Genomic DNA, 229827 nt, shown 5'->3' on the forward strand with positions numbered 1-229827 from the left:
GCCGCCTTCCGGCTCAAGCCCGAGCCGGATTCGGCCGTCGGTGGAGATGATCAGCTGGTTGCCGCGGCCGTCGTCGAGGCGTACGGCTCCCGCGTCGGTGAGCGGCCGGATCGCGCGCTCGGTGTCCCGGGTGAGGCCGGCGTACAGGGCTGGGGTGATGCGGACCTGCTGCCAGGGTCGTTCGCGGGCGCGCTTGGCCCAGTGGGGATTGACCGTGGTCAACTACTGCTCCAGGTAGGCGGGTTCATGTGGTGCGCGGCCGGATCGTCACTGCGGCGGGCGCGATGGAGCGGGGGAAGTGGCGACCTGGACGTCGTCGGGTATGGGCAGGGCCTGGTGGGGTTGGTGCGGGGGTCAGCGGGACTTCGGCCGCGGGTTGTCGTGGCCTGGCGCTCCTGTGTGGCCGAGCGGGCCGGTGACCGCAGGAGGTGCGGCCGGTGTGGTTCGGGTGCGGGCTGCTGCGGACCGCGGTGAGTGGGCGGTGCCGAGGCGGCCGACTGCATGGTCGGCCGCTTCCCGGCCGGAGGCGACGATCTCGGCCGTCAACCGGAGGGCTTCACCGGCGTCTCCACCGACGCGGTGGTGGAGGGCCCAGCCGCCGGCCGCCCGCAGAACCCTGGCGCTGCGGTCCAGGACGCCGCCCTCCCCGGTGATGACGCCAGCCGCCCTGCGCACCTCAGCCGGGTCGGTGGCACGCAGCAGGTGGGTGGTGACCTCGTCGATACCCTCGGCCAGCCGTTCCGCGGTGTTGCTCGGCAGGGGCTCTCCGGTGACGGGGGCGAAGGGCTGTGGCGACAGGCGGACGCCGAGGGTGGGGTCGAGGGTGACGTCGTACCCCGCGGTGGCGAGGAGGACGGCCGCGTCGGTGGCGATCTCGTTGTCCTCGTACCGGGGGTGGCCGGCGCGCAGGGTGTAGTGGTTCGAGCGCCCGGGGGTGGGGGCGAACCCGGTGGTGCCGACGAGAAAGGCGGCGTGCGCGTCCCCGCCGGTCGCGGTAATCGCGCCGTCGTCGGTGCGTCGGATGGTGACTGCGTTCGGGCCGGCTCGGCCGGGGTCCGCCGGTCCGGGCTCGGCTGGTGCCTCGCCCTGGTCTTCGTGGGTGGGCTGCTGGCCGCGGGCGGGTGAGAGGTTGCGGCGATGACGCGGTTCGAGGTGGACCTGGGTGCGGTTGGCGGCAGGGATCCGGAGGCGCTGGCGGAGCGCCGGCAAGGGGGTGACGACCTCGTCGAGCGCCGCGCTGATGAGGGAAGTGGGCGTGTGGCCGGCGAAGACGGCATGCCAGCGCTCGCTAGGGTAGCCGCGGGGACCGCCCCAGACGGTGACGGTCGGACCGATCCCGCGGACGTCGCCGATGTTGTGGTTGACGGCGATGCCGGCGGTGGCGTCGGGACAGGTGCAGCTGTAGACGCCGTGGACAGGGCTGGTCTCCCGCGACCACGGTTCGTCGGCGGCGTCCAGGTCGGCCGCGATGGTGTCGTCCAGCGATCGCCGCCCCCACAGGAGTTCGTCGCGCACCGTCTCGGAGGCCGCGGTCAGGGCGTGGGAGAGGCGCTCGACCACCGCGGTGACGACCTCGACCGGGGTGCGGGTGCAGAACGTCGCGTGCCAGGTCCGCTTGCCGACGGGCGAAGCGTACGCGGCGATGGTCCAGCGGGGCCCGGTGCTGGCGTCGTGGTCGAGTTCGATCGCGGCGAGGAGGGACTCGTGCAGCGCGACGGTGGTGTCCTGCCCCGGGCCGTAGCGGCCCCAGGTGGGGAACGTTTCGAGGAGACGGGCGAGGGCTGCTTCGGCGTCGCCCGGTCCGGCCAAGTGGCCTGGTGTGACCACCACTTCGAGGTCGGGATCGGGGGTGCGCAGGGGGCCTCCTTCCAGGCGGGCGGAGCGGGACCGGGCCGCCGCGCGGGCGGCGGCCCGGCTGGCGCGGTCAGGCTACGGCCGACTCGACGGCCTCGGAGTCAGGGTCGGTCGCGCCCTCGGCGATCTGCCGCTCGGTCTCAGCGAGTCGCTGCTCGGCGATGCCGGCGTAGTGCGGGGTGACCTCCACGCCGATGAAGTTTCGGCCCTCCAGCAGGGCCGCGACTCCGGTGCTGCCGCTGCCCGCGCACACGTCGAGCACCGTGCCGCCGGGGCGGCAGATCTTGACCAGCTCCCGCATCACCGAGACGGGCTTCTGGGTGATGTGGACCCGACCGCTCCTGGGCTGGGAGGCGGTGTAGAGGCCGGGCAGGTAGACGGGGTGGGCGTCGCCGTCGATCGGGCCCTTGCTCCCCCACAGTACGAATTCGCAGTGCTGGGTGAATCGGCCCTTTTGCGGCCTGGCGGCGGGCTTGTACCAGGCGAGTGCGCCGCGCCAGATCCAGCCGCCGGCCTGCAGTGCGTCGCTCGTTGCGGCCAGCTGGCGCCAATCGGTGAAAACGAGGGCGACGCCACCATTCTTGGTCGCGCGGTAGGACTCGGCGAGGAGCTGGGAAAGCCAGTAGGTGTAACTCCGCTGATCCTTGTTCTCGCCGGGGAAATCGGCGAGGGAGTGGGCGGCGTCGTTCGAGGTGTACTTCGCTCGCGCCGTTCGTCCGGTCCGCTCCTGGGCGGTGCGCCCACCGGAATTGTAGGGCGGATCGGTGATCACGGCATCGACGGAGTTCGAAGGGATCGCGGCGAGCCGGACAAGGGCGTCGCCCTGGTGGATTTCGTAGGGCAAGGGGCGGGCTGACCTCCTGGTCGGGGATGGGGCAGCAGCGGCAACCGGCGGCGTGACCTGGCCTTTCGACGGTCGACAGAGATCCGGCGGGGCGGCTCCGGAGCGCTCGGGCTGCGGCTGCGTCAGGAACCTAGCCCAGGTGCGGCTCGCAACCTAAAACGCACCCCGAGCCACCCTGGCGAAGATCGTTTTAGGTTGCGAGCCGCACTGCGCCTATCGTCTGCCGCACCCCCGGAGATCACTCGGCCCGGAATCCCGTTTTAGGTTCCGAGTCGGTCCGGTTCTACGGTGGGACACCCCGGCCGAACACCGCTTTCTACCTGCACGCCGACCAGTTACCCGTTTTTGGTTGCGAGCCGAGAAGGCATTAGCGTCCGCCGGGAAGGCCGTCGGTACACCCCGGGCCGTGGGCGCCGCACCGTTTTAGGTTGCGAGCCCGCGATTCGATACCTTCGGCCGCCGCAAGCGAAATTCCACCCCACCCATCCCAGGGGACATCCATGCCTTTTTCGAGATTACGAGCGCGGCTTGCTGCCGCTCCCTCCGGCCCGCCCGCCTCCCGGCCGGGCGGGCCCACCCCGCACCCCTCCGCACGATCCGACAGGAGCCCCCGCCTTGCTCGCCCTCACCGCACGGATGCGGATGCCCAAGCCCCGCCCGCCGGACCCCCGCGCCGACGCGGCCGGAGGTGACGTTCGGAGGGCGCGATGAGCTGGCAGAAGTGGGTCGGCGGCGGTCTCGCCGGCCTCCTCCTGGCACCGTTCGCCCTCGCCTTCCCCGCCCTGGCGGTCAGCGCCAACGACTCCACCAAGTCCGACACCTGCACCCCCGGCACCGGTCCACAGCCTGTGGACAGCGCGGCCGTCGCCGCCCAGGTCAAGAAGATCCTGGACGGCGCGACCGGCCAGGTCGGACCCGTCGCCGGGCTGGACAACCCGGCCGTACAGATCCCCTTCGCGAAGACGATCACGGCGACGGGCATCTCGATGAACGTGTCCGCCCGCGGGCAGGTCGTCGCCCTGGCCACCGCGCTGCAGGAATCGAACCTGCGGAACCTGTCCTACGGTGACCGCGACAGCCTGGGCCTGTTCCAGCAGCGCCCGTCGCAGGGCTGGGGTACGGCCGAGCAGATCCAGGACCCGGTGTATGCCTCGACCCGGTTCTACAAGGCCCTGCTGGAGGTGCCCGGCTGGGAGCAGCTGCCGCTCACCGTGGCGGCCCAGAAGGTCCAGCGGTCCGGCTACCCGGACGCCTACGCCAAGTGGGAGCCGCTGGCGACCGCCCTGCAGCAGGCCATCTCCCAGGTGTTGTCGGGGAGTTCCACTCCTGTGCCGACGCCCTCTCCGGGCACGACCCCGTCACCGAGCCCGTCCGCGCCGGCCACGCCGAGCGGCTGCGGCACCGGGGGTGACGACGGAACGAACTGGGGCGTCATCCCGCCCGGCGTCCTGCCGGCCGGTTACCAGATCCCCACCGATGCCCCGCCTGCCGTGCAGAGCGCCATCAAGTTCGCGCTCGGCCAGCTGAACACGGCCTACCAGTGGGGCGGCAGCTGCACCGACTCCCATGGCCAGGACCCGATGGGCCGCTGCGACTGCTCATCCCTGACGCAGCAGGCGTACAAGGCCGGCGGCATCACCCTGACGCGCACCACGTACACGCAGGTGGCCGAGGGTACCGCGGTGCCCGTCGACGCCATCCGCCCGGGCGACCTGCTGTTCACCCGGCCCGGCCCCAACGGCCCGGAGCACGTCGGCATGGCCATCGGCCAGGGCCTCGTGGTGCACGCACCCAAGACGGGCGATGTCGTCAAGATCTCCACGCTCGCCTCGTGGAAGGGCGACATCATCGCCGCCCGCCGCATCGCCCCCTGACGGCAACTGCCGTCCTTCTCAGCGCACTTCGCGCACCTTACCCCCTCCCGCGTGGCCCGCCCGCGCACCTTCCTGCCCCTCTAGCCGTGGAGTGTGTTTGCTCACCTACTACCTCGCCGACGCCGCCACGCAGCTGGCGTACGACCCCGGCATCTCGCCGTCCGAGGGCGGCCTGCCCGGCCTGTCCGTCCTGAAGTCCACCGTGGGCAGCATCAACTTGTTCGCCATCATCGCGGTGGTCGGTGCGCTCTGCGTCAGTGGCATCGTCTGGGCCTGGGGCCACCACACCGGCTCGCACGGCAGCGAGCAGAAGGGTAAGCAGGGCGCCTTGGTCGCCGCGGGCTGCGCCCTTCTGCTGGGTGCCGCGAACGGCATCGTCAGCTTCTTCTCGACGGTGGGGACCAGCGTCCACTGATGCCGAAGTTCTCGCCGCTCGCCGGCCAGTCCACCATGCTGCGCCGGCTGCTGATCGGCCTGGGCGTGCTCGTGGTCGTCGCCCTGCTGGCCGGGCTCACCGCCCGGCTGGCGGGCGGCGACCACCGCACCCCGAGCGCCGATAACTCCCCGTCCTCCCCTACTGCTTCCGCAACTTCGACCGTTTCGCCGCTCGGCCCCGGACCCGCCCCCTCGGACGGAGCGACACCGGGCCCCTCCGTCGTCGCTGCTCCGCCGCACACCAGCGACCCCATCAAGTTCGCGACGGCGTTCGCCACCGCGCTGTGGAGCTACGACACCCGCACCGCCACCCAGCCTCAGCAGCTGGCCGGCCTCCGCGGCTGGCTGACCGGCGAGAGCAAGTACGCCGACCCGGACGCCCTCGCCGCCCAGCTGCCGGACCCGGTCCTGTGGAGCCGGATGCGCGACAACGGTCAGCACGCTGTCGGCGAAGCCGCCGAGGCGCACCTGCCCGCCGCCTGGCAGCAGGCCATCGGCAAGGATCCGACTCAGCTCACCATCGCCTACGTCTACGCCGTCACCGTCACCGGCAAGCAGACCGTCAGCTGGAACGACGGCGGCCGGGGCGCGGAGGACCGCGCTGTCACCCTGGCCGTCCAGTGCCGACCGGGCCGCGACTGCGCGCTCGCCTCCATCGCCACCACCGTCTACCCCTGACCTCCTTCCCCATCGGTCCCGACCAGAGGAGCTGATCGCCCATCGGTTTCTGCGACATTCCCGGCTCCGGCCTGCTCTGTGACGTCATCGTCGGCGGCGTCAGCGACTCCGTCACCGACTCCATCGGCAACTGGGTCGCCAAGAGCGCCGGCGACCTCGCCAAGTCCGCGGTCGACCTCGCCTCCCGCGCCGTCGACAAGACGACCTCGGTCGACCTCGGCGCGGAGTGGTTCCGCACCAACTACGCGACCATCCTGCCGATCGCGCTGGTCATGCTGGTGATGACCTTCATCTTCCAGCTGATCCGCGCGGCTTGGAGGCGGGATGGCCAGGCGCTCGGCCAGGCCGTCACCGGCACGGTGAGCGCCACACTGTTCGCGATGACGGCGATCACCTTCACCGGCGTCTCCCTGGTCATCGTCGACGCACTCTCGCGCGGGCTGTTCCAGATCGCCAACTCCAGCATGGACGACGCGGTCAGGCGTCTGGTCAAGGTGTCGATGATCGGCATCACGTCGCCGCTGGGCTGGGCGATCCCTGCGCTGGTGGCGCTCGGTTGCGCGGCCGGGGCGATCCTCTACTGGGGCGCGATGGTCCTGCGCAAGGTCACGATTCTCGTGCTCGTCGTGCTCGCACCCTTCGCGGCGGCCGGTGGGGCGTGGGAGCCGACCCGCGACTGGCGACGCCGCTGGATCGAGGCCACCGCCACGGTCGTTTTCAGCAAGTTGATCATGACGATCATCATGCTCGTCGGCGTCTCCGCGCTCGGCCAGAGCGACACCAAGGACGGCATCCAGGCGTTGTCGGACATCATCGCCGGCCTTGTCGTCATGACCCTGGTGTTGCTGTCCCCGATGGCGATCTACAAGTTCGTCCACTGGGCGGGCGACGGCGGGCAGGGCCACGATCTGCACCGCAGCACCGCCACCGGTCTGCAGGTCGGCGCCGCGACCGCCCAGAAGGCCGGCCGGATGGCCGCGACCGCGGGTGCCGGCGGTGCCGGCGGAGCAGCGATGGGCGGGGCCGCCCCGCAGGGCCCAGCGCAGGTGCCCGGCCAGGACGCCCCGGCCGGCGGCAGCGTCGGCAGCCCGGGCTCCAGCGAAGGCTCGTCCCCGTCGCAGAACACCTTCCGCTTCCCCGGCACCTCCTCCGGCGGCGGCGATGCGATCGGAAAGGCTCTGATCACCCGCCGCGCCCAGCAGTCTGGCGGCGACCAGGGCCAGCCGCTGGTCTCCCGGGCACCGGCCTCCGGCCAGTCCTCCGGGGGCGGAGCGAGCGGAGGAGCAACCGCCAAGCCCACGAGCGCAGTTGCCGCCGCCGGTGGGAGTGCGGGTGCCACGCAGGTGGTCTTCAGCGCCGCACGTGGCGCCGTCGCCCAGGCTCCTGCCACCCCGCCAGCGTCCGCCGCTGGCCCCGCCCCGTCGGCGTCCGCCGCTGGCCCCGCCCCGTCGGTGGCCGCCGCTGGCCCCGCCCCGTCGGTGGCCGCCACCGGCTCGGTCTCGGCACCGAGCAGCCCCGTCGGCCCCTCCACGCCGCCGACCTCCTGACCAGCACCGGCCGGGGCTGCCGCCCGCCCCGGCCGGTGCCCCCGCCCTGACCGAAGGAGTCGCCCCTGTCGGCCGACCTTCCCACACCGACCGTCCGCTTCCCCAGTCGATCCCGACGGGGAGTTCTGCTCGGGCTGACCGCCGCCCAGCTCACCGTCGTCGGCACCGCCGGCGCGATGCTCCTGGCCACCATGGTCGCCACCGGACTCGCCGGAGCCGCCCTCGCCACCCCGCTCTGGGCCCTGGCCGCCGCCCTCGTCATCGTCCGCTTCCACAGCCGCTCCGTGGCAGATTGGGCCCCGATCCTCATCCGGTACTACCTCCGCCGCGCCAAGGGCCAGCTCCTCTGGCTCGCCCGGCCCGCCACCCGGCCCCGCCGCGACGGCCTGCTCCACCTGCCCGGCACCGACGCCAGCCTGCGCGCCGTCACTGCCCCCGGCGGCACGCTCGGCGCGATCCACAACCCCCAGAAGAACACCCTCACCGCCGTCATCCGCGTCAGCTCCCGCGCCTTCGCCCTGCTCGATCCCTCCACCCAGGCCGGTAACGTCAATGCCTGGGGACGGTGCCTGGCCTCGCTGGCCCGCACCGGCTACATCACCGCCGTCCAGGTGATCGAGCGCACCGTCCCCGACAGCGGCGACGCCCTCGCCCGGTACTGGGCCGAGAACGGCCGCCCCGACGCCCCCCTCGCGGGCCCCGTCTACGAGGAACTCCTCGCCGCCGCCGGCCCGACCGCGGCCCCGCACGAGGCGTACATCGCGATCAGCCTCGACCTCAAGGGCGCCCGCCGCCTGATCGGCGAGGCCGGCGGCGGCCTGTCCGGCGCGTTCAGCGTCCTGACCCAGCTCGTCCCCGGCTTCGAGCAGTCGCTGCGCAACGCCGGACTCAACCCCCGCGGCTGGCTCAGCACCGGCGATATCGCCGCCGTGATCCGCTCGGCCTACGACCCGAAGGCCCTCGCCAACCTGGAGCAGTGGTCCGAGAGCGGCGAAGCCGTCGCCGACCCGGCCGCCGCCGGCCCCGTCGTGGTCGTCGAGGAACCAGGCCGCCTGACCACCGACACGGCCTGCCATGCGGTGTACTGGATCGAGCAGTGGCCCCGCTCCGAGGTTACCCACGGGTTCCTCCACCCGCTGGTCTTCGCCGGCGGCGCCCGCCGCACCCTCTCCCTCACCTACGGGCCGCAGGCACTGGATGCCGCGCTCAAGGCGGTGCAGCGCACCAAGGCGTCGATCGTCGCCGACGCCGCCGAGCGGGTCCGCAAGGGCCAGGTCGACTCCGAGGCCGACAGCATGGAGTACGCCGACGCCAAGCAGCACGAGCGCGAGCTGATCTCCGGTCACGCCGACGTCGACCTGACCGGCCTGGTGGTCGTCAGCGCCGACACCCCGGAGGAACTGCGCCGCGCCTGCGCCTCGATCGAGACCGCCGCCGCCGGCACCGGCCTGGACCCGCGGCTCCTGCGCTGGCAGCAGGCCGAGGCGTTCGCGCAGGCGGCCCTGCCGCTCGCCCGCACCTGACGGGAGGCCGGCCGTGCACCACCCACCCACCAGCGACCACCGCCTCCTGCGCTTCGCGACCGCGGGCGTCGACGTCCACCACCACACCGCCATCCCGGAGCAAGAACCCGTCTCCCGCGGCGAGTTGGACGCGCTCCACGCTCACTGCGTCGCCCTGTTCGCGCTGCTCGACACCCACACCGGCACCACCCGGCCGCTCGCCCCGGCCGAGGCCGGCCACCTCCACGCCGCCCGCATCCGGCTCTGGCAGACCTGCGACGCCCTCCACGACGCCTACCACCGCGCCCCGCGGGCCGACGGACGCCGCCCCACCCGCGAAGCCTGCGCGCTGCGGCTGCCGGAAGGCGCCCCCGACATGGTGATCTGCCAGCGCCACAGCACCACCTCGGGCCGCGTCCGGGTGATCGCCACCCCCTCCGAGCTCCGCGGCACCCCGACCACAGCCCCTCGCGTCTGACAGGAGAAACGTTCCTGCGCCCCCGCTCCGCCAGTGCCACCCCCCTGTTCACCCCGACCCGCTCGGACCGCGCCGCCCGCCGCCAGGCCAAGCGCGACCTCGCCGCCGCCCGCCGCGCCGCCCGCCAGGCCGACCGCCCCCACCGCCCGAAGAGCCGCCGCGAGGAGAACGCCGAACTCCTCCCCACCTACCCCGCAGCCGGACGCCCCGGCCCCGCCTCCCTGCGCGGCGGCCGACTGCGACTTCCCGCGCACCGCATGACCACCGCGACCGCCTCGGCCGCCTACCCCTTCCTCGCCGAGGGCGGCCTCGGGTCAGCCGGCGTCCTGATCGGCCGCGACGTCCACGCCGAGGCGTCGTTCGTCTTCGACCCCTTCGCCCTGTACGGGAAGGTTGAGAACTTCACCAACCCGAACACGCTGGTGGCCGGCGTGATCGGCCAGGGGAAGTCGGCGCTGGCGAAGAGCATCGCTTTGCGCAGCACGGCATTTGGTTACCGCGTCTACGTCCCATGTGACCCGAAGGGCGAGTGGACGTCGGTCGCGGAGGCGATCGGCGGGACCACCATCGCGCTGGGGCCGGGGCTTCACGGAAGGCTCAACCCGCTCGATGCGCCGCCCGCTCCGGTCGGCGTCGACCCGGCGGACTGGGCGGGTGAGGTTCGCAAGCGCAGGCTCCTGCTGCTCGGCTCGCTGGCCCGCACGGTCCTGCGGCGCGACCTGGCGCCGATGGAGTACACGGCGATGGACATCGCGCTGGACGCGGTGGTCGACCGGTGCGCGCGCACGGGCCAGGTCCCGCTGCTGGGCGACGTCGCGGCCGTTCTCGGGCAGCCCGCCGTCCTGGACGCCGCGCTCGGCGATCCCACCCGGCGCGTCGGCGCAGCCGCCCAAGACCTCGCCCATGCCCTGCGCCGACTGGTCAACGGCGATTTGGCGGGCATGTTCGACGCGCCGTCGACCGCGGAGTTCGACCCGAAGAGTCCGATGCTGACAATCGACCTCTCGCGGCTCGGCTCCTCGGGCGACGACACCGCGCTGACGCTGGCGATGACCTGCGCGTCCGCCTGGATGGAGGCCGCGCTCAGCGACCCCAACGGTGGTCGCAGGTGGGTGATCTACGACGAGGCGTGGCGCGTGATGCGGCACGCGGCGCTGCTGGAACGCATGCAGAGCCAGTGGAAGCTGAGCCGCGGCCTGGGCATCGCGAACATGCTGATCATCCACCGCCTGTCCGACCTGCTGTCGGCCGGTGACGCCGGCTCACGGACCCGGGCGCTCGCCGAGGGCCTGCTGACCGACTGCGCGACCCGCGTAATCTACCGGCAGGAGAGCGACCAGCTGGCCGCCACCGCCGGCCTGCTCGGCCTCAGCGGTGTCGAGACCGCCGCCATCGCCGCCCTCGGCAAGGGCCGCGGCCTGTGGAAGGTCGCCGGCCGGAGCTTCGTGGTCCAACATCTCTTGCACCGCGCTGAGTTGACCCTGTTCGACACGGACGCCCGGATGCATGCGGCTCCGGATCCGGCATGATCACGCCCGGCCGCCTGCGGCTGCTCCGCGTGGTGATCGACTCCGATCCGGCCGATCCCGGCAACGTCCTCGTCGCACAGACCGCCCTCGTCGCGGACGGCGTCCTGCAACACGCCGGGCTGCTTCCCGGAGCCGGTGGCCAACCGGCCACCGCGCCCGTCGGCGCCCAGGTCACCGCTCCAGGCCCAGCAGCGCCCGCCCTGGCCGGCTCCACCCACCACCGCTGACCGCCAGGAGTTGCCATCGCTCACGTCACCATCGCCCACCTGCCCGACCGGGACACCATCGTCGCCGACCCTCCCGACCGGCGCAGCGCGTACTGGCTGGAGCAGGCCGGCTTCGTCCGAGACGACGCCCTGCGGCTGCACCGCATCCGCCACGACACGAGCGCCTCCACCGCCGAGCGGCAGATCCGCGACGCACGCCGGCTGCTGGCCGCCGCCGACTACGGGATCACCCGGGTGTACAGCGCGGACGAACAGCGCCTTCGTGCCAAGTCCCCACCACCGCTGGGGACGTCGGTTCCCCCGGGCCCGCCGCGGACGCTCGGCGACCGCACCATCTGGGTGCACCTGGTGAGCGAGGACGTCGCCGCCGGCCACCTGGTGATCCACGCGCACCACCAGGAACCCGAGGGGGCGGTCGAGCTGCTCGTCGACTACCCCGGCGCCGGCGAGGCGGCGGTGTTCTACACCGAGCAGGGCAGCGGCCACTACGGCCCCAGCCGTCACCCGGACTTCACCTCCGCCCGCGCAGAGTGGACCTCCTACGGGTACGCGGCCGAGGCACCGATGCCCGGCGCCCGGCGTGCCGCTGCCGCCCGGCAGACCTCCCCGGTGGTGCTCGGCCGCCCGGGTGCGCTCCCGGTGGGACCACCGCGACCCGTGTTCGGCGCCGGACTCATCGGTCCGAGCCTGGAACCCCCGTTCTGACCTTCCCCTCCCCAACCCTGCTGCCATTCCTACCTCTTGGAGACGCATGTCGACCATGACGCTCACCCGCCAGGACGCCCGCCTGGAGGCCGCCCTTGGCCAGAGCATCACCGCCCTGATCGCCAACGAGGCCCGGGCCGACGCGCAGACCGCGCGGGTGCTCGCCACCCACCGCGCGCTGGTGGCCGCCGAGACTGCGGTGTCCTTCCAGCGCGTGCGGCTGATCAACGTCGCCGCCGCCCATCGGCGCGTCGACGACGCCGTCCTCGACGAGCTGGATGCGCAGTTGGAGACGCTGGAGGAGGCGGCCGAGGAGCGCGATGTACTGGAGGCCGACCTGGTGCGGCTGCTCCAGGCTCGCGAGGACGAGGCGAAGCGGAAGGCCGCCGAGGCCGCGCCGGCCACCGGCCCGGCACCGCTGCCCGTGACGACCGTCCCGGCCTCGGCCCGGCGCCGCTGAACGGGAGCCCGATGCCCACGACAACGGGCCCCGGCGCCCCCGGCGGGCGGGTGTTGTTCGGGTGGGACTACGACCACGGCGAATTCGTGGTGCTGCGCGGCCAGGTGCCCCAGCCCGCCCGTGAGGCGATCTACCAGGCCGGCTTCTCGAGGCGCGGTGATGCGCTGGACTGCTGGCACCAGCGCCGCAGCGTCGAGCCGCACGAGCAGATCCGCAGGGCCGGACGGCTCGTCGACCGGCTGGTCGCGGCCCGGGTGTCGGTCGCCAACTGGCACCGCCCCGAGCAGCGCAACGGTGACCTGTCCGAGCACTACCGGTGGCTGCAGGACGAGGGCCCCTTCCCTGACGCCGACCGCGTTGCCGAGACGGCCCGGGCGATCGTCTCCGCCGACCTGGCGGCCGGCCGCCTGATCCCCGCCGACCACAAACTCGCCCACGAGGTGGTGTCCGGCACCGTGGTCGTGGAGGCCATGCACGCCTGGGACGACGGCGTCGGGTGGTGGCTGGCACGCGCTCCGGAAGGCCCCGGCTCCCATACCTACATGGTGCTGCGGCACGACCCGCAGCACCTGAACGTCACGGACCACTACGCCGATTGGTATGGGCCACAGGCCCGCCGCGACTTCCGGGCGACGCAGATGCGGGACACCACCCACCCGCCCGCCACCCGCGCCCAGGTCGCCCGCCCGTCGCGCCGGGCACGGCTGGCAACCGCCCCCTCCACCGCACCGCTGCCGCCCGGACCGGCTCCCCGCCGCACTGCCGCCCGCTGACCGAGCCCCCTTGGAGGACACCCGCTTGCCCCACCAGCAGCCCGCCGGCGTCACCTTCCGCCGCCTGGCCTCCGCCGGGATCACCGTCACCACCACCAGCCGCGATCCGGCCGTCCTCGCCGCCCTGGCCGACGCAGGATTCAGCCTCGGCCTCCAGCACGCACCGGAGCGCTACTCCCTGGCCGAACGCGACCCGATCGCCCAGTCCAGGGCGGCGGCCCAACTCGCAGCCGCCCTGGAGGACATGGGAGTGCCAGTTGCCTCCCGCTCCGCCCAGCTGGCCGGCCTCGACGGAGTTGCCGTCACCGTCGCCCCCTCTGCGGCAGCACGAGCCGCCGCCGCCCTCACTGCGACCGCAGCGCACGCCGCCACCGTGTCCGACCAGCCCCGCCCCGCTGTGCCCACGTCCCCGTCGCCGGCACCGGCCGCCCGCCGCTGACCGCGTCCGCCATCTGCCCCGAGGAGCAGCGCATCACCCCCGAGCACGTCTCCATCACCCGCGATCCGCAGTTCGGCGTCGTCGCCGAGGTCAGCCCCGACGCCTCACCGACCGCCCACACGCTGCTCGCCCGCGCCGGCTTTCGCCAGCTGGCCGACGGGCGGCACGGCATCGACCGCAGCGAGCAGAACATCTTCCTGCACGCCCGGCAGACCACCGCCGCCCTGCGCCGGGCCGGAGTCCGGGTCTCCGCGGACCCCGCCTTCGACTACAACGACGCGACCCGGCCCGGCCCCGACAGCCCGGCCGCACGCGCCGCCGGCCCGGACGCCGTCGTCCAGGTCGGCGCCCCGGCTCCGCCCCGCAGCTTCGACGTCCACATCGGCCGCCACCCGCAGCTGGGCATCGTCGCCACCAACCCGTACAGCAACCCGGCCGCCGCGTACGCGCTCGCCGAGGCCGGCTTCACCAACACCGGCGGACGTCATCCGGGCCTCTACGTCATGGACGAGCCCGAGTTCGAGGGCGACAAGCGGGCCGCCACCGCCGTCTCCACGCTTCGGGACAAGGGACTGCGAGTCGCATCCGACCTCGCCTTCGAACCGCTCAGCGGCCCGTACGAGTCCACCGACTTGTTCGCCACCCGGCTGATCGAGGAGATGAACCGCACGCCGCCCTCGTCCGCGGCACCGCCGGCCCAGGTCGCGCAGAACGACGACCCGTTCGAGACCCGCGTGTTCAAGGCACCCGTTCTCGGGCCCGTCACCCCCACGCCGACGGACCCGTTCAACACGGTCGTCCACCCGCCGTCCGGACCGAGCCGGGAGGATCAGCGCGCGGACGCCCTGCTGCACGACCGGGCTGCGCTGAGCGCCGAGATCGCCTCCCGGCTGCGGGCGATCGAGGACCAGGTCCGCACGAGCCCGGGCAGCGTCGACCTGACACGGATCGAGGCGATGGTCGCCGAGGCCACCACCGTACTCGCCGGCGCGGGCAAGGACCTCGCCGCCGTCGCGGCCCGCCCCGCCGCCGCACCGGCCCCCCGCGCGAGCGGCCCCGGCAGCCCTCGTGCCCGCGCCGCGCTCGCCACCAGCGGCCGACTCCGCTCCACCGCCGCCCTGCACGCCACCGGCACCGCCACCGCCGCCGCGTCCGCCCCGGCCGTCGACCCGCGCATCGCGTGGGCCAGCGGACACCAGAACTCCCGCTGACCAGCGCCCAACTCCGCTCCCCTCACGTCCAGTTCACAGGAGATCCGACATAGCTGTCCGAACCCGGTGGTCCGTCGAGCACGACTGCGGCCACACCGTTGATCACGATCTGTCCTCCCGCCCCGCCGACAAGCGCGCCGGCTACGCCCGCTGGCTGGCCACCCGCTCCTGCCGCGACTGCTGGCTCGCCGAGCGCAAGGAGGACACCGCCGAACGCGAGGCGTGGATCGCTGCCCGCCGCGCAGAGGAGCAGGAGGCCGCCACCGCGTGGGCCGCCCAGTTCGGCATGCCGCCGCTGGAGGGCCCCGAGCGGGCCATCGCCTGGGGCGAGCGTTGCCGGCACCAGCTCGTGACCACCGCCTACCAGGCCCTGGTGGTCGAGGGCCCGGTCACCGAGGAGGCGTGGCTGGCCGTCGAGAAGCAGCTTCGCACGCTGGACAAGGCCGGCTGGTGGATCGACCAGCGCGAGTCCGAGCCGGCCGACCTCCCCGAGCTGGCCTCCGCCGCCACCAGCGCGGACCGCGTCACCGAGAACCCGAACTGAGCACCGGCCCCACCACTGCGGCCCGGCGGCCTGCCCACCCTCCACGTTCCCGCTGCCCCGCCCCCCAGGAGAAGCGCTGCCCTCCAACTCCGAACGGCTCTACCACTTCTACGTCGACGGCGCTACACACGGGCCCTACCCGGGCATGGTCGACCCCCGCGGGACGACCGGCCACATCGGGCCCTACTGCAGCCCAGCCTTCTCCCGGCCGGTCGCCGAGCAGATCGTCGTCGACCTGCACTCCGATAACTGCGGACTGACCGGCCGCTGGGACGGCAGCCTGCTGGTCTTCGAGTGGACACCCGACTACGACGGGGACGGCGGCACGGAGACCGTCACCCCGGACGAGCACGGCCGCTACCGGATCGGTGGCCGCTGGCCCTGGGACTACGACGGCCCGCTCGATGCCGCCGAGCGCCACCAGGCCGCACTCGCCCGCTCCGCCGCCCGTCTGGGCAACAGCCCGCCCCTCGTCGCGGCGCCGGTGCTCGCCTCGGCCGGCCCGACGGTCGCACCGGCCCCCGGACGGTGACGTGCACCCCACGATCGCCCGGTACGCCTCCACCCGCGACCTGCTCGCCTCCGCCACGGCCGCCGCCGCCCAGCAGCAGCAGACCCTGCGTCTGATCGACGCCTGGCGCCCCGTCGCGGACCTGCCCGCTCTCCACCAGACGGCGTTCGCCGCGGAATTGGCCGCGCACCTGCCGCCGCCGGCCGGGTTCGCCGCCGCCCTGCGCACAAGGCTGGTGTGGCAGTGCACCCTGCGCACCGACCCCGACGCCCAAGGCCCTGCTGACCACCGCTTCCAGGAGACCGCCCGGCGCATCCTGGCCGCCACCGGAATCGCCACCGATGAAGACCCCGCCTCGTGCCGGTGGGCGCTGCTGCGGCTCGGCGGCCACGAGGCCCGCCTCGTCGCGCCTCTCGCCCGGCCGGACGGCAGCGTCGTGGACACCGGCCGCGACCGTTCCCTCGCCCTGGCCGTCTGCCAGCTCGCCGAGAGCCGCGGCACCGGCGCCCACCACCCCCGCGCGGCGACGGCTGGCACCGTCGGCCACCGGGCCGGTCTCCTCTCCACCCCTTCTCCTGTCGTCTCCGCCGCGGCCCGATCCGGGCGGCGCCTGTAGAAAGAGGACGACCGTTGTCCGACGCCCTCGCTGCCAGGCCCCTCGATGTCGCCGAGCAGGCCATCGCCCGTGCCGGCCGCGCCTTCGCCGAGATCGTCGAAATCGCGCCGTCGCTGACGGCCCACGAGGCCGCCGAGGTGCTGCTGGGCCTCACCCTCATGCCTGGTGCGGTTCAGCAACTCGCCGACGCCGTAACCGAGATCGGCCGTCAGGTCGCTCAGCAGTACGGCGACCGACCGCCGCTGTGGGAGCCGCTGCTCACGGAGGCCACCGCCATCTCCGCTGCGGCCTTCCGCACGGCCGCTACCGCCGACGCCATCGCCGAGGCCGCGGACGAGACCACCCGCAGCCGGGCCGCCACCACCCAGTCCCCGGCCCTGCGGGCCGCCGGCACCACGGCCGCGGTCCACCTCTCCCCGGCCGTCGCCGTGCCGCCGCACCCCCACATCGTCGAGCCTCCCCACCGCTGACCGCACAGTCCCCGCCGGCTGACCACCCGCCGGCCGCCGGGCCGATCACCCACGTCTCGGGCCTCCGTCCCGCCGTGATCGCCGCCCGCTCACCGCCCGCTCCGGGCCCCTGCCGCCGCGCGCCCCTGCCCGACAGGCCGCACCCCCTCAAGGAACCCGCTCCTGCCCGCCTCTCCCAAATCCCCTTCTGCCAGCCCCGGTTCCGATGCCCTCCTCTACGCGCTCATCGGCGCGGGCGTCGTGGTCGCGGTCTTCGGCACCTTCGCCTGGCTCGGCGGCAACGCCGCCACCGCCGCGACCACCGACCACGCCTCGTGGGCACCGTTCCAGCCGGTCGACGCCGCCCTGCATCCCGACCGGGCCTTCCCGCACCTCAGCCCGCTCCTGCTGCTGATCAGCACCCGCGTCGCCCCGGCGCTGCTGTCGATCGCGCTCGGCGCGGCCGGCCTGCTGCTGTGGTCCAAGCACCGCCGCAAGCCGACCGGCCTCGCCGGCCGGAGCGATCTCGCGCCGCTGCTGCCCGCCGAGATCACCGCCAAGGCCCGGGACCTGCGCCCCAGCCTCTCCAAGGCCAAGCCCCGTGAGATCAGCCCCGACGACACCGGCATCCTGCTCGGCGACCTCTCCCCCAGTGGCCCCGAGGTCCGCTCCAACTGGGAGGACGTCGCGGTCGCGATCATGGCGCCGCGATCCGGCAAGACGACCAGCATCGCCGTGCCAGCCATCCTGCGGGCCCCCGGCCCTGTCCTCCTCACCTCGAACAAGGCCGCCCGCGACGCCTACACGGCCTGTCTGGAGGCCCGGTCCGAGGTCGGGCGGGTGTGGACGATGGATCCGCAGCAGATCGCCCACACCCCGCAGGCGATGTGGTGGGACATCCTCGCCGACGCCAAGGACTTGCCGGGTGCGCGACGGCTGGCCGGGCACTTCGTCGCCGCGGCCGTCGACGAGTCCTCGCAGGGCGATTTCTGGAGCACTGCCGCCCAGAACACGTTGTGCGCCCTCTTCTTGGCCGCGGGCAGCGACGGCCGGCCGATCACCGACGTCCTCAAGTGGCTCGCGGTGCCCAGCGACCGCACCCCGGTCGATATTCTCCGTGCGCACCAGCTGATCGCCATCGCAGACCAGCTCCAGGGCACTGTCTCCGGTGCGGTTGAAACCCGCGACGGCATTTATGAAACCGCTCGCCAATACGCGGCTTGCCTTCTCGATCCGCAGATATCCAAGTGGGTCACACCGAATCCTGACCTGCCGGAGTTCAAGCCGGAGGAGTTCGTCACCCGCAAGGACTCCCTGTTCCTTCTTTCCAAGGACGGCGGCGGATCGGCAAGCGCCCTGATCGCTGCCGCTGCGGATTCCGTGATGCGCACTGCGGTGATCGAGGCCGAGCGCGCTGGGGGCCGTCTCGATCCACCGCTCCTCGCCATTCTGGACGAGGCCGCAAATGTGTGCAAGATCGGGGATCTCCCTGATTTGTATTCCCATCTCGGGTCTCGCGGCGTCATTCCGATCACCATTCTCCAGAGCTACCGCCAGGGCCAGAAAGTCTGGGGGGAGGCGGGCATGGATGCCATGTGGAGCGCGGCCACCATCAAACTGGTCGGCTCCGGCATCGACGACGCCGATTTCGCCGACAAGCTCTCGCGCCTGGTCGGCGACCACGACGTGGAGACGGTTTCGCATTCCACGTCCGAATCAGGCCGCTCCACGTCCGTCAGCATGCGCCAGGAGCGCATCCTTCCGCCCGACCAGATTCGTGCTCTGAAAAAGGGGACGGCGCTTCTCTTCGCTACCGGTCTGCGCCCCGCGCTGCTGACCCTGCGGCCCTGGTACAAGGAGGCCGGCGCTGCCGAGGTCGGCGCGGCCTCCTCGCGGCAAACCGCTCTGATCACCGAACGGGCGATGGCCAAGGCCGGTGGTGTCGCATGATCTACACCACCGAACCGGCCACCCGAATTCTCCCCCTGGGCGCGGGCGTGCAGTCCACGACCCTGCTTCTCCTGTCGGCGCTGGGCGAGCTTCCGAAGCTGGATTACGCCGTTTTCTCGGACACCGGATGGGAACCGGCGAAGGTCTACGATCACCTCAACGAGGTGGAGCGGAAGATCGCCCGGCCGGCCAACATACCGATCCTTCGGGTCTCGTCCGGAAATATCCGTCGGGACGCCCTCGACCCCGCCCACCGTTTCGCGTCGATGCCGCTCTACATTCTCAACCAGGACGGCATTCCGGGAATGACACGGCGGCAATGTACGGGCGAGTACAAGATCAAGCCGATAAAGCGGCAGGTGCGCCAAATCCTGGGGTACCCGCATCCGGCCCGGGTGCCGAATGGCGTGTACGCCGAGCAGTGGATCGGCATCAGCACCGATGAGTTCCATCGCGCCAAGGATTCGGACGTCAAGTACACGCGGCACACCTTTCCGCTGATCGACCTCGGCATGTCCCGAACGGACTGCCTCAAGCTGCTTGCCGAGCACGGCTGGGGGGCCACGCCGAAGTCGAGCTGCCTGGGTTGTCCATTTCACGGAAATGCCCAGTGGAGGGAAATCCGCGACACTTCTCCCGAGGAGTGGTCGGATGTCGTTGAATTCGACGCCGCGATTCGGGCCGGGAACGCGCGGGCGAATGCGGACGGGAGGCCGTTGCTGGGGCAGGCGTACCTGCACCGCTCGCGCCTGCCGCTCGACCAAGCGCCGATCGACAAGCTCACCCGGACCGAACTCCGCTCCCTGCAGACACAGTTGGACCTGAATGAGGACGAGCTGGAAAACGGTCCCACGGACGGCTGCTCGCCCTTCAGCTGCCGCTCGGGGGAGGCAATCGCGTGACAGCACCGGCCTCCGGTGCCTCGTACCTCGACCTCCTGCACCACGCCGGCCCAGACGCCGAACTCAGGGCTGTCCTGGACTCCGCGGAGGACGGCCTCCTCGCGCCGCTCCACCAGTTCCTGGAACAGGCCGCAGAGGTCTTCCGGCAGCGGGGCGATCTCCGCTCCGCTGCCGCCCTCGACGCCCACGCGGCCACGGTTGAGCAGGTCGGCGACGAACTCCACTACCTGGCAAAGGACTTGACCGCACCACCCCGCCCGGTCAGCGGCACCACCGCGAGCATCCGGCCGGCCCGAGCGTTCCCCGCGGCCGTCGCCGAGCCGGTGCGAGCCGCAGGGCGGCCCCCACGGCCGACCCGCTCACGGTGACCCCACCCACCATCAGGAGGTTCCTCTGTCTCCCTTGATCAAGTCTGTCGACCGGGCCCAGGCCCTGCGGCTGCTCAGCCCGCTGCCGGACGGCACCGTCACCGGCCTCCGGCAGGTGGCCCGTCGCGGCGACCTGGTCGTCACCGCCGAGCTGTCACAGACCATCCGGCAGGACACCTGGAACGGGGTGCGGATCCGTATCGTCTCCCCGAGCGCCGGAGTGGTCGACGCCAACTGGTTCGGCTTCGCCGAGCACCGCGTGTTCAACGAGAGGAACCAGGCGCCGTCCGCCCGGGACGGCGGCGCGGAGCTCACCCCCTACAACGCCGCATTCATGCTGACCTACAACAGCATCGACGCCTACCGCCTCCGGGACGCCGTCGCCGACTACACCTCCGTCTTCGTACCCCCGCCCGCCCCCGAGTTCACCGCCGCCGCCAAGCTGGGCACCCTCCACGCGACCGCGCGACGGCTGGATCACCTCGGCTCCATCGACCCGCAGCACCTGACCGGGCGCGCATTCATCCACGCCGAGGTCCTGCGGGAGGTGGTCGGCGAGATCCACCTCAGCCTCTTGCCGCTGACAGGCGAGCGGCAGAGCGCGGACAGCTCGGCGGTCGAACTGTCCGACGGGCTTGACGCTCTGAGCATGGTCCGCACCGCGCTGACCGACCTCGCCCGCAGCGCCGAGGAAGCCGGCCACACCAGCCAGGCGCAGCTGTTCCGCGAGCACGCGCAGTCACTGGACGCGATCAACGCCGAGATATCGGCCGACCTGGCCGCCGACCGTGCCGACGGCCCGCCACGGAGCCGGAGGACCAGCCGCACAGGGGCCGCCCGAGCCGGGAACGCCGCAGTGGCGGTATCGGCGCCCGCGACCGGTACGACGGTCCCGGCCGCACCCCGGCAGCCCGCCCGGCCCTCCCGCTGACCACCCCATCCTGTCTTCTGCACAACGGAGTTGACATCAACCACGACCTTCCCTTCCTGCCGATCAGCCGCGCGGACGGCACCTGGTACCTGCCGGCTGGTTCCGGCCGTCTCTGGATCCGAGACGAGGCCCTCGTCGAGGACCTGGACCGGCTGCGCGACCTGATGCTCCCCGCCGCTCTCCGCGAGGAGGTGGCGCCGCGGTGACGCCGGTCAACCGGGATATGAGTCCGCAACTGGAGGCCGAGCAGGCGGTGCTCGGCGCGTGTCTGCTCGATCCGTCCCGGGTCGGGCTGCTGGACGGGTGGCTGGAGCCCCGGCACTTCTACCGTCCGGCACACGAGCGCTTCTTCGCGATCCTGCTGGCCCAGCACGCCGCCGGCCACCCGGCCCTCGCCCCGGGCGCCGGGAACGAGCAGCTGAGGGACTGGGCGCTGACGGCCATCACCGCCGCCGCCCGCGAGATCCCCGGCGTCACCGCCAGCTACGGCCACACCCTGGTCTCGGCCTGCCCTCGGTCCGAGCACGCCACCAGTTACGGCCGGATGGTGCTGGAGACCGCGGTCCGGCGGGCGCTCGACGAACACGCCCACCGGCTGCTCGCCGCGGTCCAGACCGCATCGGTCGAGGCAACCGTCGAGCTGACCGGCGCGCTGCACTCCGTCATCCAGCGCCTCGCCGACGCCTGGGGCACGATCGACCAGCGCTCGCGCCGCCCGCTGCCCACCCCGCCCTCGCCTGAGAACGCCTCCACCGCGCTCGAAGGCGCCCGAGAGCACGAGCAGGCACTGCTCTCCAGCCTGCTCAGCGCGCCCGGGCGGATCCCCGAGATCGCCGCCTCGCTGGTCGGCGAGGACTTCGTCGACCCCGGCCACCGCGCCGTCTACCTGGCCATGACCGCACTCGCGCACCGGCGCGAGCCCCTCGACGAGCTGACCGTGCTGTGGGAGGTCCAGCGGCGCGGGGCGCTTGCCGCCAGCGTGATCTCCGTGGCCCAGGTCCGGGAGATCTGCTCGGCCGGGATGCCGGGCGATCCCGCCTACTGGGCGGAGCACGTCCTGCGCGCCGCTCTGCTGCGCACCGCCGCCACCTCGGCCGGCATCGTCCGGGTGATGGCGCTGGACGCCTCCATCGCCGCCGGTCCACTGCTCGGCTCGGCCGTCCAGGCGCTGGTCCCCGCCGACCGGGTACAGGACCGGCTGCGCGCCGCGACCGCCACCCCGGCGGAGCGAGACGGGCCGGTCGTCCTCAGCGCCGCCCGACGTAAGGGCGCCCTGAGCCGCAGCCCCGCCCCACCGGCCGCCACCACCGACCGGGCGGGCGAGCCCGTCGCCCGCCCCCGCCGCTAACCCCGGAGTACTCCACTGCCTCCCACCACCGCCCGCCCCCGTGCCCAGTCCGTCCACCGGCTGCACGCGGCGGCCGACGCCATCGACTACCTCATGAACCAACTCCCGCGCGCGTACCGCGAGGAGGGCCTGCCGGGCCTGGAGGAACTAGCCGGGCACACCCGGGCGATCCGCGACTGCCAGGACGACCTGCTGCACGTCGCCGCCGCCCTGCACCACCCCCACGCCCAGAGCGCCGACCGCGCCGTCGTCCGCTCCCTCACCGCGGCGACCGCACAGTTGGGCGAGGCGCTGGGCGCACTGGGCCGGGCCACCGCGATGGCCGGCCGCCTATACGAGGTCGACGGCATCGGCCCTCGCGCCGAGGAGGTCCGCGAGCGCGGCTCCCAGCAGCTCAACCTGGCACTCTCCCGCACCCGCCTCGCCCTGACCGGTGCCTGCGAGGACCTGCGCCGCGATGCCCGCTCCCTCACCGGCCCCGCCGCTCTCGCACACCGGCCAGTCCTTCGGGCTTCCGCCGCCACCGCCCGTTCCGCCGCCGGGGCAGGAGCAGCCACGGTCGCCTCGCTGCCGGCCCGCACCGGAGCGAGCACCGTCGTCGCCGGGCGGCGCCGTTGAGGTCCCCTGCCGCCCCCGCGACCTTCGGCGGGGCCGTGTCGGCCAGCTCGCGCCCCGACTACCGAGACGACCTGGCGGTGGTCGCCGGGATGCTGCGCGCCCTCGGGCGCAACGCCGCCGCCACCCCCAGCGGGCCGGTCCCCGGCATCCCCAGCCGTGACGCCCTGCTGGAGCACTGCCGCCAGGCACAGGCGTTCATCCGGCACTGCGGCGACAACGCCGAGCACTACCGCCACCAGCCGGTCGCGGACAACCCCTCCGCGGCGGCACTGGCCGGCGCCTACGGCACCGCGATGAGCCGCGCGGCCACCGTCCACCGGCACCTTGGCGCCGCCCTCGACCTGTCGATCAAGTGCGCCACCGCCGCCCCGGCCGAGCCGGGCAGCCCTGCCGAGCAGCTGCGTCTGCGCCGAGCCGAGCACACGGTCACCGCGCTGGACAGCGCGGACCGGTGCGCCGCCGAGGGAGCCGAGGAAGTGCTCGCGTTCACCGCCCGCCTCGCGCCGGTTGCACCGACGGCCCCCGCCGAGGCTGCGCTCGTACTCGGCTCACCCGCCACCGCCCCTGCCAGGAAGCGCCGTTGACCGCCGACCCTCCTCTGCCGCCCGCCGCGGCCGGACTCAGCCAGCACGACCTCGACACGCTGAGCTCGCTCGCCGAGCAACTGACCGCCTTCGCGGAGGCCATACCCGTGCCGGCACCGCACGAGCCGCTGCCCGAGCTCCGGGAGCTGGTCTGGCCGATGGTCCGCTTGCACGAGCTGATCACGATCCCGCTGGACGAGACCTTCTTCCTCGCGACCAACACCGCCGGCTCCCCCGCGCTCGGCGTCTTCACCGCGACGACGACGGCCCTCACCCTCACCCAGGCCGCGCTGGCCCGGGCGGCGAACCTGCTCACCGAGGCGGAGCCGACACCCGAGGCGCAGAGCAACGCCCGCCGCTCCCTCACCACCGCCCGCGACACCGCCCGCTCGATGGCCGAGGAGCTGGGCGAGAGCGTGGCCGCCGCCCCCGCGCCCAGCCCGGTCACCGCCCTCGCCTCCCGCCGCCGACCGGCCATTCACTCCGAGAGCCGCCCACCGGCCGCAGGCGACTCCGAACGCCGCGTGGACGCAGCCCTTCGCCGCTCACCCGCGCTCGTGCTCATCTCCCCACCCGCCGAGCCCCCGGCCCCGCCGGCCGCCCCCGCACCGTCGGCAACGGTCGTGCCACTCCGGCGAACCTGACCCCCGCGTCGGACCCGACGACGTTCCGAGCCTGCCCTCCCCGGCAGATCCCGATCCGATGGAGTCCCACCACGCCCTCCACCCGCCCCACCTCCAAGGTCAAGGACCACCAGCGGCACCTGCGTGACGTCGCCCACCAGGCCGAGGCCCTGGCAGCGAAACTGCCCACCCCCCGCACGGCCTCCGCCGCCGGCGTGCCCGACGCCCGCGACGTCGCCGCTCACCTGCGCGCGATGCAGGAACTGCAGACCAGCACGCTCGCAGCGGCCGACTTCTCCGAGTGGTTCCCCACGCACCCCACCACCATGACGGCCGCCCGCCTCACCGCGCTGTCGCTCACCCGCGCCCACGCCGGGGTCACCGAGGCCACCCGGCACCTGTCCTACCTGCTCCAGCACGCCGTGAGCGCCGACGTCTGGGCCCTGCCCGACGCCCAGCCGGTCAATCCCGCCGCCGTCTACGGCGCCGCCTCCACCGAACTGCGGCGAGCCGCAGGGCAGCTGAGGATCGACGCCGACCATCTCGCCTCGGCCGGCGTCTCCGCCGTCCCGGCCAAGCCCCGCCGATCCGCCGCCCTCAGCGTCACCCAGCGGATCCGCCGCGCCCTGCCCGGCCGCCAGACCGACCCCCTCCCGATCGCCGCGCTGCCCCGCAGCAGCGCCCCCACTCCCCGCCGCTGACCCCAAGGACCCGCACTGACCACCATCTCCCCCGACACCCAAGCCCAGTGGCTGCTCGGCACCGCCGCCAACCTGCACTACTTCAGCGAAGAGCTGTTCAGCACCTACTGCCACCGCGATCCGCAGCCCGATCGCCTCAGTGCCGTCCTGGACTCCATGTCCGAGGTGCAGAAGATCCTCCTGTCCAACGTCGTGGACGAGTACGACACCACCTCCGCCGAGTCCACCAGGCCCGAGGACATTGCCTGGCGGCGCGGCTCCCTCGCCTACGCCTACGCCGGCCTGCTGACCGCCAAGGCGATCCTGCGCGCCCAGCCCGCCCTGGTCGCGGTCACGCTCAGGCGGATCAGCCCCGCCTCCGCCCCCTGGCCGCACCGCACCGCCTACTTCAAGTCCCTCTCTTCCTCCCGGGAAGTCCTCGAAGAGGCAGTCTGGAAGCTCAAGGAGGTCGCGGCGGACCTGACCGGCCCGGCGCCGGACTTCCTTGCCCTCACCGGTGAGCAGGCGATCGTCCTCACCCGCTCCGCCGCCCTGTCCCAGCGGCCGGCCAAGCCGGTCACGTCGCGGACGGCCGCCGGCCCCGGCGCCGCGGTGCAGGTGTCGCCGCCCGCCGTACGCGCCGCGACCGCCCGCAGCGGGGCCCGCCGATGACGGCGCCGGGCGGCGGGTGGCCGCGCATCGGCAGCATGTGCTCCGGGTACGGCGGCCTGGACCTGGGGGTCCGGGCCGTCCTCGGAGGAAGTGTGGCGTGGCACGCCGAGATGAACCCCAACGCCGCCTCGATCCTCGCCCACCACTGGCCCAGAGACGCCAAATCACGGTGATATCAGCGCAGTTGACTGGAGCAGCGTCGAGCCGATCGACGTCCTCACGGCGGGATTCCCCTGCCAGGACCTGAGCGTCGCCGGCCGCAGGGCCGGATTGATGGAGGGCACCCGCTCCGGACTGTGGTTGACCATCGCCCGCGCGATCGATGTCCTCAAGCCGAAGTTGGTGATCATTGAAAACGTCCGCGGAATCCTCAGCGCAGCCGCTGCCTCGTCAGCCGATGGCGACTTGGAATGCGGCTGGTGCGATCTGGGAGACGGCGGAGGCGAGCCTGCTCTGCGGGCACTCGGCGCCGTTCTTGGAGACCTGGCCGACCTCGGGATGGATGCGCGCTGGACGGTGCTACCCGCTGCCGCCGTCGGCGCCCCCCATCGCAGGGAGCGGCTGTTCCTCGTCGCCTGGCTTGCCGACACCGAAGGCCCGCGATGCGAAGGGGCCGGATGCGAAGCGGGAGGACCTGGGGCATGCGGTCACCCTGCTGAAGACCCCGACCAGCAATTTGGGCTCGATCGGCGGGAGCCAGCACCCGGACAAGCGGCGCCAGGGCGGACACGGCCCGAACCTCAGCGACGAGGTGGAGCACCTGCTGTTCCCGACCCCGAAAGCCTCCGACGGAACGCACGGCGGGCCGAACTCCCGTGGCAGCAAGGGGGATCTGACCCTGCCGTCGGCGGCAGCCCAGTTGCTGCCGACGCCGAGGGCCTCGGACACCGGGACGCCCGGGCGCCGGGCGGGGGCGGGGTTCCGGCCGCCGCTGTCGGCAGTGGTCCTGCCGATCTGGGAGCAGGACGACTCGGACTGAACCGGTGGGGCCCGTACGGGCCGGCCATTGCCCGCTGGGAGCGGGCCACCCGACCCGCGCCGGAGCCGACCGACGAGCGGGGCCGGCTCGCCCCCCGCTTCGTCGAATGGATCATGGGCGTCGGCGAGGGCCACGTCACAGCCGTCCCGGGCCTGTCCCGCTCCGCCCAGCTGACCGCCCTGGGCAACGGTGTCGTCCCCCAACAAGCGAGCCGGGCAATGGAGTTGCTGGGAGCGGCCGACCTGCTTGCCGCCGCCTGCTGCTGCGGTCAGCGGTGAGCGGGGGGCGCTTATACACCAACTCCGGCCCGATACGTCGGGCCGCCGAGCGCACATCCTCGTGTCATCACCCGCCGACGAGAGGCACCCGCCCCTTTGACCACCCCCGAGCCCGCCCCGACGTCCGCGCCGGACGGCTACACCAACACCCAGATCGACGTGCTGACCGCGAAGCTGTCCGCTCTCGCGGCGGGATTCGACCTGCAGGCCGAGCAGCTGGCCAGCATGACCACCGCCCTCCCTCCGGAGGACGACGACGACCCGGACGCCCCCGGCGGCGCAGAGCCACTGTTCATCCTCGCCTTCGACGACCCGCAGTACGAGCAGGAACTGGAGCTGATGACCCCATGGGTAGACGAGATCTGGACCAAGATCTACGGCCCCGAGACCACCGCCGGCCGACCGTGGTGCCCGCGCTGGAAGGAGCACCCGGAGGCGGTGGCGCGACTGCACGCCCTCTGGCTGGCGTGGCAGGCCGCCCTCGACCCCGAGTCGGGTGCTGCCGGCCCCAGTTCGTGGCAGCGAGACCACCTCGAACCCGCGCTCATGAAGCTGCGCTCCGCCGACGGGCCGTTCGGTGCCTGCACCAGCAGCGGTGGCCACATCAGCCACCGCGTGCTGCCGCACCCCGTGCTCACCGACACCACCCCTGTCGACCACCCCCTCACCTGACCGAAAGAGCCGACCCTTGCCCGACTTCAACCTGCGCGGATGGCGTCCCGCGGATGCCGCCTCCGCCGAGGCCCAGGTGCAGTTCCTCGCCGCGGAGGATGCGTACGCGCTGCTGACCGAGGTGAACCACGACCACGAGGGCAGCTCGGACGACTTCCTCCTCTTCGAGGACGTCGCCAGCTACTCCGCGGTCGCCGCGCACCTGCACTACGGCGAGGACGGCGAGACCTTCACCCTCGCCACGGAGACCCTGCCCACCTTCGCCGTGGCCGCGGCCTGGCTCGTCCAGCGCGGTGCCGAGCCCGATCCCTTCCTCGACCTGTCCGGCCACCCCGGTGCCCCGGCCGACGCCCGCAGTGCCTCCGCCGCTGCCCGCCTGCTGGAGTCCGGCTCCCGCTACCGGCTCGTCGACCACGGCGCCGAGCCCGACGAAACCTGGGCAATGCTTCGCGACGGCAGCGCCGCCGGAGCCGAGCGGCCCTTCCTGCTGCACCTGGAGACCGTCGATCCGGACCGCGGGTACACGCTGCGCGAGGGCTCCTTCAGGTCGCCGCAGGAGGCCCAGCAGTGGCTGGAGAGCCGGCGTACCCCGCTGCCCCCGGTCGCCGACGGCGACGTGTCCGTCGTGGTCAGCCCGCAGGCCAACGCCGCGCGCACCCGCAGCACGACCGGCCAGCAACGAACGGCCGCTGCGGAACCCGTTCCCGCCCTCGCCGTCACGGCGGCGACCACGGCTCGCAGGTCCACCCGGTGACCACGCCCACCCGGCCGCTGGCGGGTTTCAGCTCCCACCCCGAGGCCCTGGACGACCTGCTGTCCGTGCCGCAGCACGTGCGGATGCTCGCCCTGAGCTACCTCGGCCGGCTGGTACGCGCCGAAGTCCGGGGCCCCCTCCTCGAGCAGCAGGGTGAGCGCGACCTTCGCGGTGGCAGGAAGCTCTACCTGGACGACGCGCTGGACTACCGGCTCGTCTATGTCGAACGCCGCGCACCCCACAACCCGCACCACCTGCAGGGCATCCACTTGGTCGCCGTCGGTGAACGCCGGGGGGTCGCGGTCTACGAGACCGCAGCCCGCCGCCTGCGGCAGGCCGCCGGCCAGGAGGTTCGGCGCGGGATGCCGGCCCGTTTCCAGGCAGCCCTCGCCTCCTCCGCCCGGACCTCCCCGGCCCAGGCCGCCGCCTCGGCCAGCGCACCACCAGGTGTGTCTCCGGCCGTCACCCTCTCCCCGGCCGCCCGCCAGCGCTGACGTCGCCCAACTGCCCAACCAATTGCTTGAATCGGAGATCACCCAGTGTCGACCGCCACCGCCGTCCTGCCCGCCACGTCGAAGCCCACCACCAGCTCCGTCCAGCGGGCCGCCGAGGTGCTCTCCATCCGGTGGGCCACCCGGATCGTCCGCGCTCTGCGGCAGGGAACGACGACCAGCGGCGACCTCCTGGCGGGCGACCCGGTCATCCCGGTGAGCAGCGCGTACTCGGTCATCCGCGCGCTCGCCGGGGCCCACGTCATCACCCGAACCCCGAGCGGCGGTGCCCGCATCGATCTCGCGCTGTCTCCCAAGGGCCAGGCGCTGGCGCCCGTGTACGCCTCGGCCCTTGCCTGGGCCGAGCGTTACCCCCGACCGGGTGTCGGAGCCGAGCAGGCACCGGAGATGATCGAGGAGACGCTGGGCCTGCTGGCCAGCTCCCACACCGTCCCCCTGCTGAGCGAACTGGCCGGCAGCGCGCCGAAGCCCTACCCGCATCTGGTCACCTCCCTGAACGCCCGCGACAAGGCCGCGGCCTACCAGCGGCTGCTCGCGCTGGAGGAGCGCGGCCTCGTGGCCCGCAGCGGCACCCGCCGCACCTACCGGTGGAGCGCCACCGAGGCGGGGCTGGCGATCGGCCGGGTGTACGGCGACCTGGCTGCCTGGACCTCCGGCGCCCACACCCCGTCCGCACCGGCCAAGCCTGGCACCGCGCTGGCCGCCGCCGGCCGCGCCGCCGTCGTCGTGCAGAGCCCGGCGCAGGGCGATCTGTTCTCCGAGTTGCAGAGCGCCGAGCGTCCGGTGAGCGCCCGGGCAGCGGCGGCTGACCTGCGCAGCATCACCCTTCACATCTCCTTCTCCGACGCCCCGGCCCCGCAGCCACCCGCTCCGCTGCTCGTCGCCGCCTCGGCGCACCGCCGCTGACGAACCCCGCCCGCCCGGCCCGCGATCCCACCCCGAGGTTCATGATCCCGCCTTCCCCGTCCTCCGTCCCTACGAGCGGTACCCCCGTGCCGGCCGCCGCCTCAGCTGCGGATCCCGAAAGCCTCCGGCCAGCGCTTCCGGCAGGCTCCCGCCGAGCAGGTGGACGATCCATCCTTCGAACCCCGCACGTCACGCCGCTGCTGGCGGGAACCCTGGTGGGCCGTCTGCCCGCGGCGATGGCCCCGATAGCCGTGTTCCTGGCCGCCCGGGCCGATCACGCCTCCACCGCGCTCGGCGCCGTCCTGGCCGCGCTGTACGCACTGGCCGGGGCGATCGGGCAGCCGCTGCTCGGCCGCGTGGTGGACCGCTCCACCCTGGCCGCCGTCGCCGTACCCGCCGCAGCCGTCTCGGGCGCAGCGTTCATCGCGCTGGCCTTCGTGGACTGCGCCGCGCAGCCGCTGGCCGCCGCCGTGCTGTCGGTCGTCGCGGGTGCGGCCACCCCGCCTCTGGAGGCGGGCTTGAGGGCGATGTGGACCCGGTTGGTCGAACCGCGCCACCATCACAAGGTCTTCGCCCTCGACTCCGCCTCGCAGGAGGTGGTGTTCGTCGCCGGACCGCTGCTGGCCACCGCCGTGTGCCTGCTCGCCTCGCCCGACTTGGCGCTGGTCGCCTGCGCGGTGGCCGGCAGCGCCGGCACCCTGGCCGTCGCCGCCCGCCCTCCGGCCAGCGTCCGGTCCCCGGCACGCGCGGTCCACTGGCTCGGACCGCTGCGCTCGCCCGGTCTGCTGGTCCTGCTCACGGCCTCGGTGTTCTTCGGGGTGACGCTCGGCTCGTTCACCGTCTTGGCCCTGTCCTACGCCGACCGGCACCACGAAGGGTGGCTCGCCGGCGTGCTTCCGGCCGCTCTGTCGTTCGGCAGCCTCGTCGGCGGCGCTGCGTGGGCCAAGCTCAAGCGACCGTGGTCACCCAGCCGCGCCCTGCCCGCGGTCGGCACGATGTACGCCTCCGCCTTCGCCATCCTGCTGCTGCCCGCCCCATCGTGGCTGATGATCACGGCGAGTGTCCTGCCGGGCCTGTTCCTCGCCCCTTGGTTGGCCTCCGCGTTCGTCGCCTGCGACGCCCTGGCGCCGAGCGGCACCGCCACCGAGGCCGCCGCCTGGCTGATCGCGGTGATCGGTCTCGGCCAGGCCACGGGCACCGCCACCGCCGGCCAGTTCTCCGCGTACGGCCACACCGCCACGGCCGCCGTCCCCCTGCTCGGCGCCGCGCTGGCCGCTACCGCACTCGTTGCGGGACGCCGCCGACTCTCGCTTCCCTGATCAACCCCTTCCTTCTTGGAGCTGGACTTCTTGCCCAACCGCACCACCAAGGCCACGCCCGCGCCGATCACCATCGTCTGGGACTGGAACGGCACCCTTCGCAACGACCTCGACGATCACGTGGCGGCCCTGAACGCGACCCTGCCCGGTCTGGGCGGCGAGCCGATCAGCGTGGAGACCTACCAGGCGCTGCACCGAATGCCCATCCGCGACTTCTACACCGACGTGCTCGGCCGACAGCTCGGCGACGAGGAGTGGCACGCCGCCGACACCGCGTTCCTCGCCGAACTCGCCCGGCGGCCGGTCCGGCTCCAGCAGGGCGCACGGCAGCTCATGATGGGCCTGCGAGCCCGAGGCGTGCGGCAGAGCCTGCTGTCGCTCGCGCCGCACGAGCGGCTCGTGGGCGAGGTGGAGTCGGTCGGCATCACCGGGCTGCTGGAGCGGATCGACGGCCGGCCGGGGCCGTCGGTCCCGAGCAAAGCGCCCGCCATGATCGCGCACCTGCAGGCCCTCGGGCCGGAGGTCGACCCGTCGCGCACCCTGGTGATCGGGGACAGCGTCGACGACGCCGTCGCCGCGCACGCCGTGGGCGCCGTCCCGGTGCTGCACAGCACAGGGCTGCACGGCTCAACGCGGCTGGCCACCGCCGGCGTCCCGCTGGTGAACACGATCCAGGACGCCGTCGCCACCGGCATCGCCATCATCACCTCGCGGCAGCTGGCCGCAGCATGAGCGCGGACAGCGGACGCCCGATCGCCCCGTGGAGGCCCCGAGTACCCGGCAACACCGACCTCGGCAACCGGCTCGTGTGGTCCGAGCTTCAGGTCGAGCAGCCCCGCGACCTGCCCGGGCACGGCACAGCGACCCTCCATGGCGCGGTCGCCGACCAGATCGCCTCCACCGCCCACAGGCTCGACGACGTGCAGACCCGGCTGGTCGCTCTGGCCGCCGCCCTGCGGGACGACCTCCAGCGCATCGAGGCCGGCCATGACACCACCCTCCCCGTCACCAACGGCATCCTGCGCAACGGCGCTCTCGACATCGACCTCCTGGTCACGCGCCGCACCGAACTGCACCGATCGCTCACCGCGCTGATCGGCGTCTACAAGGAACTGCCCGCCTTCATCCCGCCACCGGCCCCGGTTCCAACGGCGAAGTCGGCAGCAGCGGTGACCCGGCTGCCGCCGCGGCAGGAGGCGGGGTTGCGGCTGATCGGATCGTCCACCGTCACCGTCTTCAAGGACGTGCGCGGGTCGATCCAGGTCCTAGCCCGCGGGGCCGATATCAAGGTCGCCACCGTCGATGCACTGATCGGCAAGAGCCTGGTTGACCACTACGCCCGCAAGGACCTGTCTCGGGGCCACGATCTGACTCTCACTTCCGAGGGGCAGACCAGGTACGAGGCACTGCAGGGAGCCCCGGCCCGCGCAGCCGCCGCCCGTGCTCGGCCGGTCGGTCTGCCCGCAGCACCGGAGGCGCCCGCAGCCGTCGCCGTCGCCGTGTCACCGCCGGCGGTCCGGTCCCGGCGCTGACCGCCGCCCCCAACCCCCGCAGGCCCGCCGGGCCCGGCCTTCGACCACGCTCAGGAGACCCCTCATCGGAAGCTGGGACACCGGTCCGTTCCACAACGACGCCGCGATCGGCATCGCCGAGCGCTTCGACAGCCTCTTCCCGGCCGAGCTACCGCCGTGGCTCCACCGCCTCTTCGACGTCGCGGTCGCCATGCCGGAGGGCCCGCTCGACACCGACATGGCGCAGGAGGTCGTCGCCGCCGCGGCTGTCATCGCCTCGCAGTGCACGGACGGAAGCGACATCAACCTCAACAGCGGCCCGCGCGAGCCAGTCCCGCCTCTGCCAACGGGCCTCCGGCCGAAAGCTTCCGCCGCCCTCGACCGCGTCCTCGCCCACGCCGACGCCGAAGTGGACCGCTGGTACGTCCGGGAGCGAGGCGAGCAGTGGCTCGGCAACGTGCAACGGATCCGACTTATCCTGACGGACCCGGCCTCCGCCCCTGAGCCTGCGGCGCCCCGACCGCAGCGGCGAGTGTTCGCCGGCCAGCAGCTCCTCCGGGACAGGTTCGGCGTCGAGGACGCCTTGGACCTGCACGCCCGGCACCCCAAGGGGTCACCGGCGCACGCTCTGGCCGATCTGCTGGAGCGCCAGTCGTACGAGGTGGACACCCTCGACCGGGAACTGCGCGCGACGGCTGCCCGGGCGGGCGAGACGCTGGCCCAGGTTGCCGAGGGCAAGCATGGAGCGGTCCAGACCAACGGCGTCCTGCGCTTCACCGGCGTCGAACTGGAAACCCTCGGGGCCCGCTTCGCTCTCGCCAACCGTGACCTGCAGGAACTGGCCAACCGGTACGAATACGCCGTCGCCGACGGGACTGACCACGCCGCTGCCCCGCGGTCGGCAGCGGCCCGGACCGGCGCCCTGCAGGTCACCGCGGCGGGCAGCCAGCTCGCCGAGGTGCACGACACCCTCGCCAACTGGTACGGCGAGCACCGGGCCCCCGCATCGCGCACGAACTCCGCCGAACCAATGCCGCGCAGTTCCTCCCGCTCCAGCGCGGCGACCACCCGCGCCGCCGGCCCCGGCATCGGCCCCACCGACCCGCTGCCGCCACCCGGTGCCGCCAGCCACCGACCCGGCCACCGTCGCTGAATAGAAGGACCGCACTCATCCCCACCCGCGAAACCCTCGAAGAGACCCGCTTCGACGTCGACGGCCTCCGACCGGTCACCCCCGACGACGAATCGAGGCTCGACCACATCTGCCTCAGCCTGGACATGTACACCTCCCTTGCGGTCCAGCACACGTCGAACCCGCACACCGAGCTCCTCGCCGAGAGCTTCCATGTCGTGCACGACGGCACCATGACCTGGGCCGACGTCCCCGGCCTCGCTCAGTACGCGGCCGTCCACGTCGAGCGCGACCTCGGGGAGGGCACGTACCGCTTCGACTACAGCCGCCACCCCATCGCCGCTCTCGCCCAGAACTGGCTCGTCTCCCGCGGCGCCGACCCAGGCCAGCTCACCGTCGACGTCGAGGACCCCATGAGCACTGACCAGGCCACCCGGGACCTGGAGGACTTCCTGGCCGTCTCCGGAGACCGCTTCGGGATCCGCGACGACTACACCCACGACAGTCCGGACTTCTACAAGACGTGGATCATCGCCACCGACAGCCGGCCCGATCCGGGCCAGCAGCCGGTCCGCGTCTTCTACGAGGACGTCGACACGGCGAACCACTCATACACCCTGCGCCAGGGCGGCTTCGCCACCGTCGAAGCCGCCCGGAGCTGGGTCGACCGGCTGGAGCAACCAGACAACCCGCTGCCACCGCTGACCGCCGCCCCCAGCGCCCGCGCCGCCAGCGCGGGAGCGCACAGCTCCGTCCCGGTCACCCTCTCCGCCCCGGGCCCCGCGCAGGCACCCGCTACGGCGGAGGGCAGCCCCACCCGACCCCACCGCCGCTGACGCCTCATCACTCCCTGGAAGGACTGCAGATCTCCCCGTCCGACAGCACCCAGTCGCCGGCCACCGCCGGGCCGCAGCGGCGACCGCGCACGACGGAGCACCGCAGCGTGCAGACCACGGTGCGGTTCACCCCAGCGGCCATCGCCGCCATCGGCGAGCGCGCCGCCGCCGAGTGCCTCACGACCGCCGGGTTCATCGGCAACGCCGCCCTGGCCGCCGCGCAGTGCGGTGATCCGCTCCAGCGCCCCGACCGCGACCCGCGGCGCCCGCTCGTCGAAGCCCTCGACCGCGTGGCCGGCGAGCTGAACGCCGCCGTCGCCGCCGTCCGCGAGTCGCAGGCCGGGCCGGGGCAGGAGGCCGCGCTCGCGGTTCTTCCAGCCGTCGCCGAGCGGACGTACACCGTCCTGGACGCCGTGCTGGAGGTGTCGTGATCCCCCGACGTCTCCCGGGGCAACGGCATCCGCCCGCTGTTGGCCTACCTCTACGGACCGGGCCGGCGCGAGGACACGTCGATCCCCACCTCGTCGCCGCGTAGGACCTGCACGGCGCCCCCGACCCGGGACGTCAGCCGGGTGCGAGCGTCGGCTGGCTCGCGGACCGCCTCGACCAGCACGCCCGGCTGCGCGCCACCGAGCTGGGGTCGGTGCCGCCGAACCGGGTGTGGCACTGCTCCGTCCGCGCAGCGCCCGAGGACCCCACCCTCAGCGACGAGCAGTAGGCCCAGGTGGCTCGCCGCGTCGTCCGCGCCACCGGCCTCGCGCCCGATCACGGCCCCGGCTGCCGGTGGGTGGCGGTCCGCCACGCCGCCCACCACATCCACCTCGCCGCCGTCACCGTCCTGCCCACCGGTGCCCGGCCCGCCATGCACCGCGACGCGATGCGGGCGCAGGCCGAATGCCGAGCCATCGAGGCCGAGTGGGGGCTGCGCCGGGTCGGGCTCGGCAAGCGGACCAGCACCAGCTACCCGACCACCGCCGAAATCATCAAGGCCGAACGCCAGTGCTGGGATGAGACGTCCCGCGTCTGGCTCCAGCAGCAGATGCGCCAGGCCCTAGCGGAAGCCACCACCGTAGACGACTACGCCTCGGCGCTGGCCGCCCGCGGCGTGCTCGTGCGCTGGCGAACCGACGCGCAGGGCGCCGCCGTCGGCTACAGCCTCGCCCGCCCCGGCGACACCGGCGGCAGCGGGGCCCGGTGTTCTTCGCCGCCGGACGCCTCGACTCCACGTTGACCCTGCCCCGGCTGCGCCGCGCCCTGGCCCCCGCCGCCGACCGACCCTGACGACGGACTGCCCGCCCGTCAACTCCCTTCGCCCAGAGGTTCCCCACGGCCCGAGAGGCAGGTCCCGTCGAACCCCGACTACGACGAAGGAACAGCTTGCCGACACCACACCGGCTGGCCACCCGGCCCCACCAGGCCGTCCTTGCCGCCGCCGCCGACCCCGACCACCAAGTCCCAAACACCTTCAACGCCCGCACCCACCTCGTCCTGGTGAACGAGGGCCTCGCCCACATGCGCCCGTTCATCGTCGGGGACCGCACCTATCAGTACGACGAACTCTTCGGCCCGCCGGACATCCACCTCACCGCCGCCGGCCGGGCCTACGCCGAACGGCACGGCGTGGAGACACCTCGCCGCAGGATCGTGGTGATCTCCTGCGGCTCACTGAAATTCGATCCCGGGGTCAACGAGTTCGGCCGCCCCAACGCCCTCCCGGCCGGCGATCTCTACCAGGGCCCGTACCACCGATCGCTGCGCGCCGCCGCCGACGCGCTCACCACCGGCCGCCGCCGGCCGGTGATCGTCAGCGCCCTCCACGGACTGGTGGAGCTGGACCGCAGCCTCCTGTACTACGACGTGAGGCTCGGGGACGCCAAGGCGGTGAGCGCCGCCACCATCCGCGCCCAGGCGCAGCGCCTGGACCTGGACGACGCCGAGGTGATCGTCCTCGGCGGGCGGGCGTACGTCGAGCTGGTCACCGGTGCCGTGCCCCATGCCCTCGCGCCCCTCACCGGAGGGCTGGGGGCTCACCGCGCCCAGTGCCGAGCCGTACACGAAAACGGCGACCTCGCTGCGTCCTGGTGGACGGAGGCCGCCCGCCTCTTCGACCAACATCAACCGGGACGCACCACCGAGCCGCTCCAACCCCAGATTCCCGGCCTCGGCCCGGAGCAGAAAGCGAACACCCGCCCCCGGGCCTGCCAGCCCCCGGCGTCCGTCCGGCACCGCCACGGTCCTTCCGAGACCGGTGCCAGCGTGCCCTCCATGGTCCGCTCGACACCGATCCCCTGGACCGCTCCACCGCCGTCTACAGCCCCCGGCCACCGGTCCGTCCCTCGGCACTGACCAGAAAGACCACCCTCACCCTTGTACATCGCCTCCTTCCACGACGCCCGCGACGGCGGTCCCTCGCCCGATCCGGCCGGACCTCAGCTGCCCACGGTGGCGGACCGGGGGCGGCTGCGGTGAGGGACAACCGCGCCCTGGAAGCGTTCACCGATCAGGTGGCCCGCCGGCTCCCCGGCACCTGGGAGCCGATGCTCGCGGACGTGAGCCGGTCAGCGGCGCTGACCGAAGTGTACGAGCAGCTCTGGGACCTCGGGATCACACAGTGGGCCCTGCTGGAGTTCGTCAACGACCGTCTCGGGATGCTGCGTGACAGCCAGGGCCGGGAGCTGGTCGTGCTCCCGCGCCCGCTCCGCCCGGGTCGCTACCTGATCGCACCGCTCGTCCCCACCGGCACGGATCCCGGCACGGTGGAGGACCTGACGCCGTTCGGCGTCAGCGTCAGCGGGTCACCGGCCCGAGCGGCCGAGACGGCCCGCCGCAGGCTCCTGCCCCGTCTCGACTACGCACTCCTGCTGGCCGAGGAACGCGGGCTCTACCCCGGACCGCCCGCCGACGACGGGCACCGCCGGGTCCGCGCGGCCACTGCCCGCACGAGCCTGCCCACCGGCACCGCACCGGCCGTCGTCTTCTCCGCCGGGCCCCTGCGCCCGGCCACCCCGCATTCGGGCCGAGGCCGAGTCCTAGCCCCCTGACCGAACGAGATCTGTGCCCACTGCCTCCCTCGCACCCACCGACCCGCTCCTCGCCGTCCGCCCCGTCCACCTCGCCTGGCCCGGCGACACCGACCTGCCCTCTCTCCTCACCACCGAGCACGGGTGGTTCCGCCCCTACAACTCACCCACCCATGTAGTCCTCGTAAGCGGCACCACCGGCATCGCGCTCTCCAACGGATCGGGACCGGCCCCGCTGTCCCTGACCGGGATCGGCTGGTCGATCGGCTTCTGCCACCAGGTGCCGGCCGAGATCACCCGGGCCCTGCTCGACGAAGCCGCCGCCGGCACCCGCCACACCCCGGGCTTCCCCACCAGCACGGGCCGCCTTGTCGGCCACCACGCCCGCGCGGCATTGCTCGCGGCTGGCTGGTCCGGACACCACTGGGACGACTACGAGCTGGTCTCCGCCCCGGACCGCCGCGCGGCCCTCACCTTCCCGCTGGAGGCCCCCAGCAGCGAGGTAATGCTGACCGGCGCCGCCGACACCGGAACCTGGACCATCAGGTTCACCGCGATGGCCCCCGAGCCGCTGCTGACCGCCACCGTCCGCGCCCTACTGGGCCCCACCGTCCGCCGGGCTAACCAGCTGCCGGCCCGCCACCGGAACCTGCTGACCACCCAGCCCGTCACGGAACAGCTGCCGCACAACCGGCGCTCCGGTGCCGCCCGCGCCCGAAGCACCGGTATCCGCCCCATGCTCACCACACCGCAGTCCGCCGACCAACCGCGCACCGCCGGTGCCGCATCGGTGCCGACCCCGCGGCAACGCCCGTCCTGACCCCGCCCCTGCGCTCCTGGGAGACCTCCCCTGCCCGCCGAACCCGATGCCGACGACCTGGTCGCCGTCCGCCCGTTGGAACTCGCCGGGCCCGGTACCGCGCCGTTCGACCTCCTGCACCACCTCACTTCCGAGTACGGGTGGCGCGTCGCTGCCGACGGCGAGAACCCGCAGCTGGAGAGCCCGTGCGGCCGGCTTCGCCTGCAGCACGGCACCTTCCTGTCCGGCAACCTCCTGCTGGACGACAACTGGATGCTCACGGCCCGCTAGGCATCGGGCTCCGAGTGGTTGTGGTGGGCGTGCTTCAGCCCCCAGACACCGCACGAACTCACCTACGGCGTCGTCCTGGAGACCGCCCGTCGCCTGGATACCGAGCCCAGCAGTGTCCTGACCCGACGCGCCGAGGCGGACGACGCGGCCGACCTGCTCACCGCTGCGGGCTGGCAGGAGAGGGAGCACCCCCTTCCCGGTGCCCGGATGATCACTCCGACCGGAAACACCGGTGCCGCGCACACCTTCGAACTCCCTGAGCGGGCACTGTCGTTCAACATGCTCGACACGAGTTCCGAACTGGCCTGGTCGATCTCCATGTCGCCCCGGACACCGGAGGCGCTCCTGCGCGTCACGGCGACGGCCTTGGTCGAGGACTCGGCAGTGCGCCACCGCAGCGAGATCCCCGCCCACCACGCTGAACGGGTCTCGACCGCGCCAGCGCACTCGGCACTCCCCCCGCGCTGGACAGGTCCGTTGCCCGGCCTCGGCGGTGACCAGGCGCTCGCGTCGGCCGGTCCGGAGGGGGCCGCAGTCGGACAGCCCAGCCCGGCAGCAGCGCTGGTCGCGGTCAGCCCGCGCCACTACGCCGGTCCGAGTGCCAACGCCGTCGAACGCCTTCAGCACCGTCTCGAGGCCGAGGGCTGGGTCCGCGGAGATGGCATCCTCACCAGCGCGTGCGGCCGGCTGGGGATCGCCTGGCCCACCGAGTCGACCAAGCCGCGGGGCTGGGCGGTCGAGACGTCGCACGAGCCCTGGCGGATCTGGGGATCCCAGCGCCGCGGCGCGGGCGTCGCCTGGCGGGTCACCGGGTGGCGACTGGTCCCCCAGGAGGTGATCGACGGTCTGCTCGACGAGGCCGCCTTGATGTTGGAGGAGGCCGACACCGCAAGCCGGGCACCGTTCGAGGCCGGTGTCCTCGGCCTAGGGTTCCTGCCTCTGGCAGCCGCGGGCTGGAGCAGTGAGATCACGCCCAAGGGCTCTGCCTCCTTCGAGTCGCCCGACGGGTTCCTCAGCGCGCGGTGCGGCCCCCCGGATGCCCTGTACGAACTGCGCGGGCGGCCGGCAGCCCGCATCTCCTGTCGGAGGGAGCTCGGATTCTGGGAGGTCGAGATCAGCGCGAACACCCCCTCCCGCCTCGCTGCCGCGCTGTGCCGGACCGTCGCCGACCCCTCACCTCTGATCCGAAACTCCGACCACCTACGCCTCGACGCGACCAACCGGAAGGTCGTCGTCGTCACCCCGGTCACCGCGCAGTCCCTCACCGCCTCCACCCGCCGGGTCGCGGCGGTCACCCGATCGCTCCCCGTTCTCGCTGCTGCGGGCACCGCGGAGTCGACGGCCCGCCCGGGCTCCGGCCCCCGGCCTCCGAGCCCCCTGCGGCGGTGAGACCTCCGGCCCGCGCCGGACCGAACTCATCAGTAGCCTCGCCGTGCCCCTGCTCCCGGAGACCTCCTTGACCACCGAGACCGAGATCGACCCATTGGTCGCCGTCCGCCCGTTGGAACTCGCCGGCTCCGGGACTCCGCCCGGTGACCTGGGCGACCACCTCATCAGCGCGTACGGGTGGGAGCACGACCCGGACAGTACCCCCGAAGAACCCCTGCTCGTCAGCCCCTGCCGCCGCATGGCCCTGGAGCGCGGCGACTTCCCCCTCGGCCGCCGCATCCTCCAGAACCACTGGAAGCTCTCCGCCTACGACAGCGGGGAGCCGGACGCCACGGAGCTCTGGTGTGCCTGGTTCAGCCCCAGGACGCCGTACGAGCTCTCCCACGGTCTCGTCCTGGACGCCGCCGACCGACTCGACAGCGACCCAGCCACCGTCCTTGCCGACCGCAGGGCCGGCGACGACATCGCGCGGATCCTCTCCGACGCCGGATGGACGATCAAGCGGGGCCCCTGGCGAACGTTCATCCACTCACCCGGCGCCGCCACCCTCCTGGTGCCCTCCCACCCGGAACGCACACTCGCCTTCAGCCTGGGCAACACCAGCTCCGAGCTGGCGTGGGAGGTCATCGCCTCGCCGTGGACGCCTGAGGCGGTCCTGCGCACGGCAGCGGTGACGCTGGTCTCGAACACGGCGCTGCGCCGCCGCAGCGAGATCCCCGCCCATCACCTGGCTCGGGTCACGATCGAACCCGCCGCCTCCGCCACCCTGCCCCGGTGGCGCCCCCTGCTGGCGGACCCGAACCTCCCGCCCGACTTGGAGAACCCCCTGCCGACCACCCCCGCCCCAACCACCGCCGAACCACCGTGCGGAACCGGCCCCGAACCGGCCCTGGTCACCGTGACCCCCCGCCACTACGCCGGCCCCGGACAAGGCGGAGCCGAGCAGATAACAGCACATCTCACCTCCCTGGGCTGGACAACGGAGGCAAACTCGATGACCAGCCCGTGCGGCAGGCTCGGCCTCGCCTGGCCCGACGGCACCGACGACCGGACGCGGCAGAGCACCGCCTGGCGGGTCTGGGGTGCCCAGCACCGAGGAGCGAGCGTCGCCTGGCGCATCACCAGCGGCGACCTGGTCCCGCCCGAGCTGATCGCCGGCGTCGTCGACGAGGCACTCGCCATGCTGGAGGAAGCCGGACCGGATTCGCGCAGCCCGTTCCAGGCTGGTGTCCTCGGCCTGGGCTTTCTGCCCCTGGCCGAGGCCGGGTGGAAGAGCGCTGTCGCGCCCCGCGGGGCCGTCACCTTCCACTCACCCGACGGCTACGTCGCCGCCCACTGCGACGTCCCGACAGCTCTCCACGACCTGCGCGGCAAACCCGCCGCCCGCATCACGTGCCACCGCGTGCTCGGCCACTGGATAGCGGAGATCAGCGCGAACACCCCCTCACGCCTCGCTGCCGCCCTCTGCCGCGACCTCGCCTCCCCTGAACCCCTGCTGCGCAGCACCACCGGCCTCCACCTCGACGTGACCGACCGGAAGGTCGCCATCGTCACCCCGGTCACCGCCGACGGCCGGGCCACCCCGTCGGAGCGGCGGGCCGCCGCCCTCTCCGGCAGCGCGCCGACATCGGCTGCACCTACACCCAGCTCCCCGGCCACCACTGCCCCACCGCCCCTGCGGAAGCCCGTCCGCTGATCACCGGGGTGCGGTGCACCCGCCTGCGTCAACCCCTAGGAGGTTCCCCGCTTGACCAACCCCGCACCGCCCACCGCTACAGCACACGCCAGGCCCGGAGAGCTGCGGGCCAAGATCGCCCGCCTGCTGGCCGACCGGCCGGCAGACGCGCTCACCACCGGGCAAATATCCAAGGCGCTGGGCCACTCCAGCGGTGCCGTCGTGCAAGCAGTCGAGACGCTGGTGAAACGCGGCGAGGCCGACCGGATTGGCACCGGAAAGCAGTTCCGCGCGAACGCGAAGACCGCTGCAGCCGGGCGGACCCCGGTGATCAGTCCACCGGGAACCCACTCTCCCCGCGCTGCTGCGGCCACGGCCCGCACGACCGCTCCCGCACCCGCACCCGCACCGAAGCAGACCGGCCCGATCCGCCGCGCGGGGGGACAGCTCTACCACCCCCGAGAGCTGGCCGACCTTCCCGACGTCGAAGCGCTGGCGCGCCTACGCGACGCCGACATACCGGTGCTGCTCTACGGTCCCCCTGGCACCGGCAAGACCAGTCTGGTGGAGGCCGCTTTCCCCGACCTGCTCACCGTGGCCGGCGACGGCGACACCACGGTCGGCGACCTGATCGGCGAGTACACGCAGGACGATGACGGCAAGTACGTCTTCAAGTACGGGCCGTTGGTCGTCGCCATGCAGGAGGGCCGCGCCCTGCTGATCGACGACGCCACTCTGATCTCCCCCAAAGTGATGGCGTCCTTGTACCCGGCCATGGACGGACGCCGACAGATCCAGGTCAAGGCTCACAAGGGCGAGACCATCCAGGCCAAGGCCGGCTTCTTCGTCGTGGCGGGCCACAATCCAGGCGTCCACGGGGCGGTTTTGACGGAGGCGCTCGCTAGTCGTTTCAGCGTGCAGATCCAGGTCGGCACGGACTACGACCTGGCTCTGGCGCTGCGGATCGATGCCCGGGTGGTCCGGGTTGCCCGAAACCTCGCCAAACAGGTCGAACTCGGAGAGCTGGGCTGGGCCCCCCAGCTGCGCGAGTTGCTCAGCTACCAGAAGACGGAGGCCGTACTCGGTACCCGGGCAGCGCTCGCGAACCTGGTCGGAATCGCGCCCATCGAGGACCGCGACGCCGTCGCCGAGGCCGTCAGCAAGGCTGTCGGTGTCAGGCAGCTCGCGCCCCTCACCCTCGGCAAGCAGCTCTCCGCCGCGACCGCTCCAGCCGCCCGGCAGACCCCGGGCAGCACCGCCTCCGCGAACCGGGGCCGCCAGCGATGAGCGCCCACCACCACGTCCAGACCTCCGCCACCGCGCCCGACGACGCCGCCGACCTCGCACGCTGGGACGACGACGGCGCCCCGCCCGCGCGGCCCCGTACGTCGCCGGCCGCGTGGCTGCGCGTGGGAGCCGAGCTCGGCGACCGCCTGGTCGCCCTGTCCGGCCGCCAGGACCTGCTCGTCACCTGCCGCCCCGGCACCCGCAGCGGCGCACCGGCCGCGTTTTTCCCCGGACTGGGGGAGGTCGAGTTCGATGCCGAGCTGTTCGCCCCCCTCCAACCCCACGAAGTCCATCCGCGGATCGTGGGCGACGAGGAACGCTATCCCGCCGCATGGGGGGTGTTCGTCCACGAGGCCGCCCACGCGGCCCACTCCGTCTGGAAGCGGCCGGACGGCGCGGACCCGCGCGTCGTCGAGGCCGCGCTCCTGCTGGAGGAGAGCCGGGCCGAAGGCGCCCACCTGACCAGGCGTCCGATGGACCGCACGTACCTGCGCACCAGCGCTCGGACCCTGGTCATGCCCGACATCGCTAACCCGAGTTTCCAGGGCGTCGAGCACGCCGCCAGCGTGGCAGCCCTGATCCTCGGCCGCCGTGACGTCGGCATCCTGGATGCCGGCGAGACCCGAGCCGTCGCCGAACTGTGCGAACAGGTCCTGGGCGCCGACCTGTTGGCCACCCTCACCGGCATCTGGACCACAGCACACCGGTGCGCCGACCACGACGCCACCACCATGCTCGCGCACGCCCGGGACTGGTGCGAGGCTCTGGACGCCGCTGCACCGTCCCTGCCCGCCCCGCCGGAAGACCTCACCGATCTGTTGTCCGCTGCCGCAGGGGTCGTCATGGACAGCATGGCCGCCAACGACCGTGCCGACCTCGCGGCACAGGCCGCCGCGGACGACGCCGTGGCCACCCGGGCAAGGTCACAGGCCAAGGACCGTGCCCAGCAGGCCAGTCGGCGACGTCAGGCCGCCGCCACTGCGAAGTCGGTCTTCAACTCCGGCGGCGGAACCGTCAACGCCGACGGCACACCGGCGCCCTACGGCAACCCCGTCACCGGCACCCGCCGGCCTACCACCGCTGAGCAAACCGCTGCGGCGCGCCTGAGCCGCGCCCTTCGGGCCGCTGCCTATCGCGAACGGACCGAGGAGCGGACCACCAGCCCCACCCCGCCCGGCCGCCTCAACATGCGCCAGGCCCTCGCCCGCGACGCCCAGCGCGCCGCCGGCGCGGTGCCCACCGCAGAGCCGTTCACCCACACCCGCCGCCGCAACTCTCCCACCCCGCCGTTGCGGGTGGGGATCGCGGTGGACGTCTCCGGCTCCATGCGCGCCGCCTGCGGTCCCGTCGCATCCGCTGCCTGGATCGTGGCCCGTGCAGCGGCCCTGACCGACCCCGACTCCCGCACCGCCACCATCGCCTACGACACGCATCTGACCGCACTGACCAGGCCCAGCCACCGGGCGCCGGCGCGGGTGACGACGTTCGACGCCCGCGGCGCCAGCCACAACCTGGGCGACGCCCTCGATGCGCTCGACCATGGCCTCGACCTCAGCCTCCCCGGTGCCGGCCGCCTCCTGGTGATCGTCACCGACGCCAAGTACACCCCCGACGAAACCGCCAACGCGGTCACCCGCATCCGGCGCCTCACCACTGCCGGCTGCGCCGTACTCCAGCTCACCCTCGACAAGGAGTCCCGCCACCTACCGGGGACCACCTTGCTCCACCTGCCCCGGCCTTCCAGCGCCCCCGCCGCCATCGCGAAGGCGGCGACCGACGCCATCCGCAGGACACGCTGAGATGCCCACCGAGCCATGGGCGCGGCGGAGAACCGCCCCCGGGCCGGCGTTCGCCGCGGTGGCTGTGCCGCTCCTGCGGGCGGGGCCGGGGCAATCCGGTGCTCGGTGACCCGGTACGACTACCGGTGGTTGCCGGTGAAGGCGTGCGGGTCTGCGTCGGCGCAGCGAAGCTCGCCGATCTCCTGGGTCTTCGGCATGTTCGCCTGCGGCAGACAGCAACCCCTTGAAAGGACTACGCAAATCGGGGCAGTCCAAGTCAACATGGACGACCTCGCAGCGCCAGCCCGAAGGAGGGTCCTCCCCTGTCCGTCGTGATCTCCGCTCCCGTTGTCCGCGGCCTGCGTCCCGGCGACACCATCGCCCACCGCACCTGGCCGCTCGGCGAGGGCAACCCCAACGCCATCAGCGCCTTCCTCTACGAGCACGGCTGGTCCTGGGTGATCGACGCCGAGGGCGGCCTGCACGCCGCGTCGCCGTGCACCCAGGTCTACGTCGGCTACCAGCCGGACAACCGACACGTCGACACCTGGATCATCGCGCTGCACGGCACCGCCCGGCAACCCGGCTGGCGGGCCACCTTCAACCGGCACACTCCCGCCGAGCTGGTGATCGACCTTCTCACCTCCATGGTCGACCGCTCCATCCCCCGCCCGGCCACCACCTCCTCGTCGCCCTCCTGAAAGGACGCGCCATCCCTCGTACTCTCCGCCTGCCTGCCCGTCGTCGCCTCGCCCTCGCTGAGTACCTGATCAGCGCCGCCGCCGTGGGCCTGGCCCTCGACGCGCTGCTGCTCAGCGAGCACGCCGCCGTCCGCGTGGGGCTGCTCCTGATGACCCTCCAGTTGGTCGTCGCGCGGGCCCTGCTTGTCCGTGTCCCGGCCGTCGTCGAGCCCTCTGAGCGCCGGATTCCCCGGCAGCGCTGCCCGCACTGCTGACCACCGCCTCCTCGCACGCCGCCGCGCCCCGGCCCGGCGGCCCAGTCATCGACGCACCCCGCGTCGAGCACCGCGACCACGGAGGCCCGTTGGAACCCGAGACCCTCGACCTGCGCGGTGACCGCGTCGGCAACATCGCCCGCGCGTTCGGCACCGCCTACGGTCCCGCGAACAGTGCGGGTGAGCGGACCCGCTACCACGTGCTGGCCTACCTCGCCCCCTCCGACCGTTACCTGCTGGCCGTCGGCGGCATCGACGGCGGACACGGGCGGCCCCATCCCCGCGAGGGCTACTGCGGGTGGAGCGATCCCGGCCAGCTCGCCGAACTCGTCGTCGCCCACCCGATGCGCGCCGACGGTGGTGGTCGAACCTTCTGCCACCACCACGTTGTCCCCGGCAAATCCGAGCGCCCGTGCGGGATCTGCCGAATCCGCCCTCCCCGTACCGACTGCGACTTCTTCTCCCAGCCCCGCTAGGCTCCCCTGCCCCAGGAGGTTCTGTGACCACCAACCCGAACATCTCCCGCCGCGGCCTGCGCGACGTGGCGGTCGTGTTCATCACCCTCACCGCCCTGTCCGGTGCCGTCGCCGTCGTGGCGGGCCTGCGCCACGACGGCGCATGGGCCGCCGTTGAGCTCGCCGCGTGCGGGGTGTCCACACTCGCGCTGCACCGCGTGAGCAGATGGCTCGATGCCGACGCCGACCGCGCTGTGCTCGCCGCACTGGCCTCCGGTGCGGCCACACCTAGCGATCTTGCCGCCAACCTCGGCCTGCGGGTCGCCGTCGTACGGCTCAGCCTTGCCCGGCTGCTGAGCTCCGGCCAGGTCGAGAGGGACGGGCGCGGCTTCGCCCGCCGCCACGATCGGTAGGTGCGGCGCCCCGCTGGGGCAACGGCGAAGGGGCGGCACCGCGAGAAATCGCGGTGCCGCCCCTTCGTGTCGTTTCGCGGAGTCCACCCGAGCCGGGTCACGGACCGTCCGAGCGCCGACCGCGGCTACGGCCCGCCGGCTCAGTTGAGGTACATCCCCGCCCAGGAGCCGTCGTAGCCGGTGGAGGCCATGGCCGTCTCGAAGTCATCCCACGCGGCGGTGGGCGTCGAGTAGTGCTGCTCGAAGTACTCAACCGTCAGGTCGTCCTCGAGCCACTCGTGACCGCAGCGGCAGCGGACGAAGACATGCCGCCGGATGCTGAGGAGCAGCCAGTCGCGGCCGGCCTTGCACTCCTCGCACGTAATCACGGTGCCGCGGGGGTTCAGCTCGTCGTGGTGCGGGACCGCCCGGATCACGGGCTTGTCCTGGGAGAGGGTGGGGAAGTCGGGGATCGAGAACTCGATGCGGTCGAGCGGCGGGAGATCAGTCGGCTCGGTCGGGTCGTTGGGGCCATGGCCGTTGTGAGGTCTCGGCGAATCCGACAAGTACAGCCCTTTCGTAGAGATAGCGCATTAAGCCATGCGATGGTCGAATTTATTCCCGAAACTGCCAGCCGTTGCGGGACTGTGATGTCTCGCCTTTCGTCGACCGCTGCGCGGAGTCCGCCGGTTCTGCGTGTTGGCGAGCGCCCGATGTCACCTGCGGGGTACTCGGGGTGGGGCGGGCAGTGTGTGTTCAGCGCGCAGGACCTGCACGACGAGGGCGGAGGCCGCCATGGAGATTCGAGGTGAACGCGCTTCCGCAGCGGCGGTACGGCTGGCCAGCGCGGTGGAGACGGCGGCACCGCGCAGGAGGGCCGCGAGGGCCGGGCCGGTTTCGCGCCAGGTGTCGATGGTCGACCACAACTCCGCGTTGCGTTCCTCCACCGCAGCGGTGTGGCCGGGCTCGATCGGTGCCCCGTCCGGCCGACTGTGGCGCTGCAGGGTGGGCTTCCACTCGTCGAGGATCCGGTTGGCGTCCTCGAAGGCGCTGGCCAGGGTGCGCAGGTAGTAGCCGGCATGGTCGGCTTCCCGCCCGGGCGGCAGGCGCCGGTGGGCGGCGCGGCCGTCTTGGAGGAGGGCGTCGGCGTGGGGCAGGACCCGCTGGAGGTGGGCGAGCGCGGCGGCGTCGCGGCGGACTTTGCCGTCTTCGTAGAGCTGCTCGTCGAGCGGCCAGCCTTCTTCGTCGCAGAGGCCGTCGGAGATCGAGTCCCAGTGGTCGAGGGCCTGTTGGGCTCCGTGGAGGGCTTCTTCGAGGACGGCCAGCCGGTGGCGGGCCTGGAGCCGGTCGTGGAGGGGCAGCAGGGTGTGCTCGATGTCGGCTGCTGCGGTCGCCGGGTCGGCGGGGACGGAGAGTTCGAGTTGTTCCCCACCGACCACGTGCTGAGTGTAGGAGTTGCCGTCGGTCATCGCGGTCGAGCGGATCGTGTAGCTGTGTCCGCTGTTGTGCTGCTCCTCGACCACGAGGAGTCCGATCGGGCGGTCGGGGCTGGTGAGGACGGAGGCGTTGCGGAAGTCGGCGAACCGGATGGGGCCGAGGGCGAGCAGCGAGACGATGTCGGGCCATGTCCGCATCGAGGTGCTGGTGGTGCTCGGCCGTCCAAGCGCCGGGGAGGCGGGCGGCGAGGGCGGTGGCGTAGGAGGGGATGTCCACGTTCCTGTTCTCGGTGGTCGGCTTAGGTGTGGGGGTGTCGGCGGCGCGGGCGAGCGGATACGGTCGCGGGGCGGGCCCGGCGCGAGCAGTGCGCCAGGCCCGCCGCCGGTTAGGCGGTCAGCCCTCGGTCGGGACGGGGTCGACCGCGATGTCGAGCAGTCCCTCGGCGTGGGCGAGGTGCTCGTGGACCTGGGCCGCGTCGGCGCCGGTGACCACCAGGTGCCCCAGGCGCGCGGTGCCGAGGTCGCCGACCGGGGGCAGGAGGACCTGTCGGCCCGGCTCGCACTCCCACACCAGGCGCTCCAGCCAGGCGGGGTTGCCCAGTTCGGGGCGGGGGCGGGCGGTGCGGACGGTGCCGGAGGTGGCCGGGTGGAGGAAGCGGACGCCGGCGGCGGCCGAGCGGGTGGGGGTGAGGTCGGGTTCGCGGCCGAGGGCGATGTCGGCCGCCGCGGCGGCGAGGTCGATGCCGGTGGCGAGCCGTACCAGGTGTCCGATGAGGTCTCCGCCGATGCGACCGTTGACCTCGATCAAGCGGGGGCCATCGGCGGTCAGGCGCATCTCGACGTGGGAGACGCCGGAGTTCATGCCGAGGGCGTCCAGGGCGGCCTCGGCGACCGGGCCGACTTGGGCGAGCAGCGGGTCGCCGGCGGACACGACGTGGCCGACCTCCTCGAAGTGGGGCTCGGGTCCGAGTTCCTTGCGGGTGACGGCGACGGCGGTGGTGATGCCGTGCACAGTGACGCACTCGACCGAGATCTCGGGGCCGGCCAGGTACTCCTCGACGAGGATGCCGCTGCCCTCCTCGCCCTGGTCCTCGGCCCGGCCGCTGGCGTAGGCGAACGCGCCCGGCAGGTCGTCGGCGTTCTCCACCTTGATCACGCCGATGCTGCCCGCGTGCGCGCTCGGCTTGAGGACCACGGGGTATCCGATGCGGCGGGCCGCACGGGCGGCGGTCACCAGGGAGGTGACCCGGATCGACTGGGCGGACGGCACACCCTCCGACGCCCACACCGCCCGCGAGGCGGATTTGTTGCGGCAGGCCGCGGCGGTGGCCGAGGACTGCCCGGGCACGCCGAGGTCGGCGGCGACGTGCGCGGCCGGCACCAGCGCGTACTCGTCCCACGTCACTACACCTTTGACGGTGTGCCGCTCTGTCAGGCGGGCGACCGCCCAGCGCAGCTGCTCCAGGTCGCCGAGGTGGGCCACCTCGTGGTCGCGGACGTAGTCCAGCTGCCAGGTCGGGTCGGTGGCGTTCACCAGGACCAGCGGGCTGCGGGCGGCGGCGGAGGCGAGGCAGTACGACCTGTACGCCCGATCTCCCGTGCCCAGCACCAGGAGAACCCCCTCGTCGTGGATGTCGTTCGTCGGGGTGTCGGTGGGAGTCATGCTGGTCCTTCCGGTTCGTGGCGGCGAGGCGGGCTGGTCGGCGGGTACGGCGGTGTTCACCAGCCGGCCGCCGTCGGCAGGAACGGGGCGGCCTGGTCTCCCAGGCGCTTGGACAGCCGTCGCAGCGCGCGTTCGGTGGCGGGCTGGTGGCCGATCAAGTGGACGACGGTGCGCAGGATGCGCGGTCGGTAGCCGAGGCGGAGCTTCGCCAGGTGGTTGGCGCGGCCGGCGTCGATGAGGATCGCGCCCTGGTCGATCGCCCAGCGGGCGGACTCGCACATCAGCCAGGTGTAGACGAGCGGGGCGAGGGAGTGGTCGTAGTCGAGGCCGGACGCCCAGAGGTAGAGGCAGCCGTCGTACAGCCAGCCGTAGATCCCGCCGACGAGGCGGCCGTCGTGGCGGGCGGCGAGCAGGACGGTGCCGGGTACGGCGACCAGCTGCTCGAACATGTCGAGTCCGTACAACCTCGTTCCGTGGCGGTCGGCGGTGCCAGCGGCCAACGGGGCGAAGGCGGGGACCGCGTCGAGGATTCCGCAGCTGGTGGTGAGCGGGTCGAGGACGAGGCCGGCTTCGGTGCCGCGGCGCCAGCGGCGGCGGATGTCGCGACGCTGGCGGGAGGGCACGCCCTGCCACCACTGGTCGAGGGTCGGTCCGAGGATGCGGGTCCAGGCGACGTCGGTGGCCAGGTCCAGGACCTGTCCCGCACCGGCGGCGCGGGCGGCGGCGATCAGCCGGTCGGTCTGGTCCTGGTCGAGGCCGGGGTGGACGAGGGCGCTGGCGCCGAGCCGGGCGGCGAGGTCGAGGCCGGCCCGGGTGGTGGTGACGGCCATCGCAGCGGTCGCGATGCCGGCCCCGCTGTACTCGGCGTGCGGGCTCCCGGCGTAGAGGACTCGGCCGGGCCACACCGGGGGGACGTCGGCGTCGGTCTCCTGGCTCGTCCAGTACGGGGAGCCGTCCGCGGTGGTGAGGAAGAAGGGGACGGTCTCGGCGTCCCCGGTGGCGGGGTCGGCCAGGTGGAGGTGGTGGTGTTCCAGGACCCGCTCGGTGGTCAGCGTCGACCAAGCGCGCGCCCAGGCCCGGGTGCGGGAGGGGTGCAGTACCCGCCGCGTGTCGGCCGGGGCGTCGTCGGGATGTTCGTACCAGCGGGCGGTGACCTGGGGTACGTCGGTGCGGGGCAGGGTCATGCGGTGGCGGTCTCCGAGGGGTTGGGGGTGGGTCAGGCGGCTTCGGCCCGGGCGGCCTCGTCCTGGGCGGCGGGCTCGGCGGCCGGGTGTTCGTAGGTGTGGCGGTGCCGGTGGAGGCCGACGAGGCAGAAGGCGGTGGCGACGGTGACGGCGACGGCACCGGCGAACAGCAGGGCGCGCACCCCGCCGACGGGGACGACGGCGACCAGCAGGCCGGCCAGCGGGAGCGGGGCCAGGACGAGCAGGACGCAGACCGCCAAGGTCGCGCCGAAGCGCCGGGCGGGGATCAGGCGGGCGCGGGCGGTGCGCAGGGCGACCGTCGCGGCGCCCTCGGCGGCCATCAGGGTGGCGACCGCCGCGGTGCAGGTGACCAGGGTCGGCGCGATGGCGGCACCGGCGGCGGCTGCGCAGGTGACGACGGAGGAGGTGAGGATCACCGGAAACAGGCCGTACCGGTCGATGGCCGGCTTCGCGGCGAGGACGGCCAGCAGGGAGGCGCCCGCCGCGACGCTCCACACCAGGCCGGTGGCGGCGGTGCTGCGGCGCAGGTCCCGGGTCACGGTGATCGGGGTGGACACCTGCAGGAGGCCGGACAGCAGGTTCGCGGCGGCGAGCGTGGCGACCAGCCAGGCGAGGGCCGGGGTGCCGAGCACGCCGTTCAGACCGCCGGCCAGGGCGTCGCGGGCCCGCTCACGGTACTCCTCGGTGACCAGCCGCAGGCGTACGCGCGGGGTACGCATCACCAGCGCCATGGTGATGGTGACGGCGGACAGGACCGCCACGGTGGCCAACAGAAGCGCCGGACCGGCGAGCAGCAGCGCGCCGCCGATCAGCGGGCCCAGCAGGGCGGCGCTCTGGTCGATCGCGGTGAATCGCGACTGCACCCGGTGCGCCTGGGCACCGGCTCGCCTGCTGGCTTCCGACCCGAGCGACTCGACCGCGAGGAAGCTGCCCTCGGCCAGCATGCCGGCCACCACGCCGAACAGAAGGACGACGGGCACGCCGAGCCCCAGGCTCATCCCCACCAGGGTGAGCAGGGCAGCCCCTCCGCGCGCCAGGCTGGTCGCCAGGACCGCGGTCTGCGGGCTGCGCCGGTCCACCAGCGGGCCGCCGAGGACGATCGCGGCGAGCCGGGGCAGCCACTCCAGCAGGAACGCCGCCCAGGTCCACATCACCGAGCGGGTGAGGGTGAGGACAAGCAGCGGTACGGCGTAGGTGATCACCGAACCCGCGAGGGCATCGGTGCCGCGCAGCACGTAGCAGCGCAGCAGCCAGTCCCGGTCGCCCTGCGGCGCCCGGCACTGGGCACGCTCGGCGCGGTCGCCGGGCTCCGTGAACGGGAAGACGGACATGCTGCTCCTGCTGGCGGTCGGCGGCTGGGTGGTGAGCCCGCCGACGGAGCGTCAATTGCGTCCGTCGGCGGGCGAACAGCCAGACTCGGTGCTCTCCGGCCCGACGCATCGCGCCGATCTTGTGCTATGAGCCCGGCCACGCCGCGAGTCACTCGTTCGACGGCACTGCACCGGTTCCCGACCAGTTGTCAGTACGGGATGGAATCATCGGCCGCGTGTCCATACCTTCGCGGACAGGAAGCATCTACTCGTTAAGCGATCCCCGAGATGGGAAGATCCGCTACATCGGGCAAACCAGGCAGCCCTTGCCAAGGCGCAAGGAGCAGCACATCAACGATCCGACAAACCCCGCCATGGGCGTGTGGATCGGCATCCTGGTCGGACAAGGGCTCGAGCCCAACATCAGCCAGGTGATTCGGGTGCCCGTCGAGGATCTCGATCGGGCCGAGAAGGAACAGATCGAGCTTCACCACCGCAGGGGGCATCCTCTCCTCAACGGTGAGCACAGACGCCGCAACCTCAAGCCGCTGATTCGTAGCGAGCAGATGGGCGCCAGCGTGCGACCAGCTGCAGTGGCTCCCCATGCCGAGGCGTCGCCGGAATCGGAAGCGTCCGTCGCGCAGAAGGACGACCCGAGCAACCCCCTCGGCCTCCGCCCCGATGCCCTCAGCCGGTTCCAGCGCCGCGCCGAGCAGCACATCCAGCTACCTGCGAACCGGATTCGGCTCGGTGTGTTCCTCCTCGATGCCGGATGGCTGCTGGGCCTGTGGCTGGCAATGACCCTCCGCTTCTGCTTCCGAGAGATGCGCACCCACTACAGAAACAGCAAGACCCTCCGATGGACGGTGTTGCTGGCCCTGTGCGCGGCGTCCGTTCCTCTCGATCCAGGATTGCGCGCCTTCGTTCGCGACTACGGCACGTCGCGGTTGCCGATCGCCAGCGTGCAGAGCATGTGGCACACCTATTTCGAGCACTTCGCCCTCGGTGCGCTCCGGGTCGCGGAGATCACGGTGGCGATCGGACTCGGCGGCTCCTTCCTTCTCTTCGCCGTGACGTACAGCGAGCAGATCAAGCTCGCACGCGCGGCCAGAGCCCGGAGAGCCAAGGCGAAGAAGGAGAAGCAGAAGGCGGAAGCGGCCGCACGGCCGAGACCCGGCAGGGTGGTTGCAGACCTGGACGGTGCGCTGATCTACGCGATCCCTGCCTCGCCCGAGGTAGCCAGCATGCTCGGTTCTCCAGGGCTTAGCTGATCATCGTCGGTTCGCGGTGTGCCGACGGGGCGGGTTCAGCGCCGACTGTTGCGGGCGTGACGTCCGGGCGCGGGTGCCGGAGCCCCCGGCCCCGCGGCCTTAGTCCGGGCGCCGGGCGTCTCGGTTTTGGCCGAGGGTGCGGCCGACAGCTTCGCGATCCGGCGGACCCGCCAGACCATGACGGCGGCGACGGAGTCCGCAGTGTCGAGTTCGCGACGGTTCCGGGCCTTCTCCAGGAGCGCGGCCGGGTCATGGCCAGCTGCCTCGGCCTCGGCCAGGGTGGCGGCGAGCGCGTCCCAGTCGCTCCCGCCGTGCTCGCCGGCGCCCGCGTCGGGTAGCTTCGCCCGGATCACCGCGTCCTGCCGCTCGCGCACCGACGAGGGCAGGGAGCGTCCCCGTGCGGCCATGGCCGCCATCGGGCGGGCGGCCACCGTGGCGTACGCCGCCCGCAGCTGCTCGGCCGCCGCGCTGGCGGCGGCGGCCTGCTGGGCGTGCGAGCGCGCGGAGTGCCACCGGGCAGAGGCGATGGCCAGCAGGATCAGGGCCGACAGCAGCATGGCGGTCACACCGCCGTCCTCGGACCTGTTCCCGGCGTAGCCGCTGCTGAGCATCTGGCGGGCAGCTGCTCGCACCGCCCGGTTGTCGGCCCGCTCGGCACGCACGTGGGAGCGCGACGCCCGCTCGAACGCCCTTGCCGCCGAGAGGAGTTGTGAACGGGTGTCGGCCGGGGCGCGGACGGCCAGCACGTCGATGATCTCGATCGCGCCGACCAGCTGCGCTGCTGCGTCCTCCTCGCTCCCTTCTTCGATGGTGCGGGTGGCGTCGTCGACCGCGGCAGCGGCGTCCCGGCGGGCGCGGGCGGCCCTGGAGCCGGGCACGCGGGCCTTGCCGGTGGCCGGGTCGCCCTGCTCGGCAGTGCTCGCCCCGTCGGCCCGGACGCCGCCGCTCAGCCGCTTGCGGATGCGCGGGAGGGAGAGGTCGGGCGCCAATTTCGAGCCGGGGAAGTAGACCGGGTCGCCCTTCCCGTTACGGTCGTCCGGGTCGGCGACCGAGTAACCCAAGGTGTCGCCGGACGGTCCGATCTTCCGCTGCACCAGCAGGCCGGCTGCGGCGAGGCGGTCGAAGAACTCGGCTTCGGTCTGGCAGCCCGCGACAGCGCGGCGGACCTGGTCCCGCAGCTGGAGGCGCACGGGTTCCGGGCGCCCGAGCCGCTCAGCCTTGTGGGCTTCCGCGCTGCTCGGGCGCTTGGCGGCGGTCTTGTCGCCGGGGTTGAGCTGCTTGAGGCCGAAGTCCTTCTCGATCTGCCGGCACTCGTCCTGGGCGCGCTGGGCGTCGCCGTTGAGGCGGGCTTGGCGACCGTCGCCGCGTACGACGGTGGCCATGATGTGGATGTGGCGCGGGTCATGGCGGACCGCGATCCAGCGGCATCCGTCCGGATCGTCGGGGTCAGCAATGCCGGCCGCGGCAACAACGCGCCGGGCGACCTCGGCCCACTCCTCGTCGGAGAGCAGCCGGTCGTCGGGGTCCGCACTGACGGGGCAGTGCCAGACGTGCTTCTTCGGCCGCCTCGGTCCGAGCTGGCTGACCCGAAGGTCCAGGACCTGCTCCAGCTGCTTCAGGTTCGCTGCGGGGTCGCGGCCAGGGTCGGGCGCGAACCCGTCGAAGGACGCCACCAGGTGCGGGTCGAAGTGCTCGTCATGCTTGCCGGGGCCGTACAGGTAGGCCAACAATCCGTACGTTTTGCTGCCGCGGCTGATGTCAGGGACCAATTGGTCCACCGGCGACCAGCTGTGCGGCGGCGGCGTCGACCGCAGCGACCGCGGTGCGAACGGCTCCGAGCGTTGGGGCAAGCTCCGACGGCTGGACGTAACCAGCTGCGTTGAGACCGAACACCAGCTGGTTCAGGTTGTTGCCGACGCGGGCGAGCTGCGCGCGGGAGGCTGCGAGTTCGTCGACAGCTCGGTCGAGGCGGTCTTGGGGGTCGCGGTCAGCAGGTGTTCCGCGAGCGGCGCTGATGGCGCTGGTCGCGAGGAAGCGGCCGACGGTGACGGAGCGGGCAGCGGCGGCAGTGTCGATCTCGGCTTTCTCGTCAGTGTTCAGACGCACGGTCAGCTTGCACGCGCGGCTCTGGGGGTCGCGGTGGCGGCGGCGCGGGCGGCGCGCGGGCGGCGCGTCGGCAGTCGACTCGGTGGCGTCGTTCAGCGACTCGATCTTCTCCTCCTCCTTCTTCCTCCCGGCACCCCCTGGTGCCGGGAGACCGAGGACGAGTCGAGCGCCCCCGCTCGACTCGTCCTCGGTCTCCCTCGCCCCCCTCCTGGGGGCGAGGGCAAGTGCCAAAGGCGGGCGTAAGCCCGGCTTTGGCGATAGCTTGCTGCGCCGTAGGGGCCAAGCGGTCAGGCACCGAACTGCGGTACGCGGCAAGAACTTTGGCCAGATCAGACGGCGGCGCCCTCCAGTTCGAGCTTGGCGTCGAGGAGCACTCCGAGCCCGTAGTCCATGACCTCGATCGGGCCTTCGAGGACGACCTTGGGCCCGTGTGCGGTGCGGCGAACGAGCCAGCTTCCGTCGTTGGCGGCGGTGGCGGTGCGGACAAGGCGCTGCTCCAGGAGGAGGCGCATCAGAGCGTCGGGGGTGGTCTTCGGTGTGGTGGTGCTGGTCATGGACGTTTCCTCGGGAGCGAGTTGGGCGTGGGGCGGGAGTGGTGTGCGACGGAGTTTGATGGGCGCGCGGAGCCGGGCGGGGAGGTCGGCGGAGGTTTGGCGTCGGTGTCCTCGATCATCCGGAGCAGCTTGCCCATGCGCTCGTTGCTGATGGAGTAGCCCTCCTCGCGGAGTCCAGCGGCCACGACCTCCCGGTTGGTCCGGCCGGCCCGAGCGGCGGCCTTTCGGGCAACAGGCACCAGCACCTCCAACTTCACCCGGGCCCGTCCGGTCGTCGAGGCCGGACCGGACGGACCCGACACCGGGACCGGACCGGACGGACCCGACACGGGGACCGGACCGGACGGACCCGACACCGGGACCGGACCGGACGGACCCGACACCGGGACCGGACCGGACGAGCCCGACGCCGGAGCCGGACCGGACGGACCCGACGCCGGAGCCGGACCGGACGGACCCGACACGGGGACCGGACCGGACGAGCCCGACGCCGGAGCCGGACCGGACGGACCCGACACCGGGACCGGACCGGACGGACCCGACGCCGGAGCCGGACCGGACGGACCCGACACGGGGACCGGACCGGACGGACCCGACGCCGGGACCGGACCGGACGGACCCGACGCCGGGACCGGACCGGACGGACCCGACGCCGGAGCCGGACCGGACGGACCGCTGACCAGCCGAAGACGCGCTTGGTCCGCAAGAGCCTGCGCGTGGTGGAGTTCCGGAGTATCGGACCGGGTTCGGCGGAGGCGGGTACGCCACCAGGACCGGATCTTTCCCGGCTCGTCGATCCGCTCCGTCTGGGCCGACAACATCTCGCTGTCGTCCTCCGGGGCCGCCAGCTCGCTGTCGGGCACGGTAGGAGCGTGCCGCGAGATCATGATGTAGAGGTGGGTGGCGCCGGCCAGACCCAGTGGGGCAAGCGTGCTCAGTGCCCCGACCGCGGCGCTCTGCAGGTGGAACGCGCCGTACGCGGGCCGCTGCTGGTTGAGGGTGATGGCGTGGAGCGCGTTCGCCCATATGGAGACGCTGGTCGCTCCCGAGAAGAGGCTCCAGGTGTAGAGGCGAGCCGTCCATTTCGCCTCGCGAAGCAGGACGAGGGCTCGCACGCCGTAGGCGATGAAGCCGTCCACGACCAGCGGGAAGGCGTAGGTCAGCGGCTCGCGCACCTGGATGGCCTCGGCCGTCTGCTGCAAGGCGTCGTAGGAGAGGCCGAAGCCGGCCGCACCGAGCAGTCCGATTCCGGCGACGTCCCAGCCGGACATCTGTCGCGTGCGCGGCTCACTCACGCCGCCACCGCCGTGGTCACCGGCGTGAAAGCGGCGGCGATGCGCTGTTCGCGCCGCAACAAAAAGGGCTGCTTCTCGATCTGGGCGCGGGCCTCGCGCACTCGGGTGAGTGCGCGCTTGCGGCCGATGCCGAGCACCGGGGCCCAGATCCGCAGGTCGCGGTCGAGGATGGCGGCGACCACGCAGACGCTGTGCTTCTCCTGCCGGGAAAGGTGGACCGGGCGGCCGTTGAGCGCAGCTACGACGCGGTCTTCCTCCCAGCGGCCGACGGTGCTGAGGCGGTGCAGCACAATCCGCTCGCTCTCGACGAGGCCGCCGCGGATCCCGTACCGGTCGTTGGTCTCCAGCGCTTCGGTGAGGCAGTCGTCGCTGACGGGGCAGCTGCCGCACAGGGCCTTGGCGGCCCGGGTCTCTTCGGCCTGGTTGGGCAGGGGGTAGAAGGAGTCAGGGGCGCCGGTGCCGGCGCAGGCGGCGCGCTGCACCCAGGTGTTGTCGCGGCGGCGGGTGGCGATCGAGGTGATGGTGGACACGGGGTTGGTTCTCCGGGTGGGTCCGCGGGCAGGGCGCGGAGGTTCGAGGGGCGGGCCGGCGCAACCGGGGGCGGTCGCGCCGGCCTGTCGGTGGCTAGCGCGGGCGGGGGCCGGAGAGACGGGGTGCCGTCTCCGGACCTCTGGCCAGCGTTCTGATTCGCCGGTCGACTGCCGGGCTCGTCCTGGAGTCCGCGCGTGCGCTCGGGCGGCTGGCCTGCAGCTGGGCCAGGGCCCGCAGGTAGCCGGGCGAGGCGTCCTCCCGGGTCTTGATCTTGGGCTCCGTCGCGGGGGCGTCGTTGCGGGTGGCCGGTCGGGCTTCCGTGGCGGCGGGGACTAGGTGGCTGCCCAGGACTCGGATGCTGCGCAGGATCGTTTCTCCGTTGGCCTGGTTGAGCGTTGCGACGAGCGCCGGGGCGAGGGTGCGGACGTGCGTCGCGTAGGCCGGAGATTCGGCGCGGACGTCGAGGCGGCCCGTCTGGTGGTCGAAGCTCACCGCGGTGACGTGGTTGGCGAGTTCGCCGACGGCGGCCGGCCACAGGTCGAGCAGTCCGCCGCCGGCCAGCGGCTCCTGCCAGGCCTGCTGGACCATCAGGTCGGACAGGGCCGCGCCGAGGCCCACCGGGTCGGCCCGGCCTCGCCTGGGCGCGGTCGTCCCCCCGACGGCCTTGGCCTTCACCACGCTGTCGCCGCGCTTGGCGGCGTCGGCGCGGGCTCGGCGCAGGGCGAGGCGGGCGAGCTCGATCCCGGTGGCGGGCTGGTGGTCGGTCATCGTACTGTTCCCGTTCGGAGGTGGCTGGTGGTGGCGCGGAGGCGGAGGACCCGCTCGACGAGGTCTCGGCCGTAGATCTGCTCGGCCTGCTCCCGGCCGGCGATGGCCAGGGCTGAGGTGACCAGGGAGGGTCTGCCGCTGAGGTACTGGCGCCACGCCGTGGTGCGGGCTTCGCGGTGTTCCGCGTTGGTGGGCTGGTCGTCGAGGGCGACCAGCGGCTGGCGGCCGATCTCCCGTGCTCTCGCCCAGGCGCCCTGGACGAGGGTTCGGACTGCGGTGCTGCGCGGCGTCTGCCAGGTGCCGGCCCACTCGGTGTGGCGGTCCCGGGTGGCCTGCGGGGAGTCGCGCCACCAGGCGACGATCGCCTCGCGCTTGGCCTCGGTGTCGTACAGCAGCTCGGCTCCGGCCAGGCGGGCGGTGAGGAAGCCGACCGGGCGGTGGATCCGGGTGGCCGGGGTCCGCTGGGCGAGCACGGCGACGACCTGGTGGGCGGTCCACCCCGCGTCTGCGAGGTGGCGCACGGCCCAGGCGACCCGCGGGACCGGGCTGCTGCTGAGCCAGGTGACCTGCTGGACGAGCTCGAGGCCGAGCTGGTGGCGGCGACCTACCTGGTTCAGCCGGCGGCGGGCCTTCCGTCCTCGATGGGTCTGCTGGTCGTTCCCGTTTCCGAAGTCGTTCTCAGAGGGGTTGTTGGTAGGTGCTGCAGGAGAAGACGTGACAGCACCGACCCCCATTGGGGTGCAATGGGAGGAGGCCAAGGAGGAACGGGAACCGGCCTTCCCGGGGGTGCGCCGCTTGGTCCGTCGGACCGTTCGGGCGGCCTTCTTGCCCAGCTGGGCGAGGGCGCGACGGCCCTCGTCGGTGCCGACACCGACGACCTTGCGGATGAACGACTCGGACTCGGTGGTCCGCAGGCCGATCTCCTCGTCGAACTTCGCGGGGATGGTGCGGACGAACTCGGAAGCCCGGCCGCCTACTTGGCGCACACGGCTGCCCTTCCTGGCGTAGCTGAGCAGGCCGCACTCGCGGAGGATGGACAGGTGGTACTGCACGGTGCGCTCGGAGAGCTTCAGCATCCGCACGAGGTAGCCGACGCCGGGTCTGCACGGGGTGAGCTGGGCGAGCATCTGGGCGATGCGGATCGTGGTGCGGCCGAAACGCGGGCCGTGGGAACGGGCCGGCGCGTGAGCCTGGGTGTCGGAGACCCAGTGGACGGCCTGCATCCACGTGTAGGTGTCCGGCGCGATCCGGCCAGTGGTGGTGGATATCCACTGGGCGGGGTCGGGGACATGCAGGCTGGGGCCGCCTGTCGCCGTCCCCGGGTTCTGCGCTTCGGGGGCGCAGGCGGGCAGGGGGGCACTGGGCACGGGAGTCCTGGTTTCGCGGGCACGGGCGGCCGGCACCCAGTGGCTGTCGGGGTGCGGCGGCGGGTGCGGTGAACTCGGCGCGCGGCGGAAGAGGGCTTCGACGGCGCGTCACCGGTTGAGAGGGAGGCGCCGCGCTCGGGCGCGGCAGCACGGCCTCGCCCCGTGGAGCGGGGCAGGGCTGGTCACCCGACGTCGCGGAGGTGGTGCCTCGTGGTCGCGGAGGTCGGGCCTTCGGGGTGGTACGGGGTCAGGCCGCCATCGGGGTGGCGTCGGCGGCCACGGCGGTCAGGCGCCCGGTGGCGAGGTCCAGCTCGTGGACGTTGCGGGGGTCGAGGCCGGGGAAGCGCTGGACGATCCAGCGGGCCGCGGCCTGTCGGTAGGCGAGCGGCTGGCGCACGGCCCGGCCCTGGGCGTCGAATACGCCAGCGGTGCGGGGGTAGCCGGCCGATCCGGTGTCCAGGCGGACGACGGCGACGTCGGGGTCGAGGAGGCTGGCGAGGATCTCGACGAAGGAGGCCGGGGCGGTGGCGATCTCGGTGCTGTTCGGTCGCGAGGGCGACCCGGCTGTACCCGTATAGGTGGGCATGGGAGACTCCTGGGCAGGTGGAGCAGATCGGCCGCGTGGTGGAAACAGGCTGGCCGGCTGCTTCGGACGTGTTCCGCGGCCTCGGCGGGTGGCATCAGGGAGCTGGAATCTCCCGGAGGCCCGCCGAGGACGGCCCGTGGACGCGGCCCGCGCAGCGATCTGCCGCTCGTTCCCCCTCCGCCGATCACCGCGCCACAGGGCCGAACACACCCCCTGACCAGGCAATCGACAGTTAACTGTCCGTCGGGTGCGATCAACGTACACCAAAAAGTCGACCATGGGGATAGTTAACTGTCGATCGAGATGTGCATCCGAGCACCATCGGGCACTAAAGTGTCCGCATGGGACGATCTGACACGGAGGGCCGCCAATGACTGAGGCCGCGAGAGAGGGTGTTGCGCGGATCGCTACCGTCTTCAACTACCTGCTGGACAACCGCCACCCTCAGGAGCGGGGGCCCTATTCGATCCCCGAGATCGCCGCAGGCACGGGCGTCAGCGAGAGCACGCTCAAAGGAATGAAGGCCGGCGGGAACGATAACCCCAAGATCAACACGCTCATCGCCGTCGCGAAGTTCTTCGACGTGCCACCGGACGTCTGGGTGACCGACAAGCCGCTGGCCGAGGTCCTGGTCGACCGCGATCTCCACAACGCCATGCGCGACGCCGGCATCGAGGCGATCGCCCTGCGCAGCAAGGACCTGAACGCGACGAACCGCAAGCTCGTCGCGGACATGATCACTGTGGCGCGCAAGTCCCAGGGGCTAGAGCCCGAGGAGCCCAGCTCGCCCTGAGCCGCCCTGAGTCGCCCACCCAAGCGGGCGCTTTATTTTTGAACGACTTCTATGCGCATAGACTCGCTCGCAGAGTCTGTGCGCATTTCCACTTCCCGCTGCACCGCCCCGAAATGTGGGCGCCGATGCGCCATGTCCGCAGAACTGAGACGCAGATCACGAGCCCACTTGACGTGGGCACGGGGAATCACTTTCGGTGATGAACTAACTCCCCGTCACCTTTCCTCGCCCTGAAGATTCGCGCACTCCAATCGGCTACGCGTTGCACACCGGCACGTTCTGTTACGACACGAAACAAAGCCCATAGAGCCCGCCGAGCCCCCCTTGGCCCCATGAAGATCATTAACGGAAACGATCTTCAAACGTGCGTCTACGATCATCCCCGTCACGACCGCGATACAGCCCGTCGCCACGAGTGCAGACCGGCCCAAGATCATCTCAGGAGGGGATCGTGCATGCGGCATGCGAGAAGCGCATCGGCGAACTTCTCCCGCTCCTACCTCACCGCTTCACTGAGGGTGAGCTGGTTCAGGCAGTCTCCACACTGATCGGCCGTGCCATAGTCGTGGAGCCACGCGACATGAAGGGGAATTTCGCCTGCGGCCTCCGGGAGAGATATTCGGACCACGAGGTCATCTCCTTCGAGAGGAACACATCACCGCTCCACCGAATCCAGATCATCGCTCACGAGCTCGGCCACATCCTCTGGGGACACAAGGGTTCGATCAGCCTCTCCGATATTCCGTCGGACGAGGAATTGGCGGACATGATCGACTGGTCCGTCCTCGGAATATCTGCCCGTACGTCCTACGACTCGCAGGAGGAGCAGGAGGCCGAGCTGATGGCGACCCTCATCATCCAACGGATGTATCGCGCCACCGTGATGCCCGCTCAGCGCCCCACCGCCGCCGACGAGCGGTGGAACGCGATGTTCACCTGACCGAAAGACCAACCATCATGATCCGCCTCATTACGCTCGGGCTCCCTGCCCTTCTTGTGGCAGCCGCCCTGTTCTGGATTCGCCCACGCCGAGACGGCCGAGCACGGCCGGCCCATTCCGGCAGCACGATCACGATGCTGCTGGCATGGGCTGTAGCAATTGTGGGATTCCACCCAAGCGTGCAGGACGCGGCGGACGGCGTAACCCGCGACCTCGCGAAGCTGGTCAGCAACACCTTGATGCTCATCGCGAGCATCAGCGTCGTCTCGTGGCTCATGTTCCTCAACCACGAGCCGACCGAAGCCCGCAGACGGCTCCGGCCCCGACTGGCCTTCCTCGGCGTGGCGGTCGCCGTGATGACGGCCTCCTTCTTCGCGGTCCCCGCAGACCGCCGCTGGAGCAGCGAGTTCACGAACACCCACTGGGGGCAGGCCCCCGTCCTCCTGCACGTCTACACCCTCGCCTACGTGCTGGTCATGGGCCACGCCACCTACGACTGCTTCACCCAGACCTGGCGCCGCAGCAGCCAGTCGCCCTGGCGGGTCCACCGGGCCGGGCTTCGCGGAGCGGCGATCGGCTGCTTCTTCGTCCTGTTCTACCTGGCGTACAAGGTGGTCAACTCCGCTTCGTCGATCCTCGGCATCGAACTCTTCCCGGGCGGTCCCCGCTGCACCTCGCCGATCACGCCGTATCGCTGCGCGTTCTCGTTCACCGCGCCGCTGATGGGCGTGCTGCTGATCACCGCCGGGCTGACGGTTCCGGCCCTGTTGTGGCCGGCCGCCAAAATGCTGCGCCGACGATGGGAACGCAAGACCACTCAGGACCTGCTGCCGCTGTGGACGGAGCTGACCGCGGTGCGTCCGCAGGTTGTCCTGCGCGCCGTCGTCATCGGCACCGACCCGGACGTCGTACTGCACCGCCGGGTGGTGGAGGTATGCGACGGGATCCTCGATCTGGACGCCTACCGCTCACCCGCGATCGCGCGGCTGGCTGCCGAAGCCGTCGCCCGCCGCGGCCAGGACGGCACACCGGCCGGCGCCGCGATCGTCGAGGCGTCCATCGTCGCCGCCGCGATCGAGGCGGCCCGTACCGGCGCCCGGCCCCATAGCGAACCTGCCCCGCAGGCATCCGGCGAGTCCGCCCGCGCGGGGGACCTCCGCGCCGAGGCGCTGTGGCTACGCTCGGTTGCTCAGCAGTACGCGACCTCCGACATCGTCCGCACCGCCGTAGCCGCCCAGCGGCAGACGGCGCTCGAAGCGGCATAGGGAAAACGACCATGCCCTCCTCGCCCTTCGCCGACCCGGCGTTCTACGCTGACCGCTACCCCATCTACGCCGCCCTACGGACGTCCTCCCCGGTCCTGCAGGTGTCCCTGGACGGCGGATCCTCCACCGCGACCGTCATCACTGGCTACGACGAGGCGCGACAGGCGTTCACCCGCCCGTTGTCCAAGGACGCCGCCGCGTTCTTCGCGGGCAAGCCCTCCGGTCGATCGCTCCACCCCGCCGTCGCCCGCACCATGCTCACCGCCGACCCACCCGAGCACGCTCGGCTCCGTCGGCTGGTGAGGAAGGCGTTCACCCCGGCCCGGGTCGACGGGCTGCGCCCCTACATCCGAGCGCTCACCGAGCAGTTGGTCGGGAACTGGGGGCCCGGTACCGAGGTCGACCTTGTCGAGGAGCTGGCTGGCCCGCTGCCGGTCACCGTCATCTGCCAGCTCCTCGGCGTACCGACAACCGACAGGGACTCGATCAGGGCCTGGTCGACCGACCTGTTCGCCACCGGCGACCACCAGCGGATCGACGCGGCCTCCCACGCCCTGGCCGGCTACATGGCCGGGCTGATCGAGGCCAAGCGCGCCCACCCGGAAAGCTCGCTGCTCTCCGACCTGATCTCGGTTCACGACCAGGACGAGGACCGGCTCAGCGAGGACGAGTTGCTCTCGCTCGCCGTGCTGCTCCTGGTCGCCGGCCACGAGACCACCACCGCGGCGATCGGCAACTCCGTGCTGGCGCTGCTCCAGCACCCCGCCGAACTGGAGCACCTGCGCACCAGCCCGCACTGCATCGCCGACGCCGTCGACGAACTGCTGCGGTACGACTCCCCGGTCAGCATCGCCACATGGCGGTGGGCGCCCGAGGAGGTCGACCTCGCCGGGCACACGGTGCCCGCCGGCAGCCCGGTCTTCGTGTGCCCGGGCGCCGCCAACCGCGACCCGGCGAAGTTCCCCGACCCCGACCGGCTCGACCTCGGCCGTGCGAACGCCAACAGCCACCTCGCCTTCGGCCACGGGATCCACCGGTGCCTGGGCGCACCGCTGGCCAGCGCGGAGGTCGAGATCGTGCTCTCCGTCCTCCTGTCGCACTCCCCCGGCCTTCGGCTGGCCGTCCCGGCCGACCAGCTCGTCTGGCGGCAGTCTCGGCTGGTCCGCGGCCTGGTCACCCTGCCGGTGCACGTCTAGGTGCCCGCGTGTGCGGGGACGGGGAATCCTCCTCGCCCCCGCACACGGGCCACACCGGGCCCACTCGGGCCGCAAGCGTTCGCCCAGGTCAGAAGGGTCGCGGACCTGCCCACGCGCCCGATAGCGGGCCCTACGCGGCCTCGGCCGTCCCGGTGGCCATCGCAGCCCGGGCCTTGGCCAGCCCCCTGGCCGTCGTCCGTGCCCGCGCCTCGTCCGGACCACTCTGGCGGCGAGTTCCCGAGCACGCCGGGCACAGGCCCGGCTTCGACAGCGGATCCCGGCACTCCTCGCACTCGGCGAGGCGTCGGCGCTGCGAGGGCGGCGCGTCCAGGCACTGCGGCGGCATCTTGCGCTCGAGACGGCTCTGTACCACCTTGGCCGGCGAGTAGATCACGCCCGGCAGGCCGGCCAGCAGCGCCTCGCGCAGCCCCTCCTCCGAGCCGCCCCGGTCCAGCCACGCCCGCACCAGCGGCGCGAGGGCCGCCGCCTCGGCCTGCCCGAGCGGCAGTCTGCGCTCGGGCCGGACCGCCCGCAGGAGGACCACAGCTGCCGCCCGAGTCTCCTCGTCGGCCTCCTGCCCGCTGTTGACGGTCGTTCGGGAGTCGGCTTCGTCCTCCCGCCCTCCCTTCTCCCCCTCGGGCCGCGATCCGCCCGGCTCCTCCTCCTCCTGCGGCTCCTCAGCGACAGGGAGGGAGGGTTCTTTCACCAGGTACTTTCCAAGAAGGGCGTCAGGCTCACCGCACTCCGGCTCACCGGACGCCGGTATGTCGGCACCCGGCAGCAGCGCCCGCTGCGGCACGTCGAAAAGGTGGGCCTCGGAGCGGAGGCGGCCGTTCGGCATCCGCACCACGTCCACCCGGTAGTACCCCCACACCCGGAGCTCGTCGAGCGCGTCCTCCACCGTCTTCCGGCCCTGCGGGCTGGAGTCCGCCATCTGTCGGCAGGACTCCCGCCACTCCTCCGGCCGCGAGATCAAATCGAGGAACAGACCCTTCGCCGTGTAGGAGATGGCGCGGTTCTGTGCCAGAGCGTTCGGAATGACCACGAATCGGGTCGGGTGCGGGCTGCGGTGGATACGCAGGGAGGTCCTCCTCGTTCCTCGGCCGGGCCTGCCCCAACCGGAGGGACGACGGACCATAGCCGCGAACCGTCCGCAAGTGAAGCCGACGCCGAGCGACCTTGATCACATTCTGGGAGATAGATGAAGGCCGCCTCGCTCTCTCGGCGTGGCCTCATCGGTCATCTCCTGATAGTGACCTCCGGTCCGAGTTGGCCTCATGCCCATGAGGACAGTTATGCCCCCGCGTAGTGACGGCGGCGGCGTTGACGCCTACGGGCTGAAGGGCTCTGCCGGTGTATGGCTTTGAGCTGTGCTGGTGCGAGCTCCGCAGTGGTCGGAACGCATCATGGAAGCCGGCCCACACTTGGAGGTCAGGTGCCAGCGATCCAGCGGATGACCGAGGGGCGGCCCTGAGCAATGTGCCACAGCCCGGCCCTGAGGCCCTGACCGTGCACGGCCAGATCGCCTCATGCTTGTCATCCGTTCATCGAGCCGCGACCGGCCTCGCCCACTGCTCGTGGTCCGAAGAGCCTCATGGAGCGAAGGCTGTCCTCGAAGCCCAGTGAACGGTAGAGACGCTTGCCATCGGGGCTGGAGGTAAGACCGATCAAGCCGCAGCCCTCCTCCCAGAACCATTCGAGCAAGCTGGTTGTAACCGCCTTACCGAGCCCTTGGCGGCGGTACGCCTGTTCCGTCAGCACAAGGTGCACATACCCCATGCGCCCGCTGTATGTCGGTCCTGGTGGCGCCTGGTAGATGCTCCCAAGCGCAGCCGAAACGAGCCGTCCATTCGGTCCGTCGATGACGAACGCTGCCATATCTTCAGCGCGGGCAAGCCCCTCCGCCAGGAACACGGTGAGGTTCTCGAACCACGGGCCCGCCGGGGAAGCCTTGATCATTTCCGCACGGAAGCGGGCTATCGGCAGCGCGTCTTGGCTTGTCGCTCTCCGGACGCCCACATCGCCTGTCCTTCGATCGGGTGAGCCCGCCATGGTCCTCGGGACATCGAGGGCGCTCTCTCCGACCATCAGGTCAACACCGATCCAGGCGAACGGCAACTCGCGCCAAACCGGCACCGCTACCGTATTTCCATGACTGCTGCCCATTCGCCTGTCCGTGTCCGCTTCGCTCCGAGCCCGACCGGTATGTTCCACGTCGGTGGTGCCCGCTCCGCTCTCTACAACTGGGCGACCGCACGACAGCAGCCGGGCGGCAAGTTCGTCCTGCGGATCGAGGACACCGACGCGGCTCGGAACCGCGAGGAGTGGACCGAGGGAATCATCAGCGCGCTCGCGGCCATCGGCATTTCGCAGTCGGACCCGACCTTCGAAGGGCCCTACTTCCAGTCGAAGAACGAGGCTCGGCACCGGGAGGCCGCCACCGGGCTGTACGAGGCCGGACTCGCCTACTACTGCGACTGCACGCGTGAGCTCGTCGTCGAACGCACCGGTTCCCAGCAGCTTGGCTATGACGGGTTCTGCCGCGAGCGGGGCCTGGGCTTCGAGGCCGGCCGGGCGCTCCGGTTCCGTACTCCCGACGAGGGCACCACGGTGGTGGTCGATCTCATCCGCGGCAACCCCGAGTTCCCGAACGCGGCCATCGAGGACTTCGTGATCGCCAGGGGCAATGGCAGCCCGGTCTTCCTGCTGGCCAACGTGGTCGACGACCTCGACGAGGGGATCACACAGGTGATCCGCGGGGAGGAGCATCTCTCCAACACCCCCAAGCAGCAGTTGTTGTGGCGCGCTCTGGGCGCCGAGCCCCCGGTGTGGGCGCACCTCCCGGTCATCGTGAACGGTATGCGGCAGAAGCTGTCCAAGAGGCGCGACAAGGTGGCGTTGGAGGACTACCTTGCCGAGGGCTACCTGCCGGAGGCGATGGTCAACTACCTGATGCTGCTGGGCTGGGGCCCGAAGGACGATGTCGAGATCCGTCCGTACGCCGAGCTGGAACAGCTGTTCCGTGTGGAGGACGTGAACGGCTCCTCCGCGTTCTTCGACGTCAAGAAGCTGGCCGCGTTCAACGGTGAGTACCTTCGGGCGCTTCCGGTGGACGAGTTCGTGGCGGCGTGCGCACCGTGGCTGTCCTCGCCGCAGGCCTCATGGCCGGCGGAGGCGTTCGACCCGGAGCAGTTCGCCGCGGTGGCCGGCCTGGCGCAGACACGGATCTCCGTGCTGTCGGAGATCACCGAGTACGTCGACTTCCTGTTCCTGGACGAGCCGGTGCGCGACGAGGCGTCGTGGGCGAAGGCCATGAAGGAGGGGGCGGCGGATCTGCTGCGGGTATCGCGGAGCCGTCTGGACGAGGCCGTGTGGGAGGCGGCTTCCCTCAAGGCGGTCTTGGAGGAGGCGGCGGCCGTCTTCGGGTTGAAGCTGGGCAAGGCTCAGGCACCGATCCGGGTGGCGGTGACCGGCCGGACGGTGGGGTTGCCGCTGTTCGAGTCGATGGAGGTGCTCGGCCGCGAGAGGACCCTGCTGCGGCTGGACAAGGCTTTGGCCGAACTCGCCTGATGCACGCGGGCGGGCCCGCACAGCCCTGGTGGGTGTGCGGGCCCTGTGCGTCTTCCGGTTGGTCAGCGCAGGTCGACGAGGCGGTGCTCGGTTCCCTCGGGTTCGGCGGGCATCGACCACAGCGGGCAGACCGGGATGGTGGTGCGGTCGCAGTCGCTGCTGACCAGGGTCTTCTGCAGGTGGTCGTAGGCCGCGCAGCCGCCTCCGCAGGTGGAGCTGTGCGAGCAGGTGCGGCAGTTGGCGGAGATGGTGTTGACGAGGGTGAGTTCGCTGATGCCGTTCTGGAGGCGGGGGTGGATCGCCCCGTTGCGGAACTCTCCGTAGTGGAGGTCGGTGTCGAAGAACGCCGAGCAGATGTACACCCTGCCGTCGGGGAAGATCGCGAGGCGTTCGAGGTTGCGGGCGGTGCAGCCGCCGTATCCGGCGGCCCGCAGGGCGGGAAGCTGGTCGGCGGTGGCGAATGCGGGCGGGTAGAAGACGCGCACGCGGCGGCCGGCGGCGGCTTCACGGATCTGGCCGCACAGCTGCACCCATTCGTCCGGGGGGATCTGGAAGTGGGGCTTGTCCAGGCCCAGGCCGGTGGGGGTGAAGTAGTGGAAGGAGAGCATCTCCAGGCCGATGGAGTCGGCGAGGTCGATGGCGTCGAACACGTCGGCCCGGTTCGCCGTGGTGACGGTGAAGATGGCGCGGGTCTGGAAGCCGTCGGCGACGGCGCGCTTCATGCTGGTGAGCAGGGGGCGCCAGGTCTTCTCGCCGCGCATCTGCTCGTGGGTCTCCTGGCGGGCTCCGTCCATGGAGAAGGAGAAGGAGTCGAGGCGGCCCTTCAGCAGGGGCCAGGTCTTCTGGGCGATGAGGCCGTTGGAGGTCAGGACCGCCTTGTATCCCTGGACCTTGCAGATGTCGAGGATGTCGCCGAGCTGGGGGTGCGTGGTCGGCTCACCGCCCAGCAGGTAGACCTTGTACTGGCCGTAGGCGACGCGGAGGCTGGAGAGGATGTCCTCGACCATGGCGGGGGTCATGCGCCGCTCGGCGTCGAGACGGTCGCCCATGTAGCAGTGCTTGCAGCGCAGTTGGCACTTCTCGGTGATGTAGAGGAACAGGAACGGTTCCTTGGCCGCGGTGGCGTGCGCGGCGGCGTGTGCGAGGGTGTCGGTCACGGTGGTTGTCTCCCTTGTCAGCGCAGGGCGTGCAGCGAGTCGTCTTCGCGGGCGCCCCAGGCGGAGACCGTCCACAGGATGCACAGCGGTGTGGTGTCGCGGTCGCAGGAGTAGAAGCCGTCGTTCTGGTAGGCGGGGATCTGGGAGTACGCGGGGCAGCCCCCGCCGCAGGTGTCGGTGTTGGGGCAGCCGGTGCACACCGGGTCGGCGGTGAGGTAGGCGTTGAGTTCGTTGTTCGGGTCGGGGTTCAGGACGAGCCGGTCGCCGTCGAAGGTGGCGTAGTGCCGGCCGTTGTCCATGAAGACGGGGCAGGCGAAGACGGTGCCGTCGGGGTAGACGTGCGGGCGGTCGAGGGTGCGGGCCGGGCAGCCGGGGTAACCGCGGTCGAACCATGCCGCCTGGTCGCCGGCCTTGACGAAGGTCGGCGGGTAGTAGACGGCCAGGCGCGGCTCGGGCGGGAAGGCTTCGATCTCGGCGCAGAAGTCCATCCACTCGGCGGGGCTGAGCGGTTGGAGGAAGCGGGCGCCGTTCCCCGTCTTGCCGAGGTTGTGGTAGCTGAGGGTGTGCGCGCCGAGTTCGGCGAGGAAGGGGATGAGGTCGAGGGCTCCTTCGCGGTTGGTCTGCGAGACGGTGCACATCACGCGGACCTGGTAGCCGAGTTCACGCGCTTGGCGGATGTGGCGGACGACCTTGTCGTAGTTGGTGGGGTTGCCACGGATCTTGCGATGGATGCGCGGGTCGGCGGACTCCAGGGAGAAGTTGAAGCTGCTCAGGGTGCTCGGCGGGATCTTGTCGAACAGCTCGTCGTCGAAGTCGCCGTTGCTGCTGATGGTGACCTGGTAGCCCCGCTTGCGACCCTCGCTGACGATGGTGGGCAGCTCGGGGTGCATGGTGGGCTCGCCGCCGAGGAGGTAGAGCTTGTCGTGGCCTCCGGTGATCCGGAAGTAGTCCATGATCTTGACCGCGGTCTCGACGCTCATGGTGTTGGCGGCGTTGAGGCGATCGTTGCCGACGTAGCAGGTCTTGCAGCGAAGGCTGCACGCGGTGGTCGGGTAGAGGAAGACGAACCGCTCGCGGGTCTGGCGGTAGATCGGCGGCCTCGGGGCGGGCATGCCGAGGGAGACGGTGGTCATCGGGTTCCTTCCGGTTCGGAGTGGAGGAAGGCGAGGCATTGGGCGGCCAGGAGTGCGGCCAAGGTGGTGCCGGCGGTGCCGGGCAGCGGGCAGGCGGCGGCGTCCGGAGGCGCCCCGGCGACAGGGCCGACCGGGTCCAGTGCGCCGGATCGAGCGGCCAGCTCGGCGCCGAACCAGCGCTCCAGTCCGACTCCGACCGGGGTGTCGGTCCAGGCATCGGTGGCGTCCCTGCTCTGCCACAGGTCGGCGAGCTGCTGTTGCGGGCTGCCGGAGGGCAGGCGCAACCGTCCCTTGTGTTCCTGGACGCGGGGCATCGGCCAGGCGGAGAAGTAGGCCGCGGCCCGGGCTTCGAGGGCCGGGAGCAGCCCCGCCGGGTCGTGGACGGCGGTCTTCGGGTCGGCGAGGAACTTGAAGACCACGTCGCCCTTGCGGAACACCGACAGCGGACAGTCGGCGAGGTAGCACGCGGACCGCTGAACGGCCGGCACGGCCGCGATGCACTGTTCCGTGAAGGCCAGCAGGGTGTTGAGGGTGTCGAGGGTGAAGATCTCTCCGCAGTGGTCGAAGTCGAGGCCGGCGGCCAGGTGGACGTCGCGCAGACGCTCGGCGAAGAGCCGCTCCCGGTCGTGGTCGCTGCGAGCGGTGACGACGAAGATGTCGATGTCGCTGGTCGCCTTGTTGCTGCCGCGTGCATACGAGCCGCCGACGAACGAGCACAGGAGGTCGGCGCCGAAGATCTCGACGGCGGCTCGGTCGGCCGCTGCGACGGCCTGGGTGCCGGTCACGCGGCCAGCCCGGCAGTGCCGCCGGGGCGGCCGGTGATGGCCTCGGCCGCGGCGAGGCCGCCGACGGCGGCCTGGAGGATGCCCTGGGCCAGCCCGGTGCAGTCGCCGGCCGCGTACAGACCGGGAGCGGTGGTCTCAAGGTTGTCGGTGAGACTCAACTCGTCCCAGAGGTTCTCCAGTTCGAGGCCGATCACGGCGATCTGGGCGGCGACGGAGCCGGTCAGAACGTTGCCGCCGAAGTAGGCCATCAGGCCTTCGAAGGCGTCGCATAGAGCGGCGTGGATGTCCTGGGGCAGGATGCCCGCGAGGTCGGCGACCCGGTAGTCGCGAAGCGAGGGGTGGAAGCCGCTGAGTTCGGCGAACTGCTCAAGGCTGGCGCAGTCGAGGGACCGGCTGCGGAAGTCGGGGTACCACTGGAGGACGGGCTTTCCCGGCCGGTCGCTCCTCAGCGTCCGGTACGGCGCGAGGAGGTTCTCGTCGACCCAGGCCGTGGTGCGCGGAGTACCGTCGGCAGCTCGAAGCTGTGCCAGCAGGGCGAAGTTCGCGGTGCTGCCCGTCTTCGCCTCGGGGATGACGTGGCCGTCGAGGAGTGTGTGGTCGCCGTAGTCCGTGAACTTGATTCGGCCGCCGCCCGGTCCGGCGCAATAGCAGAACGTCTTAATCTTCACGCCGTTGGCGTGGATGGTGGTCTTGAAGTCCTCGTGGATGTCGGATCCGCGCCGCAGGAGTGTCGTCGGGGCCTCGAAGCGGACTCCCACGGAGGGAGCGGGCGCGGAGTAGGAGAGTTCGAGGCGCCGTAGTGCCTGCTGCCACCAGCGCTGGCCGCGCCGTCCAACCGCGACGACCACCGAACTCGCGTGCACAGTCTCGCTGGTGCCGGCTTGCCCCGCGGTCTCGGCCTGCCATCCTTGTCCGAGCGGACGGAGGGACGTGACCTGTGTCTGCATCCGTAACTCGGTGCCCGGGGCGGCTGTGATGCGGTGGTGGAGCCGTTCGATCAGCGTGCGGACCTGCGCGGCGCTGAGCGAGGCCACCGGGTAGTCCTTGACCTTGAACGGGCCGTCGGTGGGGCGGGCTCCACGGAAGGCCGGCTGCTCCGCGCCGCACAATCGCCGTACGGCCCGGTCTGCGAGGGCTTCGGCCCGTTCGGTGCCGAGGAGTTCGGCGAGCCGCCTGCCGCTGGGGAACTGCGAGAGCTTGACCCCGTCCCCGTAGTGGATGGAGCCGCCAAACCCGGAGATCACGTTGCAGATGCCCTTGCACCCGTTGCAGGAGCGCATGAGGTCCACCGGGCAGGTGCGGCGCTGGTAGGGGCGCCCGGCGTCGACCAGCAGCACCCTGGCTCCGTTCTCAGCGAGGCGATCGGCGGCGACAAGCCCGGCGGGGCCGGCCCCGATCACCAGCGTGTCGACGATCCTGGTCAACTGCGTCCTCCATAGTGGTTCTCGATCCAGGTCGAGGCCGCTCGCGCGGCCTCGACGGCCGGCTGGTTGCCGTCCTCGATGAGGGCCGTGACGGCTGGGTGGTGCAGGTGTTGGTAGTTCGGACGCCCGCGCAGGACGGGTATCGCGCACAGGTCGACGACCAGCCCGCGTTCGGTGGCGTCCACGAGGCGAGCGATGTGGTCGCGGTACTGCGGTGTGAGCCCGGTCGTCGCGAGCACCAGGTCGAAGCCGCCGATGTCGCGCAGCTCCGTGATCCGCAGAACAGTCGTTCCGGCGGCCCCGGCCCGCAGCCGCCGGCGAAGCTTCTTCGGGCTGCGGGTCAGGACGAAGACGCGACGGTCATCACCGAGTTCATGGGCGACGGCTTGGGCGAGCATGCCGCCCCCGACCACGACCAGGTTGCTCGGCCGGGCGGCCGACGCGCCCAGCAGGGTTCGGACGAGGTCGCGGTAGTCGAGTCGGGCCCGGAGGTCGAAGCGGCGCCTCGCCTGGCTGGCCAGCAGGAGCGCCTCCGCTCCCACCGGCCGGAGCGGATGGTCAGCGGGTAGCCGGTCGAAGGCCGCGTGCACCTGCTGGAAGACGAACTGCTCCCCGAGGATCAGCGACATCGTGCCGGCGGCGATTCGAGCCAGTCGGGCGACAGCGGCCTCGTGGCCGGTGATCCTTCGAGTGAGCCGGATCGGGAGCGGCGCGGTGGCCACCGTCGCGGGTTCCGCCTCGTACCACTCGACGCGGTGGCAAGTCCGCAGCAACAGCCCTGTCGCCGAGGCCGTACCGACCGCGTCCTCCAGTTGCTGAAAAGACGCTCCCAGTTCCTCCAGCGAATGGGTGGTGGCGTCGTTGAAGGCGCACCATGCGATCCGGCCTGTGGCATCTGCCGAGCTGGTCCTGTCTTCGAGTGGCGGGCCAGCGGTCTGGGCCATGAGTACCTCCTCAGTTCCACTGCTCTGGCGCCGGCAACAAGCGCCGTTGATGTGTCGGGGCCGCGCACTGGCGGGGCAACAGCGCTGGACGCCCGGTGATGCGAAGTGGTGGTACCGCGTCCTACCTCTGGCGCTCGGCCTCATCCAGCGTGAGACGGACGCACTTCCCCGCGAGCAGCGGGCAGAATTCGAGGTTCGAGGCCAGGACGGAAAGCATGTAGAGCCCTCGCCCACCGGCCTCGCCGTCGGACGGTTCCTTGATCACCGGGAGGGCTTTGCAGCCGTCGGTGACCTCGACTACGACTCCGGATTCGGTTTCGAACATGAGCAGTTCGCAGTTGCTGGTCGCAGCATGCAGGAGCACGTTGGTGAGCAATTCGCTCACGCCCAGGACAACCAGCTCCTCCAGATCCCCCCTGCCCCAGAGCTTCAGGTGGAGGCAGGTGGTGGTGCGCAGAACCCCGATGTCGCGGGGCTGAATGCCCGCCAGGACTGCGTGGTACCGCCTGGCCGGCTCAGTCACGGCGACGAACATCAACCCTCCTGGGGCTGGGGACGCCGGCACTGCCGACGATCACCGACGGGTCCGTGGTGTAGCTCAGACTGGGACCACCCCCGTGAGGTCCCAGTCTGAGGACGCTGCTCACGCACAGCGATAACACCGCGGAGCGGAAGGCGTGCACTGCGTCACATCGCTAGCGTCCCTCCCCCAGTGGCACCCCGTCAAGCATGTGACTGGCAAATTGCCAGTCCTGTTGCCAGTCATGTGAGTGGCAACGTCTGGATACACTGCCGGTGACCGGGCGGGTATGGCCTACTCCGACCGGATAGGCGAGCCTCAACCTCGGAGGGGACCAGATGGCAGCGACCATCCCGAGCAGCCCGGCCACCGCACGAAAGCAGTTCGGCGCTGACATCCGGCGCAGGCGCGACGACCGCGACCTCACCGCCGCGGACGTTGCGGTCCCCCTGGGTTGCAGCGTCTCCAAGGTCACCCGGATCGAGACCGGACAACGCAGCGCCACCGCCGAGGACTTCAACATCCTGATGGAGATCTTCGAGGTCCCGGACCAGGAGCGCAGCCACCTCGAGGCGCTGTTCAAGCGGGGCCGCAAGCGGACCAGCATGTGGTGGGACTCCTATGCGGACGTCCTCAGCTCGCGATACGTCGAGTTCATCCGTTACGAGCACGAAGCAGTCAGCGTTTTCGACTACCAGATCGTCTACGTTCCCTCGCTGTTGCAGACCGAGGACTACGCTCGCGCGGTCACCGCCGTCGGCTTCGCCGCACTCGGGCCTGACCAGATCGACAGCCTCGTCGAGGTCAAGATGCGCCGCCAGCACAGGATCCACGAGGACGAGCCTCTTCGGTTCCGCGGCGTGATCACCCAGGCCGCCCTTGAGTTCCACGTCGGCGGTCCCGCTGTCCAGGCTTCGCAACTGGGCCACCTCCGCACGATGATGTCCCTGCCCAATGTCGATCTCCGCGTGATCCCTTTCAGCAAAGGCGAAGAAGGGACACTGACCGGGGCGTTCAGCACCTTCACGAACGAAGGCCCGGACGCCCCGGAGGCCGCGTTCGCGGAGCATGTGACTGGTAGCGTCTTTGTTGACGATGCACTGGGTCTGCGGCGTCTCCACCGCTTGTCCAACTACCTTGCCGAGGCCGCCCTCAGTGTCGACGAGAGCCTCGAACTGATCGAGCAGACCGAGAGAAAACTGGCATCAGAATGATCAATGCGACGGAGCTGTACGCGGCCCCCCTTGCCGGAGCCAACTGGCACAAGAGCAAGTACACCGCCAACAATGGCCAGTGCGTGGAGCTTGCCCCGGTGCCCGCGTTGCCGGCAGTCGCAATCCGCGACTCGAAGAACCTCCAGATCCCGCCGATCAGGACCAGCAACCACTCGATGCAGCACTTCGCCGCGGCGCTTCTTGCTGGCGGGCTGGTCGCGGTATGAGCCACCCGGCATGCGCCGCCAAGGCCGCCCTCTACGCCCTTGATCTCAGCGCCGCAGTGTGGCTGGCGGCACCCGGCGGCGACCCTACGGACCGCCTTGAAGTGGCGTTCCTCGCGGACGGTGCCGTGGCTCTCCGGCACTCGGCCGACCCCAATGGCACCATCTTGCGGTTCGACGCCAACGAGTGGAAGGCATTCCTGCTCGGGCTCGAAGACGGCGAGTTCGACGCCGACATGGGCCATGCTCTGGCCTCCGCGCCAGCCCTGCTCGCGATGGCTGGCGGTTCGCCGGCCGTGCCGACCGGCTGAGAAGGGCGCGCCGCCAATCAGGGCGCCACGGGCATGTGTCGCGGCGCCGGTTGCGAAGCGCCCACTCAAGGCGTTGGCCAGCCATTGCCCCATCGACTCGGAGGCCCATGGTCTACCGGACGAGGTCGGCGTCGGTGCCTCGCGGCGGGGCGACACCAGTCAGCTCACGTGCCCGGTCAGCGAGTAGAGGGGCGAGCTCCGGGTAGTGCCCGCGGTCAACGGCCTGGAGCATCTCCGCAATTGCGATCAGCTGGCCGACGCGTCCGGCGGGGGTGTCGAGGATATCGGCGAACTCGCTGCGGATGCGGTCTGCCACCTCGGATACGAGGAGGCTGCTGACCAACAGGACCGCAGGGTCGTAGCCGACCGGCACCAGGCCCCAGCGCTCCCAGTCGAGGATCGTGAGCGGTCGGGCGGTCAGGTTGGCCCACTGAAGATCGCCGTGACCGGTGGTCCGCTCGACTTCGGCCGGTGCCGGGATGCCGAGGTACTTCGGGAAGACCTCTTCGACCCACGCCTGGCGCAGAGTGATCTTCGTGCCCGGGGCTTCCGCAATGGCGGCCAGAGCGTTCCGCAGTCCGGTCCACCAGCTGTCGTCCAGGCCGGGGTCATCACGGAGGTCCGGGGTCGAGGAGACCGCGGAACCTACCCGGTCGAAAACGTCCGCTTGGTAGAACCAGCCGGCTTCGGTCCAGTCCACGGAGTCGTGGAGCCGGGGGCGCGGGACGGAGTCGGGGACTAGCTGCTCAGCACCGAGGGTGCCTTGGCCGGTCGGCCGGGGTCCCCTGCGGCGGCTGCTTCTGGAGACCCGGAGCCAGATGTTCCCCGCCTGGCGACCCACAGTGGTTCCGGAGGTGCCGAAGACCGGCGGTCCGGTGCACACCAGGTTGAGGAATCCGGCGGCCCTCTGATGCGATGCCATCAGGTCGTTCCGGGTTTCGTCATCCGGCTGAAAGGACATCAAGCACCCTCCTGAGTCCTACATTGGGGATCGGTGATGACGAGGCTGACCGGCATCTGCAGCCCTGTGAGGTGATGGTCAGTCGAATCTGCGACCTCGCGGGCCAGGCCAGTCAGGGGATCGCGCCGGTCGGTGTTGTGCCGCTCGACGCTGTGGACGAACGCCAGGTCGGCGCGGCCGAGGACGGCGAGCGACTGCCCGGTCTGGGTGCGGACGCCCTCGGGGCTATGGCGGCCGCGCGAGTCGAAGCCGGTCTTCGTTGCCACTTTCACCTCCGGGTGTCCGGCCAGGACCGGGGCAAGTTCGCGTTGCCCCCCGGCGCGAGAACCGATCGATCGGCATGTGCTCCGGACAGCCGCAACTGACAGCCTGGATGAGTCCTTGGCGGTCGTCATATTCGCGAAGAAATATAACGATGGGTGACAAAGAGTGATGATGAGTGACCAGCGCGGGGCCCGTCCCGCAAAGAGCTCAGGTACGCCCATGCCTTGACGCGGGCGACGCTCCGCTTCCCGATCGCCTCCGGCAACAGCCCGGAGGCAAAGAAGGAGCGAGAGATGGCGGTCGATCCGACCAACGACGGGCTGCTGCTCGTGGCAGAAGAACTGGGTGCCGTGCACGACCGGTACGACAGCCTCCGATCGGACAACGCCGGCTCGGGCGGCGACGACCCGTGGCCCGGCGGCGACGGCAACCTGCACGAGAGCGCGTGATCAAGCCGGCCGGTGGCCCAGCGGCAGCCGCTGGGCCACCGGCCGGTCCGGCAACCGGAATTCAGAGGAGGTACAAATGGAACACAAGTTGATCGAGGCCGTCGAGACGGCGCTCGGATGGACGGGACCGCAGCCGATAGGCAACCGGTTCGCGCGAGGCCGTACGGACGAAGAGGGGCTCGTGGAACGGCTGCTCACCCCGCAGCGGCTCCTCGACCTGGTGATGCGGCGCAGCCTGTACCGGCCGCAGTTCCGGGTGTTCCAGGAGCAGGCCGAGGTTCACCCGGCGGTCTACTTCACCGACAACGTCAGCCCTCGGGGTCAGAGCATCCCGGTGGTCAACATGAACGCGCTGGCGCGGCTGCTCCGGGAGGGCGCGACGGTGATCCTCGATCAGGCGAACGTCGCGGACCCCACCTTGGAGGTGGCCTGCCGGGCGTTGCAGTGGTGGAGCGGGGAGCGGGTCCAGGTGAACGTCTACTGGACCACCGGTGAGGCGGAGGGCTTCCCGTTGCACTGGGACGACCACGACGTCGTCGTGGTCCAACTGGCGGGCGAGAAGGGCTGGGAGGTCCGCGGCCCGTCCCGGCTGGCGCCCATGTACCGGGACGCCGATCCCAACGCCACGCCGAGCGAGGAGGTGCTGTGGTCCGGCGTGATGCGCGCCGGCGACGTAATGCACATTCCGCGCGGCCACTGGCACCGGGCCGGTCGCGCCGGCCATGGGAGTGCCGGGCACTCACTGCACGTCACGTTCGGCATCACCAAGCGCACCGGCGCCAGCTGGATGGCCTGGCTCGCCGACTGGTGCCGCGAGCAGGAAGTCTTCCGGCATGACCTCGTCCGCACCCCGGGCGCCGACGACACCGGACTGCGCTCCGCCGCACGGGAGTTGGTGGACCTCCGGACGCCCGCCGAGTTCCTCACCGCCTACGAGCGCGCGGCCGGGCCCGCACGGCAGATTCCATACCTGGACGTGTTCGGACCGCTGACCGCGGCAGTGTGCACGACGAACTTCCGTCCGGAGATCCAATCCGCCGCCAGCACCGTGGAGGTGCTCGCCGCCGGACAGCGTCTCGTCTTCGCGGCCAAGGCCGAACCCGCCCTGCGGCTGCTGCTCAGCGGGCGCCCGGTGCTGCTGACCGACGCCGAGGCCGCTGTCGGCACCGAAGTGCACGCGGTGGCCGCCCTGTTGGTGAAGGAGGGTCTGTGCGCGCCGCTGACCGACGAGTTGTCCTCGGGCTACACCGGTCTCGTCACGAACGCCGCGTCCTGACCGCCGCGTTGGACCTCGGTGTCACCGCGATCGACACTGCGTTCAACTACCGGGGCTTCACCTCGCACGCGACGCTCGCCGGCCTTGGCAGCGATCTGCTGTCCAGGTTCACGCTCTCCACCAAGGTCGGCTACTTCCCCGGCCCCGGCGGCGCCCGCCACAGCCTCGATCCGGGCGCCCTGCGGGCCGCGCTCGGTCAGGCCGTTCGCGATCTCGGGCGGGAGCCGGACGTGGTTCTGTTGCACAACCCGGAGGCGTCGCTCGGCGTCGGCGAACAGGGCCGGCAGCAGCTGGCTGCCGCCTGCGACGTCCTCGCCGAGGCGGCGCAGGCGGGCACCTGCAAGGCCTGGGGGATCTCGTCGTGGGATCCGCGCACCTTGGCCGCGCTCGGGGCGCCGCTGCCCTCGGCTCCCGAGGTCCTGATGGTCCGGTCGGGGCTGCTCGTCGGTCACGAGGTGCTGGCCGCTAGCGGGTTGCTCATGGCGGAGTGGGGCATCGGTGCCGAGCGACGATGGGGAATGAGCCCGTTCGGTGGCAGTCTCGCCGATCCGCCCTGGCGTACGAGCGACCCCTGTCTCTTCCTGGCCGGTGAGACGACAGGGGTGACGAAGGTACAGGCGGCGCTACGGGTCGCCTTCGAGCTGCCGGCGGTCGGGACTGTCGCGGTGGGCACCGATCGGCCCGACCACCTGCGCGAGCTGGTCGATGCCGCCGGCCTCACGGTCGACACCGAACTCGTCGGCCGGTATCGGGATTTGCTGGTCGCACGAGCTGCTCACAACCGTTGAAGCTCGCGGACCAGCTGCTCGGCCTCGGCCCGGGCGGGCCCGACCCGGGGGTCGTCCGGGTGAGCGTGCGAACCGGCGATCTTCGCCAGCACGAACAGCCGCATCACCTTGCCGTCCCGGCTCTCCAGGTCCGCCCGGCGCTCGCGCCGCACACGGTCGGCGAGCGCCGGGACGGCGAGCGACGAGCCCAGCAGCGACGCCGAGTCCAAGCCCCGCGGCGCCATGCCCCAGTCCTCCCAGTCGAACAGACAGAAGGCCGGGCCGGTGACGTTCGCCCAGTTCAGATCCGCGTGCGCAGGGCACCACGACCCCACCTGCGTGTTCATGGCCAGCGGGAACGCGGACCAAATCACCTCGTCGACGTGCTGCTGGGTGATCGCCACGGTGTCCGGCGTCGCCACCCGCGCGGTGCGCTGCCCGGCAAGCGCGTCGAGGGACGCGCCCAGGGCGGCCCACCAACTGCCGGGCAGGTCCGGCTCGGTGGCCAGGATCGCTGTGCCGACCGGCGCGGCCGGGAGGAGGGAGGTCTCGTCCGCTCGCCAGATCGCCGCGTCGCCCGGTTCGGGCCAGGACACCGATCCGGCCCACCGGGGCATGGCCACACCGGTCAGGACTGCGGCGGTCTCGGTGCCAGCCCAGCCCTGCTCGCGCGCCCTGCTCCACGGGCGGCGCTCGATGCGGACCCAGGTCGAGCGGTCGGTGGGCGCTCCGACCGTCCGGCGCTTGAGCACCAGCCGGCCTCGATCCAGGGTCGTACCGAGGCGCTTCTCGACCAGTTCGAGAACGTGCTCGACCGGTTCCTTCCGAAGGTCCACCGGCCGGCTGGCCGTGTCAGCGAGCGTCATGCCGGCGACCGTAGCAGGCCGCGGCGAGACCGGGCCGCGCCCAGCACAAGATCGGCAGGCGGTCCGCCAACGCCAGCTTGTGCGAGAGCCCCTGGCCGAGAACGGACCTGGCTGTCGCGCCCGTCCTGGGTGGCTGGGGCTTCCGCAGCCCGAAGAGGAAGACGGGCCAGATCGGGCGGGGTTCCAATCGCATCGAGGTAGCCGACGATCCGGTCGATATGCGTCAGCCGCACCTGCCCCGACTCCAGCCGGGACAAGTAACCCTGCGTCAACCCGGTGATGTCCGCGAGCTCGTCCTGCTGAAGCTGGAGGAGGTCACGCAGGCGTCTGCTCAGCCCGCCGAAGTCCAGCTCGGCAAGGCTTACGCGCATCAGCTCATCGCGCCACACCCACGCCGGCACCGGGTCGGATTCAGGCCCGAAGGCTGCTCGCGCGCACGGACCGCACACGTTGCCGCTGGCGTTGTACCTGCTGAGCGCACAGCCGCAACGCTCGCACCGTCTTCCCCTCACTCCGGCTCCCTCCAACTCCGGGCCCTAATCGGACACCACGACGGCTGGCACGCGGAACTGCCGCCCGATGTGGGCAGACCGATCGAACTGCCCAGTCTTCCGACCGGCTGCTGGCACGGCCATGTCGTCTGCCTGTCACCTGGGGGAGCGACCTGCATCGAGATGTCTTCGAGGTGTCATCTTCGCCACGATCACGATCGTGACCTGCGGCGTCTCAAGCGAGCCGTCGCAGCGGACTGGCCAGCCGACGCTTGTTCTGGGCAGGATTCCGGGCATGAGAATCTTGGTGGTCGGCGGGGGCTGGTTTCTGGGCAAGGCAGTGGTGGAGGAAGCGCTGGGGCGCGGTTGGAGCGTGACGACGTTCAACCGCGGGCGATCCGGAGTGCTTCTGCCTGGCGTGCGGCAAGTGTTGGGAGACCGGACATCGGTCGACGACCTGGCGCGACTGGCCACGCAGGGTCCATGGGACGCAGTGATCGACACGTCTGCCGGTGAGCAGCCGCCGAAGGTGGTGCTCGCGGGCACGCGGGCGCTGGAGAGCGCGACCGAACGCTACGTCTACGTGTCGACAGTCTCGGTGTACGCAGGATGGCCGGACCAGCCGCTCAAGGTGGGCGATCCGTTGATGGACGGGCCGGCCGACGCCGATAGTGATTACGGCAGGAATCCGGAGGGCTGGCGCGGTCCGGATCTCCACTACGGGCGGCAGAAGGCTGGCGGTGAGCGCGCGGTCGTCGAGACGTTTGGGTCCGAGCGGTCCTGGCTGCTTCGTCCCGGGGTGATCCTAGGTCCGGGCGAGTACGTCGGTCGGCTCCCGTGGTGGCTGCGGCGGGCTGAGCGCGGCGGCGAGATCCTGGCACCGGGCAGGTCGAACAAGACCATCCAGCCGGTCGACGTCCGCGATGTCGCGCGTTTCGCGGTCGACGTTGCCGAGCGACCTGGCGGTGGAGTCCACAACGTGACGGCACCGATCGGCCGCGACACGATGGGCAGCTTTCTCCAGGCGTGCCTGGACGCGACGGGCCGGCGGGGTGAACTTCGCTGGGTTCCGGACGGCACTCTGCTTGACCACGGCGTCCGGCAGTGGACGGAGCTTCCGCTCTGGCGGACGAACGAGGGCGTCTGGCTGGTTGACTCCGAACCGACGTATGCCGCCGGATTCACCTGCCGTCCGTTGGAGGAAACGGTGCGGGACACCTGGGAGTGGCTTCGGGCGGGCAACACTCCAGTCCCCCACCCGCGCGCCTCTGCCCACGGCATCGCCCCGGGACGGGAGAAGGAGATCCTGGCCGCTGTCGGATCGCCACGCTGACGGACTGGCAGGAGGGCGGGCCAGCGCGACGCCGGCCCGCCCCACTCGGCTCTGCTGCTCTACCCGAGGGACAGTCGAGCAACAGCGCCGCCGATCTGCCTGGGGACAGCAACCCGCGTGTACTCCTCCAGCGCCTCCCTGAGCACGATGGCACTGGGCGAGGTTCTGACGGGCTCCGCTGTGAGCAGCCGGCTGACGTGAACGACACGCTCGACCAAGCCCACGGCCCTCCGTTCGGGGGCGAGCGCTGCGATGGGCTTCAACACCTCGGCGGCTTCCTCCAGTTCCCCACCGAGGATCAGCGCAGCCGCGAGGTCCGCCCGCGCCTCCGCCTCGATCCGGGGAATCTGCTGAGCTTCGGGCAGGGTGGCCAGCAGCTCCAGCACCTGTCGGGCGTGGTGCTGGGCTGCGGCGCCATCCCTGAGGAGAAGGAACGTTGTGCCGTGTGAACGGGAGATGCGCTCGGGGCCGTGGAGGAACTCGCCGGCCAGTTCATCGTGGAGATCATCGACCTCGGCGGGGTCGAGGTCGAGAGCGCGCTCGACCGCGGCCGTCGCGCGCAGCCGGTCCCCGAGGTGGCCGTAGGCCCTGGCCTCGATCGCGGCGATACGGGCCTGGCCGGCCGCACCGACCCCGGCGAACGACCGGGCCTGGTGAATGAAGCGGATCGCTTCGCTGGGGCGGCCCTCCCAGTAGGAGAGCATGCTCAGCGTCCCAGCCGCGAATGCAGCCAGGGGGGTGAAACCGGTGACTTCGGCGTACATGCCGGCGGACCGGGCGAGCCGAGCGGCTTCTCCTAGGGAACCGAGGTCGAAGGCCGTCATGGCGAGCAACGCCGTCACCTGGCCGATCGCGATCAGCAGCTGCTGCTTCTGCTCGGGAATATGGGTGCGGTTCAGGAGAGCTTCGGTGTCCGTCCGCATCTGACGGGCTTCGCGCAGCACGTCGAACGGCGGCCGGGTGTTGTAGGTGCGGGCGAGTCGGCGAACGTCTTCCTGGACCTGGTCCACGGACAGGTCGGAGAGGAAGGCGGACGCAACGGAAGCGGCATGGGCGGATGCTTCGCGTGCGGTCATCGCGAGTTCTCTTTCAAGGTCTTGCCGGGATAGTGCGGTCGGGTCTCCCCCGCGGGGCGGAGCCAGAAGTTCGACGATCGGCCGTTCGTCGAACAGGTGCTGCATCGTCTGCACGTACACACTCGTCGGCTGACGGACCTTCCCGGCAACCCAGCGCCGGAAGGTCGCTTCGGACATGTCCAGGTCGCGAAACCGAGGGTCCTTGAGGGCACGCGCCAGGCGGTTGCCGGCCTTCCTGAACTCCCTGCGGAAGTCCGGGAACTCCCATCCCGCCTTCTCGATCAGGGCTTCCAGTAGCGTCCTGCTCGCCATGACGTGATCTCCGCCCCTCAGTCTCAACCCGGCTCAGCCGCCGCATACGCGAGAAGAGCCCGCTTCCAGCAATACCCGACACGGGGCCGCCCTGCGACGAGATCTGACGAGATGACACCTCGATGATCTGCTGTCGACTTCGCGGGCCGGCAGATGACGCCTCGCTGTCGTGGCGCTGTTCGGACCCGAGCGGCACAGTGGGTTGGCGATCACCGCAGCAGCATGCGAAGCGATCCAGGCGCGCCCCACTCGCCAACTCGGTTGCCGGTGCAGCTGGCTACTCGTCGGTCGTCCTGCTGCCACCCTCTGGGCGTCCGCTGCAGACTCTCGATCAGCCTCTGGTTCGCCCGCCAATTTGCCATGCCCATGACCGGAAGGACCATCTCATGATCGCCGCGCCGTCTGTCCGGCCGGTGTACCACCCTGCTGGGTTCGACGAGGCGCTCCGGCCCGCCGTGGACGATCTGATGCGCGGCCTGTGGCGGTCGACGGAGCGGCTGCTGGCGGTATCCGCGAACGACCCCGGCTGCTGGACGACCCGGACGCAGGTGTTGGCGTTGGCCGCTGCCCGGTCGACGGTGCTCGCCGACTGGGAGCGCGAGAGTCCTGGGGCTCCGGGTCTCACTGTGCTGCGTATGCGGGTGATGGTCGAGCACGCGTTGACCGCCGGCCGGGCCGGGCAGCCGCAGGTGTGGAAGCTGGAGCAGGAGGCGAGGGCGGCGTGCTGGACGGCGGCGCAGGCCGATCCGGCGGACCCGGTTCCGTGGGTGTGTCTGCTCGCCCTGGCCGTGCTGGACCGTGACCGGTCTCTGCCCGAGCACCGGTGGCTTTCGACGGATCCGATGCTCCCGGCCGGCCCGTGGGGGCTGCTCGACGAGGTGCTTCGTCGCGATCCGGTGGGCCGTGAGGCGCACCACCGCATGTACCGGTACTGGCAGCGGGAGAGTCGTTCCGCGGCGCTCGACTTCGTGCACAGGGTCACGACGCGCGCGCTGCCGGGGTCTGCGATCGCGGCCCTGCCGCTGTACGTGTCGGTCGACCAGTACCGCACCGCGCAGCGCCGGGACGCGGTAGTGCGCGGGCAGTGGCGGCGGGATCCGCACTTCTCGAACACGCAGCGTGCCTACCGGAGTTGGCGGGAGTCCGAGCCGGGGGCGTGGACGGTTGCGGATCTGAGTCATCTCGCGCACGCGCTGTGGGCGTCGGCGCAGATGGGCGCTGCTGTCGAAGTGTTCGAGGTGCTCGGCCCGTTCGCGTCCTCCGCGCCGTGGAGCGACGTGGCCGATTCCCCGGCGGAGGGCGAGGCCGTGCTGTTGACCGCCCGGCAGCAGGCGTTCGCGGGCCGTGCCACTGCGCTGGCCTGACCCTGCCCCTCCTGTTCCCCCACCTTTCCCTCTTCTACTGCACGGAGGTTGTCCCATGCCGCCCGCACACGCCGCGCCGCTCCAGAGCGACGAGGAGCATCTGCGCCGTCTCGGCTACGAGCCGAAACTTGCCCGCCGGATGAGCGCGTTCGAGAACTTCGGCAGCGCGTTCAACGTGATCTGTGTTCTGGCCGGCTGCCTGACGATGTTCTCGTTCGGGCTGAACACGGGCGGCCCTGCGGTGATGTTCTGGGGCTGGATCGGCGTCGGCGCGATGGTCCTGTTCGTCGGCAGGGCGCTGGCGGAGGTCACCTCCGCCTACCCCACGAGCGGCGCGTTGTTCTTCATGGCCCACCAACTGGGCGGCCCCCGCTGGGGCTTCGCCGTGGGATGGCTCAACCTGCTTGGCCTGATCGGCGGTATTGCCGGGATCGACTACGGCGCCGCCAACTTCACGGGCGCGTTCCTGAACATGCAGTTCGGCTGGACGCCGACCCCATCGGGCCTGTTCGCGATCTTCGTCGTGATCCTGCTGGTCCACGCCGCGCTGAATCTGGGGAGCGTGCGGCTGGTGTCCGTGCTCAACAGCGTCTCGGTCTGGTGGCAGATCTGCGGTGTCGTCCTGATCGTCGGGCTGCTGGCGGTCGTGCCCGCCCGGCACCAGGACGCGTCGTGGGTGATGACGCACTTCGTCAACAACACCGGCTGGAGCAGCCCGTTCTACGTGTCGTGCCTCGGCCTGCTGCTGGCCCAGTACACATTCTCGGGCTACGACGCCGCAGCTCACATGTCGGAGGAGACGACGAGGGCGTCGGTGTCGGCGCCGCGCGGGATCGTCCGCTCGATCTGGGTGTCCTGGATCGCCGGCGCGGTGCTGCTGGCGGGGATGCTGTTCGCGATCGGCGACTACGACACCGTCCTGAACACCTCCACCGGCACACCGGTGGCGCAGATCTTCCTCGACGCGCTCGGCCCGACGGGGGCGAAGGCGTTGTTGATGGTGGTGATCGTGGCGCAGCTGTTCTGCGGGAACGCGGCGACCGCGGCGAGCGCCCGGATGGTGTTCGCGTTCTCCCGTGACGGGGGGATCCCCGGGTCGGGGTTGTGGTGCCGGGTGTCGGAGCGCACCGGCACTCCGGTGGCGGGGGTTTGGCTGTCGGTCGGCGCGGCGTTCGTGCTGGCGCTGCCGGCGTTGTGGAGCGCGACGGCGTACGGAGCGGTGACCGCCGTCAACGTGGTGGGCATGACGCCGGCGTACGCGGTGCCGGTGTACCTGCGCCTGTCCCGCCGGGGCCGCCGGTTCGAGCCGGGCCCGTGGAACCTGGGCCGCAAGGGGCCGGTGATCGGGTGGATCGCGGTCGGGTGGGTCGCCGTGGTGAGCGTGCTGGTGATCCTGCCGCAGTCCTACCCGATCACGGTCGACACCTTCAACTACGCACCGGTGGCACTCGTCGCCGTGCTGCTGCTGGCCGGCGGGTGGTGGTGGATGCGGGCCCGCCACGAGTACATGCCGCCGGTCCAGCAATCCGCCGAGCTGGTCGAGTTGGCCGGGGAGGTCGTGTGAGCAGCCGGGGTCGGGGCATGCGGGGCCGCAGGCGGACTGCCAAGGTGACCGGGCTGCGGACGGCCGGACAACTGGTCTCGCCGGTCGACGGCGGCGGGACCGTGGCGGTCATGGCGGCCGACTTGCCGACCGGGCAGCCGGAAGAGCTGATTGGCCGCTTCGGCATCGAGACGGTGCTGCTGGCGACGATCGACGCGCAAGGCCGTCTGAAGGGCAAGGAGTACGACGCACGGACCCTGGTTGAGCGGCTGCGGTCGGGGGCGCTGAAGCCGGAGATGTGCGGGTACGTACTCGGCACCGACCTGAGCATGACCCCGCCGGACGCCGGGCCGTTCTCCTGGCAGTCGGGCTTCGGGGACGTCACCCTGCTGCCGGACGTGGAGAACGCCAGGATACTGCCGTGGCTGCCGGGCACCGCGCTGGTCCTCGCTGATCCGGTCAGCGGCGGATGCCCGCACCCGCTCGCCCCGGGCACGGTGCTCGCCGAGCAGCTGCACCGCCTCGTCCGTCTCGGCCCGGTTCCGATGGTGGGGATCGAGACCGAGTTCGTGCTCTACGAGGGCACGGCCCGGGACGTGGCGTCCGGCTGGCGCGGGCTCCGCCCCGCGGTCGGGGGCAACGGCGACTACGCGCTCGACCAGCCGCCGGCGGTGCGGGAGTTCGGCCGCCGCCTGCGCCGCCACCTTGCCGGAGCCGGCCTGCCGGTCGAGGCCGTCAAGGGCGAAAGCGGGCACGGCCAGGTGGAGGTCACCTTCCCCTACGGACAGGCCATCGATGCGTGCGAGCAGCACGTGCTGTTCAAGCACGCCGCGAAGACGATCGCCGAGGAACAGGGGCTGACGGCGTCGTTCATGGCGGCCCCGTCCACCGGCGTCGGCTCGGGGATGCACCTGCACGTGTCCCTGCACGACTGCGACGGCCCGATGCTGGCCGCCGACCCGGCGCACGGGATCGAGCTGTCGGAGCTGGGCGAGCACGCGGTCGCCGGGCTGCTGACGGTGCTGCCGGAACTCGCGCCGCTGTGGGCGCCGTACGTGAACAGCTACAAGCGGTTCGCCGACCGCAGCTTCGCGCCGACCCGCCTCGCGTGGGGCCGCGACAACCGCACCTGCGCCGTGCGCGTGGTCGGGCACGGCCGGAGTCTGCGGCTGGAGGTGCGGCTGCCGGGGGCGGACGCCAATCCGATGCTGGCGCTGGCGGCGGTGATCGCCGGCATCCGGCTCGGCGTCGCGGAGAAGCTCACGCCCCTGCCCGCGGTCGGCGGCGACGCCTACCGGCGGCTGGACGCGCCGCTGGTGCCGCGCTCGCTGGAGGAGGCCCTCGCCCGGTTCGAGACGAGCGCGCTGGCCGGTGAGCTGCTGGGCGAGCCGGTCGTCGCGCACCTGGCCCGCGTCGCCCGCATGGATCTGGACCACCACGCCGCCCGCGTCACCGACGCCGAGGTCGAGCGCGGCCTGGCCCAGGCATAGCCCCGGGCCGGCGGCGGGGCTTCGCTCCCCTCCGCCGGCCCGGACCAACTTCCCACCCTCTCTTGTCCGTTGGAGGAACCGCATGGACACCACCACCCGCCCCGGCTCTGCCGCCGGGGCGAGCCGCTCCGGCGCGGTGCCGCCGCTGCTGGCCGCGCCGCACCTGGTCGACGTCGCCGCGCCCGGCATGGAGGGCCTGGCCCGGTGGCTGGCCGGGGCCGGGGCCGATGTCACCGGCTCCGTCCCGGCCGACGTCGCCTGCAGCCCTGTCGTGGCCGCCCTCGAAGCGGCCGGCGTCCGGGTGCACGTCGGCTTCGACCCGGCGCACGTGGGCGCGGAGCGCAGCGCGGTGGTGTGGTCGAGCGCCGTCGCCGCCCCGCACCCCGAACTCGACCGCGCCCGTGCCGTGCATCTGCCCGTCCTCGGCCGGGCCGCCGCCCTCGGGACGATCACCGCCGACGCGGGCGCGGTGACGGTGGCTGTCGGCGGAAGCCACAGCACCACCACCGCTGCCGCCGCCCTCGCCGCCGTCCTCGACGACGGGCACACCGGCTGGATCCTCAACAACCCCGCCATCGGCGCAGTCGCCGGGCGCGCCGCCGGGCGCCGGATCGTGGCCGACTTCTGCCCCGACACCACCACCCACGAGGCCGCCCCGCCCTACGCCTGGCAGCACCTGCCCGCCCCGTATCTGCCGAACACCGAGCAGCACCACACGGCCGCGCTGATCATGTCCACCGGCGCCAACGCCCCGCACTACGAGGACGCCGTCGCCGGACTCGACGCCGCCGAACGCCTCGCCCGCCGCGCCGGCACCGTGGTGCTGCCGACCTGGGACGCCGGCGTTGCGAACCTCCACGAACGCCTTACCCACCGGCCCGGACCGGACGTGGTCACCGTCGGCACGGACGCCGCCTCCACCGTCCGGATCATCCGCCTCGCCCGCAACGCCGCCGGCTTCCACGCGGTGCTGCGCCATCGTGCGGAGGGCCATGGCTTCGATCTGCGGGTGGCCGGCCGCCACCATGCCCTGGCAGTGTGCGCGGCCATCGCCACCGCCCTCGCGATCGGGGAGGACCCGCACGCCGTCGTCGAGCGCGCCACCGCCTTCCCCGGCGCGCACCGCTCCCTCACCGCCCTCGGTGAGAAGGCGGGAATCGCCGTGGTCGACTCCCGAGCCCGGCACCCACACGAGATCACCCAAGACGTGAAGGCCGCCCGGCAGCTCACCGAAGGCTCCCTGGTCGTCGCTCTCACACCGGACGGCCTCGCCCGCGCCGGCGCGCACACCGCCGAACTCGGCAACGCCCTCGCCGACGCCGACCGCGTGCTGCTCCTGCCCGTCGACACCCCGCTGACCCACCACACCGTCGCGCCCGACCCGCTCGACGGCATCGAGCGGGCGGCCCGCCGCCAACTCGGGGCCGCAGCGGTCCACCGCCTGCGCACCGGACGGAACGCGGCCCGCCCCGAGCAGCGGATCGGCGCACTGGTCGACGCGGGCGACCTGGTCCTCGTCGTCGGCACCGGCAGCGCCGAGCAGCTCGGGCCGCGCCTGCTGACCCACCTCGCCCAGCCCGGCGTGGCCACCCCGCAACAGCCGTGAGCCATCCGAACCACCGCCCGTCGAAGAGAGACCCGCTGTGATCCCCGACCCGATTCCCGAACTGACCGACGCGCAGCGCCGGTTGATCGTGCTCGTCGCCGGCGGCGCGACCTTCACGCAGATCGCCGCCGACCCCGCCACCTGGCTTCAGCCGGCCGGTGTGCGCGACGCGATCGACGCCGTTCTCGCCGCGACCGGCACCCGTACCCCGGCGCACCTGGCGGCGTGGGCCACCGCTCGGCGGTTCGTCACCGAGCCGGTGCGGCCCTGCGGCGCGCTGGTCGCTGCACCCGCTCTGGCCCGGCGGCATCAGCAGGTCCTGCGGGGCTGGGCGGGCGGGATGACCGATCATGACCTGGTCGCCGACTTCGGCGTCGCGTGGACCACGGTCCGCAGTTACGGCAAGGCGGTGTTCGCCGGTCTGGGCGTCGGCTGTGCGTCGCAGGCCGTCGTCGTCGGCGTCCTGGCGGGCCTGGTGCTGCTGAGCGACATCGACTCCGACTGGCCGGCCCAGGCGCTGGCCGGCACCGCCTCCTCCGCGAGCGGCGGTCCCGCGGCGGGGCGGACGGACACCGCCGGCGCTCCGGCTCTGGTGCAGTTGTGACCGCCCCCGACCGGCAAGAAGCCGTGCACCTGACCCGTCTGCGCGACCTCACGGCCCAGGAGCACAAGCTCGCCGTCCTCGCCGCAAGCGGCATCGGCCCCCGCGGCATCGCCGCCGCGCCCGGCCCCTACAAGAGCACCGAGGTCGCCCGGAAAGCCGTCGAGGCCCTCCTGAGCAGGACCGGCGCCCGTACCAGCGCCCAGCTCGCCGGCTGGATGGCCGCCGCCGGCTACGTCACCGCCGCGGACGACACCAAGAGGGCTTCGGCCGTCCGATCCGAGCTGCCGCCCCGGTGCCTGACGATCCTCCACGGCTGGGCGGACGGCCTCACCACCGACGCGATCACCCACGTGCTCGGGCTCGGCACCGCGAAGGAGTCGATGGCCGCCTACCTGCGCACGCTGTTCCTGCACCTGGGGGTGTGGAGCCCGGAGGAGGCCGTCGTCGTCGGCGTCCTCGCCGGGCTCGTCGAGCCCGCCGCGCCAGGGGATCTCGAAGCGGCTGCCGGCGGGGCGGCGCGGTGAGCGCCGGCTCGTTCGAGGCGCAGCTGGCCCGGAAGGACGCGGCGCTGCGGCGGCTCGGACGGCTCGCCGTCGGCGCACTGCTGGCCTCCTCCCTCCTCACGCTCCTCGTCGGGATCGTCGTCGGCTTCGCGATCGGCAGCGTCCCCGCGACGCGCACCCGCGCCGAGCAGCTCGTCCTGCTCGCCATCACGGTCCTCTGTGTTCTCGTCGGCGCCCTGGAGTTCCGCGCCTACCGGGCCGGCCGCGGTCCGCTCGCGCGGTGGCGCACCCGCCCCGCGCACGTGCCGACGACCGCTCCGTGCCGCACCGGCCGTGCCGCGATCGCCGTCGTGTGCTTCCTGCTCGGCCTGCCCACCGGAGCGGCCCTGCTGTTCCTCATCGAGCACCGCGACCGGGCCCATCCCGTCTGGCTCGCCCTGGCCGCAGCCCCCGCCCTCGCGGCGGCGGCAGGCGTCGACTGGCTGACCCGCCGCCGCGCGGCAGCCGACCGCACCACCCCGCTCCACACCCATGGCGGCCGTCCGGTTCAGGGCCGCACCCCCAACACCACCGACAACGGAACACCACCTCGCCGATGACGACAGCACCTCCCGTCGAAGCCCCGCCCTACGAGTCCGACCAGCTGTTCCGGCGCCTGCTCAGGTCGCACCCCGGTGTCGTCGTCGACGCCCAGGCCCTGATCAGCGCCGCCCCCGCCGTCTCGCGGGCTGGGCTGCCGCCGCTGGTCCAGCTCCTGGTGCTCGCACGCGAAGCCGGCCTTCCCGTCCTGCTGCGCGGAGGGGAACTCGCCGAGTGGGTCCGCGCGGAGTACCGCCGGCGCGGAGTCCAGCAGCTGTGGACCGGCGTCCTGACGGGCGACGATCACCGCTACAAGGCGGCCCTGCCGTACGTGACGGCGGTCCTGCCCGACCAGGCGCAGGAGTTCCTCACCCCGATGCCGGGGCTGCTCGTCACGGTGGCCGGCCGGCTGATAGGCCCGCCGCAGCACCCCGTGCCCTTGCATTCGTACGCCGAGGGCCTGTTCGTGCAGCTGATGACGGGCCGGACCTACGCCCAGATCACTGAACTGTCCGGATACCCGCGGCACTTCATCAGCAGCACCACCTTCCGCTCCGTCAGGCTCCGGGGGTGCGTGAACGCCGCGCACCTGATCACCCGGGCGATCGTCGACGGCTACCTCGACCCGGTACTGGCGCTGCGTACCGCCGTCAGCCCGCCAACCGCCCCGAAGCCGGCCGACCTCGACTTCCTCATCGCCACCATCGCCGGCGAACTGACCGATGTCGCCCGCCGGTTCGGCCGGACCGTCGGCACGGTCATCCACCGCAGGCACTTCGCCATCCGGGCCCTGGGCGGCCTCACCCCCAATCACGCCCGCGCCATCGCGCTCGCCATCGGCGCCGTGCCCGACTCGGCCATCCCGGCCCGCGGGCCCTACCCACCCGACGGACGAGGCCCCACGGTGAGGCCGACATGAGCGTCCGCCCACGTCCTCGGACCACCGCAATCGGCCTGGTCGAGCCGGGCCGTCGGCCCGGCACCGCCTGCCAGCCGCCCGCGCCCATACCCCGCAGGGAAGTGATGAGCCACCAGTTCCTACCCGGCCGCCTGCGGTACGTCGAAGCGCCGGAGCCGTTCGAGCCGGACGGCCAGCCGTCGGTGTTCCTGGCCGGGGCGACCGTCGGCTGCCCGGACTGGCAGTGGGAGGCGGTCGAGCTGTTGGCGCGCGCCGGCTTCGACGGGACCGTCCTCAGCCCCCGCCCGTCCCGCAACCCGGACACCGACCCCTACGCCGCGTGGGCGCCGCTCGGCTGGCAGGACCGCAACATCCGCCGCACCAGCGTCGTCCTGTTCTGGAACCCGATCGGCCCCATGCGCGTGCAGGACTGCTACGAGGCCGGCCTGTTCACCCCGTACGGCGGGGTGGTGGTCGTCGGCTGCGACCCCGCCGACCCCGTCCAGCGCGCCAACCGCGTGCTGCTCGCGCACCGCATGCCGTGGCTGCCCGTCGCCGACAGCCTTCCCGGCACCGTCGCCGCCGCCCTCGCCGCGCTCACCACCCCCGCCCCCGCCCGGGGCTGACCACCCGCCACCCGCCCGACGTCAGGACCACCATGCCCCGCACCGCCACCCAGTTCCGGATCGAGGACCACGCGCTCCTCGGCAACGGCCGCACCGCCGCCCTCAGCACCCCCGACGGGACCGTCGACTGGTTGTGCCTGCCGGATTTCGACTCGCCCGCCGTGCTCGCCAGCCTCCTCGGCACGAGTGAGCACGGCATGTGGCGGATCGGCCCCGCAACCGGCGGCGGCACCCCGCCGGTCGCGGACCGGCGTCGCTACATCGGCAACAGCACCGTCGTCGAACAGACCTGGCACACCGCCGGCGGCACGCTGACCGTCACCGACTTCCTCACCGCGCCCGACGCCGCCGACTACGCGCCCGCGCAGCTGATACGCATCGCCGCCTGCACCGAGGGCACCGTCACCGTCTCCTCCACCCTCGCCCTGCGCCCCGACCACGGTGCGGCTCTGCCGGTCGTCCACCCGGTCGAGTTCGGAACGCCGCGCACCCGCCTCACCCACGACGGCGACACGTTCTGGCTCGACGGGCCCGCCCACGCCTCCGACGACGACGGCGTCCAGCACTGCGAGCAAGTCCTCGTCGCTGGCCAGCGGGCGGTGTTCGCGCTGACCTGGTCCGCGACCGGCGCGCCCGCTCCCGTCCCGCCGACCGGCGCGGAACTCGCCGCCACGCTTCGCTGGTGGGAGGACTGGGCAGGTGAGTGCACCTACACCGGCCCGGACCGGGACGCGGTGCTGCGCTCGGCCATCACCCTCAAGGCCATGCAGCAGGTCGACACCGGCGCGTTCGTCGCCGCACCCACCACCAGCCTGCCCGAACGCCTCCCGCCCGCCGGTCGCCCGGCGAGGACTGCCGCACCTGGGACTACCGCCACATGTGGCCCCGCGACAGCGCCTGGTACGTCTCCACCCTCCTGCGCTGCGGGTTCACCGAGGAAGCCCTCATGTGGAGGCACTGGCTGCTCGCCCGCACCGACCCGAAGGACCTGCGCCCGCTGTACCGCCTCGACGGCGGCACCGACACCGCCGAGCGGATCCTCGCCCACCTGCCCGGCTGGCGGGGCGCGGGCCCGGTGCGCGTCGGCAACGGAGCCGACGGCCAGCTCCAGCTCGACGTGTTGGGCGAACTCGCCGACACCCTGTGGCAGATGGAGCAGGCCGGCCTGCCCGGCGGCGGCGAGGTCCGCGACTACGTGCTGCAACTCGCCCTCCAAGTAGAGCAGTTGTGGAGGCGGCGCGACAGCGGGATGTGGGAGAGCCGCGGCGAGCCGCAGCGCCACACCTCCTCCCGCATCTGGTTCTGGGTCGCCCTCGACCGCGCGGCGCGGATGCTGCGCACCGACCACGGCACCGACCAGACCGTGGTGGTCCGCCTGGAGGAGCTGGCGAAGACGGTGCGGGCGACTGTCCTCGCCTGCGCCGTCCGCTCGCGCGACGGCGGCGCTCCCGCGCTGGCCCAGGTCTTCGGCGGCACCGGCCTGGACGCCTCCGTCCTGCACGCCGTCACCACCGGCATGCTCGCCCCCGACGACCGGCTCGCCGCCGGCACCATCGACGCCGTCGCGGCCGAACTCGCCGATGCCCACGGCCTGGTGGAGCGTTACCCCACCCGCGACACCGCCGAGAACCTGGACGGCCTGCCCGGCCACGAGGGCCGGTTCCTGCCCTGCACCGCCTGGCTCGCCACCGCCTACGCCACCACCGGCCGCACCACCGAGGCCCGGACCACGATCGACACCCTCCTGGCGCTGCGCAGCGACCTCGGGCTGCTCGCCGAGGAATACGACCCCGCCACCGGCTGCCAACTCGGCAACTACCCGCAGGGCATGACCCACCAGTCCTTGGTCGACGCCCTCCTCGCACTCGCCACCGCCGAACACCGCGCCACCCCGAAGGTCCGCACCCTCGCCGACGCGCTCGCCTGACCCGCCGCCCCGGCCCGGCCGCGCGCCGAGCCGGGACACACCTCCCACCACCCCTGCTCTCGAACGGACTTGCCGTGCCCGACCTGCCCGCCGCGCCAGTGCCGCGCGACGCCCTGCCGCCGCTGCCGCTCCCGCGCTCGGACTACCTCATCGTCCTGTCGTGGACACTCGAAGGTAGTGGGGACATCGACGAGGTCTGCCTGATCGCACGCCGCTACGACCCGGACGTCGTCGCCCTCGGCAAACTGGACGCGGACCACATCGACGTCGCCGCCCAGAAGTTGCGAATGGACGCCTACCCGTCCGCGACAACGCCGGTCACCAGGCACCGCAACGCCCTCTTCACCCGGCCCGCCGGCGTGCTGAACCACGGCCTCAACCACCGCAACGCGAACGCGAGAGACCCGCGCGTCCCCAGGGTGAGCGTGACGTTCAAGGTGCGCAGCGCCGCGGGCGCGCTCGAAGCCGGCCTGTTCTCCGTCACCAGCGTCCACCTGAGCCGCCACTCGCCCACCGAACGGCTGCTCACCGCCGAGAGCCTCAACCATCTGCCGGGCAACATGTGCCGCCTCGTCGTCGGCGCCTTCAACGAGGACGCGGTCGGCGAGCAGGAGGAGATCGACCGCAGCACGGGTCCGGGCCGGGCCCACTGGCACGACCGTTCCCACCACGTCCACGGCATCGGCCGGATCACCGCCACCAGGGCGCACGAGGCGCTCACCGCCCAAGGCCTGGTGGACGTCGCGCGTGTGGTCGGCACGGAGGAGGCGATGCGGCCGACCGGCAGCGTCCTGCTGCCTGCGGACGGGCGGCGGGCGGGTGACCGGGACTGCCGCGTGTACGCAGACCTGCGCACAGCCGGCTCGGTCGTGCACTTGGAGGTGCTCGCCGGCTACGACGACGTCGCCACCCACCTGCCCATCCTCACCGTGCTGCACCTGCCCACCCTGCGCGCCGGCATCGTCGCCTCGTCCGATGAGCACTCCGCCGCCAGGAAACGCAGCGCGACGGAGCGCGCCGCGTGGAAGGCGCAACGGATCGCCCACGAGAGCGCGCGCGGACTGCGTTGACCGCCCGATCGGCCTGATCGACGTCCGTGGAGTACCGCGCCTACAGGCAATGTCCGCCACCACATCGGCAACTCCAATCACGCCTGCCGCCGGACCACCGCAGCCATGTTCCGAACCGAACCACCTAGCGAACTGAACGAGGAAATGACGCACTTCGCGCTCATCAACACCGCCGTCCCGGGTCAGACCCACGGCCGCGACGGCGCCGACACCCGCTGAACCCGACCGGAGCACCGGCACTGGCCGGTGCTCCCCTTTCCCTCCTGGAGGAGAGCCGATGCAACCGCTGCCCGAATCGGACCCGAGCGACCGTCCCACCACCGGCCTGCCCTCGGCGGGCTGGAGCGTCGCGGAGATCGCCGACACCCCCAAGTCCCCCGGGGCGGGAGAGGATCGCCTCGTCGTCCGCGAGGACCGCCACGGAGACCTCGCGCTCCTCGCCGTGATCGACGGCGCGACCGACAAGGGCAGCGGCAGGCTCTACGGCGACCGCATCGGCGGAGCCTTGGCCGCGGACAGCGTCGCGGACACCCTCCGGAGCATCCCGCTCACCGCCACCTCGGTCGACATGGTCGCTGCGGTCACCAGGGACCTGGCCCAGATGCGCCGAATCTGGGCGATCGGTGCCGACGACCTCCTCGCGCCCAGCACTGTCGCCGCGATTCTGCTTCCCCGTCAGGGAGTTCTCGTGCGCGTGGGCGACGTGCACCTCGCCCTGCGCCGCGCCGGCCAGTGGCAGCACTTCCCCGCGCACAAGCGGATCGACACCGTGGCGGCCGACTTCCGCGCCGCCTACCTGGCCGCGCTCCTCGAGTCCGGCGTCCCGCTGGAAGAGCTGGCCGAGACCGACCCCGGCCGGGCCGCGGTCCTTCCGCTGCTCGTGCAGCAGGGAATCTTCGCGAACCACCCCGATCACCCGCTGGCGTTCGGCGTGCTGAACGGGCGCGCCGTGCCGCCGCAGCACATCGAGACCATCCACGTCGGCGACGACGTGGAGGAGATCGTCGTCGCGTCCGACGGCTACCTCGGCCCGGATCCCACGCTGGACCTCGCCGAGAGCCGACTTTGCGCCTCCCTGCTCGACGACCCGCTGCGCATCGGGGAGCACCGCGCCACCAAGGGTGTTCGCCCCGGGGCCGCCGGCTTCGACGACCGCACTTATGCGAGGCTGACTCGCTCCGCCCGACCCACCCTGGACCGGGACGCCGCCGCCGCGGCCCCTGCGCAGGTGTCGGCATGACGGACCGCTCGCCCGACACGCCCGCCGACCGGCCGATCCGCCTCGCCGCCTCCAACACCTTCAGGCTCACCGCCGCCGAGTACGGAACACCCCGCTGGAGGGCCCTCGTCGACGCGATCCGCGAGATCGGCCCCGACATCCTGTGCGTGCAGGAGATCCTCGTCACCGGCGCCCGCCGCCTCCACGAGAGCACCGCCGACGCGGCCGACCGGCACGACCGGGAAGCCGCCGCCATCACCGCCCGCCTCGCCGCCGACTGCGGCCTGAGCGCCGCGGTCCCCGACGGCATCGCCGGCACCGCCATGGCCCCGGGCGCCGAACGCACCTGGTACACCGCGATCCTGTGGAACCCGGGCACCGTCCGGCCCGTACCGCACACCTTCCGCCCGCTCGGCGCGCCCGAGTTCCACCACGGCGTCACCACCCTCGCCTTCGACGTCGGCGCCACCGAACCGCTGCTCGTCTGCAGCTACCACGGCGACCCGTTCCGCCCCGACCGCCGCGCGAACGAGGCGATCCGCATCAAGGGCCTGCTGCGGCGCAGCGGCGGAGCCCGCCCCGCCGCGATCCTCGGGGACTTCAACGCCCTCTCCGCCGCCCAAGTCCTGGGCCCCGACGGGCGCACAGGCTTCTACGACGCTGAGCCGTACACCGCCCAGGCGCATGACGACCTGGAGTACCAGTGCGTCGCGGAGACGGTCGGCGCCGGCAACGTCGCCGACCGCAGGCAGAGCGCCGTGCTGCTGCGCGACGGCTTCGCGGTGGACGCCGCAGCGCACCTCGGCGCCCCGTGGCGGCCGACGTCGGGCCACTGGCCGAACGGTGCGGGCGATCCCGACGCGTGGGGCGAGCGCCGCATCGACCTGATTCTCCTCACGCGGCCCGTTGCGCCCGCCCTCGCCGCCTACGGCGCCCACGCCACGACGGCGAGCACGCGGGCGTCCGACCATCTGCCCGTCTACGCCGACATCCGGCCGGCCCGCATCCAGCACACCGAAGGAGTGTGACCGTGCGGCAGTTCATGAACGGAAAGCGGTGGGGCGAGGAGGGCGGCCCCGACGAGGACCGGGTGCGCCCGCACGTGCTGTGGCTGCCGCAGGACCAGTCGCAGGTCCTGGACTACTTCGGCCGCCTGCGGGAGATCACCTCCCTGTACCCGGAGATCATCACCACGATCCCCGACGCCGACCTCCACATGACCATCCAGCAGATCCTGCCCCGCACCGCCGACGGGACCCGCGTCGACGGTGCGATGCTCATCACCGCGGCCGCCGCCGTCCAACAGCAACTCACGGGCCTGCAGCCGATCGAGATCGAGATCGGCCCGGCCCGGGCGTCCCGCGCCGCCGGGATCGTGGAGATCTGGCCCGAGACCGGGCCCGAAGCCCTGTACCGGCGCGTGCGCGCCGGCCTCACCGCCGCCGGACTCCAACTGCCCCCGGCCGCCAAGCACTTCTGGCCCCACATGTCCTGCGGCTACGGCGTCCAGGACACCGACACCCCCCACCTCGCGGCCCGCTCCGACCTGCTCGCCTCCGACCTCGGCAAGGCCATCCGGCCCGGAATCCGCACCCGCGCCACCGTCTCCAGCGTGTGGCTCGTGTGGGAACGCCAGCACCCCGCGGACGCCCGCTACACCTTCGACCGCGTCCACCAACTCCACCTCGGCCGGGCCTGACACCGCCGAACCCGCACCCCGACCCGCCCGCGAAGGAGAACACCTTGAAGCCGTTCACCCCCCAATTCCAGGGCTCCAACTGGCCCGCCGAAGGCGCGCGCGCACTGCACGCCTACCTGGTGCCCGACCTGGACCTGAACCCCGAGCTGGCCCAGCTCGTCGCCCAGTGCCACCAGGCGATGGCCGACCACCCGATCACCCCGATGACCACCTACCTCCACAGCACCGTCGAGATGATCGCCGACACCACCAGCGACACGATCACGCCCGCCGAACGCCAGACCCTCACCGACGCCCTGCACCGCCACCTCGCCGGCACCGCACCCATCCGGGCCACCGCCGGCAGCCCCGTCGCCAACTCCGCCGGCAGCTACCTCGACCTGCACCCCGACCACCGCTTCGACGACCTCCGCCGGCGCGTCCGCGCCGCCATCACCGAGACCCGCGGACCGGACGCACTCCGGCACCGCGGCGGCCGACCCCACATCTCCCTCGGCTACGCCCACGCCACCGCCGACTCCGACACCCTCCAGAGCACACTGCGCCGGATCTCCCCCAGCCACGTCCCCGTCGCGTTCACCGAGGTCCGCTTGGTCGACGCCCTGTGGTGCCAGCAGCCGCGCCCCGACGGACGCACCGCGTGGGAGCTGACCTGGGAGGACATCGCGGCCATCCCCCTCACCGCCGCCGACGCGTAGCCGAACGCCGGCCCGCCCCGGGCGGCCAACCACGACAGTACGAACTCAATCGAAGGATCCATGGACGTCAAGTACCTGATCGCCGTGCCGGAGACCGCCGAGGCGGGCTGGTGGGAGCGCAACAAGACATTTGTGTGCACGATCGCCGGGCTGGCGGCCGGCCTCTGGCTGGCGGGCAGCTGCGGCTCCGGCGCCGTCACCCCGGCCGCCCCGCAGGCTCCACCCCGGCCCCGACCGCCTCGGCCACCACCAGGTAGCCGGACACGGACCCGGCACCTGACTCCCCGCCGACACCCGATCCCGTCGGACGACACCCGCCCGGTCGGACCACCCGACGACCACACCCACGTGGAGGAGAACATGTCCAACCCCACCCATCCCGGCACCGCCTGGCCCGCGCTGCTCAAGCAGGGCACCGGCCCGACCCAGGCCGCCTTCCGCACACTCGTAGCGCAGACCCACCACTACCGCGGCTACAGCCCCGACCTGATCTGGGGCAACCTCCAGACCCGTGACTACGCCACCGAGGTCCTGCGCCTGGTCGTCGACCTCCACGAGATCCCGCGCGACATCGAGGCCGGTGCCGCCGAACGCGTCGCCCGCGCCCAGTACCTCGGCCGGGACGGACGGACCTACCACGTCCTGCTGGGCGAGCAGGCACTGCTCACCGGCATCGGCGGCGCCGCCGTGATGCGTCCCCAGCTCGAACACCTGCTGGACGCGCTGTCGGTGCCCGGTCTGGTCCTCGGCGTCATCCCCGCCCGCGCGCGCCTCGCCGTCTACCCCGGCGACGGCTTCGGGATCTTCGACAACAACCGCGTCGAGGTCGAGGGCTACCGGGGCGGTGAGACGATCACCGACCACCGCGTCCCGCTCTTCCACCGCGCCCACGCCCGGCTCGCCGAGTCCGCGGTCTACGGCGACGACGCCCGCGCCCTCATCACCGCAGCCCTCATCAACACCTGACCCCCGCCCCGCCGGACCCGACACCCCCAACCCGCAAGGACCCTGCCCAGAACCACTCCTGCTGTGTTCTCCGTCCTGGCCGGCGAGCGCGCCGGCCACGACGATCGGCCCAGCGAGGACCGCATCCTCGCCACCCCCTCCGGTGACGCCGTCGTCGTCCTGGACGGAGTCTCCACCGTCAACGACGACACGCCGCGAGGCGGCTGGTACGCCGACACCCTCGGCCGCCTGCTGATCGACCGCCTCACGACGGGCACCGGCGCGGAGTTGGCCGAGATCCTGCACGACGCCATCGCCGAGATCACCCGGGCGTACGGGCTGTCGCCGGGCGCGTCGCCGGCCGCGACGGTGTCGATCGTGCCCGCTCGCGGCGAGAGGGTGGAGGCCGCCGTCCTGGGCGACAGCCCCGTCGTGGTGCTCGGCCGCGACGGCTCGGTGGACGTGTTCACCGACACCCGCCTGGCGACGCTCGTCGAGTCCTGGCCGCAGGCCGCCCTCTACCGCCGCCGCCTCGCCGACGGCGCCGGGTTCGACGACCAGCACCGGCAGCTCCTGCGCGAGTTGCGCGACGAGCAGATGGCCTGGATCAACGAAGTGGGTGGCTACTGGGTGGCCGAGGCCGTGCCGGAAGCCGGCTACCAGGCGCGCACCGCGTCCTGACCGCTCGGGGACGTCGCCCAGGTCCTCGCCGCGACCGACGGCGCATCCGAGTGCGGGCCGAGCCGGGCGCCGTCCCCGGACGCAGCACCGTGGAGATCCACGATGAGCATCTCGCCGGGCTCGGAGTTCTTCAGCGCGGAGACGATGTCGTCCGTCGTACGGATTTTCCACTCGTGAACCGTGGAGATCCACTGAGCCGAGCCTCCCGGGCTCGGCCCAGCTTGTCCTGCATCGCGCTCAGGTACGTTTTGAACCGGGGGTCGGGCTCGACGACGCTGTAGAGGTGGCGAACCACCCATGGCTCCCACTGCACCACGGTTTCTCCCTCGCCCGGCAGACCGTCCGATGCTGCCGCATGTCAGCCCGTGGACGCAGCTGAAGCGGGAAATCTTCTCAGCTGCTGCGGAAGCAGCGGACGTCCACGGCGCGCATGCCTGCGGCGTGCGCCGCCTGCATGCCTTCGGGAGAGTCTTCGTAGACCAGGCAGCGTGTGGGTTCGACGCCGAGGCGGTTCGCTGCCAGGAGGAACAGGCCCGGGTCGGGCTTTCCCCGCGGGGCATCCTCGCCGGTGACGATGTCCTCGAACAGGGGGCGAAGGCCTGTGGCGTCGAGGCCGGCGTGGACGGCTCGGCGGGCGCCGCCCGAGGCGATGGCCAGGGGAACTCGGCCGTGCAGGGACTCGGCGATCCGGACCACCGCCCTGTAGGTCCGCAAGTCCGCGATCTCGCCGAGGATGATCTCCAGGCAGAGGGCGACAACCTCGTCGACCGGCACCGCGGTACCGGCCGCTGTGGCGAGTTCGTCGATCAGCTCCGCGCCGGACGTGCCTATGTGGGTCATGTAGAACGACTCGTCCATGGTGAGACCCCAGCGGGCGCAGGCGGCTGACAGGCCCTGGAAGTTGAGCGGGTGGCTGTCGACAAGCGTTCCGTCCCAGTCGAAGAGCACCGCTTCGTAGCGGTCCAGGTCTGACGGCAGATCGCCGTGGTCGCAGGTTCCTGGCGAGGGACAGTTGGTGTCCGGCAATGCGGTGGTTGGGAGTGCCTCGCGCACGGTGTCTTGGGCCGGCTGATCACGGTCGGTTGGTGTGCTGGTGCGGTCGCGGCGGGGATGTGCCTGCATGTGGGTCTCACTGTCGTGTCGTCAGGTGCTGGTGGTCAGGTCGCGCGTGTGCCGCTGGGCGGCGGCAGGGTCGGGCGGGGTCGCGGTGACCGCGGACATGAGGCGGCCGAGCAGATGAACGGACCGGTAGGCGGCCAGGGTCTCCTCGGAATGCGGGATGCCGTGGTCGGAGAGGATGCGGATCAGGCAGGCGGGGCGGATGCCGAGAGCGTGGGCGGTTCGTGCGTAGTCGAGGCCGGGGTCGCCGTAGATGGCGAGTTCCCAGTCGAGGCCGGCGGTCTCGCTGCTGTTGATCAGGAAGTTGCCGGGCTCGGGATCGTTGTGCAGGAGGTGAGGTGCGGCCGGTTCGGGCAGGGGCGACCGCGCGAGTGCCTCGGCGATGTTGGCGGCTTCGTGGCAGCCGTGACGAGCAAGCGCGTCCTGGTAGGAGACCAGGCGCCCGCGCAGGTACTCTCCCCAGCTCGCCGCGGACGGGTCGCTGAGCCGGCCGAAGCCGGGACCGATGAGCTGGTGGACGGTCTGCAGGTAGGTGATGACGTGTCGTGCCGCGTCTTCCCCGACTCCCGTTGCCGATCCTTGCAGCCGGCGCAGGACCAGGAGCCGGCGGCCTCGGATGCGGGCTGCCCCGAGAACGGCCGGGGCTGGTATCCGTGCTTCGGCGAGCCGTTGCAGTGCGGCCTTCTCCGTGTGGGCGCGCCAGGGTTCGCGGTAGATCTTGATCACCGCGCCGGGTAGTCGCAGGAGCCGGTTGGTCGGCGGGATCGCGGTGCCGCTCATGTCCGCAGCGTCTGGTCGTCGAGGGCCGCACGCAGGGCTGCGGTGACGGCGGCGTACGGGGTGCGGGTGCCAAGACGCAGGCTCAGGGCTGGCCGGCCGGCCAGCGTGTCGAGGACGCGGGCCCCGTGGCCTGCCAGGCGATCGGGGGTGCTGGTGCGGATGCCGAGCCAGTCCTGGACGTAGACGTCGTCGCCCGGCGACATGCACTGGGCGGCCAGCAGTTCCCGGGCAGGCCCGGATCGTGCCGCCTGGAGGCGGAGTTCCGCGGTGTCCTGGACTATCTGTGGGAAGACGATGAGGTCGACGGTCGCGTCCGGTGTCAGCGGGGTGCCGGTGCGTTCGTTCCATTCGGCGGGGAGGATGTGAAGTTTACTGGCGCCGTGGAAGGTCTGCCAGTCGGTGTCCGTCGCGGGCTTGGGTCGGATGAGGTCCCACTGCCGGGCGCCCGCGAAGCCGAGTGCTTGCAGGGTGCCGCCGTTGAGGCGGATGGGGCCGGGCATGGCGACGGCCCTGGGTGCGGCGTCCGGCTCTGTGGTGATCATGGTGCGGTCGTTGGAGAGGAAGGCGCCGCCCCGGGCTGCGGCCAGGGCGAGAGCGAGGCTGGACTTGCCGGCGCCGGAGTTTCCGACGATGAGGATGCCTCGGCCGTCGAGGGTGGCGGCCGAGGCGTGCAGGCACACCCAGCCGTCGTCTTCGGCCCGGCGGTAGCCGATCTCCCGCAGGTGCCGGGCGGCGTTCATCGTCGCGTCGGTGTCGTCGCACGTGATGACGGTGTAGCCGTCCGGGTGACGGACGATGACCTGGGGCGCGATGTCGGCGTCCGGATCGGTCAGGAGTACCGGACCGGCGGGAAGTTGGTGCCAGGCTGCGGGGGCGTGGACGTGCATCAGCACGGGGGCCGGGGAGCCGGCGGCCCGGTGGCGGACGCGCTCGGCGAGTGCGGCGACCCGGCCGGGCGGCAGGGCGAGGCAGCGCATCGTGGCGGTCGGTCCGGTGGTCTTGGCGGGGTTGGGGTTCCACAGGGAGCTGGCCGGGGCGAACAGGCGCCGTACGTAATCCGTTGCCGCGCTGCTCGACGCGAGCACGTCGACGCTCAAGACCCCGAGCTGGACGGTGGTCCTCTCCCCGCACCAGATGTCGATGGCGGTGGCCTCGACGGTGCCGTCGAGGAGGGCTTCGAGCTCGGGTATGGCCTGGTCAGTGGCGGGCATCGGCGTCTCCGGCGGTGAGGAAGTGCTCGACCTTGCTCTGGCCGTTGCGGATGTGCGGGATGTGGTGGTCGGTCAGGGTGGCGGCCACGGCATCGGTGGCATCGGCCACGGCCCGCTGGATACGGGCGGCGGAGGCCGTGGCGGTGTCAGCGGTGAAGCAGGCCCCGTATTCGATCTCGACCTGCTGGAGGATGCCGGGGTGCGGGGCCAGGGTGGTGGTGTCCACGGTGACGGTGGACCAGTGGCCATCCTGGTCGGCCGGCGTGGGGATATCCCAGGTGGTGCGGTGGAGCCGGCCCGCGTGGATGAGGCACGGGTGGCCGAGGGTCTCGGTGACCAGGGCCAATGCCTCGTCACGGGTCGCGGCGGGGCGGATGCTCTTGTGGAGCCGGCCGTCCTTGAGGGCCTTGGTCTTGGCCCACCAGGTCCCGTCGGGCCGAGGGGTCAGCGCGGCGTACTCGCGCCGGCCGCCGCCGGGCGGCAGGTAGATGTCCGAGCGCAGGATCCGTCGGTGGACGGTGGGGCCGAAGACCGGCACACCCGTGGCCGGCAGGTGGTCGCGCAGGAGCCGGGCGACGGCGAGCGGGTTGACCGGACCGGTGAGAGTGATCTTCGCTTCCGCCTCCGGGCCTTCGGAGGAGCGCTGGCCGGGGCGGGGAACGGGGAAGTTGACCAGTGCGCTCTGCTGGACGACTTCGGCGGCCCACGAAGTGACGCTGGCGGGATCAACAGCGGGCGGCGTGGTGCGGTGGAAGGCTGCCAGGACGGCGGCGTCCGAACGCCACTGCACGGTGGCGAAGAAGGCGGCCTCGCCCTTCGCTTCGTCGAGGTGGCAGGCCCACAGCGGAACACGCACTGATCCGTGCGCGGCCTTCGGCTGCGGGCTGCCATCGGGCCGGTGCCACACGAGGCCGCGCAGTGTGGATTCCGGGAGGACGAGGGCCGGGCCGGGCGCGGGGTCTGCGAGCTGGGTGAACGCGATGTCCCGGTCGGTGGGAGTGTCGGTGGTGGCTGCAACGAGGAGCACGGTGATTCCTTCCGCGCGGCTACGGCCGGGTGAGGGTGGCGCGCCACACGGAGCGCTGCCCGGGATCACCCGGGCTGAGGTACTGCACGGCCTGCCCGCGCAGGGACAGGTCCGCGACGTGGATCAGGGCGAGCAGGTCGGCGGGGTCGAGGAGCGTCATGTGCTGGCCGTTGGGCAGGGCGTACACGTCGTCGCCGAGCGGCTTCAGGCACGGGTCGAGGTGGGCGGCGGTGAAGGTGTTCAGCGAGAGCGTGCCGCCGGGCACGAGGACGCGGTGCAGTTCGCGCAGCGCGGCGGCGAGATCTTGGCGGTGGTGGAGGTTGTGCAGGACGCCGTGGCAGAGGACGAGGTGCGCCTGCCGGTCGGCCAGCGGAAGGCTGGTGACGTTCGCTTTGGCGAAGCTGATCCGGGGCCCGCTGTACCGGTGGCGGGCCTGTTCCAGCATTCCGGGGTGCAGGTCGACGGCCAGGACCCGGTAGCCGGCTGCGGCGAGCGCGGGGAGGTTGCGGCCCGCGCCGCAACCCGCGTCCAGTGCCCATGCGCCGTCGGGGGCGGGGTCCGCGAGAAGGTCGGCCAGGTAGGCGGGTGGGGTGAGGGCGGTGAACGTGGCGATGGTGGCCTGGTCGTTCCAGTAGGCACCGGTGCGGGCCGGGCGTTCGTGCATCACCGCTCCTTCCGAGCGCTGAGGGTGTAGCCGGTGTTGAGGGGGCGGCAGCGCAGGGTGTTCAGGCCGGCGTCGGCGAACGCCTGCTCGCATGCGCCGGGAGTGCGGGTGAGGGCGGCGAAGGTGGGGCCGACCGAGGAGAGGGTGAGGACGTCGGCGAGGCTGTCGGTGAAGATGTGCTCGACCTTCTCTCCGGTGGCCAGCAGGTTCGGGTAGGAGAATGCGCAGTTGGCGAGGCTTCCCATGCGGAAGCGGTAGTCGAACAGCAGGCTGCCCAGCGGTCGGAGGTCGCCATCGGTGAGGGCGGGCCAGGCGTCGTGCAGGAGCCGGTAGGCGATCTCGGGGCCGTAGGTGCGGCCGGTCGCGGTGAAGGCGTCGAAGTGGACGGCTTCGGCGGCGAGGCTGGCTCGCGCGTCCCAGATCACCGGGTCGCTCGGCATGCCGAGCACGATGTGGACGTCCCCGGGCAGGTCGGCTTGCAGGAGCGGCACGTGGGCTCCGGCGATGACCTGGACCGCGCCAGGTATGAGGCCGGCGGTGGCGGATCCGCCCAGGCACTGGACCGGCAGGAGGCGGTGTTCCTCGCCGTCGATCTCCTCGCCGTGGTTGAGGGCCAGGAACTTCACGAGCCGCCGGGCCGTGACGGGGCGGCCGTAGAGCTCGTTGACAGCGGTGGTCACGGCTGCGATCTGGCCGCTGCTGGACCCCAGGCCCAGGTGGGCGGGCAGGTCCGGGGCGGTGACCCGCACGCGCAGGCGTTCGCGGATGCCCAGTGCCGAGCGCATCAGCAGGGCGGCGTGCCGGGCCAGGACGGGGTGGTCGCAGTCGGGAGCGGTCTGCACGGCGGGGCCGTCCTCGACGACGTCGATCTCGACGTCGCGCACGAGGTCGCAGGCGAAGAGGAGTTCGCCGGCGAGGTAGGCGCCCTGGCCGGGGACGATCTTGCTGGAGTCCAGGGCCATGGCGTTGATCCGGCTCGGGTAAGCCAGCCGCACCCCGGCGGTGACGGGCTCGGGCGGCGCGGCCAGGTCGTGGACGAGTGCGGAGCGTTGCGCGCCGAGGGGGAAGGGCGGGAAGTCGGTGTCGATGGCGGAGGCGGTGCTCACACGGGGCTCCCGGGGTTGAGGAGGGCGCGGGCGCTTTCGGTGACGGCCAGCAGCTGGTCGAGTGCGTCGGCGGTGTAGCCGCCGCTGCCGAGTGCGCCGTCGTCGCGCACGGCCATGTTGGCGCGGGCGAGTTGGCGGTGCGGGAGTCGGAACCGCAGCAGGTCGCCGATCAGCAGGGCCGTGGCGGGCCGCAGGTGCGGGTGCTGCTGGGCGAGGCGGGCGAGTCCCGGCGTGCGGCGCGCCAATTCGATGAGGGCGCGGTGGTGTGGGGGGAGGTAGAGGGTGTTGTCGTCGAGGTACTGCTCGTACCAGGCGGCGAGTTCGCCGGTGGCCGCTTGGCTCAGCAGCATGACGTCGAGGACGAGCAGGGGCATCTGGGCGCCGCCGGGCGCGTAGTAGGTGTGCCCGGCGATGTCCAGCGGCGGGTAGTACGGCCGCAGTTGGCCGGTGAAGTACCGCGGCGTCAGGTTGCGCTTGACGGTCAGAAGGTGGGCGGCGAATGCCTGGAGGCGCTGGTGCACGAGGTCGGCGAGGACGTCGGCGGCGTGTTGGTCGCCTGCATCTGCGAGGTGGGAGCCGTGGAGGATCGCGGCGTCGAGGGCGTGGCTGGCGGCGGTGACCTCGTCGATGAACAGGTGTTCGCCGGAGGTGTCGGTGAAGGAGCGCCGCCGGGGCCCGCGGGGGTTGCGGGTGGCGTAGGAGTAGACGCTCTCTCGGGGGACCTCGTCGGCGACGGCGCCGAGGTGGAGCAGGGCCGCCTCGACGCTGCGGGGCGGGACGGGCCGGCCGGTGTGGCGGGCGAGGGAGGCGGTGAGCATGCCCAGGTCCCGCAACGCCGCCCGGGCGGGGGCGACGTCGCGGATCCGGGTGGCGTGCTGGGAGAGCCGCATCGCTCGGGTGCGGAGCCAGGTGGTGTCGGCCGCGATGTTGGCCTGGGGAAGGGCCCGCATCACCGTGTCGGCGCCGAGCGGGTCGAGCGCGGCTATGGACGAGTCGAGGTCGCGGGTGAGCGTCATGGGTTCTCCCAGCGGCCCGGGGCGAGCTGCCCCGGGCAGGGTCAGTCGGCGGGCTGGTCGTCGCGGTAGGACCACACGCGGCCGGCTGCGGAGCCGTCGAGGTAGTCCAGCAGGGGTTCGATCTCGGGGCGGGAGGCGGTGGAGGAGGCCAGGACCTTCCTGGCTTCGTCCAGCGGCAACAGAACCGCGCCGGTGACCTTGCCGTCCGGGTCGTGGACGGCGATCTCCCCGTCCCAGTCGGTGCAGTCGAAGGTGAGGACCACCGTGGAGGGGTAGCGGGTGGTCGTGGTGTTGACGAGGTAGGCCAGCGGGCCGACCGCCGCCAGGCGCAGGCCGGTCTCTTCGAGGACCTCGCGGATGAGCGCCTCGCCGAGGAGTTCGCCGCGCTCGACCCCGCCGCCCGGGATGGACCACATCTCTTGGCCGTCGCGCTGTTCCTGGACGAGGACGATCTGGTCGCCGCGCCGCAGCAGGGCTGCGACGACCTGGACGCCGGGGCCGACGACCGGCGCGGGGGCCGGGGTGGTGGTGGGCTGGGTTGCGGTCATGGCTCACTCCAGTTCGTCTCGCAGGGCCGCTGTGCACCCGGGGATCTGGGTGGGATCGCGGCCGTGCCAGTACAGGAAGTACGAGAGGTGGATGACCAGGCGGTGGAAGGCGAGGCGCTGCTCGAACATCGGGTCCACCGGCTGGGCGCGCTGCTGCCAGTAGACGTCCAGCAGCGCTCGGCGGTCCTCGGGTGAGGTGAGGCACCAGCGGTCGATCTTGACGAAGTCGCTGGCGTCCTCCGCCGCGGTGGCGTGGTCGAAGTCGAGCAGGGCGATCTGGCCGCCGGGTCGGATGAGGATGTTATCGGGGTGAATATCCTGATGGGTATTCACCAACGGGTGGTCGCATAGCCGTTCGGCGAGCAGGTTGCCGCGCAGGCGGGCGGCCTCTGCCAGGCCGTCGGGTATCAGCGCGTGCTCGCCGAGGCGGGCGAGGAGGTCGGACAGCTGGCGGGTGCGCGAATCCGGTGACGCCGTGGCGCCGGGGATCGGCTCGGTGTGCAGGAGGGCGATCTGGCGGCCGAGCGCCGGCCACACGTCCGGGGCGATCCCGCCGGCCTCGCGGGCTTCGGCGAACGTCTGGCCCTCGATCCACTCCTGGAGCAGGTACGGGCCGAGGTCCCGGTCGTGGCCGACATCGAGGACGCGGGGGACGGCGACTCCGCGCGCGGCGGCGTCGGTCATCGCGACGGCCAGGCGCCGCAGATGCTGTTCGCCCTCCGTGTGGTTGAGCTTGAGGAGGTAGGAGCGGCCGGAGCCGGCCAGGTGCCAGCAGGTGTTGAAGCGGCCCTGGGGCAGCGGCCGGGCGCTGAGGGTGCCAGTGCCGGGGATGAGCCGGCTGGCGGCGGCGTGGTCGAGGACGGGTGTGGTCACGGGCGGGCCCCCGCGATGGCGAGGCCGGAGGGCAGCCCGACGCGGGTGAACACCTCGTGGACGCTCTCGGCGAACTCGACGACCTGCTCGATGCTGAGCAGGGCGGGGTCCTGGACGTCCAGGCGGGGCAGAGCGTCGTGCAGTCGTTGGCCGAGGTCCCAGGTGGCGGCCAGCTCGAGGGCGTCGGTGCGGGGCTCGGCCAGAGGGGTGAGCGCCAGGTGCAGGCCGGTGTCGGTGAGGCGGCCGTCGACGGTGCACAGCCCGGCGGTGGCGGAGCGGGCCGCCAACACGGTACCGACGGGGGTGGGGGCGAGGAGTTCGGGCAGGTAGGCGGCACCGGTCCAGGTACGGCCGGCCTCGATGTCCACCTCGGCGTCGAAGAACCGGTTGGGGAAGCGGCGGAACTGCTCACGGCGCAGGTGCGGGCGGCGCGGCAGCAGCACATCGGCGTTGTGCCGGGCGGTAACCACTGTGGGCGGGCCGTCGCCGTCGGTGAGGCGGACAGTGATCTCGGCGGAGGTGTCGATGGAGAAGGAGTAGTCGTCGCTGCGGGGACGACGAAACCCCGCCGCGTGCTTGCCGATCTTGGCGGTGATCGCGTCGGGGAAGACCTGCAGTTCGTCGGTGCCGTGCTCGCCCAGGGCCTTGTACTCGGCGGAGCGGAAGGCGCCGTCGGACTCGAAGTTCAGCAGGACGCGCAACGTACCGGGCAGCAGGATCGTGGCGTGGATCGCGCCGACCAGGGACAGCTGCTGCTGGTGGCGGTCGAGGACTTCGAGGAAGTAGTGGTCGGTGCGCACGCCGAACAGCTCGTTTGCGAACGGGTTCTTCAAGTCGGGGGCGTAGACCCGCAGGGGGCCGCCGGCCCGCGCCTGCCCGAAGGGGGCGTCTTGGATCTGCTCGTCGGCGGCCCGCCGTTGGGTGAAGGTGTGGAAGGAGTATCCCGGCACGTCGGGGTCGCGCCGGCCCTCGGGGTGGACGACGAAGTGGCGGAAGCAGTCGGTGTGGGTGCGGGTGTCGGCGATCACGTCGGAGGTGATGCTCCGACCCGCCCCGTCTGCGGGACCTGCGGTGCGGGCCGCCGCGGTGGCGCCGGCCAGGTGTCCGGCGAACACGGCGATCTGCTGTTCCGTCAGGGAGGCGGAGGCGTAGAAGTGGTAGAAGAGCCGCCGTTCGCCAGCCTTCTCGGGGGCGGGCAGGGTGAGGGGGACGAGCCGGTAGCGCTCACACAGTTCGGGCGGCAGCTGTCCGCCCGGGTGGCTGAAGGCGGCCGAGACGACGGGAGCGTTCGGGGCGGGCACGAGGAGGGCGTCGGGGTCGGCCGCTTGGATGGCGGCGGCGAGCTGGTCGCGGTGTTCCAGGCAGCGGGTGGCGACGGTGGTGTAGCCGGTGCGGCCCAGGGTGTGCAGGGCGGCCCACAGGGCTGCCGCGGTGGCGCCGGGGCGTGAGCCGAGGACGGTCTCGTCCGGGATACGGGTGTGCGGGTCGATCCGGGTCACGTGTTCGACCAGTCCCTTGCGGACAAGGAGGGCGCCGCAGGCGTACGGCATGAGGCCGGCCTTGTGCGGGTCGACGGCCATGGAGTGCACGCCGGGATTGCGGAAGTCGAAGGGCACGTCGGGGGCGGTGAACGGGAAGACGAAGCCGCCGTGGGCGGCGTCGACATGCAGGAAGGAGCGGACCCGGTCGGGGTGCTGGAAGGCGAGGTCACGCAGGTGGGCGGCGATGGCGTCGACGGGGTCGGCGAAGCCGCTGTTGTAGTACCCGGCGGTCGCCACGACGATGATGCCGGTGACGCCGTCGGCGATGGCGTCGGCGGCGGCCTGGCGGACCTGGTCGAGGGTCAGGGTCCAGGTGGGCCCGGCTGGCAGGCGTACGAGCTCCAGGTCGAGGATCTCGGCGGCCTTGCCGACGGAGGCGTGGCACAGGTCCGAGGTGATCACGCGCACCCGGTGGCCCGCGCTTCGCAGCAGGTTGCGGGCGATGCGCAGGGCGGCGAGGGTGGCTTCGCTCGCGCCGCTGGTCAGGTGCCCGTCCAGGGCTCCGGCCCGGTAGAGGCCGGCGAGGACGGCCAGGGCTTCCTTCTCCAGGCGGCGGGTGCCGGTCTTGCCCTCGCCGAAGCGGGTGTGGACGCCGACGTTGTTGGTGTTGAGCGCCGACCAGTCGCCCAGTGTGAGCACGGCCTGCGGGTGCGGGGCGGCCATGGCGAAGCCGAGCCTGGTCTGCTGGGGGTCGTCCCAGGCCGGTATCTCAGCGCGGGCCTGGGCCAGGTGATGGTCGATGGACTCGGGGGTCCAGCCGGTTTCGGGGAAGTCGCTGGGCACGGCCCAGCCGGTGTCGAGATCGCCCATGGAAGGGGTCCTCCTCTCAGCTCAGTGGGCTATCTCGCCCAGGTGCTCGGTCTTGGTGAAGCGCAGGTCGCGGCCGGTGAGTTGGGCGGCGCTCGCGCGCAGGGCCAGCAGCCACGGGCCGAGCGCGCTGACTGCGGGCTGCAGCAGGCTGGTGGCGACGGCCGGGGCGGGGGCGGGCTGCTGCCAGGCGTCGTCTGTGTTGCCGGGTGAGCGGAAGTCCTCCAGGAGCCAGCCGCGCAGCCGGTAGGCCACGACCGGTTCGACGATCCCGGCGAGCAGGGCGGCAGCGGCCAGCGGCCGGTGGTCACGCTTGGCTGCCAGGTGCGCTGCGGCGGCGGTCATGACGACCGGGCCGAGTGCCCAGGCGGCGCCGTCGGCCAGGGCTCGGGCGGCCAGCAGTCGCTGTCCGGTGCGCGAGAGCCGGGTGGGCCGGGCGGCGGCGAAGCGGTAGTCGTGGCGGGTGGCGGCGTTGGCGAAGGCCACGCTGCTGAACGCGCGGGCCATGCTTGCCACGCTCTGGTACGGCTCGACGATGTTGACCGAGGGCAGCGCCGCGATGGGCTCGCCGGCCATGCTCAGGCGGTGGCCGACCGCGAGGTCGTCGTGCGGTTCCTGGAAGAACCCGATGTTCTCGATCTTGTCGCGGCGCACGATCAGCCCGGAGCCCACACCGTAGACCATCGGCCGCGCGAGGGCGGCCAGAAGGCCGCCGCCGCGGCCGGGCGCGCACCAGCGGGCCACCTTGATCCGGCGGTACTCGATGCCGACGGTGCGGCGGAAGGCCGCCAGGTCCTGACCGGACATCACGGCAGAGCGCCGCCCTCCGGAGCCGGCGGGGAACGCCGGGAGCATCGGCTGCTGGATCATCGCGGGCCGCTCGGCCGCGGCCTGCGCGAAGTGGGCGCGCAGGCGGGCGTCGGGGACCGCGTCGGCGTCGAAGACCGCGATGTAGTCGTCCCCGGTCGGCGGGAACAGCGTGTCCAGGGCGGCGACGGCGTGGTTGAGCTGGGAGGCTCGCCGTCCCTGACCCGGGTAGGACACGACGTGGAACGTCTCCCGTCCCAGCAGGTCGTTGTGCGTCTTCGCCAGGTCCCGGCACAGTTCCTCGGTGGTCTGCTGCCCGTCGGGGGTCTCGGCCGCCTCCCGCGCGGCGGTGACGACCAGGACCCTCAGCTGTGGCCACTCGGCGGCCAGATCGGCGAAGCGGGCGAGCGAGCGCGGCATCACCACCTGCTCGCGCAGCGCGGGGACGATGACCGTCAGGGCGGGCACCTGGCCGGTCGGTGCGTGCTCGGCGCGGGCGGCCTCGACCCGCATCGAGCGCCAGGACAGGGCCATGGACGCGGTGACGTACACGGACCGGGCGGTGTAGGCGGCGATGAGCAGTCGGCTGGCACGGATCACGGTGTCTCCCCTTCTGCGATGCCCAGTTCGTGCAGGCACCGGTCGGCGTCCTCGAAGTAGTGGGGGCGTGCTTGCGGGCGTCGGGTCAGGATGCGGGCCCGGGCGGTGAGCGGCGTCCATCCCTGCCCGCGCAGGATGGCGTAGGCGGCGGCCGGCGAGCGGTTGACCCCGGCCGCGCAGTGGCAGTACAGCCGGGCCCCGTCCTCGCGCAGAGCGATTTCGGCGAAGGCCAGGCAGGCGGCGTACCAGCCGGCACCGCGCGAGGCGCCGTCGTCCTCGGTGGGGGCGGAGTGCCACACCAGGTCGGGGCAGGTGGCGGCTGGCGGCGGCGCCGGGCGCGGGGTCCGGCAGTCCAGGACGTGCGTGACGCCCAGGGCGAGGAGCTCGTCGACGGCAGCGGGGCTGTCCGGTGCGGCGCCGAGCAGCAGGCGCCCGGTCACGGTGTGGGCGTCCAGGACGAGTTCACCGGGCATGGCCGGCCCCCACGGTGGTGCGGACGGGTACGGTGTAGATCCGCTCGGGGGTGCCGTTGACGAGTCGTCGGGCGATGTCCTGGCCCATGGTGACGGCGTGGTCCATGTTGCCGATCTCGTAGCGCCAGGTGCCGAACCGGCCGCGGGAGTAGATCCGGTGCTCCTCGAGCCACGGCTGGATGAACGCGAGCGCCGCGTCCCTGCCGACGGTCGGCACGGGGTAGGCATACGGAATCAGTTCCACGTGCCCGCTGACGCGCTCCGCCGCCTCGGGAACCAGCCCGCAGTGGCGAAGGGCCGCATCGCACTCCTCGACCAGGCCCGCCCGGTCCAGCAGACTGCCCGCGGGCAGGGACGTCTCCGTCATCCAGGCCGAGTACCGGCCGGGGTCGGCACCTGGGACGTTGGCCGGCGCGTACGCGGAGAAGTTCGTCGCGCGGTAGAACGGCGCTTCGCTGCCCGGAAAGTACAGCCACGAGCGCCGGTCGGTGGTCGGGGAGCGGTAGCCGAGACCGACCATCGCGACGGTGGTGTGGCGCAGGGCGCTGGCTGCTTGCCGCACGTCGTTGGGTGCGCCGGCGGCCATCGCGATCAGCCGGTCGAGCGCTCCGGTGGCGACCAGCTGTCCATAGGAGATGAGGGCACCGTCGGCCGTGAGCAGGGTGCGGGAGGCCGCGTCGATGTGGACCACGGCCTTGCCGGTGCGGACGTCGCCGTTCAACCGGTCGGCGAGCCGTCGCCAGATCGCGCCGGTTCCACCTGCCGCCGGGAACGCGAACTGCGCGTTGGGGCCCCATGGTTGGGCGAGGGAGGGGCCTGCGTCCAGCGCGCGCCGCAGCGCGTCGGTGTCGCAGGGGGCGATCCGCTCGGCGATCCACGAGGCGGACATCTCGGCCAGGTCGGTGGCCCAGATCTTGCGGTTGTAGGGGGAGAAGAACTCCTCCACCAGGCCGGGCCCGTATGTCCCCTCCAGCCAGGAGGCGAAATCGGCCTCCGCCGGGGCTGGCCCCTCGGCCTGGGCGGCGGCGAGGTCGTCCAGGCACGCTCGGGCCCGCGCCGCGGGCAGGTGGTGAAGGTGCTGCTGGAACGGGTACGGCACCCAGCGCTCCCCGTGCCGGATGAACGAGGAGCGGTCGTGGTGCAGCAGCTCGCGCGGCGCGAACAGCTCGCCCATCAGCTCCTCGAAGCTCCGCAGTTTCGAGAACACAACGTGACCGCCCAGGTCCCACGTGAAGCCGGCCTCGTCGATCACGGAGGAGCCCAGGCCTCCGACCTCGGGCGCGGCCTCCAGCAGCAGCCAGTCGCGGTGGCCCAGCCGCTGGAGCTCGTACGCGCACGCCAGGCCGCACGGGCCACCGCCGAGGATCACCACGGGTGATGCGAAATGCTCTCGGGATCTGCTGTTGCTCACGACACCCTCCCCAACCGCGGACTCTGCGGGGCCGGCCTGTGCCGTCCACCCGCAGGATCAGCGGATCGCGATACGTCAATGACACGGTGTGATGGTCTTGGTGCAGGCTGAGCCCCGGGTCTCGGCCGTCCAGCCGAGCGCTGGACCTCGGCCGTACTGGCTTGGCGTGTGTTCGGCGCCAGGAGCACTGCCGCGCCGCTGCGGCGTTCGACTCAGGTGCGCGGCAGTTGCAGCCGGTACACCTGGCGCGAGCCGCCCGCGAAGAGCTGCCCGATCGACTCGAAGCCGAGTTCCTCGTAGAAGAGGCGGGCGCCGGAGCCGGGGTGGTCCGGCCCGAAGGTCGTCACGTCGACCGTGCACGGGGGTGAGGTGAAGGCCCGCAGGGCGGAGTCCACCAGGAGCCGCCCGATGCCCTGTCCTCTGGACTTTCCTTCGACGGCCAGCCAGGTGATCTCGTAGTGCGGGTGACGGGCGGAGAGCAGCAGGCCGCCGGCGAGCGCCGATCCGGCACGTCCTTCTGCCGCACGCACGCACAGGGCGGTGCCGCGTTCGATGTTGCGCATCAGCGCGGCCTGGAACCCCGGGTCGTCGACCAGCGGCCCGAACAGGTCCTCGACTTCGGCGGCGAGCGACATCCAGGCATGGATGTCGGCACGGACGGCGGTCACGGTCTGCATCTACGTGGCTCCTGGTCGACGAAGGGTCGGTGATCGAGGGCGCTCTGCGAGCCGGGCATCCGAGCGGGAAAGCGGTCAGCGCGCGGAGGCACTTCTTCTGCGGCCGTCGGCACCCGGCTCACCGAGCCGGAACCAGACCTGCTTTCCGTGCGACAGGGGCTTCACGTCCAATTCGGCGACGACGTCGGCCAGCAGGAACAGCCCCCAGCCGCCCATCTGGCCGTCCGAGGGCTCCCGCACCGTCGGCAGGCTGTCCACGTAGTCGGTGACGCCGACGAAGACCCCGTCCGGCGTCTCGCGCATCATCAGCTCGCAGTTTCCCGGGGCGTGCTTCAGAACGTTGGTCAGCAGTTCGGTCACTCCCAGGACCGCGAGATCGCTCAGCTCGCTCTTGCGCCACAGCCGCAGGTGCGCGCGGACGATCTCACGCACAGGGCCCATCGCTTCAGGGCGAACCTCGGGCAGCACCATCCGGTACTGCGGGACTGCGCGGACCGCCATGGCAGGCATCGGCCCCTCCGATCGGCAGGGTGAAGCACAGCGAACGAGGTAGCACTCCGTACGCACCGGAGCACCCTCCGCATGTTGAGCTTCCGATGATGGACCTCCGCGGCATCGCTGGGCAATACCATCGGATAGGAAAATCTTTCCCGTCCGACAGCTGGCATATGCCAGAACTGGCCCGAGCGCTACGCTTTCTGACGAAGAGGGAGGTGGTCATGTCTGTCGACCCAACACCGCGTCGCCGGCGCCTGGGCTCCGAGCTGAGACGTCTGCGCGAGGAGCGGAGATGGACCCAGGAGGAGGCGGCCACCCGCCTCGGATACCGGGCACTGTCAACAGTCAGCAAGATCGAGAAGGGCACCCAAGGGGTGACCGTCCAACAGCTGCCCCACTTCTTCGAGGTGTTCGGTGTCACCGACGAAGCCATGCGCCAGGAACTGCGGGACCTGGTGCGCAAGGCCGGCGAGCCCGACTGGTGGCAGCAGTACGAAGGCATCGTCGACGACCCGCTCGGCGACTACCTCTCCCAGATCGAGACCGCCAGCAGCCTGTTCACCTTCAACCCCCTGGCCGTCCACGGCCTCCTTCAGACCCCCGACTACGCGCGGGCCGTCATCGAGGGCAGCCGGGCATGGAAGACCACCAGCGACATCGACGGCTTCATGACCGTGCGCGAGAAGCACCAGACGGACATGCTCGAGCGCACGCCCCCGCTGAAGATATGGGCCGTCCTCACCGAAGGCCTGCTCCGCCAAGAGGTCGGCGACCGCGGCGTCATGCGCGCCCAGATAGAGCACCTCACCAAGCTGGCCCGCACCAACCCGAACATCACCATCCAGGTCCTGCCCTACACGGCCGGCGCACACGCGGGCATGGACGGCCCGTTCATGCTCATGTCCTTCCCCGCCGGGCGCGACCTCGTGTGCATCGAGTCGATGCGTACGTCCTTGCACCTCAACCGACCGGAGACGGTCGAGATCTATCGCACGACCAGCGACCTCCTGAAGTCTGACGCCCTCTCGCCGAAGGCGTCACTGCCCTTCCTCACCGCGCTCGCCAAGGAAATGTCATGAACAAGAACTACCTCGACCCGGCCTGGGTCGACAGCCAGCTCGCCAACGCCCAGTGGCAGACCGCCAGCAGCGGAGGGACCACGTGCGTCGAGGTAGCCTTCCTCGACGATGGCTTCGTCGCCCTGCGCGACTCCAAAAACCCCCGCAAGCCCCCTCACCTCTTCGACGACGCGGAATATGACGCCTTCATCGCCGGCATCATGCGCGGTGAACTGCGGCGCCGCTGATCCGCATCCAGGCTCCATCGGCCTGGCGCGCCGACCAGATGCTGTACCGCGTCAGGCCGATGGACTCCGTCGTGAGCGGGATGCCGCCGCTGCCGCCAGGCCGAGGCGGTCGACGACTACGGCCTGTGCCAATGGGGGGGAGATCCCCGCGATCTGCCGCGGCAAGGGACCGCAGGCCGTCGTCGACTTCGTCCATCACGCCGAGCAGGGCGACCCGGACGGCCAGACCTGGCCCCGCTACAAGCGCAGCGACGACAAGGCGCTGGCGTCCCTGGTCCCAGTCCGCTCCGACAGGTAGCCAACCGCCCCGGCCCGGGCCGGACTTCGCAGCGCTCGCCGGTCCGGGCCCGGTCTCCGGGCCCGGACCGGCCGCCCCGGTACGCTGCACGAGTCACTCCCGTGTTCCGCAGATGTCCCGACCAGCACCAGGAGCCCGTGATGCCACCCACCGACCGGCAGCTCGACGCGTGGGATGCGGCACACCGGCGCGCGACCGGGGCGACCGAAGCCTCCCAGGGCCTCGGGGCGCTCGACGAGAACTGCTGGGACGACGTGGCGATGCGCGGCATCGTCGCGATGGCGCTGTACGCCGCGCACCTGCGCGACGGACGCCCCGTCGACGAGATCCGCTGGCAGGACGTCCTGTGGCTGCTGCGGGACGACCGGGCCCTCCAGGCGTTCCTGGCCGAGGTGCTGTTTGGCTGCGGCCACGGCCTGTCGCGCACCGCCGACGGCGGCGATCCCGTGGCCGGCTGCTGGCGCTGGCTCACCCGCACCTGGGACCCCCGTCTCCCCGGAGAGCCGGGCCTGCGCGACACGGTCGCGCCGCCGGTCGGCGACACGTGGTCCACCGCTCGGCCCGGTGCCGGACGCCCCAAGCGCCGGTGGGACGGGATGACCAGGGGCATCGGCGGCGGCCCCGACCCCGCGATCGAGATCTGCACCCCGTGGGCCGCCGGCGTCGTCGAGGACGCCCTCGCCGCACAAGGCCACGGCCTGCGCCGCCGTGACCGGATCGAGGTGATCGAAGGCGAGTTCGCCGGGCGCGGCGGATACGTCCGCGGCGCCCGCTGGGCGTTCGACGACGAAGCCGCGACCGTCGAGGGTCCCGTCGGCTACGTCCTCGACCTCGACGACGCCGCCGAAGACCGGTGGGTGCCCGCCGACCATGTCCGTGTGGGCGCACACCTGGCCTGGCCCCAGCGACCTGCTGCAACCCTCAAGGCCGACCGCACCGTGCTCGTCGGCCGACCCGACCCGGCCACGCCGGTCGAGTCCTGCGCCGACCACCTCGACAGCCTGCTCGGCGCGGCCGCGAACCCCCTCGTCGTCCCCGACGACCTGCGCAGGGCGATCGCCGGGGCCGCCCGCCGCTCCTGTCTCCGCGAGGAGTGGGGGGCATCCCCCCACCCCCGCCGCCTCACCTGGGAAGTCGTCCGCCACACCTACTGGGCGACCGAGTGGCCGACCCTGCCGCAGCACCCCGTAGCGGACCTGTACGAACTCACCCTCACCCGGCACGTGAACGACCCGGCACCAGTCCACCACCTCGCGCTGACCGCCACCGACATGCTCGCCCTGCTCGACCAGCACACCGCCGCACCCTGACACCGCCCCGGGCAGCCCCGCCGCGAGAGGGTTGAGCGGGCCCTGGCGGCCGAGGACCGTCCCGTCGCCGTCGCCGCCGCGTTCGTTCTCGATGCCCCGGTGGTGGACGCGTCCGGAGGGTGGCCGCCGACCGATCGGCACTGGCGTTCACCTCTCTAGAGGCCTTCTCTCTGGCCGAGCACCATAGACGGCGCGATGGTCTTCGTCGCTCGCGCCCTGCGAAATGCCGAAACCGACGGCTGGTAGCTTCGGCAGGTGATTGCCGCTGCCGCTCGGGCACGGCGACCTCACCACCGGCCGGCTATCAGGCCCGCTCCCGCCCGACTCGCAGCTCCCGCCGCCACCCGCTGCGTCGCCCCGCTGGCGGCCCACGCCGGTCTGCCTGCCGGTCGGTTCGACCCCGACCGCGTTGGCCGAACCGGCCGTCCTGTGTGTCGCGCCCCGCCGGGGATGCCGCCAGCAGACCGAGCTGGCGGGAACCGGTAGGAGGCGGTCCTTACTCTCCTCGGCTGTTCGGCCTCGGATGATTCACGGCCGGCCCGCGGCCCGAAGCCACAAGGGCTGCAATGGCCCCCGCGAGGCGATCCGGTGGAACAACGCCCCGCCAATTTCGGGGAGCCCTTTATCTGATCTTCCTTCTTTCCCGTTCACTCGCACGGTGCATGCCCTGTTCGATTTTCCATGGATATGCTTCCCCCGGTTCTGCAATTGCAGTTTTCATTGCGGGACTCGGCCCGGCCTGCGTGTTCGTGCGGGGGTGGTGCCGGTTTGAGCACATCGGGACAAGCGGAAGGCGGGACCTTGATGAGCGATTTCAGGAACGGCATGGCGGCGAAGGACATCGACGGTGCGGTGTGGGTGAAGTCGGTGGCCAGCAACGCGAAGGGGCAGTGCGTCGAAGCCTCCGCGCTGCCCAGCGGCGAGGTGGCCCTGCGCAACAGCCGCGACCCGGAGGGCCCGGCGCTCGTCTTCACGCCCGGAGAGATCAAGGCCTTCTTCGCGGGGGTGCGCGGCAGCGAATTCGATCACCTGATCGGCGCCTGACGGTTCGGGCGATTATTCGATAGGAGACACGCGAGGGCGCGCGGCCTTACTCTATGGAAGACTCGGTTGAACGTCTTTCATTGAGGAGGGGCGCGTGCCTTTCGCATGCGATGATCCGGATGGGCGTGTGTACGCGTTTCCGCGACCCGCCGCCGATCCCGCCCGGAATCCCACCGCGGCGATGATGCTGGTCGGTGTCCAGTTGAAGATTCTGCGAGGGAACCTGACGCTGGCAGCGGCCGCCCGCAAGGTCGGCGGTTCCGCGGCGAAGCTCAGCCGGTTGGAGAACGGCAGGCAGACGCCCAAGGCGGCGGACATCGCCAAGCTGATGCGGGCCTACCGGGCGGAGCCCGAGGTGGCAGCCGCGGTGGCCGAGCTGGTGACGCACGCGCGGGCCACGCGTTCGCACTGGCTGTACGCCTTCCGGGACCTGGTGAACGGCGACGTCCACCGCCTGATCGCCCTGGAGACCGCGGCGGCGGTGCTGGTCACCTACGAGGCGAAGATCGTTCCGGGCCTGATCCAGACCCCCGGGTACTACCGGGCACTGTTCGAGGGCGAGCTGCGCCCCTCAGAGGCCGATCAGCTGGAACGGAGGGTCGAACTGCGGGCCTGCCGCCAGGACCGGTTCTTCGAGGACCCCGCCCGCAGCGTCTTCTACCTGGAGGAGTCGAGCCTCTACCGCCAAATCGGCTCGCCCCGGATCATGGCCGACCAGATACAGCACATCTACGACCTGACCGGTCGCCCGGGGTTCGGCATCCGCGTCATCCGCAAGGATCACCTGTTCGCCAGCTCGATCTCCTCGCTGACGCACCTGGACTTCGGCAGCGGCGGCCTGCGGGAGCTGATCTACAACGAAACGCTGACCGGCGGCGAGTACTTCACCCACGGCATCGACGAGCGTCCGGCCGAGGGCGAACGGTACAAACTGTCCGAGATGGAGCAGTACAAGGAACAGCTGCTGAAGCTGATGAATGTCAGCGCCGAGCGCGCGCCCAGCCGGCCCCTGATCCTCCAGGCGTTGTGGCACTGGCAGGAGCGGCTGTGACATGCGCCGCCCGACCTACGTCGTGCTGCTCGCCGGCACGGCCGGCACGAGGGCGAGGCCGCCGTACTCGGTCCACTCGTGCGTGCGCTGGCGCGGCAGGACCTCGGTGTCGGGCCGCCACAGGCTGACGTCGCCGAGCCCGGGCGGCTGCACATCTAGACCCTCGAAGTAGGCGTCGACGTCGTCCTCGGTGCGTACCCGGCCCCATTGCCCGTGGGTCTGTTCATGCATCAAGGTGGTGACCTTGTCCCGGACGTCAGGGTCGTCGCTGACCAGCTGGCAGATCACCACGACGCTGCCTGGGGCCAGGCGACCGACCGTCTCGCGAACCATCGCGGCTGCCTTCTGGTCGTCCACGCAGTGAAGGACAGAGACGAACAGGGCGGCGAGCGGACGGTCGAAGTCGATCAGTTCCTGCACTCGGGGATGGCTGAGCAGTCTGTCCGTCTCGGCCATGTCTGCCTCGATCACCGCGACGTTGTCGTTCTCGTCCAGAAGGGCCCGGCCTTGGGTGAGCACGATCGGGTCGTTGTCGACATAGACGACCCGGCAGTGCTCGTTGAGGCGCTGCGCCACTTGGTGGACGTTGTCCTGGGTGGGGAGCCCTGAGCCATGGTCGATGATCTGGTCGATGTTGTACTCGCCGACGATGGTGCGCACCACGCGCCGTAGGAACGCGCGGTTGTTCACCGCCAACTCCCGTGAGTTCGGCGCGGTGACCATCAGCTGCTCGACCGCGATCCGGTCACTGGCGAAGTTGTTGTTGCCGCCCAACAGGACGTCGTACATCCTCGCCGCACTGGGGACTGTCACGTCGATCGGGTTCTGCGCTGGTGCGGAATCGCTCACGGTCGCCCTCCGAGTCCAACAACCCCGGTGTCTCCCAGGGCAGATGACGGCCTCATGCTAGAGGGGGCAGCCCGAAGGGCACCATGACGCCGCAGGCCGCGTCACACCAGAGAGTGACGGGACCCGGCGTAGGCGCTCGGGTGGCGAACACCGTGGCGGACGGTGGCGGTGCCCCGCCCGGCACGGCGCTCGGTTCAGCGGTGTCCCGTCGTGGTCTCCTTCTCATTCGCAGCGTCCAGAGCGCGCTGGACCATCAGCAGGTCAGTAGCCGTCTCAGCCGTCTCACGGCCCATCAGGCGCGCGGTCTGTACAACAGACAGGCCGATCCGGTGCAGCAGTTCCACGTCGGCTCGGTCGGCAGGCAGGTGTCGGTTCAGCAGGTCGGCGGCGGGGTCGGGCGCGTGGAGGCAGGCCACGCGCACGGTCTCCCGCAAGATGCGCCAGGCGCACGCCACGGGGTGGCGCCTGCGCAGCACGCCACCCCACTGCTCGGCAGTGCGCTGCAGGGCGAGCTCGACCGCCTCCGCGCCCAGGACGCGGTCGCCCAGGCGCGCGAGCGCGTACAGGTCGTAACCCCTCTTCTGCATGAGGACGAAGGCGCTGAAGCCGCTGAGGTAAGGCTGCGAGAGCGCCGCCAGGTCGGTTTCCGGTGCCACGGGCCTCCTTCGGACGATGTGTTCGCCTCGGGCGGTGCGGGCGTGCGGGGCGGCAGCTGTCCGTCGTGGTCTGCCGCCCGCGCACCCAGGACGTCAGTACCGACGCCGGATCCGACGCGGGTGCCGGCGGCCGAGAACGGGCAGCACTCGCGGCAGAGCGTTCAGCACCGTCTCGATCAGGCGGGCACGGTCCGCGTCCAGCGGAAGCACCGACACCAGGAGGAGCAGCAGAGACGTCAACACGGCGATCCAGGAGGTGGTTTCGCGCGTGGCGCACTCGCGCCTCTCGCGCCGGGCACTCCGGCCACTGCTAGCTTGGGCTTTCCCCGCGGAGCTTCGGGCGCGCGGGGAGGTGCGGTTGGGCATGTTCACGCATGTTCCTTGTCAAGGCCGCCAGCGCTCCGGGCAGTACTCCACTACTGCCTGGAGCAGCTCTCATCGAGAGCTGTTGCTCACGGTATCCGCCCTGCAACGCCCAGTTGCCGCCAAGTGGCCCCCCTGCAAATCCATTTTCCGAGGGCACTCGCAGTCCCAGCGAGATGCTCAAGTTCGGCCAATGTCGGTCGAGACGCAAGGGAAAGCGATCCGGTGAGGACGCCTCACGGCCAAGTCTTGGGTTCGCGTTCTCCCTGACCGGCCGTCGAGCTATACGGGTTTCCTGCCGGTGACTGCCAGCCACCGGGTGTTCCATGCAAGCTCAGCCCGGTGAGCGCGGCGGTCCAGGACTGCTGCGGCGCCTGAGCGCACCAGTCGCAGGCCCGGAACGCTCGTTTCCTCGGGCGAAAGGCCGCTACCTGACGTACGACGTTAGGCGGCGGCGTCGATCCGCTCGCCGCATGCACTGATGATTGCGGCCAGATCGTCGCGCGCCTGCTGGCAGGCATCGGACTCACGAGGCATCACGTCGATCGCCGCGAGGATTCGAACTCCCAGGTCGGCGACCACCTCTTCGCGCAGGAACGGCACTCCGAACCGTGGGTATCCGGAGTCGATACCTGTGCGAAGCGACCGGGCGAGGGTGTCCCAGCTGCGCCGCGCGGAACTCTGCAGGCCGATCGCGGAAGACGCGAGGTCTGTTGCGGCCAACTCCTCGAGGTCCCGGCACAAGGTCTGCGCGGCGGTGTGGACCTGGGTGCAGAGCTTGCGCGTCCGCGCGGAGACCTTGTGCGTGACCACAACGAGGGCGACCGCGAACGTGGCGCCGAGCGACACCGCCTGCGCAGGGTACGCGCTGAGCAGCCGTGGGTACACGAGCAGGCCGGCGGCCACCACGCCCGCCCAGTTCGCGAGAATGCGGACACGGGTCGCACGCGTGATCCGTCCCGGGAGTCTCTCGAACGGCGAGTCCTCCGGCTCGGCACTCCTCGCCCCGCAGGACAGCGCCACCCAGATCCAGAACATGGCGGCACCCGCCAGGTCGAAGTCGCCCGGCTGCGCCACCCCGTGGGCGAGCCGCCCGATCGAGAACCTGGCGTGGTGCAGGAAGGCCAACGGCACGGCCGCTCCGAACAGGAGCCGGGCGTTGCCGCGCAGACGGCGCCACGTCGGCGTCCCGAGTCGTGCCGCGAGGACGCCCCAAAGCGGGAGGGCGTCCCAGGCCCGCATGCCGGCTATCCCGAGGGGGAAGCCGGCGAAGAATAGGAAGATCCCCTGGAAACGATACGGGGTGGCGTAGTAGCTGTTGCCCCACGTGTTGATGAATATGCCTGCCGGGAGGAGGGCGAGCCGCCAGCGCGTCCCCGCCTCCCCGGCGAGGCGGGTCCAGTTCCACATGGACGGTAGTGTGGGCGTAACTCTCTTTCTTTTCGGCCGATTTGATCCAGTTCAGAGCTTTCGGGCCCGGCTGGTCGGCCTGGCCGTCTACCTGCTCCGTCGAACGACGTAGAACCACCCCGGATCACCAAGGGCGGACGCCCCTCGAAATCATCGAACGTGGGACGGAAAGGTGAAGAACAGCCTTCCGGGTCGATCTGCCGTACAGGTCGCGACCTGAGTGCGTCGCTCATTGAGGCAAACACGCGCCGGGCCGGTCCGGCGCGGTGTTGGCGTCGGACAATAGGCTCTGAGCGCACTGAGAAGCCGTGACCGGGGCCGCCGCAAGCGGGTGACGGCCCCGCATCGTCGCCTGCGCCAAACCCGGCGGCCGACCCCAAAACGTCGGCCATGCCATCGGCTGCTTGGCCCCGGCCCGGGGGACGGTCTACGGTTTCGGTCATGTCTCAGCGTCAGCTTCCCGACCTGGCGGGCAGTCTCCGCTCGGCGCACCTGAACTTCCTCCGGTCTGCGGACGGCCGGGAGCTGTACACCCACCTGGACGCCGAGAGCGACGCGCTGCTGTATCCGGCGGCCTGGGCGCTGCTGCCCCGCCGCGAGAAGGTCGAACGCATCCTGGCGGCCGAGGACCGCCGCGTCGCCGGCGGCGCCACGTTCGCCCTCGACACCCCCGTTGTGGACGCCGTCCGGACGGTGGCCGCCGACCGATCGGCGCCGTTGCTGTTCACCGAGGACGTCCTTCCCGCCCCATCCGGGCTGCTCGTCACCGCAGCCCCCCTCCACGACTTCGGCGCGTACGCGATCGTGGCCGCCTCCTGGGGGCCGGCCATGGACGGCTTCCGCCCCGGAGTGCACCTGACCTGGTGGTCCGACGGACGTGCCGTCAACAACGGGCGGATCCCCCTCATGCGGGACTTCGAGCTGCACCTGCCGTACTTCCCTCTCGTCGACACCCGCCTCACCGAGGCCGACCTGCCCGACAGCCTTACATACTCCGCCGGGCCGCTGCGGGCGATCGTCGCCGCCTGGCACGCGCTCACCGGCACCGGCACCGAGGTCTCCGAGCAGCGACCCTCACCCGCCGCTGGACGCGCGCTCGCGGCGCAGAAGGCCAAGAACCGCACCGTCCGCGTGGCCACCACCACCTCGGCCGACGCCACCCGGCATGCGATCCTCGCCTGGGCCGCCGCCGAACACACCCGACTCACCGCCACCCACGGCCCGCACATCGGCGGCACCGACCCGTCCGCCGCCCCGCCCCGGCAGCCCGCAGGGCCCTTCCCCGCCGACCTCGACCACCTGCTCCCCCCGGAGCACCGCCGCACCGCGCACCTGTATCGGGACGTCGCCTCCCGCCTCCACCGGCACGAGACGGAGATCTTCCAGCAGTACCCCGGCATCCTGGAGCAGTTGGAGGAACTGCGCGTACGCCACCACGGAGCCTGGGAGCCGTGGTGCTGGATGCCCGTCGCCGAGATCACCCACTGGCTCGTCCAGCAGTGGAACACCCCCAAGCCCCAAGCAGCTTGGGACGCCGAACGGATCGCCGCCATCGGCGCCTGGCGCAGCGGAGGACGCCACATCCTCCTGCACGGCGGCCCCCGCCACGCCCTCCCGCCCCACGACCGAGTTCCGGTGCAAGCGCTCCGCAGCCTGCCGGCTCCGGGCATCGGCATCGCCACCGAGGACGGCCCCGACACCCGCGTGTCCCTCGCCTACCTCGACCAGCACGCCGACCGCGACGACGCCGAACTGGTCCTCATCAGCGACGAAGGGGAACGCGACCTGGGCTTCCGGGACCTGATCAAGACCACGCTGCTCCTGACGGACGGCCAGGATCTCCTCGAAGCGGTGAAGACCACCGGCCGGCACTACGACGCGGCCGACCGGGCCGCCGGACGAACGGTGCCGCCACCGCCCGACGAAGCCGCGTGCGTCCAAATGGCCAGGTACATGGGCTGGTTCACGGGCCCCCTGGCCACCGCGAACACCCCCGGCACGGCGATGACCGACACGGGGGCCGCCGCCGGCCGCAAGCCCACCGCGCCCTGGCCACCCGCACCGGGCCTGCTGCCCGAACTGGTGCTGTGGCAGATGCGGACCAGCGGAGGTCAGTAGTACCGGGATCTGGTTCGCCCAGGGTGTCGGGAACGAGGTACTTGAAAGCGGGCAGCAACCCCGGTTGCGCCTTACTGCGAGGTCGCACACTGGCCTTCACCCTGACGCCGCACCCGTACCACCCCGGGGCCCTGCACATCCGAACTCGGGCTGAACCGGCCCCCGACCGGAGTGCTGGTCGTGCAGGTCGCATCGGATTCAGTGATTCAAGAGGTGGTGATGGTCGACGGGCTGTGCGCGCTCGGCCTGGCCCTGCGAGTGCACGCTTCGACGATCGTCGTCGGCGGCGTGGCGGCCCGGCTCGTCATGCAGGTCTACATGGGCCCGCCCGCGCTCGGAGCCGCGGCCGCGCTGTGCGTTAGGCCGCTATGTCCGCGCGGAGCCGGTCGAGGGCGCCCTGTGCCTGCTCACGGATGTCGGGAAGGCTGTTGCTCGCGCGGATGACCCGCTGAATCTGGTGCGGCAGGCGGTGCAATTCAGCGCTGTGCAGGGCCGCGCGCATCTGTTCGCCAGCGGCGTCCCGGTCGCCGCGGCGCAGCAGGACTTGGCTTGCGGTGATCGCGGAGATGATGCGCCATTGTGGGCTGGTCTGCAGTCCTGGGGCGGGTGCGCGTTCGAGGAGGTCGACGGCGTCTGGGACGCGGCCGGTCGCGGCGAGGCCGCGCAGTTGTACCTCGTGGAGGGTGAATTCGGAGAACAGCGGGGTGATATTGGCGGTGTCGAGGAGGCGTCGGCTTTCGGTGACGGCGTCGTCGAACACTGTCGTGGCACCGGCGGTTCCGGCGGCGCGGGCGAGGAGGATGGCGGCTGCGGCGCGATCGTCGGGGGTACGGGAGAGGTCGCGGGCGCGGCCGAGGCGTTCCAGGGCGGCGTGGTGCAGGCCGGCCTTGCGTAGTTCGTTGCCGTGGTGGCGCAGGGCGTGGGCGTGCAGGGGCCGGTCGTCGAGTCGGCGGGCGATGGCGACGCCTTTGCCGGTCCAGCGGGCGGCGGTGGCGAGGCGTTCTTCGGGCAGGACGTGGCCGAGGGCGACGCCGAGGCCGACGCGGGCGCGGGCGAGCAGGCGCAGGACGTCGCTGTCGGTGTGGCCGTCGGCGGCGCGGGCTTCGAGTCGGGCGACGAGGGGCCAGAGTTCATCGACGGCGGCGGCGGCCTGTCCGGCTTGGCGGGCGATCTCGGCCAGGCGCAGGACGCTCTCACCGAACTGGATCATGGCGTGGTGGTCTCCGTCGGCGTCGTCGGTGATGCCGAAGACGTGGGGTGGCAGGCCGAGGCGTTGGGCGATGTGCCGGAGCGCGCCGATGTCGGTGATGGTGCGGTTTCCGGTCTCCACTCGGGAGATGTAGCTGGTGGAGTAGCCGAGGAGGGTGCCGAGTTCCTCCTGGGGGAGCCCGTTCAGCTGCCGGTAGAAGGCGAGGATCTCGGGCAGGCTGCGGCGGCGCAGGATGTCCTGGGCGCGTGGGGTGGTCCAGTGCCAGCGGATCCCGCCGTGCGGGTCTCGGCGTGCCACCGGTCAGGCCCGGTCCTGGAGTTCGTACCAGCGGGCGATGGAGTCCTTGTAGCCCTGGGGCATGAGCAGGTCGTGCACCTCGTCGCGGTGGAAGAGCGCGGCTTCCTTGTGCTCGTGGCTGACGACCGGTGGCCGGTGGGCGTCGGTGGCTGTGCAGCCGTAGGTGACGATGAAGACCTTACGGCCGGGGATGGGCTCGTACATCCACACGTCCAGCAGGGGGCCGGCTGTGGCCGTCCAGCCGCTCTCCTCGCGGATCTCGGTCTCGACCCGCTGTTCGGGGGTCTCCGGGCCTTCCAGCTTTCCGCCGGGCAGCTCCCACTCCTGGCGTTCGTTCTTCAGCAGCAGCACCCGCTGCTGCAGGTCGAGGACGACGCCCTTGATCGAGATCGGGAAAGTCGGCGGGACATAGGGCAGTTCAGAGAGTCCGGTCATTTCTACTTCCACGGCGCACGGACGGGCACGGGCCCGTCGAACGTAGCAGCCGACTGCCGCCGAGCGCTCGCACGGTGCAGAGATCGGGTTTTGACAATCTGTCACTTCACTCGTGGCGGGTTCACCCGCCACAGTGTGTCCTCTCTCATCCGCCCGTTCTCACAAGGGGGATCCTCCATGCCGTCTTCCCGCACCGCGCTGCCCACCGCGGACGAAGAGTTCACCCTCGGTGCCCTGGGCACCGGCGGGTTGGAGCGGGCCGCGTCCGTGCTGCGCGAGCACGGCCTGGTGCGGCTCGGCCGCCTCGGCGGTCGCAGCGATGTGCTCGACACGGCCGCCTTGTTGATGTCCGCGCTGTGGCACCATCGCGATGCCGATCCGGACGGGTTGACCGTCATCCGCGACACCGGCCGCCACGAGGGCCGGGTGGGATTCGCCGGCCTCGGACGCGGCGACCTCGCGCTGCACACCGAGTGTGCCCAGCTGCCGGGACCCCCGCGGCTGATGCTGCTGGCCTGTGCGCGGGCGGCCGAGGAGGGCGGCGAGAGCCGGACGGTGGACGGGCGCGCCGTACTCGCCGAACTGGCCACTTTCCATCCGGCGGCTCTGGAGGCCCTCTCGGCGCCGCGGGCCGCGTACTTCGGCGGATCGGACGGACACTTCGCCGCCGTCCTGGAGCAGCTGCCCGAGGGGCGATGGCGCTTGCGGCTGCGCCAGGACGAGCTGGCCCGGTTCTCGCCGGAGGCCGAAGCTCACCTGCCCGCCCTACGCCGCGTCGTCGAGCACCACACCGTCCGCACGCGCCTGACCTGCGGACAAGGCCTCGTGCTGGACAACCATCGTGTCCTGCACGGCCGCACCCGCTTCACCGGGGGACGGCTCCTGTTCCGGGCACTCGGGCAGGCTCACCGCTCGCTCGGCCTGGACCCCGGATTCCCGGCCCCCTGGCCCGCCCCCGCACCGGCGGGACGCGGCTGACGGCGACAACGGCCGGAGGCTGCCCGTCCACGAGCCCACCGGGCGGCCCTGCGATCGGCCCCGGACTCACAGACTCCTGGTGATGCGGGGCGCATCCCGCGCCCCGACGCCAGGTCCCTCACAGGGAGAACCCACAGGAGGAACTCATGGCCCAGACGATCACGGCCGAGAGCAAGGCCGCCACGGCCGCCATCGGTGACGAGTTCGACCTCGATGTCCACACCGTCGAGACCACCGACGCGGCCGGTCTGCAGGTCCTGACCGACGACGGCTGCGGCAGCACCTGCGGCGCGTGCACCACCGGCCTGCACTGACACACCCGGCCGGTGCCGCAGGAAAGCACCCCTGCGGCACCGGCCTCCACTCTGTCCTTTTCCGCCCCCGCCCTTACTCGAGGTCGCCAGCCATGCGCCCAGCCGCTTCCCCGTACCGCGCCGCCGACGTGGCCCTCGTGCGCGCCGTCGCGAACCCCGCCCCTGCGGTGCCCGCCTGGCCGGACCTCGGCGAGGCGGGCCTGCCCGCCCGTCAGATGCAGTGGCTGCGCGAGGTATGGGCGGACCCGGGTCTCGCCGTGGCCCTCGAACAGGCCAGCCCTGTCCTCGCGCAGCAGGTCCGGCAGCTCACCACCGCCGCCAGCGCCGCACCGCGCGAGGTGCGGCACGCCGCGCTCTCCACCGCCCGCTACGTGCTGCGTGCGACAGGCCGCCCCACCCCGTACGGCTACTTCGCCGGTGTGCAGGGTGCCTCCTTCGCCTCGGTATCCACTCTGCGATGGGGCTGCGGACACCGCGTGGCACGCACGGTCTCGGCGGCTCGACTCGCCGAGGCAATCGGACAGTTGGAGCATCTCCCCGGCTTATTGGACCTCAGGGACGTGGTTGCGAACAACGCCGTCCAGACACGCGGCGAGCGCCTCGTCGTTCCTCACCGCCCGCTCGTTCGGCCAGGTCTCGGCACGGCAGCCGCCGAAACGACCCTGCGCCGCACCCGCCCCGTCGTAATCGCCCTGGAGGCCGCCCGCCGCCCGGTCCGCTTCCGCGACCTCGCCGACAAGGTCCACGCCGAGTTTCCCGCCGCGTCCGGCGAGCACGTCACGAACCTGCTGACGGAACTCGTCGCCCACCGCGCCCTGATCACCAGCCTGCACGCGCCGGCCACCGACCCCGATCCTGTCACCTACCTGCGCACCGCTCTGGACGCCACGGCCGCCGCCGAACTGCCGGGCGTCACCGCGGTCTTGGACAACCTGCTAACCACGGGCACCGACGCTGCGGGGTCGGCCGTCGACCTGCGGCTGGACGCCGACATCGTCCTCCCCCGGACCGTCGCCGACGAGGCCGCCCGCGCCGCCCACCTTCTGTCCCGTCTCAGCCCGGTTCCCAAGGGGACCGCCGCGTGGCGTGCCTATCATCAACGCTTCTACGAGCGCTACGGCCGCGGCGCGCTGGTGCCGCTGCTCGACATGGTGGCGGACAGCGGGATCGGCTGGCCCGACGGCTACCCTGGCGCCCCGGCAGCCGAACGGCCGCGCTTCGACGAACGCGACGAGCGTCTCGCCGCCCTCGCCCAGCAAGCAGCGCTCGACGGTGAGCGCGAAGTCCTGCTCGACGACGCCGTTCTCCGCTCGCTCGATCTCAGCCCCGACGAACCGCGCTGGCCCCCGCACCTGGAAATCCTCGCCCGCATCCACGCCCCCACCCGGCAGGCCCTCGACCGAGGCGCCTTCCGCCTGGAGGTCGTCTCCGCGTCCCGCGCCGCCGGCGTCTCGGTCGGCCGCTTCCTCCACCTCCTCGAACCCGCACACCGGGCCGCGTTCACCGACCTGCTGACGACCCTGCCGACCATGGACGAACACGCCCTCACCGCGCAGCTTTCGTGTCCGCCGCTGGACGCGGCCACTGGGCACGTCGCCCGCAGCGCAGCGACCGGCCAGCTGGTGATCAGCCTCGCCGAACACCGCCGGGCGGCCGACGGCGTCCTCGGTCCCGAGGACCTGGCGGTGGGCTGCAACGGGCGGCGGATGTATCTGGCGGCTCCGGTGCTCGGGGTGCGGATCGAGGCCGCCGCGACCCACGCCCTGAACCTGCGCACCCATACCCCGCCGCTGGCCCGGCTGATCACCGAGCTGTCCCGCGCCCATGCCGCCCAGGTCACCCGCTTCTCCTGGGGGAGCCTCGGCGCGCTGCCGTTCCGGCCACGGCTGCGGCACGGCCGCGTCATCATCTCCGCGGCCTCCTGGCGGCTGACCGCCGACGAACTCCCTCCCCGCGCCACCGACTTCGCGAAGTGGGACGAGATGCTCTCGGCGTGGTTGGTGCGGCGCCGTGTCGCACGTCACGTCACGCTGGCCGCCGACAGCCAGGGCCTGCCCCTGGATCTCGACCACCCGGGTCATCGCGTCCTGCTGCGCGAGCACCTGCGCTCCGCCCCGCGCGCCGTCCTCGTCGAGAGCCCCGATCCGGCCGATCTGGGCTGGGCCGGCGGCCGGGCCCACGAGGTCGCCATCCCGGTCACGGCCACCCGGGCCCCGGCCTGGCCACGCCTGCCCAAGCCCACTCCGGCCCGAATCCTGCGGCGCGGCCACGGCGACGCCCCCGGCACCTCCCGGGTGCTCCTCGCCTCGCTCTACGGCGACCTGGAACGCCAGGACGCCGTGCTCGTCCACCACCTGCCCGACCTCCTGCAGCGCCTCGGCCGGCCGAAGTGGTGGTTCGTCCGCTTCCGCGACCCACGCCAGCACCTGCGGATCCGCATCGCTCTGCCCGACCCGGACGCCTTCGGCCCCACCGCCGCCGTGATCAGCGCCTGGACCGCCGAGCTCCACCAGGCCGGGCTGCTGTCCGAGGTCGTGTACCCGACCTCCTACGCGGAGACCGGCCGGTGGGGCGAGGGTCCGGCCTGGGCCGCCGCCGAGCAGGTCTTCCGCACCGACTCCGCCGCTGTGCTCGCCCAGTTGTCCCAGCCGGTCCGCCCGGGCAAGGACGCGCTGCTCGCCGCGCAGGCGGTCGCCATCGCGGCCGGCTTCGCCGGCTCTTCCACTGCGGGGCTGCGCTGGCTGGTCGCCAACATCCCCGCCAAGGCCCCGTCGCCTGCCGCCCGGCCGGTGTTCGCCGAGGCGGTCCGTCTCGCCGATCCCGCCGACGGCTGGGCAGCACTGCGCGACGAACCCGGCGCCGCCGCCGTCATCGACGCCTGGGCGGAGCGCCATGAGGCCCTCGACGCCTACCGCCGCTTCTTCCCCGGCCCCGACACCACCGGGGTGGACGCGGACGACGTCCTCGGCTCACTGCTGCACTGCTCGTACGTGCGCGCGCACCGCATCGACTTCGACGACGAGGCCAAAGTCCTGTACCTGGCCCGCGCCGCGGCCCTCGCCCGCCTGGCCCGGGACGGTGACCGATGACCAGCCCGCACCCGGCGCTCCGATTGTCCGACCGGATCGCCGAGCTCCTCACCGACCCGGCAGCTGCCCCCGCAGCCTGGTCGTCGCACCCGCAGTGGCGCCAGTCCCTCGCCCACGGCGCCCCGGGCATCGCCCTGCTGCACATCGAGCGCGCCGCCATGGGCCTCGGCCCGTGGGAGCCCGTGCGTGCCTGGCTGTCGGTCGCGGCCGACAGCCCTGTCACCAGCGGGACGGACAGCTACCTCTACTACGGCGCCCCGGCGCTCGCCCACGCCCTCACCTGCGCCGCCCAAGCCCGCCCCGGCTCCTACCAGCGCGCTCTCGACCACCTCGACCAGGTCGTGGCCGCCGACGCGGTACGCCGCTGCGAACAAGCCGAGACCCGGACCGAGCGCGGCAATCTGCCACGGCTCGCCGAGTTCGACACGATCCGGGGACTGGCCGGCATCGGCTCAATCCTGCTGCGCCGCTCCCCCGGCGGGAAGGCGATCCGGCGGGTCCTGGCGTGCCTGGTCCGCCTGACCGAGAACGTCAGGCATCAGGGGGTGGTCCTGCCGGGCTGGTGGACCCTAGCCGGTCCGTCCGGCGAGTGGGACGAGCGGTTCCCCGGCGGGCACGCCAACTCTGGGCTCGCGCACGGGATCGCCGGGCCGCTCGCACTGTTCGCCGTCGCGTTGCGGCGCGGTGTCGAGGTCGACGGCCAGCGCGAGGCGATCCGCACCGTCCTGGCGTGGCTGGAGCGCTGGCGCGACGGCCACGCCTGGCCGTACTGGATCACTCCCGCGCACCTGAACGGCCCGGACCGCCGACCGCTTCCGCCTCAGCGGCCGAGCTGGTGCTACGGCACCGCCGGCATCGCCCGCTCCCTGCAGCTCGCCGCCCTCGCCCTCGATGACCCGCAGCTGCGTCACGACGCCGAAAGCGCCTTGGCCACGGCCCTGGTGGACCGGAAGGGGCTCGCCGCGACCACCGACCTGTCCGCCTGCCACGGCTACGCCGGGCTCGCCCACATCGCCCATCGCGCCGCCGCCGACGCCTCCCCGAGCAACGCCGGCCGGCTGCGCTCGGCCGCCGTCCTGCTCCTGGACACCGCCCACCCTCCGTACGCCGACGCCGACGAGCAGGCCCGCCACCTCCTGCCGAGCGCGGGGCCGGCCTTCCTGGAAGGCACCGCCGGAACCGCCCTGGCCCTGCTCGCCCCCGCGACCGGTAGCACCCCCGTGACCCGGTGGGACGCCTGCCTGCTCACCTCCTGACCACCCGACCGAGGACCGAGACGATGACCACCGGCTGGATCCAGCACAACCTCACCTTCGCCGACCCCGCCACCGTCGAACCGACCGCCGCCCATCACCTGGCCCCCGTACTCACCTTCGCCCAGGACAACGGCGACCTGAACGACTGGTGGCACATGCGCAAAAAGGGCCTGCGACTGCGCTACCGGGCCGCCGCCCCCGTGCCTGTCCTCACCTCCCTGCTGGACGCCCTCGCCGAGGAGGGCCTCCTCACGGCCTGGGCCACCGTGATCTACGAGCCCGAGACCGAGGCGTTCGGCGGCACCGAGGCCATGGAGATCGCCCACCGCCTCTTCCACGCCGACAGCCGCCACCTGCTGGCCCGGGCGGCCGGGCCGAACCCGCCGGCCCTCGGCCGCAGCGAGACCGTCGTCGTCCTCGTATCCGCCATGCTCCGCGCGGCTGGGCTCGACTGGTACGAACAGGGCGGCGTCTGGGCCCAGTTCGCGAAGCTCCGCCACGCCCCGCAGCCCGTGGCACCCGACCGTGCGGCCGCCCTGACTGCCGCGATGCGCCACCTGATGAGCCTCGACACCTGGGCGCTCACCCGCGACACCGCCCCGCTCGCCCACCACGGCGACTGGGTGCACGCCTTCGAACAGGCCGGGCAGGACCTCGCCCGCCTCGCCCGCGACGGCCACCTGACCCGCGGGCTCCGGGCGGTCCTCGCGCACCACCTCCTCTTCCACGCCAACCGCGCCGGCCTGCCGGTCGATCATCAAGCCGCCATGGCTGCAAGGGCGTTGGACGCCGTCTTCCACTCCGACGAGGGCCCCGCGCCCTCGATGTCCACCATCCGCACCACTCCTGGGGTCACCCACATGACTACGCTCAGCAGCGACACCGCTTCCGCCGCCCCGACCACCGAGGAACTGCGCGCCGCCCTCACCAACCGGTTGCTCGAACAGGGCGCCATCCGCACCGCCGCCGTGGAGAACGCCTTCCGCACCGTGCCCCGCGAGCACTTCCTGCCCGGCGTCCCCCTGGAGGCCGCGTACGCGGACAACCCCACCTACACCAAGACCGACGGCTCCGGCACCCAGATCAGCGCCGCCTCCCAGCCCGCGATCGTCGCCCTGATGCTGGAACAGCTCGGCGCCCGACCCGGCGAGAGGATCTTCGAGGCCGGCGCGGGCACCGGCGTCAACGCCGCCTACCTTGGCCGCATCGTCGGCCCGGACGGGCACATCGTGGCAGTGGACGTGGACGAGGACCTCGTCGACGGCGCCCGCAAGCACCTCGCCGACGCCGGCATCACCAACGTCGACGCGGTCCTCGGCGACGGCGCCCTCGGCCACCCGGCCGCGGCCCCGTTCGACCGGGTCATCGCCACCGTCAGCACCAGCGAGATGCCCACCCCGTGGATGGAGCAGGTCAAGCCCACCGCCCGGATCGTCCTGCCGCTGCGGCTGCGCGGCACCGCCAGCCGGGTCATCGCATTCGAGCGCGGCGAGGACGGTTGGATGTCGGTCGACGACCAGCTCGCGGTCTTCATGCCGCTGCGCGGCAGCATGGACGACGCCCGCCGCGCCATCACCCTCACCGACGAGGGCGACATCACCCTCCAGATCCACAAGGACCAGGACGCGGCGGTCGACGCCTCCCTGCTGCTCGGTGTCCTCGACAGCTGGCGCCACGAGACCTGGACCAGGGTGACCATCCCCGCCGGCACCACGTACGAGTACCAGGACCTGTGGCTGGCCCTGACCCTGCCCAACTCCCTGATGCGGATGAGCGTCACCGGCTCCGCGCGCGAGCGCGGCACCGTCGCCCCGATGTTCGGCTGGGGCGCCATGGCCACCGTCCAGGGCGGCTCCCTCGCCTACCTCGCCCTGCGCCCCAGCGATCCCACCACCGACGGCCGCAAGACCTACGAGACCGGCGTGATCGGCCACGGCCCCGACGGCGCCGCACTCGCCGACCTCGTGGCCGAGCAGATCCGCGTCTGGAACACCGGCTTCCGCGACCGGACCCTGCGCATCGCCCTCCCCGACACCCCCGGCGACGCCGACCCGGAGGCCGGCCGCTTCGTCCTGGAGCGCCCGAACCACCCGATCACCATCACCTGGGAGTAGCCGCCGTGCACCCGACCGAACCCGTCGCCCGGCGCTTCCCACTGGTCGCCAGAATCCGGCCCGCGTGCCTGCCCCTGAACGCCCGTGTCGGCCGGCTCTGCGAGCTGGCCGACACGGCCTCCCGGCAGGCGGACCCGGGCCAGGCATCCACCGTCTTCAACCAGGCAGCGCTGCTCGCCTCCGATCTCGGCCTGCCCGAGCACGCCCGCGAGCTGTGCCACCGCCACGCCAGCCTCTACCTGCCCCGAGGACCGCTCCCGGCGATGAGCGCCATCCGCGGCCTGGAGCCGATCGTCAACCTCGCCCGCCTCCACATCCGCGCCGGACACCACCAGCGCAGCCACCAACTCCTCCTCGACCTTTACCGCGCCGTCACCAGCGCCACCGAGACCGTCCTCGACGGCATCACCGTCCCGGCCGAGCTGACCGAGACCGACCAGCAGCGCGCCGAAGTGCGGGCGTGGCTGTGGCGGGTCGTCATCGCCGACGGCACCCGCGCCCTCACCACCGCCGGCCGCTGGAGCGAGGCCCTGCGCCACATCGAGGAACACCGCGGCATCGGTCGGCGCATGCTCGACGGCCGCCAGGTCGGCGTCCTCGCACGCGCCACCACCGACGATCTGCCCGGCGCCCTCGCGCTGCTGGAGGACACCGAGCCCGGCGACCCGCGCGAGAACGCAGTCACCGCCGTGCTCACCGCTCTGTGCCGCCCCGGCGACCAGAGGGCAGCCGACCGAGCGCTCGGCCACTGCCTTGCCTTCAAGCCGGACGAGGGCCTGGCCGTCTTCACCACCCGCCTCACGCTGACCGCCATCGACGCGGCCGACCCCGACACGCCCGCCGCCCGAAACCTCCTCGCCCACCTGACCAGCCGAACGAGTGATTCCGGCGACGGCTACGCGCTGCGCGACCTCCTCACCCATGAAGGCGTTCGACGACGTCTCGACCCAGTCCAGCGCGCGGCACTCGAACGGGATCTCGCCGCTTGCGCACTGGGTTCTGCCCCCCTGCCGGACGCCCTGCGCGCCCGGTTGGAGGAAGCGTTGGAGCACGCGCGCGGGGTGCTCGAAAAGTCCCCGTTCGACCCGGGCTCGCCCGGAGGGAATCCGCTTGAGCGTCGCGTTCGAACAGCGCCATCATCAGTCACCTCCGCTCGCGCGACCCCGTCCAACTCCGGTGCATGATTGCGCACTTGTCGCGCCCTGTGTCGACGCCCGACTCCGCCCGCTCGAACACCAGCCACGTCTGGAGGTCTTCGTGGACCACCTCACCGCCCACGCCGCCGGCATCACCTCTTCCGGCCGGCCGGCCGTGCCCGCCCGCGATTCCGAGGAGCCTGTTCAGTGATCGACTTCGACGTACTCACGAACCTCGCCGCACGCGAGGGCATCGAACGGATCGGCGTCGGCGTGGTAGTCCGGGACGCCTCGGGACGAGTCCTGTTGATCCGTAGGTCGGCGCGTGACGTCCTGCCGGGCCTGTGGGAGTACCCGGGCGGCGGCCGGGAGGAGAGCGAGACGGTGCCGGAGGGCGCGGCCCGCGAGCTGGCCGAGGAGACCGGGCTCGCCGGTCTGCCGCTGGACTACGCGCGGCATCTCGACTTCACCAACCAGCGCGGGCGGCGGGTGCGCCAGTTCGTCTTCACCACCGTCGTACCGGACGGCGCCGAGATCACTCTTTCCCCGGACCACGACGGCCACCAGTGGGCGTACCCGGACGCCCTGTCGCCGACCGGCGACGGGCAGCGCTCGGTGATCGAGTGGCTCACCCGTCGCCTGAGCATTCCGGGCTGGCGGCCGGTCGGCGGCTACCTCACCACCATCGCCCGGCCCAGCTCCTACGGCTGCCTCCTGGTCACCGACCCGCAGGGGCGCGTCCTCGGGATGCGCTCGGCCATCGACCCGTCCGTGTGGAACTTCCCGGGCGGCAACGTCGAGCACGGCGAGACGCCCTTCGCCACCGCCCTGCGCGAGGCCGAGGAGGAGCTGGGCCTCGACCTCGCCGCCGAGAACCCCGAGGTAATCGCCCGGCGGCGTCTGGTCGCCGTCATCCACGAACAGGCCGGCACCGAGTACCCCGTCCCGGTCTGCGGCTACGTCTTCGACGGCGGCGTCCTCACGACCGAGCAGCAGGCCCGGATCCGGCTCGATCCGGCCGAGCACACCGAGTGGCGGTTCGAGACCGCCCACGACTGGCGGCAGCTCATGCGACCCGCTCGCTACCAGCGGCTCCGCCAGATCCTGCGCGCCCACCGCTCCGGCATCCCCCTCTACCTGGAACGCCCCACCCCGGCCCACGACGACTTCGAGGGTGTCCTCGTCCTCGTCACCGATCTCGCGGGCCGGCTGCTGATGCACCGGCGCGAAGACCGGCCGAGCATGCCGTGGCCCGGCTACTGGACCCCGATCGGCGGCTGGCGCGAGGCCGACGAGAGCCCCGAGGAGACCGCCGTGCGCGAGGTCCGCGAGGAAGCCGGCATCGCGATCACCGGACAGCGGGCCCTCCCCGACCCGCACGCCGACCTCGGCCTACCGCTCACCCGCGTCCTGCACGCCGTCTGGGACGGACCCGAGAGCGATCTGCGGCTCGGTGACGAGGGCCTGGCCGTGCGCATGGTCCCCCTCGACGAAGTACTCGACCTGAAGGTCCCGCCGTACCTGCGGCACTACCTGCCGCTGCTCGCCGAGGCGGCCGGTCTGCCGTCCGGGAGCACCTCGTGAATCCGCGCGACGACACCCGCCACTTCGCCGCGATCACGTCCCGTGCCACCAGGGCGGATCCGCTGACCCTGGTCGTCGGCGTCCACCTCGTCCTGCTCGACGGCGACACGGTGCTGCTCGGCCGGCGCCACAACACCGCCTACGCGAACGGTCTGTGGCACCTGCCGGCCGGACACATGGAGCCCGGGGAAACGGTCACCCGCTCGATGACGCGCGAAGCCGAGGAAGAACTCGGCATCCTCATCGCCGTGGACGACCTCGCGCTCGTCCACACCCTGCACCACCTCGACGCCGACGACGGCCGCAGCCGCCTCCAGCTGTTCTTCCGGCCCACCCGCTACAACGGCGAGGTCCGAAACGCCGAGCCCCATAAATGCGACGCGCTACGCTTCTGGCCTCTCGACCAACTCCCAGCCGACATCGTGCCCTACACCGCCCATGCGCTCGGCGAGATCACCCGCGGCAGCACCCTGTCCACCGTCGGCTGGCCGGCATGAGCGCCACCACCGTCCCCCACGACGTGGACCGGCTGCTCCGCGAGACGGCAGGACGCTACGAGCTGCTCGGCGTGCGCTCCCACGACCGCGCCGGGTGCCCGAACGTCTGGGAGGCCGTCGACAGTTGCGGGCGCCGCCTGTTCGCCAAACGCCACAAGAACGCGCTCATGCACGAGCGGGAAACCACCGCCTACCGGCTGCTCGCACCATTCCTCGGCGAAGGCCGGACGCCAGTTCTGGTCGCCAAGGACACCCGGTCGCTGCTCGTCGTCACCTCTGCGCTTCCCGGTACCCCGGTCATCAGCACCGCCCTCACCACCGCCGAGGAGCAGGAGGTGTACCGGCAGGCCGGGCAGCTCCTGGCCACCGTTCACGCGCAGCCGACGGCCGGAGCTCCGGTCGGCAACTACCTGCCCTGGGCCCGGGAACGCGCACGGGCGCTCGCTCGCGCACGCGACGCCCGCCTGTCGGACGAGGACATCGAGGTCCTGGCCGAGACCACCCGCACCGAGCCCCCGCCCACCGCGCTCGCCTACTGCCACGGCGACTTCGGCCCACGGAACTGGCTCGTGCGCCGCGACGGCGACCGTCTGACGCTCGGGCTGATCGACTTCGAACGCAGCCACGTCGAGGCCCCGGCCCGGCGCGACCTGATGCGCGTGACGCTCCAGCTGACGCCCCACCGGCCTGACCTGCGTGCCGCATTCACCGCCGGGTACGGGCGCGACCTCACGCCGCAGGAGCGGGCGGCGTGCCGGGCGTGGGCCGCGATCGACTGCCCCGCCGCCCTGCGCTGGGCCCTGGACCACCACCGGGACGAGGAGGTCATCGGCTACGCCCGGACCGTCCTCGATCTGCTGCGCAACCCGAACCCGGTTACCTGAACACCCCTTTACTTCCTACCGGTTGGAGCACACATGCAGTCCCTGCGCCAGGCCGTCTGCGTCATCGTCCACGACGAAAAGGCGGGCAAGGTCGCCTGCGTCCACTACGCCAACGACACCTGGTCCACTGTCCCCGCCTGGACCGTCCCCGGCGGCAAGGCCGAGGAGGGCGAACGCCTCGACGAGGCCGCCGCCCGCGAACTGCGCGAGGAAGCGGGCCTGGTCGTCGACCCCGAGCAGCTGCGGCTCGTCCACACCATCCAGGTCAAGGCCGGATGGGACGGCAAGGGCCCGTTCTTGCTCTCGGTCTTCGCCGCGACGTCCTGGCGGGGCGAGCTGACGAACACCGAGCCGGACAAGCACCTCGCCGTCCTGTGGATGGACGCCGCCGCGCTGCCCACCCCCATGTTCCCCACCTCGCACGCCGCCCTCACCGCCTACCTTGCCGGCGACGGGCGGGGATTCTCCACCTACGGCTGGGACGCCTCGGAGGACCTGCGCACCCTGGTCGGGGCCTGAGACGGCCGGCCGCCACCGCCTCCCGCCCAACGGCGAGCAGGCGGCCCTGCCCGCGGACGTCGACCTGCGGCTGCGCGCCATCACCCAAGGCCGCACCGTCAGAGAGGAAGGCGTCGCCACGCTCCCGGGCGGTCGGCACCCGTACGCCCACCGCACGCTCTACCGGCCCGACGGCAGCGTCGACCGGCTGCTGGAGCGCTTGGCCCCCGGCCCGCTGCACCCGCCCGGCTCCCCTCCCGCAAGCTGACCCGCCCGCCGAACGCCCCGACCGAGAGGAGCGGCCGTGTCCGCCGCCGACCACTGGAACGACCACTACCAGCAGGGCAAGGGCTTCCGGCCCGTCACCGAAAAGGAGGTCGCGCTGCTCGCCGAGCACCTCGGTCCGGGTTCCGGCCGCCGGGCACTCGACCTGGGCTGCGGCACCGGCGAATACGCCGCCGCCCTTCACGACCTGGGCTTCACCACCACGGGCGTCGACTTCTCCCAGATCGCCGTCACCACCGCCCAGGACCGGCACCACGCCCGTGACGGCCTCGACTTCCGGCACCTCGACACCGACCGCGGCGGCCTGGACCTGCTCCCGCCCGGCACCTTCGACCTCGTCACCTGCCGGCTCTTCCTCCCGTTCGTCGACCTCGTGCCGACCGTCGCCGGCGCCCGCCGCCTCCTCGCCCCCGGCAGCCGACTCCTCGTCACCACCCCGCTCGCCGAACGCCAACGCGCCGGCTGGGAGTCGATCGGCCTGCGCTCGGCCGCCCTCGACCTGCTGCGCTCCTTCGGCTGGGCCGACGCGGCCGAGTACCCGCTCGACGAGCTGCTCTGCCTCCTGCTGACCACCCACCCCACTCCGGAGAGGACCTGCCGATGACCCCCACCACCGCCGTCCGGCCCGCCGCCCCCGAGGACGCCGACGAACTGCTGCGCCTGCGCGTCGCCGTCCTGGACGGCGGCCCGCTCACCGACGAATGGCGCACCACCTTCCGCAACGACATGCGCGAGCGCCTGGGCACCGACCCGAACCTGCTCGCCTACGTCGTCCCCACCGACGGCGGCCTCGCCGCGTGCGCCATCGGCATCGTCTACCGCGGCTACCTCGGCCCCGCCTTCCCCACCGGCCTGTGGGGCCGCATCCACACCGTGGCCACCGACCCCGCCCACCAGCGCCGCGGACACGGCCGCGCCGTCACCACCGCCCTCGTCGAAGCCCTCCAGGACCGCGGCTGCGGCGCGGTCGAACTGCGCGCCACCGCCGCCGGCGCACCCCTCTACAGCTCCCTCGGCTTCGAGCCCATCGACGGCTTCATGACGCTGCGACCCGGCCCCGGCGGGTGGGTGCGGTGACCGCCTTCGTCCCGCCCGAGCAGTTCGTCCCGACCCTGCCGCACGGCGTCTCCTACGCCGGCGTGTTCTTCACCGACCACGACGACCGGCCGCTGCTGCTCACCTCCGTCCACCACCCCGGCGAGTACCAGTACCCCGGCGGCCTCCTCGACCCGGGCGAAGACCCGTGGGGATGCGCACTGCGGGAGACCGCCGAGGAGATCGGCTTCGTCCCCGCCGCCCTCGACGACGCGCCGCGCCTGCTGCTGCTCTCCTTCACCCCGCCCGAACCGCCGTGGCCGTGGAAGATCGGCGTCACCTTCGACGGCGGCCGGCTCACCGACCGGGAGATCGAACGGATCACCCTCGACCCCGCCGAACACAGCGGCCACGCCGTGCGCACCGTCGACGACTGGTCGCCCCTCGTCGGCCCGCGGCGCCTGCGCACCCTGCGGGCCTCGCTCACCGCCCGCCGCACCGGCCGCGCCGAGTACCTCGTCTCCGAGCCCCGGATCCCGGGCGAGAACGGATGACCACACCTGCCCGCAGCTTCCCCACGAAGGAGAGCGCTTGAAGACCCGCCCGTCCGAGAGCAAGACCGACACCGCCACGGCGGACAGCATCTCCGCCAGCGAGAAGTTCCTGTTCGGCGGCCCCCTGCGCTACGACTACGGCTTTACCTCCCACGAGCAGACCATGCTCAAGATCAGCTTTCTCGCCGTCGCCCGCCAGATCCCCGGCATGCTCCGCACCGCCCTGCACCTGGCCTGGCGCGCCGACCGCACTGCGCTGATGGTGGTCGCCCTCGCCGAGATCGGCCGCGCCCTGGCCGCCGCGTTCGGGCTCCTCGCCACCAACCGGGCCCTGGCCTCACTGTTCGCCTCCGGCAGCTCCGACCAGCTCCTACGCGCCGCGCTGCCGGCCGCGCTCGCCGTCGGCGGCGCCTCCGGCCTCTCCGCGCTCCTGGGAATCGCCTCTGCCTGGGCCGGCGACCGCCTCGAACCCAAAACCGAACGCGCCGCCACCGTCGCCTTCCTCGCCCGCGCGGCCCGCGTCGAACTGGCCTCCCTGGAGGACCCGGACTTCAGCCGGCTGCTGGAGTCCGCCCGCTTCGGCACCGCGGCAGTACGCCGCCTGATCAGCCAGAGCATCGCCGTCCTCACCGCCCTACTCGGCCTCGTCGCCGCCGGCGGAGTCCTCCTCACCCTGGACCCGGTCCTGATGCCCATGCTGGTGCTGATCGCGGCCCCGAAGGGCTGGGGCGCGGTGCGCTCCGCCCGCCGCCGCTACGGCTCGACGATGGCCTGGCTCCAGCACCACCGGGCCGCCGCCATCCTCGCCCAGCTGATCACCCAGCCGCACTCCGCGCCCGAGGTCCGCGTCCACGCCATCGGACCGTTCATCCTCGGCCACTACACCGCCATGGCCGAAGCGTCCGAGCGCGAGCAGAACCGGCTCGCGGGCGCCGCCGCCGGCACCTCCATGCTCGCCTCCGCCCTGTCCGGGCTGGCCGCCGCCGCAACCTTCGCCGTCCTCGGCTGGCTCGTCCACGACGGGCAGATGGCGCTCGCCGTCGCCGGCACCGCGGTCGTCGGCATCCGCACCGGAGCCGCCGACATCACTTCCCTCGTCAACACTGCGAACCGCCTCTACGAGGAGGCCCTGTTCGTCGCCGACCTGGGACGTCTCCAGCGCGAGTCCGAACGCCGCGCCATCCCCACCGGCGGCACCGACCTCCCGCACCGCCCCGACACGATCACCTTGGAGGACGTCGGCTTCACCTACCCCGGCCGCAGCACCCCGGCCCTGACCGGCATCACCCTGACCATTCCGCGCGGGCAGGTCGTCGCCCTGGTCGGCGACAACGGGTCCGGCAAGTCCACCCTCGTCAAGCTGATCTGCGGCCTCTACCTCCCCGACACCGGCCGCATCCTCTGGGACGGCACCGACACCGCCGTCGCCGACCGGGACCAGCTGTTCTCCTCCGTCTCCGTCCTCGAACAGGACTTCCAGCGCTGGCCGTTCACCCTGCGCGCCAACGTCCTCGTCGGCCGCCCCGAACACGGCGACGACCCCGCCCTCCTCAAACGCGCCGCCGACTACGCGGACCTCCACCCGATCGTCGAGGCCCAGACCAACGGCTGGGACACCCTCGCCGCCCGCGGCTTCCAAGGCGGAGTGCAGCTGTCCGGCGGGCAGTGGCAGCGCGTCGGCATGGCCCGCACCCACCACCGCGCCACCACCCACGGTCCCGGCGGACGCCCCACCCACCTGGTGATCGCCGACGAGCCGACCTCCGCCCTCGACGCCCAGTCCGAGGTGGCCGCCTTCGCCCGCATCCGCGAACTCGCCGACCAGGGGCTGACCGTCATCCTGATCACCCACCGCCTCGCCGCCACCGCCGACGCCGACCTCATCTACGTCCTCCACCAGGGCCGCCTCGCCGAACAGGGCACCCACGAAGAGCTGATGGCCGACCCGGCTGGCCGCTACCGCGCCTCCTACCTCCTGCAAGCCGCCCAGTACGCCTCCGCCGTACCGCACCAGCGCGGCAGCGAGCTGGCGACAGAACCCACCTGACCACCGCCGGGCGGGCACCCGGCCGGATCGCCCGCCCCCGTCCACCACCTGGAGCACACGATGCCCCACCCCAAGCGGCTGCAGAACGCCGTACGCGAGGTCGTCGCCGCCCTACGATCAGCTCAATGACCAACGGCTCGGACGGCGTTGGGACCTCACCGACTACGCACTCGGCTTCGTCGGCGACCTCGCGAAGCTGGTCATGGCCCACGAGGGTCACCGCACCGACGTGACGGCCGACCGCGAGGCCCTCGCCCACGAACTGTCGGACTGCCTGTTCTCCCTCCTCGTGATCGCGGAGGAGACGGGCATCGACCTCGAAGCCCGGTTCCCCGCCGACATGGCCGCCATCGCCGCCCGGGTCCGCGCCCGAATCGCAACCGGCGGTCCGGCGTCGACCGCCGACGCGGCAGATGACCAGCCGCCGTCGGCCGGCGCCCGGTAACCCCTCAGGACCACAGACCCGCCGGCGCCACCGGGCACCGCCGCACGTTCCCTCCCGCGCGCCGTGCCTGACCTCCAACCTCGAAATCCGGTTGCCCACCGCCGCCGGTTGCCGATTCCATAGCGGGATGGAGACGCCAACTCGCTCTCTCATCAATGGATTTCACCGAAACGGCTACTGCGTCGTGCCCGACGTCCTCAGCCCTAGGCAGGTACGCCGCTGGCGCTCGCTGGTCGAAGACCACCTGGCGGAGCAGCCACCCGCCCCGGGCGCCACCGGCCCCTACTTCCTGTGGCCGGCCTTCGCCGAGCACAGCAGCCTGCGCGACCTCTACGAGGAAAGCGGCATCAGCGACGCGGTCCGCCCGCTCCTACGGCCCGAGCTCGCCCTCCCGGAACCCGAGGTCGCCCAGCTGGCACTTACCCTGCCCCCACACCCACATCATCCCGGCGCCCCGCACATCGACGGTCTCACCCCCACCGAGGACGACGGACGCCCAGGCACCTTCACCGTGCTCGCGGGCCTCCTGCTCACCGACCAGCTCCACCCCGACCGCGGGAACCTGTGGGTGTGGCCTGGAACGCACCTGACTACCGCCGCATGGCTGCGCCACCACGGCGCAGACGCCCTGCGCGGTGCCGCGCCCTACCCACCGGTCGAGCTTCCCGCGCCGATCCAGGTGACCGGCAAGACCGGGAGCATGGTCCTCGTCCACTACCTGCTCGCCCACAACATCGGCGGCCACTTCGGCACGGCCGACGACGAGCGCCGCGAAACCGTGTACTTCCGGCTGCGCGCTGCCGGCCACCGCGAGCGCTGGCATACGGCCGTGACGGACCCGCTGGCGGAATTCGCACCCCCTGGGCGGTGGTGAGGACTTCGCCACGGTAAAGCAGGCGCCAGCCTCCGCCCCGCCGCCGTCCGCCGACCACGACAGGGTGATTGGCGGACGTGCTCGCTGGCCGTGCTCGGCCTGCCTGGGGCATCGACCGGCTGGCCGGCGTGATTTGTCACGTGGTGCTGAACCGTGTGCAAACGGTAGACCCCCTCCGTTTGCAGTGTCACCTGCGGCGACCGAGGGCTTCGAGGTGCGCCCGTGAGGCTGGACGGTCGCCGGCCTCCGGCGCAAGGGCCCTGGTGCTGTACGGGATCATGGTGATGCGTGGGTGGCTCCCGGGGGATCCGCGCCCACTCCCCGCCGCACCAAGGCTCAGCGTGCCCACTGTGGATCGCCCGCCACATCGCCAACGGTGGCGCCCGTTGACTGCCCGGCCGGCGTAGCCGCGCAACACGAGCCTGCACAGTGGGGCATGGCGCTCATCGAGCACCTGCCTTGTCCGCGCGGTGGCGAACGCGACGGTGACGTCCGAGGGCGCCGCCCCTCGGCAGCCAGTCCGTTCGGGTCGTTCACCGCCTAGGGACGAGGATGCCTGACAAGCCGATCTTGTCGAGCCATCCTGCCACCGCCACCGCAGCGAGGACCCACAGCGCGAAGGCGCAGACTATCCCCACCCAGATGAGGAACTGGCCCACCAACTCGGTACCCGTCCTCGATCGCATCACGCCACGGCCCTACCGCTGGAAAGGTCCGCGACCCGAAGGAGCCGTTGCAGCTCGTTCTTGCGGACCCGGTACTCCTTCCCGAGCCGGAGGACGGCGCACGGATACTGGCCGGTCCTCGCGAGCCTGTAGCCCGTGGTACGGCAGAGCGAAAGCAGCGTGTTGGCCACCGGCAGGGGGACGGCTGGCGGCAATTCTGCGAACGTGCGCCGGATGCCCGTGTCGTCCACCTCCAGAAGCCGGAACAGGTCGGTAGTGACGACCCTGTGGCCGTCTCCCACCTGGATGACCCCGCACGGGTACTGGCCGGTCCGAGCCATCAGATAGCCCTTGGTCCGACTCAGGGCGAGCATCCGGTTGGCGTCGGTCAGCAGCAGTGCCGGCGGGAGGCTCGCGAGGGCCGCCCGCGAGTATCGGGCTCCAACCGAAGCGACTACTTCCCTCACATCGACCTCCCGAACACGACTCGTTCTCTGTGAGGGAAACATCTACCACACCTTCCACGAAAGAAGCAGTTCGCACGTTATACTTCTCTCATGACACCCCAGCTAGCCATCCAAGACTTCACCGCTCGAGTCGGTGCCGCAGTCAAGACCCTCCGCATGGAGGCCGGCCTCAGTGCACCGGACCTCGCTACCGCCTGTACCGAGCTGGGAGTGCCTGTCACCGGGAACGCGATCAACAAAATCGAAACTCTCCGCCGAGAATCCTTGAAGCTGGAGGAGGCCCTCGCCTTCGCTGTCGCGCTCAGGGTGCCGCTCGTCAGCCTCATCGTCCCGCTCGACGGTGAGGCCGAGGTCGACCTCCTCCCCAACCTCAGACTGCCGGTCTGGGAAGCCGCGATGCTGATCACCGGCGAGGACCCGCTCCACGGCGCCGCCGCTGAAGGCCGCTCCCACAGCGTTCTCGCCATCTACCGCGAGCACGCGGTCGACGTCAGGACCGCCGTGATCTCAACTCGCGAGGCGCGCGAACGACGTTCCCAGGCTGTCAATCACGAGGTCGGATCGGATCGATACCAGCAACTGTCGCGCCAGGCATCCGAGTTCGAACGCATCGCGACCGAGGACTGCCAGCGACTGCGGGAGACCCGCACCCGCATGCGAGAGCAGGGCCTGCACCCCTCACCTTTGCCGGCCGTTCTGGCCTTCATCGACTCGGACGAATAGAGCGGAGACTGCATGAAGGACCCCAGTGTCCCGCTCCACTGCGCCCCCTCTGAGGCGCTTCAGGGCCAGGTGCGTATTGCCGACGAGCCGCAAGGAGTGTTGCCACCTGCGCATTCCTGCGAAGCCCCGACAAGATCCGGACTGGCCACCGATTCACCCCTGAAGCTCTCTCGGCCAGTCCAAGGATCACCAAGGTGCACCGACTCTGCGCTCAACCCGCGTTCCCCGCGACGCACCCCGTTCGTTCCAGCGAGTGTGCGCCGTGAACGATCTGCAACAACCTGGAGGCGACACCGGCCAGCCCGCGGTCGTCGACCTGCTCCACAGCGGCTGGTACACCGCGGACGAGCTGGCACCTCTCCTGAAGGTCGATCCGTCAACCCTCCGTCGCTGGCGCACCGCCAAGCCTCCTCAAGGGCCGCCCTTCGTCCGTCTCGCCAACCGGACCGTCGTCTACTCCATACCTGACACTCAGGCGTGGCTCGTATCCCAACGAACAGTTCCCACGAAACCGGAGGCCGCATAGCTTGGCTAACACCCCAGTGATCGTCCCGATCGCGATCGACCTGACCGACGACATCGAGTTCCGGCCGGACCGGCGCCCCGACTTCCGGTACCGCGCACGTGTGCGGTGGTGGGATCCCGAAGGCGGCGGGCGAAAGTCGCTCTCCAACTCCGTTGCGTCCGAAGACGAGGCGAAGGATTGGATCGACCGTCTGCGCAAGGCGGCCAAGCGCGGAATCGTTCCGTCGCTCTCGAATGTGACGTTGGCGGACTACGGGGACGAGAACTGGGACCTGGCCATGCGTGGCCTGGAGCCGAAAACCCTCGACCCCTACCGGGCCGGGTGGAAGCTCCGGGTCGTCCCGACCATGGGACATGTCCCGGTCGTGTCGATGACCAACGGAATCACCGACCGGGCCCTGCACGCCTGGATATCCGACGAGGTCGGCAAGTCCTCCGTCAAGAACACCCTTGCCCCCCTCGTCCGTGTCATGGAGCAGGCCCGCCGCGACGGCATCATCGACCTCAACCCGTGCCGAATGACCGGCTGGCAGTCCCTGTACAAGCAGTTCGAGGACGAGCTGGACAACCCCCGCGCCCTCGCCCTGCCCGACTGGGACGCCCTCGACACCCTCGCCGAGGCGCTCGTCGCCCGTTCCCACGGGGCCTACCGGATTTGGGGCGACGTCGTCCGCTTCGCAGCGTGCACCGGCGCCCGCATCGGCGAGGTCTCCGGCGTCCGGGTGAAGGACATCAATCGCTTCGACTGGACGTGGGACCTCTGCCGGCAGACCACGCCAAGTCCCGGCGGACTCGTCGACAAGGGCACGAAGGGAAAGCGCCGCCGGACCGTCCCGATCATCGAAGAGATCCGCGACATGGTGACCTGGCGACTCACCGTCGTCGGGAACGACCCAATGGCCCGTCTGTTCACCGGTCCCCGGGGCGGGCGGATCAGCACGGCCGTCCTGCGCGATGCCACCCACTGGGACGAAGTCGTCATGAAGCTGGGCTACCACTGGTTGCGCCGCCATGGCCTTCGGCACACCGGCCTCACCTGGCTCGCCGACGCCGGAGTGCGCCTGCACGTCCTCCAGCGCATCGCCGGGCACGGGCAGATCACCACGACCCAGCGCTACCTCCACCCCTCGCACGCCGACTACGTCGAGGCCGGCAACAAGCTCAGCATCCACCTAAACGCGGGCCGAGAGACCGCGCCGGCGGATCCTGAGCCCACCGCCCCCCTCCGCCACCTCTACGTCGTCCGCTAACAGCTGTCGGGGGGTGCACCCCCCGGTGAGTGCACCCCCCGAGGGCCGTTCCACACCTAGGCTCCCCGAAGCCACGTCACGTCGCCAACACCCCGGAGCTGACCTTGAACCACGAGAGCGCGCCGTTCCAGAAGGTCCTCGCGCAGACGCTCACCGAGCTGGCCCGCCGCGGCGTCACGCTGGGGCCCAACGGAGTAGCGGACGCCATCGAGCAGCAGGCGACCGCCATCGCGGCGGCGCTCGGCATCAGGAAGCGCGAAGCGTTGACCCATATCGACCCCGCCGCGCTCGCCGAAGCCGTCGCCTCCGTGGCCCGACAGCGCGAACACGACGGCCTCGTTGCGGGTGAGGGGCCGTTTCCGCCCGTGGACAACCCCGAACTCGCGATGATCCTCGCCGGCGTACCGGACGCCCTCGTGGAGAGTGGAGGCGATCTCTACTCCGTCATCCTCAACGTCGCGGTCAACGCCTGGATGGCCGGCCACGTGCACGGCGAGGACGGCTGCAGCGGCTGCGACTTCCGCGGCGACACCGGCCACGACTGGCAGGCCCGCATGGCCACCCTCAGCGCGGCGGCCCCGGACATCACGAAGTGGTTCGACCGGGACGTCAGGACGAAGGCCCTGGAGAACAGCGGTTACACCGTCACGCGCCGCTGAACCCCTCGACGCCGAAACGGCTGGTCATGGGTACACCACGACCGAGCCCTCGGCCCACTCTGCGGCGAAGCTCCTGGCCCGGTCCAGCGGGGCTTCCTCGACGCAGTTGGGGAGCCCAGAGGGATCGAACTCACCTGCCCGGAAGGCCGATCAGGCACCCCCGGGCTGCCGGCCATTCCAGATCAGGTGGGGTAGCCGGTACGGCTGCGCTGCTGCATGCCCCGGAAGGCCGAGGCGGAACTGTCGAGGCGTTCCAGCGCGGTGGTGGCGAACGCCTGCACCAAGGCGTCCGGGTGGGACTTCAGCTTCTCCGCAGCCTCCCGGCGGGGGCGGATCACGTCGTCCAAGTCAGTGAAGACAGCGTTCACCGCGGTCAACCCGTGCAGGATCAGCTCCTCGCTGCCAGGGGTCAGCCCAGCAACCAGGAGCTCCGGGACAACGTGTACCCAGGCGCTGCTCGACCAGGCCAGGTGGACCGCCTTCGCCGCTCGGCGGCGTGCGCTCGGCGGTCCGCTGGCCCACCCGGCTAGTGCTCGCGACCAGGCGTCGGTGTCCTTGCCGATGGCAGTAAACGTCTCGCACAGCAGGTCCTCGAGGGAGTCGTCGAGGGCGGTGGCTGGTGCTGTCGACCAGCGCTGCTCGAACGCGGCGGTGATCTCGTCACGCACCGCAATGTCGAGGCTCTCGAGGTGCTCCGTCCAGGAAGCTGGCAGGCGGTGACCGCCGAGGACATGTCCTGCCAGGACCTGGGCGAATCGCTCGGGCGACCGGCGGGCGATCTGGATCACTCCGTGGCTGATGAGGCCCAGGCTGTCGTTGTTCATGAGGCCGGTGGTGTCGGTGGTGAGCCCCCGCTCCAGCACAGCCACGCATTCGGTCACCGCTGCGGGGTCCACCGGTGCGTTGGAGCGGAGCACCACCCCGATCGCCTCCAGTACCTCGGGAACCGCCTGATCCGGCCCCTGGGTGCCGAGCAGGGCAAGGCGTCCCAGGCGGTCCTCGGCTGATCTCGTGCAGTGCCATGCGTGCCGGGCGACCTGTGTGCAGATGGCGGCCGGCTCAGTGGCCTCGGTTCCGGTTGCCGCGTCCGCGAGAGCGCGAAGGAGTTGCTCTTCCTGTTCGGGGTGGTCGTCCGCCATCGCGAGTGCGAGCCCTGCGAGCCTGGGGTCACCCCCATGTTCGGAAACCCACTGCCAGACCCGCTCCGGGTGCCGGGTCGCCAGGCCGGCCAGCAGCCCAGCATCGCCTGGCAGCGGACCGCTGGCGATGCGGTCCAGGACGGGATCAGCGTCGGTCGCGTTCTCGCCTACCGCTGCGGCGAATGCCGGGAGAACCTCGTGCGCTGTGCCGAAGGAGGAGGGATCTGCGGCTTCCAGCAGGTCGATGGCCTGCGCGGTGGTCAGCTGACCGGCCAGCGTGATGGCGGTGGACTTCTGGGCTGCGACGTCCTCGGCCCAGGTGGCGGTGAAGGTGTTGGGTGGCTGAACGACGAGGAGGTGCGAGAGCCCCGGGTCGCTGAGTGCCGCCACCGCGACGGGCTCGCCGTTGGCTGCAGCTCCTGCCAGGTCGGTCCGGCGGGTACCTGTTCCGAGCGCGGCCTCGACCGCCCGGCGCCGCACGGACAGCGGAAGGTCCGTCCACCTCGCAGCGATCTTCTCGGCAAACCTCGAGGCAGCCTCCATCAGGATCTGCTCGGCGTGCGCGGGCAGCGGCTGGTGGTGGTTGCCGGGCAGGCCGCGGCCCGCGGCCTGGCGCAGTTGCTCGGGTACAGCGACCAGCACGTTGAGGAGGCTCAGGTGCTCGGGCTGGTGCAGGGCCGGTTCGGCGAGCAGCGGTTCGAGTAGATCGAGGGCCTGGTCGAGCTGGTCCCGAGTCTCCGGAAGGTCGGGAAGCGTAGCGGTGCTGATGTTGAGGGTCCTCGCGTGCTCGGGCGTGGCGTGCCGTACGAGTTCGACAGTGATCTCCAGGTAGGGCTGCAGGGCTGCGAGGAGGACTCGGGCGACGGACTCGGGGCCCCGCTTGGCCGCGTCTTCGGGGTCGAGCCCCATGGGCGGTTCGGCGGTGCGGTCCCGGACCCAGCGCGAGATCGCGCCGAGCAGGGCGCCTCGGCGTCCCATCAGTGCCTGTCCGATGAGCTGGCCGCTCGGACCGGTCCATGTACGGAATACGCGCAGCAGGCCGTCCGGCTGGTGGCCGCCGAAGACGGGCCGGGCGGCATCCATCAGCCAGGCGATGTCCAGCACGGATGCCACCGCCGCCGGGGCGGTCTCGGGATTGGTGCGTCCTGCCAGCCGGGCGAACTCCTGGCACAGGCGGTCCAGTTCGAACCGGTAGTAGGCGACGGTGTCAGTGTCCCCCCAGAGCTGCTCGGAGGCCGGCACAGGCCACTGCCGGACCAGCCGCTCGGTGAGCTGCGCGAGAAGTGTCGGATCAGCAGGGGCGGCCTGGGAGGCGAGGCGGACAACGCTGGTCCAGTGGCCGAGGTGGGCGTCTTCGGGGAGCAGGCCGAGGACGAAGGCGGTGATCGCCGAAGCGGCGGCCCGGTTGCCGCTGTCGCGGGCGGCTGCGGCCAGCACCCCGATCTGCGGATCGAGCCGCCGAGTCGCGGCATCCAAGGCGTCCGCGTGCTCCTGCAGGGTCATCTCCGGGGTGAGGCCCGAGTGGCCGGCCAGGCAGCGCAGGGCGGCTTCCGGGTCCAGCCGGACCTTGGCCCCCGAGGTGAGGGCGTCGGCCAGGACAACGGCGGCGGCAAGGTCGGGGCGGAAGGTGTAGGGCGGCGTGTCCACCAGGCCGGCGTCGGCGAGGTCGTCCAGGAGCCGGTCGAGCCGGTCGGGCTCGGACGGCAAGCTGGAGACCGCGCCGTGGAGAACAGCGAGGTCCTGACCTCCGTGGTGCGCGGCCAGGTCGCCGGCTTTGGTCAGCAGCGCGAGCGCGACCGCGACCGTCCGGTGCAAGCCAGGGTCGTCCAGTGCCAGGAGCCTGTTGGCGACCAGCTCCCGCAGGAGGCCGGAGGCGTCGCTCCAGTCGAACTTCCCGTTGGACAGGGCCACTTGGCAGGCGGCGTGGGCGATCAGGGGATTGCCGCTGGCCAGGCCAATGACGGCCGTGCGGAACTCGTTCAGTTGAATGCCGTGGTCCGTGATGATCGTGTCGATCTCCGGACGGTCCAGTCGGCGAAGCACGACCGGGATGCCGGCCTGGTGCTCGGCTCCGGCGGTGTAGAGCGTCCGCTCGCGCTGGCCCGGGCGAACGATGAGGACCAGCCGGACTCGGTCGAACCGCTGGTCGGCGAGCATCGCGGCCACCGCGGACAGGCTTTCGCTGCGATGGGCATCGTCGATCACGAGGATCAGCGGTGCGTCCAACCCCACCTCTGTGAACGAGTCCAGCGTGAATGGAGCCCCAGTAGGGACGACCAGGGTTGTGGCGACGGACCGGGCCGTCTCGATCGCGATCCTGGTCTTCCCGGAGCCGCCGGGGCCCTCCACCACGACCACCCGGCCCTCTGAAGACTCCGGGGTGAGCTGGGCGCGGAGCTGACTCTGGATCTCGGCAACGCCGCGGAGCTCAGCGGCCATCCCGGGCACCGTGCGGGAGAGCCGATCCAGGTACACCTCCGCAGTGGCCAGGGCCCTGGGCTGGCGCGGACGGACCCCCAGCTCGGCCTCGGCCACCCAGCGAAGGTCGTCCGACTCCAGTTCGACGACGAGATCGCCGAGGTCAAAGATCTCCAGGTCAACCCCGAAGTCGTCCTTCGCCCGCTTCCGCTGCCTCGCCTTCGCAATGTCGTTCGTCGAGCGGTTCATCACGAAGATGGCCGGCGCGGTACGTCCGTGCTGCTTGTGCTTCTCCAGCTCGATGGTGAGCTTCGTGGTCCACGTGCCCTGCATGCTGACCCACAGGGCCAGGTCGATCTCGTCCTCGAACAAGGGGCGATCGTAGCCGTCGAGGCCGGTGTCACCGGTGGCGCTGGTGAGGCGGAGATTGGGGTAGCGCTTCCGGAGCACTCGCAGGGCCACCCGCTCCAGGGCCCGATCGTCCGTGAGCTGTTCCAGCGCCATCTTTGCGGTTTCGTACAGCACCCCTCGCCCCTCCGCCTCACTGAGACCTGCGCGGGACCATTCTCCTCCACCTCGCTGCCGGACCGGTAAGGCCCGATCGGGGTGAGCCGGGCGCCGAAGGCCGGCCATGACGTGCCCGGTCCGCCCGGCCGCAGGGGGGAGTGCCCCTGCCAGCCTGTGCTTGTGGGGTGTCAACAACGGTACGCAGCGGCACCGATGACACCGGATGGTGGTTGAACCACGGTCCAGCCCGTAGGGGCCTGCGTCGAACTTGCTACGGCGTCGGCGGTCAGGCAGCCGACTGGCGATTGATCAGGGGCACTGCTCCGGAACGTCCGGGATTCGTCACAGCACTGCTGGAACCGAGGTGAGGGAATTCCGGCGTGGGCACTCCACGCAACCTATTCCTGCGGCTATTCTGGCCGGGAGGGGACAGGTGGGTCTTCGACCGACTGGTCCCCGGGGCAGCTCCTCGAGGTCCGCTCAGAGGGTGCTGGTCCCCAGCTGGTCCCCAGCAAGATCGTTTAGGGGTGTTCGCAGGTGGCTCGTTTCGCTGACGAGGCGCCATACGAAAGGCCGCTGACCTGGAATTTCTCCCGGCCAACGGCCTTTCCGACTCACGTCGGGACGACAGGATTTGAACCTGCGACCCCTTGACCCCCAGTCAAGTGCGCTACCAAGCTGCGCCACGTCCCGTGGTCGGCTGCCGAGTTGCCCTGGTGGGCCGCTTGGCTTTCTGACCTTGTCTCCGGCGTTCCCCGGCGACGTGGAAAACAATACAGCACGTCGGGGGGTGCTCGCTGCCAGGTATCGGGGGTGCGGCGGGGCGTGGGTCAGGGGGTGGGGTGGCGGGCGTCGTAGCGGAGGAAGGCGGGGCGGCGGGCGGCGAGGAGGAGGACGGCGGCGATGCAGGCGAGGCCGCCGGTGAGGATGGAGAGGGTGGGGGTGGTGAGGGTGGCGACGGTGCCGGATTCGAAGTCGCCGAGGCGGGGTCCGCCGGCCACCACGACGATGAAGATGCCTTGGAGGCGGCCACGCATGTCGTCGGGTGCGGCGACCTGCATCATCGTGTTGCGGAAGATCATCGAGACGGTGTCGGCGCAGCCGGCCGCGGCGAGCAGCAGCAGGCCGAGCGGCAGGTTGCGGACGAGTCCGAACGCGGCGATGGCCAGGCCCCACGCGGCGACTGAGGCGAGGACGGCGACGCCGTGGCGGTGGATGCGGCCGATCCAGCCGGAGAAGAGCCCGCCGGCCAGGGCGCCGACGGCGGGTGCGGCGACCAGCAGACCGACGGTGCCGGGTCCGCCGCCGTAGAAGGCGACGGCGATGGCGGGGAAGAGGGCGCGCGGGAGGCCGAAGATCATCGCGGCGAGGTCGGCGAGGAAGGAGGTCCGCAGGTTGGGTTGGTCGCGCAGGAAGCGCAGGCCGTCGAGGACGGTGGCGCGTTTGCCGTTCGTGGTCTGCGGTCGCATCGCGGGCAGTCGCCACATCGCGTAGAGGGTGGCGGTGAAGGCGACGGTGTCGACCAGGTACGCGGCCTGGGCTCCGTACGCGGCGATGGCGACGCCGCCGAGCATGGGGCCGACGGTCTGGCCGAGGTTCATGCCGATGGTGTTGAGGGCGTTGGCGGCGGTCAGCTGCTCGCGCGGGACGAGTCTCGGGATCATCGAGGACCGGGCGGGCGAGCTCACCGCGAAGAAGCCGGCCTGGAGGGCGACGGCCGCGTAGAGCAGGGCGACGGTGCCGAGGTGGAGCAGGGCCTGGACGGCGAGCAGCGCGGAGACGACGGCGAGTCCGCCGGAGCCGATCAGGCCGAGGCGGCGGCGGTCGACCCGGTCGGCGATGGCGCCGCCGTACAGGCCGAAGGCGATCAGCGGGAGCAGCGAGCAGAGTCCGACCAGGCCGGTGGCGAAGGTGGAGTGGGTGAGGTCGTAGACCTGGACGGAGACGGCGACGGCGGTCATCTGCTGGCCGATGGCGGAGACCGACTGCCCGAACCACAGGCGACGGTAGTCGGGGCTGTGGCGCAGCGGTGTCAGGTCGGCGAACGCGCCGCGGGTGAGGCGGCGTAGCCGGGACGCGGGCGTGGCGGCGGGTATCGGCGGGCGGGAGGGCGAGTCGGTGGGCACCCTGCCATGCTCGGCCAACAGTTCGACGGCCCTGCGCCCGGGGTCGCCCGGAGCCACCCGGAGCGCAGGACCGCAGGACCGCACCGACACCCGCCCCGGTCAGCGCAGCAGCGTCCGGGTCAGGAGTTCGACGAGTTCGTCGTCCAGGGGCCGACCGGTGGCGAGCAGGCGGTACCAGAGGGCGCCGAAGGCGAGGTCGACGGCGGTGTCGGTGGTGAGGTGGGGGGCGAGCAGGCCGGCCTCGCGGGCGCGGTCGACGACAACGCCGAGGGCTTCGCGGCGTGGGTGCAGCAGGGTTTCGCGGAAGCGTTCGCCGAAGGCCGGGTCGATCTGCGCCTCGGCCATCAGCGCCCGCAGCGCGTCGGTGGTGCGCGGGGTGGCGGCGGCGAACGTGGCGGCGAGGAAGGCGCGCAGGTCGGCGGCGCGGTCGGCAGTCTCGGGCAGCGGGATGTGCTCGCGGGCGTACGCGGTGACGGCTTCGAGCAGGACGTCCGCCTTGCCGGGCCACCAGCGGTAGACGGTCTGCTTGCCGGTGCCGGCGCGGGCGGCGATGCCCTCGACGGTGAGGCGGGCGTAGCCGACCTCGCCGATCAGGTCGAACGCGGCGCCCAGGATGGCCTGCCGGCTCTCCTCGCTGCGACGACGGCCTGGCCGTACTCCGCTGCCCGGTACAGGAGTTGACGAATCATCAGTCGCCCCGCCGGGGGCGGATTTCGCTTGCTCGATCACGGGCAGCACGCTACCTTAATTCGAGACGAGACGTCACGGTTCGAAATAGCGGACCGGCGACCGGCGACTCGCCAGGAGCGGCCGGGCTCGGCCCGCTCCCGTCGATCGGCACAGGGGAGATGGCACGGATGAGTGAGCGCACTGCACTGGTGGTCGGCGGCACCTCGGGCATCGGGCTGGCCACCGCGCGCCGGCTGCACGCGCAGGGCGCGACGGTGCACGTGGTGGGCCGCATCAAGGAGCGCCTGGAGGCGCTCGCGGTCAGCGACCCGGAGCTGGTCGGGCACCGGGCGGACGGCGGCGACCACGAGCAGATCGCCGAAGTCCTGCGCACCGTCGGGTCGTTGGACTGGCTGGTGGTCGCCCTCAGCGGCGCCGAGGGGGCGGGCCCGTTCGCAGAGTTGGACCTGGCCGCGCTGCGCAGCGCGTTCGAGGCCAAGTTCTGGGGGCAGTTGACGACCGTCCAGGCCGCGCTGCCGCATCTGGCCGAGGACGGGTCAATCACCCTGGTCACCGCGATCTCGGCCCGGACGGCCCTGCCGGGCACCGCCGGACTGGCGGCGGTGAACGGCGCATTGGAGTCGATGATCCGACCGCTCGCGGTCGAGCTCGCCCCGCGCCGGGTCAATGCGGTCTCGCCCGGCCTGGTCGCCACCCCCTGGTGGAACGGCATGCCGCAGGAGGCTCGGGAGGCCTACTTCGCCCACGCCGCAGCCCAGTTGCCGGTCCGCCGGGTCGCCGAGGCGGAGGACGTCGCGGAGGTGGTGGCCCTGGCCGCGACCAACCGCAACCTCACCGGCACCGTCCTGGAGTCGGACGGCGGACTGCACCTGGTCTCGATGAACTGAGCGCCCCCTCCAGGTTCACCGTCCCGTCCGGCCCGCAGGCGGCATCTCGCCCGCTGGCCGGACGGGCATCCGCACGCCCGCTGGCCGCTTCACAGGTTTGAACGCATGAGCCGAAACCACCCGTCCGGGAACAGCTGCGATCGCGACCGGCGGGCCACGACCCCGACCGACAAACCGCCCCGGACGTCCTCGACGCGGACGCACCGATCGCCGCCCGTCGGGCCCTGAACTCAGGCGGTTGTCAGCACTGCGAGCGGCGGCCGCACAGGCTCCCAGTCAGCGACTCGCCCAGCACGGCCTGGACCTGCGACGACATGCAGTCTTTTATCGAACGCTTGCGCTACGGCTACCGTGTACTCACGATGTGACGACGATGCGCCGGCGAAGGCCTCAACTCGCGTACGGCCTTTACGGGATGATCAATACGAGCGTCCCGCACGCTCGACGACAGTGCCAGCGGTATCGAACAAGAGTGGGGGATGGTCGAGTCCGATGATCGACGAGTTCGACGGGATGTACGAGACGTTCAAGGCGCTCCTGGAGTCGTTCCCTCCTGCCGAAGCGGTGAAGCGCCTGGAACAACTCGGCATCAGCGCGACCATCGTTGAGCAGATCCGCGAGCGGCACGAGCAACAGACGATCCGAATCAGGGAGCTCGAGGAGCCACACGCCGTGATCATGGGCAACCGCGACACCTGGTATACAGGGCCACAGCCCAAGGACAGGTGCTGGCCGGCGATCGAGAACCTGCTGCGAAAGGACGGCTGGTCCGAGGAGCCCGCAATCCGGAGCCTTGATGACTCCTCCACCCGGGTGATCTCACTGTTGAACCACCCGAAGGAAAAGGCATTCGCCACCCGGGGCCTCGTGGTCGGCTACGTGCAATCCGGCAAGACCACCAACTTCACCTCGGTCGTGGCCAAGGCTGCAGACCGCGGCTATAAGCTGTTCATCATCCTGGCCGGCGTCCACAACGGGCTCAGGCGCCAGACCCAGGCGCGACTGGCGCAGCAGCTGGTGGAGCAGAACCCCTCGATGTGGTCCCAGCTGACCGGGCTCGACAAGGACTTCACACCCCGGGAGAACCCCGCTTCGTACTTCGGACGCAGCAACAGGACCCGGGTGTTGTGCGTGGTGAAGAAGAACGCGACGGTGCTCCGCAAGCTGGCCACCTGGCTCGAAGAGGCATCGGAATATCTCGAGGACTGCCCTGCGCTGATCATTGATGACGAGGCCGATCAAGCTACGGTGGCAACGAAGTCGATCAACCCGCTGATCCTGCAGATCATGAGTCACCTGCCGAAGTCGGCCTATGTCGGGTACACGGCCTCGCCGTTCGCGAACCTGCTGATCGACCCCAGCGCCGAGGACCTCTACCCGAAGGACTTCGTCGTCAATCTCCCCAAGCCGGTGGGGCACTTCGGCACCGAAGTCCTGTTCGGCCGGTACGCCCTTGACGGCGAGGATCCCGAGCAGGTCGACGACGGCTACGACATGATCAGGTCGGTCCCTGAGGGGGATGTCCCCGCCGTACGCCCCGAGACCAAGGCCGATGTCGAAGGCTTCGAACCGATCATCACCGACACCCTCCGCCAGGCGGTCGAGTACTTCTGGCTGGTCACGGCCGCCCGACGCATTCGTGGTACTGGGAATCAGCACAACACCATGCTGATCCACACCAGCGTCAACACTGCGGTGCACAACAGTTTCAAAAGGCCCATGGAGCATCTGCGCGACCGGGCCGCACACGCGTTGACCGTCGCCGACCCCGTCCTCCTCGCACGGTTGCGCGACCTGTGGGAGACGGAGACAGCATGCGTTCCGGCCGGCGACTTCGGTGAGACCAAGGTGCCATTCGAGCAGCTGCTGTCCGAGCTGCCCGGAGTACTGGACAGTTGCCGCATCATCATGGACAACTCCAGCAGCGAGGACCGTCTCGACTACGAGAACGGCCCGGTCGTGGCGATCGCCGTGGGCGGAAACACGCTCTCCCGCGGACTGACGCTCGAGGGCCTGTCGGTCAGCTACTTCGTCCGTGCCGTCTCGGCCTACGACACACTGCTGCAAATGGGCCGGTGGTTCGGCTTCCGCAACGGATACGCAGACCTGCCACGGATCTGGATGACGGACGAGTTGGCGGAGTGGTTCCGGCATCTGGCCACTGTCGAGGCCGAGATGCGCCGCGACATCGACATCTACATGACCGAGGCGGAGAACCCGCTCACCTTCGCCGTACGCCTGCGCACACATCCCGCCCTGCGGGTTACCGCAGCCGCAAAGATGCGTAACGCAATCACGGCGGCCTCGTCCTACGGCGGCAAGCGGGTGCAGACCCACTACTTCCACACCAACGCCGACTGGCTGCGCCAGAACATCCGAGCCGCACGCGAGTTGGTCACCACCGCCACCACGAGCGTGGTGAAGGTGGAGGGACGTCCTGACGGCAGCCGATACGTCTTCCGCGATGTGCCGTACGACCTGGTGATCGACTTTTTGGCGGCGTACAACTTCCACGAGAAGTCCCAGGAGAACGACGCCGACCTGATCATCGACTACATCCGGAAGCGGGTCTCGACTGCGGGATCGCTCACCCGGTGGAACCTCGCGATCATCGGCACCCCCCAGGGGGAGGAGTTCATCTTTGCCCCCGGCATCAGTGTCGGGCGAATCAGTCGCGCCCGCCTGGAACTCCCCAATGCCGCTCCGGACTTCGCCGATATCAAGACGCTGATGAGCCGTCCGGACGCCGCAGTCGACCTGACGGGAGAGACCGGGAAGCTGACCGAGAAGGGGATTATGGACGAGCGCCGCCGGCAACTCCCCGACACCGGTCTGCTGGTTCTCTATCCGATCGACAGGTTGTCGGAACCGAGTCCGTCCAAGAAGCTGCGTGCGCCGCTGAACGCAGAGGAGCACGTCATCGGCGTCGGCCTGGTCTTCCCGGAGCCTCGACACGGCGACAGCACAGTCGAGAAATACATCTCTGCCGACCTGTCCGGTGTTCGACTCGAGGACGAGGACTACAGCATCCTCGACGGTGAGGACTTGTGAACGACACCGAGCTCCGCAGTATCGTCGAGGAGCTATGGTCCGCCTTGGAGGCCGAACGGACAACCGGTGAGCGCCATCTGCGCGTCGCGGAGCTGCCTGTGGGGACCGAGAACGGGCCGTTGGCCGTGGCCGTCGACCACGACGGGTTTCGCCATGTTCTCGTACCAATACCCCCCTCCCGCAAGGTCCGATCAGGCATGGACGGGCCCGTGCTCAGACTGCACAAGCGGCCACTCGAGGACGCGGAGACCTACCGTACCTACGCCGATCTCGCCTGTCTGAGTGTCGACTTCGGGGACCTCTTCACCGAGCTGTGCGTCGACATTCTGAGCGCCGTGGAGGAGTTGCCGGAAAGCCCGGTCAAGGCTCTCTACCGTGTGCTCGACAGGTGGAAGAAGCTGTTTCGCACACAATCGCCACCGTTGGGGCCGGAAGAACTCGCCAGCCTGTTCGGTGAATTGACGGTGCTTAACCGACTTCTCCGGAGGGACCCGAGTGCGCACCGCTTCTGGCGCGGGCCTGACAGGTATCGCCACGACTTCCTCTCAGGAACCACGGCCCTCGAAGTAAAAACGAGCACGGGCAGCGAGGGCCGAAGGGCACGGATCCACGGGCTCGACCAGCTCGAGGCACCGGACGACGGGCTGCTCTGTCTGGCGTGGCTCCGCCTTCACCGCGCCGATGCGAACGGTGCCGGAGCCACGGTCACCGAAACAGCAGAAGAGGCGCTTCGACTCTGCGACGACGAAGCCGCATTGCTCGAAATGCTGGCACGGGCCGGCTACCTTCTCTCCGACGCCCACTGCTACGGCAACGTGAGATTCGCCGTACATGAGGAGAGGTGGTACCACGTCGGCACCGGCTTCCCCGGACTCACCGGCCGAGCACTCCTCGCGGCCGGTGTTCCGGTGTCGGTCCTCGATGTCGAATACACCATCGACCTCTCCGGTACGGCTCCCGCCCCCATGATGATCGACGGGGTCACCCAGGTGATCGACAGCATGATTCAGGAGTCCGTGTGATGGAGCCCCGCTGGCATTCCCAGCCCTATCCGCCGGAAGGCGCGAGCGCAGCCGAAGGTATCCGGAACCAGCTCGGACGCCCGGAGCTCGACCTGCTCACGATCTTGGTGCGCGAGTCCGCCCAGAACAGTTGGGACGCCCGTGTCATGCCGACGTCCACCCCGGTCGACTATCGGATCGACATGTGGACAGTCGGTGCGGCGCGCGCCCAAACATGGCGGAATCTGCTACTCAACGGCGCCCCCGCTGCATCCGAGCAGTTTCCGCTGCGCGAGACACTCAGGCCCGGCCCAATACGGGTCCTGGCAGTGTCCGACCGCGGCACCCGAGGATTGGGAGGCCCGACGCGCGCCGACGACGCGGTGGGATCTCAGCGCGATTTCGTCTCTTTCATCCGCAACATGGGCGAACCGCGCGACACCGCACTGGGCGGTGGCACGTACGGATTCGGGAAGGGCATCTTCTATCTGCTCTCCAAACCCGGAACAATCTTGGTCCACTCTCGCTGCCGGACCGTGGAGGGCGGCTACGAGACCCGGCTCATCGGCTGCACGCTCTGGAAGAGCTATGTGGCCGCCGGGGCTCAAGGTGAACGGCGCTACACCGGTCGGCACTGGTGGGGCGACCTCTCCGACGACGTCGTCGAGCCGCTGGTCGGACCTGCAGCAGAAGCCGTCGCTCAACAATTGGGCCTCAAGCCCTTCGAGCCCCAGGAGACCGGGACGACCATTGTCGTCGTCGATCCGAACCTGGACGAGCTCGCACCAGCCGCTGCTGCCGACTATCTGGCCGACACCATCGCGTGGCACCTCTGGCCCAAGATGATCTCCACCGACGGCAAGCCCGCCACAATGCATTTCTCTGTCACGTGCGACGGCGTGGAGCACCGTGTGCCCGACCCGAGGGAGACCCGCCCACTCAGTCTTTTCGTCGCAGCCTACGAGATGATGTCCGGTCCGGACGGCCGCGATCTGGAATGCAGTCGGCCCAAGCGGCATTTGGGGCGCCTCGGGCTGGTAAAGAGGATCATGCCGCCACTGGAACCGACCCACGCCTCCCGCATGCTCGACATCGAGAACCTCGTCCACCACGTCTGTCTGATGCGTCCGGCAGAACTCGTCGTCACCTACCGCCCCGGGCCCAAGCCACCCAGTGAGAACCAGTGCTACGCCGGGGTCTTTCGGGCGGACGAATCCATGGACGAGATCTATGCGAAAGCCGAGCCGCCCACACATGACGCGTGGAACCCGCAGTCGCTGGACCGGCCGGAAAGCACCTTCGTCCAAACGACCTTCCGGCGCATCGGCGAATCGTTGGAAGACCTGCTCTCGCTCGGCGGGGTCGCCCGTCCAGGGGCCAGCCACGTCGCACTGGGCGCCGCCAGCTCCCGATTCTCCGGACTGGTAGGTGGGGCGTGGGGCATCGGCGGATCCACTTCCTACTCCAAGCCCGGCAGTACCGCCGTACCTGTTGCCCGGCAGGGGAGGGAGCGCGAGCAGATCAAGCAGCCGACGGCTTCCGGGGCGGCCCCATCGGGCGATCCCGATACCGCTCGACACACATTCGCTGGTGAAAGCGCCGAAACCGGCACCGCAAATCGGCGCCCGCGTGTGCAATACGTCGGTGAGCCGTATTACGACGATCTGGGTGACGACTCGGTGCTGGTCCAGGAATTCCGGCTCCCGGTGCCGGGGCCGCAACAGGTACGGATCGATCTGGCAGTAACGCTTTCCGGCACAGGTGGCCGGGAGACCGATCCGCCTGTTGGAGCGAGTATGCCCCTACTTCTGGGTTGGGAGGACGGCGACGGCCTTCTGCACACCGATGAGGTGTGCCAGATCAACGGCGGTGAAGCCGTCTGGCGCGCCCTCGTACGGCCGGCCGCGGACACCATGACGGAGATCGGCGTCAGGGCCGAAGCGGTGAGGAACCGGTGACCCGCCGCGTTCTTCCCTATCGTGTCCCGTCCACGGATGTCGTCACAGTCGAGCCGTGGCTGCTGGTGACCTCGGACGGCGAGGTCCCAGCCCCCAAGGCCCTGCCGGACTGGGACTACCACATGGACCTGCATCTACGTAGGACGGTGCGTGTTGACCTGGATCGAGCACGATCACAATCCGGTCTCCCAGCCGACACCGCACTCACGCTGGCCGTGGTGTGGACAGCCACCGGCTCCAACCTGGGTGGACCGGCGGAACGTCTACGCCTGACCGGTGGCGGCACGGTCACCGCGAAACTCGACTTTCTGCTGCGCGGCGCCGGCCTGGGGGGGCTGGTCCTTCTCGACACAGCCCTCGTCCTGAGCGAGCGGCGCATCGACGGCCTCCCCGCGTCACCTCGCAGGGCGGGCTCCGTCCTGTGGAGCGACCGGGAGGCCCTGCGCCTCCAGGGCGACGCCCCACAGTTCCCCATTGCCGTGATCGACTTTGGCCGGACTTCCTTCCCGGACGACGCGGCATGGCACCTCCAGATCAGCGGGAGCTTGGAGAGCGCCACAATGGGATCCCTCCTTCTACTCGTCAACGAGCGGAACACGATCACCACCACGGCGTTCGAGAACGCGGGCAAGCCACGTCCGATAGACCGGGTGATTCTCTCCGCGGTCTATGCGGACGTGGCACGGATCATGATCGAGTACGCGCTCAGCGAGATCGACTTCGACAGTGATGCCGAATTCCCCGACGGCTCGCTGGGGGCCACACTGTTGGGCCTGTTCGACCGGCTCTTTCCCGAGCAGTCGATCACAGACATCGGTCTGCGCCGACGACGGTCACCAGCACTGTTCGCCTCCGACCTGCAAGCAGCCGTCAAGATCTTCGAGGTATGACGTGAGCTTCCTCTACCCACGTTTGCTCGCCGGGCAAGCGGCACCGCTGTTCGAGGAATATCGGGATTTGGCGATCGCCGAGCTGACCGGCCGGGCCGCCACCTCGCACAACTCGGCGGTCTATGTCGCGACTGGCGGTGACCGGATCCCTGCCGACCGGCTCCGGGAACTCCGCACGGGCATCGTGGACCTCGCGAAGAACGCAGGATTCCCCGATGACTCGGACCGCGTGCGCAACGCCGAGTTCGATCTCCGCCTTGCCGCGCTGCTGCACGCCGAGATGGGAATGGTGCCTGCCGAGGCCGCCGCCCGGGACGTCTGGGCCTTTCTCGCCCTGGTCCTGCTCCCGGACATCGCTTTCTGGCGCTACCCGCAGCCGCCCGGAGACCGTGTCCTGGGCACGGACCTCACCCGGCACGTCTTCGGCCGGCTGTGGTGGCGTGCCCAACTCGTGCGTGCCCCCGACGATCCCGAACCGTACGGTGCTCTCAGGATCCTGGGTGAGGCCGCTTTCGACCAGATCTATGCCCGCCGCGCCGCCCTCGGTGGAAGCCCACAACTGGTCAGGGCCATTCTCCGGGTATGGAAGGACCTTAACCTCACTGGCCTCAACGAACGCGACTCACTTCGCGACTTCCTCAAGAGGCTCCTCCGCCTCGCTCCGTTCGTCCTCTTCGACGGCATCGACGAGCAGGCCCTCGATGCCGAACTGCGGGCCGTGGCCATGGAATCGGTGACGGCGCTACGACGAACGATATCCGTGAAGAACGGCCAGCCGGAGCCTCCCGCCAACGTGCTGTCAGTACCGAGCTTGCACCGAACCGTGCCCCTTTCGCAGCCCACAGGCCGATTGGCAGCGACAAGTCGTCGCAAAGAACCCCGGCGGTTCACTTCTCTGGAGATCTGCGCCGGAGCGGGTGCTCAAGCACTCGGGCTCGAACTCGCAGGCTTCGATCCGGTCGTACTGATCGACCGCAACGCCAAAGCCTGTGCCACCATCAGCCTCAATCGTCCGCACTGGAACGTGCAGTGCCGCGACCTAGTCGGGTTCGACCCGGCAACAACCCACGTGGACCTGCTCAGCGGCGGTCTGCCGCGGATCAAGTCCGCAGCATCGGGACACCGGACCGACGACACCGAGGCGCGCGAGGTACTCACGGCGGCCCTTCGACTCGCCATACGCATCCGACCTGGGGCGATCCTCCTGGAGAATCTTCCCGACCTCGTCGACAGCCCGGCCTTCGCCCTCGACCGTTCCTGGATCGAGTCCGAGCTCGCCCGAGCCGGCTACCGACTCCACTGGGCGGTCCTGGACGCCGCAGACTTCGGGGTTCCCCAGAATCGGAAAAGTGGATTCCTCGCTGCTCTCCGCGAACCGCACAGTTCGGCCTTCCGCTGGCCGCAACCCACCAGTCAACTTGCCCCCACAGTCGGTGAAGTTCTCAGGACATCCATGGCCGGCAACGGATGGCAGTGGGCCGGGGAATGGGCCGCACGAGCCGATCGCCCGGCACCGGCACTCGTAGGTGGCTCGGAGAACCGAGGCGGGGCGGACCTCGGTCCGACGGGGAGCAAGCGGGCCTGGGCAGCCCTGGGCGTCAACGGCAACAGCCTCGCCGACGAGCCTCCGGGCCCGGATGCCCCGCCCGACTTCCAACCCAAACTCACGGTGCGACAGGCGGCAACGATCCAGGCGATCCCCGACCACTGGCATTTGGTCGGCGGCAAAACAGCCGAGTACCGTCAGGTCGGTCATGCTCTGCCGCCGCCCCTTGCCGAGGCCGTTGGCCGCGCGTTGGCCCACGCCCTCGATGCGAGCTAGGAGAATCCGAAGCAGTTCGAGCAACAGCCCCCATGCCCGCCGCTGTCCCACACCCGCCGGCTAGCATGGGACCGACCCTGAGTCCGTGACCTGGCAAGCAACGGGAGACCGGTGCTCGCCTTCCCTCCGTCGTGCAAGGAATCCGCGTGCCCACGCCCTTCAAGATCATCGATTTGTTCGCCGGCCCCGGAGGACTGGACACGGCAGCAAAGGCGTTGGGTGTCCCCGTGGTCACGGGCATCGAATGGGACAAGGATGCCTGCGCCACTCGCGACGCGGCTGCCCTTCCGACTGTGTCCGACGACGTCCGCAAGTACCGACCGTCGCACTTCCGGGAAGCCAACGTGCTCGTCGGCGGCCCGCCCTGCCAGACCTTCACCGTTGCCGGAAACGGTGAAGGCAGGGCGGCTTTGGATCAGGTACTTGAATTCGCCAGGCGATACGCCGGGGTGCAGCCGGGCCGGTATGCCGAGGAATTCGCCGCGATCCGACATGATCTCGGGGAACTCAGCGACGAACGGACCGGGTTGGTTCTGGAACCGCTGCGATGGGCCCTCGAGGCACTCATCGACGGCCTGCCCTACGAAGCCATCGTTCTGGAGCAGGTTCCTGCGGTACTCCCGGTCTGGCAGGCTTTCGGAAGGATCCTTGAGAGCAAGGGCTACGCGGTCGCCGAACCCAAGGTCCTTCACACCGAGGAATTCGGTGTGCCCCAGACCCGCCGCCGTGCCGTTCTCATCGCTCGGTGGGCCGGCGAGAACTCCCTACTCGTCGGAAACCCACTGCTTCCCGACCCGTCGCACCGGCGCTACCGCAAGGGCGTCGGCCGTCATGCCGGGGACCTGGATCGTCTGCCCTGGGTCACTATGCAGGAGGCGATGGGACGCAACGACCTCTTCGAAGTCGTGTCCAACTACGGCACCGGCGGAGACCCCAGAGCGCGTGGGCGACGGCGGTACGACCAGCCTTCGGCAACCGTGACCGGCAAGGCCTCACGCAACAAGCTGGTGTGGGGGGAGCAGCCTCTGGGAACCTTCTCCCTTCCCGAACTGGGCGTCCTTCAGACCTTCCCGCTCGACTATCCGTGGCGGCGCAAGAACGGCGACACCGTGGACACCAGGGGCGCTCGCAGCGTCATCGCCCAGCAGATCGGAAACGCCGTACCGCCACGGCTGGGCATGCACATCCTCGCTTCGGCGCTCGACATCGGCCGCGACGATCTGGAAGCCGCGATCAAGCTGCACTACGACTACTGATCTGGTCGAGCTGCGTCGCGCCGCTGTCCACCAGGTCATCGCGCGACGCCGCTGAACAACCGCGCGAATCTGCACCCCCGAATGTCGTAGGGCCGGCGGATACTGGCGACATGCCGCCCACCGCGTCCTCGCTGTCCGTCGCCGCCCGGATGAGCCGCCAGTCCTCCCGGGACACCGCCCAGGAACTCGCGGTCCGGCGTCTGCTGTACGCCTCGGGCCTGCGCTACCGGGTCAACGCCAAGGTCCCCGGCCTGCCGCGCCGCACCGTGGACATCCTCTTCCTCGGCCCACGCGTCGCGGTCTTCCTGGACGGCTGCTTCTGGCACGGCTGCCCCGATCACGCCACCAGCCCCAAGGCCAACGCCGAATGGTGGCGCACCAAGCTCGACCGCAACATCTCCCGCGACCACGAAACCACCGCCCACCTCACCGCCGAGGGCTGGACCGTCCTCCGTTTCTGGGAACACGAATCCCCCGAGGAAGTCGCCCACACGGTCGCGGAGTTGGTCCGGTCCCGCCGTTCCCGTCCGGCCCGGCCGTCGCATTCGTAGCGGCCCAAGTGCATTGCGGCCCCGCCCGGGAGTTTCGGGCGGGGCCGCCGTTTGCGCGGCCGTTACTGCTCGCGTGGGGCCGGGGCGTAGCCGGCCGGGTGGGTGGTGAAGGTGCCGCGGCCCTGGGTGCGGCTGCGCAGGGCGCCGGCGTAGCCGAAGAGTTCGGCGAGGGGGACGGTGGCGGTCAGGGCTGCGTCGGTGGCGCCGCGGGGGGCGGAGCCGTGGACGCGGCCTCGGCGGGCGGAGAGGTCGCCGAGGACGCCGCCGACGGTGTCCTGCGGGACGGTCGCGGTGACGTCCACCACGGGTTCCAGCAGGACCGGGCTGCCGCGCCGCAGGGCCTCGCGCAGGGCGAGCCGGCCGGCGGTGCGGAAGGCCAGGTCGGAGGAGTCCTTGACGTGGGTCGCCCCGTCGGTGAGGGTGACCCGGACCCCGGTGACGGGGTGGCCGAGCGGGCCGTCCGCGAGGGCGTCCCGGCAGCCCGCCTCGACGGCCTGCACGTACTCCTGCGGGACCCGCCCGCCGGTGACGGTGGAGCGGAACTCGAAGCCGTCCGTGCCGGGTTCGCCGAGCGGTTCGACGTCGACCACGATGTGCGCGAACTGCCCTGCGCCGCCGTCCTGTTTGACGTGCCGCAGGACGAGCCCGGCGACCGCGCGGGAGAGCGTCTCGCGGTAGGCGACCTGCGGTCGGCCGACGGTGACCTCCAGCCCGAGCCGGCGGAGCTTCTCCACCGCCACCTCCAGGTGCAGTTCACCGAGGCCGGACAGCACCCGCTGCCCGCTCTCCGGGTCGGTCCCGACCACCAGGGACGGGTCCTCCTCGGCGAGCCGGAGCAGCGCGACCGCCAGCCGGTCGGTGTCCACCGAGCGGCGGGCCTCGACCGCGACGGTCACCACCGGGTCGGCGGCGACGGCCGGTTCGAGCGCCAGCGGGGCGCCGGGCGCGCACAGCGTGGTGCCGGCCCGAGCGGCCTTGGGCCCGACGACGGCCACGATGTCGCCGGCCACCGCAGTGTCGGTCTCGGTGTGCCGGTCGGCCTGCACCCGCAGGATGCGGCCGATCCGCTCGGTGCGGCCGGTGCGCGCGTCGAGCACGGTGTCCCCCTTCCGTAGGGTGCCGGAGTAGATCCGCAGGCTGCTGAGTCGACCGGTGGTGCTCGCGTTCACCTTGAACACCAGTGCCGCCAAAGGCTGTTCGGCATCGGCCGGACGTTCCTGGACGGCGCCCTGCCAGTCGCCGCGCACCGGCGGGACGTCCAGCGGCGACGGCAGGTACGCCGTCACCGCGTCCAGCAGTGGTTCGATGCCGCGGTTGCGGTACGCGGAGCCGCACAGCACCACCACCGCCTGTCCGTCGGCGGTGAGTTGGCGCAGCGCGGCCGCGAGGCTGTCCGCGCCGAGGGTGCCGGTGGCGCAGTACTCCTCCAGCGCCGCCGGGTGCAGTTCGGCCACCGTCTCCGCCAGTGCCTGCCGTCGACGTTCCGCCTCGGCCGCCAACTCGGCGGGCACGTCGGAGACTTGTACGCCTTCGGCACTGCCGGCGCCGTCCGGCCAGGTGAGTGCGCGCAACCGGAGCAGGTCGACCACGCCGGTGAAGTCGCCCTCCCGGCCGATCGGCAACTGCACGGCCAGCGGCACCGGGTGGAGCCGGTCCCGGATCGAGGCGACCGCCTCGTCCAGGTCCGCACCGGGCCGGTCCATCTTGTTGACGAACGCGATCCGCGGCACGCCGTGCCGGTCGGCCTGCCGCCACACCGACTCGCTCTGCGGCTCGACGCCCGCGACGGCGTCGAACACCGCCACCGCGCCGTCCAGCACCCGGAGCGAACGCTCCACCTCGTCGGCGAAGTCCACGTGCCCCGGCGTGTCGATCAGGTTCAGCCGGTGGCCGTCCCAGTCACAACTGACTGCCGCGGCAAAGATGGTGATGCCGCGGTCGCGCTCCTGCGGGTCGAAGTCGGTGACGGTGGTGCCGTCGTGCACCTCGCCGCGCCGGTGGGTCGCCCCGGTCAGGAACAGGATGCGCTCGGTGACGGTGGTCTTGCCGGCGTCCACGTGCGCGAGGATGCCGAGGTTGCGGACGGAGACGGTGCTGGTGGTGGCGAGGGTGAGGTCGGTGCGCATGGCCCGATGCCTTTCGGAGGTGGATCCTGAAATGGGCAGCGCGATTCACCGGAGCAGCCGAGCAGCACCCCCGCGCCCCGGGCCCGCACGTGCACCGCGGCGCAGCGCGACGCAGTACATGGGCGGTGGGGCGGCCCGCCGACAGTACGTCGGCGCGACCGTGCGACGCCGACAACGGGCGTTCACAGCAGGGGGAATCGGGTGGAGCTCGCGGTCCTCTACCGGCGCCGGCCGCGCAGCGGGCGCCGGCCCGCCGAGGACACCAGGATCACCTCGAACCGCGACGGGGGAACGACAACAGCGGCGCTACGCACGACTGTTCCCTCCCTCTTCTGATCACGGTCCACCCGGCCGGCCATCCGGCCCGGGCGCCTTTCGGCTCGCCGAGTCTAGGTGCGTCCGATCTCCGCCGTCACCCGGAATTTCGCTCGCCGATCCAACGACGCGCGCGGACGGGCGAATTGACGTGGCATCAGTCCCAGACGATCGATCGGATCGTCATTCCGGTCGGCACCGGCGGCACGTCCAAACAGTCGTCGACCAGGCCGGTCACCACGCCGCTGGACTCCCAACCGGCCGTCCAGGACTCGCAGTTCGCGGCGTCCGCGCTGGTGCACACGGCGACGGCCTCGGCCAGCACCTCGGACAAGTCCAGTGTCTCCGGGTGGAGTTGGACCCGCACCCAGGCCACGTCCGGCCGCTCGGCGATCCGGGCCAGGCCGGCCGCCAACTCGGCCAGTGGCGGCCGACCGTAGCCCCACTGGTTCGGCGCCAGCGAGTCCTCGACGGTGTTGCCCTCGAAGAACTCGGCCAGGGTGAGCAGCGGCAGCACGCCCTCCGGGCCGGCCCGCCCGATGACGTCCTCAACAGGAATCATGCCGCCGATCCTGCCTGCCGCCACCGACACAGTGCCGACCCGGCAACGGGTGCGGCGGCCCCGGCCACCCACCGCCGAAGCCGCCGCACCGCCAAAACCACCAAGGCCACCGCACCGCGGAACCGCGCCACGAGAGCCGGCGCGTTCCGGCCTCAGACCAGCAGCCCGTTCCGCTTCACGTACCAGGTGTGGAGGCCGATCATCGCGCCCAGCACGACCAGCCACTGCAGCGCGTTCACCAGCGGCACCGCGCCGATCGGCAGGGTCATCGCGAAAGCGACCCGGATCAGGGCGTCCAAGGTGAAGCCCGTGCCCCACAGCACTGTCAGCAGCCGGATGTGGCGGCGGAAGGTCTGGTCGTGGTCCCACTGGCCGATCCAGGCGTCCGCGCCCACCGGGCCGATCTTGGCGGCGACCACCGTCCGGGCCGCGCCGAGCGCCCAGGGGCGGCGGGTCAGCAGACTGCCCAGGATCCACAGGCCGATCACCCCGAACACCCAACTGTCGCGCACCAGCAGCACCCTGGGGCTGCCCGTCACCGCCGACAGCAGCGCGCCCACCGCGATCAGCAGCAGCGTGAACACCGGCATCGCGTCCAGCCGGCGGTTGCGCACCAGCCCGAGGATCAACCACGGCAGTGCGGCCAGACTGCTCAGCGTGATCGCCAGCCACTGGCCGGCGCCGAACCCGAGCAGCGTGTAGTACGCAGCGAGCGGGATCGCCAGCTCGAAAACCAGCGACTTGGCCGCCTGCCGCAGACCGCGTGCCTGCCGCTGCTTCGGCGTCGAGTCGTCCCCCGCCAGCGCCGCCCAGTCCACCTGCCCGTCCGCCGTCCTCGGCAACTCGGCCGGCCCACGACCGACCGCACTCCCACCGGCCGCTCCCTCAGAGGCCTCAACTCCCGCCTCCGCCGGGCCCGTTCCCCCCACGACCGCCCCCACCGCGCCCGCGCCCACACCCGTCGCCATGTCCGCCCCCGTCACTGTGCCCGTCTCCGTCCCCGCCACGTCCGTCCCCGCCACGTCCGCCCCCGCCACGTCCGCTCCCCTCACCCCGGTGGCCGCCGCATCCGGCGCCGCCACATCCGGCCCCACCCGTCCGGATCGTCGCTCGTTCATGCGTCCTCCCCCGGCAGCCGGTGCACTTCCATGCAGATCTCCGCCGGGCGCACCGCCCGGTCGAACAGGTCGGCCAACTCCCGTGCGCTGGTGGCCACATCCATCTCCGGTTCGCGCAGCACGCGGACCAGGACCGCGTCGATCGCGCCCCGGATCGCCGTCACCAGCACCTTGGCGTCGAACTGGCCGTACTCGCCCTCCGCCTGGGCGGCGCGGACCACGTACTCCTGAAGGTCCATCACCGTCCGTCGCCCGGCCGCGAACTCGCCGTCCGTGTCGTCGCCCTGGCCGTTCAGGATCTCCACCAGCGCGGCCAGCTCCCGCGGGTGCGCGGCCGCCAGCTGGACGTTGGACTCGATGTACGCGCGAAGGCGCGGCCGCGGGCCCACCGCAGCCTCGATCCGCGGCCGCATGTACGCCTCGGAGACCCGCAGGACCTCCGCGACCACCTCGCGCAGCAGGTCGTCCTTGCCCTTGAAGTGGTACGAGATCATCCCGGTGCTGCTCAGCCCGGCGTGCTTGGCGATCCGCGCGAACGAGGCCTTGGCGTACCCCGCGTCGGCGATCACTTCGATGGCCGCCTCGACGATCTGCCGGCGCCGCGCCGATTCGGTGAACGTGCGCCCCACGGAGCACCCCTCTCTGCTCGCCCGAGCCAGCCCTTGCTCGCCCGAGCAAAAAGGTAGCGCTGTTTGCTCACATGAGCAAGAAGTTGTCCGGACGAGCAAACGATCGATCGAACGCATGGACCGCGACGCGGGACCACGACGCAGGATCACGAAGCAGGACCACAACACGCAGGGCCACAACGCAGGGCCACAACGCAGGGCCACGACGCACGTCGGCCCCGGCCAACAGGCAGCCGGGGCCGAGCGCAGTGCGGAGCAGGACTCAGGTAGCAGGGCTCAGAGCGTGACCACCTGCCGCTCGCCGGCCTCGACGGCGACGGTGAGGCGGTTGCCGGGCGGCGGGAACGGGCAGATGAAGTGGTCGGCGAAGGCGCAGGGCGGCAGGAAGGCCCGGTTGAAGTCGAGCACGGTGTTCCCGTCGGCGTCCGGTGCGGGCAGCGTGACGAACCGGAAGCGGTAGGTCTCCCGGCCGCTGGTGGTGTCCGCGATGACGGCGCTGAGCGGGCCGCCGGACCCGCTGACGGTCAGCGTGTGCTCCTCGCCGCCCAGCGTGAAGGCGACCTGGCCGGCGACGGTCATCGGGCGGGCCCGGCCGTCGGCGTTCTCCACCATCAGGTCCTGCGTGCCGGTCTCGAACGGGGTGAACACGGCGGGCACCGCCCAGTCGGGCGCGTACGGGAAGACCGAGATCCCGGCGTACGCGGCCCGGCGCGGCGCGGCGGGGTCGAAGACGCGGAGGGCGAGTTCGCCCTCGCGCTCGATCGGGACCAGTCGCAGCCCGTCCAGCACCGCGATCTGCGCGCCCGGGTCGGTGTCGGGGCGCAGCGCGACCCGGCCGGTGGCCTCCTGCTGCTCGCCTTCGAGTCGGACGCTGTCGCCGGCGGCGAGCTCGGCGCACACGACGCCGCTCTCGGCCCACCAAGTCCCGGGCAGGCCGGGCAGTTTCGCCGGTTCGGGCTCCAACCAGTGGGTGCCGGTCAGCGCGAGCGGGCCGTGCGGGGCGCTGACCGCGGCGCTCCGGGACTCCGTCCAGTGCTGCCACGCCTCGGCTGCGGTGTCGGTCATCGGACTGCCTCCAAGTGGGGCTCTGGTTCGGGCACTTGCGTCAATCGCAGGACGGACGGGGCTTCCGTGGGCCGGGTCAGCGCCCGGCGAGCGGGCGGAACAGACCCTCCTGCATCACGGAGACCACCAACTGCCCCTTCCGGTCGTAGATTTCGCCGCGGGCCAGCCCGCGCGCACCGTGGGCGATCGGCGACTCCTGCCGGTACAGCAGCCAGTCGTCGGCCCGGAACGGGCGGTGGAACCACATCGCGTGGTCCAGCGAGGCCATGTCGAAGTTCCGTTCGCCCCACAGGGGTTCGACGGGGGCGCGGACGGCGTCCAGCAGGGTCATGTCGCTGGCGTAGGTGAGCGCGCAGACGTGGATCAGCGGGTCGTCGGGCAGCGGGCCGTTGGTCTTCAGCCACACTCCGCTGCGGGCCTCGACGCCGTCGAGTTCGTCGCGGCTCCACTTGAGCCGGTCCACGTACCGGATGTCGAAGGGCTGGCGGCGGCTGATGAACGGCGGGAGTTCGCCCAGCCGGGAGCCGACCTCGTCCAGCGCGCTCGGCAGGTCCTCGGGGGCGGGGACGTCCGGCATCGGGAACTGGTGCTCGATGCCGCCGGGTTCCGGCTTGTGGAAGTCGGCGGTCAGCGCGAAGATCGACCGCCCGCCCTGGATGGCCAGCACCCGGCGGGTGGTGAAGGAGCGTCCGTCCCGGAGCCGGTCCACCTGGTAGACGATCGGGACGCCGGGAACGCCGGGACGCAGGAAGTAGGCGTGCAGCGAGTGCACCGGCCGGTCCTCGTCCACCGTGCGGCCCGCCGCGACCAGCGCCTGGCCGGCGACCTGCCCGCCGAAGGTGCGCTGCAGCGCCTCCTCGGGGCTGCGGCCGCGAAAGATGTTCAGCTCGATCTGCTCCAGGTCGAGCAGGTCGACGAGCTGGTCGACGGGGGTTCCCATGTGTGTCGCTCCCTCTCCCGGCGGCCGGGCGGGGCTGGGTGTGCCGCCGGTCGCCGTGTTCCGTCCAGCACAAGTCTCCGCGCCCGCCGGGAATTCCCGCCCTCCGGCACGCCCGCGAGCCCCACGGCCCGACCCGCGCCGACCGCCGCCGGACACGCAGCGTGCACCGCAGGCTGCAACAGTCCGAGCACCCACCACCCGGGAACGGCCGCCCGAGGACCGCGACCGGCGACCGGCGACCGGCGACCTGCTGCACCGGACCGGGCTGCCGCACCGTTACGCCACACCCGGCTGCCGCACCGTTACACCAGACCCGACTGCCGCACCGTGATGTTCAGCCGCCCCACCAGGCCGAGGTCCGGGTCGGCGGTGCCCGGCAGCGTCCGCACCACGCCGTGGTACGCGAACCGCATCAGGCCGCCGAACACCAGCAGGTCGCCGCTGCGCAGCTCCAGATCCGTCCACGGGCGCGTCCTGGTCTCGGTGTTGCCCAGCCGGAACACGGCGCTGTCACCCAGCGACAGCGACACCACGGGCGCGTTCACCCGCTCCTCGCGATCCAGGTGCAGGCCCATCTTCGCGCCGTGCGGGTAGTGGTTGACCGCCGCCACGTCCGGCGCGTAGTCGGCCGCGCCCTCGACCTCGCCGATCCCGTCGCCGTACGCCTCCGCGACCGCCCGCCGGGCCAGCTCCCCGAGCTGCGGCGGGAACGCCTTCACCGGCGCGCCGTCCCCGTCCACCACGGTGCGGGCGTACCCGTACGGGTACCAGTGCCAGCCGAGGCACACCGTCCGCACCGACATCTGTCCGCCGTTCGGCATCATCACCGTCCGCATCCCCGCCGGCGGCCGCGCCCACTCCCGGCACGCGTCGACCAGCTCCCGCTGCTCGGCCGCCCCCAGCCACCCGGGCACCAGCACCACCCCGGGCGCCGGTTCCTCGCGCTCGCGCCCGAACAGCTCCCCGACGAACACCCCACCACCGCTCACCCCTCCATGCTCCCACCGGCCCACCCGCCCCGAGCCCCCTTCACCGCAACCCGCCCCGCACCCGCCGCCCCGCATGCGGCGGCCCCCGTCCCGTCCGACCCTGGGGGGAGGGGTGTTGCCGGTTGGCGCAGGAGGCGCGATGCATCCGCTGGAGTTCCGGGTGGTGAACCTTCCCGAGGAGTCGTCGCACCAGGTGGCGGTGCTGGTGCTCGGGCAGCACCGGGCGGTGCTGGTCGGTACGGGGCTGCGGCTGACGGACGGGCGGCGGCTGGAGCGGGAGGTGGCGTCCTCGGGGCGACGGTTGAGCGCCGTGCTGGTGCCGGACTTCGCGCCGGAGTACTGGCTGGCGGCGGAGGTGCTCCGCGACGCGTTCCCGGAGGCCCGGTTCCTCGCGCCCGCGCCGGTCCTGGCACGGATCGAGCGCGATCACCGCGAGGTCCGCGCCGCCTGGGCCGGTCTGGGGACGGAGCTCCCCACCCGGCTGGTCGACCTGGAGCCGCTGGCCGAGGACGCAGTGGAGCTGGAGGACCACCGGCTGGAGCTGCGCGGCGCGTCCCTCGGCCTGCCGGACCGGCACTACGTGTGGGAGCACCGCAGCCGGACGCTGTTCGGCGGTCCGCTGCTGTGGCTGAACGTCCACCCGCGGCTCGCCGACGCCCCGCACGCCGCCGAGCGCACCGCGTGGATCGACCTGCTGGACGAGATCGCCGCCCTCGACGCCCAACTCACCGTCCCGGGCCACCGCCACCTCACCGACCAGCCCCCGAATCCGGACGGCGCCCCCGACCCGATCGCCTGGACTGGCGACTACCTGCGCGCCTTCGAGACCGAGCTCGGCAAGCCGGTCGCCCCGGACGCCGTCGAGGCCGCCCTGCTCCGGCGCTACCCGTCCGCCGCGCTGCCCGCCACCGTGGCCCCGAGCGTCCGCGCCGCCCTCGCCCACCCCTGAGACCCGCCCCGGAGACCCGCCCCAGAGACCCGCCCCGGAGCTCCGGCCCGGAGATCCGGCCCTGGAGCCCCCCCGCCGGCGCCGCCCGCAGCAGCAGCAGCAGCACGAGAACGGCGGAAGCCGCCACCCCGGCAGCGGGGTGGCGGCTTCACGCCGACAGGAGGGGATCAACGGATCCCCGGGGAAGCGGAGCTTCCGGGGGTGTTTCAGACGGACAGGACCTGGCCCGGGAAGATCAGGTTCGGGTTGCCGCCGACGACACCGGTGTTGTTGTTGTACAGGCTGTGCCAGTCGACGCCGAGGCCGGCGGCGATCTTGGACAGGGTGTCGCCGGACTTGACGGTGTAGCTGCCCTTGGCGGTGTTGGCGGCCGCGGCCGGCTTGTCCTTCGGGGCCTGCTTCGGGGCGTCCTGCTTGGCGGGGGCGCTCTCCTGGGCCTTGGGGGCCTGGGTGCGGGTCTCGGAGCGGGAGGCCTTGGCGGAGGTGTCCGCGGCGGCGGTGTTCGACTTCGAGGAGGTCGACGAGGACGACGCCGAGGAGTTCGACGAGGTCGACTTCGAGGTGGAGGTCGAGGAGGAGGAACCGGCGGAGGTGTCGACCTGGGCCGGGGTGCCGCCCTTGGTCAGACCGGCCTTGACGGAGCACACCGGCCAGGCGCCGGGGCCCTGGGAGGCGAGCACCTTCTCGGCGACGGCGATCTGCTGCGCCTTGGTGGCCAGGTTGGCCTGCGCGGCGTACGCGGTGCCGCCGAACGCGGCCCAGGTGGAGGAGGTGAACTGCAGGCCACCGTAGAAGCCGTTGCCGGTGTTGATCGACCAGTTGCCACCGGACTCGCACTGCGCGACCTTGTCCCAGGTCGCGACGTCGGCGGCGGAGGCCGAGTTGGCCGTGACGAGGCCGGCCACCGGGGCGGCGAGCAGGGCGCCGCCGACGACAGCCGCGCGGATGCGGTTGCGCTTGGAGGCGGTGGTGGCAGCGGCGGTCTCGTTACGGAAGGTCATGAGATTCCTCTCGACATCCCCGGGATGGGCAGGCGGAACCAGGCCCTGTGCAGGGCCGTGTTCGCTCGCCAAGTCCGGTGGGCGGCCGTGCACGTGTCGGACGTGCCGCTGCCGCCCCGGCCACCTGTCCGCATCCCCGGCGGCGGCTGGCTGCCGTCGCGCCGGTGGCGCAGGATCCGGATCCGGGGTGAGCCGGGCGGACCGTGCGTCGGGGGTGAACCCGGGAGGTGCTCGTTGCACCGGCCATGAACCTACGAAGCCGGTGTGCGGGCCGCCAAACGTTTTCGGGTTTTCCCAGGTCAACGAAGGGTTACCGGCGGTATCGATCAAGTAAGCGAAGGATAAATATCCCTTTTGTCCGCTTTTCCCAAGATCGCTCCATACGTGAATATGGTCCCGGTCACAGTTTGGCCGGTGTGAGGTCGGGCACAGCGTCGACAGATAGCGACGCCCCGCGCACACAGGGCAGTCAGAAGCCGCGCAAATCCCGTCGTCCGACCGCCGACCCGTGACCCCAGCCACAACCCCCCGTTGGTAATGGCGGTCGGCGCGCCCCGCGCCGCGCACCCGGAGAGTCCCGCCGGGCGCATCCAGATCGTCAGGGCGAAACGAGGAGTCTTTGTGCCGCGCATGCTTGAGGTGAGCGAGGACGTACGCGCCGAAATCGGCGACGACGAGGCCGACAGCCTGCTGGCGGGAGCCCACGCCCCGGACTCGTACGACTGCACCTCGTGCCGACAACCGGGCGACTCGCTGCGCGAACGCACCAGCACGGTGCTGTTCGTCGGTGAGGAGACCGCGGTGCTGGCCTTCGCGCACGCCCGCTGCATCCCGTCCCAGGTGGTGCCGGTGGACGAGCAGCAGCTGCGCGGCGCCGTCGCCTCGATCAGCCAGGGCGGCGGCGCCACCGTCCCCGAGCCGGCGATCCCCGTCCAGGCCGCACCCGCCGCCCCGGCCCCCCAGGTCTCCCCCGCCGCCCTGGTGACGATCCCGGAGCCGATCAACCCCTCGCCGCCGGGCCGGCCGCAGCCCGCCGTGCTCGGGGTGACCTGCGGCATCGTGCTGTGCGGCGACACCCAGCACGCCGCGCTGGTGATCGAGCCGACCGGGCCGGTCGGCCGGCCGGGCAGTTCGAGCGGCGAGGACGAGTTCCTGTCGCTGCTGACCGAGCACGGCTTCCAGCTGGTCCAGGACGTCAACCGGGCGCCGGCCCGGCCGCGGGCCGGCTGGTCGGTGCTGATGGCGATGGGGCAGCTGCACGCGATCCTGCAGCCCTCGGCGACCGGCGGCTCGGCCGCCTGGTGGCAGGCCCACCAGGCGCTGCAGGTCACCCCGGCGTGGCGGGCGGCGGCGGCCCGCAAGTCCGAGGTGGTCATGTTCGCGGTGCCGGCCGGCGCGGTCGGCCGCCAGCCCCGCGAGGACCTGCTGCGGGTGGCCCTGGACCGGGCCGCCGCCCGCGGCGTGCTGGCGGCGGGCACGCTGCCGCTGGCCGGCACCTGAGCGGGGGCGCGCCGATGACCGACCCCGTGAACGACCCGGCCGTCACCGACTCGTCCGACACCTCGTCAACCACGGCCCTCCGGAAGGAGGTTGAGGGGGCCCGGCGCGGTGGTCCGGCGATAGGACCGGGGGCGGCGCCCCCGCATCCCAAGCCGGTCTCGCTCGTTGGCTCCTACGTGTACAGCTACGACCTCGCCTCCCCCGGCCGTCCCTCCGCCCCCGCCGGCCGGTCGATCCCGAGCATGCGCCCGTCGTACGACGCGGAGCACCCGGTGTCGGCCACCCCGATCTACGACTCGCTGTACTCCGAGTACCGGCGGATGTTCCGGGCGCTGCCGGGCGACCGCTCCGGCGAGGAGGGGCTGAGGTTCACCGGCTTCGCGGTCCGCGAGCAGCAGCCGCGCGAGGTGGCGGCCGAGCGGCGCGAGCAGCCCGGGTACCCGCAGCACCAGTCCTTCGAGACGTACGCCGGGCAGGCCGGGGGCGGGCCGCAGTTCGTCCCCACGCCGGGGTCCGCCGCGCAGGCCAACGGCCAGGGCTGGGTGGCCTCCGGCTACCTCGGCCCGCCCCAGCAGGCCGCCGGCGCCCCGTCCGCCGCGGGCCCGGCGGGCGGGCGGCACCGCTCGGTGCTGTCGCTGCCGCCGGGCCGGGACGCCTGACCGGTCCGCAGACGGCTGTGGGCCGCGCGCACCCTTCGGTGTCCGCGGCCCACAGCCGTCCGTACGTCTCCTACTACTTCTTCTTGCGCTTCTCGCGCACCCGGACCGAGATCGAGATCGGGGTGCCCTCGAAGCCGAACTCCTCGCGCAGGCGGCGCTCGATGAAGCGGCGGTAGCCGGCCTCCAGGAAGCCGGACGCGAACAGCACGAACCGCGGCGGGCGGGTGCCCGCCTGGGTGCCGAACAGGACGCGCGGCTGCTTGCCGCCGCGGATCGGGTGCGGGTGCGAGGCGACCAGTTCGCCGAGGAAGGCGTTCAGGCGGGCGGTGGGGATGCGGGTCTCCCAGCCGGCCAGCGCGGTCTCGATCGCGGGGACGAGCTTCTCCATGTGGCGTCCGGTCTTCGCCGAGACGTTCACCCGGGGCGCCCACTGGACCTGCACCAGGTCGCGCTCGATCTCGCGCTCCAGGTAGAACCGGCGCTCCTCGTCGAGCTGGTCCCACTTGTTGTAGGCGATGACGACGGCACGCCCGGCCTCGACGGCCATCGAGATGATCCGGGTGTCCTGCTCGGCGAGGGTCTCGCTGGCGTCGACCAGGACGACCGCGACCTCGGCCTTGTCCAGCGCGGCGGAGGTCCGCAGCGAGGCGTAGAAGTCCGCGCCGGAGGTCAGGTGGACCCGGCGGCGGATACCGGCGGTGTCGATGAACTTCCAGGTCTTGCCGCCGAGTTCGATCATCTCGTCGACCGGGTCACGAGTGGTGCCGGCCAGCTCGTTGACGACCACGCGGTCCTCGCCGGCGACCTTGTTCAGCAGGCTGGACTTGCCGACGTTCGGACGGCCGATCAGCGCGACGCGGCGCGGGCCGCCGGGGGCCAGGCCGTCGCCGAACAGCTGCGGCGGGGCCTCCGGGAGCACCTTCAGCACGGCGTCCAGCAGGTCGCCGGAGCCGCGGCCGTGCAGCGCGGACACGGGGTACGGCTCGCCCAGGCCCAGCGACCACAGGTACGCGGCCTCGGCCTCGGTGGACGGGCCGTCGACCTTGTTGGCGCACAGCACCACGGGCTTGCCGGCCCGGCGGATCAGCCGGACCAGCGCGTCGTCGGTGTCGGTGGCGCCGACGGTGGCGTCCACCACGAACAGCACCGCGTCGGCCTGCTCGATGCCGAGCTCGGCCTGCGCGGCGACCATCGCGTCGAGGCCGAGGACGTCGATCTCCCAGCCGCCGGTGTCCAGCACCTTGAAGCGGCGGCCGGCCCACATCGCCTCGTAGCTGACCCGGTCACGGGTCACGCCGGGGCGGTCCTCGACGACCGCCTCGCGGCGGCCGATGATGCGGTTGACCAGGGTGGACTTGCCGACGTTCGGGCGGCCGACGATCGCCAGCACCGGCATCGGGCCGTGGCCGTCCAGGTCGGCGTCGACCTCGGAGGCGTCGAAGCCCTCCTCGGCGGCGAGCGCCATGAACTCGGCGTACTCGGCGTCGCCGAGCTCGCCGTGCTGGGCGGTCGTGTCGTTGCTCATGCTCTGTCTTCCATTTCCCGGCCCGGCCCTTCCCAGGGGCGGACCGTGCGTACCTGCCCGCGGGCAGCGCGAACCGCGCGGATCTCGCGCGGTCGGATCGTTCGGATCGTTCGGGGGGGTCTGGGGTCAGGCGGCGGTCAGGCCGGCCCGGTCCTCGACCAGGGCGGTGATCGTGCCGATCACCTGGTCGAGGGTGAGTTCACTGGTGTCGACCAGCTCGGCGTCCGCGGCCCGGGTCAGCGGGGCGGTCTCGCGGGAGGAGTCGGCGGCGTCCCGGCGGGCCAGGTCGGCGGCCATCGCGGTGATCGTCGCCTCGTCCAGGCCCTTGGCGCGCAGCTCGGCGGCCCGCCGCTCGGCACGGGCCTGCTCGGACGCGGTCAGGAAGACCTTCACGGTGGCGTCCGGGAACACCACGCTGCCCATGTCACGGCCCTCGGCGACGATGCCGCGGGCGGCGTGCGAGGCGCAGCCGCGCTGCAGCTCCACCAGCCGGGCCCGCACCGCGGGAACCGCGGCCACCGCGCTGACCTTGGCGGTCACCTCGGGGCCGCGGATCGGGCCGGACACGTCCTGGCCGTCCACGGTTATGGTCGGCCCGGCGGCGTCGGTGCCGGAGACGATGACGGGCTTGGTGCACGCGATCGCCACCGCCTCCGCGTCGTCCACGTCCACGTCGTTGGCGAGCATCCACCAGGTCATCGCCCGGTACATCGCGCCGGTGTCCAGGAAGCTCAGGCCCAGCCGCGCGGCCACTGCCCGCGACACCGTCGACTTCCCGGATCCCGAAGGCCCGTCGATGGCGACGACGACCGGGCTGTTCGACGCTCGGTCGACACTGTCCACGGGGCGAACCTCTCTCTCACGGCACCAGAACTCACCTCAAGGTTAATGGACTCCCGCCGTGCCCCGTCCCGGCCCCGCACGTGGTCAGTGGCAGTGGCCGCCCCTCCCGAGGGTCTCCACCGGCGACGCCCCCGGCCGGGTCCACTGCGGCACCGGCCGGCCGGTCGGCCCCCAGGTCGCCACGCCGTCGGCGTCCGTCCGCCAGAACCAGCCGATCGGCGCGCCGTGCCCGCCCACCGGCGACCCCGCGTCCGGCACCTCCGGCCAGCCCTCCGGAACGTCCTCCCAGCCCTCCCGGCGGCCGTACGGCGTCATGTCGAGCAGCGCCAGCGAACTGTTGATCCGCTCCGTGCCGCGACCGGTGGTGCTGTACGTGAGGAACACCCGGTCGCCGTCCCGCAGGAAGCACATCAGCCGGCCCATGTCACCGCCGATCGGCGCGGGCGCGTCACGCACCGAGAACCAGGGCTGGGTGTACCCCATGAACTCCACGTACGGAGCGACCTCCGCCCACGGGCCACTGGTCACCACTGCGAACGAGACGCCCCGGGCATTCAGGTACGCGGAGTCCCCCAGGTGCCACGCCACCATCGTGCAGCCCTCGCACTGCCCCTGGAACGGCGCCCCGTCCCACCACATGTGCTGGTACACGACCAGCTCGTCCCGCCCCTCGAACAACTCCCGGAACGCCACCGCCCCACCGGCCCCCACGACGACGGCCGCCCCGTCCACCTCCACCATCGGCAACGCCCTGCGAGCCGCCGCCAACGCGTCCCCCTCCCGGGTATGCGCCTTCTCCCGCACCAACACCTCCTGCCGAGCCGCCTCCCACGCCTCCATGCCCACGACCACCGGCCGCCCACCAGTCCCACTCACCACAGGCCCTCCGTCCGCCCACCGGAAGGACGCCCCACCGACGCCCACCCGTACAGACGACCCCCGCCCCCGAAACTCATCGGCCCCCATCCGACAAATTCCCGACTCCCCCACACCCCGGAGAACCCCGCCGACCCCGGACACGCACCCCCGCCACCGGAGTGCGAACCGCAGCTCTCCGCCCCAGCCGCCCCACCACCCCCCTCGCAGCGGAATCCTCCCGCCAACCCCGGGGCGTCCAGCCACACGAACCGGAGAACCCGCCGGCCTGCTCACTCCCAAGCCCCGCGCAGCGGAATCCCCCCAGGCCGGACTCCCTCGCCCGGACCGCGCGCAGCGGAGAACCCCACCGGCCCCCAGCCGCAGCCCCGCTACCAGGGTCCGTACGACCGCCGGCCTACCCACCCCCAGGCCATGCGCAGCGAAGAACCCCTTCGTCCCCGGACACCCCTGCCCACGCTCACGCAGCCCCAGCCACCGGCGTTCGCACAACCGCCGACCCCTCAACCCAGCCCTCAAGCTCCACGCAGCGGGATGGGCTCCCGCAGCCCTTCCTCGAACCCGCAGCCCACGCCCCGCGCAGCGGACAACCCCCGTCAGTCGCGGACCCCCCAGCCACGCTCCCCCAACCCCGCCGCCAAGGCCCGCACGACGCCGGCCTCCTCGACCCCCTCCCCCGAACCCCGCGCAGCGGGCCCCCACCCGCCCGGGGCCCCCGCCGCCCTTCCTCAAATCCCCCGCCCACGCCCCGCGCAGCGGACAACCCCCGTCAGTCGCGGACCCCCCAGCCACGCTCCCGCAGCCCCGCCACCAGGGCCCGCACGACCGCCGGGGCGACGGCCAGTTGGACGTGGCCGACCTGTTGGCCGGTGGAGTGCTCGATGGTGACGTCCTCGATGTTGACGCCGAGGGCGCCGACTTCGCCGAAGAGGCGGCCGAGTTCGCCGGGCTGGTCGCCGAGGACGACGGTGACGGTCTCGTAGCGGGTGGGCGGTGCGCCGTGCTTGCCGGGGATGCGGGCCTGGCCGGTGTTGCCGCGGCGCATGACGGCTTCGATGCCGGCGGCGCCTTCGCGGCGTTCGGCCTCGTCGGTGCCCTGGAGGGCCCGGAGCGCGGTGACGGTCTCGGCGAGGTCGGTCGCGAGGTCGTCGAGGATGTCGGCGACGACGCCCGCGTTGGCGGAGAGGATGTCGATCCACATGGCGGGGTTGGACGCGGCGATCCGGGTGACGTCGCGCACGCCCTGCCCGGAGAGCCGGACCGCGGTCTCCTCGGCGTGTTCGAGGCGGGCCGCGACCAGCGAGGACAGCAGTTGCGGTGCGTGCGAGACCAGCGCGACCGCCCGGTCGTGGTCGGCGGCGTCCATGACGATCGGCATCGCCCCGCACAGTGCGACGAGTTCGAGGGCGGCGTTGAGCGTCTCGGTGTCGGTGTCGGCGGTGGGCGTGAGCACCCAGGGCCGGCCTTCGAAGAGGTCGGCGGTGGCGGCGAGCGGCCCGGAGCGTTCCCGGCCGGCCATCGGGTGGGAACCGATGTAGTGGACGGTGTCGAGGCCGAGTGCGGTGATCTCGCCGCGCGGCCCGGCCTTGACGCTGGCGACGTCGGTGTAGCAGCGGGCGAGGCCGCGCCGCTGGCAGTCCGCGAGGACCTTGCCGACGAGGGCGGGCGGCACCGCGATGATCGCCAGGTCGACGGGCCCGTCGGGGAGTTCGGTGGTGCCGGCGCCGAGCGAGGCGGCCGTGCGGGCGGCGTCCTGGTCGGCGTCCTCCAGGTGGACGCTTATGCCGCGGCGGGTGAGGGCGAGCGCGGCGGAGGTTCCGATGAGTCCGGTGCCGATGACGGCGGCTGTGCGCATGGCGGGTCCTCGTCCTACTGGTCGCGGTGCTGGTCGGGCCATTGTCCCGCACGGCCCGGCGGGCGGGCGCGGTTGGCCGACTCGCAGGGGAAATCCGGGTGGTGTGACGGCGGTTGGGTGCAGACTGGGCGCCCGGGTCCGGGGTTCGGGCCGGTGGCGAAGGGGGCGAGGTGGCGGGGCAGCTGGCGGTGTGGGAGTCGAGGCTGGAGTCGGTGGTGGTGCACGCGGTGGGTGCGGTGTGCCGTCGCCGCGCGTCGGGTGTACTGCCGGCGGACGGCCGGGTGCGGGTGACGGGGCTGCCGCGGCTCGCCGCGGAGGGTTCGCTGCGGGTGCGGGTGCTGTCCGGCGCGGCGCGGGTCGTGGAGGCCCGGGTCGAGCATGTCGAGAGCGTCCGCGAGGAGGACGAATCGCCCGCCTGGGAGCGGGAGTTGAAGGAGCTGGGCGCGGAGCGCGACCGCCTGGTGGAGCGTCAGGAGCGGTTGGACGCGCGGATCCGGGAGGTGGCGGCGCTGCGCCCGGTGTCGCCGCAGCGCCGCCGCGACGAGGGCTTGCGGCGGGCGCCGGCGGACGCGGTGCTGGAGCTGGCGGAGTTCGTGGACGCGCGTCTCGCGGTGCTGCACGAGCGGGCGGTGGAGCTGGCGCAGCAGGTCGCGTCGGCGGACCACGCGTTCGACGTGGCGTCGGTCCGTGCGCGGCAGCGGTCGAGCGCCGATCAGCCGGGCGGGGTGGAGTCGTCGGCGCGGGCGGTGGTGACGGTCCGCGGCGCGGGGCCGGTGGAGTTGGAGGTGGAGTACGCGGTGCCGGGCGCGGTGTGGGTGCCGACGTACCAGTTGGCGCACCGCCGGGGTGAGCGTGCGGCCCGGCTGACGTTGCGGGCGTCGGTGGCGCAGCGCACGGGCGAGGACTGGTCGGGGGTGCGGCTCGCGCTGTCGACGGCGGATCTGGCCCGGCCGAGCGGGCTGCCGCGGCTGAGTTCGCTGCGGATCGGCCGTCGGCAGCCGGCCCCGGCGCCGTCGGGGTGGCGGGCGCAGCCGGCGGGGCTGGACGAGTTGTTCGCCGACTGGGTGGGCGCGCAGGCGTCGAAGCCGGTGCCGGAGGGGCCGCGGGCGATCGGCGCGGTGCCGGTGGCTGCGACGGCGCCGGCCCCGGTGGCGCCGAAGCCGGGCCGTCCGGCGGGCGGTGGTGCGTCCGCGAAGGCCCGCCCGGCGGGTTTCGGCGCGGCGGCCTCGATGCAGCCGCGGTCGATGCCGGCGCCGGCCGCCCCGCAGGGCCCGCCGCCCGCGGGCGCGCCGGCCGAGGTGATGGCGTACGGCGGTGCGGTGCCCGCGCCGTTCATGGCGGAGCTGTCCGCCGATGCGGCCGCCGACCCGGCCGAGCCCGCCGTCCCGGCGGGGCCGCGTCCGTCCGCGGACCAGTTGGACTACGCGGGGCTGGTGCTGGCGGGCGCGCAGGAGGAGTCGTTCCGCCGGGGCCGGCTGTTCCCGCGGGGCGAGTCGGCCGCGGCGGGCGCGTTGCGGGGCGCGGAGGCGGTGGGCGGGCTGCCGTTGCCGGTGTTCGCGGTGCGGCCGCGCGAGTCGGCGGGGTCGTTCGACCACCGGTTCGACGCGGTGGCGCCGGCCGAGATCCCGTCGGACGGGGTGTGGCACACGGTGGCGGTGGCGGAGCTGCCGGTGGAGGTGGCGACGCGCTACGTGTGCGTGCCGTCGGTGGAGGAGGCGGTGTACGCGGTGCTGGAGCTGGCGAACGGCACAGCGCACGCGCTGCTGGCGGGGCCGGTGGAGGTGTCGGTGGACGGCGGCTTCCTGACGACGGCGGCGCTGCCGACGCTGGCGCCCGGCGGGGTGCGCGAGGTGGGCCTGGGCCGCGCGGAGGAGGTGCGGGTGGCCCGGCACAGCGAGGTGCGGGAGTCGACGTCGGGGGTGTTGAACTCGACGGCGGTGCTGGACCACCAGGTGCGGATCGAGTTGGTGAACCGGCTGCCGCACGACGCGCCGGTGGAGGTCCGCGAGCGGGTGCCGGTGAGCGGTGACGCGGAGGTGCGGGTGGAGGAGCGGCCGGGCTGGTCGCCGCCCGAGGAGCCGACCGCTCAGCTCCCGTCGTCGGCGCGGATCCGGCGGGTGGTGGTGCCGGCCGGGGGTTCGACGGAGCTGACGGGCGGTTATGTGATCCGGATCCCGGCCGGTAAGGCCGTGGTCGGCGGGAACCGAAGGAGTTGAACGTGGACGAGGAGACGATCGCCCTTCCGGTGACCGCGGTGACGTGCCTGGAGGACCGGGCGCAGCTGGAGCGGACGGCGGAGCTGGAGCTGGCGCCGGGCGTGCACCGGCTGCGGCTGGGCCCGGTGACGGCGCTGGCGGTGGACCGTTCGCTGCACGCGGCGGTGCTGGCCGGGGACGGCGCGCCGACCGAGGCGGCGAAGGTGCTGGACGTCCGCCTGGTGCGGTCCTGGCAGCCGCCGGCGCCGCTCGCGCCGGGCGCCGACGATTCGGCGCTGCGCCGCCGGGTGCACCGGCTGGAGCGCGAGTACCTGACCGAGTCGCGCCGCCAGGAGCGCCTGGAGGCGCGGCTGGCGCTGCTCGGCCAGCTGGCCGCGGACCTGCTGCGGGAGATCGGCGAGGGCGCGGGCGTCGGCGAGCTGGAGCAGGCCCGCTGGTCGCGCGAGCTGGACCGGGTGGACGCCGAGCGGGAGTCGTACGGCGAGCAGTTGCGGGCCTCGCGGATGCGCGCGTCCGAGCTGACGGTGGCCCAGGGGCACGCCGAGCTGGCGCTGTCCCGGGCCGAGGAGGAGCCGGTCGAGCTGCTGGCGTTCGTGGAGCTGTCGGTGGAGTGCTCCGAGCCGGGCCGGTTCCTGGCCCGGGTGGGGCATCTGACGGCGTGCGCGCTGTGGCGGCCCGCGTACCGGGCCGAACTGGCGGGCGACACACTGCGGTTGGAGACCGAGGCGGTGGTGTGGCAGCGCACCGGCGAGGACTGGTCGAACGTCGCGCTGACGCTGTCCACGGCCCGTTCCGCGTCGGCGGGCGAGCCGCCGGCGCTGGTCGAGGACCGGCTGGTGCTGCGGGAGCGCTCGGCGCAGGAGAAGAAGACCGTCGAGGTGGAGCTGCGCGAGCAGGCGATCGCCGACGCGGGCCCGCTGGAGCCGGGCCTGCCGGGCGTGGACGACGGCGGCGAGGTGCGGGTGCTGCGGGCCGCGGAACCGGTCACGGTGCCCTCGGACGGGCGGGCGCACCGGGTGCCGGTGAGCGCGTTCGAGACCGGGGCGCGCAGCGAGTTCGCGGCGGCGCCGGAGCTGTCCGAGCTGGTGACGGAGGTGGTGTCGTTCCGCAACGCCTCGGGGCACGCGCTGCTGGCCGGTCCGGTGGACCTGGTGCGCGGCTCCGGCTGGACCGGCCGGGGCGCGCTGGAGTTCGCCGCGGCGGGCGCGCCGGTGCGGCTGGCGTTCGGTTCCACGGACGGCCTGCGGGTGGTGCGGGAGTTCGAGGAGCGCCGCGAGGGCGCCGGCCTGGGCGGCCAGCGCACCCTGCTGACCCGTACGGTGCGCCTGCACCTGTCGCGGTTCTCCGCGCCCGGCGAGGACGCCGAGCAGGTGGTGACGGTCCGCGAGCGGATCCCGGTCTCCGAGGTGCAGGCGGTGGAGGTGCGGCTGCGCAGGGACCGCTGCGCGCCGCCGCCCGACGAGCTGGACGCCGACGGTATCGCCCGCTGGGAGGTGCCGCTGCCGCCGGGCGGCCGGCGCACCGTCACGCTGGTGTACGAGGTGTCGGCGGCGGCGAAGGTGGCGGGCCTGTGAGCGGCCGCGCCCGACAGGCCGTCAGCTCCGGTACAAAAGAGACATGATCTACCATCTCGCCCCGCTGGACGACTGGCTGCGCGACCCGGGCCGGCCGTACACCGCCGCCTCGCTGCTCACCGAGGGCTTCCTGCACTGCTCGCCGGACGAGACCACGGTGCTGGCGGTCGCCAACCAGTACTTCCCGGACTCCCCGGATCCGCTGATGGCGCTGCTGATCGAGGAGAAGCTCGTCGAACCGATGGTGAAGTGGGAGGCGGCCACCGGCGGGCCGCCTCCCGGCAGCACCCCGGGGGTGCTGTTCCCGCACATCTACGGGCGGCTGAACCGGACGGCCGTGGTGGGCCTGGAGAAGGTGGAGCGCGGCCCGGACGGGCGCTGGGCCGCGCTGCGCCCCTGGAGCTAGCCGGGCTACAGCCAGCCGCGCTCGCGGGCCGCCATCCCGGCCTGGAACCGGGTGGTGGCCCCGAGTTCGCGCATCAGGCCCTGCAGGCGGCGCTGGGTGGTGCGGGCGCTCCAGCCGAGCGAGCGGGCGATCGACTCGTCGGTGAGGCCGGCGGCGAGCAGTCCGAGCAGCTTCAGGTGGTCGGAGTCCGGCCCGGGGCCGTCGCCGCCGCCGATCACGGTCTGCAGCGGCACGGCCCGCTCCCACTCGGCCTCGAACAGCGCGTCCAGGGCCTGCAGCAGCGCGGACGGGTGGATGACGTACGCGGCGTCCAGGACGCTGTCGCCGACGCTGATCGGGATGATCGCCATCTTGTCGTCGGCCATCATCATCTTCATCGGCAGCACCGGCCGCACCCGGGCCTCCTCGCCGTCCTCGACGCCGGTGAGGATCTCCTGCTCCAGCCGCCCGGGCCAGGCGATCGCCTCCTTGTCGAAGACGGTGCGGATCCGCACCCCGGCCTTGAGCTTGGCCCGCTGCCGGGGCTGCTGCACGGTCGGGTCCTGCACGTACGGCGGGCAGTCGAAGCCGCGGATCTGGTACTGGCCGGACTCCACCAGGTGCTCCAGCCGCTGGGCGATCGCCTCGCCGCCGGTGAGCACCTCCACCGAGTGCGCGGGGTCGGTGTACCGGGACGCCTCCCGGAAGGCGTCCATCAGGCGGTGCATCTCGGCGCGGGCGGAGCGCAGTTCGGCCTCGCGATGGCCTATCAGGGTGCCGATGGCGACGTCGGGGGCGACCGCCAGGTAGCGCTCCCGATCGACCGGGGCGCGCGTCGCCATGCCCTGTTCGGCGAGGCGGTCCAGCGCCTGCCGGCACTGGTCCAGGGTCAGGCCGCAGTGTTCGGCCAGCTCCTGGGCGGTCGACTGCGGCGCGACGACCAGCGCGGCGTACACCTGGCCGTCCGGCCGGCCGAGGCCCAGCACGGTGAATGCGTCGAGCATGAACTTCCTTCCCCCGCCGCCCCGTCCCCTGACGCGGTGGCGCACTTCCGCCACGCGCCGGGGCGAACTTCGGTGGCAATCTTCTGCCAACGGGTCGAACGATAGCAAGGCCGCACGGCCCGCCTCGCCGGTCAAGACCCGGCAAAGTCTCCGTACACGCCGGGAGCCCGTTCGCCGTACACGGCGAACGGGCTCCCGGCAAGGGCTGCCGTTACAGCCCGACCTCGTTCATCAGCGCCCCGACCTCGGGGTTGGTCAGGCGGCGCAGCCAGCCCGACTTCTGGTCGCCGAGCGAGATCGGCCCGAACGCGGTGCGGACCAGCTTCTCCACCGGGAAGCCGACCTCGGCCAGCAGGCGACGCACGATGTGCTTGCGGCCCTCGTGCAGGGTCACCTCGACCAGGTAGTTCTTGCCGACGTTCGAGATCACCTTGAAGCTGTCGGCACGCGCCCAGCCGTCCTCCAGCTCCACGCCCTTGGCGAGCTGCTTGCCCAGGTCGCGCGGGATCGGGCCCTGGATGGCCGCCAGGTAGGTCTTGGTGACGCCGTACTTGGGGTGGGTCAGCCGGTGGGCCAGCTCGCCGTGGTTGGTGAGCAGGATGATGCCCTCGGTCTCGGTGTCCAGACGGCCGACGTGGAACAGCCGGGTCTCCCGGTTGGTCACGTAGTCGCCCAGGCACTGGCGGCCCTCCGGGTCCTCCATGGTGGAGACCACGCCGGCCGGCTTGTTCAGCGCGAAGAACAGGTACGACTGGGTGGCGACGGTCAGCCCGTCGACCTTGATCTCGTCGTTCATCGGGTCGACCCGCAGGCCCTGCTCGACCACGAGCTTGCCGTTGACCTCGACCCGGCCCTGCGCGATCAGCTCCTCGCAGGCCCGACGGCTGCCCATGCCGGCCCGGGCCAGCACCTTCTGCAGGCGCTCGCCCTCTTCGCCGACCTGCTTGCCGGGGCCCTCGTGCCGGGCCAGCACCCGGTCCTCGATCTTGCCCTGCAGCTCGCGCGAGCGCTGCGGCTGACGCCGCGGGTCGCCGGGCGCGCCCTGCCCGTCCCGACGCGGCCGGGGCGCCGCCCCGGGCTTGCGGGAGCCGAACGCGCCGCGCCCCGGCGTCGCGTTCGGGCCGCCGCCGTACTCGGGGCGGTCGTACTTGCGCTCCTCCGGCCGCAGCGGCCGGTCCGGGTAGCGGCGCTCCTCGCGCCCGCTGCCACCGCGCTGCGAGCCCCCGTACGAGCCCGAGCCGCCGCCGTACGAGCCCGAGGAGCCCGAACCGCCGCCGTACGAGCCCGAGCCGCCGCGGGACGATCCGCCCCGGCTGCCGCCGCCCTGGCCGTAGGACGATCCGCCCCGGCCTTGACCGCCGCCGCCCTGGCCGTAGGACGACCCGCCGCGGCTGCCGCCCTGCTGGCCACCCCGGCCGCCCTGTCCGCCCCGGCCTTGACCGCCGCCGCCGCTGTTCCTGCCGTTGCCACTGCTACGCATCAAAATGTCCGTACGTCGTTTCCGTCTGGGTCCGGGTCGGCCTGGTTCGGCCCCTCCTGTGCGGCGGCGACCGCCTGCGCGATCATCGTGCCCTCAAGGGACTCCGTTTCCACGTCGTCGACCTCGGGCAGGAAGGGCGCGAGCTCCGGCAGCTCGTCCAGGCCGCGCAGCCCCATCCGTTCCAGGAAGTAGTTCGTCGTCCGATACAGGATCGCTCCGGTCTCGGGCTCGGTGCCGGCTTCTTCGACCAGTCCTCGCTGTACCAGGGTACGCATCACGCCGTCGCAGTTCACACCACGGACCGCGGAAACCCGCCCGCGCGACACCGGCTGCCGGTACGCCACCACCGCCAGAGTCTCCAGCGCGGCCTGCGTGAGCCGGGCCTGCTGCCCGTCCAGGACGAACCGCTCCACCGCCGCCGAACACTCCGCACGACTGTAGAACCGCCACCCGCCGGCCACCTGCCGCAGCTCGAAACCGCGCCCCTGTGCGGTGTACTCCGCCGCCAACTCCCGTAGCACAGCAGCCACTTCTCTCGCCGACGCGGCCAGCACCGAGGCCAGCCGGCCCTCCGCCACCGGCTCGTCGGCGACCATCAGCACCGCCTCCAGCGCCGCCCGCAGCGGCACCCCGGCCTCCGCCTCGGGCAGCGCCAGGACCCGCTCCACCGGCTCCACCCGCTCGCCGTCGGGATACGCCGACTCCTGCCACTCCCCGGGCCGGGCCTGCCCGGGCAGGCCCAGCGTCCGCCGCGACCGCTGCTCCGTCATCGGGCACCGCCTTCCTCGCCGCCGTCCACGGGACGGTCGAACTCGTCGGTCACCTCGACCGTCCGGTCCCCCTCGGCGACCCAGCGCACCACCAGCTCCTCCAGAGCCTGCGGCTGCTCGAACGCCAGCACCTTCTCCCGGTACAGCTCCAGCAGCGCCAGGAACCGCGCCACCACCACCAGCGCGTTGTCCGCGTCCGCCACCAGTCGCCCGAACGTCGCCTCCCCCAGCGCGCTCAGCCGCTCCACCACCAGCGCCGCCTGCTCCCGCACGCTCACCGGCGGCATGTGGATGTGGTCCACGTACACCGCCGGCTTCGGCTTCGGCACGAACGCCCTCGCCGCCAGCTGCGCGAACCGCTCCGGCCCGATCGACAGCACCACCTCGGGCAGCAGCTGCGCGTGGTGCGGCTCCAGCCCGACCGTCCGCGGCCGCCGCAACGACTCCGCCGCCCACCGCTCGGCGAACAGCTCCGCCACCTTCTTGTACGCCCGGTACTGCAACAGCCGCGCGAACAGCAGGTCCCGCGCCTCCAGCAGCGCCAGGTCCTCCTCGTCCTCGACCTCCGCCACCGGAAGCAGTCGCGCCGCCTTCAGGTCCAGCAGCGTCGCCGCCACCACCAGGAACTCGGTCGCCGCATCCAGGTCCCACTCCGGCCCCATCGCCCGGATGTGCGCCACGAACTCGTCCGTGACCCGCGACAGCGCCACCTCGGTGACATCCATCCTGTGCTTCGCGATCAGCCCGAGCAGCAGGTCGAACGGCCCCTCGAAGTTCTCCAACCGGACCTGGAACACAACGGGTAATTCTGGCAGACGAGGAGCGAAATCCAGCTGAGCGCTACCGCCCGCGCAGCCTTCGCACGAGAATCGACGCCTCGCCCCGCTGCTCCAGGTCCGCCAGCACCACCGAGATCGCCTCGCGAACCACCCGCCCGCGGTCGACCGCCAGCCCGTGCTCGCCGCGCAGCACCAGCCGCGCGTGCTCCAGGTCCATCAGCTCCTCGGCGGACACGTACACGGTGATCTTCTCGTCGTGCCGTTCCCGCCCGGACGGGCGCCGGGCCCGTCCGCGTCCGCGCACCGTCGTGGTCGCAGCCCGCCGGGCCGCCTCCGCGGGGTCCTCCGCGCGCCCCGCAGGGCCCGCGACGGGCTCCGGCCGGGCGGCCGGGACGTCCGCGGTGCGGCCCGCCCCGGAAGCGCCCTGAGCGTCCTTCACGGGCTCCTGCGCCCGTGCGGCGCCGCCGGAGGCACTGGCGCCGCCGCCGGAACCGTTGCGTGCGAGCGAGGGCGACAGGGCCATTCCGCCGGTTGCCCGGAACAGTTCGTCGGCCCCCGGGAGGCTCACTCGACGGGGCGGCACCGGTCGAGCACCTCCCTGGCGAGCTGTCGGTAGGCGGCCGCGCCGACCGAGTTGGTGGCGTAGGTGGTGATCGGCTCGCCGGCCACGGTGGTCTCGGGGAACCTGACGGTCCGTCCGATGACGGTGTGGAAGACGTGCTCGCCGAACGCCTCGACGACCCGGGCCAGCACCTCGCGCGAGTGCACGGTGCGGGAGTCGTACATGGTGGCGAGGATGCCGTCCAGGCGCAGTTCGGGGTTGAGCCGCTCGCAGACCTTCTCGATGGTCTCGGTGAGCAGCGCGACGCCGCGCAGCGCGAAGAACTCGCACTCCAGCGGCACGATGACGCTGTGAGCGGCCGTCAGGGCATTGACCGTCAGCAGGCCCAGCGAGGGCTGGCAGTCGATGATGACGTAGTCGTAGTCGGGCAGCAGCGGCTTGAGCGCGCGGGCCAGCGCGGACTCGCGGGCGACCTCGCTGACCAGCTGCACCTCGGCGGCGGACAGGTCGATGTTGGACGGCAGCAGGTCCATGCCGGGGATGGCGGTCTTCAGCAGGACCTCATCGGCCGTCAGGCCCCGCTCCATGAGCAGGTTGTAGACCGTGACGTCGAGTTCCATCGGGTTGACGCCGAGGCCGACGGAGAGCGCGCCCTGCGGGTCGAAGTCCACCAGCAGGACCCGGCGGCCGTACTCGGCGAGTGCGGCGCCCAGGTTGATGGTGGAGGTGGTCTTGCCGACTCCGCCCTTCTGGTTGCACATCGCGATGATCTGCGCGGGGCCGTGCTCGGCGATCGGCGCGGGGATCGGGAAGTACGGCAGCGGACGGCCGGTCGGTCCGACCCGCTCGCGGCGCTGGCGGGCCGCGTCGGGGGCCAGCGTGGCGGCGTACTCGGGGTCGGGCTCGTACTCGGCGTCCGGGTCGTCGTAGGGCCCGTAGCCGAGTTCGTTGTAGGCCAGGCCGTACGCCGCGAAGTCGGCGTCGTAGTCGGTGGCGGCCGTCGCCGCGCTCTGACGCGCCTCGAAGGTGCGGACCGCGACCGAGCCGACCTCCTGCGCACCCACCGTGGCGTGCCGGGCTTCCTCGTTCGGCTGCCCGGCGGAGAGCTCCGCCAGTCCTGGCTGACCACCCCCGGGAGCAAATGTCGACTCATTCACAAGTCGTCTTACCTCCTTGGACATCCAGGACTCTATGTCGATTCGTCAGCGTGGCAGCATGCCAACGGTTTGCGACTCTAGGCCGTTTCGGGCATTCGCAGCAACACAATCCACGGTAGTGGGCCGGTTGTGTCGGCCACTCACCCACCCCGTGTCAAGAGACGACCCTAACGTTTCCGCGCAGGCGGCGGGCCGTGAGGGGGCGTCAGGTGTCCTTGTCGACAGAGCGGGTGACAAACCGCACCGGAATTGACCGGCCGTGGACACCTCCGGGCGCCTCGGCGAAACCCCGGGGCCGCTTCGGGCATGCCGAAGCCCCCGGACCGAACAGGACGGACGGCCGGGGGCGACAGCGGGTGCGGGGCGTCAGGCGAGGACGCTCTCCAGCGAGACCGACTCCAGGCCGAAGGCCTCGGCGACGGCCGGGAAGGTGATCTGGCCCTCGTGCACGTTCAGGCCCTTGGCGAGCGCGGCGTCGCGGCGCAGCGCGTCCTTCCAGCCACGGTTCGCCAGCTCCACCACGTACGGCAGGGTGGCGTTGGTGAGCGCGTAGGTGGAGGTGTTGGGGACGGCGCCCGGCATGTTCGCCACGCAGTAGAAGACCGAGTTGTGGACCTGGAAGGTCGGCTCGGCGTGTGTGGTGGCGTGCGAGTCCTCGAAGCAGCCGCCCTGGTCGATGGCGATGTCGACGAGCACGGAGCCCGGCTTCATGCGGGAGACCAGCTCGTTGGTGACGAGCTTCGGGGCCTTGGCGCCCGGGATCAGCACGGCGCCGATGACCAGGTCGGCCTCGACGACGGCCTTCTCCAGCTCGAAGGAGTTGGAGACGATGGCCTTGATCTTGTTGCCGAAGATCTTGTCGGCCTCGCGCAGCTTGTTGATGTCGCGGTCCAGCAGGGTCACGTCGTAGCCCATGCCGATGGCGATGGTGGCCGCGTGCCAGCCGGAGACGCCACCGCCGATGACGACGGCCTTGGCCGAGTGGGTGCCGGGCACGCCGCCGGGCAGGGTGCCGCGGCCGCCGGCCGGACGCATCAGGTGGTACGAGCCGACCTGCGGGGCCAGGCGGCCCGCGACCTCGGACATCGGGGCCAGCAGCGGCAGGGCGCCGTTCGCCAGCTGCACGGTCTCGTACGCGATGGCGGTGGTGCCGGAGGCGAGCAGCGCGTCCGTGCCCGGGCGGTCGGCCGCCAGGTGCAGGTAGGTGAAGAGGGTCTGGCCCTTGCGCAGTCGGTGGTACTCCGACGCGATGGGCTCCTTCACCTTGAGGATCATGTCGGCCGCGGCCCACACCTCGTCGGCGGTGGGGAGGATGGTGGCGCCGGCGGCCACGTACTCCTCGTTGGGGATCGAGGAGCCGACACCGGCGTTGTCCTCGATGACGACCTCGTGTCCGTTGCGGACCAGCTCATGCACACCGGCAGGCGTGATGGCCACGCGGTACTCGTGGTTCTTGACCTCGCGGGGGATGCCGACCTTCACGGCTAACACGTCCTCTTGCCATGGGGAACCTACCGGGGGAAGACCGGCGGGGCGACGCGCACGAGGGGGGGGCACAACGGGACAACCGGTGCATGGATCCATGCGCGACTGAGTTCGATTGTAATGAAGCCCAGGAAGCGTGTCAGCCTTCCAAAGCGAACAAATCAGCTCGACTCATTGGCAAGTTCGTAGGCTTGCAGGCTTCCTGAGGTCACATTGCGGGGCGAACTCCGCACTCAAGACACTACTCCGAAAGTGGACGAAACCCCTCCTGGCCCAGGTGCTGCCGCAGCCGCGCGGCCAGCCCCGCGACCTGCTGCTCGCCCGCCCGGTCGCCGATCCGGCGCAGCACCGCCGCCGCCGAGCGGTACTCCCGCAGCGCCTCCTCGAAGCGCCGCAGCGCGGTGTGCGCCTCCGCCACCCGCACCAGCAGCCGGGCCTCCGTGACCTGGTCGCCGACCGCCTGCCGCAGCACCAGCGCCCGCCCGTACGCGTCGGCGGCCCGCAGCGGATCGCCCAGCGCCCGGTGGCAGTGGCCCACCCCCTCCAGCGCCCGGGCACAGCCGCCCTCGTCGCCCGCGCCCCGGGACAGCTCCACCGCCCGGCGGTAGCGCTCGGCGGCCTGCTCCCAGCGGTCCGCGTCCGCCTGCAGGTCGCCGAGGTTGAGCAGCGCGGCGGCGGCCCGGCGCGGGGCGCCCTGCCGCTCGGCGACCTTGAGCACCGACTCGTGCAACGCGTGCAGGTCCGCCGGCGCGGCCTCCCCGGTCAGCGGCAGAGTCCGCAGCAGCGCCGCCACCAGACGGCCCGCGGTGCCGTCCAGGTCGCCCTGACCGACGGCGTCCGCGACGGCGGCGAGAAGTTGCTCACGTTCCCCCAGCAGCCACTGCCCGGCGTGCGCCGCCGAACGCAGCCGCAGCGGCCCCGGCAGCGGGTCGGGGTTCGGGCCGGCCGCCGGATCCAGCAGCAGCCGCGCCGAATCGACCAGCCGCACCAGCCGCTCCAGCAGCCGGGCCCGGGCCAGCTCCAGCTCGGACGGCCTGTCCAGCTCGCCGCGCAGCTCCACCAGCCGCCCGTACAGCCGCCCCGGCACCCGGTAGCGCTCGGTGCCGTCGGCGGCCGCCGGCTCCCGCTCCATCAGCTCCAGCTCGGCCAGCGCCGCCAGGTGCGACCCGGCCTCCGGCGCCGGACAGCCCACCAGCGCCGACGCAGTCCGCAGGTCGACCTGCTGGCCGGGCGCCAGCGTGCACAGCCGCAACAGCCGCGCCCGGGCGGCCGGCAGCCGCCGGTACGCGGGCTCGAACGCGCCCCGCAGCGGGTCGCCCTCCACCACCGGCACGGTGTCCGGCTGCTCCGCCGCCTCCGCGCGGGAGCGCTCCCGCGCCTGCTGCTCCGGCGGACGCCGCAGGCGCTCCGCGGCCTCGGTGACGGGCAGCCGGGGCTCGCTGCGCAACCAGCCCGCGGCCAGCCGCAACGCCGCCGGACGGTTGGCGCACGCCTCCGCGAGCTCGGCCGCGCCCACCGGATCGCAGGAGATCCGGGTACCGCCGACCAGCGCGGACAGCAGGTCGAGGGTCGCGCGGTGCTCCAGCCCGCCCAGGATCACCGGATCGATGCCGTCGATGCCGGTCAGCGGCCCCGAGGTGGTCGCCAGCAGCAGCGACTCGGTCTTCTCCGCGAGCAGCGGCCACACCTGGCCGGTGTCCCGCACGTCGTCCAGCAGCAGCAGCGCCCGCCGCGAGGTCAGGGCCTCGCGCAGCGCCTCGCACGCCGGGTCCTCCTCGGCGGCGCCGGGCAGCAGCGCCAGGCCGGGCCGTTCACCGAGCTGGTCCAGCAGCATCCGGGCGGCCCGCCCCGCGCCCACCCTCGTCCCGTCCGGCGCCGACAGCCGCGCGTACAGCAACCCGTCCGGGTAGTCCGCGGCGACGCTGCGGGCCCACTGCACGGCCAACGCGGTGCGCCCCGAACCCGGTCGCCCCGCCAGCACCGACAGCCGCCCCCGCCCCGACGACGGCCGCCCCGCGGCCACCGTCAGCGCCGCCAGCTCCGCCGTACGCCCCCCGAACGGCCGGGCGCCCGCAGGCAACGCGTCGAAGATCCGGGCCGCCTCGGCCACCGCCGCCGTATCCCTCGCCACCCGCGCCACTCCCGACCCGTCGCCCAGCGCCCCGGACCCGCACACCGGGCCCTGTCCGCGAAGCGTAGTTCGGCCACCCCGCCACGCCGAGACACCCCGGTCCCGCCAACCCCCACACCACCCCCCCGGCCCAACCCGGCAAACGCGCTCCGCGCAGGACGGAAGGAAGGAGGCCCGAATCACCCGGGATCACCCCGCAGGAAGAAGGAGGCACACGCCCACCCGCGCGAAGCCGGGGCCGCCTCGGGCCGGGCCGGCCGAAGGACACGCCCCGGCCCAGCCGCGCGGAGCGCGTCCTCTCCGCGCCCTCATCCCTGCGCGGAGCGCGCCCACCACCCCGTCGACCCCGCGGAGAGACCCGCGGAGAGACCCGCGGAGCGACCCGCGGAGCGACGTCTCAGAACGGCCGGGCCGGCCAGGGCGCGTCGGCCGGGCGGAGGGTGTCGATGCCGCCGCGGGCGAGGGTGGCGTGGAGGGCGAGGGCGCCGGTGACCAGGGTGGGGTTGTGGAGTTCGCCGGCCAGGACCAGGTCGAGGAGTTGTTCGAGCGGGACCCAGGCGGATTCCAGTTCCAGTTCCTCGCCGTGGGCGGCGTACCGCTCCCCCTCGGCCTCGGACAGGTCGGTGGCGAGGAAGAGCCGCAGGGCCTCGTTGCTGCCGCCGGGCGAGGTGTAGAAGTCGACCAGGACGCGCCAGGCGCCGGCCTTGCAGTGGGCCTCTTCGAAGAGTTCGCGCTGGGCGGCGTGCAGCGGGTTCTCCCCGGGCACGTCGAGGAGTCCGGCGGGCAGTTCCCAGAGCCGGTGCCGGACGGGGTGCCGGTACTGGCGCAGGACGAGGACGCGGGCCTGTTCGTCGACGGCGAGGACGCCCACCGACCCGGGGTGGAGCTGGTAGTCGCGCTGGGCCCAGCTGCCGTCGGGCATCCGCACCTGCTCGGAGCGCATCCCGGTCATCCTGCCCTGGAAGGGCGTCCGTCCGTCCCGGACGTCCCATTCCTCGGCCACGTCGCGCATCCCGGTCACCGGGCACCACCCCTTCTCGTCAGTCCGACACAATCTAGCGGACGGAGCCGCCCCGACACGCCGAAGCCGCCCGCCCCGGAGCGAACTCCGGGACGGGCGGCTTCACGCGCAACAGGGAACCGTCAGCCGACCTTGCGGTCGATCGCCGCGGCGACCAGGCCCGCGAACAGCGGGTGCGGCCGGGTCGGGCGGGACTTCAGCTCGGGGTGGGCCTGGGTGGCGACCAGGTAGGGGTGGACCTCGCGCGGGTACTCGACGTACTCGACCAGGTCGCCCTTCGGGGAGAGGCCGGAGAACTGCAGGCCGGTCTTCTCCAGGTCGGCGCGGTACGCGTTGTTGACCTCGTAGCGGTGGCGGTGGCGCTCCTCGACGTACTGCTCGCCGCCGTACACCTCGCGCACGATCGAGCCCTCGGCGAGCTTCGCCGGGTACAGGCCCAGGCGCATGGTGCCGCCCAGGTCGCCCTTGCCGTCGACGATGGCGAGCTGCTCGGCCATGGTCGAGATGACGGGGTACTTCGCGGCCGAGTCGAACTCGGTGGAGTTCGCCTCGGGCAGGCCGGCCAGGTTGCGGGCGGCCTCGATGACCACGCACTGCAGGCCCAGGCAGAGGCCGAGCAGCGGGATCTTGTTCTCACGGCCGTAGGTGATCGCGGCGACCTTGCCGTCCACACCGCGGTCGCCGAACCCGCCGGGGATGCAGATCGCGTCGACGTCGCCGAGCTGCTCCTGCGCGCCCTCGGGGGTCTCGCAGTCGTCGGAGGTGACCCACTTGATCTCGACCCGGGCGTTGTTGGCGAAACCGCCGGCGCGCAGCGCCTCGGTCACCGACAGGTAGGCGTCGGGCAGGTCGATGTACTTGCCGACCAGGGCGACCTTGACCACGTGCTGCGGCTCGTGGACGCGGCGCAGCAGGTCGTCCCAGGTGGTCCAGTCGACGTCGCGGAACGGCAGGTCGAGGCGGCGCACCACGTAGGCGTCCAGGTTCTCGGCGTGCAGGACCTTGGGGATGTCGTAGATCGACTTGGCGTCGATCGCGGCGACCACTGCCTCCTCGTCGACGTCGCACATCAGCGAGATCTTGCGCTTGATGGCCTGCGGCACCTCGCGGTCGGCGCGCAGCACGATCGCGTCGGGCTGGATGCCGATGTTGCGCAGCGCGGCCACCGAGTGCTGGGTGGGCTTGGTCTTGAGCTCGCCGGACGGGCCGATGTACGGCAGCAGCGAGACGTGCACGAAGAAGACGTTGTCCCGGCCGACCTCGTGGCGGACCTGGCGGACGGCCTCCAGGAACGGCAGCGACTCGATGTCGCCGACGGTGCCGCCGACCTCGGTGATGACCACGTCGACGTCCTCGGTCGCCATCCGGCGGATCCGGGACTTGATCTCGTTGGTGATGTGCGGGATGACCTGGACGGTGTCGCCGAGGTACTCGCCGCGCCGCTCCTTGGCGATCACGGTGGAGTAGACCTGGCCGGTGGTGACGTTCGCCGAGCCGTGCAGGTTGGTGTCGAGGAAACGCTCGTAGTGACCGATGTCGAGGTCGGTCTCGGCGCCGTCGTCGGTGACGAAGACCTCACCGTGCTGGAACGGGTTCATGGTGCCCGGGTCCACGTTGAGGTACGGGTCGAGCTTCTGCATGGTCACGCGCAGGCCGCGGGCCTTGAGCAGGGCGCCGAGGCTCGAGGCGGTGAGGCCCTTGCCGAGCGAAGAGGCGACACCCCCGGTGACGAAGAGGTGCTTGGTCGTCACGGCGCGGCCGTTGGCCGACTTGCCGGAATGGGGCTGTGCCAAGAGGGGGCTCCCGTGGGTGTCGTGTCGGAGAGTGACGCCGGTGGAGGGGCTCCCGGCCCTCGTTCCCACCAGTTCCACGGGATACCAGCGTATCAGTGCCCCGGCGAGTGCTCGCCCGCGTCCGGGTGGAGAGGGCTCCGGCGCGTCGGCCGGACGGCGCAGCCGGGTGGTCTGAAATCGGCCCGGAGGGCTTGCGGCACAAGGGGAGTGGGCAGGCGGACGGGGCGCGGACCTGTGCCCGAAACACCCGAATCCACGTATTCTGCTCAAACGTCGACATCCTCGCCCGCCCCTCGCGCACCGCCGCCGGGGCACGCTGGGCCGCTGGGAACGGAGAGCCATGGCCGGTCGCATCGAGGACTACGCGCTCATCGGGGACATGCAGACGGCCGCACTGGTCCGCCGGGACGGCGCGGTCGACTGGCTGTGCCTGCCGCGGTTCGACTCGCCGGCGGTGTTCGCGGGGCTGCTCGGCACCGACGAGCACGGCTTCTGGCGGATCGGCCCGGCGCTGCCCGTCGAGCCGCCGCCCGCCGCCGCCCCGCCGCGCCGCACCCTGCTGGACGCGGACGAGCCGGCCGTCCCGCCGGAGACGGCCGCCGCGCCCGCGCTGCCCTGCGACCGGCGCCGCTACCGGGGCGACTCGCTGATCCTCGAACAGGAGTGGGACACCCAGGGCGGCACCGTCCGGGTGACCGACTTCATGCCGCCGCGCCACCTGCTCGGCACCCCCGACGTGCCGCAGATGATCCGGATCGTGGAAGGCCTGGCCGGCACCGTCCGGATGCGCTCGGCGGTGCGGATGCGGTTCAGCTACGGCCGGGTCGTGCCCTGGGTGCACCGGGTCGAGCAGCCCGAGGGCGGCCACCGCACCGTCGCCGTGGCCGGCCCCGACTCGGTGTGGCTGGACGGCCGGGCCGAGACCTACGGCCGCGACCTGACCACGTACGCCGACTTCACCGTCACCGTCGGTGAGCGGATCGCCTTCGGGTTGACCTGGCAGGCCTCGCACGAGGCGGCCCCCGCGCCGCCGGACGCCGAGGACGCGCTCGCGAACACCGAGCGCTTCTGGCGCGAGTGGGTCGAGCAGTGCCGCCACCAGGGCCCCTACCGGGAGGCCGTGGTCCGCTCGCTGATCACCCTGAAGGCCCTCACCTACGCCCCCACCGGCGGCATCGTCGCCGCCCCCACCACCTCGCTGCCCGAGGACCTCGGCGGCGAACGCAACTGGGACTACCGCTACACCTGGCTGCGGGACGCCGCGATCACCCTGTCGTCGCTGCTGCGCACCGGCTACCGCGAGGAGGCCCGCGCCTGGCGCGAGTGGCTGCTGCGCGCGGTGGCCGGCGACCCGGAGAACCTGCAGATCATGTACGGCATCGCCGGGGAGCGCGAACTCACCGAGTCCGAACTCGACTGGCTGCCCGGCTACGAGGACTCCCGCCCGGTCCGGGTCGGCAACGGCGCCGCCGGGCAGCTCCAGCTCGACGTGTACGGCGAGGTCGTCGAGGCCCTGCACCTGGCCACCATGTCCGGCCTGGCCCGGCACGACCACGCCCACCAGCTCCAGCTGCGCCTGATCGAGTACCTGGAGGACCACTGGCGCAACCCCGACGAGGGCATCTGGGAGGTCCGCGGCCCGCGCCGGCACTTCGTGCACTCCAAGGTGATGGCCTGGGTCGCCGTCGACCGCACCCTGAAGCTGCTGGAGCAGCTGGAGAACGTGCCGCCGGGCCTGGCGGAGCGCTGGGAGAAGCTGCGCGCCGAGATCCACGCCGACGTGTGCGCCAAGGGCTACGACCCGGAGCGGAACACCTTCACCCAGTACTACGGCGGGAAGGAACTGGACGCCTCGCTGCTGCTGATCCCGCAGGTCGGCTTCCTGCCGCCGGACGACAAGCGGGTGATCGGCACCATCGAGGCGATCCAGCGCGAACTGTCCACCGAGGACGGGTTCGTGCTGAGGTACCCGACCCATGACGAGCAGGGCAACAACGTGGACGGGCTGTCGGGGCACGAAGGGGCGTTCCTGGCCTGCTCGTTCTGGCTGGCCGACGACCTGGCGATGATCGGCCGGGTCGGCGAGGCCCGCGAACTGTTCGAACGGCTGCTGTCGCTCCGCAACGACCTGGGGCTGCTCGCCGAGGAGTGGGACTCCCGGACGCGCCGTCAGGTCGGCAACTTCCCCCAGGCGTTCAGCCATGTTCCGCTGATCGACACGGCGCTGCGGCTGACCGCCGCGGGCGGGCTGAACCTGCACACGGACTGACCGGACGTCAGTTCTGACGCTGCACCAGTTCGTCGTAGACGGACAGCACCTGGGCGACGGTCGCGGCCTCGTCCGGCCAGGTGCGGGCCTGGGCGCGGCCGGCGTCGGCGAGTTCGGCGCGCCGCTGCTCGTCGCCGAGCAGTTCGCGGACCGCTCCGCCGAGCGCCCTCGGGTCGGCGAACGGGACCAGCACGGCGGCGTCGCCGACCAGTTCGGGGACGCCGCCGACGGCGGTGGCGACCACCGGCACGCCGGCCCGCATCGCCTCCTGGGCGACCAGCGAGCGGGCCTCCCAGCGCGAGGAGAGCACCACCAGGTCGGCGGCGGCCAGCAGTTCGGCGATGTCGTCGCGGTGGCCGAGCACCTCCACCGGCAGCCGCTCGGCGCGCACCCGCTCGGCCAGTGCCTGCCGCTCGGGGCCGTCGCCGGCCAGCAGCACGTGCGGCATCGGCCCGCCGGGCGCGGCGAAGTGCGGGACGGCGTCCAGCAGCAGCGCGAAGCACTTCTGCGCCACCAGGCGGCCGATCGCCAGCACCACGGGGCGGCCGTCGTCGCCGCCGGGCAGCGCGGCGCGGGCCGCCGCCCGGTCCAGCGCGGCGGGCGGCATCGGCGGGGCCGCGACCGGGCCGAGCCGGGCGTCGGTGGCGCCCAGTTCACGGGCCCGGGCGACCAGGTCGGAGGACGCGCCGAGGACCAGGTCGGCGGCCCGCACCACCCGGCGCTCCATCAGGCGCTGCAGGCGGCGCTCCAGGCCGGTGGCGAGCAGCGCGTGGTGCGAGGTGACCACCAGCGGGGTCTCCGGGCGGATGCCGGGGAACCGGCCGGCGGTGCGCAGCGCCAGGTCTGCCAGCAGGCCGGCCCGCAGGCCGTGCGCGTGGACGATGTCGGCGCCGGTGAACGCGCGGCGCAGTTCGCCGATCGCGACGGCATCGGAGCGGGCCCCCGAGGTGGGGGTGATGTCGACCGTGTGCAGGCGGGCGCCGGCCGCGGAGAAGCCGTACCGGCGGTCGGTGCCCTCGGGCGCGCAGACCGTCACCGTCACCCCGTGGGCGACCAGACCCTGCGTCAGGGAGCGCACGTGCGCGCCGATCCCGCCCGTCGCGGCGGCCAGGACGAGCACCACGTGCAGCTGGGGGGCCGCGGCGGCCCGGGCGGCGGAATGGTCCACGTCGTTCTCGCTCCGACTCGTTGTCAGCTGGTGTCCGCTCGCCACGATGCCAGGTCGGTCGCCCTCTTGGACAGTCGGCACCGCTGCGGGCGCGTCGCCCGGCCGGACGGGCCCGGGCGACGCGGCGGAGCGGCGGGTCAGCGGGCCCGGGCGGTGCGGGCGGCTTCCAGCAGCTCCTCGGCGTGCGCCCGGCCGAGCTCGGAATCCTCCAGGCCGGCCAGCATCCGGGACAGCTCGCGCACCCGTTCCTCGTCGCTGAGGGTCTTCACACCACTGCGGGTGACGACGCCGTCGTTGGTCTTCTCCACCACCAGGTGCCGGTCGGCGAACGCCGCGACCTGCGGCAGGTGGGTGACCACCACCACCTGGGCGCTGCGGGCGAGCTTGGCCAGGCGGCGGCCGATCTCCACGGCGGCCTTGCCGCCGACGCCCGCGTCGACCTCGTCGAACAGGTAGGTCGGCACCGGGTCGGCGCCGGCGAACACCACTTCGACGGCAAGCATGACGCGGGACAGCTCGCCACCGGAGGCGCCCTTGGCGATCGGGCGGGGCTGCGCGCCGGGGTGCGGGGCGAGCAGCACCTCGACCTCGTCGACGCCGTGCGGGCCGTAGGAGACGGTGCGGCCGTCGACCTCGATGCCGGACAGGTCGTCGACCTGGCTGATCGCGAACGTCACCCGGGCGTGCGGCATGGCGAGTTCGGCGAGCTCGTCGGAGACCGCGGCGGCGAACTTGTCGGCGGCGGCGTGCCGGGCCTGCGACACCTCGGCCGCCAGGTCGGCCAGCCGGGCGCGCAACTCGTTCTCCTGCGCGCCGAGTTCGTCGATCCGCTCGTCGTCGCCGTCGAGCTCCAGCAGCCGCACCGAGCCGGCCTCGGCCCAGGCGATCACCTCGGCGAGGGTGCCCTCGGTGCCGGAGTACTTGCGCACCAGGTGGGCGAGGATCGCGCGGCGGTCCTCGACGGCGGCCAGGCGGACCGGGTCGGCGTCCAGGTCGTCGGCGTACCCGGCGAGGTCGCCGGCCACGTCGGCGAGCAGGTAGCCGACCTCGCCGAGCCGGTCGGCGAGCTGCGCGAGGCGCTCGTCGTGGTGGCGGACGGCGTCCACGGCGCGGCGGGCCTGGGCGAGCAGGGTGCCCGCGTCGACCGCCTCCGGGTCGGCGGGGTCGCCGGCCAGCGCGGCGTGCGCGAGCGTCGCGGCGGAGGACAGCGCGTCGGCGTGGCCGAGGCGCTCGGCCTCCACGGCCAGTTCGGCGTCCTCCCCCGCGACGGGTTCGGCGGCGGCGATCTCCTCCAGGCCGAAGCGCAGCAGATCGGCCTCCTGGGCGCGCTCGCGGGCCCGGGTGGTCAGCTCCTCCAGCGTCGCGGAGACCTCGCGCAGGGCGCGGTACACCTCGCGGTAGCGGGCCAACGGCTCGGCGACGGCCTCGCCCGCGTACCGGTCGAGCGCGCCGCGCTGCCGGGACGGGCGCAGCAGCCGCTGCTGGTCGGTCTGGCCGTGCACGGCGATCAGGTCCTCGCCGAGCTCGGCGAGCAGGCCGACCGGCACCGAGCGGCCGCCGACGTGCGCCCGGGAGCGGCCCTCGGCGGAGACGGTGCGGCTGATCAGCAGCTCGCCGTCGTCGAGTTCGGCGCCCGCCTCGACCGCCCGGGCGACCACCGCGGAGTCCGGTTCGAGGGTCAGTCGGCCCTCGACGACGGCCCGCTCGGAGCCGTTGCGCACCAGCGCCGGGTCGGCCCGGCCGCCGAGCAGCAGCCCGAGGCTGGTCACCACCATGGTCTTGCCGGCGCCGGTCTCACCGGTGACGGCGGTGAAACCGGGCGCGAGTTCGACCACCGCGTCGTCGATGACACCCAGATCTCGTATCCGCATCTCGTCCAACACGGAGACGACCTTACGAGGTTCCACCGTCGGTTCGCGACGACCGCCCCCCGGTTCACCCGACAGTGGCGGCGTCGGCGGTCCGGTCGGGCACCGTGAGACGCGGCAGGAAGAACTGCACCAGCGGGCCGATCGCCAGCGCGTAGGCGACCGTGCCGACGCCGAACGTCCCGCCGAGGGCGATGCCGGCGGCCAGCACGGTCAACTCGATCGCGGTGCGGATCAGCCGCACGGAGCGGCCGGTGCGCCGGTGCAGGCCGGTCATCAGGCCGTCGCGCGGGCCCGGGCCGAGCCGCGCCCCGATGTACAGGCCGGTCGCCACGGCGTTGAGCACGATGCCGGTCGCCAGCAGCGGGACCCGGGCGGCCAGCGCGTGCGGGTGCGGCAGCAGCGCCAGCGTGGCGTCCATCGCGACGCCGAGCACGGCGACGTTGCCGACGGTGCCGATGCCGGGCTTCTGCCGCAGCGGTATCCACAGCAGCAGCACCAGCAGGCCGACCAGCGTCACCCAGGTGCCGACGCTCAGGCCGAGGTGCCGGGCCAGGCCCTGGTGGAAGACGTCCCACGGGTTGCCGCCCAGCGAGGAGCGCAGCACCAGGGCCATCGAGACGCCGTACAGCACCAGGCCGGCGGCCAGTCGGAGCAGGCGGCGGGGAAGGTCGGCGGAGTTCGCGGACAGGGGCAGGGAGACCGCCATCGGGTGGACCTCTTTTCGTGCGGTGCTTGCCGATCCTCGGCACTGACCGTCACTATGGGCGGTCCAAAAGGGCACCCGACAGGGCCAATCCGATCCGAGTGGACTGATTTCCGATGGCCGAGTGGCACAGCACGCTGACCCCGCACGCCCTGGCCCGCCAACTGCCCCCGGCGGACGGCGGCCGCCCCGCCTACCGGGCGCTCGCCGACCGGGTGTCCCGGCTGGTCGCCGACGGCCGCCTCCCGGCCGGCACCCGGCTGCCCGCCGAACGCGAACTCGCCGCCGAACTCCGCCTCAGCCGCACCACCGTCGCCGCCGCGTACGAGGCGCTGCGCGCCGACGGCTTCCTGCGCTCACGGCGCGGCGCCGGCTCCTGGACGGCCCTGCCGGACGGCACCCGGCCGCCCGCCGACACCCTGCACCCGCTCGCCCTCGACCGGACCGGCACCGAACTCGACCTCGGCCTGGCCGCGCCCACCGCCCCGCCGCAACTCGCCGAGGCCGCCGCCCACGCCCTCGACCGGCTGCCCGCGTACGCCGCCGGCCACGGCACCTACCCCACCGGCCTGCCCGTGCTGCGCGAGGCCGTCGCCCGCCGCTACACCGAACGCGGCCTGCCCACCGGCCCCGACCAGGTCCTGATCACCACCGGCGCGATGAGCGCCCTGCACCTGGTCCACCACGCACTGCTCACCCGCGGCGACCGGGTCGCCGTCGAAGCGCCCAGCTACCCCAACACGCTGCGCGCCCTGGACCGGTTCGGCGCCCGCCTGGTGCCCGTCCCGTTCACCACCGACCGCACCGGCCGGGCCGGTTGGGACCTCCCGCAGTGGCAGCGGGTGCTCCGCGGCGCCGCCCCGAAACTCGTCTCCGCCATCCCCGACTTCCAGAACCCCACCGGCGCCCTCATCGACGAGGACCAGCGCCGCGACCTGCTCGCCCACGCCCGCGCCGCCGGCACCGCCGTCCTCGCCGACGAGACCTGCGCCGAACTCGGCTGGAACGTCGACGACTCCGCGCTGCCCCGGCCGCTCGCCGCGCTCGACCGCGACGCCCGGGTGATCACCGTCGGCTCGGCCGGCAAACTGCTCTGGCCCGGCCTGCGGATCGGCTGGCTGCGCGCCCAACCCTCCCTGGTACGGAAGTTGGCCACCGACCGGGCCCTGTACGACCTCGGCACCCCGGTCCTCGACCAACTGATCTGCGCCCGCCTGCTGACCCATCACCTGCCCGCCGTCCGCACCGACCGCCACACCGGCCTGCGCGCCACCGCCGAAGCCTTCGCCGAAGCCCTGCCCCGGCACTTCCCCCACTGGCGCTTCACCCTCCCGCCCGGCGGCCTCGCCCTCTGGGTGGCCACCCCCGGCCTCCCCGCCACCGCCCTCGCCCGGGCCGGCGAACGCCTCGGCGTCCGCATCGCCTCTGGCGCCCGCTTCGGCATCGACGGCGCGTTCGAGGAGTACCTCCGCCTCCCCCTCACCCTCCCCGCCGCCCACGTCCCGGACGCCCTCCACCGCATCACGGAGGCCGCCGAACTCGCCCGCAACGAACGCTTCGCGACGGCGGATCCGGAGCCGTGCAGCCTTTGAGGGTGGAGGACGCGAAGACAGGGGCGCGTGGGGGCACCTCCCGGCCCGCCAGGGCTGGGGGAGAACTGCGCGAAGGGGAACGCACCCGCCGGAAAGATCGCGACGCAGGACAATGACCTGCACGTGCTCGCGACCTTGCGGACGTGGTCTGCGCTTGTCGCGCAGTTCCCCGCGCCCCCAGTTTCGCGCCCGCCCGCTGTCAGGATGTCCCCGACCGCCCCCGCCAACCCGTCACCGGCAGTGCGAACTTGGCGACCAGCCGGTCCGTGAACGGCGCCCGGTGCAGCCGCGCCAGGCGGACCGGCGTCTTGCCGCGCCGCACCTCCACCCGCGCCCCGGCCGGGAGTTCGACCGAGCGTCGCCCGTCGCACCACAGCACCCCGTGCGGCGTCTTCGGCTGCACCTCGACCGCCAGCACCGAGTCCGGCGAGGTCACCAGCGGCCGGGCGAACAGCGCGTGCGCACTGATCGGCACCATCAGCAGCGCCTCCACCTCCGGCCACACCACCGGCCCGCCGCCGGAGAACGCATACGCCGTCGAACCGGTCGGGGTGGACAGCACCACGCCGTCGCAGCCGAAGTTCGACACCGGGCGGCCGTCGACCTCGGTGACGACCTCCAGCATCCGTTCGCGCGCGGCCTTCTCCACCGAGGCCTCGTTCAGCGCCCAGTCCTCGTGCAGCACATCGCCGTTGGTGCGCACCAGCACGTCGATGGTCATCCGCTCCTCGACGGCGTAGTCGGCGTCCACCACCCGGTCGACCACCGTCGCCAGGTCGTCGCGTTCCGCCTCCGCGAGGAAGCCGACCCGGCCCAGGTTGATGCCGAGCATCGGCAGGCCCGACTCGCGGGCCAGCTCCGCGCCCCGCAGCAGGGTGCCGTCCCCGCCCGCGACCAGGATCAGTTCGCAGCCGTCGGCCGCGCCCGGCCCGCCCGGCACCAGTTCCACCCCGTCCGGCAGGTCGAGGCCCACCGCTTCCGCCTCCAGCAGCCGGATCCGGATCCCCGCCTTCAGCAGGCCGTCCACCAGCCCTTCGACACTGCGCAGGGCGGCCTCCCGGCCGGTGTGCGCGATCAGGAAGACCGTACGACGATCGCTCATTGCCCGCTGCCCTCTCCCTACGCCTGCCGGACCCTGCTGGCCCGGCCGCGGCATGCCAGTCTGCGCAACGCTCGGACGCCTGCCAAGTACCCTACTTGGGGCCCTCCGCCACGGCCCGGTCCGCCTCGGCCGGATCCAGCTCGCCCGCGTCCCGGCGCAGCCACAGGAAATACTCCACGTTCCCCGACGGCCCCGGCAGCGGCGACGCCGTCACCGCGCGCACACCGAGGCCCAACTGCCAGGCCTGCGAAGCGACCTGGCGGATCGTCTCGGCCCGCAGCTCCGGCGAGCGCACCACGCCGCCCGAACCCAGCCGGTCCTTGCCGATCTCGAACTGCGGCTTGACCATCAGCACCAGGTCGGCGTCCGGCGCCGCGCAGCCGGCCAGCGCGGGCAGCACCAGGCCCAGCGAGATGAACGACAGGTCGCCCACCACCAGGTCGACGAGCGTGCCGCCGATCAGCTCCGGGGTCAGCTCCCGCACGTTGGTGCGGTCCATCACCGTCACCCGCTCGTCGCTCTGCAGCGACCAGGCGAGCTGCCCGTAGCCGACGTCCACCGCCAGCACGTGCGCGGCGCCCGCGCGCAGCAGCACGTCAGTGAACCCGCCGGTGGACGCGCCCGCGTCCAGCGCCCGGCGGCCCGCCACGACCAGGCCCTGCGGCACGAACGCGGCGAACGCGCCCGCCAGCTTGTGCCCGCCCCGCGACACGTAGTCCGGGTCCGCGTCGTCCTTCGCGACCACCACGGCCGCCGCCGTCTCCACCTGCGTCGCCGGCTTCGTCGCCACCGTGCCGCCCACCGTCACCCGGCCCGCCGCGATCAGCTCGCTCGCATGCTCGCGCGAGCGGGCCAACTTCCGCCGCACCAGCTCCGCATCCAGACGGCGTCGTGCCACTGCCACTGCTACGTCAGCTCCCACATTCCGCAATCGTCACTCGCGGTCCAGCGCCGCGAGGGTCGCGGCGAGCCGCGCATGAACATCTTCGTACACCTCGACCCGCTCCCCCGCCCCCACCCCGTCGGCCTCCCCCAGCCGGGCCAGCGCCTCGTCCACCTCCGACTCCCCCGTCCACTGCACCTCACTCACCGTCGGTGCCCCCGGCGCCCCCGGTGTCACGCTTCGCGGCGGGCTTCCGCGCGGCGGCCTTCTTCACCGGCTTCCCGGCCGACGCGCCGTCAGCGACCGTGGCCCGCCCGGCCGCCGTCTTGGCCGGTGCGGCCTTCTTCGCGGTCGCGGCCTTCGTCACCGTCGCGGTCTTCTTCGCCGTGGCGGCCTTCTTCGCGGTCGCGGTCCGCTTGGCCGGTGCGGTCTTCTTCGCCGCCGCCGGCAGCGGGGCCGACGGGCTGTCGACGGCCGCCTTCTTCGCCGCGGTCCTCTTCACCGCGGCCTTCTTCGCCACCGTCTTCGGGGTCGCCGTCACCCCGCCCTCCGCGGGAGCCTTCCGCGGCACCGAGCGCTTCGCCGCCGTCTGCTTGGCCGCCGCGCCCTTGCGGGCGGTCGCCTTCCCGGGGGCCGGTGCGCGGCGGGCAGGGGCCTGCTTCGCCGCCGGCGCCGCCTCGTCCGACGCTCCACCGGCAGGCGCGGGCTCCGCGTCCCACCCGGCGTCGAACAGGCCCTGGGCCCGGGCGGCCGGACGGACCGTCGGCTCCTTCGGGGCCGGCTCGGGCTCGGGGGCGGCCGGCTCGTCGACCTCGCGCAGCTTCGACTCCAGGAAGCTCAGCACCACACCGACCTTCACCACCTGGTCGCCGACCTTCTCGAACACCCGCTCGGCCTCGCCCTTGGCGACGCCCGCGACCAGGTCCACCCCGGCCCGACCGGCCGTCACGGCCTCCCCGGCCAGCACCCGCAACTGCTCGACCCCGGGCGGCAGTTCACCGGTCCGCTGGAGCAACTCCTCGGCCGCGCCCAGCACCCGGCGGCTCGCCTCCTCGGCGAGCTCCGTCGCGACCACCACCACACCCCGCACCGCATCCCGCAGCATCCGTACCGCCTCCTCCGCGGGCACCGACTGCCCGCCTTGACGCTACCCCGTCCTACCCCCGCCCGTACCCGGCTGCCCCACCCACCCCACGGTCGGCCCCCATTCCCCCCACCCGGCCACCGCACCCGCCCGGCGCGTTAGCGTGGGACGCCGCACCGACCGCCGAGACAGGAGTACGCCGCACCATGGCCACCATCGAGGAGTGCCGCACCGCACTGGAGCAGCTCAGCCGCAACCTCGCCGGCGCGAACGGCGACGTCCGCAAGGCCGCCGCCCTCGACCGGTCGCTCAGCTGCCACCTCACCGACCTCGACCTGACCTTCACCGGGCGGCTCACCGACGGGCAGCTCACCGGCATCACCGACGCCCCGGGCGCCCCCACCGCCAAGGCCGACATCCGTCTCACCACCACCGGCCACGACCTGGTCGCCCTGGTCGACGGCACGCTGGCCTTCCCCACCGCCTGGGCCACCGGCCGCCTCAAGCTGGACGCGAGCTTCCTCGACCTGCTGCGCCTGCGCAGCCTGCTCTGAGCCCGACGCACAGTCCCAGCGCTGCGCCCGCTGCGGGGCCGTGACCTCGGACCGGCCCACCCGCGCAGGTCGCTCCGGCCACCCGCCCCCGGTCCGCGGCGAGCAGGAGCACCGCGCCCGCTCCGATCGGGAAGCCCTCCAGCAGTTCGGTCACCGGGCCGTCCGCCCCGCTCCACCGGAACACTCCGTCACCGCCGATCCCGCGAACCGTCCGGAACGCTCCCGGCGCCACCGCTTCGAAGGTCCCGGCCAGTCGCTCCGCCCTCGCGGCCGGGCCCGACGAATCCCCCGCCCGTCCGGCTCCGGCCCCACCGGGCAGCAGGCCGCCACCGCGAGCACGAGCGCCCGCACGACCCCTCGACGCCCCTGCAGCATCCCCCCGGACGGCCGAAACGCCCCGGGGACACCCGCCCTGACGGGCCGTCACCCGACGGTCAGCGCGCCGCCGGCAGCGCCGCCAGCGCCTTCGCCGTCTCCGGCGCCACGCCGGTCGCGTCCGCCCACGTCCAGGCCGCCGCGCACAGCGCCCGCAGGGCGTCGATCCGCTCGCCCGTGCCGTCCAGGGTCAGCGCGCCGCCGTCCGCGCCGGCCTCCCAGCCGCCGCAGCCGAACCGGCCGCCACCGAGCGCCGACACCACCGGCTGCGGCTCCAACAGGCCGCGCAGGTCGTCCGACAGGTACGTCGGACGGTGCTGCACGGGGGCGGCGAGCAGCAGTTCGGGCGTGGTGACGCCGGTGAACACCAGCAGCGAGTCCACGCCGCCGTTGAACGCGCCCTCGATGTCGGTGTCGAGGCGGTCGCCGACCACCAGCGGACGCTTCGCGCCCGTCCGCAGCACCGTCTCCCGATGCATCGGCGGCAGCGGCTTGCCCGCGACCTCCGGCGTCACGCCGGTCGCCGCCGACACGGCCGCCACCAGCGTCCCGTTGCCCGGCGCGATGCCGCGCGCCGTCGGGATCGACAGGTCCGTGTTCGACGCCACCCACGGCAGGCCCCGGCCCACCGCGTACGAGGCCTCCGCGAGGTCCGTCCAGCCCACCGACGGGTCGTAGCCCTGCGCCACCGCCACCGGGTCCTCCGCCAGGGAGCGCACCGGCACCAGCCCGCGTTCCTGCAGCGCCTCCACCAGCCCGGCCCCGCCGATCACCAGCACCCGGGACCCCGCAGGCACCTTCTCCGACACCAGCCGCGCCGCCGCCTGCGCCGAGTTGATCACATCGGCGGGCTCGGCCGGCACGCCCAGCTCCGACAGGTGCTGCGCCACCACCCGCGGCGGCCGCGACGCGTTGTTCGTCACGTACGCCAGCCGCATGCCCGCGGTCCGCGCCCGCTCCAACGACTCCACCGCGTGCTCGATCGCGTGCGGCCCGGCGTACACCACCCCGTCCAGGTCCAGCAGCGCCGTGTCGTACACCTCCGTCAACGCCACCGCACTGCCCTGCGGCACGCTCCGCACCTGGTCGGCGCTCTCCGCCATCACACCGCTCCCTGTCCCCTCGAACCGATCGACCCCGCCACCTTAGGCCGTGCCGCCGCCCGGCTCCTCCGGCGGAGCCAAATACCCCGGCGCCCCCGGCCGCAGCGGACCGAACGCCCCCGCCCGGGCCGCCAGCGTCGCCCGGGTCTGCCGCAGCGCCGCCCGGTAGTGCTTGTTGCCCGGCTGCATCGCCACCGCCAGCGCCAGGTGCTCCGCGGACGACTCGAAGTCCCCCAGCCGGGCCGCCGCCACTCCCCACCCGAACTGCGCGTAGTCGTCCGACGGGTCCGCCACCGCCACCGTCCGGAAACTCTCCAGCGCCGCCGCGTACTGCCCCGCGTCGAACTGCGCCCGCCCCAGCGCCTCCCGGATCGACCGCGAGCCCGGCTCCGCCTCCGCGGCCCGCGCCAGCAGCTGCACCGCCGCCGCCGGATGCCGTTCCTCCAACAGCCGCACCCCGCGCCGGAACCAGTCGTACACCCCGCCGCCCGGCGTCCCCGCCGCGCTCCCCGAGGAGGCCGCCGCGCCGTCGCCGTCATGACTCCCATAGCTCATCCGTCACTCCCCGCTCAGCCGTTACGCACCCGTCGCGCCGCCCCGCAACCGGAACGGCTGCGCGAATCGCGATCTCCCAACAAGGAGTACCCGGCTAACATGCCCAGGATGAGCGCCCCTCGTGCCGAAATCGGCAACGAGCCCTCGGGCGGCCCCGGAGACCCCGGGCACGTCGCCACCGCAGGGCTGTCCCTGTCCCCGTTCCGCGGCCTGCGCTACGACCCCCAGAAGGTCGGCAACCTGGCCGCGGTGACCTCACCCCCGTACGACGTGGTGGACCCCGGACGGCGCCAGGACCTGGAGACCTCGGACCCGCACAACATCGTCCGACTCATCCTGCCGCGTCCCGAACCGGAGGACTCAGGCCTCCGCCCCGACCGCGACACCCGCTACCGGCACGCCGCCCGGCTGCTGCGCGACTGGCGCGAACGGGGCGTCCTCACCGCCGACCCCCGGCCCGCGTTGTACGTCTACGAGCAACGCTCGCCCACCGGCGACCTCCAACGCGGACTGATCGGCGCCCTCGCCGTCAGCGGCGCCGAAGCCGGCGTCGTCCTCCCCCACGAAGACGTCATGCCCAAACCCGTCGCCGACCGGGTCGGCCTGATGCGCACCACCCGCGCCAACCTCGAACCCCTGCTGCTCACCTACCGCGGCCACGGCCGGGCCGCCGAGGTCGTCGACCGCACCGCCGGCGGCGAACCACTGCTCCACGTCACCACCTCCGACGGCACCCAGCACCGCCTGTGGGCCGTCACCGCCCCCGCCGACCTGGCCGCCGTCAGCCGCGACCTGGCCACCTGCCGCGCCCTGATCGCCGACGGCCACCACCGCTGGGAGATGTACCTGCGGCTGCAGCGCGAGCACCGCCACCTGCCCCGCAGCCCCTGGGACCGCGGCCTGGTCCTGCTCGTCGACACCGACCGCTACCCGCTGAAGGTCCGCGCCATCCACCGCGTCCTGCAGCGGCTGCCCCTGCACGCCGCAGTGGCCGCCCTGGACCCCGACATCTGGCAGCTCACCGAACTCCCCGGCACCCTCGACGACGCCCTCAAGGCCCTCGCCGAGGCCCGCACCGACGCCCGCAACGCCTTCGTCCTCACCGCCGGCGACGACCGCTACCTGCTGCTCACCGGCCCCGACGAGGCCACCCTCGAAGCCACTGTCCGCACCGACCGCCCCGAGGAGTGGCGCCGCCTCGACGCCACCGTCCTGCACGCCACCCTGCTCGACCGCACCTGGCACGTCCCCGACAGTCCCGAGCACATCGGCTACCTGCACTCCGCCGAAGCCGCCGTCCGCGAGGCCGCCCGCACCGGCGGCACCGCCGTCCTGCTCCACCCCGTCGAGGAGCGCGTGGTCCGCCGCCTCGCCGAACAGGGCGTCACCATGCCCCGCAAGTCGACGTCTTTCGGCCCCAAACCGGCCACCGGACTGGTTCTGCGCTCCCTCGAACTCGGCTGACAACCGGCCGACGACGCAGAACGGCCCCCGTTCCTACCCGGAACGGGGGCCGTCCGACCATCAGCCGGGGATCAGGCCTGCTTCGGCTTCTTCTCCTCGGAGGAGTCCTCGTCGTACTCCTCGTCGATCTCGAGGTCGTCGTCGTCGTAGAACTCCTCGACGTCCTCCTCGTCCTCGAAGATCATCCGGTCGTCGCCGATCTCGTCCTTCGCGATCGGCTTGCGCACCGGCTCCTCGGACTCCTGCGCCTCGTCCTCGGCGTCCTCGTCCAGCGCGTCGGTGAACTCCACGCCGTCGATCTCCGCCAGCCGCTCGGAAGCGTTGGTCGAGCCGTCCGAGTCGGCCTCAACGGCCTTCACGAACCACTCGCGGGCCTCGTCCGCCCGACCCGCCGCGATCAGCGCGTCGGCGTACGCGTAGCGCAGGCGCGCCGTCCACGGGTGGATCGCCGAGGACGCCAGCTCCGGGCTCTGCAGGGTCACCACGGCCGCGTCGAACTGCTCCAGGTCCGCACGGGCACCCGCCGCGACCAGCCGCATCTCGACCTGACCGGCCTTGTCCAGCTGCTTCACCTCGGGCTCGCCGGCCATCGCCAGCGCCCGCTCCGGACGACCCAGACCGCGCTCGCAGTCCGCCATCACCGGCCACAGGTCCACCCGGCCGGTCATCCGCTTCGCGGCCCGGAACTCGGTCAGCGCCTCGGAGTACCGCTGCGTCATGTACGACGCGAAACCGGCCGCCTCACGGACGCTCGCCACCCGCGACGCCAGCCGCAGCGCGACGCGCGAGTAGTTGTAGGCCTCCTCCGGCTCGGTGTCGAGCAGCCGCGCGACCATCACCAGGTTGCGGGCCACGTCGTCCGCGAGCGTCTTCGGCAGGCTCTTCAGGTCCTGACGCACGTCCGCGTCGATCTCGAAGCCGGTCACGTCGTCCGGGATCGGCAGCCGACGCACCGGCTCCGGCCGGCGCTCGTCGTACTCCCGACGGAACCCACCACGGTCGTCCCGGCCACCCCGGTACCCACCGCGGTCGCCACCACGGTCGTCACGACCACGGAAGCCGCCACGGTCACCGCGGTCGTCACGGCGGAAGCCACCGCGCTCGCCACCACGGTCGTCGCGGCCACGGAAGCCGCCGCCCTGTGGACGGTCGCCACGGTCATCGCGACGGAAGCCACCCTGCGGGCGGTCGTCACGACGCTCGAACCCGCCACTGCGCTGCGGACGGTCACCGTACGACGGACGGTCGCCCCGATCGTCACGGTCCCGGTACCCGCCCTGCGGACGGTCGTCGCGACGGAACCCACCCTGGGGACGGTCACCGCGGTCATCGCGGCGGAAGCCGCCACGGTCGCCGCCCTGGGGACGGTCGTCGCGACGCTCGAACCCACCGCTGCGCTGCGGACGGTCACCGTAGGACGGACGGTCGCCACGGTCGTCCCGACGGAACCCGCCCTGGGGACGGTCACCGCGGTCATCGCGGCGGAAGCCGCCACGGTCGCCACCCTGGGGACGGTCGTCACGGCCACGGAACCCACCCTGCGGGCGGTCGTCACGACGCTCGAACCCACCGCTGCGCTGCGGACGGTCACCGTAGGACGGACGGTCGCCACGGTCGTCCCGACGGAAGCCACCCTGGGGGCGGTCACCACGGTCGTCCCGGCGGAAGCCACCGCTCTGCGGACGATCGCCGTACGACGGACGGTCACCGCGGTCATCGCGACGGAACCCACCCTGCGGGCGGTCGTCACGACGCTCGAACCCACCGCTGCGCTGCGGACGGTCACCGTAGGACGGACGGTCGCCACGGTCGTCCCGACGGAAGCCACCCTGGGGGCGGTCACCACGGTCGTCCCGGCGGAAGCCACCGCTCTGCGGACGATCGCCGTACGACGGACGGTCACCGCGGTCATCGCGACGGAACCCGCCCTGGGGGCGGTCACCGCGGTCGTCCCGGCGGAACCCGCCACGGTCGCCGCCCTGCGGGCGGTCGTCACGCGAGCGGTAGCCGCCGCCACCACCGTAGGACGGGCGGTCGCCACGGTCGTCGCGGCGGAAGCCGCCACGGTCGCCGCCCTGGGGACGGTCGTCGCGGCCACGGTAGCCACCGCCCTGCGGACGGTCGCCGTACGACGGCCGGTCGCCACGGTCGCTGCGGTAACCCCCGCGGTCGCCGCCACGGTCACCACGGTCGTCACGACCGCGGTAGCCGCCGCCTTCGCCACGGTCATCACGACGCGGGCCACGGTCGTTCGACCAGCCCCCGCGCGACCTGGGCTCGTACCCCCGGCCGCCGTCGTTACGGCGCTCGGGCCGGTCCTGGGGCGGGTTCGACATGCTGGTGACTCCTGTCTGCACACTGCTGGCTTGAGAGGCGCCACTGCCGATCCCTCGACACCAGCGCGCGATCCGGACGATCCCTCGGACCCCGTCGGGGCCCGGTACGTCCGTCTTGTCCATTGTCCGGCACACGGACGAGCACCGCGTCCGGGTGCCCGACCGCCGTCCGCCGGCCGTCGTGTTCGGCTGAAAAAGCCCAACAAAAAAGGCCGAGGCCCCAGCTCATCGCTGGGGCCTCGGCCTTTTGAAGAATTGTTCGGCGGCGTCCTACTCTCCCACAGGGTCCCCCCTGCAGTACCATCGGCGCTATGAGGCTTAGCTTCCGGGTTCGGAATGTAACCGGGCGTTTCCCTCATGCTATGACCACCGAAACCCTATCGGGTATTCAGCGAACACACTTTTCAGTTGAAATATGTGTCTACTTACCTGGCGGATCCGAATGGATCGGTTCCTTACCGGCGATAGCTGTTCGCTACCCGGGAACCACACAGTGAACGCGAGCGTCTGAGGACAAGCCCTCGGCCTATTAGTACCGGTCAACTCCACCCCTCACAGGGCTTCCATATCCGGCCTATCAACCCAGTCGTCTACTGGGAGCCTTACCCTCTCAAGGAGGTGGGAGTGCTCATCTCGAAGCAGGCTTCCCGCTTAGATGCTTTCAGCGGTTATCCCTCCCGAACGTAGCCAACCAGCCATGCCCTTGGCAGGACAACTGGCACACCAGAGGTTCGTCCGTCCCGGTCCTCTCGTACTAGGGACAGCCCTTCTCAACACTCCTACGCGCACAGCGGATAGGGACCGAACTGTCTCACGACGTTCTAAACCCAGCTCGCGTACCGCTTTAATGGGCGAACAGCCCAACCCTTGGGACCTACTCCAGCCCCAGGATGCGACGAGCCGACATCGAGGTGCCAAACCATCCCGTCGATATGGACTCTTGGGGAAGATCAGCCTGTTATCCCCGGGGTACCTTTTATCCGTTGAGCGACGGCGCTTCCACAAGCCACCGCCGGATCACTAGTCCCTACTTTCGTACCTGCTCGACCCGTCAGTCTCACAGTCAAGCTCCCTTGTGCACTTACACTCAACACCTGATTGCCAACCAGGCTGAGGGAACCTTTGGGCGCCTCCGTTACTCTTTAGGAGGCAACCGCCCCAGTTAAACTACCCACCAGACACTGTCCCTGATCCGGATCACGGATCCAGGTTAGACATCCAGCACGACCAGAGTGGTATTTCAACGGCGACTCCACCATGACTGGCGTCACGGCTTCAAAGTCTCCCACCTATCCTACACAAGCCGAACCGAACACCAATATCAAGCTATAGTAAAGGTCCCGGGGTCTTTCCGTCCTGCTGCGCGAAACGAGCATCTTTACTCGTAATGCAATTTCACCGGGCCTGTGGTTGAGACAGTCGAGAAGTCGTTACGCCATTCGTGCAGGTCGGAACTTACCCGACAAGGAATTTCGCTACCTTAGGATGGTTATAGTTACCACCGCCGTTTACTGGCGCTTAAGTTCTCAGCTTCGCCCGACCGAAATCGGACTAACCGGTCCCCTTAACGTTCCAGCACCGGGCAGGCGTCAGTCCGTATACATCGCCTTACGGCTTCGCACGGACCTGTGTTTTTAGTAAACAGTCGCTTCTCGCTGGTCTCTGCGGCCACCACCAGCTCAGGGAGCAAGTCCCATCACCAGCAATGGCCCCCCTTCTCCCGAAGTTACGGGGGCATTTTGCCGAGTTCCTTAACCACAGTTCACCCGAACGCCTCGGTATTCTCTACCTGACCACCTGAGTCGGTTTGGGGTACGGGCCGCCATGAAACTCGCTAGAGGCTTTTCTCGACAGCATAGGATCATCCACTTCACCACAATCGGCTCGGCATCAGGTCTCAGACTATGTGTTGCGCGGATTTGCCTACGCAACGTCCTACACCCTTACCCCGGGACTACCACCGCCCGGGCTGGACTACCTTCCTGCGTCACCCCATCGCTCACCTACTACCCCGTTGGGTCACCGGCTCCACCACGTCCCATTGTCCGAAGACTCCGGGCCGGCTTCACGGGCTTAGCATCAAGAGGTTCAGCGTTGGCGCTTCAAAGCGGGTACGGGAATATCAACCCGTTGTCCATCGACTACGCCTGTCGGCCTCGCCTTAGGTCCCGACTTACCCTGGGCAGATCAGCTTGACCCAGGAACCCTTGGTCAATCGGCGCAAGAGTTTCCCACTCTTGTATCGCTACTCATGCCTGCATTCTCACTCGTGAACCGTCCACAACTCGATTCCTCGGCTGCTTCACCCGGCACACGACGCTCCCCTACCCATCACAGCCCCCGTTGGGAGTATTGCTGCAATGACACGACTTCGGTGATGTGCTTGAGCCCCGCTACATTGTCGGCGCGGAATCACTTGACCAGTGAGCTATTACGCACTCTTTCAAGGGTGGCTGCTTCTAAGCCAACCTCCTGGTTGTCTCTGCGACTCCACATCCTTTCCCACTTAGCACACGCTTAGGGACCTTAGTCGGTGTTCTGGGCTGTTTCCCTCTCGACCATGGAGCTTATCCCCCACAGTCTCACTGCCGTGCTCTCACTTACCGGCATTCGGAGTTTGGCTAAGGTCAGTAACCCGGTGAGGCCCATCGCCTATCCAGTGCTCTACCTCCGGCAAGAAACACACGACGCTGCACCTAAATGCATTTCGGGGAGAACCAGCTATCACGGAGTTTGATTGGCCTTTCACCCCTAACCACAGGTCATCCCCCAGGTTTTCAACCCTGGTGGGTTCGGTCCTCCACACGGTCTTACCCGCGCTTCAACCTGCCCATGGCTAGATCACTCCGCTTCGGGTCTTGGGCATGCAACTCAAACGCCCTGTTCGGACTCGCTTTCGCTACGGCTACCCCACACGGGTTAACCTCGCTACACACCGCAAACTCGCAGGCTCATTCTTCAAAAGGCACGCAGTCACAGCCCGAAGGCTGCCCCCACGGCTTGTAGGCACACGGTTTCAGGTACTATTTCACTCCGCTCCCGCGGTACTTTTCACCATTCCCTCACGGTACTATCCGCTATCGGTCACCAGGGAATATTTAGGCTTAGCGGGTGGTCCCGCCAGATTCACACGGGATTTCTCGGGCCCCGTGCTACTTGGGAGAAGCTCAAGCGAGCCGTACAGATTTCGTCTACGGGGGTCTTACCCTCTACGCCGGACCTTTCGCATGTCCTTCGACTACCCATACGGTTTCTGACTCGCCCAGCCGCCGGCAGACGACTGAAGAACTTTCCCACAACCCCCTGAGCGCAACCCCTGCCGGGTCTCACACGCTCAAGGTTTAGCCTCATCCGGTTTCGCTCGCCACTACTCCCGGAATCACGGTTGTTTTCTCTTCCTGCGGGTACTGAGATGTTTCACTTCCCCGCGTTCCCTCCACACTGCCTATGTGTTCAGCAGCGGGTGACAGCCCATGACGACTGCCGGGTTTCCCCATTCGGACACCCCCGGATCAAAGCTCGGTTGACAGCTCCCCGGGGCCTATCGCGGCCTCCCACGTCCTTCATCGGTTCCTGGTGCCAAGGCATCCACCGTGCGCCCTTAAAAACTTGGCCACAGATGCTCGCGTCCACTGTGCAGTTCTCAAACAACGACCAGACACCCAAACTCGGCAACCCCAACAGGGCGCCTCGCATGAGGCCGGCATCCCAGAAGAAACGATCACTCGTTCCCTCAGGACCCAACAACGTGCCCGACACACCCGACTCCGAACCCGCGTTCCACGCCCCCAAGAGGGCAGTACTGGCGGTCATCACCGTGTGTGCCGAATAGTCAACGTTCCACCCATGAGCAACCGTGCGAGACATTCGCTCGCAAGCGGCTATGTGCTCCTTAGAAAGGAGGTGATCCAGCCGCACCTTCCGGTACGGCTACCTTGTTACGACTTCGTCCCAATCGCTGGTCCCACCTTCGACGGCTCCTCCCCTTACGGGTTAGGCCACCGGCTTCGGGTGTTACCGACTTTCGTGACGTGACGGGCGGTGTGTACAAGGCCCGGGAACGTATTCACCGCAGCATGCTGATCTGCGATTACTAGCAACTCCAACTTCATGGGGTCGAGTTGCAGACCCCAATCCGAACTGAGACCGGCTTTTTGGGATTCGCTCCGCCTCACGGCATCGCAGCCCTTTGTACCGGCCATTGTAGCACGTGTGCAGCCCAAGACATAAGGGGCATGATGATTTGACGTCGTCCCCACCTTCCTCCGAGTTGACCCCGGCAGTCTCCTGTGAGTCCCCGACATTACTCGCTGGCAACACAGAACAAGGGTTGCGCTCGTTGCGGGACTTAACCCAACATCTCACGACACGAGCTGACGACAACCATGCACCACCTGTACACCGACCACAAGGGGGCTGATATCTCTACCAGTTTCCGGTGTATGTCAAGCCTTGGTAAGGTTCTTCGCGTTGCGTCGAATTAAGCCACATGCTCCGCTGCTTGTGCGGGCCCCCGTCAATTCCTTTGAGTTTTAGCCTTGCGGCCGTACTCCCCAGGCGGGGAACTTAATGCGTTAGCTGCGGCACCGACGACGTGGAATGTCGCCAACACCTAGTTCCCAACGTTTACGGCGTGGACTACCAGGGTATCTAATCCTGTTCGCTCCCCACGCTTTCGCTCCTCAGCGTCAGTAATGGCCCAGAGATCCGCCTTCGCCACCGGTGTTCCTCCTGATATCTGCGCATTTCACCGCTACACCAGGAATTCCGATCTCCCCTACCACACTCTAGCCTGCCCGTATCGAATGCAGACCCGGGGTTAAGCCCCGGGCTTTCACATCCGACGCGACAGGCCGCCTACGAGCTCTTTACGCCCAATAATTCCGGACAACGCTCGCACCCTACGTATTACCGCGGCTGCTGGCACGTAGTTAGCCGGTGCTTCTTCTGCAGGTACCGTCACTTGCGCTTCTTCCCTGCTGAAAGAGGTTTACAACCCGAAGGCCGTCATCCCTCACGCGGCGTCGCTGCATCAGGCTTTCGCCCATTGTGCAATATTCCCCACTGCTGCCTCCCGTAGGAGTCTGGGCCGTGTCTCAGTCCCAGTGTGGCCGGTCGCCCTCTCAGGCCGGCTACCCGTCGTCGCCTTGGTAGGCCATTACCCCACCAACAAGCTGATAGGCCGCGGGATCATCCTGCACCGCCGGAGCTTTCCACCCACTCCCATGCAGGAGCAGGTCATATCCGGTATTAGACCTCGTTTCCAAGGCTTGTCCCAGAGTGCAGGGCAGATTTCCCACGTGTTACTCACCCGTTCGCCACTGATCCACCCCGAAGGGCTTCACCGTTCGACTTGCATGTGTTAAGCACGCCGCCAGCGTTCGTCCTGAGCCAGGATCAAACTCTCCGTGAATGCTTCCACGAAAGAGCGGCACAGCAACCACCGGAATAAGGCGGTCCTGCGCACTGCGTCCTCGCTAGTAATACTTCATAAAGGAATCTCCAACCGATCCAGAAGGACCGGCCGGGGATGTCAACATATCTGGCGTTGACTTTTGGCACGCTGTTGAGTTCTCAAGGAACGGACACTTCCTTCAGGCGGCCTTCCGACCGGCCCTCCGGGCGCTTCGTTCTTTCGTGTTTCCAGCTTATCAGATGTTTTCCGCTCCGTTTTCCGGAGTTTCATTCATTCCGACTCGCTTTTGCCTTTCGGCGCTCCCGAACTCTAGCAGAGTTATTCGTTCCGCATTTCCGCCCGAAGTTTCGAGACGGTGCGCGACTGATCACTCAGCGAGGTTTGGGGGGTGCCTACCGGTCACGTCCGGTTCAGGCGACTCGGACCACGTTAGGACACCGAGGCGGGCGAGTCAAACATCGAGGGGCCGGATCTGGCTGGATCCGGCCCCTCGATCTGGCTGCTGCAGGTCAACTGCAGTGTGTTTCAGGCCATCCGGCCGCTGGTGGTGGCCGGCGAAAACCTGTTGCGCAGCGCTCAGGCGCCGGCGAGTTCGACCGCGGCCAGGTTGCGCTTTCCGCGGCGGAGGACCAGCCAGCGGCCGTGCAGCAGGTCGTCGGAGGTGGCGACGGCCTCCTCGTCGGTGACCTTGGCGTTGTTGAGGTAGGCGCCGCCTTCCTTGATGGTGCGGCGGGCGCCGGAGCGGCTGGGGGCCAGGCCGGATTCGACCAGGAGGTCGACGAGCTGGCCGAGTTCGGCGACGGTGGCCTTGGGGACCTCGGCGAGGGCCGCGGCCAGGGTGTCGGGTTCGAGGTCGGCGAGGTCGCCCTGGCCGAACAGGGCCTTGGAGGCGGCCACGGCGCGCTCGTACTGCTCGGCGCCGTGGACGAGGGTGGTGAGTTCCTCGGCGAGGGCGCGCTGGGCGAGGCGGGCGGCGGGGCGTTCGGCGGTGTCGCGCTCCAGCTGCTCGATCTCCTCACGGGTGCGGAAGGAGAAGATGCGCAGGAACTTGGCGACGTCCCGGTCGTCCGCATTCAGCCAGAACTGGTAGAAGGCGTAGGGGGTGGTGAGTTCGGGGTCGAGCCAGACGGTGCCGGACTCGGTCTTGCCGAACTTGGTGCCGTCCGCCTTGGTGATCAGCGGGGTGGCGAGGGCGTGCACGGAGCGGCTCTCGGCCTTGCGGATCAGGTCGGTGCCGGCGGTGAGGTTGCCCCACTGGTCGCTGCCGCCGGTCTGCAGGGTGCAGCCGTAGCGGCGGTTCAGCTCCAGGTAGTCCATGCCCTGCAGGATCTGGTAGCTGAACTCGGTGTAGCTGATGCCCGCGTCGGAGTTGAGCCGACGGGCCACCGCCTCCTTGGCGATCATGTTGTTGACCCGGAAGTACTTGCCGACGTCACGCAGCAGGCTGATCGCCGACATGCCGGACGTCCAGTCCAGGTTGTTGACCATGCGGGCCGCGTAGGGGCCCTCGAAGTCGAGGAAGCGGGCCACCTGGCCGCGCAGGCGCTCGACCCAGGCGGCCACCGTCTCGGGGGCGTTCAGGACGCGCTCGGCGGTGGGCTTGGGGTCGCCGATCAGGCCGGTGGCTCCGCCGACCAGGCCGAGCGGGAGGTTTCCGGCCTGCTGGATGCGGCGCATGGTCAGGATCTGGACCAGGTTGCCGAGGTGCAGGCTGGGCGCGGTCGGGTCGAAGCCGCAATAGAACGTGACCGGGCCGTCCGCGAACGCCTTGCGCAGTGCGTCCTCGTCAGTGGACAGGGCGATCAGCCCGCGCCACTGGAGCTCGTCGACGATGTCGGTCACGGTCCCGCGTCTCCTTCGGTCGTGGGTCCGGCGCGGTCGGGCCCGGCGGGCTCGCGCCGGACGGTTCCAGCGGGGTAGAGCCTACGCGGTCGCGGCCTGCGGGTTCGGGGACAGGTCGGTGGGTGGGACGGAAATTCCGTTGTTCGAGGCGGGACGGACCTTCACAGTGGGTGCCACCGCCGACCGGCGGAGCGAGCACCGGAGGTGGCCCGTCATGCGCAACACCCTTGTCCTGAACGCGAGCTACGAACCACTGACCACGGTGCCGCTGCGCCGTGCGGTGGTGCTGGTCCTGCAGGACAAGGCGGTGGTCGAGCAGGCGCATCCGCTGCGGGTGGTGCGCGGTTCGGGGGTGCAGGTGCCGGTGCCGCGGGTGATCAGGCTGACCAGGTACGTGCGGGTGCCGTTCCGACAACGGGCTCCGTGGTCGCGGCGGGGTGTGCTGGCGCGGGACCAGCACCGGTGCGCGTACTGCGGTCGGCGGGCCACCACCGTGGACCACCTGGTGCCGCGGTCGCGCGGTGGTGCGGACAGCTGGCTGAACACCGTTGCGGCCTGCGCGGAGGACAACCAGTACAAGGCGGACCGGACGCCGGAACAGGCCGGGATGCGGCTGCTGCGGCGTCCGTTCGAACCGACGCCGGAGGCGACGTTGATGCTCGCGCTCGGGCTGCGGGCGGGTGAGCTCGGAGAGCTCGCCGCCTGGCTGCCTGCGGGCGCGTGAAAGGCCGACGGGCCCGACCTGATCAGGGGACAGGTCGGGCCCGTCGTCGTACGGGCGGGGGCCGGCGGGTCAGCTCTTGCTGGTGAACCCGGTGGCGATGCCGAAGTTGGTGGCGACCTCGGGGACGGCGACCACGTGTCCGGCGGTGGTGAAGACCCGGCCGGCGGAGAGCAGCGAGCCGGTGCCCTGCGGGAAGGCGCCGCCCTGGGTCTCCTGCCCGCCGGCCAGCGCGAAGCGGCTGAGGTGGGCGGGCTGGTCGGCGCGTTCGTCGACGACGACCAGCAGGCCGCTGCTGTCGACGCCGGCGGGGCGCGCCCGGCCCTTCTCGGCGATGGGGGTGCGCCACTGCGGCTTGCCGGTGCCCAGGTCGTAGGCGGCGATCGCGGTGGGGCTGCCGCCGCCGTCGGGGACGACCGCGGCGAGCATGGTGGTGCCCTGGAAGTGGACGCCGGGGACGGCGGCGAAGCTGCCGCGGGCGACGTCCAGGCGGCCGCCGCCCTCGACGGCGAGCGGGATCTCGACGCCGGGGTCGCCGTTGGCGCCCCAGGCGAAGACCCGGTCGTCGGCGGGTTGGCCGCCGGTGGTGAGGACGACGGCGGGCTCGGCGGAGAGCACTGTGACGGTCGTCGGCTGGTTGTTGAGGCCTCGCCAGTACTTGACCTTGCCGTCGGACACGTTCAGCGCGACGGCCTGCGGGCCCGGGGTGGAGTCGGCGCAGTTGCTGTGCAGCAGGACGGTGGTGGGGCCGGAGCTGCCGGAGAGGGTGCAGTACTTGCCCTGGCCGGTGTACTGCCAGGCCTCGGCGCCGTCGTTGGCGGCCCAGGCGGAGGCCTTGTCGTCGCCGACCGCGATCACCTTGTCGTCGGTGACGGCGACGTGGGCGGCGTACTTCCCCTTGGTGTCGGACAACGTCTTCGACCAGGTGATCTTTCCGGCCTTGGTGTCGACCGCGACGGCGGTGCTGCACGGGCCGTTCGGGTCGGCGGCGGGCCGGTAGACCACGGCGCCGATGCCACCGGAGTTGACGCTCGGGGACAGTCCGCAGGGGACGGCGCCGTCGGCGGGCGGGGCGAGCGTCCAGCCGGGCTTGCCGTCGGCGAGGCTGTAGGCGTGCACGCCGGTGGCGTCGGCGCGGACCACCGCGTCGGCGAGCAGCCAGCTGCCGACCAGGGTGTCGTCGGCGCCCTGGGCTCCGGCGGCGGCCGGGTCGGCGGCGGCGGTCCAGGCCTTGGTGTGGGCGACCGCGATGTTCTGGGGGGCGCTCTGGGCGCCCTTGTCGGCGGCCGGCTTTCCGCTGTCGCTGTCGGAGGTGGCCAGCACGGCGGCGGTGCCCAGCACGGCGAGTGCGGCGACGCCGGCGCCTATCCGGATGGCGAGGCCGCGCTTGCTGGGCGCGCCGGGCCCGGAGGTGACGGCGGCTCGGGCCCGGGCGGCGAGGCCGCCGGCCGCCGGCCGGTCGTCCGTCGACGTGTCGTCATCGGCGGTGCGGGCGAGCGGAGTTGAGGTGCCGTCGGCACCGGGCGCGAACGGGTCGGCGGCGCTGGTCTGCGGGTAGCCGGTCGCGGTGACCGGGCTCGCCCCGGCGGCGGGCTGCTCGAACGCGCCCGGCGTCGGCGGCGTCTCCGGCTGCGCGAACGGGTCGGCGGGGGCGTACAGCTGCTGGGCGGCGGGGTCGGCGTACGCGTCGGGCTGCGGGTAGCCGCCGTAGGCCTGCTGCTGCTCGGCGTAGAGCTGCTGCTGACCGTAGGTCTGCTGGTCGACCCAGCCCTCCGGGTAGCCCTGCTGCTGACCGTACGCCTGGGCGTAGTCCTGCTGCTGGTAGGGCTGGTCGGGGCGGCCGTAGAGCTGCTGCTGGGCGGCCGGGTCCACCTGCCCCCCGGGCTGCGGGTAGCCGCCGTAGGCCTGCTGCTGCTCGGCGTAGGCCTGCTGCTCACCGTGGACCGGCTGCTGCCCGTACGCCTGCTGCTCGCCGTAGGACGGCTGCGGCTGGGGGTACCAGGGCTGCTGCTGGTCGTACCCGGGGGTCGTGGAGGGTTCCTGAGCCATGCGTTCCGTCCGTCCCGACTGCGGTCTGGCAAGCAGAAAGCATCTCACGCTTCGTGGGCGGGTTTTGGCCGGGGCGCGGGGGGTGGGTCAGGAGGCGGTGTCGAGGGCCTGGTCGATCAGGTGGGCGAGGGTGAAGTCGAGGCCGGTCAGGCCGCCCGCGCTGTGGGTGCTGAGGACGAAGGTGAGGGTGCGCCAGCGGATGTCGATGTCGGGGTGGTGGTCGAGGGCTTCGGCCTGTTCGGCGACGGCGTCGACGACCTTGATCGCGGTGGGGAAGCTCGCGGTCTCGGCGGTGCGGGTGAGCGCCTCGCCGGTGCGGGTCCAGTGCGGGAGGTCGACGAGGGCGGCGGTGATCTGGTCCTCGGTGAGGCGGGTGCGGCTCATGGCGTTCTCCGTCCGGGTGGTGCGGCGGCTGTCGGGCCGAGCCTACGACGGGTCAGAGGAACAGCAGCTTGGTGACGGCGGCGAGTCCGACCACGACGATCAGGGTGCGCAGGGCGATCGGCGGGAGGCGGCGGCCGACCTTGGCGCCGAGCAGGCCGCCGAGGGTGGAGCCGACGGCGATCAGGGCGGCGGCGGTCCAGTCGACGGTGGAGGTGAAGACGAAGAAGACCGCGGCGACGCCGTTGACGATCAGTGCGAGG

218 protein-coding genes, 1 tRNA gene, 3 rRNA genes and 4 pseudogenes (2 of these 226 cut by a window edge) are annotated in these 229827 nt (G+C 71.7%); 129 read left to right on the forward strand and 97 right to left on the reverse strand.

Annotation, left to right across the window (positions count from 1 at the left end; genetic code table 11):
• From ACI1MP_RS09930 to ACI1MP_RS09940, 3 genes and pseudogenes are all read right to left on the reverse strand, one after another.
• Positions 1–222: pseudogene (locus ACI1MP_RS09930) on the reverse strand (DUF317 domain-containing protein) (its annotated part extends 108 nt beyond the left edge of the window); the annotation flags it as partial.
• 132 nt (positions 223–354) lie between these two features.
• On the reverse strand, positions 355–1809 hold the full coding sequence (locus tag ACI1MP_RS09935) for a DUF317 domain-containing protein (RefSeq protein WP_404868395.1): 1455 nt from the start codon (positions 1807–1809) through the stop codon (positions 355–357).
• 115 nt (positions 1810–1924) lie between these two features.
• Positions 1925–2698 carry a DNA-methyltransferase gene (locus ACI1MP_RS09940; protein ID WP_404868396.1) on the reverse strand — a complete coding sequence of 258 codons (774 nt, stop codon included), beginning with the start codon at positions 2696–2698 and terminating at the stop codon, positions 1925–1927.
• A gap of 707 nt (positions 2699–3405) precedes the next feature.
• Here ACI1MP_RS09940 and ACI1MP_RS09945 point away from each other — a divergent pair.
• The 3 genes from ACI1MP_RS09945 (at position 3406) to ACI1MP_RS09955 (ending at position 5685) form a co-directional block, all read left to right on the forward strand.
• A complete protein-coding gene (locus ACI1MP_RS09945; protein WP_404868397.1) occupies positions 3406–4572 on the forward strand; it encodes a C40 family peptidase in 1167 nt (388 codons plus the stop codon).
• Between the two features lie 97 nt (positions 4573–4669).
• Positions 4670–4987: a DUF6112 family protein gene (locus ACI1MP_RS09950; protein ID WP_189278178.1), complete on the forward strand. Its 318-nt coding sequence runs from the start codon at positions 4670–4672 to the stop codon at positions 4985–4987.
• Complete coding sequence (locus tag ACI1MP_RS09955; RefSeq protein WP_404868398.1) at positions 4987–5685, forward strand: hypothetical protein; 699 nt, start codon at positions 4987–4989, stop codon at positions 5683–5685. The genes ACI1MP_RS09950 and ACI1MP_RS09955 overlap by 1 nt, the downstream gene beginning before the upstream one ends.
• 241 nt (positions 5686–5926) lie before the next feature.
• Here the strand turns inward: ACI1MP_RS09955 and ACI1MP_RS09960 are convergent, their stop codons facing one another.
• Positions 5927–6085: a hypothetical protein gene (locus ACI1MP_RS09960; protein ID WP_189278182.1), complete on the reverse strand. Its 159-nt coding sequence runs from the start codon at positions 6083–6085 to the stop codon at positions 5927–5929.
• Between ACI1MP_RS09960 and ACI1MP_RS09965 the strand changes: the two genes are divergently transcribed.
• The 9 genes from ACI1MP_RS09965 to ACI1MP_RS10005 all read left to right on the forward strand — a co-directional run bounded on the left by ACI1MP_RS09965 (position 6066) and on the right by ACI1MP_RS10005 (position 13345).
• On the forward strand, positions 6066–7232 hold the full coding sequence (locus ACI1MP_RS09965; RefSeq protein ID WP_404868399.1) for a type IV secretion system protein: 1167 nt from the start codon (positions 6066–6068) through the stop codon (positions 7230–7232). The two genes, ACI1MP_RS09960 and ACI1MP_RS09965, sit on opposite strands and share 20 nt — an antisense overlap.
• A 65-nt stretch (positions 7233–7297) precedes the next feature.
• On the forward strand, positions 7298–8755 hold the full coding sequence (locus ACI1MP_RS09970; protein WP_404870791.1) for an SCO6880 family protein: 1458 nt from the start codon (positions 7298–7300) through the stop codon (positions 8753–8755).
• A 13-nt stretch (positions 8756–8768) separates the two neighbouring features.
• Positions 8769–9212 carry a DUF6238 family protein gene (locus tag ACI1MP_RS09975; RefSeq protein ID WP_359820886.1) on the forward strand — a complete coding sequence of 148 codons (444 nt, stop codon included), beginning with the start codon at positions 8769–8771 and terminating at the stop codon, positions 9210–9212.
• A complete protein-coding gene (locus tag ACI1MP_RS09980; RefSeq protein ID WP_404870792.1) occupies positions 9209–10741 on the forward strand; it encodes an ATP-binding protein in 1533 nt (510 codons plus the stop codon). The genes ACI1MP_RS09975 and ACI1MP_RS09980 overlap by 4 nt, the downstream gene beginning before the upstream one ends.
• A complete protein-coding gene (locus ACI1MP_RS09985) occupies positions 10738–10968 on the forward strand; it encodes a hypothetical protein (protein ID WP_404868400.1) in 231 nt (76 codons plus the stop codon). Before ACI1MP_RS09980 ends, ACI1MP_RS09985 begins: the two co-directional genes overlap by 4 nt.
• Before the next feature lie 234 nt (positions 10969–11202).
• A complete protein-coding gene (locus ACI1MP_RS09990; RefSeq protein ID WP_404868401.1) occupies positions 11203–11673 on the forward strand; it encodes a hypothetical protein in 471 nt (156 codons plus the stop codon).
• 46 nt (positions 11674–11719) lie between these two features.
• The gene (locus ACI1MP_RS09995) at positions 11720–12133 is read left to right on the forward strand and encodes a hypothetical protein (protein ID WP_376089932.1); all 414 of its coding nucleotides are present in this window, start codon (positions 11720–11722) and stop codon (positions 12131–12133) included.
• A gap of 11 nt (positions 12134–12144) precedes the next feature.
• On the forward strand, positions 12145–12906 hold the full coding sequence (locus tag ACI1MP_RS10000; RefSeq protein ID WP_376089935.1) for a hypothetical protein: 762 nt from the start codon (positions 12145–12147) through the stop codon (positions 12904–12906).
• A 25-nt stretch (positions 12907–12931) separates the two neighbouring features.
• Entirely contained in the window at positions 12932–13345 is a 414-nt protein-coding gene (locus tag ACI1MP_RS10005; RefSeq protein WP_404868402.1) for a hypothetical protein, read from the forward strand.
• A 104-nt stretch (positions 13346–13449) separates the two neighbouring features.
• Here ACI1MP_RS10005 and ACI1MP_RS10010 read toward each other — a convergent pair whose 3' ends face one another.
• On the reverse strand, positions 13450–13833 hold the full coding sequence (locus ACI1MP_RS10010) for a hypothetical protein (RefSeq protein WP_404868403.1): 384 nt from the start codon (positions 13831–13833) through the stop codon (positions 13450–13452).
• Between the two features lie 15 nt (positions 13834–13848).
• Here ACI1MP_RS10010 and ACI1MP_RS10015 point away from each other — a divergent pair, with 15 nt between their 5' ends.
• From ACI1MP_RS10015 to ACI1MP_RS10215, 41 genes and pseudogenes are all read left to right on the forward strand, one after another.
• Positions 13849–14556, forward strand: coding sequence for a hypothetical protein (locus ACI1MP_RS10015; protein ID WP_404868404.1), 708 nt, complete (start codon positions 13849–13851; stop codon positions 14554–14556).
• A 286-nt stretch (positions 14557–14842) separates the two neighbouring features.
• On the forward strand, positions 14843–15100 hold the full coding sequence (locus ACI1MP_RS10020; protein WP_376089947.1) for a hypothetical protein: 258 nt from the start codon (positions 14843–14845) through the stop codon (positions 15098–15100).
• Positions 15101–15245: 145 nt separating this feature from the next.
• A complete protein-coding gene (locus tag ACI1MP_RS10025; RefSeq protein ID WP_376089950.1) occupies positions 15246–15632 on the forward strand; it encodes a hypothetical protein in 387 nt (128 codons plus the stop codon).
• 1 nt (position 15633) lies between these two features.
• Positions 15634–16227: a hypothetical protein gene (locus tag ACI1MP_RS10030; RefSeq protein WP_404868405.1), complete on the forward strand. Its 594-nt coding sequence runs from the start codon at positions 15634–15636 to the stop codon at positions 16225–16227.
• Between the two features lie 14 nt (positions 16228–16241).
• On the forward strand, positions 16242–16697 hold the full coding sequence (locus tag ACI1MP_RS10035) for a hypothetical protein (protein WP_404868406.1): 456 nt from the start codon (positions 16242–16244) through the stop codon (positions 16695–16697).
• 162 nt (positions 16698–16859) lie between these two features.
• A complete protein-coding gene (locus tag ACI1MP_RS10040) occupies positions 16860–18626 on the forward strand; it encodes a type IV secretory system conjugative DNA transfer family protein (protein ID WP_404870793.1) in 1767 nt (588 codons plus the stop codon).
• 62 nt (positions 18627–18688) lie between these two features.
• Positions 18689–19528, forward strand: a complete 840-nt coding sequence (locus ACI1MP_RS10045; RefSeq protein WP_404870794.1) for a hypothetical protein — start codon at positions 18689–18691, stop codon at positions 19526–19528.
• Positions 19525–19896, forward strand: coding sequence for a hypothetical protein (locus tag ACI1MP_RS10050; protein ID WP_404868407.1), 372 nt, complete (start codon positions 19525–19527; stop codon positions 19894–19896). The genes ACI1MP_RS10045 and ACI1MP_RS10050 overlap by 4 nt, the downstream gene beginning before the upstream one ends.
• A gap of 34 nt (positions 19897–19930) precedes the next feature.
• Entirely contained in the window at positions 19931–20827 is an 897-nt protein-coding gene (locus tag ACI1MP_RS10055; protein ID WP_404868408.1) for a hypothetical protein, read from the forward strand.
• Positions 20828–21029: 202 nt separating this feature from the next.
• A complete protein-coding gene (locus ACI1MP_RS10060; RefSeq protein WP_404868409.1) occupies positions 21030–22175 on the forward strand; it encodes a DnaB-like helicase N-terminal domain-containing protein in 1146 nt (381 codons plus the stop codon).
• Positions 22176–22268: 93 nt separating this feature from the next.
• Positions 22269–22793 (forward strand): hypothetical protein, encoded by a 525-nt coding sequence (locus ACI1MP_RS10065; protein ID WP_189277735.1) that lies wholly within the window; start codon positions 22269–22271, stop codon positions 22791–22793.
• Positions 22794–22828: 35 nt separating this feature from the next.
• The gene (locus tag ACI1MP_RS10070; protein ID WP_189277737.1) at positions 22829–23377 is read left to right on the forward strand and encodes a hypothetical protein; all 549 of its coding nucleotides are present in this window, start codon (positions 22829–22831) and stop codon (positions 23375–23377) included.
• Positions 23374–24021, forward strand: coding sequence for a hypothetical protein (locus tag ACI1MP_RS10075; RefSeq protein ID WP_404868410.1), 648 nt, complete (start codon positions 23374–23376; stop codon positions 24019–24021). Before ACI1MP_RS10070 ends, ACI1MP_RS10075 begins: the two co-directional genes overlap by 4 nt.
• Before the next feature lie 194 nt (positions 24022–24215).
• The gene (locus ACI1MP_RS10080) at positions 24216–24701 is read left to right on the forward strand and encodes a hypothetical protein (RefSeq protein ID WP_404868411.1); all 486 of its coding nucleotides are present in this window, start codon (positions 24216–24218) and stop codon (positions 24699–24701) included.
• A gap of 156 nt (positions 24702–24857) precedes the next feature.
• On the forward strand, positions 24858–25352 hold the full coding sequence (locus ACI1MP_RS10085; protein WP_404868412.1) for a hypothetical protein: 495 nt from the start codon (positions 24858–24860) through the stop codon (positions 25350–25352).
• Between the two features lie 207 nt (positions 25353–25559).
• Positions 25560–25883, forward strand: a pseudogene (locus ACI1MP_RS10090) (DNA cytosine methyltransferase); the annotation flags it as partial.
• 49 nt (positions 25884–25932) lie between these two features.
• Positions 25933–26331 carry a hypothetical protein gene (locus tag ACI1MP_RS10095; RefSeq protein WP_404868413.1) on the forward strand — a complete coding sequence of 133 codons (399 nt, stop codon included), beginning with the start codon at positions 25933–25935 and terminating at the stop codon, positions 26329–26331.
• Between the two features lie 113 nt (positions 26332–26444).
• Positions 26445–26609: a hypothetical protein gene (locus ACI1MP_RS10100; protein ID WP_404868414.1), complete on the forward strand. Its 165-nt coding sequence runs from the start codon at positions 26445–26447 to the stop codon at positions 26607–26609.
• A 96-nt stretch (positions 26610–26705) separates the two neighbouring features.
• Positions 26706–27281, forward strand: coding sequence for a DUF4913 domain-containing protein (locus ACI1MP_RS10105; RefSeq protein ID WP_404868415.1), 576 nt, complete (start codon positions 26706–26708; stop codon positions 27279–27281).
• 16 nt (positions 27282–27297) lie between these two features.
• Positions 27298–28035, forward strand: coding sequence for a hypothetical protein (locus ACI1MP_RS10110; RefSeq protein ID WP_404868416.1), 738 nt, complete (start codon positions 27298–27300; stop codon positions 28033–28035).
• Positions 28032–28529 carry a hypothetical protein gene (locus ACI1MP_RS10115; RefSeq protein WP_404868417.1) on the forward strand — a complete coding sequence of 166 codons (498 nt, stop codon included), beginning with the start codon at positions 28032–28034 and terminating at the stop codon, positions 28527–28529. The genes ACI1MP_RS10110 and ACI1MP_RS10115 overlap by 4 nt, the downstream gene beginning before the upstream one ends.
• Positions 28530–28574: 45 nt before the next feature.
• The gene (locus ACI1MP_RS10120) at positions 28575–29453 is read left to right on the forward strand and encodes a helix-turn-helix domain-containing protein (protein WP_189277752.1); all 879 of its coding nucleotides are present in this window, start codon (positions 28575–28577) and stop codon (positions 29451–29453) included.
• Between the two features lie 215 nt (positions 29454–29668).
• On the forward strand, positions 29669–30772 hold the full coding sequence (locus ACI1MP_RS10125) for an MFS transporter (RefSeq protein ID WP_404868418.1): 1104 nt from the start codon (positions 29669–29671) through the stop codon (positions 30770–30772).
• A gap of 30 nt (positions 30773–30802) precedes the next feature.
• A complete protein-coding gene (locus tag ACI1MP_RS10130) occupies positions 30803–31504 on the forward strand; it encodes an HAD family hydrolase (RefSeq protein ID WP_404868419.1) in 702 nt (233 codons plus the stop codon).
• On the forward strand, positions 31501–32304 hold the full coding sequence (locus tag ACI1MP_RS10135; RefSeq protein WP_404868420.1) for a hypothetical protein: 804 nt from the start codon (positions 31501–31503) through the stop codon (positions 32302–32304). The genes ACI1MP_RS10130 and ACI1MP_RS10135 overlap by 4 nt, the downstream gene beginning before the upstream one ends.
• Positions 32213–33436, forward strand: a complete 1224-nt coding sequence (locus tag ACI1MP_RS10140) for a DUF4259 domain-containing protein (RefSeq protein ID WP_404868421.1) — start codon at positions 32213–32215, stop codon at positions 33434–33436. Before ACI1MP_RS10135 ends, ACI1MP_RS10140 begins: the two co-directional genes overlap by 92 nt.
• 125 nt (positions 33437–33561) lie before the next feature.
• Entirely contained in the window at positions 33562–34251 is a 690-nt protein-coding gene (locus ACI1MP_RS10145) for a hypothetical protein (RefSeq protein ID WP_404868422.1), read from the forward strand.
• A gap of 107 nt (positions 34252–34358) precedes the next feature.
• The gene (locus ACI1MP_RS10150; RefSeq protein ID WP_404868423.1) at positions 34359–34682 is read left to right on the forward strand and encodes a hypothetical protein; all 324 of its coding nucleotides are present in this window, start codon (positions 34359–34361) and stop codon (positions 34680–34682) included.
• 293 nt (positions 34683–34975) lie between these two features.
• Positions 34976–35482 (forward strand): hypothetical protein, encoded by a 507-nt coding sequence (locus ACI1MP_RS10155; RefSeq protein WP_404868424.1) that lies wholly within the window; start codon positions 34976–34978, stop codon positions 35480–35482.
• A 146-nt stretch (positions 35483–35628) separates the two neighbouring features.
• Positions 35629–36597: a DUF6884 domain-containing protein gene (locus ACI1MP_RS10160; RefSeq protein WP_404868425.1), complete on the forward strand. Its 969-nt coding sequence runs from the start codon at positions 35629–35631 to the stop codon at positions 36595–36597.
• Positions 36598–36716: 119 nt separating this feature from the next.
• On the forward strand, positions 36717–37292 hold the full coding sequence (locus ACI1MP_RS10165) for a hypothetical protein (RefSeq protein ID WP_404868426.1): 576 nt from the start codon (positions 36717–36719) through the stop codon (positions 37290–37292).
• 13 nt (positions 37293–37305) lie between these two features.
• Entirely contained in the window at positions 37306–38091 is a 786-nt protein-coding gene (locus ACI1MP_RS10170) for a hypothetical protein (RefSeq protein ID WP_404868427.1), read from the forward strand.
• A 75-nt stretch (positions 38092–38166) separates the two neighbouring features.
• Positions 38167–38361: a hypothetical protein gene (locus ACI1MP_RS10175; RefSeq protein ID WP_404868428.1), complete on the forward strand. Its 195-nt coding sequence runs from the start codon at positions 38167–38169 to the stop codon at positions 38359–38361.
• Between the two features lie 18 nt (positions 38362–38379).
• Complete coding sequence (locus ACI1MP_RS10180; protein ID WP_404868429.1) at positions 38380–39750, forward strand: hypothetical protein; 1371 nt, start codon at positions 38380–38382, stop codon at positions 39748–39750.
• 67 nt (positions 39751–39817) lie between these two features.
• Entirely contained in the window at positions 39818–41446 is a 1629-nt protein-coding gene (locus tag ACI1MP_RS10185; protein ID WP_404868430.1) for a DUF317 domain-containing protein, read from the forward strand.
• A gap of 114 nt (positions 41447–41560) precedes the next feature.
• A complete protein-coding gene (locus ACI1MP_RS10190) occupies positions 41561–42712 on the forward strand; it encodes an AAA family ATPase (protein WP_404870795.1) in 1152 nt (383 codons plus the stop codon).
• Positions 42709–44511, forward strand: coding sequence for a hypothetical protein (locus ACI1MP_RS10195; protein ID WP_404868431.1), 1803 nt, complete (start codon positions 42709–42711; stop codon positions 44509–44511). Before ACI1MP_RS10190 ends, ACI1MP_RS10195 begins: the two co-directional genes overlap by 4 nt.
• Before the next feature lie 311 nt (positions 44512–44822).
• Positions 44823–45191 carry a DUF317 domain-containing protein gene (locus ACI1MP_RS10200; protein WP_404868432.1) on the forward strand — a complete coding sequence of 123 codons (369 nt, stop codon included), beginning with the start codon at positions 44823–44825 and terminating at the stop codon, positions 45189–45191.
• A gap of 83 nt (positions 45192–45274) precedes the next feature.
• The gene (locus tag ACI1MP_RS10205; protein WP_189277789.1) at positions 45275–45445 is read left to right on the forward strand and encodes a hypothetical protein; all 171 of its coding nucleotides are present in this window, start codon (positions 45275–45277) and stop codon (positions 45443–45445) included.
• Positions 45446–45534: 89 nt separating this feature from the next.
• Positions 45535–45921 carry a hypothetical protein gene (locus tag ACI1MP_RS10210; protein ID WP_404868433.1) on the forward strand — a complete coding sequence of 129 codons (387 nt, stop codon included), beginning with the start codon at positions 45535–45537 and terminating at the stop codon, positions 45919–45921.
• 23 nt (positions 45922–45944) lie between these two features.
• On the forward strand, positions 45945–46313 hold the full coding sequence (locus ACI1MP_RS10215; protein ID WP_404868434.1) for a hypothetical protein: 369 nt from the start codon (positions 45945–45947) through the stop codon (positions 46311–46313).
• 140 nt (positions 46314–46453) lie between these two features.
• Here the strand turns inward: ACI1MP_RS10215 and ACI1MP_RS10220 are convergent, their stop codons facing one another.
• The 5 genes from ACI1MP_RS10220 to ACI1MP_RS10240 form a co-directional block, all read right to left on the reverse strand.
• Complete coding sequence (locus ACI1MP_RS10220; RefSeq protein ID WP_404868435.1) at positions 46454–46858, reverse strand: hypothetical protein; 405 nt, start codon at positions 46856–46858, stop codon at positions 46454–46456.
• Positions 46859–47008: 150 nt separating this feature from the next.
• Positions 47009–47926: a hypothetical protein gene (locus tag ACI1MP_RS10225; RefSeq protein ID WP_404868436.1), complete on the reverse strand. Its 918-nt coding sequence runs from the start codon at positions 47924–47926 to the stop codon at positions 47009–47011.
• 196 nt (positions 47927–48122) lie between these two features.
• On the reverse strand, positions 48123–49391 hold the full coding sequence (locus ACI1MP_RS10230) for an ATP-grasp domain-containing protein (protein ID WP_404868437.1): 1269 nt from the start codon (positions 49389–49391) through the stop codon (positions 48123–48125).
• A gap of 56 nt (positions 49392–49447) precedes the next feature.
• Positions 49448–50575 (reverse strand): GNAT family N-acetyltransferase, encoded by a 1128-nt coding sequence (locus ACI1MP_RS10235; RefSeq protein ID WP_404868438.1) that lies wholly within the window; start codon positions 50573–50575, stop codon positions 49448–49450.
• A 32-nt stretch (positions 50576–50607) separates the two neighbouring features.
• Complete coding sequence (locus tag ACI1MP_RS10240; protein WP_404868439.1) at positions 50608–51927, reverse strand: MFS transporter; 1320 nt, start codon at positions 51925–51927, stop codon at positions 50608–50610.
• Between ACI1MP_RS10240 and ACI1MP_RS10245 the strand changes: the two genes are divergently transcribed.
• Both ACI1MP_RS10245 and ACI1MP_RS10250 read left to right on the forward strand, forming a co-directional pair.
• Positions 51926–52057 carry a hypothetical protein gene (locus ACI1MP_RS10245; protein WP_404868440.1) on the forward strand — a complete coding sequence of 44 codons (132 nt, stop codon included), beginning with the start codon at positions 51926–51928 and terminating at the stop codon, positions 52055–52057. The two genes, ACI1MP_RS10240 and ACI1MP_RS10245, sit on opposite strands and share 2 nt — an antisense overlap.
• Before the next feature lie 85 nt (positions 52058–52142).
• Positions 52143–53177 carry a hypothetical protein gene (locus ACI1MP_RS10250; RefSeq protein WP_404868441.1) on the forward strand — a complete coding sequence of 345 codons (1035 nt, stop codon included), beginning with the start codon at positions 52143–52145 and terminating at the stop codon, positions 53175–53177.
• A gap of 35 nt (positions 53178–53212) precedes the next feature.
• Here ACI1MP_RS10250 and ACI1MP_RS10255 read toward each other — a convergent pair whose 3' ends face one another.
• The 8 genes from ACI1MP_RS10255 to ACI1MP_RS10290 form a co-directional block, all read right to left on the reverse strand.
• Positions 53213–54907 carry a relaxase/mobilization nuclease domain-containing protein gene (locus tag ACI1MP_RS10255; protein WP_404868442.1) on the reverse strand — a complete coding sequence of 565 codons (1695 nt, stop codon included), beginning with the start codon at positions 54905–54907 and terminating at the stop codon, positions 53213–53215.
• 28 nt (positions 54908–54935) lie between these two features.
• Positions 54936–55514 carry a plasmid mobilization protein gene (locus ACI1MP_RS10260; RefSeq protein WP_404868443.1) on the reverse strand — a complete coding sequence of 193 codons (579 nt, stop codon included), beginning with the start codon at positions 55512–55514 and terminating at the stop codon, positions 54936–54938.
• 98 nt (positions 55515–55612) lie between these two features.
• Positions 55613–55837: a hypothetical protein gene (locus ACI1MP_RS10265; RefSeq protein WP_359817097.1), complete on the reverse strand. Its 225-nt coding sequence runs from the start codon at positions 55835–55837 to the stop codon at positions 55613–55615.
• Complete coding sequence (locus ACI1MP_RS10270; protein ID WP_404868444.1) at positions 55834–57132, reverse strand: DUF2637 domain-containing protein; 1299 nt, start codon at positions 57130–57132, stop codon at positions 55834–55836. The genes ACI1MP_RS10265 and ACI1MP_RS10270 overlap by 4 nt, the downstream gene beginning before the upstream one ends.
• Entirely contained in the window at positions 57129–57662 is a 534-nt protein-coding gene (locus ACI1MP_RS10275; RefSeq protein WP_404868445.1) for a WhiB family transcriptional regulator, read from the reverse strand. Before ACI1MP_RS10275 ends, ACI1MP_RS10270 begins: the two co-directional genes overlap by 4 nt.
• Before the next feature lie 94 nt (positions 57663–57756).
• Positions 57757–58431 carry a DciA family protein gene (locus ACI1MP_RS10280; RefSeq protein ID WP_404868446.1) on the reverse strand — a complete coding sequence of 225 codons (675 nt, stop codon included), beginning with the start codon at positions 58429–58431 and terminating at the stop codon, positions 57757–57759.
• Complete coding sequence (locus ACI1MP_RS10285; RefSeq protein WP_404868447.1) at positions 58428–59798, reverse strand: ArsR family transcriptional regulator; 1371 nt, start codon at positions 59796–59798, stop codon at positions 58428–58430. Before ACI1MP_RS10285 ends, ACI1MP_RS10280 begins: the two co-directional genes overlap by 4 nt.
• 247 nt (positions 59799–60045) lie before the next feature.
• Positions 60046–60384 carry a hypothetical protein gene (locus ACI1MP_RS10290; RefSeq protein ID WP_404868448.1) on the reverse strand — a complete coding sequence of 113 codons (339 nt, stop codon included), beginning with the start codon at positions 60382–60384 and terminating at the stop codon, positions 60046–60048.
• A gap of 370 nt (positions 60385–60754) precedes the next feature.
• On the opposite strand from ACI1MP_RS10290, the gene ACI1MP_RS10295 reads away from it, so the two are divergent.
• The 4 genes from ACI1MP_RS10295 (at position 60755) to ACI1MP_RS10310 (ending at position 64578) form a co-directional block, all read left to right on the forward strand.
• Positions 60755–61177 (forward strand): helix-turn-helix domain-containing protein, encoded by a 423-nt coding sequence (locus ACI1MP_RS10295; RefSeq protein ID WP_404868449.1) that lies wholly within the window; start codon positions 60755–60757, stop codon positions 61175–61177.
• Between the two features lie 451 nt (positions 61178–61628).
• Positions 61629–62117 carry an ImmA/IrrE family metallo-endopeptidase gene (locus tag ACI1MP_RS10300; protein WP_404868450.1) on the forward strand — a complete coding sequence of 163 codons (489 nt, stop codon included), beginning with the start codon at positions 61629–61631 and terminating at the stop codon, positions 62115–62117.
• Positions 62118–62134: 17 nt separating this feature from the next.
• Positions 62135–63382, forward strand: a complete 1248-nt coding sequence (locus tag ACI1MP_RS10305) for an MAB_1171c family putative transporter (RefSeq protein ID WP_404868451.1) — start codon at positions 62135–62137, stop codon at positions 63380–63382.
• A gap of 11 nt (positions 63383–63393) precedes the next feature.
• On the forward strand, positions 63394–64578 hold the full coding sequence (locus ACI1MP_RS10310; RefSeq protein WP_404868452.1) for a cytochrome P450: 1185 nt from the start codon (positions 63394–63396) through the stop codon (positions 64576–64578).
• 130 nt (positions 64579–64708) lie between these two features.
• Here the strand turns inward: ACI1MP_RS10310 and ACI1MP_RS10315 are convergent, their stop codons facing one another.
• A complete protein-coding gene (locus ACI1MP_RS10315) occupies positions 64709–65512 on the reverse strand; it encodes a hypothetical protein (protein WP_404868453.1) in 804 nt (267 codons plus the stop codon).
• A gap of 602 nt (positions 65513–66114) precedes the next feature.
• On the reverse strand, positions 66115–66744 hold the full coding sequence (locus ACI1MP_RS10320) for a GNAT family N-acetyltransferase (protein WP_404868454.1): 630 nt from the start codon (positions 66742–66744) through the stop codon (positions 66115–66117).
• Positions 66745–66783: 39 nt separating this feature from the next.
• Between ACI1MP_RS10320 and gltX the strand changes: the two genes are divergently transcribed.
• A complete protein-coding gene (gene gltX, locus ACI1MP_RS10325; RefSeq protein ID WP_404868455.1) occupies positions 66784–68148 on the forward strand; it encodes a glutamate--tRNA ligase in 1365 nt (454 codons plus the stop codon).
• A 62-nt stretch (positions 68149–68210) separates the two neighbouring features.
• On the opposite strand, the gene ACI1MP_RS10330 is transcribed toward gltX, so the two are convergent.
• The 6 genes from ACI1MP_RS10330 to ACI1MP_RS10355 all read right to left on the reverse strand — a co-directional run bounded on the left by ACI1MP_RS10330 (position 68211) and on the right by ACI1MP_RS10355 (position 74126).
• Entirely contained in the window at positions 68211–69305 is a 1095-nt protein-coding gene (locus ACI1MP_RS10330; protein WP_404868456.1) for a radical SAM protein, read from the reverse strand.
• 17 nt (positions 69306–69322) lie between these two features.
• Positions 69323–70438, reverse strand: coding sequence for a radical SAM protein (locus tag ACI1MP_RS10335; protein WP_404868457.1), 1116 nt, complete (start codon positions 70436–70438; stop codon positions 69323–69325).
• On the reverse strand, positions 70435–71223 hold the full coding sequence (locus ACI1MP_RS10340) for a nucleotidyltransferase domain-containing protein (RefSeq protein ID WP_404868458.1): 789 nt from the start codon (positions 71221–71223) through the stop codon (positions 70435–70437). Before ACI1MP_RS10340 ends, ACI1MP_RS10335 begins: the two co-directional genes overlap by 4 nt.
• Positions 71220–72647: an FAD-dependent oxidoreductase gene (locus ACI1MP_RS10345; protein ID WP_404868459.1), complete on the reverse strand. Its 1428-nt coding sequence runs from the start codon at positions 72645–72647 to the stop codon at positions 71220–71222. The genes ACI1MP_RS10340 and ACI1MP_RS10345 overlap by 4 nt, the downstream gene beginning before the upstream one ends.
• Entirely contained in the window at positions 72644–73591 is a 948-nt protein-coding gene (locus ACI1MP_RS10350; RefSeq protein WP_404868460.1) for a hypothetical protein, read from the reverse strand. Before ACI1MP_RS10350 ends, ACI1MP_RS10345 begins: the two co-directional genes overlap by 4 nt.
• A gap of 121 nt (positions 73592–73712) precedes the next feature.
• The gene (locus tag ACI1MP_RS10355) at positions 73713–74126 is read right to left on the reverse strand and encodes an ATP-binding protein (protein WP_404868461.1); all 414 of its coding nucleotides are present in this window, start codon (positions 74124–74126) and stop codon (positions 73713–73715) included.
• Between the two features lie 323 nt (positions 74127–74449).
• Between ACI1MP_RS10355 and ACI1MP_RS10360 the strand changes: the two genes are divergently transcribed.
• From ACI1MP_RS10360 to ACI1MP_RS10370, 3 genes are read left to right on the forward strand one after another with little or no spacing between them, the layout of a single operon-like run.
• Positions 74450–75325 (forward strand): helix-turn-helix domain-containing protein, encoded by an 876-nt coding sequence (locus ACI1MP_RS10360; protein ID WP_404868462.1) that lies wholly within the window; start codon positions 74450–74452, stop codon positions 75323–75325.
• Complete coding sequence (locus ACI1MP_RS10365; RefSeq protein WP_404868463.1) at positions 75322–75552, forward strand: DUF397 domain-containing protein; 231 nt, start codon at positions 75322–75324, stop codon at positions 75550–75552. Before ACI1MP_RS10360 ends, ACI1MP_RS10365 begins: the two co-directional genes overlap by 4 nt.
• On the forward strand, positions 75549–75860 hold the full coding sequence (locus ACI1MP_RS10370; protein ID WP_404868464.1) for a DUF397 domain-containing protein: 312 nt from the start codon (positions 75549–75551) through the stop codon (positions 75858–75860). Before ACI1MP_RS10365 ends, ACI1MP_RS10370 begins: the two co-directional genes overlap by 4 nt.
• A 112-nt stretch (positions 75861–75972) precedes the next feature.
• Here the strand turns inward: ACI1MP_RS10370 and ACI1MP_RS10375 are convergent, their stop codons facing one another.
• Both ACI1MP_RS10375 and ACI1MP_RS10380 read right to left on the reverse strand, forming a co-directional pair.
• Positions 75973–76560 (reverse strand): hypothetical protein, encoded by a 588-nt coding sequence (locus ACI1MP_RS10375; RefSeq protein ID WP_404868465.1) that lies wholly within the window; start codon positions 76558–76560, stop codon positions 75973–75975.
• 260 nt (positions 76561–76820) lie between these two features.
• Positions 76821–77087 (reverse strand): hypothetical protein, encoded by a 267-nt coding sequence (locus ACI1MP_RS10380; protein ID WP_404868466.1) that lies wholly within the window; start codon positions 77085–77087, stop codon positions 76821–76823.
• A 291-nt stretch (positions 77088–77378) separates the two neighbouring features.
• On the opposite strand from ACI1MP_RS10380, the gene ACI1MP_RS10385 reads away from it, so the two are divergent.
• From ACI1MP_RS10385 to ACI1MP_RS10395, 3 genes are all read left to right on the forward strand, one after another.
• Complete coding sequence (locus ACI1MP_RS10385) at positions 77379–77534, forward strand: hypothetical protein (protein WP_404868467.1); 156 nt, start codon at positions 77379–77381, stop codon at positions 77532–77534.
• A 76-nt stretch (positions 77535–77610) separates the two neighbouring features.
• Positions 77611–78810, forward strand: a complete 1200-nt coding sequence (locus ACI1MP_RS10390) for a JmjC domain-containing protein (protein ID WP_404868468.1) — start codon at positions 77611–77613, stop codon at positions 78808–78810.
• A gap of 8 nt (positions 78811–78818) precedes the next feature.
• On the forward strand, positions 78819–79598 hold the full coding sequence (locus ACI1MP_RS10395) for an aldo/keto reductase (RefSeq protein WP_404868469.1): 780 nt from the start codon (positions 78819–78821) through the stop codon (positions 79596–79598).
• Here ACI1MP_RS10395 and ACI1MP_RS10400 read toward each other — a convergent pair.
• Complete coding sequence (locus tag ACI1MP_RS10400) at positions 79586–80443, reverse strand: hypothetical protein (protein ID WP_404868470.1); 858 nt, start codon at positions 80441–80443, stop codon at positions 79586–79588. The genes ACI1MP_RS10395 and ACI1MP_RS10400 overlap by 13 nt on opposite strands.
• Positions 80440–80832 carry a helix-turn-helix domain-containing protein gene (locus ACI1MP_RS10405; RefSeq protein ID WP_404868471.1) on the reverse strand — a complete coding sequence of 131 codons (393 nt, stop codon included), beginning with the start codon at positions 80830–80832 and terminating at the stop codon, positions 80440–80442. The genes ACI1MP_RS10400 and ACI1MP_RS10405 overlap by 4 nt, the downstream gene beginning before the upstream one ends.
• A 397-nt stretch (positions 80833–81229) precedes the next feature.
• On the opposite strand from ACI1MP_RS10405, the gene ACI1MP_RS10410 reads away from it, so the two are divergent.
• A complete protein-coding gene (locus tag ACI1MP_RS10410) occupies positions 81230–82267 on the forward strand; it encodes an NAD-dependent epimerase/dehydratase family protein (protein WP_404868472.1) in 1038 nt (345 codons plus the stop codon).
• Positions 82268–82326: 59 nt separating this feature from the next.
• Here the strand turns inward: ACI1MP_RS10410 and ACI1MP_RS10415 are convergent, their stop codons facing one another.
• Positions 82327–83655 carry a DNA-binding protein gene (locus ACI1MP_RS10415; protein WP_404868473.1) on the reverse strand — a complete coding sequence of 443 codons (1329 nt, stop codon included), beginning with the start codon at positions 83653–83655 and terminating at the stop codon, positions 82327–82329.
• Between the two features lie 386 nt (positions 83656–84041).
• Between ACI1MP_RS10415 and ACI1MP_RS10420 the strand changes: the two genes are divergently transcribed.
• The 18 genes and pseudogenes from ACI1MP_RS10420 to ACI1MP_RS10505 all read left to right on the forward strand — a co-directional run bounded on the left by ACI1MP_RS10420 (position 84042) and on the right by ACI1MP_RS10505 (position 101107).
• On the forward strand, positions 84042–85019 hold the full coding sequence (locus ACI1MP_RS10420) for a hypothetical protein (protein ID WP_404868474.1): 978 nt from the start codon (positions 84042–84044) through the stop codon (positions 85017–85019).
• 55 nt (positions 85020–85074) lie between these two features.
• Positions 85075–86583, forward strand: a complete 1509-nt coding sequence (locus tag ACI1MP_RS10425; RefSeq protein ID WP_404868475.1) for an amino acid permease — start codon at positions 85075–85077, stop codon at positions 86581–86583.
• A gap of 110 nt (positions 86584–86693) precedes the next feature.
• Positions 86694–88052 carry a glutamine synthetase family protein gene (locus tag ACI1MP_RS10430; RefSeq protein WP_404868476.1) on the forward strand — a complete coding sequence of 453 codons (1359 nt, stop codon included), beginning with the start codon at positions 86694–86696 and terminating at the stop codon, positions 88050–88052.
• An 82-nt stretch (positions 88053–88134) separates the two neighbouring features.
• Positions 88135–89658: a Mur ligase domain-containing protein gene (locus tag ACI1MP_RS10435; RefSeq protein ID WP_404868477.1), complete on the forward strand. Its 1524-nt coding sequence runs from the start codon at positions 88135–88137 to the stop codon at positions 89656–89658.
• 37 nt (positions 89659–89695) lie between these two features.
• On the forward strand, positions 89696–90262 hold the full coding sequence (locus tag ACI1MP_RS10440; RefSeq protein ID WP_404868478.1) for a hypothetical protein: 567 nt from the start codon (positions 89696–89698) through the stop codon (positions 90260–90262).
• A 23-nt stretch (positions 90263–90285) separates the two neighbouring features.
• Positions 90286–90786 (forward strand): hypothetical protein, encoded by a 501-nt coding sequence (locus ACI1MP_RS10445; protein WP_404868479.1) that lies wholly within the window; start codon positions 90286–90288, stop codon positions 90784–90786.
• Complete coding sequence (locus tag ACI1MP_RS10450; protein WP_404868480.1) at positions 90783–91364, forward strand: hypothetical protein; 582 nt, start codon at positions 90783–90785, stop codon at positions 91362–91364. The genes ACI1MP_RS10445 and ACI1MP_RS10450 overlap by 4 nt, the downstream gene beginning before the upstream one ends.
• The gene (locus tag ACI1MP_RS10455) at positions 91361–92263 is read left to right on the forward strand and encodes a hypothetical protein (protein WP_404868481.1); all 903 of its coding nucleotides are present in this window, start codon (positions 91361–91363) and stop codon (positions 92261–92263) included. Before ACI1MP_RS10450 ends, ACI1MP_RS10455 begins: the two co-directional genes overlap by 4 nt.
• Positions 92264–92367: 104 nt before the next feature.
• A complete protein-coding gene (locus ACI1MP_RS10460; RefSeq protein WP_404868482.1) occupies positions 92368–92868 on the forward strand; it encodes a hypothetical protein in 501 nt (166 codons plus the stop codon).
• A gap of 32 nt (positions 92869–92900) precedes the next feature.
• Positions 92901–93305, forward strand: a pseudogene (locus tag ACI1MP_RS10465) (trehalase-like domain-containing protein); the annotation flags it as partial.
• A gap of 266 nt (positions 93306–93571) precedes the next feature.
• Positions 93572–94795 carry a glycoside hydrolase family 15 protein gene (locus ACI1MP_RS10470; protein WP_404868483.1) on the forward strand — a complete coding sequence of 408 codons (1224 nt, stop codon included), beginning with the start codon at positions 93572–93574 and terminating at the stop codon, positions 94793–94795.
• A 74-nt stretch (positions 94796–94869) separates the two neighbouring features.
• Positions 94870–95865, forward strand: a complete 996-nt coding sequence (locus ACI1MP_RS10475) for a hypothetical protein (RefSeq protein ID WP_404868484.1) — start codon at positions 94870–94872, stop codon at positions 95863–95865.
• A 277-nt stretch (positions 95866–96142) separates the two neighbouring features.
• Complete coding sequence (locus ACI1MP_RS10480; RefSeq protein WP_404868485.1) at positions 96143–97105, forward strand: hypothetical protein; 963 nt, start codon at positions 96143–96145, stop codon at positions 97103–97105.
• Positions 97102–98112: an endonuclease/exonuclease/phosphatase family protein gene (locus tag ACI1MP_RS10485; RefSeq protein ID WP_404868486.1), complete on the forward strand. Its 1011-nt coding sequence runs from the start codon at positions 97102–97104 to the stop codon at positions 98110–98112. Before ACI1MP_RS10480 ends, ACI1MP_RS10485 begins: the two co-directional genes overlap by 4 nt.
• A 2-nt stretch (positions 98113–98114) precedes the next feature.
• On the forward strand, positions 98115–98783 hold the full coding sequence (locus ACI1MP_RS10490; RefSeq protein WP_404868487.1) for a 2'-5' RNA ligase family protein: 669 nt from the start codon (positions 98115–98117) through the stop codon (positions 98781–98783).
• Between the two features lie 44 nt (positions 98784–98827).
• Entirely contained in the window at positions 98828–99481 is a 654-nt protein-coding gene (locus ACI1MP_RS10495; RefSeq protein ID WP_404868488.1) for a 2'-5' RNA ligase family protein, read from the forward strand.
• Positions 99482–99541: 60 nt separating this feature from the next.
• Positions 99542–100447: a DUF5753 domain-containing protein gene (locus tag ACI1MP_RS10500; protein ID WP_404868489.1), complete on the forward strand. Its 906-nt coding sequence runs from the start codon at positions 99542–99544 to the stop codon at positions 100445–100447.
• A 63-nt stretch (positions 100448–100510) separates the two neighbouring features.
• Positions 100511–101107, forward strand: coding sequence for a hypothetical protein (locus tag ACI1MP_RS10505; protein ID WP_404868490.1), 597 nt, complete (start codon positions 100511–100513; stop codon positions 101105–101107).
• Positions 101108–101500: 393 nt separating this feature from the next.
• Here ACI1MP_RS10505 and ACI1MP_RS10510 read toward each other — a convergent pair whose 3' ends face one another.
• From ACI1MP_RS10510 to ACI1MP_RS10580, 15 genes are all read right to left on the reverse strand, one after another.
• A complete protein-coding gene (locus tag ACI1MP_RS10510; RefSeq protein WP_404868491.1) occupies positions 101501–102229 on the reverse strand; it encodes an HAD family hydrolase in 729 nt (242 codons plus the stop codon).
• 21 nt (positions 102230–102250) lie between these two features.
• The gene (locus tag ACI1MP_RS10515; protein ID WP_404868492.1) at positions 102251–103006 is read right to left on the reverse strand and encodes a phosphotransferase family protein; all 756 of its coding nucleotides are present in this window, start codon (positions 103004–103006) and stop codon (positions 102251–102253) included.
• Positions 103003–104217, reverse strand: coding sequence for a hypothetical protein (locus ACI1MP_RS10520; RefSeq protein WP_404868493.1), 1215 nt, complete (start codon positions 104215–104217; stop codon positions 103003–103005). Before ACI1MP_RS10520 ends, ACI1MP_RS10515 begins: the two co-directional genes overlap by 4 nt.
• A complete protein-coding gene (locus tag ACI1MP_RS10525; RefSeq protein ID WP_404868494.1) occupies positions 104204–105244 on the reverse strand; it encodes a hypothetical protein in 1041 nt (346 codons plus the stop codon). The genes ACI1MP_RS10520 and ACI1MP_RS10525 overlap by 14 nt, the downstream gene beginning before the upstream one ends.
• A 19-nt stretch (positions 105245–105263) precedes the next feature.
• Positions 105264–105908, reverse strand: a complete 645-nt coding sequence (locus ACI1MP_RS10530) for a class I SAM-dependent methyltransferase (protein WP_404868495.1) — start codon at positions 105906–105908, stop codon at positions 105264–105266.
• Entirely contained in the window at positions 105908–107014 is a 1107-nt protein-coding gene (locus ACI1MP_RS10535; protein WP_404868496.1) for a hypothetical protein, read from the reverse strand. Before ACI1MP_RS10535 ends, ACI1MP_RS10530 begins: the two co-directional genes overlap by 1 nt.
• On the reverse strand, positions 107011–108030 hold the full coding sequence (locus ACI1MP_RS10540) for a monodechloroaminopyrrolnitrin synthase PrnB family protein (protein ID WP_404868497.1): 1020 nt from the start codon (positions 108028–108030) through the stop codon (positions 107011–107013). Before ACI1MP_RS10540 ends, ACI1MP_RS10535 begins: the two co-directional genes overlap by 4 nt.
• Positions 108031–108071: 41 nt before the next feature.
• On the reverse strand, positions 108072–108578 hold the full coding sequence (locus ACI1MP_RS10545) for an NUDIX domain-containing protein (RefSeq protein WP_404868498.1): 507 nt from the start codon (positions 108576–108578) through the stop codon (positions 108072–108074).
• A 3-nt stretch (positions 108579–108581) separates the two neighbouring features.
• Positions 108582–109451 carry a phosphotransferase family protein gene (locus ACI1MP_RS10550; RefSeq protein WP_404868499.1) on the reverse strand — a complete coding sequence of 290 codons (870 nt, stop codon included), beginning with the start codon at positions 109449–109451 and terminating at the stop codon, positions 108582–108584.
• A complete protein-coding gene (locus tag ACI1MP_RS10555) occupies positions 109448–111802 on the reverse strand; it encodes a pyridoxal phosphate-dependent decarboxylase family protein (RefSeq protein ID WP_404868500.1) in 2355 nt (784 codons plus the stop codon). The genes ACI1MP_RS10550 and ACI1MP_RS10555 overlap by 4 nt, the downstream gene beginning before the upstream one ends.
• 21 nt (positions 111803–111823) lie before the next feature.
• Complete coding sequence (locus ACI1MP_RS10560; RefSeq protein WP_404868501.1) at positions 111824–113206, reverse strand: hypothetical protein; 1383 nt, start codon at positions 113204–113206, stop codon at positions 111824–111826.
• Positions 113203–113679, reverse strand: a complete 477-nt coding sequence (locus ACI1MP_RS10565; protein WP_404868502.1) for a hypothetical protein — start codon at positions 113677–113679, stop codon at positions 113203–113205. The genes ACI1MP_RS10560 and ACI1MP_RS10565 overlap by 4 nt, the downstream gene beginning before the upstream one ends.
• Positions 113669–115090: a protoporphyrinogen/coproporphyrinogen oxidase gene (locus ACI1MP_RS10570; RefSeq protein WP_404868503.1), complete on the reverse strand. Its 1422-nt coding sequence runs from the start codon at positions 115088–115090 to the stop codon at positions 113669–113671. Before ACI1MP_RS10570 ends, ACI1MP_RS10565 begins: the two co-directional genes overlap by 11 nt.
• 212 nt (positions 115091–115302) lie before the next feature.
• Positions 115303–115767, reverse strand: coding sequence for a GNAT family N-acetyltransferase (locus ACI1MP_RS10575; RefSeq protein ID WP_404868504.1), 465 nt, complete (start codon positions 115765–115767; stop codon positions 115303–115305).
• A 75-nt stretch (positions 115768–115842) separates the two neighbouring features.
• Positions 115843–116277: an ATP-binding protein gene (locus tag ACI1MP_RS10580; RefSeq protein ID WP_404868505.1), complete on the reverse strand. Its 435-nt coding sequence runs from the start codon at positions 116275–116277 to the stop codon at positions 115843–115845.
• A 209-nt stretch (positions 116278–116486) separates the two neighbouring features.
• Between ACI1MP_RS10580 and ACI1MP_RS10585 the strand changes: the two genes are divergently transcribed.
• From ACI1MP_RS10585 to ACI1MP_RS10605, 5 genes are all read left to right on the forward strand, one after another.
• Complete coding sequence (locus ACI1MP_RS10585; protein ID WP_404868506.1) at positions 116487–117344, forward strand: helix-turn-helix domain-containing protein; 858 nt, start codon at positions 116487–116489, stop codon at positions 117342–117344.
• On the forward strand, positions 117341–117571 hold the full coding sequence (locus tag ACI1MP_RS10590) for a DUF397 domain-containing protein (protein WP_404868507.1): 231 nt from the start codon (positions 117341–117343) through the stop codon (positions 117569–117571). The genes ACI1MP_RS10585 and ACI1MP_RS10590 overlap by 4 nt, the downstream gene beginning before the upstream one ends.
• A gap of 438 nt (positions 117572–118009) precedes the next feature.
• On the forward strand, positions 118010–119179 hold the full coding sequence (locus tag ACI1MP_RS10595; protein WP_404868508.1) for a hypothetical protein: 1170 nt from the start codon (positions 118010–118012) through the stop codon (positions 119177–119179).
• Between the two features lie 804 nt (positions 119180–119983).
• Entirely contained in the window at positions 119984–120223 is a 240-nt protein-coding gene (locus tag ACI1MP_RS10600) for a DUF397 domain-containing protein (protein WP_404868509.1), read from the forward strand.
• A 202-nt stretch (positions 120224–120425) separates the two neighbouring features.
• Positions 120426–121274, forward strand: a complete 849-nt coding sequence (locus ACI1MP_RS10605) for a helix-turn-helix domain-containing protein (protein ID WP_404868510.1) — start codon at positions 120426–120428, stop codon at positions 121272–121274.
• 15 nt (positions 121275–121289) lie between these two features.
• Here ACI1MP_RS10605 and ACI1MP_RS10610 read toward each other — a convergent pair whose 3' ends face one another.
• From ACI1MP_RS10610 to ACI1MP_RS10625, 4 genes are all read right to left on the reverse strand, one after another.
• Complete coding sequence (locus tag ACI1MP_RS10610) at positions 121290–122123, reverse strand: SAM-dependent methyltransferase (protein ID WP_404868511.1); 834 nt, start codon at positions 122121–122123, stop codon at positions 121290–121292.
• Between the two features lie 194 nt (positions 122124–122317).
• The gene (locus tag ACI1MP_RS10615; RefSeq protein WP_404868512.1) at positions 122318–122779 is read right to left on the reverse strand and encodes a hypothetical protein; all 462 of its coding nucleotides are present in this window, start codon (positions 122777–122779) and stop codon (positions 122318–122320) included.
• 93 nt (positions 122780–122872) lie between these two features.
• Positions 122873–123019 carry a hypothetical protein gene (locus ACI1MP_RS10620; protein WP_404868513.1) on the reverse strand — a complete coding sequence of 49 codons (147 nt, stop codon included), beginning with the start codon at positions 123017–123019 and terminating at the stop codon, positions 122873–122875.
• A 567-nt stretch (positions 123020–123586) separates the two neighbouring features.
• Positions 123587–124552 carry a hypothetical protein gene (locus tag ACI1MP_RS10625; RefSeq protein ID WP_404868514.1) on the reverse strand — a complete coding sequence of 322 codons (966 nt, stop codon included), beginning with the start codon at positions 124550–124552 and terminating at the stop codon, positions 123587–123589.
• A gap of 441 nt (positions 124553–124993) precedes the next feature.
• Here ACI1MP_RS10625 and ACI1MP_RS10630 point away from each other — a divergent pair, with 441 nt between their 5' ends.
• On the forward strand, positions 124994–126670 hold the full coding sequence (locus tag ACI1MP_RS10630) for a hypothetical protein (protein WP_404868515.1): 1677 nt from the start codon (positions 124994–124996) through the stop codon (positions 126668–126670).
• Between the two features lie 358 nt (positions 126671–127028).
• Here the strand turns inward: ACI1MP_RS10630 and ACI1MP_RS10635 are convergent, their stop codons facing one another.
• Together ACI1MP_RS10635 and ACI1MP_RS10640 are read right to left on the reverse strand one after the other, a co-directional pair.
• A complete protein-coding gene (locus tag ACI1MP_RS10635) occupies positions 127029–128177 on the reverse strand; it encodes a helix-turn-helix domain-containing protein (RefSeq protein ID WP_404868516.1) in 1149 nt (382 codons plus the stop codon).
• A gap of 3 nt (positions 128178–128180) precedes the next feature.
• Positions 128181–128612: an NUDIX domain-containing protein gene (locus ACI1MP_RS10640; RefSeq protein WP_404868517.1), complete on the reverse strand. Its 432-nt coding sequence runs from the start codon at positions 128610–128612 to the stop codon at positions 128181–128183.
• A gap of 177 nt (positions 128613–128789) precedes the next feature.
• Here ACI1MP_RS10640 and ACI1MP_RS10645 point away from each other — a divergent pair, with 177 nt between their 5' ends.
• From ACI1MP_RS10645 to ACI1MP_RS10720, 16 genes are all read left to right on the forward strand, one after another.
• Positions 128790–129590: a TauD/TfdA family dioxygenase gene (locus tag ACI1MP_RS10645; RefSeq protein ID WP_404868518.1), complete on the forward strand. Its 801-nt coding sequence runs from the start codon at positions 128790–128792 to the stop codon at positions 129588–129590.
• Between the two features lie 146 nt (positions 129591–129736).
• Entirely contained in the window at positions 129737–129904 is a 168-nt protein-coding gene (locus tag ACI1MP_RS10650; RefSeq protein ID WP_404868519.1) for an FxLD family lanthipeptide, read from the forward strand.
• 92 nt (positions 129905–129996) lie between these two features.
• Positions 129997–132993, forward strand: coding sequence for a lantibiotic dehydratase (locus ACI1MP_RS10655; protein WP_404868520.1), 2997 nt, complete (start codon positions 129997–129999; stop codon positions 132991–132993).
• The gene (locus tag ACI1MP_RS10660; protein ID WP_404868521.1) at positions 132990–134249 is read left to right on the forward strand and encodes a lanthionine synthetase C family protein; all 1260 of its coding nucleotides are present in this window, start codon (positions 132990–132992) and stop codon (positions 134247–134249) included. Before ACI1MP_RS10655 ends, ACI1MP_RS10660 begins: the two co-directional genes overlap by 4 nt.
• Before the next feature lie 23 nt (positions 134250–134272).
• Positions 134273–136363: a methyltransferase, FxLD system gene (gene fxlM / locus ACI1MP_RS10665; protein ID WP_404868522.1), complete on the forward strand. Its 2091-nt coding sequence runs from the start codon at positions 134273–134275 to the stop codon at positions 136361–136363.
• A 5-nt stretch (positions 136364–136368) separates the two neighbouring features.
• The gene (locus tag ACI1MP_RS10670) at positions 136369–137547 is read left to right on the forward strand and encodes a hypothetical protein (protein ID WP_404868523.1); all 1179 of its coding nucleotides are present in this window, start codon (positions 136369–136371) and stop codon (positions 137545–137547) included.
• A 159-nt stretch (positions 137548–137706) separates the two neighbouring features.
• Complete coding sequence (locus ACI1MP_RS10675) at positions 137707–139083, forward strand: NUDIX domain-containing protein (RefSeq protein ID WP_404868524.1); 1377 nt, start codon at positions 137707–137709, stop codon at positions 139081–139083.
• Positions 139080–139580, forward strand: coding sequence for an NUDIX domain-containing protein (locus tag ACI1MP_RS10680; protein ID WP_404868525.1), 501 nt, complete (start codon positions 139080–139082; stop codon positions 139578–139580). Before ACI1MP_RS10675 ends, ACI1MP_RS10680 begins: the two co-directional genes overlap by 4 nt.
• The gene (locus ACI1MP_RS10685; RefSeq protein WP_404868526.1) at positions 139577–140464 is read left to right on the forward strand and encodes a phosphotransferase family protein; all 888 of its coding nucleotides are present in this window, start codon (positions 139577–139579) and stop codon (positions 140462–140464) included. Before ACI1MP_RS10680 ends, ACI1MP_RS10685 begins: the two co-directional genes overlap by 4 nt.
• A 33-nt stretch (positions 140465–140497) precedes the next feature.
• On the forward strand, positions 140498–140983 hold the full coding sequence (locus tag ACI1MP_RS10690) for an NUDIX domain-containing protein (protein WP_404868527.1): 486 nt from the start codon (positions 140498–140500) through the stop codon (positions 140981–140983).
• 283 nt (positions 140984–141266) lie between these two features.
• A complete protein-coding gene (locus ACI1MP_RS10695) occupies positions 141267–141851 on the forward strand; it encodes a class I SAM-dependent methyltransferase (RefSeq protein ID WP_404868528.1) in 585 nt (194 codons plus the stop codon).
• Positions 141848–142324 carry a GNAT family N-acetyltransferase gene (locus ACI1MP_RS10700; protein WP_404868529.1) on the forward strand — a complete coding sequence of 159 codons (477 nt, stop codon included), beginning with the start codon at positions 141848–141850 and terminating at the stop codon, positions 142322–142324. Before ACI1MP_RS10695 ends, ACI1MP_RS10700 begins: the two co-directional genes overlap by 4 nt.
• On the forward strand, positions 142321–142836 hold the full coding sequence (locus ACI1MP_RS10705; protein ID WP_404868530.1) for an NUDIX domain-containing protein: 516 nt from the start codon (positions 142321–142323) through the stop codon (positions 142834–142836). The genes ACI1MP_RS10700 and ACI1MP_RS10705 overlap by 4 nt, the downstream gene beginning before the upstream one ends.
• A 37-nt stretch (positions 142837–142873) precedes the next feature.
• Positions 142874–144883, forward strand: coding sequence for an ABC transporter ATP-binding protein (locus ACI1MP_RS10710; RefSeq protein ID WP_404868531.1), 2010 nt, complete (start codon positions 142874–142876; stop codon positions 144881–144883).
• A gap of 202 nt (positions 144884–145085) precedes the next feature.
• Positions 145086–145328, forward strand: coding sequence for a hypothetical protein (locus ACI1MP_RS10715; protein ID WP_404868532.1), 243 nt, complete (start codon positions 145086–145088; stop codon positions 145326–145328).
• A 127-nt stretch (positions 145329–145455) separates the two neighbouring features.
• A complete protein-coding gene (locus ACI1MP_RS10720) occupies positions 145456–146202 on the forward strand; it encodes a phytanoyl-CoA dioxygenase family protein (protein WP_404868533.1) in 747 nt (248 codons plus the stop codon).
• A gap of 685 nt (positions 146203–146887) precedes the next feature.
• Here the strand turns inward: ACI1MP_RS10720 and ACI1MP_RS10725 are convergent.
• On the reverse strand, positions 146888–147376 hold the full coding sequence (locus ACI1MP_RS10725; RefSeq protein WP_404868534.1) for a hypothetical protein: 489 nt from the start codon (positions 147374–147376) through the stop codon (positions 146888–146890).
• A gap of 48 nt (positions 147377–147424) precedes the next feature.
• On the opposite strand from ACI1MP_RS10725, the gene ACI1MP_RS10730 reads away from it, so the two are divergent.
• From ACI1MP_RS10730 to ACI1MP_RS10740, 3 genes are all read left to right on the forward strand, one after another.
• The gene (locus tag ACI1MP_RS10730; RefSeq protein WP_404868535.1) at positions 147425–148057 is read left to right on the forward strand and encodes an XRE family transcriptional regulator; all 633 of its coding nucleotides are present in this window, start codon (positions 147425–147427) and stop codon (positions 148055–148057) included.
• 527 nt (positions 148058–148584) lie between these two features.
• Positions 148585–149832 (forward strand): tyrosine recombinase XerC, encoded by a 1248-nt coding sequence (gene xerC / locus ACI1MP_RS10735; protein ID WP_404868536.1) that lies wholly within the window; start codon positions 148585–148587, stop codon positions 149830–149832.
• A gap of 104 nt (positions 149833–149936) precedes the next feature.
• Positions 149937–150491: a hypothetical protein gene (locus tag ACI1MP_RS10740; protein WP_404868537.1), complete on the forward strand. Its 555-nt coding sequence runs from the start codon at positions 149937–149939 to the stop codon at positions 150489–150491.
• Positions 150492–150673: 182 nt separating this feature from the next.
• Here the strand turns inward: ACI1MP_RS10740 and ACI1MP_RS10745 are convergent, their stop codons facing one another.
• The 4 genes from ACI1MP_RS10745 to ACI1MP_RS10760 form a co-directional block, all read right to left on the reverse strand.
• The gene (locus ACI1MP_RS10745) at positions 150674–154573 is read right to left on the reverse strand and encodes a hypothetical protein (protein ID WP_404868538.1); all 3900 of its coding nucleotides are present in this window, start codon (positions 154571–154573) and stop codon (positions 150674–150676) included.
• A 601-nt stretch (positions 154574–155174) separates the two neighbouring features.
• Positions 155175–155248, reverse strand: a tRNA-Pro gene (locus ACI1MP_RS10750).
• Positions 155249–155385: 137 nt separating this feature from the next.
• Entirely contained in the window at positions 155386–156681 is a 1296-nt protein-coding gene (locus ACI1MP_RS10755; protein ID WP_404868539.1) for an MFS transporter, read from the reverse strand.
• Between the two features lie 99 nt (positions 156682–156780).
• Complete coding sequence (locus ACI1MP_RS10760; protein WP_404868540.1) at positions 156781–157410, reverse strand: TetR/AcrR family transcriptional regulator; 630 nt, start codon at positions 157408–157410, stop codon at positions 156781–156783.
• A 128-nt stretch (positions 157411–157538) separates the two neighbouring features.
• Here ACI1MP_RS10760 and ACI1MP_RS10765 point away from each other — a divergent pair, with 128 nt between their 5' ends.
• From ACI1MP_RS10765 to ACI1MP_RS10800, 8 genes are all read left to right on the forward strand, one after another.
• Complete coding sequence (locus ACI1MP_RS10765) at positions 157539–158258, forward strand: SDR family oxidoreductase (protein WP_404868541.1); 720 nt, start codon at positions 157539–157541, stop codon at positions 158256–158258.
• Positions 158259–158750: 492 nt separating this feature from the next.
• Complete coding sequence (locus tag ACI1MP_RS10770; protein ID WP_404868542.1) at positions 158751–161309, forward strand: Z1 domain-containing protein; 2559 nt, start codon at positions 158751–158753, stop codon at positions 161307–161309.
• Entirely contained in the window at positions 161306–162331 is a 1026-nt protein-coding gene (locus tag ACI1MP_RS10775) for a PD-(D/E)XK motif protein (RefSeq protein WP_404868543.1), read from the forward strand. The genes ACI1MP_RS10770 and ACI1MP_RS10775 overlap by 4 nt, the downstream gene beginning before the upstream one ends.
• On the forward strand, positions 162331–164268 hold the full coding sequence (locus ACI1MP_RS10780) for a hypothetical protein (RefSeq protein ID WP_404868544.1): 1938 nt from the start codon (positions 162331–162333) through the stop codon (positions 164266–164268). The genes ACI1MP_RS10775 and ACI1MP_RS10780 overlap by 1 nt, the downstream gene beginning before the upstream one ends.
• Entirely contained in the window at positions 164265–165158 is an 894-nt protein-coding gene (locus ACI1MP_RS10785; protein WP_404868545.1) for a hypothetical protein, read from the forward strand. Before ACI1MP_RS10780 ends, ACI1MP_RS10785 begins: the two co-directional genes overlap by 4 nt.
• A gap of 1 nt (position 165159) precedes the next feature.
• Positions 165160–166980, forward strand: coding sequence for a DUF6339 family protein (locus tag ACI1MP_RS10790; protein ID WP_404868546.1), 1821 nt, complete (start codon positions 165160–165162; stop codon positions 166978–166980).
• A 146-nt stretch (positions 166981–167126) separates the two neighbouring features.
• A complete protein-coding gene (locus ACI1MP_RS10795) occupies positions 167127–168236 on the forward strand; it encodes a DNA cytosine methyltransferase (RefSeq protein WP_404868547.1) in 1110 nt (369 codons plus the stop codon).
• A 110-nt stretch (positions 168237–168346) separates the two neighbouring features.
• Complete coding sequence (locus ACI1MP_RS10800; RefSeq protein ID WP_404868548.1) at positions 168347–168787, forward strand: very short patch repair endonuclease; 441 nt, start codon at positions 168347–168349, stop codon at positions 168785–168787.
• A 62-nt stretch (positions 168788–168849) separates the two neighbouring features.
• Here ACI1MP_RS10800 and fusA read toward each other — a convergent pair whose 3' ends face one another.
• The 7 genes from fusA to ACI1MP_RS10835 all read right to left on the reverse strand — a co-directional run bounded on the left by fusA (position 168850) and on the right by ACI1MP_RS10835 (position 176531).
• On the reverse strand, positions 168850–170913 hold the full coding sequence (gene fusA / locus ACI1MP_RS10805; RefSeq protein WP_404868549.1) for an elongation factor G: 2064 nt from the start codon (positions 170911–170913) through the stop codon (positions 168850–168852).
• A 472-nt stretch (positions 170914–171385) separates the two neighbouring features.
• Positions 171386–171790, reverse strand: coding sequence for a hypothetical protein (locus ACI1MP_RS10810; RefSeq protein WP_404868550.1), 405 nt, complete (start codon positions 171788–171790; stop codon positions 171386–171388).
• Between the two features lie 152 nt (positions 171791–171942).
• Complete coding sequence (locus ACI1MP_RS10815; RefSeq protein ID WP_404868551.1) at positions 171943–172608, reverse strand: VC0807 family protein; 666 nt, start codon at positions 172606–172608, stop codon at positions 171943–171945.
• Positions 172609–172904: 296 nt separating this feature from the next.
• On the reverse strand, positions 172905–173537 hold the full coding sequence (locus ACI1MP_RS10820) for a TetR family transcriptional regulator (RefSeq protein WP_404868552.1): 633 nt from the start codon (positions 173535–173537) through the stop codon (positions 172905–172907).
• Positions 173538–173813: 276 nt separating this feature from the next.
• Positions 173814–174602, reverse strand: coding sequence for a DUF1684 domain-containing protein (locus ACI1MP_RS10825; protein WP_380338851.1), 789 nt, complete (start codon positions 174600–174602; stop codon positions 173814–173816).
• Between the two features lie 76 nt (positions 174603–174678).
• Positions 174679–175542, reverse strand: coding sequence for an acyl-CoA thioesterase II (locus tag ACI1MP_RS10830; RefSeq protein WP_100586060.1), 864 nt, complete (start codon positions 175540–175542; stop codon positions 174679–174681).
• 302 nt (positions 175543–175844) lie between these two features.
• On the reverse strand, positions 175845–176531 hold the full coding sequence (locus ACI1MP_RS10835; RefSeq protein WP_380338847.1) for an alpha-ketoglutarate-dependent dioxygenase AlkB family protein: 687 nt from the start codon (positions 176529–176531) through the stop codon (positions 175845–175847).
• Positions 176532–176670: 139 nt separating this feature from the next.
• Here ACI1MP_RS10835 and ACI1MP_RS10840 point away from each other — a divergent pair, with 139 nt between their 5' ends.
• Entirely contained in the window at positions 176671–177480 is an 810-nt protein-coding gene (locus ACI1MP_RS10840) for an MBL fold metallo-hydrolase (RefSeq protein WP_404868553.1), read from the forward strand.
• A 206-nt stretch (positions 177481–177686) separates the two neighbouring features.
• Here ACI1MP_RS10840 and ACI1MP_RS10845 read toward each other — a convergent pair whose 3' ends face one another.
• Positions 177687–178481 carry a transglycosylase family protein gene (locus tag ACI1MP_RS10845; RefSeq protein WP_100586057.1) on the reverse strand — a complete coding sequence of 265 codons (795 nt, stop codon included), beginning with the start codon at positions 178479–178481 and terminating at the stop codon, positions 177687–177689.
• A gap of 621 nt (positions 178482–179102) precedes the next feature.
• Between ACI1MP_RS10845 and ACI1MP_RS10850 the strand changes: the two genes are divergently transcribed.
• Both ACI1MP_RS10850 and ACI1MP_RS10855 read left to right on the forward strand, forming a co-directional pair.
• Positions 179103–179981 carry a hypothetical protein gene (locus ACI1MP_RS10850; protein WP_404868554.1) on the forward strand — a complete coding sequence of 293 codons (879 nt, stop codon included), beginning with the start codon at positions 179103–179105 and terminating at the stop codon, positions 179979–179981.
• Positions 179982–179995: 14 nt separating this feature from the next.
• The gene (locus ACI1MP_RS10855) at positions 179996–180640 is read left to right on the forward strand and encodes a hypothetical protein (protein WP_404868555.1); all 645 of its coding nucleotides are present in this window, start codon (positions 179996–179998) and stop codon (positions 180638–180640) included.
• A 73-nt stretch (positions 180641–180713) separates the two neighbouring features.
• On the opposite strand, the gene der is transcribed toward ACI1MP_RS10855, so the two are convergent.
• From der to ACI1MP_RS10875, 4 genes are all read right to left on the reverse strand, one after another.
• Entirely contained in the window at positions 180714–182165 is a 1452-nt protein-coding gene (gene der, locus ACI1MP_RS10860; RefSeq protein WP_404868556.1) for a ribosome biogenesis GTPase Der, read from the reverse strand.
• Positions 182166–182291: 126 nt separating this feature from the next.
• Positions 182292–183008 carry a (d)CMP kinase gene (gene cmk / locus ACI1MP_RS10865; protein WP_380338831.1) on the reverse strand — a complete coding sequence of 239 codons (717 nt, stop codon included), beginning with the start codon at positions 183006–183008 and terminating at the stop codon, positions 182292–182294.
• Positions 183009–183092: 84 nt separating this feature from the next.
• Positions 183093–183884 (reverse strand): DUF899 family protein, encoded by a 792-nt coding sequence (locus ACI1MP_RS10870; RefSeq protein WP_380338828.1) that lies wholly within the window; start codon positions 183882–183884, stop codon positions 183093–183095.
• A 769-nt stretch (positions 183885–184653) separates the two neighbouring features.
• Positions 184654–185739, reverse strand: coding sequence for a prephenate dehydrogenase (locus tag ACI1MP_RS10875; protein ID WP_363481107.1), 1086 nt, complete (start codon positions 185737–185739; stop codon positions 184654–184656).
• Positions 185740–185909: 170 nt separating this feature from the next.
• Between ACI1MP_RS10875 and ACI1MP_RS10880 the strand changes: the two genes are divergently transcribed.
• Genes ACI1MP_RS10880 through ACI1MP_RS10890 form a run of 3 tightly spaced genes read left to right on the forward strand, consistent with a single transcriptional unit; the run spans position 185910 to position 189935 of the window.
• Positions 185910–187955, forward strand: a complete 2046-nt coding sequence (locus ACI1MP_RS10880) for a DUF4139 domain-containing protein (protein WP_404868557.1) — start codon at positions 185910–185912, stop codon at positions 187953–187955.
• Positions 187952–189529, forward strand: a complete 1578-nt coding sequence (locus tag ACI1MP_RS10885) for a mucoidy inhibitor MuiA family protein (protein ID WP_380338822.1) — start codon at positions 187952–187954, stop codon at positions 189527–189529. The genes ACI1MP_RS10880 and ACI1MP_RS10885 overlap by 4 nt, the downstream gene beginning before the upstream one ends.
• Before the next feature lie 43 nt (positions 189530–189572).
• On the forward strand, positions 189573–189935 hold the full coding sequence (locus ACI1MP_RS10890) for a DUF952 domain-containing protein (protein WP_043910248.1): 363 nt from the start codon (positions 189573–189575) through the stop codon (positions 189933–189935).
• A gap of 5 nt (positions 189936–189940) precedes the next feature.
• On the opposite strand, the gene ACI1MP_RS10895 is transcribed toward ACI1MP_RS10890, so the two are convergent.
• The 10 genes from ACI1MP_RS10895 to ACI1MP_RS10940 all read right to left on the reverse strand — a co-directional run bounded on the left by ACI1MP_RS10895 (position 189941) and on the right by ACI1MP_RS10940 (position 202096).
• The gene (locus tag ACI1MP_RS10895; RefSeq protein WP_043910246.1) at positions 189941–190918 is read right to left on the reverse strand and encodes a helix-turn-helix domain-containing protein; all 978 of its coding nucleotides are present in this window, start codon (positions 190916–190918) and stop codon (positions 189941–189943) included.
• A 211-nt stretch (positions 190919–191129) separates the two neighbouring features.
• Positions 191130–192398: a pseudouridine synthase gene (locus tag ACI1MP_RS10900; RefSeq protein WP_380338818.1), complete on the reverse strand. Its 1269-nt coding sequence runs from the start codon at positions 192396–192398 to the stop codon at positions 191130–191132.
• Positions 192398–192994, reverse strand: coding sequence for an SMC-Scp complex subunit ScpB (gene scpB / locus ACI1MP_RS10905; protein ID WP_380339024.1), 597 nt, complete (start codon positions 192992–192994; stop codon positions 192398–192400). The genes ACI1MP_RS10900 and scpB overlap by 1 nt, the downstream gene beginning before the upstream one ends.
• 170 nt (positions 192995–193164) lie before the next feature.
• Positions 193165–193965, reverse strand: coding sequence for a segregation and condensation protein A (locus tag ACI1MP_RS10910; RefSeq protein WP_380338815.1), 801 nt, complete (start codon positions 193963–193965; stop codon positions 193165–193167).
• Positions 193966–194008: 43 nt separating this feature from the next.
• A complete protein-coding gene (locus ACI1MP_RS10915; protein ID WP_380338812.1) occupies positions 194009–194470 on the reverse strand; it encodes a hypothetical protein in 462 nt (153 codons plus the stop codon).
• Between the two features lie 41 nt (positions 194471–194511).
• Positions 194512–195573 (reverse strand): ParA family protein, encoded by a 1062-nt coding sequence (locus ACI1MP_RS10920; RefSeq protein WP_035867306.1) that lies wholly within the window; start codon positions 195571–195573, stop codon positions 194512–194514.
• 459 nt (positions 195574–196032) lie between these two features.
• Complete coding sequence (ald, locus tag ACI1MP_RS10925; RefSeq protein WP_100586047.1) at positions 196033–197148, reverse strand: alanine dehydrogenase; 1116 nt, start codon at positions 197146–197148, stop codon at positions 196033–196035.
• 244 nt (positions 197149–197392) lie between these two features.
• Positions 197393–199282: a tetratricopeptide repeat protein gene (locus ACI1MP_RS10930; RefSeq protein ID WP_380338809.1), complete on the reverse strand. Its 1890-nt coding sequence runs from the start codon at positions 199280–199282 to the stop codon at positions 197393–197395.
• A gap of 397 nt (positions 199283–199679) precedes the next feature.
• On the reverse strand, positions 199680–200294 hold the full coding sequence (locus ACI1MP_RS10935) for an NUDIX hydrolase (RefSeq protein ID WP_189276560.1): 615 nt from the start codon (positions 200292–200294) through the stop codon (positions 199680–199682).
• Positions 200295–200425: 131 nt separating this feature from the next.
• A complete protein-coding gene (locus ACI1MP_RS10940; protein WP_304528206.1) occupies positions 200426–202096 on the reverse strand; it encodes a CTP synthase in 1671 nt (556 codons plus the stop codon).
• Positions 202097–202412: 316 nt separating this feature from the next.
• Between ACI1MP_RS10940 and ACI1MP_RS10945 the strand changes: the two genes are divergently transcribed.
• The gene (locus ACI1MP_RS10945; RefSeq protein WP_380339019.1) at positions 202413–204365 is read left to right on the forward strand and encodes a glycoside hydrolase family 15 protein; all 1953 of its coding nucleotides are present in this window, start codon (positions 202413–202415) and stop codon (positions 204363–204365) included.
• 7 nt (positions 204366–204372) lie between these two features.
• Here ACI1MP_RS10945 and ACI1MP_RS10950 read toward each other — a convergent pair whose 3' ends face one another.
• The 3 genes from ACI1MP_RS10950 to ACI1MP_RS10960 form a co-directional block, all read right to left on the reverse strand.
• The gene (locus ACI1MP_RS10950) at positions 204373–205533 is read right to left on the reverse strand and encodes a glycosyltransferase family 4 protein (protein WP_380338805.1); all 1161 of its coding nucleotides are present in this window, start codon (positions 205531–205533) and stop codon (positions 204373–204375) included.
• A 137-nt stretch (positions 205534–205670) separates the two neighbouring features.
• The gene (gene recN / locus ACI1MP_RS10955; protein WP_380339016.1) at positions 205671–207404 is read right to left on the reverse strand and encodes a DNA repair protein RecN; all 1734 of its coding nucleotides are present in this window, start codon (positions 207402–207404) and stop codon (positions 205671–205673) included.
• 64 nt (positions 207405–207468) lie between these two features.
• The gene (locus ACI1MP_RS10960) at positions 207469–208110 is read right to left on the reverse strand and encodes a YitT family protein (RefSeq protein WP_380338803.1); all 642 of its coding nucleotides are present in this window, start codon (positions 208108–208110) and stop codon (positions 207469–207471) included.
• A 113-nt stretch (positions 208111–208223) separates the two neighbouring features.
• Here ACI1MP_RS10960 and ACI1MP_RS10965 point away from each other — a divergent pair, with 113 nt between their 5' ends.
• On the forward strand, positions 208224–209699 hold the full coding sequence (locus ACI1MP_RS10965) for a PLP-dependent aminotransferase family protein (protein ID WP_404868558.1): 1476 nt from the start codon (positions 208224–208226) through the stop codon (positions 209697–209699).
• 199 nt (positions 209700–209898) lie between these two features.
• On the opposite strand, the gene ACI1MP_RS10970 is transcribed toward ACI1MP_RS10965, so the two are convergent.
• The 4 genes from ACI1MP_RS10970 to ACI1MP_RS10985 form a co-directional block, all read right to left on the reverse strand.
• Positions 209899–210801 carry an NAD kinase gene (locus ACI1MP_RS10970; RefSeq protein ID WP_100586040.1) on the reverse strand — a complete coding sequence of 301 codons (903 nt, stop codon included), beginning with the start codon at positions 210799–210801 and terminating at the stop codon, positions 209899–209901.
• A 91-nt stretch (positions 210802–210892) separates the two neighbouring features.
• The gene (locus tag ACI1MP_RS10975) at positions 210893–211699 is read right to left on the reverse strand and encodes a TlyA family RNA methyltransferase (RefSeq protein WP_043910232.1); all 807 of its coding nucleotides are present in this window, start codon (positions 211697–211699) and stop codon (positions 210893–210895) included.
• A gap of 36 nt (positions 211700–211735) precedes the next feature.
• Positions 211736–211891 (reverse strand): hypothetical protein, encoded by a 156-nt coding sequence (locus ACI1MP_RS10980; RefSeq protein WP_157815517.1) that lies wholly within the window; start codon positions 211889–211891, stop codon positions 211736–211738.
• Positions 211884–212813 carry a hypothetical protein gene (locus ACI1MP_RS10985; protein ID WP_404868559.1) on the reverse strand — a complete coding sequence of 310 codons (930 nt, stop codon included), beginning with the start codon at positions 212811–212813 and terminating at the stop codon, positions 211884–211886. The genes ACI1MP_RS10980 and ACI1MP_RS10985 overlap by 8 nt, the downstream gene beginning before the upstream one ends.
• A gap of 161 nt (positions 212814–212974) precedes the next feature.
• On the opposite strand from ACI1MP_RS10985, the gene ACI1MP_RS10990 reads away from it, so the two are divergent.
• Positions 212975–213322, forward strand: coding sequence for an SCP2 sterol-binding domain-containing protein (locus tag ACI1MP_RS10990; RefSeq protein ID WP_100586038.1), 348 nt, complete (start codon positions 212975–212977; stop codon positions 213320–213322).
• A 434-nt stretch (positions 213323–213756) separates the two neighbouring features.
• Here ACI1MP_RS10990 and ACI1MP_RS10995 read toward each other — a convergent pair whose 3' ends face one another.
• Complete coding sequence (locus tag ACI1MP_RS10995) at positions 213757–214800, reverse strand: HAD-IIA family hydrolase (protein WP_404868560.1); 1044 nt, start codon at positions 214798–214800, stop codon at positions 213757–213759.
• 42 nt (positions 214801–214842) lie between these two features.
• The gene (locus ACI1MP_RS11000) at positions 214843–215355 is read right to left on the reverse strand and encodes a M48 family metallopeptidase (RefSeq protein WP_100586036.1); all 513 of its coding nucleotides are present in this window, start codon (positions 215353–215355) and stop codon (positions 214843–214845) included.
• Between the two features lie 108 nt (positions 215356–215463).
• Here ACI1MP_RS11000 and ACI1MP_RS11005 point away from each other — a divergent pair, with 108 nt between their 5' ends.
• Entirely contained in the window at positions 215464–216819 is a 1356-nt protein-coding gene (locus tag ACI1MP_RS11005; RefSeq protein ID WP_404868561.1) for a DUF1015 family protein, read from the forward strand.
• A 71-nt stretch (positions 216820–216890) separates the two neighbouring features.
• On the opposite strand, the gene ACI1MP_RS11010 is transcribed toward ACI1MP_RS11005, so the two are convergent.
• From ACI1MP_RS11010 to tyrS, 6 genes and pseudogenes are all read right to left on the reverse strand, one after another.
• Entirely contained in the window at positions 216891–217772 is an 882-nt protein-coding gene (locus tag ACI1MP_RS11010) for a tetratricopeptide repeat protein (protein ID WP_380339013.1), read from the reverse strand.
• Between the two features lie 225 nt (positions 217773–217997).
• Positions 217998–219017, reverse strand: a pseudogene (locus tag ACI1MP_RS11015) (hypothetical protein); the annotation flags it as partial.
• Between the two features lie 395 nt (positions 219018–219412).
• Positions 219413–219529, reverse strand: a 5S ribosomal RNA gene (gene rrf / locus ACI1MP_RS11020).
• A 135-nt stretch (positions 219530–219664) separates the two neighbouring features.
• Positions 219665–222770, reverse strand: a 23S ribosomal RNA gene (locus ACI1MP_RS11025).
• A gap of 281 nt (positions 222771–223051) precedes the next feature.
• Positions 223052–224568 (reverse strand): 16S ribosomal RNA (locus ACI1MP_RS11030).
• The 16S, 23S and 5S rRNA genes sit together here, the layout of an rRNA operon.
• Before the next feature lie 579 nt (positions 224569–225147).
• Complete coding sequence (gene tyrS / locus ACI1MP_RS11035; protein ID WP_100589509.1) at positions 225148–226413, reverse strand: tyrosine--tRNA ligase; 1266 nt, start codon at positions 226411–226413, stop codon at positions 225148–225150.
• A gap of 214 nt (positions 226414–226627) precedes the next feature.
• Here tyrS and ACI1MP_RS11040 point away from each other — a divergent pair, with 214 nt between their 5' ends.
• Positions 226628–227137, forward strand: a complete 510-nt coding sequence (locus tag ACI1MP_RS11040; protein ID WP_043910218.1) for an HNH endonuclease — start codon at positions 226628–226630, stop codon at positions 227135–227137.
• A gap of 69 nt (positions 227138–227206) precedes the next feature.
• Here ACI1MP_RS11040 and ACI1MP_RS11045 read toward each other — a convergent pair whose 3' ends face one another.
• The 3 genes from ACI1MP_RS11045 to ACI1MP_RS11055 form a co-directional block, all read right to left on the reverse strand.
• Positions 227207–229183 carry a hypothetical protein gene (locus ACI1MP_RS11045; protein WP_404868562.1) on the reverse strand — a complete coding sequence of 659 codons (1977 nt, stop codon included), beginning with the start codon at positions 229181–229183 and terminating at the stop codon, positions 227207–227209.
• Between the two features lie 87 nt (positions 229184–229270).
• Complete coding sequence (locus tag ACI1MP_RS11050; protein ID WP_404868563.1) at positions 229271–229567, reverse strand: 4a-hydroxytetrahydrobiopterin dehydratase; 297 nt, start codon at positions 229565–229567, stop codon at positions 229271–229273.
• A 52-nt stretch (positions 229568–229619) separates the two neighbouring features.
• On the reverse strand, positions 229620–229827 hold the end of the coding sequence (locus tag ACI1MP_RS11055; protein WP_043910212.1) for a sulfite exporter TauE/SafE family protein. The gene runs 557 nt beyond the window's last position; the window shows 208 of its 765 coding nt (coding positions 558–765); its start codon lies beyond the right edge, outside the window; its stop codon occupies positions 229620–229622.

It is taken from the genome of Kitasatospora griseola (assembly GCF_044999035.1).
GTDB lineage: Bacteria > Actinomycetota > Actinomycetes > Streptomycetales > Streptomycetaceae > Kitasatospora > Kitasatospora griseola.

Excerpts from the sequence above, each read along its gene's own strand:
- ACI1MP_RS10415 (WP_404868473.1), bottom strand. The coding sequence starts at position 83,655 with ATGGCGAGCAGGACGCTACTGGAAGCCCTGATCGAGAAGGCGGGATGG.
- ACI1MP_RS10010 (WP_404868403.1), bottom strand. The coding sequence starts at position 13,833 with ATGACGTCCGCCGGTGTTGGTGAAGCCGGCCTCGGCGAGCGCGTACGC.
- ACI1MP_RS10840 (WP_404868553.1), top strand. The coding sequence starts at position 176,671 with ATGCATCCGCTGGAGTTCCGGGTGGTGAACCTTCCCGAGGAGTCGTCG.
- scpB (WP_380339024.1), bottom strand. The coding sequence starts at position 192,994 with ATGGTCGCCGACGAGCCGGTGGCGGAGGGCCGGCTGGCCTCGGTGCTG.
- ACI1MP_RS10855 (WP_404868555.1), top strand. The coding sequence starts at position 179,996 with ATGACCGACCCCGTGAACGACCCGGCCGTCACCGACTCGTCCGACACC.
- ACI1MP_RS10715 (WP_404868532.1), top strand. The coding sequence starts at position 145,086 with ATGGCCCACGAGGGTCACCGCACCGACGTGACGGCCGACCGCGAGGCC.
- ACI1MP_RS11050 (WP_404868563.1), bottom strand. The coding sequence starts at position 229,567 with ATGAGCCGCACCCGCCTCACCGAGGACCAGATCACCGCCGCCCTCGTC.
- ACI1MP_RS10245 (WP_404868440.1), top strand. The coding sequence starts at position 51,926 with ATGCTGCTCCTGCTGGCGGTCGGCGGCTGGGTGGTGAGCCCGCCGACG.
- ACI1MP_RS10875 (WP_363481107.1), bottom strand. The coding sequence starts at position 185,739 with ATGCGCACAGCCGCCGTCATCGGCACCGGACTCATCGGAACCTCCGCC.
- ACI1MP_RS10100 (WP_404868414.1), top strand. The coding sequence starts at position 26,445 with ATGGGCGTCGGCGAGGGCCACGTCACAGCCGTCCCGGGCCTGTCCCGC.
- ACI1MP_RS10845 (WP_100586057.1), bottom strand. The coding sequence starts at position 178,481 with ATGACCTTCCGTAACGAGACCGCCGCTGCCACCACCGCCTCCAAGCGC.
- ACI1MP_RS10915 (WP_380338812.1), bottom strand. The coding sequence starts at position 194,470 with ATGGCCCTGTCGCCCTCGCTCGCACGCAACGGTTCCGGCGGCGGCGCC.
- ACI1MP_RS09945 (WP_404868397.1), top strand. The coding sequence starts at position 3,406 with ATGAGCTGGCAGAAGTGGGTCGGCGGCGGTCTCGCCGGCCTCCTCCTG.
- ACI1MP_RS10515 (WP_404868492.1), bottom strand. The coding sequence starts at position 103,006 with ATGAGCGGCACCGCGATCCCGCCGACCAACCGGCTCCTGCGACTACCC.
- ACI1MP_RS10965 (WP_404868558.1), top strand. The coding sequence starts at position 208,224 with ATGGCCGAGTGGCACAGCACGCTGACCCCGCACGCCCTGGCCCGCCAA.
- ACI1MP_RS10365 (WP_404868463.1), top strand. The coding sequence starts at position 75,322 with ATGATCAATGCGACGGAGCTGTACGCGGCCCCCCTTGCCGGAGCCAAC.
- ACI1MP_RS10460 (WP_404868482.1), top strand. The coding sequence starts at position 92,368 with ATGAGCCACCAGTTCCTACCCGGCCGCCTGCGGTACGTCGAAGCGCCG.
- ACI1MP_RS10410 (WP_404868472.1), top strand. The coding sequence starts at position 81,230 with ATGAGAATCTTGGTGGTCGGCGGGGGCTGGTTTCTGGGCAAGGCAGTG.
- ACI1MP_RS10455 (WP_404868481.1), top strand. The coding sequence starts at position 91,361 with ATGACGACAGCACCTCCCGTCGAAGCCCCGCCCTACGAGTCCGACCAG.
- ACI1MP_RS09965 (WP_404868399.1), top strand. The coding sequence starts at position 6,066 with ATGACGGCGATCACCTTCACCGGCGTCTCCCTGGTCATCGTCGACGCA.
- ACI1MP_RS10295 (WP_404868449.1), top strand. The coding sequence starts at position 60,755 with ATGACTGAGGCCGCGAGAGAGGGTGTTGCGCGGATCGCTACCGTCTTC.
- ACI1MP_RS10690 (WP_404868527.1), top strand. The coding sequence starts at position 140,498 with ATGCAGTCCCTGCGCCAGGCCGTCTGCGTCATCGTCCACGACGAAAAG.
- ACI1MP_RS10640 (WP_404868517.1), bottom strand. The coding sequence starts at position 128,612 with ATGACCGGACTCTCTGAACTGCCCTATGTCCCGCCGACTTTCCCGATC.
- ACI1MP_RS09955 (WP_404868398.1), top strand. The coding sequence starts at position 4,987 with ATGCCGAAGTTCTCGCCGCTCGCCGGCCAGTCCACCATGCTGCGCCGG.
- ACI1MP_RS10385 (WP_404868467.1), top strand. The coding sequence starts at position 77,379 with ATGGCGGTCGATCCGACCAACGACGGGCTGCTGCTCGTGGCAGAAGAA.
- ACI1MP_RS09995 (WP_376089932.1), top strand. The coding sequence starts at position 11,720 with ATGTCGACCATGACGCTCACCCGCCAGGACGCCCGCCTGGAGGCCGCC.
- ACI1MP_RS10265 (WP_359817097.1), bottom strand. The coding sequence starts at position 55,837 with ATGACCAGCACCACCACACCGAAGACCACCCCCGACGCTCTGATGCGC.
- ACI1MP_RS10730 (WP_404868535.1), top strand. The coding sequence starts at position 147,425 with ATGACACCCCAGCTAGCCATCCAAGACTTCACCGCTCGAGTCGGTGCC.
- ACI1MP_RS10420 (WP_404868474.1), top strand. The coding sequence starts at position 84,042 with ATGATCGCCGCGCCGTCTGTCCGGCCGGTGTACCACCCTGCTGGGTTC.
- ACI1MP_RS10135 (WP_404868420.1), top strand. The coding sequence starts at position 31,501 with ATGAGCGCGGACAGCGGACGCCCGATCGCCCCGTGGAGGCCCCGAGTA.
- ACI1MP_RS10485 (WP_404868486.1), top strand. The coding sequence starts at position 97,102 with ATGACGGACCGCTCGCCCGACACGCCCGCCGACCGGCCGATCCGCCTC.
- fusA (WP_404868549.1), bottom strand. The coding sequence starts at position 170,913 with ATGCGCACCGACCTCACCCTCGCCACCACCAGCACCGTCTCCGTCCGC.
- der (WP_404868556.1), bottom strand. The coding sequence starts at position 182,165 with ATGAGCAACGACACGACCGCCCAGCACGGCGAGCTCGGCGACGCCGAG.
- ACI1MP_RS10960 (WP_380338803.1), bottom strand. The coding sequence starts at position 208,110 with ATGGCGGTCTCCCTGCCCCTGTCCGCGAACTCCGCCGACCTTCCCCGC.
- ACI1MP_RS10625 (WP_404868514.1), bottom strand. The coding sequence starts at position 124,552 with ATGTGGAACTGGACCCGCCTCGCCGGGGAGGCGGGGACGCGCTGGCGG.
- ACI1MP_RS10725 (WP_404868534.1), bottom strand. The coding sequence starts at position 147,376 with ATGTTTCCCTCACAGAGAACGAGTCGTGTTCGGGAGGTCGATGTGAGG.
- ACI1MP_RS10585 (WP_404868506.1), top strand. The coding sequence starts at position 116,487 with ATGTCTGTCGACCCAACACCGCGTCGCCGGCGCCTGGGCTCCGAGCTG.
- ACI1MP_RS10895 (WP_043910246.1), bottom strand. The coding sequence starts at position 190,918 with ATGCTCGACGCATTCACCGTGCTGGGCCTCGGCCGGCCGGACGGCCAG.
- gltX (WP_404868455.1), top strand. The coding sequence starts at position 66,784 with ATGTTCCACGTCGGTGGTGCCCGCTCCGCTCTCTACAACTGGGCGACC.
- ACI1MP_RS10230 (WP_404868437.1), bottom strand. The coding sequence starts at position 49,391 with ATGACTCCCACCGACACCCCGACGAACGACATCCACGACGAGGGGGTT.
- ACI1MP_RS10390 (WP_404868468.1), top strand. The coding sequence starts at position 77,611 with ATGGAACACAAGTTGATCGAGGCCGTCGAGACGGCGCTCGGATGGACG.
- ACI1MP_RS10195 (WP_404868431.1), top strand. The coding sequence starts at position 42,709 with ATGAGCGCCCACCACCACGTCCAGACCTCCGCCACCGCGCCCGACGAC.
- ACI1MP_RS10575 (WP_404868504.1), bottom strand. The coding sequence starts at position 115,767 with ATGCAGACCGTGACCGCCGTCCGTGCCGACATCCATGCCTGGATGTCG.
- ACI1MP_RS10240 (WP_404868439.1), bottom strand. The coding sequence starts at position 51,927 with ATGTCCGTCTTCCCGTTCACGGAGCCCGGCGACCGCGCCGAGCGTGCC.
- ACI1MP_RS10595 (WP_404868508.1), top strand. The coding sequence starts at position 118,010 with ATGCCACCCACCGACCGGCAGCTCGACGCGTGGGATGCGGCACACCGG.
- ACI1MP_RS10810 (WP_404868550.1), bottom strand. The coding sequence starts at position 171,790 with ATGATTCCTGTTGAGGACGTCATCGGGCGGGCCGGCCCGGAGGGCGTG.
- ACI1MP_RS10685 (WP_404868526.1), top strand. The coding sequence starts at position 139,577 with ATGAGCGCCACCACCGTCCCCCACGACGTGGACCGGCTGCTCCGCGAG.
- ACI1MP_RS10700 (WP_404868529.1), top strand. The coding sequence starts at position 141,848 with ATGACCCCCACCACCGCCGTCCGGCCCGCCGCCCCCGAGGACGCCGAC.
- ACI1MP_RS10830 (WP_100586060.1), bottom strand. The coding sequence starts at position 175,542 with ATGGGAACCCCCGTCGACCAGCTCGTCGACCTGCTCGACCTGGAGCAG.
- ACI1MP_RS10225 (WP_404868436.1), bottom strand. The coding sequence starts at position 47,926 with ATGCGGACATGGCCCGACATCGTCTCGCTGCTCGCCCTCGGCCCCATC.
- ACI1MP_RS10555 (WP_404868500.1), bottom strand. The coding sequence starts at position 111,802 with ATGGGCGATCTCGACACCGGCTGGGCCGTGCCCAGCGACTTCCCCGAA.
- ACI1MP_RS10370 (WP_404868464.1), top strand. The coding sequence starts at position 75,549 with ATGAGCCACCCGGCATGCGCCGCCAAGGCCGCCCTCTACGCCCTTGAT.
- ACI1MP_RS10655 (WP_404868520.1), top strand. The coding sequence starts at position 129,997 with ATGCGCCCAGCCGCTTCCCCGTACCGCGCCGCCGACGTGGCCCTCGTG.
- ACI1MP_RS10995 (WP_404868560.1), bottom strand. The coding sequence starts at position 214,800 with ATGGCGGAGAGCGCCGACCAGGTGCGGAGCGTGCCGCAGGGCAGTGCG.
- ACI1MP_RS10900 (WP_380338818.1), bottom strand. The coding sequence starts at position 192,398 with ATGCGTAGCAGTGGCAACGGCAGGAACAGCGGCGGCGGCGGTCAAGGC.
- ACI1MP_RS10400 (WP_404868470.1), bottom strand. The coding sequence starts at position 80,443 with ATGACGCTCGCTGACACGGCCAGCCGGCCGGTGGACCTTCGGAAGGAA.
- ACI1MP_RS10600 (WP_404868509.1), top strand. The coding sequence starts at position 119,984 with ATGAGCGATTTCAGGAACGGCATGGCGGCGAAGGACATCGACGGTGCG.
- ACI1MP_RS10425 (WP_404868475.1), top strand. The coding sequence starts at position 85,075 with ATGCCGCCCGCACACGCCGCGCCGCTCCAGAGCGACGAGGAGCATCTG.
- ACI1MP_RS10890 (WP_043910248.1), top strand. The coding sequence starts at position 189,573 with ATGATCTACCATCTCGCCCCGCTGGACGACTGGCTGCGCGACCCGGGC.
- ACI1MP_RS10935 (WP_189276560.1), bottom strand. The coding sequence starts at position 200,294 with ATGCGCGACGTGGCCGAGGAATGGGACGTCCGGGACGGACGGACGCCC.
- ACI1MP_RS10235 (WP_404868438.1), bottom strand. The coding sequence starts at position 50,575 with ATGACCCTGCCCCGCACCGACGTACCCCAGGTCACCGCCCGCTGGTAC.
- ACI1MP_RS10765 (WP_404868541.1), top strand. The coding sequence starts at position 157,539 with ATGAGTGAGCGCACTGCACTGGTGGTCGGCGGCACCTCGGGCATCGGG.
- ACI1MP_RS11005 (WP_404868561.1), top strand. The coding sequence starts at position 215,464 with ATGAGCGCCCCTCGTGCCGAAATCGGCAACGAGCCCTCGGGCGGCCCC.
- ACI1MP_RS10800 (WP_404868548.1), top strand. The coding sequence starts at position 168,347 with ATGCCGCCCACCGCGTCCTCGCTGTCCGTCGCCGCCCGGATGAGCCGC.
- ACI1MP_RS10660 (WP_404868521.1), top strand. The coding sequence starts at position 132,990 with ATGACCAGCCCGCACCCGGCGCTCCGATTGTCCGACCGGATCGCCGAG.
- ACI1MP_RS10480 (WP_404868485.1), top strand. The coding sequence starts at position 96,143 with ATGCAACCGCTGCCCGAATCGGACCCGAGCGACCGTCCCACCACCGGC.
- ACI1MP_RS10355 (WP_404868461.1), bottom strand. The coding sequence starts at position 74,126 with ATGTTCGTCGCCGTGACTGAGCCGGCCAGGCGGTACCACGCAGTCCTG.
- recN (WP_380339016.1), bottom strand. The coding sequence starts at position 207,404 with ATGCGGATACGAGATCTGGGTGTCATCGACGACGCGGTGGTCGAACTC.
- ACI1MP_RS10645 (WP_404868518.1), top strand. The coding sequence starts at position 128,790 with ATGCCGTCTTCCCGCACCGCGCTGCCCACCGCGGACGAAGAGTTCACC.
- ACI1MP_RS10310 (WP_404868452.1), top strand. The coding sequence starts at position 63,394 with ATGCCCTCCTCGCCCTTCGCCGACCCGGCGTTCTACGCTGACCGCTAC.
- ACI1MP_RS10970 (WP_100586040.1), bottom strand. The coding sequence starts at position 210,801 with ATGAGCGATCGTCGTACGGTCTTCCTGATCGCGCACACCGGCCGGGAG.
- ACI1MP_RS10430 (WP_404868476.1), top strand. The coding sequence starts at position 86,694 with ATGGCGGCCGACTTGCCGACCGGGCAGCCGGAAGAGCTGATTGGCCGC.
- ACI1MP_RS10305 (WP_404868451.1), top strand. The coding sequence starts at position 62,135 with ATGATCCGCCTCATTACGCTCGGGCTCCCTGCCCTTCTTGTGGCAGCC.
- ACI1MP_RS11040 (WP_043910218.1), top strand. The coding sequence starts at position 226,628 with ATGCGCAACACCCTTGTCCTGAACGCGAGCTACGAACCACTGACCACG.
- ACI1MP_RS09985 (WP_404868400.1), top strand. The coding sequence starts at position 10,738 with ATGATCACGCCCGGCCGCCTGCGGCTGCTCCGCGTGGTGATCGACTCC.
- ACI1MP_RS10540 (WP_404868497.1), bottom strand. The coding sequence starts at position 108,030 with ATGACGCTCACCCGCGACCTCGACTCGTCCATAGCCGCGCTCGACCCG.
- ACI1MP_RS10720 (WP_404868533.1), top strand. The coding sequence starts at position 145,456 with ATGGAGACGCCAACTCGCTCTCTCATCAATGGATTTCACCGAAACGGC.
- ACI1MP_RS10530 (WP_404868495.1), bottom strand. The coding sequence starts at position 105,908 with ATGCACGAACGCCCGGCCCGCACCGGTGCCTACTGGAACGACCAGGCC.
- ACI1MP_RS10545 (WP_404868498.1), bottom strand. The coding sequence starts at position 108,578 with ATGACCGCAACCCAGCCCACCACCACCCCGGCCCCCGCGCCGGTCGTC.
- ACI1MP_RS10145 (WP_404868422.1), top strand. The coding sequence starts at position 33,562 with ATGTACACCTCCCTTGCGGTCCAGCACACGTCGAACCCGCACACCGAG.
- ACI1MP_RS10280 (WP_404868446.1), bottom strand. The coding sequence starts at position 58,431 with ATGACCGACCACCAGCCCGCCACCGGGATCGAGCTCGCCCGCCTCGCC.
- ACI1MP_RS10520 (WP_404868493.1), bottom strand. The coding sequence starts at position 104,217 with ATGCCCGCCACTGACCAGGCCATACCCGAGCTCGAAGCCCTCCTCGAC.
- ACI1MP_RS10315 (WP_404868453.1), bottom strand. The coding sequence starts at position 65,512 with ATGGCGGACTCCAGCCCGCAGGGCCGGAAGACGGTGGAGGACGCGCTC.
- ACI1MP_RS10500 (WP_404868489.1), top strand. The coding sequence starts at position 99,542 with ATGGACGTCAAGTACCTGATCGCCGTGCCGGAGACCGCCGAGGCGGGC.
- ACI1MP_RS10630 (WP_404868515.1), top strand. The coding sequence starts at position 124,994 with ATGTCTCAGCGTCAGCTTCCCGACCTGGCGGGCAGTCTCCGCTCGGCG.
- ACI1MP_RS10825 (WP_380338851.1), bottom strand. The coding sequence starts at position 174,602 with ATGACCGACACCGCAGCCGAGGCGTGGCAGCACTGGACGGAGTCCCGG.
- ACI1MP_RS10565 (WP_404868502.1), bottom strand. The coding sequence starts at position 113,679 with ATGCCCGGTGAACTCGTCCTGGACGCCCACACCGTGACCGGGCGCCTG.
- ACI1MP_RS11045 (WP_404868562.1), bottom strand. The coding sequence starts at position 229,183 with ATGGCTCAGGAACCCTCCACGACCCCCGGGTACGACCAGCAGCAGCCC.
- ACI1MP_RS10350 (WP_404868460.1), bottom strand. The coding sequence starts at position 73,591 with ATGGCCCAGACCGCTGGCCCGCCACTCGAAGACAGGACCAGCTCGGCA.
- ACI1MP_RS10510 (WP_404868491.1), bottom strand. The coding sequence starts at position 102,229 with ATGCAGGCACATCCCCGCCGCGACCGCACCAGCACACCAACCGACCGT.
- ACI1MP_RS10065 (WP_189277735.1), top strand. The coding sequence starts at position 22,269 with ATGAACCAACTCCCGCGCGCGTACCGCGAGGAGGGCCTGCCGGGCCTG.
- ACI1MP_RS10360 (WP_404868462.1), top strand. The coding sequence starts at position 74,450 with ATGGCAGCGACCATCCCGAGCAGCCCGGCCACCGCACGAAAGCAGTTC.
- ACI1MP_RS10025 (WP_376089950.1), top strand. The coding sequence starts at position 15,246 with ATGGTCGACCCCCGCGGGACGACCGGCCACATCGGGCCCTACTGCAGC.
- ACI1MP_RS10580 (WP_404868505.1), bottom strand. The coding sequence starts at position 116,277 with ATGCCTGCCATGGCGGTCCGCGCAGTCCCGCAGTACCGGATGGTGCTG.
- ACI1MP_RS11000 (WP_100586036.1), bottom strand. The coding sequence starts at position 215,355 with ATGAGCTATGGGAGTCATGACGGCGACGGCGCGGCGGCCTCCTCGGGG.
- ACI1MP_RS10590 (WP_404868507.1), top strand. The coding sequence starts at position 117,341 with ATGAACAAGAACTACCTCGACCCGGCCTGGGTCGACAGCCAGCTCGCC.
- ACI1MP_RS10435 (WP_404868477.1), top strand. The coding sequence starts at position 88,135 with ATGGACACCACCACCCGCCCCGGCTCTGCCGCCGGGGCGAGCCGCTCC.
- ACI1MP_RS10770 (WP_404868542.1), top strand. The coding sequence starts at position 158,751 with ATGATCGACGAGTTCGACGGGATGTACGAGACGTTCAAGGCGCTCCTG.
- ACI1MP_RS10990 (WP_100586038.1), top strand. The coding sequence starts at position 212,975 with ATGGCCACCATCGAGGAGTGCCGCACCGCACTGGAGCAGCTCAGCCGC.
- ACI1MP_RS10290 (WP_404868448.1), bottom strand. The coding sequence starts at position 60,384 with ATGCCCACCTATACGGGTACAGCCGGGTCGCCCTCGCGACCGAACAGC.
- ACI1MP_RS10320 (WP_404868454.1), bottom strand. The coding sequence starts at position 66,744 with ATGGGCAGCAGTCATGGAAATACGGTAGCGGTGCCGGTTTGGCGCGAG.
- ACI1MP_RS10780 (WP_404868544.1), top strand. The coding sequence starts at position 162,331 with ATGGAGCCCCGCTGGCATTCCCAGCCCTATCCGCCGGAAGGCGCGAGC.
- ACI1MP_RS10085 (WP_404868412.1), top strand. The coding sequence starts at position 24,858 with ATGTCCGAGGTGCAGAAGATCCTCCTGTCCAACGTCGTGGACGAGTAC.
- ACI1MP_RS10015 (WP_404868404.1), top strand. The coding sequence starts at position 13,849 with ATGGACGAGCCCGAGTTCGAGGGCGACAAGCGGGCCGCCACCGCCGTC.
- ACI1MP_RS10335 (WP_404868457.1), bottom strand. The coding sequence starts at position 70,438 with ATGACCACCGTCTCCCTCGGCATGCCCGCCCCGAGGCCGCCGATCTAC.
- ACI1MP_RS10650 (WP_404868519.1), top strand. The coding sequence starts at position 129,737 with ATGGCCCAGACGATCACGGCCGAGAGCAAGGCCGCCACGGCCGCCATC.
- ACI1MP_RS10020 (WP_376089947.1), top strand. The coding sequence starts at position 14,843 with ATGCCGCCGCTGGAGGGCCCCGAGCGGGCCATCGCCTGGGGCGAGCGT.
- fxlM (WP_404868522.1), top strand. The coding sequence starts at position 134,273 with ATGACCACCGGCTGGATCCAGCACAACCTCACCTTCGCCGACCCCGCC.
- ACI1MP_RS10000 (WP_376089935.1), top strand. The coding sequence starts at position 12,145 with ATGCCCACGACAACGGGCCCCGGCGCCCCCGGCGGGCGGGTGTTGTTC.